At 67.9% G+C, this 228378-nt stretch carries 210 protein-coding genes and 2 pseudogenes (2 of these 212 cut by a window edge); 96 read left to right on the top strand and 116 right to left on the bottom strand.

Annotated elements, in window-relative coordinates; all coding sequences use genetic code 11:
* From BLV94_RS34550 to BLV94_RS34525, 6 genes are all read right to left on the bottom strand, one after another.
* Window positions 1–726, bottom strand: partial view of a TerD family protein gene (locus BLV94_RS34550; protein WP_072946365.1) — the 5' portion only. 516 nt of this gene lie to the left of the window's left edge; 726 of the gene's 1242 nt are visible here — the first part of the coding sequence; it begins with the start codon at window positions 724–726; its stop codon lies beyond the left edge, outside the window.
* Between the two features lie 62 nt (window positions 727–788).
* Entirely contained in the window at window positions 789–1667 is an 879-nt protein-coding gene (locus tag BLV94_RS34545; RefSeq protein ID WP_072946366.1) for an HAD family hydrolase, read from the bottom strand.
* Window positions 1664–2773: a cysteine protease StiP family protein gene (locus tag BLV94_RS34540; RefSeq protein WP_072946367.1), complete on the bottom strand. Its 1110-nt coding sequence runs from the start codon at window positions 2771–2773 to the stop codon at window positions 1664–1666. The genes BLV94_RS34545 and BLV94_RS34540 overlap by 4 nt, the downstream gene beginning before the upstream one ends.
* Window positions 2770–4053 (bottom strand): phosphoribosyltransferase family protein, encoded by a 1284-nt coding sequence (locus tag BLV94_RS34535; protein ID WP_072946368.1) that lies wholly within the window; start codon window positions 4051–4053, stop codon window positions 2770–2772. The genes BLV94_RS34540 and BLV94_RS34535 overlap by 4 nt, the downstream gene beginning before the upstream one ends.
* Window positions 4050–5249 (bottom strand): HpcH/HpaI aldolase/citrate lyase family protein, encoded by a 1200-nt coding sequence (locus tag BLV94_RS34530; protein WP_072946369.1) that lies wholly within the window; start codon window positions 5247–5249, stop codon window positions 4050–4052. The genes BLV94_RS34535 and BLV94_RS34530 overlap by 4 nt, the downstream gene beginning before the upstream one ends.
* 12 nt (window positions 5250–5261) lie before the next feature.
* Window positions 5262–6383: a hypothetical protein gene (locus tag BLV94_RS34525; RefSeq protein ID WP_072946370.1), complete on the bottom strand. Its 1122-nt coding sequence runs from the start codon at window positions 6381–6383 to the stop codon at window positions 5262–5264.
* Window positions 6384–6641: 258 nt separating this feature from the next.
* Between BLV94_RS34525 and BLV94_RS34520 the strand changes: the two genes are divergently transcribed.
* The 6 genes from BLV94_RS34520 to BLV94_RS34495 all read left to right on the top strand — a co-directional run bounded on the left by BLV94_RS34520 (window position 6642) and on the right by BLV94_RS34495 (window position 10980).
* The gene (locus tag BLV94_RS34520) at window positions 6642–7217 is read left to right on the top strand and encodes a TerD family protein (protein ID WP_072946371.1); all 576 of its coding nucleotides are present in this window, start codon (window positions 6642–6644) and stop codon (window positions 7215–7217) included.
* 117 nt (window positions 7218–7334) lie between these two features.
* Entirely contained in the window at window positions 7335–8477 is a 1143-nt protein-coding gene (locus tag BLV94_RS34515; protein ID WP_072946372.1) for a DUF475 domain-containing protein, read from the top strand.
* 79 nt (window positions 8478–8556) lie between these two features.
* Window positions 8557–9180 carry an AIM24 family protein gene (locus tag BLV94_RS34510; protein WP_072946373.1) on the top strand — a complete coding sequence of 208 codons (624 nt, stop codon included), beginning with the start codon at window positions 8557–8559 and terminating at the stop codon, window positions 9178–9180.
* 5 nt (window positions 9181–9185) lie between these two features.
* Window positions 9186–9887, top strand: a complete 702-nt coding sequence (locus BLV94_RS34505; protein ID WP_072946374.1) for an AIM24 family protein — start codon at window positions 9186–9188, stop codon at window positions 9885–9887.
* Window positions 9884–10639: an AIM24 family protein gene (locus tag BLV94_RS34500; protein ID WP_072946375.1), complete on the top strand. Its 756-nt coding sequence runs from the start codon at window positions 9884–9886 to the stop codon at window positions 10637–10639. The genes BLV94_RS34505 and BLV94_RS34500 overlap by 4 nt, the downstream gene beginning before the upstream one ends.
* A gap of 110 nt (window positions 10640–10749) precedes the next feature.
* Window positions 10750–10980, top strand: coding sequence for a hypothetical protein (locus tag BLV94_RS34495; protein ID WP_072946376.1), 231 nt, complete (start codon window positions 10750–10752; stop codon window positions 10978–10980).
* Window positions 10981–11094: 114 nt separating this feature from the next.
* Here BLV94_RS34495 and BLV94_RS34490 read toward each other — a convergent pair whose 3' ends face one another.
* Complete coding sequence (locus tag BLV94_RS34490; RefSeq protein ID WP_072946377.1) at window positions 11095–11577, bottom strand: hypothetical protein; 483 nt, start codon at window positions 11575–11577, stop codon at window positions 11095–11097.
* Window positions 11578–11630: 53 nt separating this feature from the next.
* Window positions 11631–12073, bottom strand: a pseudogene (locus tag BLV94_RS34485) (PPOX class F420-dependent oxidoreductase).
* Window positions 12074–12312: 239 nt separating this feature from the next.
* Here BLV94_RS34485 and BLV94_RS34475 point away from each other — a divergent pair.
* Window positions 12313–13653 carry a potassium channel family protein gene (locus BLV94_RS34475; protein ID WP_072946379.1) on the top strand — a complete coding sequence of 447 codons (1341 nt, stop codon included), beginning with the start codon at window positions 12313–12315 and terminating at the stop codon, window positions 13651–13653.
* Window positions 13654–13657: 4 nt separating this feature from the next.
* Here the strand turns inward: BLV94_RS34475 and BLV94_RS34470 are convergent, their stop codons facing one another.
* Genes BLV94_RS34470 through BLV94_RS34460 form a run of 3 tightly spaced genes read right to left on the bottom strand, consistent with a single transcriptional unit; the run spans window position 13658 to window position 15866 of the window.
* Window positions 13658–14062, bottom strand: coding sequence for a RidA family protein (locus BLV94_RS34470; RefSeq protein ID WP_005251231.1), 405 nt, complete (start codon window positions 14060–14062; stop codon window positions 13658–13660).
* Between the two features lie 46 nt (window positions 14063–14108).
* On the bottom strand, window positions 14109–14858 hold the full coding sequence (locus BLV94_RS34465; protein WP_072946380.1) for an IclR family transcriptional regulator: 750 nt from the start codon (window positions 14856–14858) through the stop codon (window positions 14109–14111).
* Window positions 14859–14861: 3 nt separating this feature from the next.
* Complete coding sequence (locus BLV94_RS34460) at window positions 14862–15866, bottom strand: sugar kinase (protein ID WP_143051451.1); 1005 nt, start codon at window positions 15864–15866, stop codon at window positions 14862–14864.
* A gap of 220 nt (window positions 15867–16086) precedes the next feature.
* On the opposite strand from BLV94_RS34460, the gene BLV94_RS34455 reads away from it, so the two are divergent.
* Genes BLV94_RS34455 through BLV94_RS34440 form a run of 4 tightly spaced genes read left to right on the top strand, consistent with a single transcriptional unit; the run spans window position 16087 to window position 21098 of the window.
* On the top strand, window positions 16087–17409 hold the full coding sequence (locus BLV94_RS34455; protein ID WP_072946381.1) for an amino acid deaminase: 1323 nt from the start codon (window positions 16087–16089) through the stop codon (window positions 17407–17409).
* 22 nt (window positions 17410–17431) lie between these two features.
* Window positions 17432–19051, top strand: coding sequence for an N-acyl-D-amino-acid deacylase family protein (locus BLV94_RS34450; protein ID WP_072946382.1), 1620 nt, complete (start codon window positions 17432–17434; stop codon window positions 19049–19051).
* On the top strand, window positions 19048–19677 hold the full coding sequence (locus tag BLV94_RS34445) for a bifunctional 4-hydroxy-2-oxoglutarate aldolase/2-dehydro-3-deoxy-phosphogluconate aldolase (RefSeq protein WP_072946383.1): 630 nt from the start codon (window positions 19048–19050) through the stop codon (window positions 19675–19677). The genes BLV94_RS34450 and BLV94_RS34445 overlap by 4 nt, the downstream gene beginning before the upstream one ends.
* Window positions 19678–19706: 29 nt before the next feature.
* The gene (locus BLV94_RS34440) at window positions 19707–21098 is read left to right on the top strand and encodes a GntP family permease (RefSeq protein WP_072946384.1); all 1392 of its coding nucleotides are present in this window, start codon (window positions 19707–19709) and stop codon (window positions 21096–21098) included.
* On the opposite strand, the gene BLV94_RS34435 is transcribed toward BLV94_RS34440, so the two are convergent.
* Complete coding sequence (locus BLV94_RS34435; RefSeq protein ID WP_072946385.1) at window positions 21095–21946, bottom strand: spermidine synthase; 852 nt, start codon at window positions 21944–21946, stop codon at window positions 21095–21097. The two genes, BLV94_RS34440 and BLV94_RS34435, sit on opposite strands and share 4 nt — an antisense overlap.
* Window positions 21947–22066: 120 nt before the next feature.
* On the opposite strand from BLV94_RS34435, the gene BLV94_RS34430 reads away from it, so the two are divergent.
* Both BLV94_RS34430 and BLV94_RS34425 read left to right on the top strand, forming a co-directional pair.
* Window positions 22067–22393 carry a hypothetical protein gene (locus BLV94_RS34430; protein WP_072946386.1) on the top strand — a complete coding sequence of 109 codons (327 nt, stop codon included), beginning with the start codon at window positions 22067–22069 and terminating at the stop codon, window positions 22391–22393.
* Window positions 22394–22548: 155 nt separating this feature from the next.
* Window positions 22549–23214, top strand: a complete 666-nt coding sequence (locus BLV94_RS34425; protein ID WP_072946387.1) for a TetR/AcrR family transcriptional regulator — start codon at window positions 22549–22551, stop codon at window positions 23212–23214.
* A gap of 32 nt (window positions 23215–23246) precedes the next feature.
* Here the strand turns inward: BLV94_RS34425 and BLV94_RS34420 are convergent, their stop codons facing one another.
* Entirely contained in the window at window positions 23247–24323 is a 1077-nt protein-coding gene (locus BLV94_RS34420; protein WP_072946388.1) for a PQQ-dependent sugar dehydrogenase, read from the bottom strand.
* Window positions 24324–24420: 97 nt separating this feature from the next.
* On the opposite strand from BLV94_RS34420, the gene BLV94_RS34415 reads away from it, so the two are divergent.
* Window positions 24421–25821: a DUF2252 domain-containing protein gene (locus tag BLV94_RS34415; RefSeq protein WP_072946389.1), complete on the top strand. Its 1401-nt coding sequence runs from the start codon at window positions 24421–24423 to the stop codon at window positions 25819–25821.
* Window positions 25822–25863: 42 nt separating this feature from the next.
* Window positions 25864–26643 (top strand): IclR family transcriptional regulator domain-containing protein, encoded by a 780-nt coding sequence (locus BLV94_RS34410; RefSeq protein ID WP_072946423.1) that lies wholly within the window; start codon window positions 25864–25866, stop codon window positions 26641–26643.
* A 4-nt stretch (window positions 26644–26647) separates the two neighbouring features.
* Here the strand turns inward: BLV94_RS34410 and BLV94_RS34405 are convergent, their stop codons facing one another.
* The gene (locus BLV94_RS34405; RefSeq protein ID WP_072946390.1) at window positions 26648–27526 is read right to left on the bottom strand and encodes a shikimate dehydrogenase; all 879 of its coding nucleotides are present in this window, start codon (window positions 27524–27526) and stop codon (window positions 26648–26650) included.
* Window positions 27527–27551: 25 nt separating this feature from the next.
* On the bottom strand, window positions 27552–28907 hold the full coding sequence (gene shiA, locus BLV94_RS34400; protein ID WP_072946391.1) for a shikimate transporter: 1356 nt from the start codon (window positions 28905–28907) through the stop codon (window positions 27552–27554).
* A 257-nt stretch (window positions 28908–29164) separates the two neighbouring features.
* On the opposite strand from shiA, the gene BLV94_RS34395 reads away from it, so the two are divergent.
* Window positions 29165–30583 carry an amino acid permease gene (locus BLV94_RS34395; protein ID WP_072946392.1) on the top strand — a complete coding sequence of 473 codons (1419 nt, stop codon included), beginning with the start codon at window positions 29165–29167 and terminating at the stop codon, window positions 30581–30583.
* A gap of 108 nt (window positions 30584–30691) precedes the next feature.
* Entirely contained in the window at window positions 30692–31669 is a 978-nt protein-coding gene (locus tag BLV94_RS34390) for a Gfo/Idh/MocA family protein (RefSeq protein ID WP_072946393.1), read from the top strand.
* 10 nt (window positions 31670–31679) lie between these two features.
* On the opposite strand, the gene BLV94_RS34385 is transcribed toward BLV94_RS34390, so the two are convergent.
* The 7 genes from BLV94_RS34385 to BLV94_RS34355 all read right to left on the bottom strand — a co-directional run bounded on the left by BLV94_RS34385 (window position 31680) and on the right by BLV94_RS34355 (window position 41779).
* A complete protein-coding gene (locus BLV94_RS34385; protein WP_072946394.1) occupies window positions 31680–33215 on the bottom strand; it encodes a phospholipase C in 1536 nt (511 codons plus the stop codon).
* A 56-nt stretch (window positions 33216–33271) separates the two neighbouring features.
* The gene (locus BLV94_RS34380) at window positions 33272–34138 is read right to left on the bottom strand and encodes a TauD/TfdA dioxygenase family protein (protein WP_072946395.1); all 867 of its coding nucleotides are present in this window, start codon (window positions 34136–34138) and stop codon (window positions 33272–33274) included.
* Between the two features lie 272 nt (window positions 34139–34410).
* Window positions 34411–35172: an SDR family NAD(P)-dependent oxidoreductase gene (locus BLV94_RS34375; RefSeq protein ID WP_072946396.1), complete on the bottom strand. Its 762-nt coding sequence runs from the start codon at window positions 35170–35172 to the stop codon at window positions 34411–34413.
* Complete coding sequence (locus BLV94_RS34370; protein ID WP_072946397.1) at window positions 35172–35654, bottom strand: nuclear transport factor 2 family protein; 483 nt, start codon at window positions 35652–35654, stop codon at window positions 35172–35174. Before BLV94_RS34370 ends, BLV94_RS34375 begins: the two co-directional genes overlap by 1 nt.
* 43 nt (window positions 35655–35697) lie before the next feature.
* Window positions 35698–38412, bottom strand: a complete 2715-nt coding sequence (locus tag BLV94_RS34365) for an MGH1-like glycoside hydrolase domain-containing protein (protein WP_072946398.1) — start codon at window positions 38410–38412, stop codon at window positions 35698–35700.
* Window positions 38409–39938 carry an alpha-amylase family glycosyl hydrolase gene (locus BLV94_RS34360; protein WP_083395768.1) on the bottom strand — a complete coding sequence of 510 codons (1530 nt, stop codon included), beginning with the start codon at window positions 39936–39938 and terminating at the stop codon, window positions 38409–38411. The genes BLV94_RS34365 and BLV94_RS34360 overlap by 4 nt, the downstream gene beginning before the upstream one ends.
* Window positions 39935–41779, bottom strand: coding sequence for a glycoside hydrolase family 15 protein (locus BLV94_RS34355; protein WP_255315003.1), 1845 nt, complete (start codon window positions 41777–41779; stop codon window positions 39935–39937). The genes BLV94_RS34360 and BLV94_RS34355 overlap by 4 nt, the downstream gene beginning before the upstream one ends.
* 463 nt (window positions 41780–42242) lie before the next feature.
* Between BLV94_RS34355 and BLV94_RS34350 the strand changes: the two genes are divergently transcribed.
* The gene (locus BLV94_RS34350) at window positions 42243–43742 is read left to right on the top strand and encodes an MFS transporter (protein WP_072946400.1); all 1500 of its coding nucleotides are present in this window, start codon (window positions 42243–42245) and stop codon (window positions 43740–43742) included.
* A 66-nt stretch (window positions 43743–43808) separates the two neighbouring features.
* Here the strand turns inward: BLV94_RS34350 and BLV94_RS34345 are convergent, their stop codons facing one another.
* From BLV94_RS34345 to BLV94_RS34325, 5 genes are all read right to left on the bottom strand, one after another.
* Window positions 43809–44639, bottom strand: coding sequence for a mycofactocin-coupled SDR family oxidoreductase (locus BLV94_RS34345; RefSeq protein ID WP_072946401.1), 831 nt, complete (start codon window positions 44637–44639; stop codon window positions 43809–43811).
* A gap of 2 nt (window positions 44640–44641) precedes the next feature.
* Window positions 44642–45442, bottom strand: a complete 801-nt coding sequence (locus BLV94_RS34340) for a mycofactocin-coupled SDR family oxidoreductase (protein ID WP_072946402.1) — start codon at window positions 45440–45442, stop codon at window positions 44642–44644.
* Between the two features lie 12 nt (window positions 45443–45454).
* Window positions 45455–45709 carry a hypothetical protein gene (locus BLV94_RS34335; RefSeq protein WP_072946403.1) on the bottom strand — a complete coding sequence of 85 codons (255 nt, stop codon included), beginning with the start codon at window positions 45707–45709 and terminating at the stop codon, window positions 45455–45457.
* Window positions 45710–47386 carry an FAD-binding protein gene (locus tag BLV94_RS34330; protein WP_072946404.1) on the bottom strand — a complete coding sequence of 559 codons (1677 nt, stop codon included), beginning with the start codon at window positions 47384–47386 and terminating at the stop codon, window positions 45710–45712.
* A 115-nt stretch (window positions 47387–47501) separates the two neighbouring features.
* Complete coding sequence (locus BLV94_RS34325; RefSeq protein ID WP_072946405.1) at window positions 47502–48020, bottom strand: flavin reductase family protein; 519 nt, start codon at window positions 48018–48020, stop codon at window positions 47502–47504.
* Between the two features lie 129 nt (window positions 48021–48149).
* Here BLV94_RS34325 and BLV94_RS34320 point away from each other — a divergent pair, with 129 nt between their 5' ends.
* Complete coding sequence (locus tag BLV94_RS34320) at window positions 48150–48887, top strand: PadR family transcriptional regulator (protein WP_072946406.1); 738 nt, start codon at window positions 48150–48152, stop codon at window positions 48885–48887.
* Here BLV94_RS34320 and BLV94_RS34315 read toward each other — a convergent pair.
* From BLV94_RS34315 to BLV94_RS34295, 5 genes are all read right to left on the bottom strand, one after another.
* Window positions 48884–49837, bottom strand: a complete 954-nt coding sequence (locus tag BLV94_RS34315; protein WP_072946407.1) for an alpha/beta hydrolase — start codon at window positions 49835–49837, stop codon at window positions 48884–48886. The two genes, BLV94_RS34320 and BLV94_RS34315, sit on opposite strands and share 4 nt — an antisense overlap.
* 20 nt (window positions 49838–49857) lie before the next feature.
* The gene (locus tag BLV94_RS34310; protein WP_072946408.1) at window positions 49858–50649 is read right to left on the bottom strand and encodes an IclR family transcriptional regulator; all 792 of its coding nucleotides are present in this window, start codon (window positions 50647–50649) and stop codon (window positions 49858–49860) included.
* Window positions 50650–50823: 174 nt separating this feature from the next.
* Window positions 50824–51729, bottom strand: coding sequence for a biphenyl-2,3-diol 1,2-dioxygenase (gene bphC, locus BLV94_RS34305; RefSeq protein WP_072946409.1), 906 nt, complete (start codon window positions 51727–51729; stop codon window positions 50824–50826).
* Window positions 51730–51766: 37 nt separating this feature from the next.
* Window positions 51767–52948, bottom strand: coding sequence for an acyl-CoA dehydrogenase family protein (locus tag BLV94_RS34300; RefSeq protein ID WP_072946410.1), 1182 nt, complete (start codon window positions 52946–52948; stop codon window positions 51767–51769).
* 28 nt (window positions 52949–52976) lie between these two features.
* On the bottom strand, window positions 52977–54137 hold the full coding sequence (locus BLV94_RS34295; protein WP_072946411.1) for a 3-ketosteroid-9-alpha-monooxygenase, oxygenase component: 1161 nt from the start codon (window positions 54135–54137) through the stop codon (window positions 52977–52979).
* 227 nt (window positions 54138–54364) lie between these two features.
* Between BLV94_RS34295 and BLV94_RS34290 the strand changes: the two genes are divergently transcribed.
* Window positions 54365–54871 carry a hypothetical protein gene (locus BLV94_RS34290; protein ID WP_072946412.1) on the top strand — a complete coding sequence of 169 codons (507 nt, stop codon included), beginning with the start codon at window positions 54365–54367 and terminating at the stop codon, window positions 54869–54871.
* Between the two features lie 71 nt (window positions 54872–54942).
* Here the strand turns inward: BLV94_RS34290 and BLV94_RS34285 are convergent, their stop codons facing one another.
* Window positions 54943–56565: a flavin-containing monooxygenase gene (locus BLV94_RS34285; protein ID WP_072946425.1), complete on the bottom strand. Its 1623-nt coding sequence runs from the start codon at window positions 56563–56565 to the stop codon at window positions 54943–54945.
* Window positions 56566–56984: 419 nt separating this feature from the next.
* Between BLV94_RS34285 and BLV94_RS34280 the strand changes: the two genes are divergently transcribed.
* On the top strand, window positions 56985–58196 hold the full coding sequence (locus BLV94_RS34280) for an IS110 family RNA-guided transposase (protein WP_072951815.1): 1212 nt from the start codon (window positions 56985–56987) through the stop codon (window positions 58194–58196).
* A gap of 21 nt (window positions 58197–58217) precedes the next feature.
* Here BLV94_RS34280 and BLV94_RS34275 read toward each other — a convergent pair whose 3' ends face one another.
* The gene (locus BLV94_RS34275; RefSeq protein WP_074933890.1) at window positions 58218–59000 is read right to left on the bottom strand and encodes an RsiV family protein; all 783 of its coding nucleotides are present in this window, start codon (window positions 58998–59000) and stop codon (window positions 58218–58220) included.
* Window positions 59001–59029: 29 nt separating this feature from the next.
* The gene (locus BLV94_RS34270; protein ID WP_072948112.1) at window positions 59030–63556 is read right to left on the bottom strand and encodes a non-ribosomal peptide synthetase; all 4527 of its coding nucleotides are present in this window, start codon (window positions 63554–63556) and stop codon (window positions 59030–59032) included.
* 198 nt (window positions 63557–63754) lie between these two features.
* Here BLV94_RS34270 and BLV94_RS34265 point away from each other — a divergent pair, with 198 nt between their 5' ends.
* Window positions 63755–64738, top strand: coding sequence for an LLM class F420-dependent oxidoreductase (locus BLV94_RS34265; protein ID WP_072948110.1), 984 nt, complete (start codon window positions 63755–63757; stop codon window positions 64736–64738).
* A 98-nt stretch (window positions 64739–64836) separates the two neighbouring features.
* The gene (locus BLV94_RS34260; RefSeq protein ID WP_072948139.1) at window positions 64837–65841 is read left to right on the top strand and encodes an LLM class flavin-dependent oxidoreductase; all 1005 of its coding nucleotides are present in this window, start codon (window positions 64837–64839) and stop codon (window positions 65839–65841) included.
* A 34-nt stretch (window positions 65842–65875) separates the two neighbouring features.
* Here the strand turns inward: BLV94_RS34260 and BLV94_RS34255 are convergent, their stop codons facing one another.
* The 6 genes from BLV94_RS34255 to BLV94_RS34230 all read right to left on the bottom strand — a co-directional run bounded on the left by BLV94_RS34255 (window position 65876) and on the right by BLV94_RS34230 (window position 74256).
* Window positions 65876–66988: an NDMA-dependent alcohol dehydrogenase gene (locus BLV94_RS34255; RefSeq protein ID WP_072948107.1), complete on the bottom strand. Its 1113-nt coding sequence runs from the start codon at window positions 66986–66988 to the stop codon at window positions 65876–65878.
* Window positions 66989–67012: 24 nt separating this feature from the next.
* A complete protein-coding gene (locus tag BLV94_RS34250; RefSeq protein WP_072948104.1) occupies window positions 67013–68521 on the bottom strand; it encodes an aldehyde dehydrogenase family protein in 1509 nt (502 codons plus the stop codon).
* Between the two features lie 116 nt (window positions 68522–68637).
* Complete coding sequence (locus BLV94_RS34245; RefSeq protein ID WP_072948137.1) at window positions 68638–70275, bottom strand: sigma-54-dependent Fis family transcriptional regulator; 1638 nt, start codon at window positions 70273–70275, stop codon at window positions 68638–68640.
* A gap of 175 nt (window positions 70276–70450) precedes the next feature.
* On the bottom strand, window positions 70451–71593 hold the full coding sequence (locus BLV94_RS34240) for an alpha/beta hydrolase (RefSeq protein WP_072948102.1): 1143 nt from the start codon (window positions 71591–71593) through the stop codon (window positions 70451–70453).
* Between the two features lie 84 nt (window positions 71594–71677).
* Complete coding sequence (locus tag BLV94_RS34235; protein WP_072948099.1) at window positions 71678–73006, bottom strand: MFS transporter; 1329 nt, start codon at window positions 73004–73006, stop codon at window positions 71678–71680.
* A complete protein-coding gene (locus BLV94_RS34230) occupies window positions 73003–74256 on the bottom strand; it encodes a M20 metallopeptidase family protein (protein ID WP_072948096.1) in 1254 nt (417 codons plus the stop codon). Before BLV94_RS34230 ends, BLV94_RS34235 begins: the two co-directional genes overlap by 4 nt.
* A 128-nt stretch (window positions 74257–74384) precedes the next feature.
* On the opposite strand from BLV94_RS34230, the gene BLV94_RS34225 reads away from it, so the two are divergent.
* Together BLV94_RS34225 and BLV94_RS34220 are read left to right on the top strand one after the other, a co-directional pair.
* Complete coding sequence (locus tag BLV94_RS34225; RefSeq protein WP_072948094.1) at window positions 74385–75404, top strand: Lrp/AsnC family transcriptional regulator; 1020 nt, start codon at window positions 74385–74387, stop codon at window positions 75402–75404.
* A 52-nt stretch (window positions 75405–75456) separates the two neighbouring features.
* Complete coding sequence (locus BLV94_RS34220) at window positions 75457–75987, top strand: DinB family protein (protein ID WP_072948092.1); 531 nt, start codon at window positions 75457–75459, stop codon at window positions 75985–75987.
* 1 nt (window position 75988) lies between these two features.
* On the opposite strand, the gene BLV94_RS34215 is transcribed toward BLV94_RS34220, so the two are convergent.
* On the bottom strand, window positions 75989–76750 hold the full coding sequence (locus BLV94_RS34215) for a class I SAM-dependent methyltransferase (RefSeq protein WP_072948090.1): 762 nt from the start codon (window positions 76748–76750) through the stop codon (window positions 75989–75991).
* 83 nt (window positions 76751–76833) lie between these two features.
* Between BLV94_RS34215 and BLV94_RS34210 the strand changes: the two genes are divergently transcribed.
* The gene (locus BLV94_RS34210; protein ID WP_072948088.1) at window positions 76834–77175 is read left to right on the top strand and encodes a TraR/DksA family transcriptional regulator; all 342 of its coding nucleotides are present in this window, start codon (window positions 76834–76836) and stop codon (window positions 77173–77175) included.
* Here BLV94_RS34210 and BLV94_RS34205 read toward each other — a convergent pair.
* The gene (locus BLV94_RS34205; RefSeq protein ID WP_072948135.1) at window positions 77172–77444 is read right to left on the bottom strand and encodes an ANTAR domain-containing protein; all 273 of its coding nucleotides are present in this window, start codon (window positions 77442–77444) and stop codon (window positions 77172–77174) included. The genes BLV94_RS34210 and BLV94_RS34205 overlap by 4 nt on opposite strands.
* Before the next feature lie 217 nt (window positions 77445–77661).
* On the opposite strand from BLV94_RS34205, the gene BLV94_RS34200 reads away from it, so the two are divergent.
* From BLV94_RS34200 to BLV94_RS34185, 4 genes are all read left to right on the top strand, one after another.
* Window positions 77662–78144, top strand: a complete 483-nt coding sequence (locus BLV94_RS34200) for a YybH family protein (protein ID WP_072948086.1) — start codon at window positions 77662–77664, stop codon at window positions 78142–78144.
* 159 nt (window positions 78145–78303) lie between these two features.
* Window positions 78304–78522 carry a ferredoxin gene (locus BLV94_RS34195; RefSeq protein ID WP_072948084.1) on the top strand — a complete coding sequence of 73 codons (219 nt, stop codon included), beginning with the start codon at window positions 78304–78306 and terminating at the stop codon, window positions 78520–78522.
* Window positions 78512–79876: an NAD(P)/FAD-dependent oxidoreductase gene (locus tag BLV94_RS34190; RefSeq protein ID WP_072948081.1), complete on the top strand. Its 1365-nt coding sequence runs from the start codon at window positions 78512–78514 to the stop codon at window positions 79874–79876. The genes BLV94_RS34195 and BLV94_RS34190 overlap by 11 nt, the downstream gene beginning before the upstream one ends.
* A gap of 14 nt (window positions 79877–79890) precedes the next feature.
* Window positions 79891–81102, top strand: a complete 1212-nt coding sequence (locus BLV94_RS34185; RefSeq protein WP_072948078.1) for a cytochrome P450 — start codon at window positions 79891–79893, stop codon at window positions 81100–81102.
* Here the strand turns inward: BLV94_RS34185 and BLV94_RS34180 are convergent.
* Window positions 80999–82540, bottom strand: a complete 1542-nt coding sequence (locus BLV94_RS34180; RefSeq protein WP_244163729.1) for an HNH endonuclease signature motif containing protein — start codon at window positions 82538–82540, stop codon at window positions 80999–81001. The two genes, BLV94_RS34185 and BLV94_RS34180, sit on opposite strands and share 104 nt — an antisense overlap.
* A gap of 32 nt (window positions 82541–82572) precedes the next feature.
* Window positions 82573–83520, bottom strand: coding sequence for an AraC family transcriptional regulator (locus BLV94_RS34175; RefSeq protein WP_072948076.1), 948 nt, complete (start codon window positions 83518–83520; stop codon window positions 82573–82575).
* Window positions 83521–83761: 241 nt separating this feature from the next.
* On the opposite strand from BLV94_RS34175, the gene BLV94_RS34170 reads away from it, so the two are divergent.
* The 4 genes from BLV94_RS34170 (at window position 83762) to BLV94_RS34155 (ending at window position 87711) form a co-directional block, all read left to right on the top strand.
* Window positions 83762–84334, top strand: coding sequence for a flavin reductase family protein (locus tag BLV94_RS34170; RefSeq protein WP_072948073.1), 573 nt, complete (start codon window positions 83762–83764; stop codon window positions 84332–84334).
* Window positions 84335–84355: 21 nt separating this feature from the next.
* Window positions 84356–85972 (top strand): 4-hydroxyphenylacetate 3-hydroxylase family protein, encoded by a 1617-nt coding sequence (locus tag BLV94_RS34165; protein ID WP_072948070.1) that lies wholly within the window; start codon window positions 84356–84358, stop codon window positions 85970–85972.
* A 22-nt stretch (window positions 85973–85994) separates the two neighbouring features.
* Window positions 85995–86843: a catechol 1,2-dioxygenase gene (catA, locus tag BLV94_RS34160; protein WP_072948068.1), complete on the top strand. Its 849-nt coding sequence runs from the start codon at window positions 85995–85997 to the stop codon at window positions 86841–86843.
* A gap of 73 nt (window positions 86844–86916) precedes the next feature.
* Window positions 86917–87711 (top strand): alpha/beta fold hydrolase, encoded by a 795-nt coding sequence (locus BLV94_RS34155; RefSeq protein ID WP_072948065.1) that lies wholly within the window; start codon window positions 86917–86919, stop codon window positions 87709–87711.
* A gap of 4 nt (window positions 87712–87715) precedes the next feature.
* On the opposite strand, the gene BLV94_RS34150 is transcribed toward BLV94_RS34155, so the two are convergent.
* From BLV94_RS34150 to BLV94_RS34125, 6 genes are all read right to left on the bottom strand, one after another.
* Window positions 87716–88951 (bottom strand): acetyl-CoA C-acetyltransferase, encoded by a 1236-nt coding sequence (locus tag BLV94_RS34150; RefSeq protein ID WP_072948062.1) that lies wholly within the window; start codon window positions 88949–88951, stop codon window positions 87716–87718.
* On the bottom strand, window positions 88944–90650 hold the full coding sequence (locus tag BLV94_RS34145) for an AMP-binding protein (protein ID WP_072948060.1): 1707 nt from the start codon (window positions 90648–90650) through the stop codon (window positions 88944–88946). The genes BLV94_RS34150 and BLV94_RS34145 overlap by 8 nt, the downstream gene beginning before the upstream one ends.
* Window positions 90647–91495: an alpha/beta fold hydrolase gene (locus tag BLV94_RS34140; RefSeq protein ID WP_072948058.1), complete on the bottom strand. Its 849-nt coding sequence runs from the start codon at window positions 91493–91495 to the stop codon at window positions 90647–90649. The genes BLV94_RS34145 and BLV94_RS34140 overlap by 4 nt, the downstream gene beginning before the upstream one ends.
* Window positions 91492–92295, bottom strand: coding sequence for a hypothetical protein (locus BLV94_RS34135; RefSeq protein ID WP_072948055.1), 804 nt, complete (start codon window positions 92293–92295; stop codon window positions 91492–91494). Before BLV94_RS34135 ends, BLV94_RS34140 begins: the two co-directional genes overlap by 4 nt.
* Entirely contained in the window at window positions 92292–93485 is a 1194-nt protein-coding gene (locus BLV94_RS34130) for an acyl-CoA dehydrogenase family protein (protein ID WP_072948053.1), read from the bottom strand. The genes BLV94_RS34135 and BLV94_RS34130 overlap by 4 nt, the downstream gene beginning before the upstream one ends.
* 132 nt (window positions 93486–93617) lie before the next feature.
* Entirely contained in the window at window positions 93618–94223 is a 606-nt protein-coding gene (locus BLV94_RS34125; RefSeq protein ID WP_072948050.1) for a TetR/AcrR family transcriptional regulator, read from the bottom strand.
* Between the two features lie 203 nt (window positions 94224–94426).
* On the opposite strand from BLV94_RS34125, the gene BLV94_RS34120 reads away from it, so the two are divergent.
* The 7 genes from BLV94_RS34120 (at window position 94427) to BLV94_RS34090 (ending at window position 99173) form a co-directional block, all read left to right on the top strand.
* Window positions 94427–94906, top strand: a complete 480-nt coding sequence (locus BLV94_RS34120) for a nuclear transport factor 2 family protein (RefSeq protein WP_095862720.1) — start codon at window positions 94427–94429, stop codon at window positions 94904–94906.
* Window positions 94903–95250, top strand: coding sequence for a DUF485 domain-containing protein (locus BLV94_RS34115; protein ID WP_072948045.1), 348 nt, complete (start codon window positions 94903–94905; stop codon window positions 95248–95250). The genes BLV94_RS34120 and BLV94_RS34115 overlap by 4 nt, the downstream gene beginning before the upstream one ends.
* Window positions 95247–96851: a solute symporter family protein gene (locus BLV94_RS34110; RefSeq protein ID WP_072948042.1), complete on the top strand. Its 1605-nt coding sequence runs from the start codon at window positions 95247–95249 to the stop codon at window positions 96849–96851. Before BLV94_RS34115 ends, BLV94_RS34110 begins: the two co-directional genes overlap by 4 nt.
* Window positions 96852–96993: 142 nt before the next feature.
* Complete coding sequence (locus BLV94_RS34105; RefSeq protein WP_072948040.1) at window positions 96994–97464, top strand: nuclear transport factor 2 family protein; 471 nt, start codon at window positions 96994–96996, stop codon at window positions 97462–97464.
* 20 nt (window positions 97465–97484) lie between these two features.
* Window positions 97485–98057: a TetR/AcrR family transcriptional regulator gene (locus tag BLV94_RS34100; RefSeq protein ID WP_072948037.1), complete on the top strand. Its 573-nt coding sequence runs from the start codon at window positions 97485–97487 to the stop codon at window positions 98055–98057.
* Between the two features lie 41 nt (window positions 98058–98098).
* On the top strand, window positions 98099–98422 hold the full coding sequence (locus tag BLV94_RS34095; RefSeq protein ID WP_072948035.1) for a putative quinol monooxygenase: 324 nt from the start codon (window positions 98099–98101) through the stop codon (window positions 98420–98422).
* Window positions 98423–98474: 52 nt separating this feature from the next.
* Window positions 98475–99173, top strand: a complete 699-nt coding sequence (locus BLV94_RS34090; RefSeq protein WP_072948032.1) for an HAD family hydrolase — start codon at window positions 98475–98477, stop codon at window positions 99171–99173.
* Between the two features lie 32 nt (window positions 99174–99205).
* Here BLV94_RS34090 and BLV94_RS34085 read toward each other — a convergent pair whose 3' ends face one another.
* The gene (locus BLV94_RS34085) at window positions 99206–100279 is read right to left on the bottom strand and encodes an NAD(P)H-dependent amine dehydrogenase family protein (protein WP_072948030.1); all 1074 of its coding nucleotides are present in this window, start codon (window positions 100277–100279) and stop codon (window positions 99206–99208) included.
* 107 nt (window positions 100280–100386) lie between these two features.
* Between BLV94_RS34085 and BLV94_RS34080 the strand changes: the two genes are divergently transcribed.
* From BLV94_RS34080 to BLV94_RS34050, 7 genes and pseudogenes are all read left to right on the top strand, one after another.
* Window positions 100387–101271, top strand: a complete 885-nt coding sequence (locus BLV94_RS34080; RefSeq protein ID WP_167372203.1) for an aminoglycoside phosphotransferase family protein — start codon at window positions 100387–100389, stop codon at window positions 101269–101271.
* A gap of 89 nt (window positions 101272–101360) precedes the next feature.
* Entirely contained in the window at window positions 101361–101711 is a 351-nt protein-coding gene (locus BLV94_RS34075; protein ID WP_072948028.1) for a YrdB family protein, read from the top strand.
* A gap of 268 nt (window positions 101712–101979) precedes the next feature.
* Window positions 101980–103212: an alkane 1-monooxygenase gene (locus BLV94_RS34070; protein WP_072948129.1), complete on the top strand. Its 1233-nt coding sequence runs from the start codon at window positions 101980–101982 to the stop codon at window positions 103210–103212.
* Window positions 103212–103379, top strand: coding sequence for a rubredoxin (locus BLV94_RS34065; protein WP_072948026.1), 168 nt, complete (start codon window positions 103212–103214; stop codon window positions 103377–103379). Before BLV94_RS34070 ends, BLV94_RS34065 begins: the two co-directional genes overlap by 1 nt.
* 1 nt (window position 103380) lies before the next feature.
* Window positions 103381–103566, top strand: a complete 186-nt coding sequence (locus BLV94_RS34060) for a rubredoxin (protein WP_012689462.1) — start codon at window positions 103381–103383, stop codon at window positions 103564–103566.
* Window positions 103563–104825, top strand: coding sequence for an NAD(P)/FAD-dependent oxidoreductase (locus BLV94_RS34055; RefSeq protein WP_072948024.1), 1263 nt, complete (start codon window positions 103563–103565; stop codon window positions 104823–104825). Before BLV94_RS34060 ends, BLV94_RS34055 begins: the two co-directional genes overlap by 4 nt.
* A 10-nt stretch (window positions 104826–104835) precedes the next feature.
* A pseudogene (locus BLV94_RS34050) lies at window positions 104836–105461 on the top strand (TetR/AcrR family transcriptional regulator).
* 32 nt (window positions 105462–105493) lie between these two features.
* Here the strand turns inward: BLV94_RS34050 and BLV94_RS34045 are convergent.
* The 3 genes from BLV94_RS34045 to BLV94_RS34035 all read right to left on the bottom strand — a co-directional run bounded on the left by BLV94_RS34045 (window position 105494) and on the right by BLV94_RS34035 (window position 109584).
* Complete coding sequence (locus tag BLV94_RS34045) at window positions 105494–106672, bottom strand: 4-hydroxybenzoate 3-monooxygenase (RefSeq protein WP_072948020.1); 1179 nt, start codon at window positions 106670–106672, stop codon at window positions 105494–105496.
* A 91-nt stretch (window positions 106673–106763) separates the two neighbouring features.
* Window positions 106764–107501, bottom strand: coding sequence for an IclR family transcriptional regulator (locus BLV94_RS34040; protein WP_072948017.1), 738 nt, complete (start codon window positions 107499–107501; stop codon window positions 106764–106766).
* Between the two features lie 16 nt (window positions 107502–107517).
* Complete coding sequence (locus BLV94_RS34035; RefSeq protein ID WP_072948014.1) at window positions 107518–109584, bottom strand: acyltransferase family protein; 2067 nt, start codon at window positions 109582–109584, stop codon at window positions 107518–107520.
* 230 nt (window positions 109585–109814) lie between these two features.
* On the opposite strand from BLV94_RS34035, the gene BLV94_RS34030 reads away from it, so the two are divergent.
* From BLV94_RS34030 to BLV94_RS34020, 3 genes are all read left to right on the top strand, one after another.
* Window positions 109815–111092: an MFS transporter gene (locus BLV94_RS34030; protein ID WP_072948011.1), complete on the top strand. Its 1278-nt coding sequence runs from the start codon at window positions 109815–109817 to the stop codon at window positions 111090–111092.
* A 90-nt stretch (window positions 111093–111182) separates the two neighbouring features.
* Window positions 111183–111656: a VOC family protein gene (locus BLV94_RS34025; protein ID WP_072948009.1), complete on the top strand. Its 474-nt coding sequence runs from the start codon at window positions 111183–111185 to the stop codon at window positions 111654–111656.
* A 24-nt stretch (window positions 111657–111680) separates the two neighbouring features.
* Entirely contained in the window at window positions 111681–112073 is a 393-nt protein-coding gene (locus BLV94_RS34020; protein ID WP_072948007.1) for a VOC family protein, read from the top strand.
* On the opposite strand, the gene aztA is transcribed toward BLV94_RS34020, so the two are convergent.
* Window positions 112054–112689: a zinc ABC transporter ATP-binding protein AztA gene (aztA, locus tag BLV94_RS34015; protein ID WP_072948004.1), complete on the bottom strand. Its 636-nt coding sequence runs from the start codon at window positions 112687–112689 to the stop codon at window positions 112054–112056. The two genes, BLV94_RS34020 and aztA, sit on opposite strands and share 20 nt — an antisense overlap.
* A gap of 18 nt (window positions 112690–112707) precedes the next feature.
* Here aztA and aztB point away from each other — a divergent pair, with 18 nt between their 5' ends.
* The 4 genes from aztB to aztD all read left to right on the top strand — a co-directional run bounded on the left by aztB (window position 112708) and on the right by aztD (window position 117018).
* Window positions 112708–113562 (top strand): zinc ABC transporter permease AztB, encoded by an 855-nt coding sequence (gene aztB, locus BLV94_RS34010; RefSeq protein WP_072948002.1) that lies wholly within the window; start codon window positions 112708–112710, stop codon window positions 113560–113562.
* A gap of 12 nt (window positions 113563–113574) precedes the next feature.
* Window positions 113575–114837: an ABC transporter gene (locus BLV94_RS34005; RefSeq protein ID WP_072947999.1), complete on the top strand. Its 1263-nt coding sequence runs from the start codon at window positions 113575–113577 to the stop codon at window positions 114835–114837.
* A gap of 5 nt (window positions 114838–114842) precedes the next feature.
* Window positions 114843–115754, top strand: a complete 912-nt coding sequence (gene aztC / locus BLV94_RS34000) for a zinc ABC transporter substrate-binding protein AztC (RefSeq protein WP_072947997.1) — start codon at window positions 114843–114845, stop codon at window positions 115752–115754.
* A 76-nt stretch (window positions 115755–115830) separates the two neighbouring features.
* On the top strand, window positions 115831–117018 hold the full coding sequence (gene aztD, locus BLV94_RS33995) for a zinc metallochaperone AztD (protein WP_072947995.1): 1188 nt from the start codon (window positions 115831–115833) through the stop codon (window positions 117016–117018).
* 9 nt (window positions 117019–117027) lie between these two features.
* On the opposite strand, the gene BLV94_RS33990 is transcribed toward aztD, so the two are convergent.
* Genes BLV94_RS33990 through BLV94_RS33980 form a run of 3 tightly spaced genes read right to left on the bottom strand, consistent with a single transcriptional unit; the run spans window position 117028 to window position 120246 of the window.
* Complete coding sequence (locus BLV94_RS33990; protein ID WP_072947993.1) at window positions 117028–117447, bottom strand: carboxymuconolactone decarboxylase family protein; 420 nt, start codon at window positions 117445–117447, stop codon at window positions 117028–117030.
* Between the two features lie 43 nt (window positions 117448–117490).
* Window positions 117491–119014 (bottom strand): NAD-dependent epimerase/dehydratase family protein, encoded by a 1524-nt coding sequence (locus BLV94_RS33985; RefSeq protein WP_072947991.1) that lies wholly within the window; start codon window positions 119012–119014, stop codon window positions 117491–117493.
* Complete coding sequence (locus BLV94_RS33980) at window positions 119014–120246, bottom strand: aminotransferase class I/II-fold pyridoxal phosphate-dependent enzyme (RefSeq protein WP_083395766.1); 1233 nt, start codon at window positions 120244–120246, stop codon at window positions 119014–119016. Before BLV94_RS33980 ends, BLV94_RS33985 begins: the two co-directional genes overlap by 1 nt.
* Before the next feature lie 168 nt (window positions 120247–120414).
* Here BLV94_RS33980 and BLV94_RS33975 point away from each other — a divergent pair, with 168 nt between their 5' ends.
* Together BLV94_RS33975 and BLV94_RS33970 are read left to right on the top strand one after the other, a co-directional pair.
* Window positions 120415–121530 carry an acyl-CoA dehydrogenase family protein gene (locus BLV94_RS33975; protein WP_072947989.1) on the top strand — a complete coding sequence of 372 codons (1116 nt, stop codon included), beginning with the start codon at window positions 120415–120417 and terminating at the stop codon, window positions 121528–121530.
* A gap of 77 nt (window positions 121531–121607) precedes the next feature.
* A complete protein-coding gene (locus BLV94_RS33970) occupies window positions 121608–121964 on the top strand; it encodes an MmcQ/YjbR family DNA-binding protein (protein ID WP_072947986.1) in 357 nt (118 codons plus the stop codon).
* Between the two features lie 20 nt (window positions 121965–121984).
* Here BLV94_RS33970 and BLV94_RS33965 read toward each other — a convergent pair whose 3' ends face one another.
* Window positions 121985–122848, bottom strand: coding sequence for a LysR family transcriptional regulator (locus BLV94_RS33965; protein WP_072947984.1), 864 nt, complete (start codon window positions 122846–122848; stop codon window positions 121985–121987).
* Between the two features lie 171 nt (window positions 122849–123019).
* Here BLV94_RS33965 and BLV94_RS33960 point away from each other — a divergent pair, with 171 nt between their 5' ends.
* The 3 genes from BLV94_RS33960 (at window position 123020) to BLV94_RS33950 (ending at window position 126063) form a co-directional block, all read left to right on the top strand.
* On the top strand, window positions 123020–123871 hold the full coding sequence (locus BLV94_RS33960; protein WP_072947981.1) for a sugar phosphate isomerase/epimerase family protein: 852 nt from the start codon (window positions 123020–123022) through the stop codon (window positions 123869–123871).
* Window positions 123872–123901: 30 nt separating this feature from the next.
* Window positions 123902–124672 (top strand): SDR family NAD(P)-dependent oxidoreductase, encoded by a 771-nt coding sequence (locus BLV94_RS33955; protein WP_072947978.1) that lies wholly within the window; start codon window positions 123902–123904, stop codon window positions 124670–124672.
* A 65-nt stretch (window positions 124673–124737) separates the two neighbouring features.
* Complete coding sequence (locus tag BLV94_RS33950; RefSeq protein ID WP_072947975.1) at window positions 124738–126063, top strand: MFS transporter; 1326 nt, start codon at window positions 124738–124740, stop codon at window positions 126061–126063.
* A gap of 21 nt (window positions 126064–126084) precedes the next feature.
* Here the strand turns inward: BLV94_RS33950 and BLV94_RS33945 are convergent, their stop codons facing one another.
* Window positions 126085–127437, bottom strand: a complete 1353-nt coding sequence (locus tag BLV94_RS33945; protein WP_072947973.1) for a TIGR01777 family oxidoreductase — start codon at window positions 127435–127437, stop codon at window positions 126085–126087.
* Window positions 127438–127496: 59 nt separating this feature from the next.
* Between BLV94_RS33945 and BLV94_RS33940 the strand changes: the two genes are divergently transcribed.
* Window positions 127497–128978, top strand: a complete 1482-nt coding sequence (locus tag BLV94_RS33940) for an SDR family oxidoreductase (protein ID WP_072947971.1) — start codon at window positions 127497–127499, stop codon at window positions 128976–128978.
* Here BLV94_RS33940 and BLV94_RS33935 read toward each other — a convergent pair.
* On the bottom strand, window positions 128957–129559 hold the full coding sequence (locus tag BLV94_RS33935) for a lipocalin family protein (RefSeq protein WP_072948124.1): 603 nt from the start codon (window positions 129557–129559) through the stop codon (window positions 128957–128959). The genes BLV94_RS33940 and BLV94_RS33935 overlap by 22 nt on opposite strands.
* 206 nt (window positions 129560–129765) lie before the next feature.
* Here BLV94_RS33935 and BLV94_RS33930 point away from each other — a divergent pair, with 206 nt between their 5' ends.
* The 9 genes from BLV94_RS33930 to BLV94_RS33890 all read left to right on the top strand — a co-directional run bounded on the left by BLV94_RS33930 (window position 129766) and on the right by BLV94_RS33890 (window position 138162).
* Entirely contained in the window at window positions 129766–130431 is a 666-nt protein-coding gene (locus BLV94_RS33930) for a fasciclin domain-containing protein (protein ID WP_072948122.1), read from the top strand.
* A 105-nt stretch (window positions 130432–130536) separates the two neighbouring features.
* Window positions 130537–131184: an alpha/beta fold hydrolase gene (locus BLV94_RS33925; protein WP_072947968.1), complete on the top strand. Its 648-nt coding sequence runs from the start codon at window positions 130537–130539 to the stop codon at window positions 131182–131184.
* Window positions 131177–132520 (top strand): NAD(P)/FAD-dependent oxidoreductase, encoded by a 1344-nt coding sequence (locus BLV94_RS33920; protein WP_072947966.1) that lies wholly within the window; start codon window positions 131177–131179, stop codon window positions 132518–132520. Before BLV94_RS33925 ends, BLV94_RS33920 begins: the two co-directional genes overlap by 8 nt.
* Entirely contained in the window at window positions 132517–133257 is a 741-nt protein-coding gene (locus BLV94_RS33915) for a DUF1365 domain-containing protein (protein ID WP_072947963.1), read from the top strand. The genes BLV94_RS33920 and BLV94_RS33915 overlap by 4 nt, the downstream gene beginning before the upstream one ends.
* Window positions 133254–134657: a class I SAM-dependent methyltransferase gene (locus BLV94_RS33910; protein ID WP_083395765.1), complete on the top strand. Its 1404-nt coding sequence runs from the start codon at window positions 133254–133256 to the stop codon at window positions 134655–134657. The genes BLV94_RS33915 and BLV94_RS33910 overlap by 4 nt, the downstream gene beginning before the upstream one ends.
* Window positions 134654–135958: an SAM-dependent methyltransferase gene (locus BLV94_RS33905; protein WP_072947960.1), complete on the top strand. Its 1305-nt coding sequence runs from the start codon at window positions 134654–134656 to the stop codon at window positions 135956–135958. Before BLV94_RS33910 ends, BLV94_RS33905 begins: the two co-directional genes overlap by 4 nt.
* The gene (locus BLV94_RS33900; protein ID WP_072947957.1) at window positions 135955–136755 is read left to right on the top strand and encodes a DUF1295 domain-containing protein; all 801 of its coding nucleotides are present in this window, start codon (window positions 135955–135957) and stop codon (window positions 136753–136755) included. Before BLV94_RS33905 ends, BLV94_RS33900 begins: the two co-directional genes overlap by 4 nt.
* Before the next feature lie 98 nt (window positions 136756–136853).
* Window positions 136854–137432: a sigma-70 family RNA polymerase sigma factor gene (locus BLV94_RS33895; RefSeq protein WP_072947955.1), complete on the top strand. Its 579-nt coding sequence runs from the start codon at window positions 136854–136856 to the stop codon at window positions 137430–137432.
* Complete coding sequence (locus tag BLV94_RS33890; RefSeq protein ID WP_072947952.1) at window positions 137425–138162, top strand: anti-sigma factor; 738 nt, start codon at window positions 137425–137427, stop codon at window positions 138160–138162. Before BLV94_RS33895 ends, BLV94_RS33890 begins: the two co-directional genes overlap by 8 nt.
* Before the next feature lie 50 nt (window positions 138163–138212).
* Here BLV94_RS33890 and BLV94_RS33885 read toward each other — a convergent pair whose 3' ends face one another.
* The 15 genes from BLV94_RS33885 to dctA all read right to left on the bottom strand — a co-directional run bounded on the left by BLV94_RS33885 (window position 138213) and on the right by dctA (window position 158613).
* Window positions 138213–140393, bottom strand: coding sequence for a malate synthase G (locus tag BLV94_RS33885; RefSeq protein ID WP_072948118.1), 2181 nt, complete (start codon window positions 140391–140393; stop codon window positions 138213–138215).
* A 134-nt stretch (window positions 140394–140527) separates the two neighbouring features.
* Complete coding sequence (gene pyk, locus BLV94_RS33880) at window positions 140528–142000, bottom strand: pyruvate kinase (RefSeq protein WP_072947950.1); 1473 nt, start codon at window positions 141998–142000, stop codon at window positions 140528–140530.
* A gap of 18 nt (window positions 142001–142018) precedes the next feature.
* Window positions 142019–144862, bottom strand: a complete 2844-nt coding sequence (gene aceE / locus BLV94_RS33875; RefSeq protein ID WP_074933889.1) for a pyruvate dehydrogenase (acetyl-transferring), homodimeric type — start codon at window positions 144860–144862, stop codon at window positions 142019–142021.
* A gap of 60 nt (window positions 144863–144922) precedes the next feature.
* A complete protein-coding gene (locus tag BLV94_RS33870) occupies window positions 144923–145648 on the bottom strand; it encodes an aspartate/glutamate racemase family protein (protein ID WP_072951021.1) in 726 nt (241 codons plus the stop codon).
* A gap of 12 nt (window positions 145649–145660) precedes the next feature.
* A complete protein-coding gene (locus BLV94_RS33865; RefSeq protein WP_072951018.1) occupies window positions 145661–147184 on the bottom strand; it encodes an NCS1 family nucleobase:cation symporter-1 in 1524 nt (507 codons plus the stop codon).
* Window positions 147185–147390: 206 nt separating this feature from the next.
* On the bottom strand, window positions 147391–148734 hold the full coding sequence (allB, locus tag BLV94_RS33860; RefSeq protein ID WP_072951016.1) for an allantoinase AllB: 1344 nt from the start codon (window positions 148732–148734) through the stop codon (window positions 147391–147393).
* Window positions 148727–150124, bottom strand: coding sequence for an NAD-dependent malic enzyme (locus BLV94_RS33855; protein ID WP_072951014.1), 1398 nt, complete (start codon window positions 150122–150124; stop codon window positions 148727–148729). The genes allB and BLV94_RS33855 overlap by 8 nt, the downstream gene beginning before the upstream one ends.
* 44 nt (window positions 150125–150168) lie before the next feature.
* Window positions 150169–151224 (bottom strand): allantoicase, encoded by a 1056-nt coding sequence (alc, locus tag BLV94_RS33850; protein WP_072951012.1) that lies wholly within the window; start codon window positions 151222–151224, stop codon window positions 150169–150171.
* Entirely contained in the window at window positions 151221–152372 is a 1152-nt protein-coding gene (locus BLV94_RS33845; RefSeq protein ID WP_072951010.1) for a glycerate kinase, read from the bottom strand. The genes alc and BLV94_RS33845 overlap by 4 nt, the downstream gene beginning before the upstream one ends.
* Before the next feature lie 8 nt (window positions 152373–152380).
* Complete coding sequence (gcl, locus tag BLV94_RS33840; protein ID WP_072951008.1) at window positions 152381–154186, bottom strand: glyoxylate carboligase; 1806 nt, start codon at window positions 154184–154186, stop codon at window positions 152381–152383.
* Window positions 154187–154222: 36 nt separating this feature from the next.
* A complete protein-coding gene (locus BLV94_RS33835) occupies window positions 154223–155107 on the bottom strand; it encodes a 2-hydroxy-3-oxopropionate reductase (protein ID WP_072951006.1) in 885 nt (294 codons plus the stop codon).
* A 37-nt stretch (window positions 155108–155144) separates the two neighbouring features.
* A complete protein-coding gene (locus BLV94_RS33830) occupies window positions 155145–155966 on the bottom strand; it encodes a hydroxypyruvate isomerase family protein (protein ID WP_072951003.1) in 822 nt (273 codons plus the stop codon).
* 26 nt (window positions 155967–155992) lie between these two features.
* Complete coding sequence (locus BLV94_RS33825) at window positions 155993–156400, bottom strand: allophanate hydrolase-related protein (protein ID WP_072951000.1); 408 nt, start codon at window positions 156398–156400, stop codon at window positions 155993–155995.
* Window positions 156401–156404: 4 nt separating this feature from the next.
* Complete coding sequence (locus BLV94_RS33820; protein WP_072950998.1) at window positions 156405–157187, bottom strand: MTAP family purine nucleoside phosphorylase; 783 nt, start codon at window positions 157185–157187, stop codon at window positions 156405–156407.
* The gene (gene dctA / locus BLV94_RS33815) at window positions 157180–158613 is read right to left on the bottom strand and encodes a C4-dicarboxylate transporter DctA (RefSeq protein ID WP_072950996.1); all 1434 of its coding nucleotides are present in this window, start codon (window positions 158611–158613) and stop codon (window positions 157180–157182) included. The genes BLV94_RS33820 and dctA overlap by 8 nt, the downstream gene beginning before the upstream one ends.
* A 227-nt stretch (window positions 158614–158840) precedes the next feature.
* Between dctA and BLV94_RS33810 the strand changes: the two genes are divergently transcribed.
* From BLV94_RS33810 to BLV94_RS33795, 4 genes are all read left to right on the top strand, one after another.
* Window positions 158841–159611, top strand: coding sequence for an IclR family transcriptional regulator (locus tag BLV94_RS33810; protein ID WP_072950995.1), 771 nt, complete (start codon window positions 158841–158843; stop codon window positions 159609–159611).
* A 60-nt stretch (window positions 159612–159671) separates the two neighbouring features.
* Window positions 159672–159887 (top strand): hypothetical protein, encoded by a 216-nt coding sequence (locus tag BLV94_RS33805; RefSeq protein WP_072950994.1) that lies wholly within the window; start codon window positions 159672–159674, stop codon window positions 159885–159887.
* Window positions 159884–160375 (top strand): Clp protease N-terminal domain-containing protein, encoded by a 492-nt coding sequence (locus tag BLV94_RS33800; protein ID WP_072950993.1) that lies wholly within the window; start codon window positions 159884–159886, stop codon window positions 160373–160375. Before BLV94_RS33805 ends, BLV94_RS33800 begins: the two co-directional genes overlap by 4 nt.
* 101 nt (window positions 160376–160476) lie before the next feature.
* Window positions 160477–161712, top strand: coding sequence for a helix-turn-helix transcriptional regulator (locus BLV94_RS33795; RefSeq protein WP_072951023.1), 1236 nt, complete (start codon window positions 160477–160479; stop codon window positions 161710–161712).
* 47 nt (window positions 161713–161759) lie between these two features.
* On the opposite strand, the gene fdhD is transcribed toward BLV94_RS33795, so the two are convergent.
* The 4 genes from fdhD to BLV94_RS33775 form a co-directional block, all read right to left on the bottom strand.
* On the bottom strand, window positions 161760–162581 hold the full coding sequence (fdhD, locus tag BLV94_RS33790) for a formate dehydrogenase accessory sulfurtransferase FdhD (RefSeq protein ID WP_072950992.1): 822 nt from the start codon (window positions 162579–162581) through the stop codon (window positions 161760–161762).
* 3 nt (window positions 162582–162584) lie between these two features.
* A complete protein-coding gene (locus tag BLV94_RS33785) occupies window positions 162585–164918 on the bottom strand; it encodes an FdhF/YdeP family oxidoreductase (RefSeq protein ID WP_072950991.1) in 2334 nt (777 codons plus the stop codon).
* A 137-nt stretch (window positions 164919–165055) separates the two neighbouring features.
* Complete coding sequence (locus tag BLV94_RS33780; RefSeq protein WP_072950990.1) at window positions 165056–165688, bottom strand: MBL fold metallo-hydrolase; 633 nt, start codon at window positions 165686–165688, stop codon at window positions 165056–165058.
* On the bottom strand, window positions 165685–166770 hold the full coding sequence (locus tag BLV94_RS33775; RefSeq protein ID WP_074933886.1) for an S-(hydroxymethyl)mycothiol dehydrogenase: 1086 nt from the start codon (window positions 166768–166770) through the stop codon (window positions 165685–165687). Before BLV94_RS33775 ends, BLV94_RS33780 begins: the two co-directional genes overlap by 4 nt.
* A gap of 317 nt (window positions 166771–167087) precedes the next feature.
* Here BLV94_RS33775 and BLV94_RS33770 point away from each other — a divergent pair, with 317 nt between their 5' ends.
* The 5 genes from BLV94_RS33770 (at window position 167088) to BLV94_RS33750 (ending at window position 172073) form a co-directional block, all read left to right on the top strand.
* A complete protein-coding gene (locus BLV94_RS33770) occupies window positions 167088–168584 on the top strand; it encodes an aromatic amino acid ammonia-lyase (protein WP_072937265.1) in 1497 nt (498 codons plus the stop codon).
* 66 nt (window positions 168585–168650) lie between these two features.
* Entirely contained in the window at window positions 168651–169760 is a 1110-nt protein-coding gene (locus BLV94_RS33765; RefSeq protein ID WP_072937264.1) for an ABC transporter ATP-binding protein, read from the top strand.
* Window positions 169757–170407 carry an ABC transporter permease gene (locus BLV94_RS33760; protein WP_072937263.1) on the top strand — a complete coding sequence of 217 codons (651 nt, stop codon included), beginning with the start codon at window positions 169757–169759 and terminating at the stop codon, window positions 170405–170407. Before BLV94_RS33765 ends, BLV94_RS33760 begins: the two co-directional genes overlap by 4 nt.
* Window positions 170404–171153 (top strand): ABC transporter permease, encoded by a 750-nt coding sequence (locus tag BLV94_RS33755; protein WP_072937262.1) that lies wholly within the window; start codon window positions 170404–170406, stop codon window positions 171151–171153. The genes BLV94_RS33760 and BLV94_RS33755 overlap by 4 nt, the downstream gene beginning before the upstream one ends.
* A gap of 11 nt (window positions 171154–171164) precedes the next feature.
* Window positions 171165–172073, top strand: a complete 909-nt coding sequence (locus BLV94_RS33750) for an ABC transporter substrate-binding protein (RefSeq protein WP_072937261.1) — start codon at window positions 171165–171167, stop codon at window positions 172071–172073.
* Between the two features lie 12 nt (window positions 172074–172085).
* On the opposite strand, the gene BLV94_RS33745 is transcribed toward BLV94_RS33750, so the two are convergent.
* Window positions 172086–173225 (bottom strand): serine hydrolase domain-containing protein, encoded by a 1140-nt coding sequence (locus BLV94_RS33745; protein WP_072937286.1) that lies wholly within the window; start codon window positions 173223–173225, stop codon window positions 172086–172088.
* A 118-nt stretch (window positions 173226–173343) separates the two neighbouring features.
* Window positions 173344–175122, bottom strand: a complete 1779-nt coding sequence (locus tag BLV94_RS33740; RefSeq protein WP_072937260.1) for a CocE/NonD family hydrolase — start codon at window positions 175120–175122, stop codon at window positions 173344–173346.
* Window positions 175123–175288: 166 nt separating this feature from the next.
* Between BLV94_RS33740 and BLV94_RS33735 the strand changes: the two genes are divergently transcribed.
* On the top strand, window positions 175289–175963 hold the full coding sequence (locus BLV94_RS33735) for a GntR family transcriptional regulator (RefSeq protein WP_072937259.1): 675 nt from the start codon (window positions 175289–175291) through the stop codon (window positions 175961–175963).
* Between the two features lie 70 nt (window positions 175964–176033).
* On the opposite strand, the gene BLV94_RS33730 is transcribed toward BLV94_RS33735, so the two are convergent.
* The 4 genes from BLV94_RS33730 to BLV94_RS33715 form a co-directional block, all read right to left on the bottom strand.
* A complete protein-coding gene (locus tag BLV94_RS33730; RefSeq protein WP_072937258.1) occupies window positions 176034–176495 on the bottom strand; it encodes a hypothetical protein in 462 nt (153 codons plus the stop codon).
* A gap of 5 nt (window positions 176496–176500) precedes the next feature.
* On the bottom strand, window positions 176501–178447 hold the full coding sequence (locus tag BLV94_RS33725) for a primary-amine oxidase (RefSeq protein ID WP_072937257.1): 1947 nt from the start codon (window positions 178445–178447) through the stop codon (window positions 176501–176503).
* Window positions 178444–179934 (bottom strand): APC family permease, encoded by a 1491-nt coding sequence (locus BLV94_RS33720; RefSeq protein ID WP_072937256.1) that lies wholly within the window; start codon window positions 179932–179934, stop codon window positions 178444–178446. The genes BLV94_RS33725 and BLV94_RS33720 overlap by 4 nt, the downstream gene beginning before the upstream one ends.
* A 169-nt stretch (window positions 179935–180103) precedes the next feature.
* Entirely contained in the window at window positions 180104–181609 is a 1506-nt protein-coding gene (locus BLV94_RS33715) for an aldehyde dehydrogenase family protein (protein WP_072937285.1), read from the bottom strand.
* 419 nt (window positions 181610–182028) lie between these two features.
* Here BLV94_RS33715 and BLV94_RS33710 point away from each other — a divergent pair, with 419 nt between their 5' ends.
* Together BLV94_RS33710 and BLV94_RS33705 are read left to right on the top strand one after the other, a co-directional pair.
* A complete protein-coding gene (locus tag BLV94_RS33710) occupies window positions 182029–183483 on the top strand; it encodes an APC family permease (RefSeq protein ID WP_174705438.1) in 1455 nt (484 codons plus the stop codon).
* Complete coding sequence (locus BLV94_RS33705; protein WP_072937284.1) at window positions 183480–184235, top strand: IclR family transcriptional regulator; 756 nt, start codon at window positions 183480–183482, stop codon at window positions 184233–184235. The genes BLV94_RS33710 and BLV94_RS33705 overlap by 4 nt, the downstream gene beginning before the upstream one ends.
* 2 nt (window positions 184236–184237) lie before the next feature.
* On the opposite strand, the gene BLV94_RS33700 is transcribed toward BLV94_RS33705, so the two are convergent.
* Window positions 184238–185098, bottom strand: coding sequence for an SDR family oxidoreductase (locus tag BLV94_RS33700; RefSeq protein ID WP_072937254.1), 861 nt, complete (start codon window positions 185096–185098; stop codon window positions 184238–184240).
* A 153-nt stretch (window positions 185099–185251) separates the two neighbouring features.
* Between BLV94_RS33700 and BLV94_RS33695 the strand changes: the two genes are divergently transcribed.
* From BLV94_RS33695 to BLV94_RS33685, 3 genes are all read left to right on the top strand, one after another.
* Window positions 185252–186109 (top strand): SGNH/GDSL hydrolase family protein, encoded by an 858-nt coding sequence (locus BLV94_RS33695; RefSeq protein ID WP_072937253.1) that lies wholly within the window; start codon window positions 185252–185254, stop codon window positions 186107–186109.
* A gap of 200 nt (window positions 186110–186309) precedes the next feature.
* Entirely contained in the window at window positions 186310–186615 is a 306-nt protein-coding gene (locus tag BLV94_RS33690) for a WhiB family transcriptional regulator (protein WP_072937252.1), read from the top strand.
* A 178-nt stretch (window positions 186616–186793) separates the two neighbouring features.
* On the top strand, window positions 186794–188233 hold the full coding sequence (locus tag BLV94_RS33685; RefSeq protein ID WP_072937251.1) for an amino acid permease: 1440 nt from the start codon (window positions 186794–186796) through the stop codon (window positions 188231–188233).
* A gap of 79 nt (window positions 188234–188312) precedes the next feature.
* On the opposite strand, the gene BLV94_RS33680 is transcribed toward BLV94_RS33685, so the two are convergent.
* The gene (locus tag BLV94_RS33680; protein ID WP_072937250.1) at window positions 188313–189782 is read right to left on the bottom strand and encodes a PucR family transcriptional regulator; all 1470 of its coding nucleotides are present in this window, start codon (window positions 189780–189782) and stop codon (window positions 188313–188315) included.
* Between the two features lie 131 nt (window positions 189783–189913).
* Between BLV94_RS33680 and BLV94_RS33675 the strand changes: the two genes are divergently transcribed.
* The 4 genes from BLV94_RS33675 to BLV94_RS33660 all read left to right on the top strand — a co-directional run bounded on the left by BLV94_RS33675 (window position 189914) and on the right by BLV94_RS33660 (window position 193721).
* Window positions 189914–191326 (top strand): NAD(P)/FAD-dependent oxidoreductase, encoded by a 1413-nt coding sequence (locus BLV94_RS33675; protein ID WP_072937249.1) that lies wholly within the window; start codon window positions 189914–189916, stop codon window positions 191324–191326.
* A gap of 32 nt (window positions 191327–191358) precedes the next feature.
* Complete coding sequence (locus BLV94_RS33670; protein ID WP_072937248.1) at window positions 191359–191706, top strand: cupin domain-containing protein; 348 nt, start codon at window positions 191359–191361, stop codon at window positions 191704–191706.
* Window positions 191707–191741: 35 nt separating this feature from the next.
* Window positions 191742–193235 (top strand): CoA-acylating methylmalonate-semialdehyde dehydrogenase, encoded by a 1494-nt coding sequence (locus BLV94_RS33665; protein WP_072937247.1) that lies wholly within the window; start codon window positions 191742–191744, stop codon window positions 193233–193235.
* A 93-nt stretch (window positions 193236–193328) separates the two neighbouring features.
* Window positions 193329–193721 carry a tautomerase family protein gene (locus tag BLV94_RS33660; RefSeq protein ID WP_072937246.1) on the top strand — a complete coding sequence of 131 codons (393 nt, stop codon included), beginning with the start codon at window positions 193329–193331 and terminating at the stop codon, window positions 193719–193721.
* Window positions 193722–193887: 166 nt separating this feature from the next.
* On the opposite strand, the gene BLV94_RS33655 is transcribed toward BLV94_RS33660, so the two are convergent.
* A complete protein-coding gene (locus tag BLV94_RS33655; RefSeq protein ID WP_072937245.1) occupies window positions 193888–194172 on the bottom strand; it encodes a hypothetical protein in 285 nt (94 codons plus the stop codon).
* Window positions 194173–194461: 289 nt separating this feature from the next.
* Here BLV94_RS33655 and BLV94_RS33650 point away from each other — a divergent pair, with 289 nt between their 5' ends.
* A complete protein-coding gene (locus BLV94_RS33650) occupies window positions 194462–195157 on the top strand; it encodes a response regulator (RefSeq protein WP_072937244.1) in 696 nt (231 codons plus the stop codon).
* Here BLV94_RS33650 and BLV94_RS33645 read toward each other — a convergent pair.
* Window positions 195135–195554, bottom strand: coding sequence for a LytR/AlgR family response regulator transcription factor (locus tag BLV94_RS33645; RefSeq protein ID WP_072937243.1), 420 nt, complete (start codon window positions 195552–195554; stop codon window positions 195135–195137). The genes BLV94_RS33650 and BLV94_RS33645 overlap by 23 nt on opposite strands.
* A 54-nt stretch (window positions 195555–195608) precedes the next feature.
* Window positions 195609–197150: a GAF domain-containing sensor histidine kinase gene (locus tag BLV94_RS33640; RefSeq protein WP_072937242.1), complete on the bottom strand. Its 1542-nt coding sequence runs from the start codon at window positions 197148–197150 to the stop codon at window positions 195609–195611.
* Window positions 197151–197406: 256 nt separating this feature from the next.
* Between BLV94_RS33640 and BLV94_RS33635 the strand changes: the two genes are divergently transcribed.
* From BLV94_RS33635 to BLV94_RS33625, 3 genes are all read left to right on the top strand, one after another.
* Complete coding sequence (locus BLV94_RS33635) at window positions 197407–197640, top strand: hypothetical protein (RefSeq protein ID WP_072937241.1); 234 nt, start codon at window positions 197407–197409, stop codon at window positions 197638–197640.
* A 151-nt stretch (window positions 197641–197791) separates the two neighbouring features.
* Window positions 197792–198040, top strand: a complete 249-nt coding sequence (locus tag BLV94_RS33630; protein ID WP_072937240.1) for a type II toxin-antitoxin system Phd/YefM family antitoxin — start codon at window positions 197792–197794, stop codon at window positions 198038–198040.
* Window positions 198037–198294 carry a Txe/YoeB family addiction module toxin gene (locus tag BLV94_RS33625; RefSeq protein WP_072937239.1) on the top strand — a complete coding sequence of 86 codons (258 nt, stop codon included), beginning with the start codon at window positions 198037–198039 and terminating at the stop codon, window positions 198292–198294. Before BLV94_RS33630 ends, BLV94_RS33625 begins: the two co-directional genes overlap by 4 nt.
* Here the strand turns inward: BLV94_RS33625 and BLV94_RS33620 are convergent.
* The 8 genes from BLV94_RS33620 to BLV94_RS33585 form a co-directional block, all read right to left on the bottom strand.
* On the bottom strand, window positions 198291–198890 hold the full coding sequence (locus BLV94_RS33620; protein WP_072937238.1) for a hypothetical protein: 600 nt from the start codon (window positions 198888–198890) through the stop codon (window positions 198291–198293). The genes BLV94_RS33625 and BLV94_RS33620 overlap by 4 nt on opposite strands.
* Complete coding sequence (locus BLV94_RS33615) at window positions 198887–199549, bottom strand: TetR/AcrR family transcriptional regulator (RefSeq protein WP_072937237.1); 663 nt, start codon at window positions 199547–199549, stop codon at window positions 198887–198889. The genes BLV94_RS33620 and BLV94_RS33615 overlap by 4 nt, the downstream gene beginning before the upstream one ends.
* 89 nt (window positions 199550–199638) lie before the next feature.
* Window positions 199639–200781, bottom strand: a complete 1143-nt coding sequence (locus BLV94_RS33610; protein ID WP_072937236.1) for an acyl-CoA dehydrogenase family protein — start codon at window positions 200779–200781, stop codon at window positions 199639–199641.
* Window positions 200782–200793: 12 nt separating this feature from the next.
* Window positions 200794–201987: an acyl-CoA dehydrogenase gene (locus BLV94_RS33605; RefSeq protein ID WP_072937235.1), complete on the bottom strand. Its 1194-nt coding sequence runs from the start codon at window positions 201985–201987 to the stop codon at window positions 200794–200796.
* An 11-nt stretch (window positions 201988–201998) separates the two neighbouring features.
* Window positions 201999–203678, bottom strand: coding sequence for a class I adenylate-forming enzyme family protein (locus BLV94_RS33600; protein ID WP_072937234.1), 1680 nt, complete (start codon window positions 203676–203678; stop codon window positions 201999–202001).
* Window positions 203679–203703: 25 nt separating this feature from the next.
* Window positions 203704–204438, bottom strand: a complete 735-nt coding sequence (locus tag BLV94_RS33595) for an SDR family NAD(P)-dependent oxidoreductase (protein ID WP_072937233.1) — start codon at window positions 204436–204438, stop codon at window positions 203704–203706.
* A 31-nt stretch (window positions 204439–204469) separates the two neighbouring features.
* Entirely contained in the window at window positions 204470–205264 is a 795-nt protein-coding gene (locus BLV94_RS33590) for an enoyl-CoA hydratase-related protein (protein ID WP_072937232.1), read from the bottom strand.
* A gap of 123 nt (window positions 205265–205387) precedes the next feature.
* Window positions 205388–206539, bottom strand: a complete 1152-nt coding sequence (locus tag BLV94_RS33585; RefSeq protein ID WP_072937231.1) for an acyl-CoA dehydrogenase family protein — start codon at window positions 206537–206539, stop codon at window positions 205388–205390.
* Between the two features lie 153 nt (window positions 206540–206692).
* Here BLV94_RS33585 and BLV94_RS33580 point away from each other — a divergent pair, with 153 nt between their 5' ends.
* Both BLV94_RS33580 and BLV94_RS33575 read left to right on the top strand, forming a co-directional pair.
* The gene (locus BLV94_RS33580) at window positions 206693–207643 is read left to right on the top strand and encodes a pyridoxamine 5'-phosphate oxidase family protein (RefSeq protein ID WP_072937230.1); all 951 of its coding nucleotides are present in this window, start codon (window positions 206693–206695) and stop codon (window positions 207641–207643) included.
* A 161-nt stretch (window positions 207644–207804) separates the two neighbouring features.
* On the top strand, window positions 207805–208416 hold the full coding sequence (locus BLV94_RS33575; RefSeq protein WP_012689589.1) for a TetR/AcrR family transcriptional regulator: 612 nt from the start codon (window positions 207805–207807) through the stop codon (window positions 208414–208416).
* Between the two features lie 284 nt (window positions 208417–208700).
* Here BLV94_RS33575 and BLV94_RS33565 read toward each other — a convergent pair whose 3' ends face one another.
* The 7 genes from BLV94_RS33565 to BLV94_RS33535 all read right to left on the bottom strand — a co-directional run bounded on the left by BLV94_RS33565 (window position 208701) and on the right by BLV94_RS33535 (window position 216387).
* The gene (locus BLV94_RS33565) at window positions 208701–209864 is read right to left on the bottom strand and encodes a thiolase family protein (protein ID WP_072937229.1); all 1164 of its coding nucleotides are present in this window, start codon (window positions 209862–209864) and stop codon (window positions 208701–208703) included.
* 30 nt (window positions 209865–209894) lie between these two features.
* Window positions 209895–210674, bottom strand: coding sequence for a crotonase/enoyl-CoA hydratase family protein (locus BLV94_RS33560; protein WP_072937228.1), 780 nt, complete (start codon window positions 210672–210674; stop codon window positions 209895–209897).
* Complete coding sequence (locus tag BLV94_RS33555) at window positions 210671–211435, bottom strand: SDR family NAD(P)-dependent oxidoreductase (RefSeq protein ID WP_072937227.1); 765 nt, start codon at window positions 211433–211435, stop codon at window positions 210671–210673. Before BLV94_RS33555 ends, BLV94_RS33560 begins: the two co-directional genes overlap by 4 nt.
* A gap of 62 nt (window positions 211436–211497) precedes the next feature.
* Window positions 211498–212646 (bottom strand): acyl-CoA dehydrogenase family protein, encoded by a 1149-nt coding sequence (locus tag BLV94_RS33550; RefSeq protein ID WP_072937226.1) that lies wholly within the window; start codon window positions 212644–212646, stop codon window positions 211498–211500.
* 47 nt (window positions 212647–212693) lie between these two features.
* Window positions 212694–213884 (bottom strand): CaiB/BaiF CoA transferase family protein, encoded by a 1191-nt coding sequence (locus BLV94_RS33545; protein ID WP_072937225.1) that lies wholly within the window; start codon window positions 213882–213884, stop codon window positions 212694–212696.
* Window positions 213881–215200 (bottom strand): MFS transporter, encoded by a 1320-nt coding sequence (locus BLV94_RS33540; RefSeq protein WP_083395764.1) that lies wholly within the window; start codon window positions 215198–215200, stop codon window positions 213881–213883. Before BLV94_RS33540 ends, BLV94_RS33545 begins: the two co-directional genes overlap by 4 nt.
* 185 nt (window positions 215201–215385) lie before the next feature.
* Window positions 215386–216387, bottom strand: a complete 1002-nt coding sequence (locus BLV94_RS33535) for a LysR family transcriptional regulator (RefSeq protein ID WP_095862230.1) — start codon at window positions 216385–216387, stop codon at window positions 215386–215388.
* A gap of 119 nt (window positions 216388–216506) precedes the next feature.
* On the opposite strand from BLV94_RS33535, the gene BLV94_RS33530 reads away from it, so the two are divergent.
* Window positions 216507–217163 carry a histidine phosphatase family protein gene (locus BLV94_RS33530; protein ID WP_072937224.1) on the top strand — a complete coding sequence of 219 codons (657 nt, stop codon included), beginning with the start codon at window positions 216507–216509 and terminating at the stop codon, window positions 217161–217163.
* Here BLV94_RS33530 and BLV94_RS33525 read toward each other — a convergent pair.
* From BLV94_RS33525 to BLV94_RS33485, 9 genes are all read right to left on the bottom strand, one after another.
* Entirely contained in the window at window positions 217150–219867 is a 2718-nt protein-coding gene (locus BLV94_RS33525; protein ID WP_072937223.1) for a helix-turn-helix transcriptional regulator, read from the bottom strand. The genes BLV94_RS33530 and BLV94_RS33525 overlap by 14 nt on opposite strands.
* 5 nt (window positions 219868–219872) lie before the next feature.
* Window positions 219873–221090: a cytochrome P450 gene (locus tag BLV94_RS33520; protein WP_244163728.1), complete on the bottom strand. Its 1218-nt coding sequence runs from the start codon at window positions 221088–221090 to the stop codon at window positions 219873–219875.
* A gap of 10 nt (window positions 221091–221100) precedes the next feature.
* Window positions 221101–222117 (bottom strand): PDR/VanB family oxidoreductase, encoded by a 1017-nt coding sequence (locus tag BLV94_RS33515; protein ID WP_072937222.1) that lies wholly within the window; start codon window positions 222115–222117, stop codon window positions 221101–221103.
* Window positions 222118–222330: 213 nt separating this feature from the next.
* Window positions 222331–223560, bottom strand: coding sequence for an acyl-CoA dehydrogenase family protein (locus BLV94_RS33510; protein WP_072937221.1), 1230 nt, complete (start codon window positions 223558–223560; stop codon window positions 222331–222333).
* Entirely contained in the window at window positions 223561–224634 is a 1074-nt protein-coding gene (locus BLV94_RS33505) for a phosphotransferase family protein (RefSeq protein ID WP_072937281.1), read from the bottom strand.
* Window positions 224635–224642: 8 nt separating this feature from the next.
* Entirely contained in the window at window positions 224643–225689 is a 1047-nt protein-coding gene (locus tag BLV94_RS33500; RefSeq protein WP_072937220.1) for an ABC transporter substrate-binding protein, read from the bottom strand.
* A gap of 144 nt (window positions 225690–225833) precedes the next feature.
* On the bottom strand, window positions 225834–226832 hold the full coding sequence (locus tag BLV94_RS33495; protein ID WP_072937219.1) for an NADPH:quinone oxidoreductase family protein: 999 nt from the start codon (window positions 226830–226832) through the stop codon (window positions 225834–225836).
* Window positions 226833–226852: 20 nt separating this feature from the next.
* The gene (locus BLV94_RS33490) at window positions 226853–227074 is read right to left on the bottom strand and encodes a biotin/lipoyl-binding carrier protein (protein ID WP_072937218.1); all 222 of its coding nucleotides are present in this window, start codon (window positions 227072–227074) and stop codon (window positions 226853–226855) included.
* Window position 227075: 1 nt separating this feature from the next.
* Window positions 227076–228378, bottom strand: partial view of an acetyl-CoA carboxylase biotin carboxylase subunit gene (locus tag BLV94_RS33485; RefSeq protein ID WP_072937217.1) — the 3' portion only. It continues 74 nt past the right edge of the window; the window shows 1303 of its 1377 coding nt (coding positions 75–1377); its start codon lies beyond the right edge, outside the window — the gene reads right to left on this strand; its stop codon occupies window positions 227076–227078.

The following is a 228378-nucleotide window of genomic DNA, read 5'->3' as shown; positions in this document are numbered from 1 at the left end:
CAGCGCGACGCCACCGTCCTTGCGGAGCGTGACCTTCTGGCCCTTGCTCAGGCTGACCGGCCGCGACTTGGTGAGACTGACCTCGGCCGGAGCGGCGGGGGCAGCAGGAGCCGGGGGTGCAGGCGGTGCCACCGGTGCGGCGGCCGGCGGCGGGTAGGCAGCAGCGGGGGCGGCCTGCGGTGCCGGCGGCTGCTGGACCGGGGCGGCCGCGGGTGCGGGTGCGTCGTCGACGGACACGCCGTGATCGGTGACGAGTGCGGCGAACCCGCCGGCGTAACCCTGCCCGACGGCCCGCACCTTCCAGGCGCCCTGGCGTCGGTACAGCTCGAGCGCGATGACGATCGACTCGGAGTTCAGTCCGTCGATCCGGTACTCGTACAGCGCGTTTCCGGCGCCGTCGGCGACCCGGGCCGTCGGCGGCGCGGAGCGGCCGAAGTTGCTGGTGGCGTCGTCGAGGGTGATGACCGCGCGCACCTGGGCGATGTCGGCGGGCACCGCGCCGAGGGACACCTTCAGCGACGCCGCCTGTCCGGGGGCCCCGGGCACGAGTTGCACACCGGGACCGGACGGCTGGTTGAAGAAGACGAAGTCGGCGTCCGAGCGGACCTTCCCCGAGTCCGTGACGAGCAGCGCGGACAGGTCGGCGGCGGCCGTCAGCTCCAGGGAGACGATGACGTCGTCGACGCTCAGTGGGCCGTTCTGGCCCTTGGCTAGCGGAGTGGACACTGCGGTGGTTCCTTCACTGTGGGAGCGTCGGGTTTGTCCCGTTTGGCCTGTTTGCCTACAACCTACAAAAGAGCGCCGGTGGCCGTCGTCCCCGCACCCCGCCCGACGCGGTCCGCGAACCAGCGCAGGATCTCCTCACCGGCGGCGATCCCACTGCTTCCGGTCACGGACAGGGTCGGATGCTGCCAGCCGAGCGTTTCGAGTTCGCCGTGCCGGGGGCGGATGGCGGCGTCGGCGGCACTGAGCATGTTGGCGTCGAGCGCCCCGTCCCCCGCCGCGAGCACGGGCGCTTCCGGCTCGAGAACTCCGTCGTCGACGAGCCTCGACCGGACCTCCGCCACCGCACGGCTCTTGCACACCGCGTCGGGCATCGTGTAGATCTTGTGGCCCTGGCGGGACGCTCCCCAGCCCCGGTCGACGCACCAGTCGTTCCACTCCTCCACGAAGCCGGCCGGCATCGCGTCGAGATCCACGACCAGGTAGGAGAACAACTCGTCGGCCACCCGGGACGACCGCACCCAGCTGTCGTCGATGCGACGACTCAGCTCGGCGCCGACCTCCACGAGAGAGGCTCCACCGTCGGCGATCGCGATGTCGACGCCCGACCGCCAGCCCGCATCGGGGACGCCGTCGACGAGGATGTTCCCGCCGTTGGTGGTGATCGCGTACCGCCACGGCGCCCCCGGCAGGTCGATGCGCTCGAACTGCGCGACGGTGCGCGTGGTGGTGGGCACGACCACCGCGGACGCGGTGAGCGTGCGCAGCATGGCCTCGGCGGCCGACGTGACGTAGGACAGCGGTTTGCCGTCGTACACCTCGACGCACAGAAGGTTCTCGTCGCCGGGCCGCTCGGCCACGTCGCTCTCGGTGACGGCGAGTTCCATCGCCGCGCGCGAGTAGATCATGGTGCGGTCGAGGTCGGTCGCGATCAGCGCGGTCATGTCACATCCTTGATCAGGCCCATGCACGAATACGCCAGGCCGGGAACCTCTTCGACGGGAACAGAGCGCGCGGCGGCGAGTAGCCGGATGTGTGCGTGCTCGGGGGCGTCGAGGTCGCGGACGAGCACCCGCCACGGCACCCGGCGCAGCAGCACCCGCGTGGTTTCGCCGACGCCGGGCTTCACGAAGTTCACAGTCGAGATTCCGTACTGCTCCCGGACCGCCTCGACGGACTTCCAGCCGTCCCAGGTGGGTGTCCGGTCCGACCGCAGCAGTTCCTCGACGTCGCCGGGTACGTGCTCGCGCACGTCCGCGAAGGACGCGCTGACGGAGTCGAGGAGGTGATTGGACACGTCCTCGCCCGCGAGGTGCGCGTAGAACTTGGCGCCGTGGAAGTCGCCGGGGCCGATCAGCGTGTCGTTGAGGACGGTGCGCGACACCAGACCCGACACGGTGGAGTTCAGGCACGCCGACGCGATCAGGAAGTCGTCGCGGGTGCCGAACGTGCGGACGCAGTGCCCGGGATCCGCGAGGACGGCGAGGTCGTCGTCGAACTCGGCGCCACCGGCATCGCGGTAGTCGGCGAGTGCCTGCGACAACTCGCGGGCGATGGCGCCCTTGCCCGTCCAGCCGTCGACGAACACCACGTTTTTCGAGTCGTGACGACGCGCAAGGTAGTCGAGCGCGACGGCGTCGATCCCCCGGTCCCGGACAATGGAGACGGCGTAGTGCGGCAGCGTCAACCCGTGGACGTCCCGCGCCCAGCGGCGCATGAGCACACCCACCGGGGTTCCCGCACGTGCCAGGGACACAAGGGTGACGTCGTGGCCGCGCTCGGCCAGCACGAGGTCAGTGACCGTCCCCACGGCCCGCGCCAGCCGGATGGAGCTGTCCTGCAGCACCTTCTCGAACAGCTCGCGGTACTCCGCGTCGGGCTGGTATTCGATGGGCAGCGTCTCCGCGTAGTGGGCTTCACCCGACTGGATGCGGCGCTCCCGCTCGGCGACATCGGCTTCCAGATCGACGTGCGACAGGTCCGTGAGCAGCCAGCCCACCTCGTCGGCGGCGTACGAACCGAATGCCGGACCGGTCAGCGGCGCCGTCACGACGAGGCTCCCGCGCGTGCGGCCCGCAGCGACCGCGGGTCGGCGCCGGACACGACGGCCAGCAGCACATCCGTTCCCGCCGCGGTGAGGACGTCGAGGAGTCCGCCGCGCGCGGTGAGCCGGTCGGTGTCGGCGGCGGCGTCGATCACCGCGACCACGACGGCGTCCTCGTCCGGCCACTGCGCGTTGTAGACGAACCGCGGCTGTTCTTCCCCGTCCTCGGGGGCGGTGAAGCGGAATCCGCGGCGCAGTGGGTATCCCGGCTGGTCGAGCACGTAGGCGGGCGACCGGGACGTCGTCTGGAATCGAACCCGGAACCCGGATGCGGCGAGCGTGTCCGCGAGGCGCAGCGGAAGGTACATCAGCTCTTCGTGTCCGACGACGATCACCGGACGCTGCGGGTCGAGCCGATCACCGAGAGCGGCGGCTGCCGACGCGACGGCCGCATCGAACCCCTCGGTGTCTTCCCGCAGGAAGCCGTGACGCCCGCCCTCCGGAACTGCCGCGGGCCAGGGAATGTCGGCCCGCTCCACGGTCCCGGTCCGCGCGCCGACGGGGTTGAGCACGGGATCCGGAAGCGCACCAACACTGTCGGTCAGCCCGTCGGGAAGCTCGGTGCGCCCCAGCGCCAGACTCACGCTGTCGATCTGCACGCCGAGTTCGGCGGCGGCGTCGTCGACGGCGTCCCGGTGGCCCTGGTCGCGCATGTCGACGAGCGACGCCACGACGTACCGGCTGCGCGGGTTCTGCCGGTGCAGCGCGCGGATCGCGTCGACCGCGGTGGCGCCCGTGGAGATCTCGTCGTCCACGAGGACGAGCGGACGATCGCCCGCGAACAACTCGACGGACGTCGGCTGCAGCTGATGGCTGGTCGCGTGCGAGTGCCCCTCCTCGAACCCGGCGGACGTCCCGATCTCGGGGACGTCCCGGCGCGTGGAGTGCAGGTAGCACCGGGCGCGCAGCCGCGCGGCGACGCAATGGCCCAGACCTGTTGCGGTCTCCGCGAACCCGAGCACGACGGGGTCCGCATCCGGTCCGAGGACATCGGCGACCAGATCACCGAGGCGGTCGCCGGCGCCGATTACCGCAGTCGGGTCGGTGGGCACGTGCTTGCCGAGGACCGTCGAGACGAGCAGGTGGGCACGTCGAGGGTTGCGCCGCAGACCCGGCTCGACGAGTTCGGGGATTGTCAGCCCCGAACTCGAATCCACGTGGGCGAGCGTCAACCCCAGATGCTCCGTGGCCCAGGGCACCGCGCGGACGGCGGTGGGTGAACTCATCGGACGGCCAGTGCGGTCAGTAGATCCACGAACGTGATTCCTTCGTTGGTCACGCCGAACACCTTCGCCCGGACGAGTGTCTTCTCGGCCCAGCTGCGGTGCGGGCGCATTTCGTTCATCTTGTTGCGGTACCCCGACGCCTGGACGCCGCCGACGCCCTCGGCGCCGAGAATGTCGAGCGCGTCGTGGTACTCCTCGTGCGTCACCGCGGACAGCGCGTGCACGGCCGCGACGTGCGTCGGGTGGATGACCGTCTTGCCCTGGATGCCGTTGGCGCGGTCGAGGGCGATCTCCCGGAGCAGACCGTCCAGGTCCCGGCTGACCAGCTGCTGGCGGAACCGCACCTCGTCGTGTTCCTCGAACGGCGTGGCGCGCAGGGTCGGGCGGAACATCCGCTCGTGATCGGCGAAGTACTCCCACACCGGACCGGTGATGACGTGCCCGGTCTCGTCGGCGCGGCCCAGGAAATTCACGATGCCAGCGATCGCGTCCGCGACCACCCGCACGTCGTAGATCGTCAGGTCGCGGTCGCGGCGGATGCCGAACGTGGCACACATGTCGGTGGCGCCGATGCGCACGGCGAGAATCCGCTCGCGGTGTTCGACGAGCAGTGCGCCGATCTTCGCGAGTTCGTCGTCTCGGGACTCGCGGTGCACCAGAGCAGGCGATTCGAGCACCGGCATCGCATACAACTGCTTGCCGAGCCGCTCCGACGCCGCGGCCAGCTCGTCGAGGAACGCACCGCCCGTCGCACTTCCGAACTTGGGAAATACGAACCCGGACAACACCTCGACGCCTGTGGTCAGCAGGTCGGCGATCCGCCGAAGGTCCTCGGCGGCCCGCACCCGGACGAACAACTGCATCCGCGCACCACCGTGGACCGCGAGCCGATCGAGGGCGTCGACGGCATTGAGCAGCGCCGCTTCCACCTGGTCGTCGGCCACCGCGTCCTCGAGGTCCAGGACCATCGAGCAGACCCCGTCACCGGACCGGCGCAGGATGGTGTCCGCGAGGTCGGACCTCGTCGCAGGCACGTACAGCGTCGCGCCCAGCGCGACGGCCAGCACCGTTCGATCCTCGTCCGGCCCGAGCGCCTGCGGAGCGTGCAGGAACAGCCGGCCGTGCGTCTCGGTATCGAGGTGGTGGAAATGCCGAACGTGCCGCACCGCCGGCATGGTCTCTTCGCTAATGCTCATCGTCCCCCCGTGTCATCGCTGCGCTGTGTGTCCTCTCATCTTCTGAACCACCTCGGCAATGAACGCCGACACGGCATCGAGCTGGGTGACGTACGCCCAGTAGTCGGGATGCCGCCCGGTCAGTGTCCCTGCAATTCGGTCAATTCGCTCGAGCTGAGCGTCGAGGACCGACCCCCATTCCCTCACGAGCCCACGATTGACAGCCAACATCTGGGCGTCGCGGAGGCGAAATCTGATCTCGTTCTCCTTCGCCCGCGGGTTCTCCCGGACCTCCCGGAGCAACAGCAGACGATCGGTGACGCCGTCGACGTTCGCCTCCGCGTCGACGAGATGGGTCCGCGCCGCGGCCGTCAGATCCAGCGCTCCCTCGGGGTTTCCCGCGGTCAGAGCCTTCTGCGCCTGCTGCAGATCGGTCTGCGCCTGCTCGATGTGCGTGCGGCTCTCGCGGTCGTTGTGGACGAGATCCGCCGAACTGGCCGCGTTGAATTCGCGGAGCAGGGCCGAGTAGGCGGGCGCGAGCCGTTCGGCCCGAGTCTGCACCGCGGCGATCCTCGTCGACACCGACGACACGGCGTGCGCGGCATCCCGCTCCTTGGACGGAGCCGCGGCCAGCGCCTTCTCGAGCGCCGCCGCCTCCTCCCGCACCCGCGCCGCCGCGGCGCGGACCGGGTTGGCGCCGCGGGCACCCTGCAGCGCCACGACCGCGGCATCGAGTGCGGCTCCCCGGTCGCGCACCGACGGGTAGCCGGCGTAGGCGGCGCCCTCGGTCTGCACCCGGCGCTGCGCCGCAGCGGCGACTTGCAGTGCCTGCTGGGCAACCTGGGGTACGGCCGCCAGCATCGCGGTCGACTCCTCGAGATGGCCGCGATGTGTGCGATAGAACTCGTCGAGGGTCTGCGTCGCCGCCACCAACTGCCGCGTCACCTGCTCGTACGCGGCGGCGGCCGCCGGCGTCTCCACGTTCTCGAACCGGTCTTCCGCCGCGAGGTACGCCGTCGCGGCCTGGTAGCACCCGTCGCGGACCGGTTCCCACGCCCGGCGGATTCCGCGTTCCGGAGTCAGCTCTGCGGAGGCGTCCACGGCCGCGGCGGCAATGCTCTGCCGGTTGTCCATATCGAGAAACGCTGCGACCATCGTGTCGTGGGCGCGACGAGCCGAGTCGTCGCCCCGGGCTCTTCCTCGGAAGCGTCCCGCCCATCCGCTCGTCACGCCCTGAATCGTACTGGTCGGGGCGACAACTCCGAGTGGACCGGAATTGCCTGTGCACAAACCTGTGGACAGATCGACGGATGGGACAAGTCGGACAAATTCATTATCGTGGTGTCGCACGACGAACTCGGAACTTCGACAGCTGTCGAGGGTCCAACCACCTCCTCTCGAAAGGACCCCTGAATGGGCGTCAGCTTGACCAAGGGCGGCAATGTTTCTCTCACGAAGGAGGCGCCGAACCTGACGGCGGTGGCTGTCGGACTCGGATGGGATGCCCGCTCGACCACCGGCACCGACTTCGACCTCGACGCCAGCGCCATCGGTGCGGGTGCCGACAAGAAGGTCGTGTCGGACCAGCACTTCGTGTTCTTCAACAACCTGCGCTCGCCCGACGGCTCGATCGAGCACGTCGGCGACAACACCACCGGTGAGGGCGAGGGCGACGACGAGGTCATCAACGTCAACCTGGCGGCGGTCCCCGCGAACATCGAGAGCATCCTGTTCCCCGTCTCGATCTACGACGCGGAAACGCGTTCGCAGTCGTTCGGCCAGGTCCGCAACGCGTACATCCGCGTCGTCGACCAGGCCAACGGCAACGAGCTCGCCCGCTACGACCTGTCCGAGGACGCGTCGACCGAAACCGCTATGGTTTTCGGCGAGCTGTACCGCCACGGCGCGGAGTGGAAGTTCCGTGCCATCGGCCAGGGCTACGCGTCCGGGCTGGCCGGTATCGCCCGCGACTACGGCGTCAACGTCTGACAGTCGTTTCGTTCTTCAGCCGGGGGAGGGTTTCACGGCACCGACGTGAAACCCTCCCCCGGTGTTCGTCCCCTGCAGTAACCACCCTGCATGCCCACTAGAGAAAGGCCACGCTTCGTGGTTCTGCGAATATTCGGTCTCTCCTTCGCCGTGACGGTGATCTCCCTCATCATCGCGGCGATCTACGGAGGCCCCCAGGCCGTCCTCCTCGTGGTGATCCTCTCGATCCTCGAGATCTCGCTGTCCTTCGACAACGCCGTCATCAACGCCACCGTCCTGCGCCGCATGAGCGAGTTCTGGCAGAAGATCTTCCTCACCGTCGGCATCGTCATCGCGGTGTTCGGCATGCGCCTGGTCTTCCCCCTCGTCATCGTCTGGCTGGCCTCCGGCCTCGGCCCCGTCGCCGCCCTCGACCTGGCCCTCAACCCGCCCGCCGACGGCGCCGCGTACTTCCCCGACGGCAGCGCCAGCTACGAAACCCTGCTCACCGACGCGCACCCGCAGATCGCCGCGTTCGGCGGTATGTTCCTGCTGATGCTGTTCCTCGGCTTCATCCTCGAAGAGCGCGAGATCACCTGGCTGTCCTGGCTGGAGAAGCCCCTCGCCCGCGCGGGCAAGCTCGACCAGCTGGCCGTCATCCTCGCCGGCGTCCTGCTGCTGATCACCGCCGCCTACATCGCCCCCGAGGACACCGTGTCCACGGTGATGATCGCCGGCGTCCTGGGCATGGTCACCTACATCGCCGTCAACGGTCTGGGTGAACTGTTCAACACCCCCGAGGAAGACGAGGACGGCGAACCGATCGAAGGATCCACCGGTGGCCCGACCGCGCTGGCCAAGGCCACCGGCAAGGCCGGGTTCTTCCTCTTCCTCTACCTCGAGGTCCTCGACGCGTCGTTCTCCTTCGACGGTGTCATCGGCGCCTTCGCAATCACGTCCGACCCGATCATCATCGCCCTTGGCCTCGGCTTCGTCGGCGCGATGTTCGTCCGTTCCATCACCGTGTTCCTGGTCCGCAAGGGCACGCTCTCGGACTACGTGTACCTCGAGCACGGCGCCCACTGGGCCATCGGCGCACTGGCCGTGATCCTGCTGGTGTCCATCGGCTACCACGTCAACGAGAACGTCACCGGCCTCGTCGGTGTCGCCCTCATCGGCGCCGCGTTCATCTCCAGCATCGTCCGCAACCGCAAGGCCGCCGCGGCGGTCGGCGAAGCGGCAGACGACGTGGACGAGCAGAACCCGGTGTCCGTCGGCTAGGTTCTGCCTGTACTCACATCCAGCGGCAGTGCACGTGACTCGGTCACGGGCACTGCCGCTCGACACTGGAAAGGGCACCATGGGGCGGCTGCTCGGCAAGTCGAAGAAGGTGGTGGAGGCGCAGCTCGCCGGAACCACCATCCGGGCGATTCAGGGTTCGATGATCGCCTACGAGGGCAATGTCAGTTTCAAGTCGGCAGGCTTCGGTGGCGGCGACGGTGTCCTCGCCGGGATGAAGCGGCGTGCCACAGGCGAGGCGCTGTCGCTGATGGAGTGCTCCGGCCACGGTGTCGTGTATCTCGCCGTGGGCGGACAGTACGTCTCGGTCGTCGACCTGGCGAACGAGACTCTGCAGGTCGAATCGCAGCAACTTCTCGCGCTGAGCGGCAACCTGAACACCAACGTCACGTTCACCGGACTGCGCGGCGGGGTCGGCGGTCAGGGCCTGTTCACCACGACCGTCTCCGGTCAGGGTCAGGTGGCCCTGCTGTCGGCGGGCGGACCGCTCATCCACCTCGAGGTGTCGCCGCAGTACCCCCTCGTAGTCGATCCCGACGCGTTCGTCTCGGCGCGCGGGCAGGTGACGCAGTCGTTCGTGACCGACGTGTCGTGGCGCAACGCCGTCGGCCAGGGCAACGGTGAGGCCTTTTCCCTCAAGTGGGACGGTCACGGCGTCGTCTCCATCCAACCGGCAGAGCGGTGAGCCCCATGGTCTTCTCGAAAGTGAACTCGAAGGTCGTCAAGGTCGACGTCGGCGCCGCAGGCGGTGTGGTGGCCCGCACCGGCGCGATGCTGTTCTACACCGGTCAGGTCCAGTTCTCTCCGCACCAGGTGCCCGGTTCCCAGTCGATGGCGGGCATGGGTGGATTCACCCGGATGGCCGGACGCATGATGCAGGGCGAGCACGAACGCACGATGCTGGCGCAGGGGCAGGGCGAGGTGCACTACGGCCACGCCGGGCTCGAGGTGCACGTCGTCGACATGTCGCAGGGCGGCACCCTGTGCGTCGAGGCGTCCCGGCTCCTCGCCCACAACGCGGGACTGCAGAGTTCAGTGGTCTCGGTGGTGAGTCAGGGCGGCGGTGGCGGCGGGCGCGGCATGCTCGGCGCGCTGCGCGGCGCGGCGGCAGGAGCCCTGTCCGGCACCGGAATGTTCACGACGCAGCTGTCCGGGTACGGGTCGGCGGTCCTGCTCGCGCACGGCGGCTTCATCGAACTCCCGGTAGGCGGACCGAATCCGGTGTTCGTCGACCCCGACGCGTTCGTCGGCACGTACGGGAGCGTCCAGGTGGAACTGAAATCCGCCGTCGGCTGGCGCGAGGCCATGGGCCGCGGCGTCGGGGAAGCGATGCAACTGCAGTGCACCGGTCAGGGAATCGTCTACGTTCAGGCCTCGGAGGAGAAACTGTGACCGCCATCCACAATCCGTCGACGCTGGGCGCCAGTGACAACATTCCCGACAACAGCTACGCGTTCTGCATCGACCTCACCGCGCCCTGGTTCATCCGCAAGGGTGCGATGATCGCGTACTACGGCCAGATGCAGTTCCAGGCGCTGACCCACGGATTGCACGGCGCCGCACTGCACATGGTCGCCAACCAGTTCTCGGCGCCGCTGTACATGGGCGACTACGCGGTGGCCGAAGGATTCGGGAAACTGATCATCGGCGACCGTGGATACGACATCAACTCGTACGACCTCGACGACGGAAACCTCACGATCCGGGCATCGAATCTCCTTGCGTTCGAACCGGGTCTGTCGCTGAACCAGTCCATCGTGCCGGGATTCCTGACCCTCATCGGGACCGGGAAGTTCCTGGCGTCGTCCAACGGTCCGGTAATGTTCTCGGAACCGCCGCTGCGGATCGACCCCGAGGCGCTCGTCGGGTGGGCCGACTGCCCGTCCCCGAGCCACCATTACGACCAGGGATGGATCAGCAACTTCCTCGCGGCGGGCGCCCACATGATGGGCATCAACTCCGGGGAGGAGCGGCAGTTCGACTTCACCGGCGCCGGAACGGTTCTGATCCAGTCCAGCGAGAAGGTCCTCAGCGACACCCATGTCGTGCGCAGCATCGAGGGCCAGATCCACGGGATCACGCCGAGCGGTCTGCAGCGACTCAACGGGGTGATCGCCGCCAAGCTGGCGGAGCAGCCTCGCTGACGTGCAGGAGATTGCCAGGCTGAGCGAAGAGTTGTGGCAGGGACGGGGAGCAATCTGATCTGTGTCAGGAAGTTCTGACACCGCATCCGATACGTTCCAGGAGGAACCGCATGAAGTCCGTCGTGACCAAGGCCGTCGCAACCGGTGGTATCGCCCTCGCAGCCCTCGGCATCGGAGCCGGCGTTGCCAGCGCCGACCCGGTGGGCCACAACCCCGCCCCCGCCCAGCAGCAGCAGGCACCGCAGCCCCAGCCGCAGCAGCAGCACGCTCCGCAGCAGCAGGCACCGGCGCCGAGCCCGCACGGATTCTGGTTCTTCGGCACCTGGGTTCCGCTGCCCTGATCTGCGTTTCCTCACAGGGCGAAGGTGCCCTTCGACGCTCCCACGGCGCCGAAGGGCACCTTCGTATTTCTACCGGCCGTATTTCTACCGGCCGTATTTCTACCGGCCGTAGTGCTACCGGGTGGGCCGCATACTCGGATTGGGGCCGAGTGTGATCGTCCGGGTCCTCGGCAGCAGCCCGATCTCCTTCCACCCCGCGGTCAGCGTGATGGTTCCCGATTCCGGGTAGTCGCTGATCCAGTAGTGCGGCGCGGAGTGATATTCGGACGCGTCCGCGGCCGCGGTCGTCGACGTCGAATGCGGGTGCCGGGCGTCGGCGACTCCCTCGAGGTCGTCGACCCGGACGTTCACCGCGAGATACGACCAGCGCGCCGAGGGGTCGTCGGGATCGTCGAGCGGACGCGTCTCGTGACGCGCAAGATCAGCGGATCTGCCTCTCGCCGTCAGCTCGATGCGCAGCAGCATGCCCTTCGGGTGGGCGACGACCTCCGACAGACGCAGGCTCACATCGCGGCTCGTCACGAGCTCGACCGGCCCGTGGACCACGATTCCCTCCGTGGCAGGCGGTGGTGCCGCCGGCCACCGCCTCTTGCGCACGACTCAATCGTCCCACCGCCTCCGATCCGCTGCCACAGCTACGTTCCGCGCACTCAGGGCAGCTGGGCCATGCCGTACACATTCGTCGCGCGGACCCGGAGCACCTGCCTGCGCTCGGACACCATTGCGCGGCGGAAATCTTCCCAGTCGTCGTGCTCTTTCCCCGCTGCCTGCCGGAACACCTCGACGAGTTCGTCCGCCGCCGCGTCGTGCGGGTCCGTCACCACCGCGCTCAGTTCCGCGTCGCCCTCCACCACCGCGTAACTCCAGAAGTCGGTCGCGCTGACGTGCAGCGACACCCGGGGGTCGCGCGCGGCGTCTTGGCCCGATCCGCCGTCACCGACACCCGCGCCGTCTGCGTGTCGGGATCCCAGGCATAGATCACGTTCGACAATTGGGGGCGTCCGTCGCGTTTGACCGTCGCGAGGACGGCCCGGTTGTGTGTGGCGACGAGGTCGAGAAGTGGACGCCGGTCGTCATTCGCATCGAGGGTCATGTCTCACCCAACCACGGTCGCCGAGGCGGTGTTCCCGGCGGCCCTCGGCGGCCTCGTCCGGATCGGTGTGATCGGACTCGTCTGGCGATCCAGGGCGCTCCTACCGACGAGTAGGGTGGATGTATCGCAAACTCATTGGCCGATAACGTGTTCCGGCTACTCGTTGGTAGACGTTCTCGTGTGGGATCTGTGGTTTTTCTCGGGTACGCTCTCGTGATCCCGAGCCGGAAGGACCACACGTGAACGACTCATATCTCGTCATCGGCGAAACCACCGTGGCCCGACGGGTCTGTGCATCCCTTCGCGAAAGGGACTTCGACGTCCGCCATCTCGTCGCCCCCGACGACGACGAACTGCGCCTGGCGATGGCGGACGAACCGCGCGGGATGGCGATCCTGGTGCGCGACGACGTCGTCGCTCTGCGGTACGCGCTGGCCGCCGCGCACATCTCGGCGTCGATTCCGTTGGTGGTGACGATCTTCGACCGCACGGTCGCGGACCAGCTGTCCCACCTGCTCCCGCAGTGCACGGTGACGTCACCGGCAGACCTCGCAGCGCCGACGCTCGCCGGTCCGTGCCTGGACCCCGAACTCGTCGCGGCCCGGCACGCGGGCGAGCACATGCTGACGGTCCGGACGATCGACGGCCACCCCGAGGCTGCGCACGTCGACCTGCCCCGGCGGAACTGGTGGCGCACGGTGGCGACCGGCGCGACGGGTCTGCTGCGGTCGCACGACATCGGTACGCGCATCCTGCTCGGTGGGCTCGCCGGACTCCTCGCCGTCCTGTTCGCCGACTGGCTGTGGCTGATCCTCGGTCAGCACGTGGCGCCGCTCGACGCGTTCAACGAAGCGGTCCGCGTGGTGACCACCGTGGGCCCGGGAGCCGACACCCACGGCAGCCCCGCCTACGCCGTGTTCGCGTCGGTGGCGATGCTCTTCACCGTGGTGTTCACCGCCATGTTCACCGCCGGAATCATCGAGCGCCTGCTCGGCCCCCGGCTCGTCGGCCTGGTGGGCAGCCGGGTCCTGCCCCGGTCGGGCCACGTCATCGTCGTGGGTCTCGGCCAGGTCGGCCTCCGGTTGTGCCGGGAACTTCAGGCGCTCGGCGTCGCGGTGGTGGGGGTCGAGCGCGACCCCCACGCCAAGAACCTCCGACTCGTGCGGTCGATGAACATCCCGACGGTCGTGGGGCACGGTGGCGACCGCGAACTCCTCGAACGGCTGGGTGTGCGCCGCGCGCTGGCGCTGGCCGCGGTCGGCTCCGACGACCTCGACAACATCGCCGTGTCCGTGGCAGCGCAGGCCCTGTCCCCCGGACTGCGACTGGTCCTGCGGGCCGGTGAGCAGGAGGCCATCGCGGAGACGAGGTCGCTGCTGCGGCTCGGGATCATCCGCGACGTCACCAGCCTCAGCGCCACGTACGTGGTGGCCGAGCTGATCGGCCTGCATCCGCAGGGCGTCGTGGCGGACGGCAGCCACCTCTACCTGGAGGTGGCGACGGCGGACACGTCCGAGCCTGTCTTCACGGAGCTGCCCGTGTCGCCGCGGATGAGCTGCCGCCACCTCGTCACCGCGTAGCGACCTAGCCGGTCACGGCCAGCGCGTCGATCTCGACGAGCATGACCTCGTGCGGGAGGTCGACGAAAACCGTGGTGCGGCACGGCAGCTGACCGCTCGGGACGTTCTCCGCGATGAACTCGCCGTACACGTCGTTCATCGCCGCGAAGTCGTCCCGGGTGGTGAGGTAGACACGGAACATCAGCACGTCTTCCACGCTCGCACCGCCGGCCTCGAGGATCGCCTTGACGTTCTCGAGGGTGCGACGGGTCTGCTCGCGCACGTCGCCTTCGGCGATGTACTTGTTCGTGACGGGGTCCATCGGGCCCTGCCCCGACACCTGGAGCATGTTGCCCTTCTTGATGCCCTGGCTGAACGTGTGCGCGGGGGCGGGGGCGCCTTCGGTGCGGATGACGGTGGTGTCGGACATATCGATACTCCTGTGTGTCGTTACTTTTCGGGTGGACGGGGGACGGTCAGGGCTGGGCGCGGTATCCGCAGTCTCGGGAGATCCGCGCCCCTACGGCCTGGAGGGGTTCGAGCAGGTCGAGGACGCGTTCGTAGCTGAGAACGACGTCGGGCACCGAGACCGAGACGGCGGCGACGACGCGACCGGACGCGCCACGAATGGGCACTCCGATGCAGTTGACGGACGGCTCGTTCTCCTCCTGATCGTGCGCCCAGCCCTGCTCTCGGACCATACGGATCTCGTCGAGGTAGCGTTCGGGCGTCGTGATCGTGTTGGCGGTGCGGGAGGAGAAGTCCATCGAGTCGACGACGGTCCGCAGTTCCGAATCCGGCAGGTCGGCGAGAATCACCTTCGCGACGGCGGTCGAATTGAGATTGGCGCGCAGCCCGATTCGCGAGTACATCCGAATCTGATCGTGTGATTCGAGTTTGTCGATGTACACCACGTCGCCGCCCTCCATCGCCGCGAGGTGCGTGGTGCGCCCGTACTCGCGGTTGAACGCGACGAGGTGCGGTGACGCGATGCGCCGCACCTCCCGCTGATCGGTGGCCTGTGCGGCGAGTTCGAAGATGCGGGAACCGAGGTGGTACTGGTTGCTGTTGTCGCGGAACGTGAACCGCTCGTCGGACAGCGTCCGCAGCAGCCGCAGCACGGTGGTCTTGTGGACTCCGGTCGATTCGGCCAGCTGGTCGAGGTTGGCGGGGCCGTTGCCGAGTTGCACCAGCAGGTGCAGGGCGCGGGAGACACTCTGACTCATCGTTCACTCCACTTTCACGAGAGAGAAGCCGTCGGCGGTGACGCTCGTTGCCGCCCAGTCCGATTCGGAACAGCGCAGCATCGCGTCGAGCAGTGCGGCGGGCGGCGGGGGCGCCGAGTCGGCGGCGACGGTCAGGGTGGCGGCGGCACCGATGTGCCCGCGGCGCAGGCAGCGCGCCTGATCCTCGCCGCGCACCACACCACTGAGATATCCGGCGGCGAAGGCATCGCCCGCGCCGACGGGTTCGATGACGTCCACGCGGAGTGCGGGAACGGCGATGCTGCGACCACTCCGGTCGACGGCCAGGGCCCGGTGCGCGCCGTCCTTGACGACGACGGTGGCGGGCGCGGGCAGGATCAGCCGCAACTCGTGCGGATCCGCGGTGCCCAGCACGCGCAGGGCCTCGTCGGCGCCGACGAGCACCAGATCGGCGAGATTCGCCAGTTCCACGACCATCCGCGGATCGCCGTCCGGCCACAGTTGCTCACGCCAGTTGACGTCGAAGCTGACGACACCGGAGATCCCCGGCCTGTCGCGGAGCAGTCTCCGCATCAGGGCGAGGCACGAATCGGACAGGGCCGGTGTGATTCCGCTGCAGTGGACCACGGCGGCGCGGCCGAACAGTTCCGCGACCGCCGGCCGGTCGAGGAATCCGGGGTCCATCGCCGACGCCGCCGAACCCGCTCGGGAGTACAGGCTGTCGGTCCGCGGCTCACCGTGCTCGTCGAGGGCGGTGGTCTTCGAGTAGTGACCGGTGGGCCGCTCGGGGTCGATCTCGATCGCGCGGACGTCGACGCCCCGCGCCCGCAGTTCGGTGCGGATGAGGGTGCCGAACTCGTCGTCGCCGAGTCGTCCGACCCAGGCGGCCGGGACACCGAGCGCGGCGAGACCCGCAGCGACGTTCGCCTCCGCGCCTGCGAGGTGGAGTGTCGAGTCCGGGGCCACCAGCACCATCGCCTCACCGAGGCACGCGACACCGGACTCGGGGGTGGGGGTCGATTCCTGCACTTCTTACCTCTGCGACTGCTCGGACCGGCACGGGATTGGGTTTCGAGAGCCCTCGCCGCGGTGATGCATGCCGCATCGGACCGTTGACGATGACCCAGGCCAATGCTAGACATAGGAGACGCAAAAACGCAATCAACGTTGCATACAGCGCAACGTAGCACTTCACGGCCCTTCTTCTGATGACGGCCAGCCCCACAGAACCCGAACGACAGGATCGACGATGACGATCAGCGGAACGGACGCACTCGATTCCGGTGCCTTGGCGGAGCTCGACGAGCTGCGCCTGTCCGACGTGGACAAAGCCCTCCCCTCCGCGGCGAACGGCCATACCAAGGCCGAGTTCCTCGCCACCCGGCCGAGGCTGTCCGCGTTCAGCACCCCGGTGATGGTGCTCGACGAGACGGCCATCGCCGGCAATCTCGACACCATGGCGGCGTGGTGCCGAGCGCACGGAGTCGACCTCGCTCCGCACGGGAAGACGACCATGTCACCGGTGCTGTGGGACCGGCAGATCCGCGGCGGTGCGTGGGGGATCACGCTGGCGAACTTCGGTCAGCTCCGGGTGGCGGTGCGATTCGGCGCGCGCCGGGTGCAGATCGCGAACTCGCTCGTCGACCCGACCGCCCTGCTGTGGCTGGCCGAGCAGATGGAAGCCGACCCGGAACTCGAAGTCCTGATGTGGGCCGACTCCCCGCAGACGGTCGACGCGATGACCGCGGCGCTGGCCGGCGTCACCGTGGTCCGGCCGCTGCCCGTGCTCGTCGAACTCGGCGGAGCGGGAGGCCGCACCGGCGCCCGGTCGGTGGCCGAGGCCGTGGCGGTCGCCGAACGTATCGGGGAAAGCCCCGCACTGCGGTTGGCCGGCGTCTCCGGTTACGAGGGGGCGCTCGCCCACGACGCGTCCGAGGAGTCCCTCGCCCGGGTCCGGGCGTACCTCCGGTCGATGGCCGAACTGCACCGCCGGCTCGAGGACGAGGGGCGCTACCCGGAAGGTCAGGACGTCTACGTGACCGCAGGCGGCAGTGCCTATTTCGACGTGGTCGCCGAGGTGCTCGCCGAACTCGCGGGCGGCAGAACCAAAGTGGTGGTCCGCGCCGGCGCGTACATCATCCACGACGACGGCTTCTACACCGGGATCACCCCGTTCGCCCGCGGCGGAGACGAGCAGGAACGCCGCCTCACGTCCGCGATGCACACGTGGGCCCGGGTCGTCTCCCGCCCCGAGCCGGGCCTCGCCCTGCTCGACGCAGGCAAGCGCGACGTCCCGTTCGACGAGGGACTCCCCACCGCGCAGGCCGTCGCCGGCGCGCTCGGGGCGGCGCCGCAACCCCTCGTCGGCGCCGAAGTGACCGCCGTCAACGACCAGCACGCGTTCCTCCGGCTCGATCCCGCACGGCCCGAACACGATCTGCGCGTCGGCGACGTCGTCCGGCTCGGTCTCTCCCACCCGTGCACCGCGTTCGACAAGTGGCGGTGGATACCCGTCGTCGGTGACGACTCCGACGATCCCGTCGTCGTCGACCTGATCCGCACCTTCTTCTGATCCCCCGCCGAGGACTCACACCATGACCACTCTGATCCGTTCCGCCACCGTCGTCGACGGGTCGGAGGCGCCGAGGTACCGCGCCGACGTGCTCGTCGACGGCGACCGGATCGCCGACATCCGGCCCGAGGCAGACCACTCCGCGACCGCACTCCCCGCCGCGGATCGTGTGATCGACGCCGACGGCCTGGTGCTCGCGCCCGGCTTCATCGACATGCACGCCCACTCTGACCTGCAGATCCTGCTGAATCCCGAGCACCCGTCGCGGATCACGCAGGGGGTCACCACCGAGGTACTCGGCCAGGACGGACTGTCCTACGCACCCGTCACCGACGACGTGCTCGCCGTGGTCCGGCGCAAGATCGCCGGATGGAACACCGATCCCGAGGGCTTCGACTTCTCCTGGCGGAGCGTGGGCGAGTACCTCGACAGGCTCGATCGCGGGATCGCCACCAACGTCGCGTATCTCGTCCCGCACGGGGTGGTCCGGGCGCTGGTGGTGGGCTGGGACGATCGTCCGGCGACACGGCCCGAGATCGAGGAGATGCAGCGGATCGTGGCGCAGTCCATGGTGGAGGGCGCCGTCGGGTTGTCCGCGGGGCTGACCTACACGCCGGGGATGTACGCGGACAACGAGGAGTTGCTGGCACTGTGCCGGACCGTCGCCGAATACGGCGGCTACTTCTCCCCGCACCACCGGTCGTACGGCGCCGGTGCCATGGAGGCCTACGCCGAAATGGTGGATCTGACGTCGCGGGCCGGGTGCGCACTGCACCTCGCCCACGCCACGCTGAACTTCGGACCCAACAAGGGCCGCGCCCCGGAACTGCTCGCCCTGCTCGACGCGGCCGAGTCCGCCGGTGCGGACATCAGCCTCGACACCTACCCGTATCTTCCCGGCGCCACCACACTGTCGGCGATCCTGCCGAGCTGGGCGTCGGCGGGCAGCATGGAGCAGACCCTCGACCGGCTCCGGGATCCGGTTGCGCTCGAACGCATCCGGGAGCATCTCGAGGTCACCGGATCCGACGGCTGCCACGGCGTGATCGCCGAGTGGCACACCCTCGAGATCAGCGGCGTGCAGAATCCCGAACTCGACGCCTACGTCGGGAAGACCGTCGCGGACATCGCCGTCGCCGAGAATCGCGACCCCTTCGACGTGTGCATCGACATCCTGGTCCGCGACCAACTCGGCAGCGGCATCCTGCAACACGTCGGCCACGAGGAGAACGTGCGCGCGATCATGCAGCACCCCCGGCACACCGGCGGCAGCGACGGACTGCTGGTCGGCGCGAAACCGCACCCCCGCGGGTGGGGAACGTTCGCACGCTACCTCGGGCACTACAGCCGCGACCTCGGCCTGATGTCCCTCGAGGAATGCGTCGGTCACCTCAGCGGCCGCGCCGCGACCCGGTTGCGGCTCGTCGACCGCGGATACGTCCGCCGCGGCTACGCCGCCGACCTCGTGCTCTTCGATCCGGACACGGTCGGCGACACCGCGACCTACGCCCGGCCGCGTCAGGCTGCGGCCGGTTTCTCTCACGTATTCGTTCGTGGCCGCCTCGCCCTCGAGGACGGCCGCCTCACCGGCGCGACCGCCGGAAGATCGTTGCGCCGCGAACAAGGAGGAGCAGTCCGATGACCGAGATCGACATCCTGCGTGCCGACCGGGCACTGACGGTGGTGCGTGCGGAGACCATCCCCGACGCCACCGACCTGTGCCATGCGCTCGCCGAGGGCGGAATCCGGACGGTCGAGTTGACATTCACCACCCCCGACGTGCTCCACCACCTCGGCCGCGCCGCCGACGCCGCCGCAGCGGCGGGCAGCATTCTCGGCGTCGGGACCGTGATGACGGGCGATCAGGCCGCGGCCGCGATCGACGCCGGCGCCCGGTTCCTCGTCACCCCCGGTATCCGCCCGGACGTCGCGAAAGTCGCTACGGGACGGTCGATTCCCGTCTTCCTCGGCGCGTTCACCCCCACCGAGGTGGCGATGGCCGTCGACCTCGGATCCGCCGCGGTCAAGATCTTCCCCGCCAAGCGGCTCGGCCCCCGCTACCTCTCCGACCTGCACGGCCCGTATCCCGGCGTGGAACTCCTGCCGTCGGGCGGGATCAACGATTCCAACGCCCGCGAGTTCCTCGACGCCGGCGCACTCGCCGTGTGCGCGGGCACCAGCGTCGTCCCACCGTCCAGTGTCGCGGCAGGCAACTGGACCGACATCACCGACCGCGCCCGCGCGTTCGTCACCGCGCTCTCGGCCTGAGCACCCTTCCCCTTCTCCCTGGAGACGCAATGACGTCGTTCGTCGACTGGCTGCAGCACGACACAGCCGGACTCCTCACTCTCGCAGCGATATCCATCGCCGTGCTGCTGGTCCTCATCATCAAACTCAAGCTCGAGCCGTTCATCGCGCTGATCGTCGTCGGCGTCGGCGTCGCTCTCATCGCGGGAGTGTCGGTGGTCGAACTGGTGGGCACCCCGACGTCGGCGGCCGACTCCATTCTGGAGAAGGGCTTCGGCGGGATCCTCGGGCACATCACCCCGATCATCGGCCTCGGCACCGTCCTCGGCGCGATGATGGAACGCTCGGGTGGCGCCGACGTGCTGACGGAGCGTCTTCTGAAGTTGTTCGGGCCCAAGGGCGCACCGCTGGCGATGGGTGTCACCGGTCTCGTACTCGGCATCCCCGTCTTCTTCGACATCGGCATCTTCATCCTCGCCCCGCTGGTGTACGTGGCGGCCAAGCGCGGCGGTAAGTCGCTGGTGCTGTACGCGATGCCGATGCTCGCCGGCCTGTCCATGACCCACGCGTTCCTGCCCCCGCACCCGGGCCCCGTCGCCGCGGCCGGTCTGCTGCACGTCGACATGGGCTGGATCATCATCATGGGCCTCGCCTGTGGCATCCCCGCCTGGTTCGTCAGCGGCGTGGTCTGGGGTAGCTGGATCGGCAAGCGCGTGATCATCGAGGTCCCCGACGAGTTCATCCCGGAGGAGAAGGAAGCCGACAAGAACCCGCCGCCACTCTGGCTGATCTCGTTCATCATCCTGGTGCCGATGGTGCTGATCCTCGGCGCGACGGTCGGCAACGTGGTCCTCGAGGAAGGCTCGACGCTGCTGTCGGTCCTCATCTTCCTCGGCACCCCCACGATCGCGCTGACCATCGCCGTCCTGCTGGCGCTGTACCTGCTGGGGACCCGGCGCGGGATCACGGCGCAGGAGATCGGTGCGATGTCTGCGGCGGCGCTGAAGCCGGTCGGCATGATCCTGCTGGTCGTCGGTGCCGGTGCGTTCTTCGGCGCGGTCCTGCGGGCCACCGGAGTCGGACAGGCCCTGGCCGACTCGATGGACGCGCTCGGTCTCCCGGTCATCCTGTCCGCGTACCTGATCAGCTGCGCACTCCGCATCGCCCAGGGTTCGGCGACCGTCGCCATCGTCACCACCGCAGGCGTCATCGAACCGTCGGTCGCGGCCGGGAACTACTCGTCCGCGCAGATCGCCCTGATCGTGATCGCCGTGTCGGCCGGATCCATCATCGCCAGCCACGTCAACGACGGCGGATTCTGGATCGTGTCACGGTATTTCAACATGTCGGTGAAAGACACCCTGAAGACGTGGACGGTGCTCGAAACCATCCTGTCGGTGGTGGGCTTCGCGATGGCCTCGCTGATCTGGGTGTTCGTCTAGGTGCCGGAATCCGCGTCGCGCAGCACCCGGGCGGCTCCGGCGAACGTCCGCACCTGCCCGTCGTCCCACACATGGGCGGGTACACCGCCGCCCAGCAGTGTGCGGACGAGTGCGGGATCGTCGCCGATCGGCACGTCGCTGCCCGCGATCACGATGTTGCCGTAGCGGCGTCCCTTGAGCATGGCCGGATCGGCGATGATCGTGGTGTGCGGGAACACGCTGCCGATGGTCGCCGCCTCCCGGCGCGCGAGGACGAGGTCGCGGGTGTCGCCGCAGTTCACCACGTAGATCCCTCCGGGTGCCAGCACCCGCCGCACGTGCCCGGTGAACTCCGTGGTCGTCAACGGTGCCGGAGTCGTGTTGCCGGCGAACACGTCGCGAACGATCAGGTCGCGGCTCGACTCCGTCAACGTCTCGGTGACCGCCCGCGCCTCCCCCACCCGCAGTCGCAGCAGTGGGGCCCGCGGCAGGTCGAACCATTCACGGACCAGTTCGGCGAGCTTGCCGTCGAGTTCGACCACCACCTGCCGGACATCCGGATAGCGGGCGGCGAGATGTCGGGCGAGCGAGCAGGCGCCGCCCCCGAGGTGCAGGGCACGCACCCGCCGATCCGTTCCCCAGTGCGAAGCGACCAGTTCGGCGATCCACCGCATGTACTCGAAATCCAGATACGTGGGGTCCGACAGGTCGATGTGGGAACTCTCGACGCCGTTCACCTTCAGCACCCAGCCGTGCGGGTTGAGGTTGTCCACGGCGAGTTCGCACGTCCCCGTGTCGATCGGGTACACACCGGGGACCGGACCCCCGTCGGATGTCCTGGCAGCCCGACCGCCGCGCTGCCTCCCCATCGTCCGTCTTCCCTACTGCTCGCGCCGCCCGCTCGCGTCTGCTGCGAGAATCGTCCTCCCACGATACCGGTCCGACACGCGGGTGCCCTACCGTGGAGACGCGCACGAGAAGGGAAGACGATGGAACCTCAGGAAGTCGACTTCGCGCACACCGAGGGCGCAGCGAAGCGGCGACGAGAGAAGGCGATGGGACTCGCGCGGTACGTGTGGGATCGCGGGATCAGCGGTCAGGAACTGCTCGACCTGACCGACAGCACGCTGCGCAAACTCGCCCGGGCGGCCGAGACGAACCCGCCGAGCACCATGGAAACCTGGCTCACCGTCGTCGAACTGCTCGATCAGAAGACGGCGTGGGCGCAGCGCCACCCCGACCATCCCGCCGCCACCCCGGCACACCGCGACGAGAAGATCATGTGGGTCACGCCGCCGGTCCAACCCTGGACCTGAACCGCTAGATCTCGCGCCGGCCTTCCCCTGCCTCACCTCACCCCTCCCCCTCCCCTCCCGGACGAACGGGACGCTCGTTCGATCGAACGCAACGAGCGTCCCGTTCGTCGCGGCGGGCAAGGCGGCTGGGTGGAGGTTGATGGCAGGCTAGAGGTGTGAGCACCTCGGACTCGGTCGGCGGTGCCCGGGTGGGAAAACGCACCGGGCGTCCCCGATCGCTGTCCGAGGACGACATCGTGCAGGCGGCCCTCGCCGACAACCTCAGCACCCTGACGATGCCCGCGGTGGCGCGCCGGCTGGGGGTCAGCCACTCCACGATCTACCGCTACTTTCCCGACCGCGAGGCGCTGCTGCGGGCGTGCGTCGATCACGTGGCCCGGTCGATGGACTGGCCCGACCCCGAGTTGGACTGGCGGGAACTGCTTCTCGCGTTCGCGGACCGGTTGTGGGCGAGCTTCGAACGGTACCCGGGGCTGGCGCAGGTGGAGTTGACCGTCCCCGGCACACCGTCCGGGGTGGTGGACTGCATCGAAACACTCGTGCTGTCGCTGCACCGGCAGGGATTCTCCACACGGGACGCGTTGCTGGTCGTCGATTTCGTCGCCGAACTGACCATGACGCAGTTCTCGATGATGGGCGGTCTGGACGACACCGTCAGCCCAACCGATTCGCGGACCGCCCGGGAGGCGTATCAGGACAGCTGGGGCGGCTCGCCGGTGCTGGCGCAGGCCCTCGGCGACGAATCGACGTGGCAGGACCGCGGCTGGATGGAGGACAAACTCGCCCTCGTGCTGGACGGTCTTGCGCTCCGCCGCCTGTGAGTACTTGTCAACGTCCTGCGGTTGACAAGTACTCACGGGATCTCCAGTATTTGATCGTCGGACGCTCCCGGATCGCCGCGGCCGTCGCGGTTGCTGGTGCTGAACCAGACGGTGCCGTCCGGTGTCGCGACGACGGTCCGCAGCCGCCCGTATTCGCCCTCGAACAGCGACTGCGGTTCACCGACCGCACCGTCTGCGCCCACGGGGATCCGCCACAGCCGTTCGCCGCGCAGCGCCGCGACCCACAGCGCGCCGTCGTGGAACGCGAGACCGGACGGGGACGCCTCGCCGGTGGACCACTGGATCACCGGGTCGACGAAGCCCGCCTCGCCGGCCCGTCCCTCGACCTCCGGCCATCCGTAATTGCCGCCGGGTTCGATCAGGTTCAGCTCGTCCCAGGTGTTCGCGCCGAACTCGGTGGCCCACAGCCTGCCTGCGTCGTCCCACGCCAGGCCCTGCACGTTGCGGTGCCCGAGCGACCACACGGGCGATCCGGGAGTCGGATTGTCGGCCGGGATCGATCCGTCGGGGTCGATGCGCAGGATCTTCCCGCCGAGCGAGGACGGGTCCTGGGCGCGCGGCCGGTCGCCGGCTTCACCGGTGGCGACGTACAGCTTGCCGTCCGGGCCGAACGCGATCCGGCCGCCGTCGTGGATCGATCCGGCGGGGATGCCGGTGAGGATCGGGGCCGGCTCGCCGAGGCTGTTGCCGTCGAAGGGCAGGGAAACCACCCGGTTGTCGTCACCGGTGGTCAGGTACGCGTAGATCGTCCGATCCGTCGCGTAGTTCGGCGAGACGGCCAGGCCCAGCAGTCCCGATTCGCCCTGCGCCGACACACCGGGCACCTCGCCGATCACGGTGGCGCTCCCGTCCGCCTGCAGGTGCCGGATGGCGCCGCTGTCCCGTTCCGCGATCAGCGCCGTCCCGTCCGGCAGAAACGCTATCCCCCACGGCACGTCGAGGTCGGACGCCACGACGGCCGGCGCGGCGGCGGACGGCGCGGCGGCCGCGCTGGTCGGCGACACCTGCGCCGAACTCCCCTCGGACTGGCAGGCCGCGCACGCGACAACCAGCAGCGCCGCGGTGGCCGCGAAAAGTCGCTGTCCCATGGATGTCCTCCCGTCGCGCGACCGCACCCTGTCCATACTCCCCCACCGCGCAGCGCAAAGCGTCCTCCCGAGCGCGTCCGGTGCCTAGACTCGAACCATGGCCACGTCTTCCCGAGCCGGTAGGACCACGGTGATCGATGCCCGACGTTCGGCCGGTAAGGCCGCACGCGAAACACTCTCCCGCAAAGCGCAGGGTGCATTCGCCCTTCCCGAGCGCGACCCGGTGGCGGTGATCGAAGAGCAGAACACCACCCGGCTGCAGACCCTCGTGCCGATCCGGGTCGGACGGATGCTCGAATCACCGTTCGCGCTGTACCGCGGGTCGGCCGCGATGATGGCACACGATCTCGCCGACTCACCGGTCACCGGTTGCCAGGTCATCGCCTCGGGCGACGCGCACCTTGCCAACTTCGGGCTGTTCGCCTCACCGGAACGCCGGATGCTGTTCGACCTCAACGACTTCGACGAGTCCTACCCGGCGCCGTGGGAGTGGGATGTGCGCCGCCTCGCCGCGAGCGTGTGGATCCACGGACGCGCCAACTCGTACACCGAGGCGCAGTGCGCCGACGCCACGGGCGCAGCCGTCCGCGCGTACCGCAACACTTTGAGTGCACTGTTTCAGCTGACCGCCACGGAGCGGTACTACTTCCAGGAGGAGACCGACGTCCTCGAGCACGACCCGCGCGCGCAGAAGCAGCGGATCCGCGCGATCGCCGAGAAGGCACGCAAACGGACGTCCGAACAGGTCCTCCGGAAGCTGACCACCATGGAGGAGGACGGCAAGCCCCACATCGTCGACCAGTTCCCCGTCATCCGACATTCGACGAAGTACGACCTGGGCCGCATCACCGAGTTGTACCTTCTGTACCTCGACACCCTGCGCGCGGACATTCGACTGTTGCTGACGCAGTACGAAGTGGTCGATTATGCGATGCGCATCGTGGGCGTGGGCAGCGTCGGGACCCGCTGCTGGTTGCTGCTGCTGCAGGGGCCGGCCGGCGAGCCGCTCTTCCTGCAGGCCAAGGAAGCACCGCGGTCGGTTCTGGAGACGCACGGGAAGGTCGCGACCGCACCGGACTCGATCATTCGTGCGGTCGCGAAGAACGGTCAGGGTTCCCGGGTCGTCGGCGCGCAGCGCATCCTCCAGGCGCAGTCGGACCCGTTTCTGGGGTGGGTGCGCGGCGTCGAGGGCGACGACGGACTTCGGCGCGACTTCTACCTGCGGCAGTTCCGCGACATGAAGGGGTCCGTCGACCTGCAGACCCTGGAACCGGCGCAGTCCATGAAATATGCAGCACTGTGCGGCACGATGCTCGCCCGTGCGCACAGCCAGAGCCCCGGATCAGCCTTCGTCGCGGGATATCTCGGCAACGGGGAATCGTTCGACCTGGCGATCACCGCCTGGGCCCGACTGTATGCGGACCAGTCCGAGAAGGATTACGACGCGCTGCGGGCGGCGGTGAAGTCGGGGCGGCTTCCCGCGGAGACCGGTCTGTAGACCGGTACCATGACGGCGTGTGCGAAACAGGTGGCTGCTGAGGTGGCCGAGCAGCCGGCATCGGGTGAACGGTACTTCCTCGAGTCACTGGACCGCGGACTGAGCGTCCTCGAATGTTTCGACGAGCAGCACCGGGAGCGCACGCTGAGCGAGGTGGCGCAGAGCGTCGGGATCACCCGCTCCACGGCGCGCCGCATTCTGCTCACCTTGGTGGACAAGGGTTTCCTGCGTCTCGACGGCCGTAACTTCTCGCTCACGCCCCGGGTGCTGCGGTTCGGTTTCTCGTATCTTGCCGCGCTGCGACTGCCGCAGGTCGCCGATCCGCACATCGAGGCTCTCGCGAAGGAACTGGGCGAGACCATCTCCGTCACCATCCTCGACGGCCCCGACGTGGTGTACGTGGCGCGGGTCCGCTCACCCCGGATCATCCGCATCTCCATCACGGTGGGCATGCGGTTCCCCGCGTACGCGACGTCCACGGGGCGGGTGCTGCTGGCGGGACTGTCGGCCGACGCTCTCGGCGACTACCTGAAGACCACCACGTTCCAGTCGTTCACCCCGCAGACGATCTCGGACGTCGACCAGCTGCGCACCGCGGTCGGGCAGGTCGCCAGGGACGGCTGGTCGATGTCGGAGAACGAACTCGAGGTCGGCATCCGCGGCGCGGCCGTTCCCATCCGCGATCGGACGGGCGCCGTGGTCGCCGCCCTCAACTCCTCGCTGCAGGGCACCCAGTACACGCGCTCCGACGTCGAGGCGACGGTGGTGCCGAAACTCGTCGCGACGGCGGAGCGGATCGGTTCCGACCTGTCGCTGGGCTGACCGCCTACGCGGCGCGCCGGGACTGCTGGTCGACGAGCATCAGCACGTGCGCGTACATGCGCTCGAAATCCGGTGTGACACCGGTGAACAGCTGGAACGCGTCGGCGGCCTGAAAGACGTTCATACCGGCGCCGCCGAGGGTGGGCGCACCGAGCGCGCGGGCCGCCCGGATCAACGGCGTCTCGATCGGCCGGTAGATCACGTCGGCGACCCAGAGGTCGGGGCGCAGCAGTTCCACGGGCACGGGGGTGCCGGGGAATCCGACCATGCCGATTGGTGTGGCGTTGATCAGACCGGACGCCTCCGCGAGCGGCCCGGCGATCTCCGACGCCGGAACCGCGTCGACGACGCTGCCGGGAAACAACTTTCGCATCGTGTCCCGGCAGTGCTCGGCACGATCGGGATCGACATCCGTCACGGTGAGGTGCCCGGCGCCCCGGGACAGCGCCGAGTAGGCGACGGCGACCCCGGCGCCGCCCGCCCCGATCTGCACAACCCGGTCGAGGCTCGCACCCGGCAGTTCGCGGCCCAGGCTGCTGCCGAACCCGGTCCAGTCCGTGTTGTGCCCGACGGCCCTGCCCGCGGTGAACACCACCGTGTTGACGGCCTCGAGTCGCGCGGCGTCCGGCGACAATTCGTCGAGGTACGCCATCACCTGCTGCTTGTACGGGTGGGTGACGTTGAGCCCGTCGAACCCCCACTGCCGTGCCAGGTCGATGATGCCCTCGACGGTGGCCGCCGCCCCGTGCAGACGCTCGAGGTCGAGGAGCCGGTACACGTAGTTCATCCCCTGCGCGTGCCCCTCGGCCTCGTGCAGTGCGGGCGAGAACGAACCGTCGATCCCGTCTCCGATGAGTCCGCAGAGCACCGACTGTGCAGCCATGACCGTCGTCTCCTCGTCTACCGGCTCAGTGCGCGTTCTCGAGCTTCGCGGCCGTGGCGGCGTCCGCCACGTCAGCAGCCGAATCGGGTTGCAGTCGCCACGCGATCAGGGCGCTGGCGACGCAGCCGCCTGCCAGGTACACGGCCACCAGGTGCCAGGACCCGCCGCTCGCGGTGACCAGGGCCGCCGCGATGAACGGGGTGAAGCCGCCGCCGATCGCGCTGGCCACCTGGTACCCGACGCCCGCACCGCTGTACCGGTACTCCGCTCCGAACATCTCGGTGAACAGCGGCTGCTGCACGCTGACGACCATGTCGTGGGAGATGTTGACCAGCAGCACGGCCAGGATGACGGTGCCGATCATCGACCCGTGCTCGAGGAAGATGAAGAACGGGAACGCGCACACCGCGCCGATCAGTGCGCCGAGGATGTAGACGCGGCGCCGGCCGTGCTTGTCGGACAGCCAGGCGAACAGCGGGATGGTGCCGATACCCACGGCGCCGACGAGCAGACCGACGTTGAGCATGAAGTTGCGCTCCATCCCCAGTTCCTGCGTGGAGTAGCTGAGCGCGAACGTGGTGACGATGTACATGGAGAACAGTTCGGCGAAACGCAGGCCGATGATCTGGAGGAACGCCTTCGGGTGGTTACGCAGTGCCTCCACGAGCGGGATCCGCTTCTTCTCCTCCGGGCTCTCCTCTTCGACCTTCTCGACCTTCTCGACGAATTCGGGGCTCTCCTGCACTCCAGCGCGGATCCACAGACCGATTCCGACCAGGACGACGCTGGCGACGAACGGAACACGCCAACCCCACTGGCTGAACGCGTCCTCGGTGGTCAGGTTGCTCATGAGCATGACGAATCCGGTGGCGAGGATGAGTCCGACCGAGTACCCGACCTGCACTCCGCTGCTGTAGAACGCCTTCTTCTTCGGCGGCGCGCTCTCGACGGCCATCAGCGCGGCCCCACCCCACTCGCCGCCGACGGCGAAGCCCTGGATGGCGCGCAGCGTGACGAGCAGCACCGGCGCCCACCAGCCGATCGACGCGAAGGACGGCAGCAGTCCGATCAGCGCGGTACTCGTGCCCATGATCAGCACGGTGAGGATCAGCATCCGCTTGCGTCCGATGCGGTCGCCGTAGTGGCCGAACACCACGCCGCCGAGCGGGCGGAACAGGAATCCGACGCCGAACGTCGCGAACGCGGCGAGGGTTCCGATCGCCGGGCTGACGTTCGGGAAGAACTCCGAGTTGAACACCAGTGCCGCGACCAGCCCGTAGAGCAGGAAGTCGTACCAGTCGATGACCGCGCCGACGAAGCTGCTCAGCGCTGCTCTTCGCGCCTGCTTCTCGGCCGCCGGGGTGAAGGCGTGATCGCTCATTCCGAAGTCCCGTCTACGTTGATGCCGGACCCAGTGTGTTCGTATACCGAACGCGTGTCCGCTGGTTGAATAATGTGACGGTAGCCATAGCGTTTCCGCCTTGTCAAGGCCGCATAGATGCGTGGTACTGCCGATTCGTCTATCCCGGCCGCTCCAAATTCACCGAATCGGCGGTTCCGCGGCCGTCGCGACTCGTCCACACTTTCTCGAATCAGCGACCCACATCACATCCGGAGTAGCGCCGAAGGGATTTCTCCATGTCAGGAACCACCGATCCGCAACTTCAGCACACACTGAAGAAGCGGCACCTCTCGATGATCGCTATCGCGGGGGTGATCGGAGCAGGCCTCTTCGTGGGCTCCGGGGTCGCGATCCGCGAGACGGGCCCCGGCGTTCTGGTCGCCTACGCACTCGCAGGCATCGTCGTCATCCTCGTGATGCGCATGCTCGGCGAGATGTCGACCGCCAACCCCGAGACCGGTTCGTTCTCCGCGTACGCGGACCAGGCGATCGGCCGATGGGCGGGATTCAGCATCGGCTGGCTCTACGCGTGGTTCTGGATCATCGTCCTCGGCATCGAGGCGACAGCGGGCGCCGTCATCATGAACCGGTGGATCCCCGACGTCCCGCAGTGGAGTTGGGCACTGATCCTGATGGTGCTGCTCACGCTGACGAACATCGCGTCCGTGAAGTCGTTCGGCGAGTTCGAATTCTGGTTCGCGTCGATCAAGGTCGCGGCGATCGTCATCTTCCTGGGACTCGGCATCCTCGCGATCTGCGGATTCCTGCCCGGTGTCGAAGCACCCGGACTCACCAACCTCACCGGTCACGGCGGGTTCTTCCCCAACGGGGCAGGTGCCGTCTTCGCGGCGGTACTCGTGGTCGTGTTCTCCTTCTTCGGCGCCGAGATCGCCACCATCGCGGCCGGTGAATCCGCGAACCCCGTCGCGGCGGTGCGCAACGCCGTGCGGTCCGTCGTGTGGCGCATCCTCATCTTCTACATCGGGTCCATCGCCATCGTCGTGACGCTGCTCCCCTGGGACGACGCCTCCGTCGCGCTGAGCCCATACGTCGCGGTCATGGATTCGTTCGGCATCCCGGCGGCAGGCAACATCATGGACGTCGTCGTGCTCACGTCCGTGCTGTCCTGCCTGAACTCCGGCCTGTACACGGCGAGCCGCATGATCTTCTCGCTCTCCCGCCGCGGCGACGCCCCGGCCTCGTTGTCGGAGATCGGCTCGTCCGGCGTTCCGCGCCAGGCCGTGCTCGTCTCGACGGTCGTGGGGTTCCTGACAGTGGGCCTCAACTTCCTGTACCCGGACACCGTGTTCCTGTTCCTCGTCAACTCCTCGGGCGCGATCGCCCTGTTCGTGTGGCTGGCGATCTCGGTGTCGCAGCTGCGCATGCGGCGCCGGCTCGAGGCCGAGGGCAAGGACCTCACGCTGAAGATGTGGCTGTTCCCGTATCTGACGTGGTGCACCATCGCCGCCATCATCGCGCTCTGCATCGGCATGCTCGTGCTGCCGGAGACCAGGAGCCAGATGTACGTCTCGATGGGCCTCGCCGTCGTGGTGGTCGGAATCGGGATCTACCGTCAGCGGACCCGTCAGGCCGGCGACGCGGCTCCGGATCCCACGACCTCCGGCGAAGAAACGGTCGACGCCCTCCGCCCCTGAGCCCGGTCCCGCATGTTCGTATAACGAACAGTAGTGCGCTCACTGAACTCGGCGTACAGTCCGCCGAGGGAAGGCCGGACCCACCGGCCCCAGGAAGGACCGAAGCTCATGAGGTGGGCGATTCTCGGCGCGAGCAACATCGCTGCCACCCGCGTGCTCCCCGCGCTGCGCGAGTGCGGGGAGACCGCGGCAGTCGTGCTCAGCGGTGACGCGGCGCGCGCAGAGGACTACCGGCGGACCCACGACATCGAGTCCGCCACCGACGACCTGCGCGAGGCGGTGGGCGGGGACGTCCAGGCCGCCTACATCTCCTCCACGAACGACAAGCACTTCGACCACGCCATGGCCGCGATCGACGCGGGTCTGCACGTGCTGTGCGAGAAGCCGCTCTCGTTCGACGTCACTCAGGCACAGAAGATGGTCGACGCGGCCGCGGCCGCGGGGGTCGTGTTCGCGACGAACCATCACCTCCGCACCCACCCCGTTCATCGAGCGGCGCGGAAGATGCTGGCGGAGGGCGCGATCGGCGACATCCTCTCCGTGCGCGTGAGCAACACGATCCTGCTGCGCCAGGCCCTGCGTGGGTGGCGCCTCGACGGCGTGGGCGGCGGCGTCGTCCTCGACCTCGCGGTGCACGACATCGACACGCTCCGCTTCGTGACCGGGATGGAACCGACCACGGTGACGGCGGTGGGGGTGTGCCAGGGGCTCAGTGACGGTCCGGCGGATGCCGCGATGACGAGCGGCGTCCTCGGCACGAACACCCTGTTCTCCCTCCACGACGCGTACACGGTCCCCGGTGGCGTCACGGGATTCGAGATCCACGGGAAGTCGGGCACTCTCGTCGCCACCGACTGCATGCGCCCCGATCCCACCGGGACGCTGCGCATGATCACGAACGGGCAGGACACGGCCGTCCCGCTCGAGGCCGTCGACAACCTCTACGCACCGGGGATCCGGGCGTTCGTCGACGCCGTCCGCGGGGACGGTGAACCCGTGGCGACGGGACACGACGGACTGCGTTCGGTGACCGCCGCGCTGGCGATCCTGCAGTCGATCGACGAGGGCCGGACGGTCCGACTCTGAGCGCAGGTCGCTACATGATGAGCCCGCTGGGCCGACGCCGCAGCGGCGACGGTTCCTGCACGGGCATCGAATTCGGCGGAACCGGGTAGGGCGCACCGGCGTTGAGCGTCCCCGCGGCCACGTTCGGCCCGCACTGCGCGATCGCCGCCTGCAGGCGTGGCCCGGGGTCGGTCATCGCGGGAACACCGGCGTTCGGTGCCGACGAGAAGTCGAACGCGGACGTCATGTCGCCGACGGCGCCGCGGCGCCAGTCGGTGAGGTTGGGGACGGGCACGCCGAACCGCTTCTCCAGCAGCCGCAGCTGCGACGTGTGGTCGAACGTGTCGGACGCGACGAGGCCGCCGCGGCTGTACGGCGAGATGATCAGCGACGGTACCCGGAAACCGAGGCCGATCGGACCCGGATTGTTCTCGCTCTCCGACACCGTGTTCAACGGGACCGTCAGGTATTCGCCCGGGGTGCCCGGCGGCGGTGTGGGCGGGGTGACGTGGTCGAAGAAGCCGCCGTTCTCGTCGTAACTGATGATCAGCGCCGTCTTCTCCCAGATCGCCGGGTTGGACGTGAGGATGTCGAGCACCTCGACGATCCCGACCGCGCCCGCGGCCGGGGGCAGCGCCGGGTGCTCGCACGTGAAGATGTTGGGGACGATCCAGGACACCGCGGGCAGGGTGCCGTTCGCGACGTCGGCCCGGAAGTCGTTCGGGTACGTCGGATCGAGGCCGCGGCGAGCGAGTTCCGAATTCGGGTCGCTATATTGCGTGAAGCAGCCGAGCATCCCGTCGAGCGCGACACTCGACACCGGCCCGAGGTCCTTGTTCGCGTACACCTTCCAGCTGACGCCGGCCTCCTGCAGGTTCTCCGGATAGGTGCGCCAGGAGTAGGCGAACCTCGGGATCACGGTCGGCGTCTCGACGAGCGGACCGCCCGCCAGCCCGTCCGGGTCGATCGTTCCCGTCATCCAGTAGAGCCGGTTCGGGTCCGTCGGCCCGAGCACGGAGCAGAAGTAGTGGTCGCAGATCGTGAAGGCGTCGGCGAGGTCGTAGTGCACGGGGATGTCGGCCCGCGTGTAGTAGCCCATCGTGGCGGGACCGTTGAGCGGCCCCTCGTGCGCGATGTGCACCGGCATCCACCGGTCCATCGCGCCGCCGTTCCACGCGTCGTGCTGCGGACCCCACGAATGGGTGGGGTCGTTGATGCATTCGCCGTCGAGGTGCGTGCCCTGCGTGGTGTCGAGCCGGAACGGGTTGAGAAACCCGGTCGGCGTCGGCCCGACGCCCGGCGTCCAGCCGTACTGCTGCCACGCCGGCGACGGGTCGTCGAAGCCGCGCACCCCCGACAGCGTGCCGTAATAGTGGTCGAACGAGCGGTTCTCCTGCATGAGGTAGACGAAGTGCTCGATGTCGTTCAGCGACCCGCTGCCACCCGGATCCTGCGCGTACGCCCGGTCGATCACCGGGCCCGCCCACGAACTGAGGAATGCGGCGCCGCCTGCCGCTGCGGCGGAGGCGAGGAACTTGCGTCGTGAGATGTCCGATGCCGGGGTCACGGATCGTGACGCTAGTCGCTGCGGACGCCGCCCGCCCGGTGAATGCGCACGTTGCCCTACTGCGGGCCCACCGGCACATCGCCTTCCAGCGTGATGCGGTGCATGACGCGGTGCTGGGTTCCGTAGTCGCGGTTCGCGTAGTGCGCGGTACTGCGGTTGTCCCACAGCACGAGGTCGCCGAGGCGCCAGCGGTGCCGCACGACGTGCTCCGGTTTGGTGAGGTGGGCGTACAGGAAGTCGAGGATCCCCCGGCTCTCCGCCTCGGAGACTCCGGCGATGTGGGACGTGAAGCCCGGGTTCACGAAGATGCCCTTGCGGCCCGTTTCCGGGTGAACCCGCACGACGGGATGCTCGACGGGCACGAGTGCGGTGACTTCCTCACCGTCCCAGACGTTTCCCTTGCCGCCGCGCTTCTGCGCGAGGTAGTACCCGAATTCGCGGTTGCCGTCGTGGACCGCGGTCAGCTGGTCGATCATCTGCCGGATCGGCAGCGACAGCGACTCGTACGCCAGTTGGCTGTCGGCCCAGTTGGTGTCGCCGCCGTGCGGTGGGAGGACGACGGGACGGAGGATCGACCCGAGCGGCGGCCGCTTCATGAACGTGACGTCGGTGTGCCACACGTCGGCGAAACCGTTGTCCTGGCTGTCGAGCGCGTACACCTCCCGGGCCACGTTGCCGCTGTCGTGGACGGGGTGGCCCGCGGTAAGCCGACCGAGCCGGCGACCGAACTCGATGTGGCCCGAGTCGTCGAGCGACTGGCCCCGCAGGACCAGCACCTTGTGCTCGGTCAGCGCCGAACGGATCGCGGCCACCTCGGCGTCGGTGGCGGACGCGACGTCCAGTCCGATGATCTCGGCCCCGAACGAGGGGCCGAACTTGTCGAGCGTCAGCGACGCTGTCCTGGTTTCGAATGCAGTGCTCATGATGTCTTTCCGCGAAGGTGGATCGTGCCTGGGTACGGGAGCACCGGCCCGGACCTGCGAACGCGGAGGATGCGTGAGGAATTACCGGATGCCGGAGCCTACCGAGGAATGGACAGCACGCGGTACGCGCGCCGGGGCCATCAGCAACAACAGATGTTGGCGCACGTACGGCACAGGTCGACGGTCAGGCGTCGCACCAGGTGAGTCGTATGCACGAAGCAATTCCTACCGGATGGGAGGGAAATGAGCAAGCTCGCGGCAATCGCGTGCGATCAGCTCCAGCGCGCCTGACCGCCGTCGAGCGGGATGGTGGCCCCCGACAGGTAACCGGCGTCGGGACCCACGAGGAAGACGACGGCGCGCCCGATGTCGCGTTCGCAATCACCGATCCGGCCGAGCGGAATCGACTTCACGAACTCGGCGGCCTCCTCCGGATTGGTCTCCGTCCACCACTTCAGCCCCGGGGACAGCGCGTGCGGCGCAATGGCGTTGACGCGGATGCCGTCCGGGCCCCATTCGCTGGCCGCGGTCCGGGTGAGCGAGCGCATCGCCTCCTTGGTGGCCGCGTACAGCCCGTAACCGCTCGTGTCCCAGCGCACCGCCGACGAGCTGACGAGATTGATGATCGAGCCGCCGCCGCGCGCCTTCAGGTGCGGGTAACACAGCTGCATCAGGAACAGGGTGGCCACCGGGCCGACGGCCATCGCGCGGTCGAGAAGCTTCGGCGTGATCTCCAGGAGCGGTCCGAGCGCGCTCGCGTTGGCGTTGTTGACGAGGATGTCGATCCCGCCGAACACCTCCACGACGCGGTCGACCATCGGTGCCAGCTGATCGCGTTTGCTGACGTCGCAGACGATCGGCTCGGCCACGCCGCCAAAGTCGGCGATGGCGGCGCACGTGTCGACGAGTTTCGCCTCCGTGCGCCCGACCACCGCGATCCGCGCACCCTCCTTGGCCAGCGCGAACGCCATCCCGGCGCCCACGCCCTGCCCGGCGCCGGTGATCAGTGCGACCTTGCCGTCCAATGTCCCCATCACGAGTCCCCTCGGTCCGATTGCGCGTCGGCTGCCCACCGGTTGGCCGTCAGCCGGAAGCTGGGAATGTCGGACAGCGACATCACCGCCTCGTACGTCCGCTCGTATCCGGTGTGGGCGATCCGCCATCGACCGTCCGGCCCGCGGACGTAGCGGTCGGAGTAGAACGCCGCCCCCCGCAGCACCATGTCGTGCTCCGGGATCAGCACGGTGTCGGAGAGGAACCACCGCCCCGTCGCCGTGTCGCCGTCGACGTCGATCTCCGGGTGACCGCAGTGATGCTCGGTGATGGTCTGCGGCCCCAGATTCGACTTCATGAACGCGACCAGGGCGTCCCGCGACTCGAACGCGAGATGCTCGCCGTAGTTCGCGGTCGCGTCGGGAAGGAGCGTGTCGGCGAACTCGTCCCAGCACTTCGTGTCCAGGGCCCGCAGATACGTGTACTTGAGCCTGCTGATCGCGGCGACGGCCTCGAGATCCACGGCATTCACCCTTCGTCCACCCCCGAAACTGACACCTGTTCTATCACGGATCGGCAGGATTGGCGTCGGATCCGACGATCCATGCGCTACGACCGGGCGGGTCGAGGATCAGATCGGCCACAAGCGCAGTCCAGCCGGTTTGGTGGGACGCGCCGAGACCGGCACCGTTGTCGCCGTGGAAGTACTCGTAGAACAGATGGTTGTACTTCCATGCGGGGTCGGTCTGGAGTAGTTTCTCGCCGCCGTTCACCGGCCGGTTCCCTTCGGCGTCCGGCAGCCAGATGCCGACGAGGCGGTCGGCTAGGTCGTCGGCGACCTGCCGGAGGGTGAGGCGTCGCCCCGAACCGGTGGGGTAGTCGATGGTGAAGTCGTCACCGAAGAACTGTGCGTACTGCAGCAACGCCCGGATCACGAGGTAGTTGACGGGGAACCAGACGGGGCCCCGCCAGTTCGAGTTGCCGCCGTACATCGAAGTGCGGGACTCGGCCGGCTGGTAGTCGATCACCGCGTCCGGTGTGCCCGGCAGGGTGTATGGCGACTCGAACTGCTTGGACAGCGAGCGCAGCCCGTGCGGTGAGAGGAAGGCGTCCTCGTCGAAGAGTGTCGCGAGCACGGTTCGAAGCTGCTGCTCCGTCAGCAGCGACAGCAGCAGTCGGCGCTCGGTGTCGGCGGTCCGCACCCGCCACGACTGATCCGAGCCCGTTCCCTTCGCGCGCACCATACGAGCGAAGCGCTTGCTCAGCCGTTGCGCCCGTTCCGAATTGCGCTCGGGAACAGACACAGCCACCAGGACCGGTATCACGCCGACCAGAGTCTGCACCCGGATCGGCGTGGCGTTACCACCGGCGTCGACGAGCCGATCGTAGAAGAATCCATCGTTCGGGTCGTACAGCCCCGACTCGTCGAGCGCCGCCGTGATCAACGCGAACTGCTCCAGGAACTTGACGACCATGTCCTCGTAGACGTCGTTGTCGTCGGCCAGGGTCAGGGCGAGAACGAGCATGGCGGCGGAGTAATAGGCCAGCCACCCCGTCCCGTCGGCCTGTTCCAGCCGTACCCCCGGAGGGAGGTGGGAGCGGTCCAGGGGACTGATGTTGTCGAGCCCGAGGAAGCCGCCGCCGATGAGGTTGTTCCCGTCGGGGTCCTGGCGGTTGAGCCACCACGTGAAGTTGAGCAGGAGTTTCTGGAAGACACGTTCGAGGAACTCGACGTCCTCACCGCCGTCGATGAGGAATACCCGCAGTGCGGCCAGGGCGTGCACCGGCGGGTTCACGTCGTCGAAGCTCCATTCGTAGGCGGGGAGGGCGCCGTTGGGGTGGAGGAACCACTCTTTGAGCAGCACGATGAGCTGGTACTTGGCGAAGGCGGGATCGAGATGTGCCCAGGGGACCGTGTGGAATGCGAGGTCCCACGCGGCGAACCAGGGGTATTCCCACGGGTCGGGCATCGCCAGGAGGTCGAACGAGTCGAGGTGCCGCCACCCGGTGTTGCGACCGCTGCGGTGTCCCGGCGGTGGAGCCGGTTCGGCGGGATCGCCGTCGAGCCAGGTCGTCATCCGATACGGGTACATCTGCTTGCTCCAGATCAGACCGGCGCACGACTGCCGGAGGATCCGCATGCGTTCGGGATCGATGTCGCTCGGGGCGAGGGTGCGGTAGAACTCGTCGGCGTCCGCGTGCCGGCGGGCGAGGACGTTGTCGAACGCAGTCGTCGACCATATCGTCGATTGTGGTGCAGAGCCGGTCGGCTCGGGCCGCCACAGGCGCAGTCGCAGCTCCACGGTTTCCCCGGCGGCAACCGTCAGGTGATAGCGCCACGCCGCCTTCGTTCCCCGTAGGTCGGGGTTGACGGTGTCTGCGCCGGCGACGATGTGGTCGTTGATGCCGTCCTTCGGGAACGGGGTGATCGGTGCCGCACCGAACAGCCGGGCGGTGTTGGTTTCGTTGTCGCAGAACAAGGGTTCGGGCCGCGTCCCGTCGCTCGCGGGGGCCGCCTCGAGCCGATAGCCGCGCAGGCGCGGGTGATCGACGACGACGGCGTCCCCGTCGAGGGACAGGCCGGGGATCTCGGCGCTCCCGGACGAACGCCACGTGTTGCGGAACCATGCCGTGGGGAGGACGTCGATGTCGGCCTCTTCGGGTCCGTGGTTCCGGACAGTGATGCGGGCCAGCACTTCGGTGGGACCGGCCTTCGCGTACGTGACGTCGACGACCCAGAAGCGACCGTCGTCGAACACCCCGGTGTCGAGCAGTTCGAACTCGAATTCGCCGCGGCCGCGGCGTGCGTTCTCGTCGACCAGCTGCTGATAGGGGAACTCGGCCTGCGGATAGTGGTATCGCCACTGCAGGAGTGCGTGACTCGGAAGGCCCTCGAGGTACCACCAGTACTCCTTGGCGTCCTCACCGTGGTTGCCCTGCGGGCCCGTGAGACCGAACATCCGTTCCTTGAGGATCGGATCGGCGCCGTTCCACAGCGTGAGCGCCAGGCACAGGTCGTGGTGGATGTCGGACAGCCCGGCCATGCCGTCCTCGTTCCATCGGTAGGCGCGTGAACGGGCGTGGTCGTGGGGGAAATACTCCCAGGCGTCGCCGCTGTCGCTGTAGTCCTCGCGCACGGTGCCCCACGCCCTCTCCGACAGGTAGGGACCCCACTCATACCACGGGTTCGCCGCGAACAGGTCGTCCTCGGCACGGCCGGTGGCCTCGGCGAGGCGGGCGTGTTCCGCCGTGGTGCGTCCGTCGGATGCATGCTTGCTCATGTGTGCTCCTCTGCGGAGTCGATACGGAAAAGGTGCCACTGCCACGGACCGAGCTCGACGTACAGACCGTCGCAGAGGTCGGTGCCGGCACGGTCGAAGACCGCGTCGTGGGTGGGGTCGACGAGCCGGCAAGGCACGCCGCGCAGGTCGTGCCACGGCACGCGCACGTAGCCGATCGCGGTGTCGGGGCCCAGGTTCACCACGACCAGCCATCGACGGTCGCCGTCCCAGCACCACGCGACCAGATCCTCGGTGCGGTCGTTGCCAGGGCTGCCCGAGCGGTCGCACAGCTGCCACACGCCGGTGCGGAACGTGTTGTCGCCGAGTGCCGTCAGCAGCGAGCGGTAGAACAGGGACCGGTCGGTGTCGACGGGCTCCGTGGGGAAGCGCCCGAGGAAGACCGGCAGCCGTGCGCGTCGGCCCTCCATCTGGCCGTCGTGCACGAGACGCGCCCCGGTCTGGGTGAGTGTCGCCACCGCTGCAGCGTTCTCCCGTGCCGGGTCGAATACCGTCGCTGCCCTTGGCTCGTCATGATTTTCGATGAACCGCACCAGCTTCTCCTGGTAGTCGCGGTCGGCGAGGAGATGGCCGCCCACCTGCTCGGCATCCCCCTGGACCAGGCGGTCGTAGAGGCGCTTGTCGTAGCAGAAGTCGAAGCCCTGCTGTTGCAGCGCCCACTCCAGGTCCCAGTACGCTTCGGCGATGAAATGGAACGTCGGATGGCTCTCGCGCACCGCGGGAATCACAGTCGGCCAGTAGTCGTCGGCGGGAGCGTCGCCTGCCCGGGCGCCCCACGTTCGGCCGAACGTGTCGTTCATCATGAGCATCGCCATGTCGCATCGGACGCCGTCGCACTGCTCTGCGATCCGGCGGAGCGTGTCCACCACCGCCGACCGCAGGTCCGGGGAGAAGGCGTTGAGCTGCACGACATCGGGCCACGCCGGGAAGTAGGGATCCCGCCCGTTGGCCAGCACCCGGCCGGCGACATCGACGAACGACGTGGCGTCGTGTCGGAGATCCGCCGCGGTGCCCTGGACGAAACGCTCGGGATGAGTTGTCGTCCAGGGGTGGTCGGGTGCCACATGGTTCGGGACGAAGTCCAGGATCAGGCCGAGTCCCCGCCTCGCGAGGGCTGCCCGCGCCGCCGCGAGACCCGCCCGACCGCCCAGATTCGAGTCGACCTCGTAGTCACGGATGCAGTACGGCGATCCGACGACGTCGGACGGTGTGTAGTCGTCGAGCGTCGCCTCGAATGCGGAAACGAGTTCGCCGTCGGCCAACGCGATGGTCACACCCGCCGGGCTGCGCTCCCATACGCCCATCAGCCACACCGCGTCGAAACCGAGGTCCGCGATGGCGTCCCAGTGCTCGTCGGGCACGCTCCCGAGGTCGATGCGACGACCGGTGTCGGTGCTCAACCGGTTCAACCACGGCCAGGTGTTGATCTCGTACAGGAAGGGATGAGTCGCCGATCGCCAGCGCGAAGCCGCGGGCCCGCCTTCCTCGTGTGTGACATTCACGATCATGCCGGTGTCATCCTGCGCGTCGAAACACCTAGTGGATCGGAATCGGCCACTTGTGCGCCGCCTTCGGCACCGGCAATGGCATACGCCGCGCCGATGAGCGTGAGATGGCTGAACGCCTGGGGAAAGTTGCCGACCTGCCGGCGCCGGCGGACGTCGTACTCCTCCGCAAGCAGGCCCAGGTCGTTGCACAGGGCAATGAGCCGCTCGAACAGGGCCCGGGCGTGTTCGGTCCGCCCGTTCAAGGCCAGCGCGCTGACCAACCAGAACGAGCATGCCAGGAACTGCCCTTCGTCGCCGGCCAATCCGTCGTCGGTCTGCGCCGTCGAGTAGCGCGAGACGAACCCGTCGCGGCCGAGCCCACGGGTGATCGCGTCGATCGTTCCGCTCACGCGGGCATCCGAACCGGGCAGGAAGCCGACCAGCGGAATGGTGAGCACGCTCGCGTCGAGCTCCTCGGACCCGTAATACTGCGTGAAAGTGTTTCGCTGCCTGTCGAACCCATGGGCGCAGACGTCGCGGTGAATTTCGTCGCGTACCTGCCTCCAACGCTCGATGGGGGCAGGGAGTTCGAACCGTTCGGCCAGGCGCACGGCTCGGTCGAAGACCACCCAGGCCATCACTTTGGAGTGGGTGAAATGCCGGCGAGGCCCGCGGGTCTCCCAGATGCCGTCGTCGGGTTCGCGCCAAATGGTTTCGATGTGCTCGATGAGCTTTTGCCAGCGCGGCCACCGCCGGGGGTCGATCCGGCCGAGGATCTCCGCACCGGCGAAGAGCATGCCGACGACCTCGCCGTAGACGTCGAGCTGGAACTGCTCGGATGCCGCGTTGCCGACTCGGACCGGCCGGGAGTCTTCATAGCCGGGGAAGCCGACGAGTTCGAATTCGGTGAGGCGCCGCTCCCCGCTGATTCCGTACATGATCTGAATCTTCGTCGGATCGCCGGTGCCGACGCGCGTGAGGAAATCCCGGAAGGCGAGCGCCTCGTCGGTATACCCGGCGGCGAGCAACGCCTCGAGGGCGAGCGCGGAGTCACGCAGCCAGCAGTAGCGGTAGTCCCAGTTGCGCACTCCCCCGACGTCCTCGGGCAGGGAGGTCGTGGGCGCGGCGACCATACCGCCGGTTTTTTCGTAGGTCATGGCCTTGAGCGCGATCAGGGAGGTCAGCACCTGATCGCGGTAGGGGCCCGAGTACACGCAGCGCCCACTCCACTCTCGCCACCACGCCTCGGTGCGGGCCAGCGCCGAGTCGGCGTCCTCCATCGTCGGCGCGTCTTCGAAGGAGGAGTGCCAGCACAGAGCGAACCGGGCACGGCCACCCTCGGTGACGACGAACCTGGCGCCGACCGTCCCCTTGTTGATCTGCAGGGGCACGGGTGTGCAGAGGCGGAAGGCGTCCGGTCCTGCGGTGGCGCGGATTCCGTCCGGTTCCGGCTCCACCCACGGGGCAATGGTCCCGTAGTCGGGGCGAATCACCAGTTCCATCTTCATCGGCACCCGGCCGCGCACACCTTGGACGATTCGCATCACCCGGGGTGGACCGTCGCCGCGCCGCGGCATGAAGTCGATGATGCGCACCATGCCGTCGGCGGTCTCGAAATCCGATTCGAGCACCAGCGTCCCCGGACGGTAGCGGCGAGCACTGACCCGCGCCTCGCCGACCGGGGACAGGCTCCAGCGGCCGTGCCGTTCGTCCCCGACCAGGGCGGCGAAGCACGACGCGGAATCGAAGCGAGGCAGACACAGCCAGTCGATGGCGCCATCGCGGCCCACCAGAGCGGCTGTCTGTAGATCTCCGATGAGTCCGTAATCCTCGATACGCATAACCGATCTCCCCATCCTCAGATGTTTCCTGCATGGTCGAAAAGAGTTGCCGTACTGTTTACTTGGTGTTCATCGACACGGTCGCGACACTCATGAAAGGTCCGCCGGATTCGACCTCGACGCGGCCCAGAGCCATCGCGGTCCCTTGTGCCACAACTTGTTTGACCGACAACTCCTCGGACATGGAGTTCCCTTCCCAGGACGAGCGAGAAATGGCCTTCGGGGCAAGTGTCCTCCGAACGAGTAGGCAATGGAGGTGAATTCACCACCCCGCAACATTGTTGCGGGGCCGAACCCGGGAACAACGGTCGCTGGGCCGCCGGCGTCGCTTTCACTGGCCGACCAACTCGTCCGGCGGTAACATCACTCCATCACTCAACGTCTGATTCCCTGAGCACGGCGCGTATTCACGCGTAGGCGCACACTGCATGAGGCTGTGCGCCGGGAGACGAAGTCACGGCCGCCAACCCGGAACAGGTGCGAGATGGCTCCACGAAACGAGGCAGGTCACCGCTCGGCCGCTCTCCGCCGGGTTCTGATCCCGCTGGCGCTGGCCCAGTTCATCTGCAGCTTCGCCGGCTCCAACATGAACGTGATGATCAACGACATCAGCGAAGACCTGGACACCAGCGTGCAAGGTGTGCAGGTTGCGATCACCATCTTCCTGTTGGTGATGGCGGCACTGATGATCCCCGGCGGCAAGCTGACCGACAAGTACGGGCGGAAGCGTTGTTTCACCGTCGGCCTGGTCATCTACGGAGTCGGTGCCGTGATGAGCGCAGCAGCCCCCGGCCTGGGCATTCTCATCCTCGGCAATTCGATCCTCGAAGGAGTGGGCACGGCCCTGCTGATCCCACCCGTCTACATCCTCACCACGCTGTTGTTCACCGAGGTCACCTCGCGAGCCCGCGCCTTCGGTGCGATCAGCGCGATGGGAGGCATCGGCGCGGCCGCCGGGCCGCTGATCGGCGGCCTCATCACCTCGGCGATCAGCTGGCGGGCGGCATTCGTGTTCCAGGCCCTGGTCATCGCGATCATCGTGGTGCTGGCGCGGAACATCACCGATCCGCTACCGCCGGACCGCACACGTCCGTTCGACACCGGCGGGGCGATCCTCTCGGCGGTCGGCCTCGTCCTGATCGTCACCGGAATCCTCGCCGCGGACAACAACGCCTGGTTGATGATCACCCTCATCATTGCGGGCGCCCTGGTGCTGGTGTGGTTCTTACGCTCGGTGCGGGCCAAGGAACGCGCCGGCACGGAACCGATGCTGTCGACGGCGCTGTTCCGCAACCGCACTTCCAATCTGGGCCTGGTCACCCAGAACACTCAGTGGCTGCTGCTCACCGGGGTGTCATTCGTGGTCGCGGCCTACCTCCAGGTCGTGCGCGACTACGACGCGGTCGAGACCGGCGTCATCTTCACCGCGGAAACGGCCGGTCTGCTGGCGGCCTCCCTCGCTGCCGAACGGTTCGCGAAGCGGCACGCGCAGCGCACCCTGATCCTCGCCGGCTTCCTCGTCGTGATCGGCGGGACAACCGTGCTGCTGGCCCTGGTGAGTCGCACCCCGAACGTCTGGGCGTTCGCGCCGGGACTGCTGCTGATCGGACTGGGTCTCGGTGTCATGCTCACCCCGTCGGTCAACATCGTGCAGTCGGCCTTCGGCGAGCACCAGCAGGGCGAAATTTCCGGCCTGTCACGGAGCGTGTCGAATCTCGGCTCGTCCCTCGGCGCCGCGATCGCCGGCACTGTCCTCGTCGCCGGAATCACCTCCACCCCCGAGCGGTCGTACGCGCTCGCCATGGTCGTCCTGGCGGCGGTCGGCTTGGTCGGGCTCGTCGCGGCCACGTTCCTGCCCCGCACCGGGTCGCCGTCGGGCCCGGCGCAGCAGGCCATCTCGTCGGTGCAGACCGAATTCACGGCTCCGCCCCACAAGGATGTGAGTTCTCCGTTCCGGCGGCCGTGGCGAACGCCTCGTCGGTGACGATCCCGGTCGCCGGTTCGGCCGGCGTCGCGACTGAGTGTTACCGGCTGACGCTGCCCGCGACAATCATCTGCTGACGCTGCCCGCGTCGACCGGCAGGGCGACCGCCGTGATGTACCGCGCCTCGTCCGAGGCCAGGAACAGCGCGGCGTTGGCCACGTCGACCGGTTCGATCCAGGGAATCGGCAGCATGTTCATCGTCACCGCGGCCGCCGCGAACTCTTCGCGGGTGGGGTGCTCGAGGTCGGGCCGGAACGCCCGTCGCACCATGTCGTTCTGGATCATGTCCGTGTCGACGTTGGTGGGATGCACGCTGTTGACCCGCACCCGGTGCGGCGCGAGTTCCTTGGCCAGCGACCGCATCAGTCCCACCACCCCGTGCTTGGCCGCGGTGTAGTGGGCGACGCCGACGAGACCGCGCAGACCGGCGATGGAACTCGTCAGGACCATCGCCCCGCCGCCGCGCTCGATCAGGTGCGGGGCCGCCGCCTTGCACGTCTGCCACACCCCCGTCAGATTGACGTCGAGCATCGTCTGCCACGTCTCGGAGTCGAGCTCCAGCGCGGCGCCCGAGGACGTGATGCCCGCCGTGGCGCACACGAAGTCCAGCCCGCCCAGTTCGGCGGCCGCCGCCGTCACCGCATCCGCGAGCGCCGTTCCGTCACGCACGTCCACCTGCGCAGTCACGATCCGGCGGCCCGTGTCCCGGACCAGTTTCGCGGTCACCTCGAGATCCTCCGGGCTCGCCGGTGGCGTCACCACCGTGCCGACCGGCCCGCACAGGTCGACGGCCACGACGTCCGCGCCCTCCTGTGCGAATCGCAGTGCCTGCGCCCGGCCGATCCCGCGTGCGGCACCGGTGACCAGGACGACTCTTCCGTTCACTCGACCTGTCATCTCTACACCTTCTGGGTCAGTCCGGCGTCGACCACGAGTTGTGTGCCGGTGATGTATCGCGATTCGTCCGAGGCCAGGAACAGCAGCGCATTGCTGACGTCCCGCGAGTCCAGCCACGGAACGGGCAGCATGTGGTTGGCCGCGAGGACGGGGACGACGTCCTCCCGGGACGGGTTCTCGAGGTCCGGCCGCAGCCGTGCCATCGTCTCGGGGTTCAGGGTCATGCGGGTGCCGACGGCACCGGGGTGCAGCACGTTGACCCGGATGAACTGCGGTCCGAGTTCGGTGGCGAGGGTCCGGGCCAACCCGACCACCGCGGTCTTGGACGCCGAATAGTGGGCCGCCCCGGCCACCGCCTTGATGCCTGCGGTCGAACTGACGATCACGACGGAACCGCCGCCGTCGCGCATCGCCGGGACCGCGGCGGTCGCCGTGTTCCAGACGCCGGTGAGGTTGACGTCGAGCGATCGGTGCCAGATCTCGTCGTCGATCGTCCAGGCCGGGCCGGGGTTGTCGCAGACACCCGCGTTCGCGACGACGACGTCGAGGGGTCCCAGCTCCGCGACTCCGGCGTCGACGGCCGCCCGCAGCGCCGCCGGGTCCCGCACATCGGCGTGGGCGACGACCGCTCGGCGTCCGAGTTCGACGACCAGCCTTCGGGTTTCGTCGAGATCGGCTGCGGCCGACGGAAGGTCGACGGCGATCACGTCGGCGCCCTCCTCCGCGAGCCGGACCGCGTGACTGCGTCCCATGCCGTTTCCGGCACCGGTGATGAAGGCGACCTTGCCTGCCATCCGTGACATCGGTTGTCCCCTCTAGTCCAGGCGGCCGGGGGTCGGGTAGCTGCGCAGGGAGATCCCCACCCGCCCGTCCTCCACCGCGTCGTCGATCGATCCGCGCAGCGCACCGCAGGTGGGGACGAACATCGAGTGCTCACCCTCCTGCGCACGCAGAGCGAATTCCGGGCAGGTCTGCTCGGCGTCGCCCAGCCACTGCACGCTCGTGTGCGCCTCGCTGTATTTCTCCACGAGCACCGCGTTACCGCAGCGCCGGCATTCGACGGGAAGCACTCAGCTCACCGCCCCTGCACTGGCTGCGGCGTGGCGTGCCCCGACCCAGCCGAACACCATCGCGGGGCCGATCGTCGCGCCGGCGCCCGCGTAATCGTTGCCCATCACGGACGCCGACGTGTTTCCGGTGGCGTACAGCCCGGGGATCGGTTCGCCGTTGCCGCTCAGCACCTGGCTGTGCTCATTGCACACGAGCCCGCCCTTGGTACCGAGGTCGCCGGCCTCCATCCGCACCGCGTAGTACGGGGCCTTGTCCACCTCGTCCAGGGTCGGGTTGGGCAGTCGCGGGTCGCCGTAGTAGCGGTCGTAGGCGCTGTCGCCGCGACCGAAATCGGCGTCGACACCTGCCCGGGCGAACCCGTTGAACCTTGTGATCTCGGCGGACAGCGCGTCGGCGGGCACGCTCATCTGTTGCGCCAGTTCCCCGAGGGTCTCCGCACGCAGCATCAGGCCCGTCTCGAACCATTCCGCCGGGAACTTCTGCCCGGGCATCACCCCGCCGAACTGGTAGCGGCTCTTCGCCTTCGAGTCGAATACGAACCACACCGGGTCGTGACCGCCTGCGATCTGGTCGTGGACGAACGACACGTACGGGGATGCCTCGTTGGTGAACCGCTTGCCGTTCTGGTCGACGATCAGCGACGGCGGGATCGACCGCTCCGACACCAGGACGTGCATGATTCCGTCCGGACGCCGGAACGACGGCATCCACCAGGCGTCGTCCATCAGGTCGACGGCGGCGCCGACCTGCTCACCCGCCACGATTCCGTCACCGGTGTTGTCGGGCGAGCCGGCGCTGTAATTGTCCTTGCCGCCCTCCCGGAGGTACCGCTTCCGCATCTCCTCGCTCTGCTCGAATCCGCCGGTGGCCATCATGACGCCGCGGCGGGCGCGGATGCGCAGTTCCCGCGTCCCGGACTCGACGACCGCGCCCGTGACGGCCCCGGACTCGTCCGTGATCAGCCCCTTCAGTGGGGAGTTCAGCCACAGCGGGACGCCGGCCTCCTGAAGGCTGAGCCGCAGCCTGCCGACGAGGGCCTGCCCCAGGGTCTCCATCCGCCTGCGCCGCACCATCGCCACCACCGAACGCCAGCCGACGCCCAACGCGGTCCGGCGTCCGGCCCAGGTGCGGAAGAACATGTTGAGGTGCCGGAACTCGGTGGACGTCATGTAGAGCCCGCCCGGCATAGCGAGGGAGTTCGGGCGCTGCAGCTCGCGGTCGGCGCCGAGCTGGTTCATGTCGAACGGCAGCGGTTCGACCGTCCGCCCCTTCGGCCGTCCGCCCACGTTCTCCGGGTGGTAGTCGGAATAGTCCTCGCACCAGGAGAACCGGAGATGCGGGCAATTCTGTTCGAAGAACTGCATCATGGCCGGCCCCTGCTCGATGTACGCGTCGAGGCGTTCGGACGGCACGCTGTCGCCGACGATCGAATCCAGGTATTTCCGGACGTCGCCGGGGTCGTCGGCGCGGCCTTCACGGACGAGGATCGGCGAGTTGGGGATCCACAGGGCGCCGCCGGACAGTGCCGTCGAACCGCCGTACACCGCGGACTTTTCGACGACGAGGGTGTCGAGCCCCCGCTCGGCGCCGGCAAGTGCGGCGGTCATGCCGCCCGCACCGCTGCCGATCACCAGGAGATCGACCTCCCGGTCCCAGTTCTGCTCGTCTACGCTCATCGTGCACACCTTCCGAAGTGGTCTCGATCACACCCTGCCGGTGTCAATTGCTTTTTCCCACAGCCCTTCCCGCGGAGCGGGAGACAGCGGCACCGCCGCCGCGCGGGAGACAGAGCTAGGTGGCGGCGGTGAAGATGCCGAGCCCGCCGCGGTACACCAGGAGCGGCGGCACATCCCTGAGCACGTCCAGTCCGGTCACGCGTGCGACGACGATCGTGTGGTCTCCGGCGTCGTGCTCGAATTCGACGGTAGCCTGCACCCGGGCCAGCACTCCGTCCAGCGCCGGGGCGCCGTTGCCGGCGTGCGACCACCCGACTCCGGCGAACTTGTCGGCGCCGCTGGTCGCGAACGTGCCGCAGACGTCCCGCTGATCGTGAGCGAGGACGTTGACGCAGACGTGTTCGCTCGCCCGCAGCCGCGGCCAGCTGGTCGACGTCCGTGCGGGGCTGAACGACACGTACGGCGGGTCCAGCGACAGCGACACGAACGACTGGCATGTGAAGCCGTGCGGATTCTCGCCGTCGTGTGCGGTGATCACCGTGACGCCGGTGCAGAAGTGCCCGAGCACCGACTTGAGGTCGGCAGGGTCGATGCGACGTGCCACCGGCGGCACGGGTTCTTCGGTTCGGGTCATCGTGTCTCCTCGGATCGACGGGTTGCGTTCAGCCTGGCCGCGGCTCCTGCAGGCGGGAAATGCCCCGTCCCGCCCAGCGGCAGGGTTTCACGTGTCCGACCGGCGGCGCACGGTTGATAGGCTCGGGAAATGCCTTCGTCCGACCCCACCCAGAGCTCCGGGTTCGCCGGCCTCCGATCCACGAGCTGGCCGGTGCTCGGCATCCTGTCGTTCGGCGAGGAACTGTCCGGCTACGACCTCAAGAAGTGGGCCTCGTACAGCGTTCGCTTCTTCTACTGGAGCCCGTCGTTCAGTCAGGTGTACTCGGAGCTGAAGAAGCTGGAAGACGTGGGATACGTGACGTCGCGGACAGTCGTGGACGACGAGGCGCGGGTGAAACCCAAGCGCCTGTACAAGATCACGGACGCGGGCATGGCCGTCATGCGCAGCTGGGCGCGGGAGGCGCCGATCGATCCGCCCGTCCTCAAGCACGGCGTGATGCTGCGCATGTGGCTCGGCCATCTCACCGAGCCGGAGCAGCTCAAAGATGCCCTGAAGGAGCACATCTCGTATGTGGAGGGGATGAGCAGGCAGGCCGCACTCGACGCCCGCGATTCCGATGTCGAACCCACGTGGGCATTCGCACACATGGTCAACAAGTGGTCCGAGCGCTACTACGCCGCCGAGAGCGAACTCGCGAAGCAGATGCTCGCCGACATCGACGAGGCCGTCGAGCGGATGCACGGAGAAGGGACGCCGGAACATCCCGGTGTGCCGAAACCCACCGCATCACCGTCGATCCGGCGCTCCCGCGAGGCGCAGCAGGAGTACCAGGCCGCCATGAAGGCGGCGCGGGACTCCGGCGACGAGGCCGAGACGGAGAACTAGTCGGACGGGGTGCGCACGCGTTCGGCCACCAGATTCCGGAGCCGGGGCCACAGCGCCCGGCGTTCGGTCTGCGCCGCGGTCATCGCGTCGATCGTCAGGAATCCGTGGAACATTCCCCGGACCCGCTCGAGCTGTACCGGAACACCGGCGTCGGCGAGCGCCGCGGCGTACTTCTCCCCCTCGTACCGCAGCGGATCGCGTTCGGCGGTGATCACGATTGCGGGTGGGAGCCCGCCGAGGTCCTCGGCCCGGACCGGGGCGGCGTAGGCGGGTACGGCCTCGCGGTGCGTCGGCAGGTACTGATCCCAATACCATTGCATCGCAGCGCGGGTGAGGAAGTGATCCTCCGCGAACTCGTCGTAGGACTCGGTGTCGAAGGCCGGTTCGATGACGGGGTAGATCAGGAGCTGTCCGGCGACGGCAGGGCCCTGCCGGTCTCGGGCCATCAGCGCGGCGACGGCCGCGAGGTTGCCGCCGCTGCTGTCGCCGGCGACGAGCAGACGGTCCGGATCGGCGCCGAACTCGTGGGCGTGCTGCGCGACCCAGCGCGTCGCAGCGTAGGCGTCGTCCGCCGCGGCGGGCCATTGCGATTCCGGGGCCAGGCGGTAGTCGACGGAGACGACGACGGCGCCGATCCCGTTGCACATGGCGCGGCAGAAGCCGTCGTGACTGTCGAGGTCGCAGATCACGAACCCGCCGCCGTGGAAGAAGACGACGACAGGAAGGGGTCCCGCGGAGTTCCCCGCGGGCGAATAGATCCGTACCGCAATCGATCCGGCACCGCCGGGGATCTCCCGGTCGCGCACCTCACCGACCGGTTCGGGGTCGGCGACGGCCTTACGTCCCGCCTTCGTCTCCGCCCGCGCCTGGGCGCCCGTCATGGTTTCCACCCGGGGAAAGTTCTCGTTCAGTCCCCGCAGGATGGTCTCGGCCTGCTCGTCGAGCGGCATTCGTGCTCCTTCGTCCCGCCTCAGGCGGAGTATCGGTCGGCGCGTCCGGCGCCCGGTGTCGCGGTCGACATGTAGTTGCGCCAGGCGCCCTTGGCGGACATGCGAATCGGTGCGGTCAGACGGTGATCGAGCTTGATCTGACTGCTCGGACCGCACACGGAGATGGCCGCCACCACGTTGTCCTCGGTGCCCACCGGCACGGCGACGCAGCTGACGCCCACGAGATCCTCTTCCCGGTCGTAGGCCGCCCCGCGTTCGCGGGTCTTCTGCAACTCGGCGCGGAACGCGGCAGGTGAGTCGATGCTGAATCGTGTGCTGCGGGGCAGACCGGCCTCGACGACACGGTCGACCACCGACTCGGGCGAATGGGCCAGCAGCACCTTGCCGACGCTCGTGCAGTGCGCGGGCTGGCGGCCGCCGACGCGGGACGGCAGCCCGACGCCGAACCGTCCGGCGATCTTCTCCAGGTAGACGACGTCGATTCCCTCGAGCACCGCGAGGTGCACGGCGTGCCCGGTGAGCCGGTGCAGTTCGTGCAGGAACGGCAGCGCGGCCCGGTGCAGACGGTCCTGGTGCACGGCCAGCGACCCGAGTTCGAACAGCCGCATGCCGAGTTCGTAGTCCCGGCCCTCCCGGCGGAGCCATCGCAGCTGGACGAGTCGTTCGAGCATCCGGTGCGCGGAGGATCGCGGGAGCCCCGTGCGGCGCACGATCTGCGCGAGCGTGAGCCTGCCCGGGCCGTCGAAGGCGTCGAGGAGAAGGGCGGCGCGATCGAGGCCGGCGGTGGGTGTGGGGCTGAGTGTCGTCGTCATGGGGGACCTCCGTAACGGCGCTGCTCGGTGCGGCGCCGCGCTGTGTGACTGGCGACACTTACTATAAATAGGCATATACCTATTTGCAATAGCGGCTGGCTGAACGACCCCGAACAGCCCAAAGGCCCGGTGCACGCATCGAGTGGATACGCACACCGGGCCCGGACACCCCGTTTACATGGCCGCCAGCGGCTCGCTTCCCGACCAGTCGTGGCCCCAGTAGCTGTCGGCGGTGATCTCCTCCGCGGAGTAGTACGTCTCGTCCACCTTCATGCCGTCGGTGCCGAACTCGATGTCCCAGCCGCCGGGAGCACGCACGTAGAACGACACCATCTTGTCGTTGGTGTGGCGGCCGAGCGTCGAGGAGACGGAGAACCCGTCCTTGACGACGCGGTCGAGAGCCTGCCCGACGGCGTCGAGCGTGTCGACCTCCACCATGATGTGCACCAGACCCGGTGCCCCGCCGTGCGGCGCGGGGCACAGGGCCAGGCTGTGGTGCCGCTCGTTGACGCCCATGAAGCGCACCCGCATCGGACCGAACTCCGGCGGCGCCGGGATGCGGAACGCGCCGCGCGGCAGGAAGCCGAGCACCTCGGTGTAGAAGTCGAACGCCCCGCTGAAATCCATCACCGGCAGCACGACGTGGCCGAGGCCCTGCGCCCCCGTCACGAACTTCGCGCCGAACGGGGTGACCACCGGGCTGTGGTCGAGGACGGCGCCGTGGAAGATCTCGATCGTCGCGCCCGTCGGATCCTGGAACGTGACGACCTCCTCGACGCGGCGCGCGTCGGCCTCTTCCACCGACAGCGGCTTGACGGCGATCCCCGCGCCCTCGACCGCCTCCTGGACGCGGACCAGGCCGGCGTGATCGCGGACCTCCCACCCGATGGTGACCACCTCGTCCGTCTCGCCCGGCACGATCACGATGCGGGCAGCGCGCTCGTCCATGCGCAGGTACAGGGCATCCTCGTCCGGGCCCGACCCCTCGGCGAATCCGAGGACGTCGAACGCGAACGTGCGCCACCGCTCCAGGTCGTTGGTCTGGATCTTGACGTAGCCCAGGCCCTTGATGTCTGTCATGTGTTGTCCTTCTGGTGTTTTCGTGTTCGGACGGCGGTCAGATCATCGACTTGAGGTTGTCGGCCGGGTCGAGGCCGAGGGAACTGAGCGCCGATGCGTGGTACACGGTGCTCGGCACGTGGATCGCGTGCGCGAGGCCGGCGTGCGCGTCCCGCCAGTACCGCTGCAGGGGCTTGTCCATGCGCAGCGCGTTGCCGCCGGAGCGGGCGAAGATCTGGTCGACGGCGGTGACCGCCCGCCACGCGGCCCGCACCTGAGTGCGGCGTCCGGCGGCGCGGTCCTCGAACGTGACCTCCTTGCCCGACTCGACGAGGTCCCAGATCCTGTCGACGTTGGCGAGCAGTTCCTGGCGGGCGGCGTTGATGTCGGCCGCGGCCTCACCGACGGCGAACAGGACGTAGGGGTCGTCCTTGATCGCGGTGCCCTGCGCGCCGACGCGGTCGCGCTGGTAGTCGAGGTGGGCGGCCAGGGCGCCCTCGGCGATTCCCACCACGGCGGAGGAGATTCCGAGCGGGAACATCGTCGACCACGGCATGTTGTACAGCGTCTCGGTGCGCCCGAACTTCTGCACCGCGGTGCCGTTCATGACCTCGTCGGCGTCCATCACCCGGTAGTCGGGGACGAAGGCGTTCCGGACGATGATGTCCTTGGACCCGGTGCCCTTGAGCCCGACGACGTTCCACGAGTCCTCGACGATCTCGTAGTCGCTGCGCGGCAGGATCATGTGCAGCATCTTCGGCGGCAGCGCCATGGCGCCGTCCTTGTCGCCGAGCATGGCGCCGAGGAAGATCCAGTCGCAGTGATCGGTGCCCGAGGAGAACTGCCAGCGGCCGCTGAAGAGGTAGCCGCCGTCGACTGGGGTCGCGATCCCGGTCGGCGCGTACGGCGAGGCCATCCAGGTGTCGTTGTCGGCCGCCCACACCTCGTCCTGCACCTTCGGGTCGGCGAATGCCAGCTGCCAGGGGTGCACTCCGACGATGCCGCACACCCATCCCGTTGCCGGATCGAGGGAGGCCGCGGCCATCACCGTCTCCGCGAACTCGCGCGGGTGAGCCTCGTGGCCGCCGTACTTGCCGGGCTGAAGCAGCTTGATCGGTCCGGCCTCGCGGAGCTTCTTCGCCGTGTCGTCGGGCAGCCTGCCGATCCGCTCGGCCTCGGGCGCCTGATCACGGAGCTGGTCCGCGATCGCCATGATGTTGTCGAGAACCTCGTGGGTCATCTGTCGTGTCCTTCTTCTCTGAGCCGGCTCAGGCGTTGGTGTCGAGCGGCACGACGCCGTTGGCGAGGTTGTCGGCAACCTCCGCCTCCCAGCTCTGCACTGCCCTGGTGGTGTCGATCTCGAATTCGAAGCGCTTGGTCATGTCTTCGGTGATGTCCTCGACGTCGACGTAGAACTGCTGGTACCAGCGGCGCAGCTGGTACACCGGCCCGTCCTCCTCCGACAGCAGCGGGTTGTCGATGCGCGACTTGTTCAGCCAGATGTCGACGTCCTGCTTGAACCCGAGCTCCACGCCCTCCGCGAACTGGGCCGCCATGCCGTTCGCCACCTCGTCCGACAGCCCCTCGGGCTTCTTCACCATGGCGCCCCACTGCAGGACGAATGAATCGGCGCTGACCGGGTAGTGGCAGTTGATCAGCACCGTCTCGATCATCATGCCGTTCGCCTCGCTCCACAGCTTGTCGATCATGTAGGACGGGCCGAAGTACGACGCGTCCGAGCGCAGCGTCGAGTTGGGGTCGTCGTAGCTGGTGCCCACTGAGATGTCGTGGCGGGGCGTCGACTGCATGTACTGGGTGGCCACGTGCCCCTCGAACACGTTCTTGAAGTAGCGCGGGAACGAGAAGTGGACGTAGTAGAAGTGCGCCATGTCGACCACGTTGTCGACGATCTCGCGGCAGTGCGAACCCTCGACGAGCAGCGAATTCCAGGTCCAGTCGGTCCATTCCGAAGAACCGAATCCCTCGATCTCGGGAATCGTCACGTCGGCGGGCGGCGGGTTGCCCTGCGGGTCGTTCCAGACGTAGAGCTGGCCGTTGCGCTCGATGGTCGTCCAGGCCCGGGTCCGCGCCAGCGGCGGGACGCGCCGCGCATACGGGATTCCCGTGCACTTGCCGTTGCCGCCCCAGCGCCAGTCGTGGAACGGGCAGGCGATGGAGTCGCCCTTCACGGTGCCGTGCGCCAGGTTGCCACCCATGTGGCGGCAGTAGGCGTCGAGCACGCTCAGGGTGCCGTCCGACGTCTCGAACACCACCAGCGACGTGCCGAACGCATCGATCTGATGCGGGGCGCCGTCCCTGAAGGTCTTCGCCAGACCCAGGCAATGCCACCCGCGCGCGAAACGCGTTGGTGCCGATCCCACTTCGATCATCCGGACTTCGTCGCCGTCAACGGCACTGTTGCGCGCCATGTCTACCTCCGCCTCGCTGTACGTCAAGAACACCCTCGGGGTGTGGTGTAGCTCATAGTCGGCGCACGCGGTCCGTTCCGGTACCCGACTCTCCCACTCAGCGAGAGGCTTTCGTATCCACGCATCGCGGCAGAACTTCCGCGTCCCGATCACAGGGACCCACACCCCCCGTTTCCCCGCCGCGGCGACTACCGTGCGGATCACATACCCGGAAATTGGGAGGACCGATGGCCGCACTCATCTCTTCGCAGCCGCACACAGCAGAGATTCGCCGGCTGTGCGCCGACGCCGTCCCGAGCGGGGTGATCGTCGCACCCCAGCCGGGGGCGGCCGTCGAGCAGGACTTCCTCCTCCTGCGACCGCGCCGGACGCCGGACGACGCGCTGACGGCACAGGTCCGCAGGGTGGGCGACCACGACCTGCTGGTCCGCTTCCACAACCGCGACGAGCAGTTGGTCTTCGAGTTCTGGACGAACAGCTTCACCGGCGCCGCGACACCGGACGACCGGTCGGCAGATCTGCTCGAGCGCCACTGCGCCGAGCAGTTCCCCGGAACGCTCCGCAGGTTCCGCACCCGCATCCGGCGGGCCGTGCCGTCCGATGCGGACTTCACGTCCTCGCTGCAGCAGACGTACGTCCAGGACGGCGTGCGCATGACCGACGTCACCGTCACCTGCACGCTCGACGGCGACGTGCTCGCCCGGGCCTGGGCCACGTACGCGCTGCCCGACTGAGCTGCTCATTTTCCCACGAATTGGTCAGCCGCACAGGCAATTGCCTGTGCGGCTGACCAATATCTGGGCAACTACCCCACCGGGTCTGCCAGCCGCGTCCGGGACCGGCTGAACTCGAACCCGCGGAACCCCTCCTCCGCGACGTCCGCGCAGATCCGCCCATACGCGCCGAAGCCCCCGATGTACGGCATGAACACGCGGGGTTTGCCCGGAATGTTGGCGCCCATGTACCAGGAGTTCGCCAGCGGGAACAGGGTTTGCGCGGCAAGCTCGCGGCAGTGCTCCACCCACTGCTCGGTGGCCGGGACCGATGCCTCGACCGCGTCGTAGTCCTTCTCCCACAGGTGCTCGATGCAGTCCGCGATCCAGTCGACGTGCTGCTCGGCGCCGAGCACCATGTTTGCCAGCACCGATGGGCTGCCCGGCCCGGTCACGACGAACAGGTTCGGGAACCCCGGAACACCTACACCCAGATAGGTTTTCGGTCCCTCACTCCAGTACTCGGCGAGGGAGACGCCGTCCCGGCCGACGATCCGCATGCGGTCGAGGGCTCCGGTCATGGCGTCGAATCCGGTGGCGAACACCAGCGTGTCGAGGCCGTAGTCGGCGTCGGCGGTGGTGATCCCCGACGGGGTGATCGACTCGATCGGCGCCGCCTTCAGATCCACCAGGGTGACGTTCGGCCGGTTGTACGTTTCGAAATAGTGGGTGTCGGTGACGATCCGCTTGGTCCCGATGGGGTGATCGTTCGGGATCAGCTTGTCCGCGACCGCGGGGTCGTCGACGAGGCGGCGGATCTTGTTCTCCGCGAACTCCCGCGCGGTCGCGTTCGCGGCCTCGGTCTTCGTCTGGTCCGGAAAGGTTTTCGCGAACAGCACCCCGCCGAGCTTCCATCGCGTCTCGTAGGCGTCGCGGCGTTCCTCCTCGGACACCTCCAACGCCGACTTCGGGTGCGCGTTGTACGGCGACCCGCCCCCGCTCTCCCGCGACAGCCGCCTGCGCTCGTCGTATCCCGCCTTGATCGCGCGCCGCATCTCGTCGTCCCACATCTCGTTGCCCGCGGGGACGCTGTAATTGGCGCTGCGCTGGAACACGTACAGGTGATCCGCCTGCTCGGCGATGACGGGAATCGACTGGATTCCCGAGGAACCGGTGCCGATGATCCCGACCCGGCGGCCGGTGAAGTCGACCCCCTCGTGCGGCCAGTGGCCGGTGTGATGCGTGTCGCCGGTGAAGGATTCGCGTCCCGGGATGTTCGGCATGTTCGCGGTGGACAAGGCACCGGTCGCGAAGATGCAGTACCGGGCGGACAGGACGTCACCGCGGTCGGTGCGCACCTCCCACCGCAGCGTGTCCTCGTCCAGTTCCGCGGACGTCACGCGGGTGCCGAACAGGAAACGGTCGCGGAGATCGAACCGGTCGGCGACGTGATCGATATACGCCAGGATCTCGGGCTGGGTGGCGTACTTCTCGCTCCAGTCCCACTCCTGCTCGAGTTCCCGCGAGAACGAGTACGAGTAGTCGACGCTTTCCACGTCGCACCGGGCGCCGGGGTAGCGGTTCCAGAACCACGTTCCGCCGACTCCGTCCGCGGCCTCGACACCCTGGACCGTCAGACCCAGGCTCCGCAGTTTGTGGACGGCGTACAGACCCGCGAATCCCGCGCCGACGACGACCGCGTCCACGTCGCCGATCCGATTCGCCCGAGCATCAACTTCGGTGCGTGCACTCACGGGCGCGCTCCTCTCCCATTCGACAGACACATTCCGGCAGCAAGGCCTGTCTGGGACGGTAGGTCGGAGCACCCGGGCAGCTACAGGTTCGTTCCCGGTGAGCGGTCGGGCAGCGCCTAATGGGAGTCGATCGGCGAGCCTTCGACAGGTGACTGCCCGTCCACGACAAGCTGATCACTGAGCCGCCGGCCGGTGAGCACTGCTCTCGCCTGGAGTGAGGTTGACTCCTAGAGTTAGATTGTGCCCCGGCCGGTCGGTGAGGTCGCCTATAGCGCTGATGGGATGTCGTGCCGTATGAGCACTGATCCATTAGGTCGATGCCGGGTGCCTCTGGGCTCGAACAGGTTTCATCAAGAATAGGAGACCAAAGGAGGCGATCGATGATCTTCGTCGGAGACGACTGGGCCGAACAACATCACGATGTCCATTTGATGGACGACACGGGCAGGCGACTGTCGTCGCGTCGGCTGCCGGAAGGACTCGCCGGCATCCGCACATTGCACGAACTGATAGCCGGCCACGCCGACGAGCCGGGTCAGGTCGTGATCGGCATCGAAACCGACCGCGGTCTGTGGGTACAGGCGCTGACCGCCGCCGGCTATCAGGTGTACCCGGTCAACCCCCTCGCGGTCGCCCGCTACCGCGACCGTCACCACGTCTCGGGCGCGAAGTCCGACGCCGGTGACGCCAAACTGCTCGCGGACCTGGTACGCACGGACCGGCACAATCATCGCCCGATCGCCGGCGACAGCCCGGACGTGGAGGCGATCAAGGTCCTCGCCCGCGGACACCAGAACCTGATCTGGGCCCGGACCCGGCAAACCAACGCGCTGCGCTCGGCGCTGCGCGAGTACTACCCGGCCGCGCTGGAGGTGTTCGACGACCTGCACGACCGCGACACCCTCGCCGTACTCGGTCGCGCCCCGACTCCCGCCGAGGCCGCGCACCTGACCCTGCCGGCGATCCGATCCGCGCTCAAAAGGGCTGGTCGGCAACGAAATCTCGATACCCGGGCCCGCGAAATCCGGGCCGGGTTGCGGGTCGAGCAGCTCGCCGCGCCGGCGCCGGTCGTCGCCGCGTTCGCCGCCACCACCCGCGCGGCGGTCGGTCTCATCGTCGAGTTGAACCGGCAGATCATCGAACTTGAGTCCACACTGGCCGACCATTTTGAGTCACACCCGGACGCCGACATCTACCGTTCCCTGCCAGGACTTGGTGTTGTGCTCGGCGCCCGGGTGCTCGGTGAGTTCGGGGACGACCCCGACCGCTACACCACCAGCAAGTCTCGCAGAAACTACGCCGGCACCTCCCCGCTGACGATCGCGTCCGGCAAGAAACGTGCGGTACTCGCCCGCCACGTCCGCAACCGGCGTCTCTACGACGCTATCGACCAGTGGGCGTTCTGCGCTTTATCGTCCAGTCCCGGTGCCCGGGAGTTCTACGACCAGCGACGCGACGCCGGCGACCTGCACCACCAAGCGCTCCGCGCCCTCGGCAACCGCCTCGTCGGCCTCCTCCACGGCTGCCTCCGCCACCACACCCACTACGACGAACACATCGCCTGGGATCACCGCACCATCCGGGCGGCTTGACGTCCTACGGCCCTGGGATGTCTAACTCGACACGACGGGAGCCAGTTCGGGGTCGATCACGTCCGCCAGGTCCTCCCACGGCACGGTGACGGTGACGAGCCCGATGGCGTGCGGCCCCACCTGGTAGTCGTTGAAGTGGATCTCCATGCCCGCCGGGGTGGCCAGCCAGTTGGCGAAGTTCGCCTCGGTCGGCTCGATGCCCGATCGCTCGAAGTCCGGTCCGGCGACCGTCTCGGGGAGGAGGCGCGCGGAACTGTCCGACAGCGCCTGCAGCCCGGCAGGCAGGTCTGGGAAGAGGTCGCCGAGCGTGATCGGTGCGGCCGTATCGGCATTCACCACCACCGTCGCGACGATCGGCGTGGGATGCGCCCCGGGCGGATCGGCGTTCCAGGACGTCACGAGCAGCCCGCTGATCACGTGCTCACCGATGTGCGCCACGCTGTGTTCCTGGCTGCTCAGCGTGAACGCGTCGGTGTCCCAGCCGTCGATCTGGTCCTGGAGCGCGGCGCGCATCGATTCGTTGAACTCGGCGGTGACCGCCGGGTCGCCGCCCTCGATCTGCGGGATGAGCACGTCGTAGCGGACGCGTCCGGTGGAACCGGTGACCTGCAGTTCGGACTCCGTGTAGGGCACCCCCGCGGGTGTCGCCGGACCGGTCGCCGGGTCGGTCATGGACGGACCCGCGTCGGACACGGTCGACGGCTCGCTCACCGCCGTGCCCGACGGGTCGGAGCAGGCGGCGGGCGCGAGGAGCACCGCGCCACCGAGCAATGACACCAGAATCGATCTCCGGAAGCCTCTCATCAGGCATCTCTACCACGTCCGATGCCCGGTCACCTACCGATCGGGTCGACGACGGTGTGCAGCAGTTCGACGAAACCCTGTGCGGTGGATGCATCGTAGAGGTCGGCGGAATACACCAGTTCGGCGTCGATTCCGGCGGGCCTCCCGTCGACGTCGTGACGTTCGGTGAAGTGGAAGTGCAGATCGCACTTGGCGATGTCGAGCGGACGCGGAGTGACCTCGAAGTCGAGCCCGGACACGTTCAGGGCGGCGGGAGCGAAGTTGTTCAGCGACAGCGCAACCTGGAACAGCGGGTGCAGGGAGGGCGACCGGGGCGGGTCGAGTACCTGCACGAGTCGTTCGAACTGCACATCGGCATTCGCCAGAGCGCGAAGCTCCACGCCGCGGGATCCTTCGACGATGTCGCACAGCGTCATGCTCGGGTCGACCCGGGTACGCAGAACCAGCGTGTTGACGAACATGCCCACCACGTCGTCGAGCGCCGGGTCTCCCCGACCCGCGATCGGAGTGCCGATCGCGATGTCGGGATCTCCGCTGAGGCGGGCGAGCAGGATCGCCACTGCCGCCCTGAGCGCCGTGAACAGGCTGGCATGATGCTCGTGCGCGGTGGCCAGCAGGCCTCGATGCGCATGCTCGTCGAGCGAGAACGGAAGCCGCCCCGCCCGGTAGGTCCACCGCTCCGGCCGGGGGCGATCGGTGGGCAGCGCAAGCTCCCCGCGCAGCCCCGACAGTTCCTTCGCCCAGTGGGCGATCTGCTTCGACGCGACACTCGCCGGGTCGTCCTCGTCGCCCAGCAGCGCCCGCCGCCACACGGTGTAGTCCGCGTACGTCGCGGTCGGCGGCTCCCAGCCGGGCGCCCCGCCCGCAGACCGGGCACCGTAGGCGTCCGCGAGATCCCGTGCCAGCGGCGCGAGCGACCAGCCGTCCGCGGCGATGTGGTGGACGACGCACGCCAGCAGGTGGTCTCGGTCGCCGAGCCGGAACAGCCGGGCGCGCAGCGGCGGGTCCCGCCGCACGTCGAATCCGGCGGACAGCAGGTTCGACGTCCGGGCTTCCGCTTCCGCCGCGCCGATCACCACCGGCCTGAGGTCGGGCATCGCGTCGGCCACGTCGAGCACGTACTGGTACGGCCCCGACGGCGAGTCGGGGAACACGGTCCTCAGTGACCGGTGCCTGCCGAGGACGTCCGCCATCGCCGAGCGCAGGGCATCGACGTCGAATTCGCCGCGCACGCGCACGGTGAAGGGGATGTTGTGGAGAGCGGGTTCCACGACGGTGCGGTCGATGAAGACTTGTGACGGGGACAGCGGCACGAGGGCGGGCAGCGGTGTGGCACCCAGCTTCGGTCCGCGCTGCGGGCGGATGGCCGGCGAGTGTGCGCAGGCCTCCGCGACCGTCACTGCCAGTGCAGCGACCGTCGGTGCGTCGAAGAGGTCGCGCACACCCATGCTTGTGCCGAGCTCGGCGTTGATCCGCGCGACCACCCTGATCGCCGACAGCGAGTCGCCGCTGAGGTCGAAGAACGAATCGTCGGCGCCTACTGCGTCCACACCGAGAACCTGGGCGAACACTCGCGCGACCCGACGCTCGGCCGGCGTCTCGGGGTCACGATGAGGCACCGAGTCCGAGCCGAACTCCGGCAGCGGCAGCGCTGCCCGGTCGAGTTTCCCCGTCGGTGTCAACGGGATCGAATTCAGAAGCATGATCGATTTCGGAACCATGTAGTCGGGCAGGAATCGTGCCAGCTGCGCTGTCAGCATGTCACGATCGATCGAGGCGTCCGGCTCGGCCATGATGTAGGACACCAGGTTCGGGTTTCCGGCCGAGGTCCGGTGCAGCACCGTCGCCGCGAACGTGACGCCCGGTTGCGCGGTCAGCGTGGCGTCGATCTCGCCGAGCTCGACACGGAATCCGCGGATCTTGATCTGGTCGTCCGCCCTGTCCAGGAACTCGAGTGTCCCGGTCGCCGTCCACCGGACGACGTCCCCGGTGCGGAACATCCGGGATCCTCGGCGGCCGAACGGGTTGGCCACGAACCGTGCGGCGGTCAGACCGTGGCGCCGGTGATAGCCCCGTGCGAGTGCCGAGGTGGCGAGGTAGAGCTCACCGACGGCGCCCACAGGAAGCGGACGCAGGCGGTGATCCAGAACCACCGCGTCCACGCCGCGCATCAGGGAGCCGATCGTCAGTCGCGCGTCCGGTGAGATCGGATCGGTGAGGGTGACGCTGCACGTCGTCTCCGTCGGACCGTACGCGTTGCGCATGTCCTGTCTGCCGGCCCACCGCCGCACCAACTCCTGCGGGCACGCTTCCCCTCCGACCAGCACCAACTCCAGGTCGTTCGTCGCGCCGGGGTCGATCGCGGCCAGTGCGGACGGCGTCGTCAGGAGGTGCGTGACGTGTTCGTCGCGCAACAGTCGCGACAGCTCGTCACCGCCGAACACGCCGGGCGGGGTCACGACGAGCGTCGCGCCGCCGATACTGGCCGCGAGTACTTCGACCAGCGCCGTGTCGAAACTCGGTGAGGCGAAATGCAGGACACGAGAACGCGAGGACACCGCGTACTTGTCCCGGATCTCCTGTGCCAGGTTGGCGAGACCCCGGTGGGTGACGACGACCCCCTTCGGTGTTCCGGTCGAGCCGGACGTGTAGATCAGATACGCGGGATGATCCACGAGCAGCGGACGGGTCCGTTCCGCATCGGGGAGGGTTTCTTCACAGAGGCTGTCGAGGTCGTCGATATCGGCGGTCAGCCATGCGACGGTGCCGGGCAGCCGGGACCGCTCCGAGCGGACGGTCAGCCCGACCGTCGCGCCGCAATCGTCCAGGGTGTACGCGATGCGAGCGCTCGGGTGTGAGGGGTCGATCGGGACATAGGCCGCGCCGGCCTTCGCGACCGCCCACAGCGCCAGCACCGACTCGATCGACCGTGGGATGGAGACCGCGACGACGTCCTCGGGTCCGATGCCCCGAACTGCCAGAAGGCGGGCCAACCGGGTGGCGAGTCGGTCCAGGTCGCCGTAGGACAGTGCGCGTCCCCGGTCGGTGATCGCAATCGCCGCCCGGTCGTTCGCGACGGTTCCCGTCAGGAGACGGTCGAGCGTGACGGCGTCCGTATCCGGACGACCCCGCGCGGGAGCGAATTCCGCGCGTTCGCCCGCGAAGAAGACGTCGAGATCGGCAACCGGTGCATCCGACTCGGCCGATGCGGTGAAGCGGTCGAGGAACGCGAGGAAACGCGAGTGGTGTCCGGTCAGTTCGGCGTGGTCGTACAGTGCCGGGTGTCCCTCGAAGTCGATCCGGGGGGCACTGCCCTCGGCCCCGGGATAGATGTTGACGGCGAGGTCCGCGACGGGACCGGTGGTGAGTACCCGGACCGTCCCGTGGACGGCGCCCAGCGTGATCTCCTTGGTGAACATCATGACGTTGACCACCGGCCCGAAATGCAGGAGTTCGACCCCTCCCGAGGCGAGGTCCCGGCCGATGTCCTCGCGGCGGTAGCGTTGACGGCGCAGTGCCGCCGTCAACGCCGCCTCGGCGGTGTCGACCGCGCGGCTCACGGTGGAAGAGCCGATTCCGTTCAGCCGCAACGGGATCACATTGGAGACCGAGCCGCCGGCGTGCCTGAGGCAGGCCGTCGTCCGCGCCGACACGGGCAGGGACAGGACCACGTCGTCGGCGCCGGTCATCCTGGCGAGATAGGACGCGAAGGCGGCGACGGTCACGGCCGTCGGATTCCGCACACCGCCGCTCGCAGGCGTGTGCCCGGTCGCTGTCCGGGCGTCGACAACCGGTCGCGCGGCGCGGCCGCTCAGGCTGAGGACCGAAGCCGGCCCGCCGCCCTGTTCTCGCCAATAGTCGCGGTCGCGGGCGAACCGCGTGGAAGCACGGTAGGTCGCGTCTTCCCGCACGAGACGTTCCGGTCCCTCGATCCGGCAATCCGGGGGCTCTCTGCCCTCGACCGCGGCGACGTACAGTTCGGCCGTGCGGCTCATCAGCATCATCGCGGCGTACCCGTCCGACACGATGTGGTGGGCGCGGGAATACCAGTAGTAGTGATCGTCGCCCAGCCGCAGAATGTGCGAGACCAGGAGCGGGCCGTCGTACATGTCGGTGCGTGCGGTCCGGTCGTTCCGCATCCAGCGGTGCGCGGCCTCGACGGGATCCACCTCGCCGCGCAGGTCGGTGACGGGCACCCGATCGTCGCCGGTCGGATCCACGACCTGATGCGGCTGTCCGTCGATGTCCACCAGGCGCACCGATCCCCAGCCGAATTCGCGGTTCGCGCGACGGGTGGCGTCGCGGAGAGCACCCAGTTCGACCTGCCCGTCCAGCTCGACGTAGTGGGCGATGACGTACGGGACCTCCGGCGTGAGCTGTTGCGCGAACCAGATGGATCGCTGCGCTGCGGTCAGCGGAAAGGCGCCGACGGTCGAACGCGTCGGCTGCGCGAGCAGACGTTCCAGGACGGCCACGTGCGGCCGGACGGGCGTGGGCCTCTCCGGACAGGCGCATGCCGTGCCACCGGATTGCTGCGAATCGAAATACATGTTCAACTCCCCCCTCGGGCTCTGCTCTGCGTACTCCGCCTCCCCACCGCGCAGAGTTGTCGCGGATGGCGGATCGGCGACGGATACGGCACTACCGTTAGCGTGCACCACCCACAGGTGGCGCAACAGGGACCCCAGGGTGATCACTTCCTACCCTCGAAATAAAGGAGGTGCCCCAGCCGCCATCCGAGTAGCGTCGATCGGGTGACTATTCGCCTTGGATACCAGATGCCGAATTTCAGTTACTCCACCCCGGTCGCGGACCTGTTCCCGACCGTGATCGCACAGGCCCGTGAGGCCGAATCCGCGGGCTTCGACACCGCATTCGTGATGGATCACTTCTATCAGCTGCCCGGCCTCGGTGAGCCCGACGAACCGATGCTCGAGGCGTACACCGCGCTCGGCGCCCTCGCCACGGCCACCGAGAACATTCAGCTGTCCGCCCTCGTCACCGGCAACACGTACCGCAACCCACCCATGCTCGCGAAGGCGGTGACCACCCTGGACGTCGCCAGCGGCGGACGCGCCGTCCTCGGGATCGGGGCCGGCTGGTTCGAACTCGAGCACCAGCAGTACGGCTACGAGTTCGGCACGTTCACCGACCGGTTCGAACGGCTCGACGAGGCGCTTCAGATCATCGCGCCGATGCTGCACGGTCAGCGCCCGACGTTCGACGGCAAGTGGTACCACGTCGAGAACGCGATCAACGAGCCGCGGATCCGCGACGACCTGCCGATCATGCTCGGTGGTGGCGGGGAGAAGAAGACGTTCGGTCTCGCCGCCCGGTTCGCCGATCACCTGAACATCATCTGCAACGCGAGCGAGTTGCCGCGCAAGCTCGAAGCCCTCGACGCGCGCTGTTCGGAGATCGGCCGCGACCGGTCCACGCTGGAGACCAGCTATCTGGCCTTCGTCATCATCGACGAGGACGGCGACCGCGCCCGCCAACTCCAGCACGAGTTCCTGCTCGCGCGGGGCGTCGACCTGTCGAAGGCGTCGGACGAGGAACGCGCCGCCGCCACCGACCGGCAGTTCTGCGGTGCCCCCGACGAGGTGGCCGAGCAGCTGAAGACCCGGGTCCTCGATCCGGGAATCGACGGCGTCGTCCTCAATCTCGTCGCCAACGGGCACGAACCCGGCATCGTGGAACTCACCGGCCGCACGTTGCGACCACTCGTCGAGGCCTGACACCGGCCAGGAATACGCGCACTGCCTCCGCGGTTGTACCCGGAGGTAGTGCGCGAGGCTAACCTCTCGCACCTCGGTGACGAAAGGTGAAGAAGCCCGTGAGTGCTGTTCTGTCGATTCTGGATCTGGCCTACATCCGCGAGGGCGACACGGCGCGGGACAGTTTCGACGCGAGCGTGAAACTGGCGCAACTCGCGGAGACCCGCGGGTACCGCCGCATCTGGTACGCCGAGCACCACAACATGCCGTCGATCGGCTCCTCGGCGACGAGCGTCCTCATCGCGCACGTCGCCGCGCACACCCAGAACATCCGGCTCGGCGCCGGTGGCATCATGCTGCCCAACCACGCGCCGCTGACGATCGCCGAGCAGTTCGGCACCCTCGCGACCCTGCACCCCGGCCGCATCGACCTCGGACTCGGCCGCGCCCCCGGCAGCGACCAGAAGACGATGTACGCACTGCGCCGCGACGCGGCGTCCGCGGACCGGTTCCCGCAGGACGTGCTGGAACTCCAGGCGTACCTCAAAGGCGTGTCACGGGTGCCCGGCGTCGATGCGATTCCCGGCAAGGGCACCAACGTTCCCCTGTACATCCTCGGATCCTCGCTGTTCGGCGCGCAGCTCGCCGCGAAATTCGGCCTGCCCTACGCCAACGCGTCCCACTTCTCCCCCGACTCGCTCGTGGACGCCGTCACGCTGTACCGGGAACGGTTCGAACCGTCCGAGGAGCTGTCCGAGCCGTACGTGATCGCCGGCGTCAACGCCATCGCCGCGGACACCACCGAGGACGCGCACCGGCAGTTCGAGGCCTCGCTGCGGCGACGGGTGGTGCAAATGGTTGGACGCGGTCAGAAGTTCACACCCGAGGAGGTCGACCTCATCATGACGTCCCCGGCGGGTCAGCAGGTCGCGCAGATGGTGCGGTACTCGGCGGTCGGCACACCCACCGAGGTCAAGACGTACCTCGACGAGTTCGCCGAGCACGCACAGGCCGACGAACTGATCGTCGCCTCCCACGCCGAGAACACCGAGTCCTGGCTGAAGACGTACGACCTGCTCGCCGACGTGTGGCGCTCCGCACCCGTGCGCCTTTCTGGTAGCTAGCACAACCAGAAAGGCGCACGGGCGGCGAAGCCGCCTACTGCTGGTGGACGATCACGCCACGCAGGTTCTTTCCGTCCCGCAGATCCTGGTAGCCCTCGTTCACCTGCTCGAGCGTGTACTTGGTGGTGATCAGCTCGTCGAGCTTGAGCTGACCCGCGTCGTACAGCCGCAGCAGGCGGACGATGTCGTACTGCGGATTGGCCGAGCCGAACAGCGAACCCTTGATCGTCTTCTGGTTCAGGGTCAGGTCGGTTCCCGAGATGTGCACCGTGAGCTTCGCGGGGTCGGCGAGGCCGGTGATGACGACGGTGCCGCCCTTACCGATGACGGCGGTCGCGTTCTGCACCACCTCTTCGTCGACGGTGCCCACCAGGATGAGGGCCTGATCGGCGCCCTGGCCCCAGGTCAGTTCGTTGACCTTCTCCGCCGCGGTTGCGGCGTCGGCGAACGCGTGGGTGGCGCCGAACTTCAGGGCGGCCTCCCGCTTCATCGCCACCGGGTCCACCACCACGACGTACTTGGCGCCGGCGCTGACCGCGCCCTGCACGGCGTTGATGCCGAGTCCGCCGATGCCGTAGATGACGACGGTGTCACCGGCGCGCACGCCGCCGGCGTACACCGCGGTGCCCCAACCGGACGGCACACCGCAGCCGACGAGGACGGCGGTCTCCAGCGGAAGCCAGTCGTCCACCTTGACCACCGAGTGCTGCGAGATCGTGGCCCGCTCCGCGAACGTGCCGAGCATGCACATGGCGCCGAAATCCTGCTTGCCCGAGTGGAACCGGAACGAACCGTCCGGCATCGAACCCTCGAGGATGGTGGCACCCATGTCGCACAGGTTCTGACGGCCCGTGGCGCAGTAACGACACGTGCCGCAGTTCGGGATGAAGCTGCAGACCACGTGATCGCCGGGCTTCACCTTGGTGACACCGGGGCCGACTTCCTCGATGATGCCGGAACCCTCGTGCCCACCGACGATGGGGAACCGCGGCGGCAGATCGCCGTCGGTGAGGTGCAGGTCCGAGTGGCAGAGGCCTGCCGCGACATACTTGATGAGCACTTCGCCGGGACCCGGACCGTCGAGCTCGAGTTCCACGATTTCGAACGGCTTGTGCGTTTCGAACAGAACCGCTGCTTTGGTCTTCATGTCTTTCTCCTCGTTGAGTGACGGTCAGAGTGCGATGTTGACGGCTTTGGTCTGGGTGTAGAGGTCGATGGCGGTGGCCCCGAGCTCACGCCCCCACCCGGACTGCTTGTAGCCACCGAACGGCATGGCGGTGTCGAACCCGTTGTACTGGTTGATCCACACCGAACCGGCCTTGAGCTGGCGGGCCGTGAGGTGCGCCTTGGACAGGTCCTTGGTCCAGATTCCGGCGGCGAGGCCGTAGATGCTGCTGTTCGCCGCCTTCGCGACGCCCTCCTCCGCGTTGAAGGGCAGCGCGGCGACGACCGGGCCGAAGATCTCTTCCTCGACGATGCTGAATTCGGGCTTCACGTCGACGAACACCGTCGGCTCGACGTAGAAGCCGGTGTCGCCCCAGCGCTTTCCGCCGGTGAGGGCGCGGGCGCCGTCGGCGAGTCCGGCGGCCAGATAGCCAGTGACCTTGTCGAACTGTTCCTGCGACACGAGCGGTCCGAGCTGGGTGGTGGGGTCGAGTCCGGGGCCGATCTTGACCTGGCTCGCGGCCTCGGCGACCGCGGCGGTGAAGTCGTCGAAGATGCTGTCCTCGACGAACATCCGGGTTCCTGCGACGCAGCACTGGCCGTGGTTGAACAGCCAGGCGTTGAGCGATCCGGTGACGGCGGCGTCGAAGTCCGCGTCCGCGAACACGACGTTGGCGCTCTTGCCGCCGAGTTCGAGCGACACCTTCTTCAGGTTGCCGCGGGCGGCGTCGACGATCTTCTTCCCGACCTCGGTGGAGCCGGTGAACGCGATCTTGTCGACGTCGTCGTGAGCCGACAGCGCGGCCCCGGCGTCGCCGAAGCCGGTGACGATGTTGACGACGCCGGGCGGGAAGCCGGCCTCCTCGAACACCTCACCGAGCAGGATCGCGGTGAGCGGGGTCTGCTCCGCGGGCTTGAGGATCACCGTGTTGCCCGCCGCGAGCGCGGGGGCCAGCTTGAACGCGGCCATCAGCAGCGGGAAGTTCCAGGGAACGATCAGTCCACAGACGCCGACGGGTTCACGAAGCGTGTACGCGTGGAACTGGCCGCCGGGGACGAACGGCATGCTCACGTTGACCGTGCTGCCCTCGATCTTGGTGGCCCAGCCCGCGAAGTAGCGGAAGATGTCGGCCGACCAGGCGACGTCGACGGCCGCGGCGATGCCCGCCGACTTGCCGTTGTCCAGCGCCTCGAGCTGACCGAATTCCTCGGCGCGCTCGGAGAGGATGTCGCCGACCCGCCAGATGAGGCGTTCGCGCTCGTTGGGCTTCATGGTGGACCACGGGCCCTCGTCGAACGCCGTGCGTGCGGCCCGGACTGCACGGTCGACGTCCTCGGCGCCACCGCGTGCGACGGTGGTCAGCACCTGCCCGTTGGCGGGGTCGATGGTCTCGAACGTCTCGCCGCTGGCCGATTCCACCCACTGCCCGCCGACGAGGAATCGCTTGGTGCCGGACAGAAAGTTCCGTACCGACGGCAAGAGTTCCGCTTGGCTGGGTTCGATCGTCGCTGTCATCAAAACCTCCGAAGTTGTGAATGTGACGTGGCTCATAGTGCACTGATTGCCATATCACTAACTGTCCTGACTTCGGACACCTCCGGACGGTCGCGGATCGGTGGATGAAACTGCAGCTAGACGGTGATATCGAGGGCCCGCATCCGGACGTAGAGCGTGCTGCGGCTGATGCCCAGCGCGGCCGCGGCGTGCACCTTGTTGCCGCCACTTTCCTGCAGTGCGTCGACGATGGCCTGGCGTTCGGCGCGTTCGCGGCCCGCCAGCCGGGACACCCGCGGCGGCGTCCGATACTGGTCGGGCAGATCCGCGACAGCGAGGTGCGCACTGGTGCGCCCGCGCGCGGCCGCCTGCAACACGACGGACAGTTCCGCGATGTTGCCCGGCCAGTCGCGGGCGATCAGAGCGTCCAGCGCGCTCGCCGAGAGCCGGAGGCCCGGTTCGACGGAGTCGAGGACCGCCTGCGCGATGTCCGCGAACTCGCGGGTGCGTTGCCGCAGCGGCGGCAGCACCACCTGTCCGGGGCACCGGCCTGCCAGACCGGCCACTCCCGGCGGCAGGTCACCGAGCGGCGAACTGGTCATCACGATCCGGGGACCCGCGTCGGCCGCCAGCATCTTCACGACCAGCGGCAGCATCGATTCGGGCAGCAACTGCACCTCTTCGATCGCCAGGACCGCGGAGGGTCCCGCCACCAGGGCGAGCAGTCGATCGATCCAGGCCTCGGCACCGTCGAGAGCGATCGTGGCAGCGTCCATACATACGAGCGACCGGTCGCCGGCCAGATCGCGGACCGCCGTGGTCCTGCCGGTTCCCGGTTCGCCGCTGATCACCACCGGATCCCGGGTCTCGCGCAGCCGCGACAACTCCGACCTGCTGCGTTCGACGACGGAACTCGACGGCGACTTGCCGCGCCGGATGGGGGTGCTCGTCCGGCGGTCCGGGCGGACGACGAACACCGCGCCGCCGTCGGTGCCCGCCACGTGGTCGGCCCGGACCAACGCCGGTTCGCCCGAGGACAATCGGATCCGCACCGTCTTCGACTGCTCCGGGCGCAGATCCGCGGCAAGCCCCCGCAGCGTCGCGTGATCGGACACCTGGAGCAGATCGAGGGCGACCCGGTTGCTGAGCAGGATGTCCTCGCCGATCGCGGTGACCGCCATCTGATTCTGCGGCGACACCCGCTGGAACGCGTCCACGAGCCGCTGCTGCGACACCCGGGACCCCTCGAGCAGCCGTCGCTCGATGTCGCCGGCCGCGCGGGCCAGGAACGGGGCGAACAGCGGGTTGGCCCGCGACGCGACGCCCGTCATGTCGAGGATGCCCTCGACGCGGCGCGTCACCGGATGCACGATCGGGTGTCCGTAACAGCTGAGGTCCTTGAACCGGTCGAGGTAGTGCTCCTCGCCGTGGATCACGACTCCGCGCCGGACTTCCAGCGGCGTCCCCAGCGCGGTGGTCCCGACGCAGTCCTCGCCGAACCTCGATCCCAGCACCGCCCCGGCGCCGTCGATCAGGCGCTCGAGTTTGCCGCCGTCGAACAGCCGGGCGACGATGCGGCAGTCGCGGTCGGCGAGCAGGACACAGAAACCGGTGCCCTGGATCTGCTGTTCCATCTCGTCGAGGACGGGCCGGGCCGCCTGCAGCAGCCGACTGGACTTGTCCAGGTCGGGACAGGGATCATCGCTCGGCGTCGACGTCGGTTCCAGCCCGCTGAGCGCCGAACGCTTCCAGGACAACGCGATCTCCGGCCGCATCGCCGCGTGCCCGGTCGTGCCGCCAAACTCCAACCTCGACTCCTTGCCGCGCGCGGATCCGGTCGTGCACCGGTGCACGACTCACATCCGAACGTACCCACACCGTGTGACCCACGCCATAGTGCCCGCGGGACGCGGCGAGCAACTGTCCGGATTCTGGACAGTCCCCGATCGGTCAGCCGAACAGGCCCCGCACGAACGGGATGGTGTCGGCCTGCGAACCGACGAGCGTGCCGCTGTGGTCGGTGGGATACGTCGTGAACGTGACCGGCTCACCGTTCGCGGTGAGCGCGGCGACCAGCGAGAACGCCGACGGCGCGGGCACGTCGATGTCGGTGAGCCCCTGCCCGATGAACAGGGGACGGTCGTATCCGCTCGTCGGGACGCCCATGTAGTCCACGAGCATGCCGTGGAAGTTCGGAATCGTGTTCAACGGCTTGCTGAACAGGTCACCGACCACCACACCCTCCGCAGCATCGTGAAGTTCGTTGACGCACAGCTGTTCCGCAGCGTCCACGTAGTGCGCGCCGAGGGGTGTGAGGTACGAGTCGAGGTCGATCTCGGGGTGCGCCGACCGCAGTCCCGCGAGGATGTAGAACAGGTACGACGTGAGGCCGGCGGGGATCGCCGTGGGTGGCACCCCTGGGCCGAGCGGCAGCAGTGTCAGTTCGATGTTCGCGGGAACGCCCGTTCCCACGGCCCCGCGGTAGTCCAGCGTCTCCCCGCCGAACTCGGTGGCGTAGCGGGCGGTCGTGATCGCGGCCCCGCCACCCTGCGACTGCCCGACGACCACCCACTTGTTCGACAGCGACTCGTCGACGGCGCGTGCGGCCTTCACCGAGTCGACGACGCTGTGCGCCTCGACCTTTCCGTCGAGATAGGGCATCACACCGGGTGTGCCGAGGCCGACGTAATCGGTGGAGACGACGGCGTATCCCTGCTCGAGCCACCGTCCGAGGTACGGGTAGTCACGCTCGGGGAGCGCAGGACCGACGAGCGAGGGCGCGCAGTCGTCCGCGAGTCCGGACGTGCCGTGCGCCCACGCGACCACCGGCCAGCCCCCGTCGGGCGCGTCCCCCGGTGGCACGTACACGGCACCGCTGCTGAGTGCGGGACCTCCGTCGGACCCGATCGACCAGTACGTGATTCGCTGTGCGTCGGCGGTACCGGGGATCCAGAGGTCGGCGGGCAGCGGCTCGACGTCCACGACGCTCCCCGGCGTGCGGTCGGCCTCGTCGGCGAACGCGGCCGGGGAGACGAGGCACGTGCCGCCGACCGTCAGGGAGGCGATCGCGACGGATGCGGCGGCTCGCGCCATACGTACCGAGTGTGTCTTCACCGCTTCAAGATCCCACACGTGAGCGGCAAAGCGTGCCGGAGCACTCTTTGCCGCTCACGTGGGCTAGTGCTGGGCGGCCAGATCCCGTCCCCTGGTTTCCGGGATCGTGACCAGCGCGACGGTCGAGACCGCGATGAGCGCGAGGGCGTACCACTCGAACAGTTCCGGCGACCCACGGTCGGCGAAGAACGTCTGGACGTACGCCGCCGTCCCGCCGAACGCCGCCACCCCGATCGAGTACGGCACCCCGACACCGGCGGCGCGCAGCCCGGTCGGGAAGAGTTCGGCCATCATCGCCGGCATGACTGCCAGGAGCGCGCCCATCACGAACAGGGCGATCGCCATCGCGAAGAACAGGGTGAGCGCACTGTGCCCGATCATGGCGTTGAGCGGAAACAGCAGGGCCGCGATGCCGAGGTTGCCGATGTACAGCACCGGTTTGCGTCCGATCCGGTCCGACACCGCACCCCAGAAGGGCAGCGACGCAATCAGTACGAGGTTCGCGCCGACCCCCGCCCACAGTGCGCCGGACGGATCGATACCCCGGACCGTGATCGCGTACGCCGGCGCCGACACCGCCCACACGTAGTAGACGACGGTGCCGCCGACCGTGAAGAACAGGATTTGGAACACCTGCCGCCGATGCGCCACGAACAGTTGCCACATCGACTGCCTCGCGGTGTCCTCACCCGACTCCTCGTAGACCTCGGTCTCGCTCATCCGGGACCGCATCCACAGCACGAACAGGCCGAGCACGCCGCCTAGCAGGAACGGCACCCGCCAACCCCAGTCGGCCATCTGCTCCGAACTCAGTGTTGTCGTGAGCAATGCGCCGAGCAGCGTGCCCACCACTACTCCGGTGGTGTTGGAGATGTAGATGAGGCTGGACCAGAGTCCGCGCCGCGCCGTCGGCGCGAATTCCACGATGTAGGTCTGTGCGGACGGTAATTCGCCGCCGTGCGCGACGCCCTGCGCGAGACGCGCCACGACGAGGACCACCGCCGCCGCGACACCGATCGTCTGATGGGTCGGGGTCAGGCCGATGACCAGGCTGCCGATCGCGGCGAGGCCGACGGCGAGCGTCATGGACAGCTTGCGTCCCCGGCGGTCCGACAGCCAGCCGAACAGCAGACCGCCGAACGGCCTGGCAACGAATCCGACGGCGAAGACGCCGAACGACGCCAGCAGGTCGGAGACGGCGGACCCGGTGTGGAAGAACTGCGGGGCGAAGAACGCGGCGAACGTGGCGTAGACGGTCCAGTCGAAGTACTCGATCCCGTTGCCCGTGCCCACGCCGACGATCGCGCGAGCCTTCTCCCAGCGCTCGGACCGCTGACGGACGGTGGGCTGGCCTGCGTTTACGGACCCGCTTTCGGTAGCGATCCCGGTCATCGTGCGTCACCTCCGGCCGCGGCATTCTCGAGCCGGGCATCGCCGGACTGCGCCTTTTCCAGACGTCGAACGGCCAGCCCAGCGTAGATGGTGGCGGCGTCCGCGAGCACCGCGTCGTCGAATTGCGCCCGCGGCGAATGGTTCATGGGAGCCGCAGCGGGATCGGCGCCGGGCATGCACGCGCCCAGCCCGATGAACGCGCCGGGCACCTCCTGCAGGACGTAGGAGAAGTCCTCGGACCCGGCCATCGGATGCGTGACCGTCTCGTAGCGGTCCTCGCCCATGAGGTCGCTGACGACTTCGGCGCCGAACGCGACCTCGTCCACGTCGTTGATCGTCATCGGGAACTCCGGGGCCACGTCGACCTCGACGTCGACGCGTTGCGCGGACGCGACCCCCTCGAGCACCCTGCGCAGCGCTCCCGGCACCTTCTCGTACGTGGCGGGCGAATAGCACCGGACGGTCGCCTCGAACCGCGCATCGTCGGGAATGATGTTGTGCCGCGATCCGGCCCGCACGTTCGCGACGGTCACGACGACGGGGTCGAACACGTCAAACGTCCGGGTGATCATGGTCTGCAGCGACGTGATCATCTCGGCCATCGCGGTGATCGGATCCCGGGCGGTCGACGGGGACGAGCCGTGGCCACCCGCCCCGCGCACCGTCACGGTCAGTTTGTACGACGCCGCGAGCAGGGTGCCCGCCTTGGAGAAGAAGCGGCCCTGCGGCTTCTGGCAGGAGAAGACGTGCATGCCGTACGCGGTGTTCGCGCGCCGACCGGACGCGTCGAGGACGCCCTCGTCGACCATCACCTTGGCGCCGTCCCACCCCTCCTCGCCGGGCTGGAACATCAGGACGACGTCGCCCGCCAACCGGTCGCGGTGCCGGCTGAGCAGTTGCGCGGCCCCGACGAGCGCCGCGGTGTGCAGGTCGTGCCCGCATCCGTGCATGGCGCCGTTCTGCGCCGCGAAGTCGAGTCCGGTCTGTTCGGTGACCGGCAGTCCGTCCATGTCGGCGCGCAGCAGCACCGTCGGCGCGGCGCCCGCCGAGCGTCGGCCACCCCGGAGCACCGCGGTCACGGACGTCGTGCGGGTTCCCGTCGAGATCTCGAGCGGCAGTCCGTCCAACGCCGCGAGGACCGTTTCCTGCGTGCGCGGCAGGTCCAGACCGACCTCGGGTTCGCGGTGCAGTACACGCCGCAACTGCGCGAGGTCGCCCTGCAGAGCGCGGGCGTCGTCCAAGAGATCCATTGCTCTCCCTTATGTCGGTGGTCACGTTCGGGACCGAATGCGTCGGTGGTCATATGCTGTGAGCCACGGAACGACGGACCACCGATAACGTCGAAAACGATCATTCTCACCGAATCAGAAAGAGCTTTATGAGCGAGATGCTGACCGAATCCGAGCTTTCGCTCATTCACGCCCTGCAAATCCGTCCCCGGGCGACGTGGGCCGAGCTGGCCCCGATCCTCCGCGCGACGTCCGCGACCCTCGCACGGCGGTGGGAATCGGTCACCGAGCGCGGACTGGCCTGGATCACCGCCTATCCCGCACCGATGACGGGTGCGGGGGCGTTCACCGCGATGATCGAGGTGACGTGCGACCTCGCCGGCACGAAGGCACTGGTCGAGGCGCTCACCCGGGACCCGCGGGTGTCGTCGATCGAGCATGCGGCGCGTGGCCGGGACCTCATCCTGACCGTGCAGACGGGGTCGTTGCACGAGTTGTCGGACCTGGTGCTCGAGGAGTTGCCCCGCCACCCGAGCGTCAATTCGACCCGGACGCACACGTGCACCGCACTCCACGCGGAGGGCAGCCGGTGGCGCCTCGACTCCCTGGACACGGCGCAGTCCGCCGCGATCGCGGCACTGGAGAACACCCCTCTGCAGTCCGGATCGAGCCGGCCGGAGAGCCTGACGGACGAGGTCGCCCGCGCGCTCGTCCGCGAACTCACCCGGAACGGCCGGGCGTCCGCGCGCGAGATCGCCGCGGTGATCGACCGGCCCGCGTCCTCGGTGCGCAGGCAACTCGCCGGGTTGCTGCGCTCCCGCACGGTGGTGCTGCGCTGCGACGTCGCCCAGAACGCGACGCGGTGGCCCATCACCGTCACGTGGTGGTGCCGCCTGCCCGTGCGCGCGCACCGCGACGTCGTGGAGGTCGTCAACACCCGCCCCGAACTGCGCTTGTGCATGTCGATGACCGGACCCGCGAACTTCCTCGTCAGCATGTGGGTGTCTTCACTGCCCGACCTGCTGCGGGTGCAGGAGTGGCTGGAGACCCGCGCCCCCAGCCTCGAGATCATCGACTCCTCGGTGACGCTCCGGTCCCGGAAGCGGATGGGGTGGGAACTCGACACCCACGGCCGAGCGACCGGTTATGTCACCGCGCATGGCGGCTGACCGCTACGGTCGAATGCGCCATCATCGGACCGGCTGGAGCAGGTGATCCCCCGTGACCTCTACCGCGAAAACGTCGACTACCGGCGAGCGTGCCGACTTGCTGGAGTCGCTGGCGAAGCACCGGTACCTGCTCCGCCACACCGTCCGCGACCTCACCGACGAGCAGGCGGCCCGGCGCCCGACGGCGAGCGTGCTGTGCCTGGGCGGACTCGTCAAACACGTGTCGGACACCGAACGGGTGTGGGCCGATTTCATCGTGCGCGGCACGGACGCCGTCCGCGGCGGCCCCGTGGACGGCACCGGCACCGGCAATCGCGAGAAGGAATTCACCCTTCGCGCCGACGAGACCCTGGCCGGCGTCCTCGACCGTTACGCGAAGGTGGCGCACCGGACCGACGAGATCGTGGCCGCGCTGCCCGACCTCGACATCTCGCATCCGCTGCCGAAGGCGCCGTGGTTCGAACCGGGATCGCGCTGGTCCGCGCGCCGGGTGCTGCTCCACATCATCGGTGAAACGGCCCAGCACGCCGGGCACGCCGACATCATCCGGGAATCCCTCGACAAGTCGATGGCGACGAGCTGAGTCAGCCGCGTTTGCGGGCGTCGATGAGGAAGCGGGTCGAGTGGGCCACGAACGGGCCGTCCGCCTCGATCCGGTCGTGGAGTTCCCGCAGTCGGTCGCGGTACTGCGCGGCGGTGAAGCCGGGCACCATCCAGATCACCTTGCGCAGGAAGTAGACGACGGCGCCGATGTCGAAGAACTCGATCCGCAGAGATTCGAAACGGAGATCGACGACCTCGAGTCCCGCGGCTTCGGCATCCGCGCTCTCGTCCTCGTAGTGGCGGCCGCGGCGCACGTTCTCGGGTTGCGGCCCCAGGAAGTATTCGACGAGTTCGAAGACGCTCGCGTGCCCGACGTGCTGGGAGAGGTACGTGCCTCCGGGTTGCAGGACGCGGGCGATCTCGTCCCACCACACCGTGGCGGGGTGCCTGCTGGTCACCAGGTCGAACGCGCCGTCGGCGAACGGCAGCGGCGGCTCGTCCGCGTCGGCCACGACAACCGCGCCGAGCGGATGCAGTAGTGCCGTGGCCTTCGCGACGTTCGGCGGCCACGATTCCGTCGCCACCATCACGCGAGGCATCGTCGCGGCGCCGGCGAGGACCTCCCCACCGCCGGTCTGGATGTCCAGAGCAGCCTTCGCCCGCGCGAGCCGTTCACCCATCAGGCGCTGATACCCCCACGACGGCCGCTGTTCGGTGGCCCGGCCGTCGAGCCAGGAGAAATCCCAGCCGTCCACCGAGACGGATTCCGCCTCGGCCACCAGATCCTCGAATGTGCGCGCCATGCCGGGAAGCCTGACAGAAAGATCCGGATCGATCGAGCGGATTATCGGGGAAGCACCGGGCAGTCATCGATGTTGACCCAGACATGACCGTCCCGGAGCAGCGCACCCGAATCGCCGAGGAACGCGCCGACGCCGAGCGTCGCATCGCGTCGCTGACCGGGCGTTTCACCGCGATCGTGGAGGGTTCGGAATTCACCACGGACGACGACGAACACGATCCGGAGGGCTCGACCATCGCGTTCGAACGGGCCCAGGTGTCGGCGCTGCTGGCCGACGCCCGGCGCGAGGTCGAGGATCTGGCGGCGGCGCAGCAGCGGCTCGACAGCGGGACGTACGGCCTCTGCATCCGGTGCGGCCGGCCGATCGCCGAGGTTCGGCTCGACGCGCTCCCCGCCGCCCTGACGTGTATCGACTGCGCCGGTTAGGGCAGGAAGGCTCCCCACTCGCGCGCAGCCACGTCGCGGGCCCGGCGGTGGTCGTCGGCCTCGGGACGGATGCCGTCGGCGAGGTCGGCGAGGGCTTCGGCCAGATCGCCGACATCGACCTGATGCCGCATGGAGGAGTCGAGGAGTTCGTCGAAGGCCTGGTCCGCGCTGTACGAGCTTCCGCGCGCGGTGGTCAGGATCTGAATTGCAGCGTCCAATGCGGACAGGTGCCGTGTCGCGCGGGTGTCGCGGTGAGCTTCGATCGTCAATATTCCGCCTCTGAGGTGTCGCCACTGGGCGTTGCCGGTCTGGTGTGACCACATCACATCACGATCCGGTGGTCTACGTTGCCGAATCGAGACCGTGTCCGAAAGTTGTTTCTCGACAGGAGGATACGAACTCCGGCAAGATACTTGTAACTCTCGTTACTACTCCCTGGTTCTACCCGTCGGTAGGGGACGGACGGTGCCACCGAACGGAGGCCGGATGGGCGCACGGCGCTTTCCTGTGGTCGCCGTTCTCGTCCTCGCGGCGGCCTCGGGTTGCGCCGACGAATACGCCGCGTCGCCGGAACCAGGCCGAGACGAGGCATCGATCGTGGACGCCCTGAATCAGTGGCCGCGCGACTTCGCGAACAAGGACGTGGCTGCGGTCTGCTCGCTGTTCGCCCCGGACGTCGTCGTGATCTACCCCGGCACCGAGGACCGCAACTACGACGCCACGTGCGCGCAGTTTCAGCGGGTACTCACCGTCCCCGACCGGACGTTCACCTATGCGGCGCCCGAGATCGCCGAAGTGCTCGTCGACGGCGACCTCGCCGCGGTGCGCCTGGTGTGGCCGCTCACCGTCACCGACGCTTCGGGCACTGTACTCGAGAGTGTCCGCGAATCGGGTGTCGACGTGTTCCGCCGCCAGCCGGACGGCAGCTGGAAGATCCACGTGTCGCACGCCTTCCCGTTGACCGAATAGCGCATTTCTGAATGGCTCCAGAACAGCGGATCGAAACCGAGCAGACCGGCCATTCCGGAATACTGGTTTCCGGGTGGAGGTCTCCGCCCGACGCGATCGGACGGCCGTGCGCCGCGCAGTCCCTGTGGACCCGTGTGACCAGAACTGTTCAGAATCGGGATGATTGACGTGAAACTCGTCGTCGACCTCAATCGGTGCCAGGGTTACGCGCAGTGCGTGTTCCTCGCACCCGACGTCTTCACTCTGCACGGCGAAGAGGCCCTCCTCTACGACGCGGGCCCCGCCGACGGCGAACGCGACCACGTGTCGCAGGCCGCCGCGGCCTGCCCGGTGCACGCCATCACCACGGACATCCCCACCCACCACGATGGGGAATGACGTGCGGATCGTCATCGTCGGCGCGTCGCTCGCCGGGGTGCGCGCCGCGGAGGCGCTTCGGGCGCAGGGCTTCGACGGTTCGCTGACTCTGATCGGCGACGAACCCTACGAACCGTACGACCGGCCGCCGCTGTCGAAGGCCGTGCTCCTCGGGATCATGCCGCCCGAACACTCGGCGCTCCCCTACCATCCCGACCTCGACGCGAAGTGGCTGCTCGGCGTGCGGGCCACCACCCTCGATCTGGAGAACAACCGGGTGGTGCTCAGCGACCGCGACACCGTCGAGTTCGACAAGGTGCTGATCGCGACCGGTGTCCGCGCCCGGCCGTGGTCGAACTCGTCCGAGGCGGCACTCGACGGCGTCTTCACCGTCCGCACCTGCGACGACTCCCGCCGACTGAGCGAGCGACTGTCTGCCGGACCGCGCCACGTCCTGGTGATCGGCGCCGGCTTCACCGGTTCGGAGATCGCGTCGGTGTGCCGGGAGCGCGGGCTGTCCGTGACGGTCACCGAGCGCGGCCCGGCACCGCTGGTCGGTGCGCTCGGCGGGGTGGTGGCGGCGGTCGCCGCCGACATGCAACGCGACCACGGCGTCGACCTGCGCACCGGGGTCACGGTGACCGGACTCGACGGCGACAGCGACGGACGGCTGTGCCGCGCGCACCTCTCGGACGGGACCACACTCGACGTCGACGTGGCGATCGTCGCGCAGGGCAGCATCCGCAACACCGACTGGCTGTTCGGATCCGGTCTCGCCGCCGGGCCCCGCGGGGTCACGTGCGACGCCGGCTGCCGGGCATTCGACATCAACGGCATCGTCACCGACAACGTGTTCGTCGCCGGTGACGTTGCACGGCAACCGCATCCGCTCTACGACTACCAGTTGCTGGCACTGGAGCACTGGGGCAACGCGATCGGCCAGGCCGAGGTGGCGGCGCACAACATGATCCACGACGGCCTCCGCCGGCGACCGCACCTGGAGATTCCGGCGTTCTGGTCCAGCCAGTTCGGCGTCAACATCAAGTCCGTCGGCATCCCCACCTACTCCGATCAGGTGGTGATCACCCAGGGTTCGGTCGCCGACCGGCGCTTCGTGGCGGCGTACGGCTTCCGTGGTCGCGTCACCGCGGCGGTGGCGTTCAATCAGGGGAAGTGGCTCGACTTCTATCGGGGGCTGATCGAGTCGGCGGCGGAGTTCCCACCGGACTTCGACGTCATGGACCGGGCGGAGCCGTTCGAGGTGCGGCCGTCCGAGTTGCCGGACCCGGCCGTACTCAGCCACGGCCCGACCGTCGCGGTGACCGGTCATCTGCCCACCGAACGTCGTGTCGAGTTCGTCTCGCTACCGAAGTAACAGGGAGAGTGTCCATGTCGCGTGCTCAGTTGTTCGAGCGGATCACCGACCAGGCGAACCGGCCGAATCCGTATCCGCTGTACGAGGAACTTCGTGAGACGCGGGTGGCGCCACAGGATAACGGTTCCTTCCTCGTGGGCCGGTACTACGACGTGATGGCGCTTCTGCACGATCCGAGGATCAGCTCCGACCTGCACAACCGGGGGCCGGGGCTTCCCGGGGCGGATCGTGCCGGCGACGGGCCGGAGTCCTTCCTCAAACTCGATCCGCCCGAGCACGATCGGTTGCGCCGATTGACGACGCGACAGTTCGGTCCGCCGCACAGCCCCGACCGGATCGACTCCATGCGTGGCGAACTCGCAGAACTCGTCACGAGCCTCGTCGACGGGCTCGACGGGAAGGGTCGCATCGACATCGTCGACGACTTCGCGTACCCCTTCCCCGTCTCCGTCATCTGCCGTCTGCTCGGGGTGCCTCACGAGGAGGAACCCCGGTTCCACGTCTGGGCCGACGCGTTGGTGGCGGCCATCGACCCGCGGCGCAACAGCGCCGACAACGAGCAGGTGAAGGCGGCGCAGCAGGCCCAGATGGAAATGGCCATGTTCATGGCCGGTCTCATCGAGGACCGTCGCCGCAGTCCCGGCGACGACATGCTGTCGGGGCTGGCCAACGACTCGGGGCCCGACGGCCAGTTGAACACCGTCGAGTTGGTCACCAACTCCATCCTGCTGTTCATCGCCGGGCACGAAACGACCGTCAACCTCATCACCAACGGCATGCTGACCCTGCTGCGCAATCCCGACGTTCTCGAGCGGCTTCGCGCGGAACCGGAGTTGATGCCGCAGGCTGTGGAGGAATTGCTCCGCTTCGAACCGCCCGTGCACCTGCTGGGCCAGCGAACGCCGATCGTCGACATCGAGATCGACGGCGTCACCGTTCCGAAGGGGTCGCCCCTTGTCCTGGCATTGGCGTCGGCCAATCGCGATCCGGAACGCTTCATCGACGCCGACCGGTTCGTCCCCGACCGCGAGGACAACCAGCACGTGGGTCTGGGCAGCGGCATCCACAGTTGCTTCGGCGCTCCCCTCGCCCGCCTCGAAGGGCAGATGGCGCTCGCCGAACTCATCCGCCGCCTCCCGAATCCGCGGCTCGTCGAGGATCCGCCGCCCTACCGGCCCAACCCGGTACTGCGGGGTCCCCGGCACCTGTTGGTGGACTGTGGGTGACAGGGGCTGACCGGCTCGCCCGCGCATGCTCGATCAACTCACCAGGATGATTCCGGTGGTTGATGCGCGGTCTTCGGGTGGGGTCGATGCGCGGCGGTGGGATCCATTCGGTCCGGCCCGCGTGTGTGGAATGCGCGGGCGCGGACCTCGTCGCCCAGCCGGCCGGTCCGTCGTTGACCTGGGCATGGCATGCGTCGCAGACCAGGGCCAGACCTTCGATGTCGGTGCGCCCGCCTTTGTGCCAGTCCGTGACATGGTGCACCGCACACAGACTCGCCGGCGCCGAACACCCCGGCCGGGTGCAGCCCCCGTCTGCCGCGATCAGCGCGAGCCGCTGGTCGGCACTGGCCAGACGACGCCGTCGACCCAGGTGCAACGGACGACCCGCATGGTCGAACAGTGCGAGCACCGGATGCGCTTTCTCTGCCAGGGCCAGTGCGTCCTCGATCGGGAGCAGGCCGCCGGTGGCCGTCGTGGCCAGCCCGCCGGTCGCCTTCTCCAACTGCTCGAGGGTCATGGTGACGATCACCGTCGTCGGCAGGCCCCGGTGCGGGCCGAGCACCCCCGACTCGAGCAGCGTCCGGAACACCGCGCTGAACGCGTCGTGATTGCGCTGCGCCGCGGTGCGGGTATCGCGTGCGGCCGCGGCAGCCAGCACGTCACGATCGATCGCCGGGTTCTCGCCGTCGCCGGCCGGTGAGTCGGGATCGTCCGGGTTGTTCATTCCGGGTCGCGCCCACTTGGCGAGGATCGGATCGAGCATCGCCCGTGCGACGGGATCGAGTTCACCGGAGATTCTCGACATCAGTTCGGTGTCCTGCCGACCGATCGAAATGCCACGCCGGCGTTTCCGGTCGCGGTCGTCGCCGAGACTCCCGTCCGGATTCAGGTACGCCAGCAGCCGGTGCCCGGCCTGCTCCACGTCCTCAGGAGTTGCGCTTCGCGCCAAGGTGGCCAGGACGGCCTCGGCGTCGGCTACCGCGTCGTTGTCGACGGCGTGGGGAATCTTGCGCATCACTTTCGCGATCGCCCGCACATGATCCGCTCCGATGTCGCCATCACTCTGTGCCGCAGCGGTTTCCGGCAAGACGGGTGGCATCGGATCGCCCGCCAGGGTGTGCCACACCCCCAGCTCACGGGCGGCGGTGACCCGGGCGGACGCGTCCGCGCCCGAGATCCGGAGCGCCTCGATCAGCAGCTTCTTCGGCGAGGTATACCCCAGACTCGCCGGGACGGAGCGCTCCACGGTCTCCACCACCAATCGGTGGGAGACCGCCTCCGTGCGGCGAAGGGACTGCTCCACCCCGCGCATCACCTCGACCACCTCGCCGTCCGACAGCTCGGTCAAGCCTGCATCGAGCAACCCGTCCACCGCGGCAGCGAGCATCGACAGATGCTCCGCCACCCGACTCCCCACCGACCCCCCAGTCGAACTCATGTGCGAATACTATCGCGAGGGTCCGACAAGTTTCAGAGGCCGCGGTCCCGCAGCGACTCGGACGGCGTCACACCGTACTTGCGGCGGTAGGCGGCGGCGAATCTGCCGGTGTGCATGATCCCCCAGCGGGTGGCGGCTTCGGAAACGGTTGCACAGGAAGCGCTTCCGGTCAGATCGGCGTGCACACGTTCGAGGCGCACGTCGACGAGGAACTCCATCGGCGTCATGCCCACGTATTCGCGGAACCCCTGCTGCATGCGCCGGACGCTCACGCCGACGAGTTCGGCCATCTCGCCCGCCGTCCAGGGGCGTGCCGGATCCTCATGGATCGCGTCGATGACCCGCTTGACGATGCGGGGGCGGATTCCCGACGAGCCGGTGTCGTCGTCCGGCATCGCGGTGAGCACGAGAGCGGTGGTCAGGGCACCACACAATTGCTGCGACACCATCTCACTGCGCAGGAGGACGCTGTCGTGCAATGCCTGGTCGGCGATGGAACGGACGAGTCTGAGCCACTCCGCTCCGGCGCCCGCGCGCAGGTCGAGTTGCCGCGGCAACACCTGACCCGGCCTGGCGAGCACGCGGTCCATCTCCCTCTGCAGGTAGTCCCGGTCCACCTTGAAGCCGATGATCTCGCAGGAACTGCTCCAGTTGGTGATCACGGTCCGGGTGTCGGGCGGACAGATTGTCGCCAGTCCCGGCGTCGACGTCACTTCCATGCCGCCGGTGACGGACACGATGTGACCGGTCAGGGGGATGTTGATGCCGTACGCGCCGGGATGGTCGGACTCGATGGCCACGGCTGCCCCGAATCCGATCCGGGCAAGCCGCGACGCCCCCACGTCGGACGATTCCAGCGACGACCGCGCGGCGTTGTCACGCGACAGCGGACGCAGTTCATGGGGGAAGTACGCGTCCGCGACCACCTCGTGAACCTCGTCCCAGTCGGTGAAACCGGGGCCCTCCAGCTGTCCTCGCATACGTACGTCCAGACCTCTCACCTCGCGCTTCGGCGGCGTTCGAGCAACTCCCGACCCTAGCATCGCCTGTGACTCACGTCACTGCAAGGCCCTGCGCCGCACCTCCGCCAATCCCGTTTCGCGTTCCGGATCGGCGGTTCGCAATGCGGATCGACGGACTGTGATGCCCGTCATACGTTGTGCAGGTGCCCCCAAACGCAGGGGTGATCGCACGAATCGTGCAGAAAGGCGGTCACGAAAAATGGATCAGCGCACTCTCCGTAACATTTTCGGTCAGTTCGCCAGTGGCGTCACCGTGATCACGTGCGCCAACTCCGACGGCGAGCCGCACGGGGCCACCGTCACCGCGTTCACTGCGATCTCGATCGAACCTCGGCTGTGCCAGGTGACGTTGACCCGGAAATCGAAGGCGTGCAGCTACCTGAGTGACGCGCCGTTCGCGGTGAACATTCTGGCCGCCGATCAGCTCGATACCGCCATGCATTTCGCAGGCAAACCACAACGAACGGAACCGGTGTGGGACGACTCCGGCATCGCTCCCGCACTGTCCGGCAACGCGGCGACGCTGACCTGCGCACCCTGGGCCTCCTACGATGGCGGCGATCACATCATCTTCATCGGGGAGATCGTCGACGCCTCTGTCGACTCGGCCAAGGACCCACTGCTGTTCTACCGCAGTACCTTCCACGATCTCGGCGCCGCGTCCGGCACCACGGCGTGGAACGGCTGCCTCGACGACCCCCACAGCGGATGGTTCGACGCCGCCGCGTCCTTCACGCCCCTCCACTTGCAGCTCGCCCAGGCTGCCTCGTAATCCTGACGAAAGGAAAACACCATGACCACCACCGAAGCTGCCCCCGAGAACGCCGTCGACCGTAGCAAGGTCAATGTCGCTGCGGACTGCGAGGCGAACCGCACCGCGAACTTCGCGTCGCGCCCGATGACGGGTGACGAGTACATCGAGTCGCTGCGCGACGACCGGGAGATCTACCTGCACGGCGAGCGTGTCAAGGATGTCACGACGCATCCGGCGTTCCGCAACCCGATCCGGATGACCGCCCGCCTGTACGACGCGATGCACACCGGCGAGCACGTCGAGACCCTGACGACCCCCACCGACACCGGCAACGGCGGGGTGACGATGCCCTTCTTCCGGGCGTCCAAGAACTCGGACGACCTGCTGAAGGACCGCGACGCGATCGCCACCTGGGCACGGATGACGTACGGCTGGATGGGCCGCAGCCCCGACTACAAGGCGTCGTTCCTCGGCACCCTGCATGCGAACAAGGAGCTGTATTCGCCGTTCCAGGCCAACGCCGAACGCTGGTACAAGGAATCGCAGGAGAAGGTCCTGTACTGGAACCACGCGATCATCAACCCCCCGGTGGACCGGCAGCTTCCCCCGGACGAGGTCGGCGACGTGTTCATGAAGGTGGAAAAGGAAACCGACGCCGGCCTGATCGTCTCCGGCGCCAAGGTGGTGGCCACCGGTTCGGCGATCACCAACTACAACTTCATCGCGCACTACGGGCTGCCGATCAAGAAGAAGCAATTCGCCCTGATCTGCACCGTCCCGATGGACGCCCCGGGGGTGAAGCTGATCTGCCGCACGTCCTACACCCAGCAGGCCGCGGTGATGGGCAGCCCGTTCGACTACCCGCTGTCGTCGCGGATGGACGAGAACGACACCATCTTCGTCTTCGACAAGGTGCTGGTGCCGTGGGAGAACGTCTTCATGTACGGCGATGTGGACAAGATCAATGCCTTCTTCCCGCAGTCGGGGTTCCTGCCGCGCTTCACCCTGCAGGGGTGCACGCGGCTGGCCGTGAAGCTCGATTTCATCGCCGGTCTTCTGATGAAGGCCCTCGACGCCACCGGAGCGGGCGGGTTCCGCGGCGTGCAGACCCGCGTCGGTGAGGTGATCGGCTGGCGAAACCTGTTCTGGTCACTCACCGAATCGATGATCCGCGACCCCGAGCCGTGGGTGGGAGACACCGTCATCCCCAAGCTCGAATACGGCCTCACGTACCGGATGTTCATGCAGCAGGGGTACCCGCGGATCAAGGAGATCATCGAGCAGGACGTCGCGTCGGGCCTGATCTACCTGCCGTCGTCGTCGGCGGACTTCAAGAGCCCCGAGGTCCGGCCGTACCTGGACAAGTACGTCCGCGGCTCCGAGGGCATGCCCGCCGTCGAGCGGGTGAAGATCATGAAGGCCCTGTGGGATTCGGTGGGCAGCGAGTTCGGTGGCCGCCACGAGCTGTACGAGCGCAACTACGCCGGCAACCACGAGGGTGTGAAGGCGGAACTGCTGATGTTCGCGGAGAACCGGGGAACGGTCAGTTCGATGAAGGGTCTGGCCGAGCAATGCCTTGCCGAGTACGACCTCGACGGCTGGACCGTGCCCGACCTCATCGGCAACGACGACGTCTCCTACTTCGGCCGCAGCTAGCCCCTCGAGACCAGGAGAATCCATGACCACCATCGAAAGCCCCACCGCGGTCGGCTCCGGCAACGCCGCCACCGACAAGTTCAAGGGCGCCAGATTCACCGCCGACACTTCGCCGGAACGCCTGTCCGCCATCGCCACCGAGGCGCTCGCCGGGTTCGGCGCGCTGATCCGGAAGCACGCCGTCACCTACCCGGAGTACCGCGTCCTCAAGCAGTGGCTCATCGACGTCGGCGAGGGTGGCGAATGGCCGCTACTCCTCGACGTGTTCGTCGAGCACGAGATCGAGGAGGTGAACTCCCGGAACTTCCAGGGCACCAAGGGGAGCATCGAGGGACCGTACTACGTGCCCGGTGCGCCCGAACTCCCCGCGCGGTGCGCCCTTCCGATGCGCGACGAGGATCGGGCTCACACCGCGCTCGTTCTCCGGGGCCAGGTCACCGACCTGGACGGCACGGGGCTCGGCGGCGCCATTATCGAGCTGTGGCATGCCGACGACGAGGGCTATTACTCGCAGTTCGCTCCCCACCTGCCCAAATGGAACCTGCGCGGAACCATCGTCACCGACGCGGAGGGTCGGTACGAGATCACCACCATCGAGCCTGCGCCGTACCAGATCCCGACCGACGGCCCCACCGGGCAATTCATCAACTCCGCCGGCTGGCACCCGTGGCGTCCGGCGCACCTGCACCTGCGGGTGACGTCCCCGGGCAAGCAGCCGATCATCACGCAGCTGTATTTCGCGGGTGGCGACTGGATCGATGACGACGTCGCCGGCGCGACGAAACCCGAGCTCCTCCTCGATCCGCAGCTCGACGACACCGGGCGTAAGGTCGTCACCTACGACTTCGCGCTCGATCCCGCCGCGGATTGAGCCACGGCCCATTCCCCCGGGCGACGCGAGAGATCGCGTCGCCCGGGGTCTCGACGTTTGTGGAGGAATCAACATGGCGAACACATCCGAAGCGCGGACGACGGAATTCGTGCACACCGCGTCGGCCGTGATCGAGGTCGTCGTCGAGGGCATCGGCCCCTCGGTGATCCTGCTGCCCTCGCTCGGCCGCGAGTCGTACGACTACGACGACGTCGCGAGTGGGCTCGCGCGCAACGGGTTCCGGGTCTCCCGTCCGCAACCGCGCGGCATCGGCCGAAGCACCGGTCCGCTGGAGGACATCACGCTGCACGACCTGGCCGCCGACGTCGGAGCGGTGATCGAGACACAGGACAACGGCGCGGCCGTCGTCGTCGGTCACGCCTACGGGCACTACGTCGCACGAATGCTCGCCGCCGACCGGCCCGACCTGGTGCGCGGCGTCGTCGTCGCGGCGGCGGGCGCCCGCAACTACCCGGCCGCACTGACCGCGCTGGCGGTGAAGTGCGCCGATCCCTCACTGCCCGACGCGGAGCGGATCGGCTACCTGCAGACCGGATTCTTCGCGCCGGGCAACGACCCGGCGGAATGGCTCAGCGGCTGGTATCCGGAGGTGTCGAAGGGGCAGCTCGCCGCGTCGGCCGCCACACCCAAGGACGAATGGTGGGCGGTCGCGCACCAGCCGATTCTCGACCTGCAGTCCGCTCTCGACCCGTTCCGGCCGCGCGAGACGGCGAACGAATTGCGGGACCGGTTCGGCGAATTGGTCACCGTGAGCGTCGTCCCGAACGCGAGCCATGCGCTGATGCCGGAAGCGCCCGCACAGGTTGTGCGGGCGCTCACCGACTGGATTCGGGGTCTCGACAGCTGAGGGGTCAGATCCTCTCGAAGATCGCGGTCAGCCCCTGGCCGCCGCCGATACACATCGTCTCGAGACCGTAACGGACTCCACGACGGTCCATCTCGCGCAGAAGCGTGGTGAGGATCCGCACTCCCGTAGCGCCGACGGGATGCCCGAGCGAGATTCCCGAACCGTTGACGTTGGTGCGGTCGAAATCCTGCGCACCGAAATTCCATTCACGGGTGACGGCCAGCGCCTGCGCTGCAAAGGCCTCGTTCAGTTCGATGAGGTCGATGTCGGCGAGCGTCAGCCCGGCGCGCTTCAGGGCCCGTTCGGTGGACGGCACCGGTCCGATGCCCATCTCGGACGGCTCCACACCCGCCACCGCCCAGGTGACCAGGCGGGCGAGCGGCCGGAGACCGAGACGCTCCGCCTGCGCCCGGGTGGTGACGAGACATGCTGCCGCACCGTCGTTCTGTCCGCTGGCGTTGCCTGCAGTGACGGTCGCGTCGGGGTCGGTGGCGCCCATGATTGGCCGTAGACGCGCGAGTGACTCGAGCGTCGTGTCGGCGCGGGGATGCTCGTCCCGGTCGACGAGCCGCGGATCACCCTTGCGGACCGGGACTTCCACCGGCACGATCTCCTCGGCGAACTTTCCCGAGTCGATGGCGGCGACCGCCCGCTGGTGGGAGCTGACCGCGAGTTCGTCCTGTTCCCGGCGGCTGATGCCGTACCTGCGGCGCAGGTTCTCCGCCGTCTCCAGCATGCCGCCGGGCACCGGATAGTTGCGTCCGCCGGCGGTGACACGTCCGCGGGCGAGCCGGTCGTGGAGCGCTGCCGGGGCGCCCTTAACTCCCCAGCGCATCGACTCGGTGTAGTACTCGGCGCGGCTCATCGACTCCACGCCACCGGCGATCACCAGTTCGGCGACCCCCGTCTGTACCCGCATCGCCGCGTCGAGCACGGCCTGCAGACCCGATCCGCAGCGGCGGTCGAGTTGCTGACCGGGAACCGTCACCGGCAGGCCCGCATCGAGGGCCACGACGCGGCCGATGGCAGGTGCCTCGCCGTTCGGGTAGCACTGACCGAAGATCACGTCGTCGATGCTGCCCGGATCCACGCCGGTGCGGTCGAGCAGTTCGGACACCACACGGGCGCCGAGGTCGGCGGCGGGAACGTCCGTGAACTGGCCGCCGTATCTGCCGACGGGGGTGCGGAGGGGCTCACAGACGACGACATCGGTCGCCTGGGCGTTCGAGTTTTCAGGCACTGCGGAAATCCCTTTCGTGATCGGTCCAGCGCTGCGCCCATTCGCGCAGTTCGACCGCTCGGATCTTGGCCCCGTTACCGCCCACGGTGGTCGGCATTTCCTCGATCATGTGCACGGCGGCCGGAACCTTGAACGCCGCCAACGACTCTGCGCACCACGACTTGAGTTCGGCGGCGTCGACGTCGGCGTTCTCGGCCGGGACGACGAACGCGACGGCTTCGGTGTATCCGCCGGTGCCGGTGACTCCGACGACCTTCGTGAGGTGGACGCCGTCGTGTTCGGCGATCCGGTGCTCGATCTCGGCCGGATCCACCAGGAATCCGCGCAGCCGGAGCACATCCCCCATCCGGCATACGTATGTATAGCCGCCGTCTCCGGTCGCGACGGCGAGGTCGCCGCTGCGGAACCAGCCGTCCGACGTGAATGCTCGCGCGGCCGCCTCCGGATTGCCGAGGTACGCGTCGACGACGTTCGGTCCGCGCACCTGAAGCTCGCCTTGCTCGCCGTCGGGGAGAACGGAATCGTCCAGTGGGTCGGCGATCCGGATCTCGATGGCGGGTTCCACCGGACGCCCGCCGCCGTTCCAGCGCACGGCTTCCGGATCGGTGACATCCCACAGCAGCATCAGGGCGAACACCTCGGAGGACCCGAAGACGCCCGTGGTGACGGCGTCGAATTCGTCCCGGACCCATGCGGCCACCTCGTGCGAACGGCCGAGGAAGTCGGCGATCCCGAGCCGCTTCAACGAAGAAAGGTCGGCGCGGTCACCCCCGTGCCACGTGTCGAGGAGGCGGGTGAAGAGGTCGTCGCCGCCGACCACGTGTGTCACCTTCAGCGACTGCATGCGGCCCAGCGTGGCCGCGGCCTCGAAGACGGGCTCCATCAGCAGCGCGCCGCCGCCGGCGAGAGTCGCCAGGGCCGTGCTGAATCCGAACACTCCCGACACCGGCAGCACGCAGAGCGTGACGTCGCCGGGCTCGACGTCGAGGACGACGGCGTCGGCGCGGGCGTGCCGGACCACCGCGGATTCCCGATGGGCCGCGAGTTTCGGAACGCCGGTGGAGCCGGACGTGGTGAACGCGACCGCGAGCGGGTCGCCGGGGTCCGCCCGCTCGCCCGCGGCGGTCGTGGTGGCAATGTCGGGTGTCTCCGGCACCCGAACACCACCGGTGTCCGCGCTGCCCGCGGTCCAGGCGCCGCCGCCGAGGTCGAATCGCGCCGGATCGGGAGCCTCGCCCGCGGCCGCGGGGCCGCGCACCACCGCGACCGCCGGTGCCGGGAGGTCGACGGACTGCTGCGCCTCGCCGAGTCGCCCGAACAAGTCGAGGCCGTGGAAGTGGTCGGCCACGGCCACGACCGCGGGTCGCGCGGAGGTGAGGATGTGCGCGATCTCGTGCGTGTTGTAGCGGGTGTTGACGCCGATGACGTGTGCGCCGACGGCCGACGAGGCGAGCTGCCAGACGATGGCATCGGACCAGTTCGGCAGCAGCACAGCCACACACTGGCCGCGGCGCACACCTACCCTCGAGAGTTCCGATTTCAGAGCCTCGACGCGGTCGCGGAGGTCGGCGCGGCCCGAGACGATCGGTTCGCCGTCGACGACGTCGATCGTGGCGGGGGCCGTCGGGTCGGCCGTCACGAGTGCGTCGAGCAACGCGGCGAGAGTGTCACGGCGCGTGGCCGTGTCGTGCGCCGTCACGAGAGCACCGCCGTGGTGCGCAGTTCCGTCAGCCAGCCGTCCGCCACCGACGCGAAATCGTCGATCTCCTCCATCGGGTAGTGGCCGATGTCGTCGAGCAGGGTGAACGTCGCAGATCCCGGCCGGGCAGCCTCGATTCTCGCTGCGGCCTGCTCGACGAGTCCGGCCTGGATCCACGGGTCCTGCGCTCCGGCGACGAGCCTGATGGGGCAGGTGATGTCGGCGAGACGGTCCCGCACGTCGTGCGTTCCCCAGGCGATGAGGTCCGAGGACGAGATCTCCGGGTCCTCGCGCTTGTGCATCGTGGCGATCAGGCGGGCCTGCGCTTCGGGCACGGACCGCCCGATGGACGCCAGGGTGCCCAGGTACGTGCGGTCAGCGCGGCTGGGTCCGGCGACGTCCTCGAGTTCGCGGCGCAATCCGCCGACGTTGACGCGGCCGGGACCGGCCTCCGCCTCCATCGCGATCGCCCCGGCCAGCGGCCGCGACGGGCGGGTCGCGAGTTCGAGTGTCAGCTTGCCCCCGATGGAACATCCCATCACGAACGGCCGCTCGACGGCGAGGGCGTCGAGGACCTTCCCGAGCCAGTCCGCGAACACCACGATGCTGGTGATCGGGCCGTCGACCGCGGGCTCGGAACGCCCGTGGCCCGGAAGGTCGGGGACGATCACCCGGTAGCCGCGGTCTGCCAGTGCGGACGCGGCGTGGCGCCACTGGACTCCGCTCTGCCCCGCGGTGTGCAGGCACAGGACGGTGGGCGTTTCGATGTCCCGACGATTGTCGGGGGTGACGATTTCGACGAAGCCGAGCGCGCCGTCGATTTCCAGGTACCGGGCCTCGATCACGACTGGGCCTCCCTTCCGCACGTGAGTGGCAAAGTGTGCCCCGACACGCTTTGCCACTCACGTGCGGCGGTGCGGGCATGGGCGATGACGATGTCGAGCGGCTTGGTGAGTCGCAGGTACTCGTACCCGTCACCGCTGGAGGAGAATTCACCGCTGATCGCGCGGCGCATGAAGTCGTTGTGTTCGGCGACCATCAGGTCGACCCACGTCACGGCCGGGATGACGAGCGTGAACGTGGCCCCACCCGGGACGCGGCGCGCGACGTCGATGATCCGGCCGCGGTAGATCCGCAGGTGCACCTCGCGGGACCCGCCCGAGGCGTCGGTGCAGCGCAGGCCCACCGTGCCATCCCACGTCGCCAGCGAGGACGCGAAGGCAGGGTCGGCGGAGAGCGATTCGCGGAGAACCTCTCCCCAGGCGGGGGTGCAGAAGTCCACCGCCGGGTCGTATCGGACGCCGGCGGGGTCGGGCAGGCGCCACGTCTCGATACCCTGCTCGCGGACCGACCCGCCGTCGTCGACGAGCCGCACGTGGCGGTCGAGAACCGCTCCGTCCGCCGACTGTTCGACCCGGGTGACGACGGATTCGACGCGGACGACGTCGTCATCCGTCACCGCAGACTGCGAATTCCATTGCAGCCCGGTACGTGTGGCTGCGACCGCCGGTCGTGGGGCGAGCAGCCCCGCCACGGCGATTCCCGTCAACGATGCTTCCGGCAAGGCCAGTGCGAGTTCGGAGACTCGCCGGGCGTCGCTCACAGCGCGATCGCCGACGGCGATGCTTGTGATGAGTGTGCTCATTCGGCAGCCCTTCCCAGGAGTTCGTCGGAGATGATCCGCATCTGGATCTCGCTGGTGCCCTCGAAGATCTTCGTCAACCGGGCATCGCGCCAGTGCCGCTCCACCTGGAAGTCGGTGGTGTACCCGGCACCGCCGTGAATCTGCACGGCTTCACTGGTCACCCGCTCGGCCATCTCCGTGGCCACCAGCTTGCACATCGACGCCTCCAGCGAGCACCGACGGCCGGTATCGATATCGGTGGCCACCGCATACATCAACTGCCGCGCGGCCTCGATGTCGGCGGCCATCGTCGCGATCTTGAACCGCAGATGCTGGAAGTCGGCCAACTCGTGCCCGAACTGACGGCGGGTGTGCAGGTACGCGATCGAATCCTCCAACGCACCCCGAGCCAGACCGATCGCCCGGGCCGCGGTGTGCGCCCGCCCGACCTCGAGACCGGAGACCGCCAGGTAGAAACCCTTGCCCTCCTCGCCGAGCATCGCGGACGCGGGCACCCGGAAGCCGTCGAACGACAACTCCCACGTGCTCCACCCGAAATACCCGATCTTGCGGATCTTCGTCCCGCTGATCCCTTCGGGGAAGCCTCCGCGCTGCTTGTCGATCAGGAACGCGCTGATCCCGCGGTGCGGTTTCGCCGGATCCTTGTTCGGGTCGGTGCGCGCGAACAACACCAGGTAGTCGGCCTCGTCGGCGTAGGTGCACCACATCTTCGTGCCACTGATCACCCAGTCGTCGCCGTCGCGGGTCGCGCGGCAGGAGATGTTCGCGACGTCCGAGCCGGCCTCGGCCTCGGACAGGGCGTACGCGCCGAGGTACTCACCGCGGGCCACCTTCGGCAGCAGCGCCGCCTCCTGCTCTGCGGTGAAGCCGCCGCCCATCCCGTTGCCGCGGGCCAGCAGCCCGGACACACTCATCCACGCCCGCGACAACTCCTCCGCGACCAGGCAGTACTCGAACACGCCCAAGCCCAGACCGCCGTGCTCCTCGGGGATCATGATCCCGAAGAACCCGACCTCGGCCATCGCCTTCTTCAACGTGTCCGGGATCGTGCCCTGCACCGGATCCAACTCGTTCGCGACCGGCAGCACCTGCGTCATCGCGAACTCGCGAGCCAGGTCCCGGATCGCCAGGCGGTCCTCGGTGAGATACCGCGGTGAATCTGTCCGCGGCTGCGACGGCCGATGCGTCATGGATACTCCTCCACTCGAACTACGGGGCGCGTGAAACGGGGAACTCGCGGTTCCGCACTCGAATCACATTAACGCTTGTTCACCCAGTAGAGCACGCCCGGGAGCGCACCGTCAATGCCGAACCCGCCCGATTCAGGCGGGGCGGTACCCCACCAGGTTGAGCGCGTAGACGCCGTACGAATCCGCTACCGCCTGCGCGGACAGGGGGCCGTCCGGCCGGTACCAGAGCGCGATGCCTGCACACATGGTCAGTACGGCGGTCACTGCCTGGTGGACGTGCGGGACGTCGAAGTCACCGCCCGCTACCCCCGCCTCGGCGATGGTGACGAACAGGTGCTCCTGGGCGTCGCGCGAGCCCACCACCCGTTTGCGATCCACCTCGTCGAGATATCGCAGTTCGGTGTTGGCCACCAGGCACGCACGCTGGTTGCGTGCGGTGTACAGCGAATGCGCGACCACCGCGGCCGTCCACTGCTCAGCGGGCGCGGCACCCGCCTTGCGCAGGGCGTTCCGGGTGGCGGTGAACTGCTCGTCGCTGGCCGCGCGCAGGATCTCGACGAGAAGTTCGTCCTTGTTGTCGAAGTGGTTGTAGACGTTGGCGGCGCTGCACCCGGCGCGTTTGGCGATGGTGCGCATGGTCGCGGCGTGGAAGCCGGCGGTGTAGAACTCCTCCAGCGCTGCGTCCAGAATCCGCTGCCTGACGTGGGGAATCACCGCACTGCTTGACCGAGTGTTCATCCCCCGGAGGGTAGAGGCATCGCGGTGAACGAGCAACGATCCGGCCGGAAATCGCAGTTCAGCAACCCTCAGTGGGAGGGAATCGCGTGAACGACGCTCGGCCTTGACCCGCGACACAACGTCGATTATGGTCCCCATCACATGAACGGTCGTTAATGACTGCTTCGCACATTCCGCACATCGCACCGTGGAGGTATGCCGCCTTGAGCACCCTCGAAGAACGAATTGGCCGTCTGGAAGACCTGGAGGCCATCCGATACCTCGATGCGCAGTACTGCCGCCATCTCGACGACGGCAACTGGGACGCCCTGATGGACCTGTTCACCGACGACGGCGAATTCGACGGGCTGTCCAACCCGAAGGGCAAGAGCGAGATGCGGGAGTTCTTCGCCGGACTCGCCCCCGGTGGGCTCACCGCGTTCTGGCACTTCATCACCAACCTGGAGGTCGATCTCGACGGCGACCGCGCCACCGTCCGCTCGTTCCTGTGGCAGCCGTGCGTGACCGACGGCACCGCCTCGATTGCCGCCGGCCGCTACACGGACGAAGCGGTGAGAGTCGACGGTCGCTGGTTGTATCGCGTCAAGCAGGTTCGTTTCCACTACTTCGGGCCGCTGGCCGAGGGCTGGGACGAGAACCGGTTCGCCCTGGATTCGGCACGGCGCGCGGCGGTGAACGCATGACCACCGAGTCGCCCACTACCGCGTCGAGAGCATGGTCGCCGATCCTCGCGCTGCCGGAGTTCGTCGAACTGCGGCGTCGGCGGCGTGCCGTCACCACCGCACTCGGCCTGATCGCCATCGCGATGTTCGCGGGCTTCCTCGTCGGGTTCGCCTACTTCCCCGAGTTCCTGGGCCACAACACGGCATTCGGCATTCCGCTGTCGCTGTGGGTGGTGTTCTCCCAGTTCGCCGGCACCTGGGTGCTGGTGTACGCGTACTTCCGACTCTCCCGCACCTACATCCAACCCGCCGCCGATGCCGCCGTCCTGGCCATCGCACAACGTGATCAGGAGCATGCGTCATGACCGGCGACGCCGATTTCCTCGCCATCGGCATCTGTGCCGCCGTCATCTCCCTCACCCTGTGGGTGACGTTCGCCGCGTCGCGCCGAAGCCGCAGCGCCACCGGATTCTTCGCGGCTGGCCGCTCGATCACCGGGTGGCAGAACGGTTTCGCGATCGCCGGCGAGTTCATCTCCGCGGGCAGCTTCCTGGGCACCACGGGATTGATCTTCTACAAGGGCGTCGACGGTGCCGTCATTCTCTGCACGTCGGTGGTCTCGTTCCTCCCCGTCCTCATCCTCCTCGCCGAGAAGATGCGCAACGTCGGAAAGTTCACTCTCGCCGACGTTCTGGTGTTCCGGACCGGTGCACGACGGGTCCGGGTGGTGGTCGCGCTCAGTACCATCGTCACCGGCACGTTCGTGCTGCTCGCCCAACTCGTGGCGGCGGGCGTCCTACTCGAATCAGTCTCGGGGATTCCGTTCGGCCTGTCCGTCGTGGTGGCCGGTTCGCTCATGGGCATCTATGTCTTCGTCGGCGGCATGCTCGCGACCACGTGGGTTCAGGTGATCAAATCGTCCATCCTGTCGATCCTGGCGATCGTGGTGTGCCTGGGAATCCTGGCGAAGTTCGGTTTCAGCGTCCCCGGCATGCTCGGGGCGGCCACGTCGAACGCCGCCGCCGGTGACGCGATCCTCTCGCCGGGCCTGATCTTCGGGCAGACCGGTGCGATCAACCTGATCTCGTACTCACTGGCGTTCGCGCTCGGCACGGCCGGGATGGCGCACATCCTCATTCGCTTCTTCACCGTCCCCGAGGCCGCGACGGCGCGGAAGTCGCTCGGCTGGACCGTCGCGCTGTGTAGCGTCTTCTACCTGATCGTCATCGTGATGGGCTTCGGCACCGCAGCACTCCTCGGTCCCGACGGGGCGGATCGCGTCGGCGCAGGCGGCAACCTCGCGGCACCCACACTGGTCACGGAACTCGGCGGCGGCGTCGGCACCATCGGCGGTTCCATCGCACTGGCCATGGTGGCGGCCGTGGCATTCGCGAGCATCGTCGCCGTCGTCGCGGGCGTGGTGATCTCGGCGGCGGGAACGTTCGCCCACGACGTGTGGCCCACCCTCACCCGCCGGAAGTCCTCCGACGCCGGCACGGAGACGGCGGATGCCCGCGAGGCGAAGGTCGCCCGGTACGCGGCGGTCGCGTTCAGCGTCCTCGCAATCGGACTGACGATGGCAATCGGCGACACCACGAACATCACCTACTTCATGGGAATGGCCTTCATGGTCGCGGGCAGTGCGCACCTGCCGAGCCTGCTGCTCAGCCTGGGCTGGCGCCGGTTCAACAGCACGGGCGCAGTGTGGGGCATCTCGGTGGGATTGACCTCCACCGTGGTCAGCCTGATGTTCACGGAGGCGCTCTGGCTGGGTAGTGGACCGGCACCGCTGACCATTCAGTTGCCGGTGATCATCACAATGCCGCTCGGGCTGGCCGCGGCCGTGATCGGCTCGCTCGCCGCCGAACGCCGTCACGGACGGTCGGCGGACCGGGACGAGAAGTTCGCCGAAATGCTGGTGCGTGCCGAAACCGGTATCGGCGCGGAACTCGCCGAGAAGCACTAGGTTTCACGCTCGGCCGATGCCCTCGCCAAGCCGGCGGGGGCATCTGCCGTGAAGCGTGCCCGTCACGACCCTGGACAGCGCTTGTACCTATCGGTACAGTCTGTACCGAAAGGTACAGGACCTCCCCGAAGGAGCGCACCCCATGTCAATTCGCCCACCCGCCCCACCGTTCACACTCGACACCGCAATCGCGAAGGTTCGCGCCGCCGAGGACGGCTGGAATTCCCGCGATCCCGAGAAGGTCGCGCAGGCGTACACCGAGGACAGTTGGTGGCGCAATCGGTCCACCTTTCTGCAGGGACGCCGCGAGATCATCGACTTCCTCGCCGGGAAATGGGACCGCGAGCTGGAATACCGTCTGATCAAGGAGCTGTGGGCGCACGACGGGAATCGGATCGCGGTCCGGTTCGCGTACGAGTTCCACGACACCGACGGGCAGTGGTTCCGCGCGTACGGCAACGAGAACTGGCAGTTCGACGACAACGGGCTGATGCGGTGGCGCCACGCCAGCATCAACGACGTACCGATCGACGAATCCGACCGCAAGTTCTTCTGGGACATGTCCGGCGTGCGACCGGCGGATCATCCCGGGCTGAGCGATCTCGGCCTCTGACCGGCACACGAGGAGTAGTCATGCCACGAGCAGTAGCCGAGCGCGGCGACGTCGTCCCCGTGCTGGCGGAGGTGTTCCGATCCCACGGGTTCGACGGCGCGAGTCTGGCCGTCATCACCGAACACACCGGACTCGGCAAAGGCAGCCTGTACAACTTCTTCCCCCGCGGAAAGGACGAGATGGCCGAGGCCGTCCTCGACGAGGTCGACGCTTGGTTCCAGGCCAACGTCAACCGGCCGCTGCGTGGGTCCGAGCCCGCCGCCGCCCGTCTCGATCGGATGTTCGACGAGGTCGAGACATACTTCCGGTCGGGTCGCCGAATCTGCCTGTTCGGCGCGTTCGCGCTCGGCCTCGAACGCGACCGCTTCGCCGACCGGGTCCGCGCCTACTTCACCGACTGGGTCGATTCGCTCGCGGGTGCCCTCTCCGACGCCGGCCACGGCAGGCAGTCGCGGCCACTTGCCGAGGAGGTCGTCGCGGGGATCCAGGGCGCGCTGGTCCTGGCGCGTGCCCTGGACGACCCCGACAGCTTCACGCGCATCCTCACCCGGCTTCGCCGCGCGGTCGCGGATTCGACGCAATCGCGCGCGTAGGATTCGACCCGGAATACGGAAACTCGAGAAGTGAGGCAGCCGTGATCTTCATCGTCGTCAACTTCACCGTGAAACCGGACCACGCCGACGGCTGGCTCGACCTGGTGCAGCCGTTCACCGACGCGACCCGGAACGAACCGGGCAACCTGTGGTTCTACTGGTCGCGCGCGGTGGAGGATCCGAACCTGTACGTCCTCGTCGAAGCGTTCCGCGACGACGACGCCGCCGTCGCCCACGTGCAGAGCGAGCATTTCCGGAACGCGCTGCGCGAGCTGAAGCCCGCCCTCGCACAGACGCCGCGGATCATCAACACCACGATCGACGGCACCGAGTGGTCGCTGATGGGTGAACTCGAAGTCGACTGACCCCGTCCGGCTTCACCCTGAAGTCGCGTGCACCGCGCGTTAGCCTGAACACGTGGCTTCCGATCTCACCGAACTCGACGCAGTGATCTTCGACTTCTCCGGCACGCTGTTCCGGCTGGAGGAGGACGACAGCTGGATGGCCGACCTCACCGACCACGAAGGTGAACCGTTCGACCTCCACCAGCAGGCCGAGTTGATGCGGCGCATGACGGCGCCGGTCGGTCAGACCGTCGAGATGGACGCCGCCGAGCACCACGCGTGGACCAACCGGGACCTCGACCCTCGGTTCCACCGGCAGGCGTACCTCGACGTTCTGCGCAAGTCCGGGGTCGCGCACGAGGTCCAGGCGGTCGGGCTGTACGAACGGCTGATCGACCCGGGATGCTGGAGCGCATACCCCGATACCGCGGAAGTCCTTGCGTCACTGAAGGACCGCGGAATCAAGATCGCGGTGCTGAGCAACATCGCATTCGACATCCGGCCCGCGTTCGCAGATCTGGGAGTCGAGCATCTCGTCGACGAGTTCGTGCTGTCGTTCGAGGTGGGTGCGATCAAACCGGACCCGAAGATCTTCGAGCACGCCCTCGCCGCACTCGGTTCCGCACCCGAACGGACTCTGATGATCGGCGACAGCGAGGAAGCCGACGGTGCCGCGCGAAAGGTGGGCTGCGCGTTCGCACTCGTCGAACCCGTTTCCATCGCCGAGCGCCCGGACGGTCTCCGAACTGCCCTCAGTGCCTTCGGCCTGTGAGTACTTGTTAACCACGGGCGGTTAACAAGTACTCACGGGTGCGAAGCGCGACCGGTGACGAGGGGCAGGTCGAGTGCGGTCACCAGCCCGGGCTTCGCCTCGACCACTGCGGGCACCGAATTCACCAGCCGCATCGCGGTGACGATCATCCCCGATACGTTGTGGTCGCCGTGCTCGCCGTGGTGGTTGAACTCGACGGACATCACGGGCTCGCCCGTGATGTCGATGCGGTAGCACCCGTCGCCGCGAGTGGGCTTCGGCCAGTCGGGTTTCTGTTCGGGGTGGGTGCGGGTGACGTGCTCGAGGACCACGCGCGGCACCCCGTCGACCGTGCCGACGACTTCGAACCGCACCGCCGCCGCAGTTCCCTTCGCGATGTGGCACGACAGAATGTCGAGGTCGTCGTCGGCGGGGATGCGTTCGAATTTCTCCACCAGCGGTTCGTCGAGTGTGAGGCCCAGTCCCGCGGCGATCTGGCGGACGACGCTCCCCCACGCCAGCGACAGCACGCCCGGCTGGAACAGCATCGGCGTCTCCTCGACGGGTTTGCCGAAGCCGAAGATCTCGCTCATCACCACCGGCTGGTAGTAGGTGGAGTAATCGGCGATCTCGGAGCACCGCACCTCGTCGATCCGCTGCGACAGGCTGGTCATGGCCAGCGGGAGAACGTCGTTCGCGAACCCGGGGTCGATACCGTTCACGTGGAGGCTCGCGCCTCCCTGTTCGCCGGCGCGGCGGATGCGGTCGACGAGTTCGTCCGGGACCACCCCGATCGGGTACTGCAACAGAACGGGTCCCGAGGACACGACGTTGATGCCCGCCTCGAGGAACGCGATCAGGTCCTCGATGGCGTCGAAGATGCGGTCGTCCGTCATCGCGGTGTGCACGATGCAGTCCGGTTTCAGTGCGAGAAGTGCCGCCCTGTCTTCGGTCGCCTTCACGCCGAGTTCTCTTCCGAGGCCCGCCAGTTCCCCGGCGTCCTTCCCGACCTTCTCGGGGTTGGACACCCACACGCCGACCAGTTCGAGGTCGTCGCGGGCGTCGATGCCTGCGATGGCGTGACGCCCGACCGTACCGGTGGACCATTCGACGACGCGGTAGCTCATGAGTTCTCTCTCCGAGTTTCAGAAGTAGTACCCCTCCCGCGAATGTAACAGGTTCTAGTTTGTGCCGGTGCGCGATTGCAGAACAGTTCGCGAGGCACAATGCGGGTGTGCCAGATCTGGAACTGCCGACGAACCTCGTGCGAGAGATGGCCGAGTTCGACGCCCCCGACGCGCCGCGCCGAACGTGGCTGGCCGACCTCCCTGCCGTCGTCGAGACGGTGAGTCGGGAGTGGTCACTGGAGGTCGGTCGCCCGTTCCAACCCGGCGGCGTGACGTCCTGGACGGCGCCCGCACGCACAATCGCCGGCGAACGCGTGGTGCTGAAGATCGGCTGGCGACACGACGAGGCGCTGCACGAGGCGGACGGACTCGCGGCATGGAACGGTGGCGGCGCCGTCCGGCTGCTCGACCACCGCGTGCTCGACCACACCACGGCCTTGCTCCTCGAATCCTGCGAACCCGGCACCCCGCTGTCCGACGTCCGGCCGCCCGAGGAACAGGACGTCGTGATTGCCGGGTTGCTGCGCAGGCTGTGGATCGAACCAGCCGCTGACAACCCGTTCCGCCCGCTTGCCGGCATGTGCGACGTGTGGGCCGACGAGTTCGAGGAGAAACTCGCCCGAGCACCGCGCCTGGATCCGGGCCTCGCGCAAACCGGCATGGAACTGTTCCGCGAACTACCGCGGACGGCAACGCAGTCGCGGCTGCTGTGCACGGACCTTCACCCCGACAACGTGCTGTCCGCCGCGCGTGAGCCGTGGCTGATGATCGATCCCAAACCGCATGTCGGGGATCCGACGTACGACGTGCTGCAGCACATGCTCGACCATGTCGACCGCCTCGCCGCCGACCCCGTCGGATTCTCGAACCGGATGGCCGGCCTGCTCGACCTCGACTGCGAGCGGCTACGCCTGTGGATATTCGCACGCTGCGTGGAGGGTTCGATCGACGAGCCCCGGCTCTCCCGCGTCGCCGTCATGCTTCGCCCGTGAGTACTTGTTAACCGCCCGTGGTTAATAACTACTCACGGGCCCCGATCTGCACCAGCCTCGCTTCCACCGCACGCATCTAAGCTGGATCGATGAGCGAAGCCGGCGCGCAACGAGTGGGCGCTCTCGACGTCGTGGCGTTCGCCTGTGAGATCGCGATGCTGGTCCTGCTCGCCGTCGCGGGGTGGTCGCTCGCGAACTCGACGGTCGTGCAGGTGGCACTCGCGGTGCTCCTCCCGGTGGTAGCGGCCGTGATCTGGGGTGTCGCGATGGCCCCGAAATCGACCCGACGACTACCCAACCCAGCGCGACTGGTCGCCCAGACCGTACTGTTCGCGGCGACCGGCGTGCTCGTCGCATTCGCCGGTCACCAATGGTGGGGGCTGGCCTTCGCCGTCGTGGCGACGGCGACGTTCGCGGCGCGCTCGCGCACGCCGGAGTAGAGGACTACCAGCGGTACCCGAGCAGGCCGAGAACGAATTCGAGCCAGTCGGGCAGTCCCGGGTCGCGGAACATCGAGCGCCTCCTCCGCACGGCGAAACAGTGTCGCACTTTCTATCGGCCGGGGTGACCCCGGTGTTAGAGCGCTGCCCATGTCGGGATTTACAAATAGCTAGTTTTGTCTAGACCCTGGATCGAAGTCCGTGTACTGTCCAACTGAGAGTGAGCTGGTTCATACCGCGACAGCTACTGGACGAGGAGGTTCGGACCGTGACGACGTCGGATATCGGCAGGACGACAGAGGAAGCACCCCCGGACGCTTGGCGCGACCGCAAGCGCTACCTGTGGCTGATGGGGTTGATACCCCCGACCGCGCTGTTCCTCGCCGCAGGGCTCGTGTGGGCCTTCAACCAACTCGGATGGTCGGCGGCGGCTCCGGTGTGGTGGTGGATCGGCGCGCTGTTGCTGTTCATCGTGCTCCCGGTCCTCGACAGGTTCTTCGGACCCGACGGCCAGAACCCGCCCGAGGAAGTGATGGAACAGCTCGAGAACGACAGATACTACCGGTACTGCACGTACGTGTTCATCCCGTTCCAGCTGGCGAGCCTGGTGTTCGCGTGCTACCTCTGGTCGGCGGACAGCCTGTCCTGGCTCGGCATCGACGGCGGCCTCGGGCTGTGGTCGAAGATCGGTGTCGCGTTCAGCGTCGCCGTCATGGGCGGCATCGGCATCAACACCGCCCACGAGATGGGCCACAAGAAGACCGACCTCGAACGCTGGCTGGCCAAGATCACTCTCGCGCAGACCTTCTACGGCCATTTCTACATCGAGCACAACCGCGGCCACCACGTCCGGGTCGCGACACCCGAGGACCCGGCGAGTTCACGTTTCGGAGAAAGCTTCTGGGCGTTCCTGCCCCGCAGCGTGTGGGGAAGCCTGAAGTCGTCGTGGGAGCTCGAGAAGACTCGAATGCAACGACTCGGCAAGAGCACGTGGAGCATTCACAACGACGTTCTCAATGCGTGGCTCATGTCGGTGGTGCTGTTCGGCGCGCTCACCGCGATATTCGGTCCGGTCGTCATCCCGTTCCTGATCATCCAGGCCGTCTACGGTTTCTCGCTCCTCGAAACGGTCAACTACCTCGAGCACTACGGCCTGATGCGTCAGAAGACGGCCAGCGGCCGCTACGAGCGCTGCGCACCCGCGCACAGCTGGAACTCCGACCACATCGTGACCAACATCTTCCTGTACCACCTGCAGCGCCACAGTGACCACCACGCGAACCCGACGCGGCGGTACCAGACGCTGCGGAGCATGGACGGCGCCCCCAACCTGCCCAGCGGATACGCCAGCATGATCACGCTCGCGTACTTCCCGCCGCTGTGGCGCAAGGTGATGGACCACCGGGTGCTCGACCACTACGACGGCGACATCACCCGCGTGAACATCCAACCCGGTAAGCGCGAGAAGGTTCTGGCCAAGTACGACGGCGGAGTTCGGTGATGGCCGCCTACCGGTGCCCGGTCTGCGACTACGTCTACGACGAAGCGTCCGGCGCACCCCGTGAAGGATTCCCCGCCGGCACCCCGTGGGCCGATGTGCCCGACGACTGGTGCTGCCCCGATTGCGGGGTCCGCGAGAAGATCGATTTCGAAACGAAGGTGGCATGACATGAGTACCGATTTCAAGCTTTTTCGCTGCGCCCAGTGCGGATTCGAGTACGACGAGGCCGAGGGCTGGCCGGAGGACGGCATCGAGCCAGGCACCCGGTGGGACGACATCCCCGACGACTGGTCGTGCCCCGACTGCGGGGCCGCCAAGGCCGATTTCGACATGGTCGAGGTCAGCCGGGCATGAGTCCTTCCACGGAACTGTCGACGGTCGTCATCGTCGGGTCCGGCATCGCCGGGGCGAGCGCCGCGCAGACGCTCCGCTCTGAAGGTTTCGCCGGGCGCGTCGTCCTGATCGGCGACGAACCCGCGCCGCCGTACCGACGTCCGACGGTGTCGAAGGATCTCCTGTCGGGTGCCACGGCGGCGGAGAAGACGGCACTGAGGCCCGACTCGTTCTGGAAAGAACAAGACATCGAATTGGTCACCGGTGCAACGGCAGTCGAACTCGACGCACGACGGAAGGTGCTGACACTCTCGTCCGGCGAGACACTGCACTTCAGTGCACTGCTGCTCGCGACGGGCGGCCGGGCGCGCCGACTCGACGGCGTCTCCGGTGCGGACGTCTTCACCCTTCGGTCGATGGTCGATGCGGATTCGCTTCGGGAGTCGATTCGGCGCACCGGTTCGCTCCTCGTGATCGGCGGGGGTCTCATCGGATGCGAGGTCGCCGCGACGGCGCGGTCGCTGGGCGCGGACGTCACCGTTCTCGAACGGGACGCGTCGCTCCTCAGTCGCATCGTGCCCCCGGACGTCTCGACGATGATCGCCTCGCTGCACTCCGAGAACGACGTCGACGTCTGCACGAACGTCACGCTCGCCTCGCTGGACGTGGGCGACGACGGCGCCGCCCTGGCCACCGCGGCCGATGGTCGCACCTGGAGTGCCGGGACCGTCCTCGTGTCGGTCGGCACCGTCCCCGAGGTGTCGCTGGCCGTCGCGGCGGGCCTGCGGGTCCACAACGGCATCACCGTCGACGAGCTGTTCCGCACGTCGGCCGACGGCGTGTTCGCCGCCGGCGACGCCGCCAACATTCCCGGGGCGCGCGGCGACGAGCGGTATCGCTCCGAACACTGGAACGGCGCTCAGGCACAAGGGATTGCCGCCGCGCACTCCATCCTCGGCAAACCCACACCGTTCACGGACGTTCCGTGGGGGTGGTCCACGCAGTACGGCCACACCGTGCAATTCGCAGGCGCAACCCGTGTCGACGACGACTACGTGGTCCGCGGTTCGATCGCGGATCGCGATTTCACGGCGGTCGCGGTGCGCGAGGACACCCCGGTCGGGGCCATCGCCGTCGGCCGTCCGAAAGACCTCCGGACCGTGCGCACGATGATCGCCCGGGGCGGCACGGTCGACCGCGTCGCGTTGGCTGACGAGTCGGTCGCCCTGACGGACGTGCTCGCCGGCGACCGGGAAGGCTTGGCAACACCCGCCCGCTAGCATCGACCTCATGTCCGCACACGACCGCGCCGAACGACAGAGCCGGTACCGGCTCGCCGCGACGTCGCTGATGCGGGAGACGACCCTCGATGCGCTGCGGGAACTTCTCCTCGAACGTCCGTGGCCGACGATCACCATGACCGACGTCGCGGTCGCCGCCGGCATGAGCAGGCAGACGATCTACAAGGAGTTCCGCTCGCGGCGCGGCCTGGCGGAGGGATACGCCCTTCGGCTGACCGACAGCCTCGTCACCGTCATCGAGTCCGCGCTGTACGACAACCCCGACGACGTGACAACCGCTCTGCGACAAGGCTATGCGACGTTCTTCGCACTCAGCGGCGCCGATCCCCTGGTGTTGTCGCTGCACCAGGGGCAGGCGCCCGAGGATCTGCTGCGCCTGATCACCACGGACAGCGACATCATCATCCGGCCCGCGGCCGAGCGGCTCGCCGAGACGTTGCAGCGGTCGTGGGTGAACGCCTCCCCCGAAGACGCGGACATCATCGCGCACGCCATCGTCCGGCTTGCCTTGAGTTTCATAGCCAACCCGCCGGAAGACACCGCGACGGCATCGGCGAACACGGCCCGGCTCTTTGCCCCCTTCTTGCGGCTCCGCCACCCGTGAGTACTTATTAACCGCCCCACGTTAATAAGTACTCACGGGTGCGTCAGCGCAAAGGAGTGCCGACGTAGTTCTCCGCGATGAGGGTGCGACCGGCGGCGGAGCGGGTGACCATGTCGAGTTCGGCGACCTGCCGCTTGTGGCCGAAGCCGGTGTCGTCGGGGAGGCGGTGCAGCATCGAGGACATCCACCAGGAGAAGTGCTGGGTCCGCCACACGCGCGGGAGGACGCTGTCGGTGTAGCCCTCGAGCCCGGCGCGGCTGCGGGTGGCGAAGTACTCGGACATCGCCTCGGACAGGAAGTAGACGTCTGCGATGGCGAGGTTCATGCCCTTCGCGCCGGTGGGGGGCACGGTGTGGGCGGCGTCGCCGGCGAGGAAGAGGTTGCCGTGCTGCATGGGTTCGCACACGAAGCTGCGGAACTGGAGGATCGACTTCTGGAAGATCTTGCCGTCCTTGATCTCTGCGCCTTCGCCGTCGACGCGGGCGTGCAGTTCGGACCAGATGCGGTCGTCGGACCAGTTGTCGACGGAGTCATCGGGGTCGACCTGCAGGTAGTGCCGCTGGACGTCGGGGGTGCGGGTGCTGATGAGCGCGAAGCCTCGCGGGTGGTTGGCGTAGATCAGTTCCTCGGAGGACGGCGGAGCCTCGGCGAGGATGCCGAACCAGGCGAACGGGTACTGCCGGAAGTGGTCGGTGCGCACGGTGGTTTCGGGGATGAGGCCGCGGGTCGTGGTCCGCGAGCCGTCGCAGCCGGCGACGAGTGCGCACGTCAGGGTTTGCTCGTTGCCGTCGGCGTCGACGTACGTGATCTTCGGGTTGTCGGTGGTGTGGCCGTGCACCTGTACGTCGGAGACGCCGAAGCGGATGTCGCCGTCGTCTTCGAGACGCCGGGCGATGAGGTCCTTGAGGACCTCGTGCTGCGGGTAGACGGTGACGGCGCGGCCGCCCGTCAGTTCGTCGAAGTCGATGCGGTGGCCGCGGCCGCCGAAGCGCAGTTCGATGCCGTGGTGGGTGAGTCCTTCACGCTTGACGCGGTCGCCGAGTCCGGTGTCGACCATGAGGTCGACGGTGTTCTGCTCGAGCACACCGGCCCGGATGGTGCCCTCCACATCCTCGCGGGTGCGGCTTTCGAGCACGACGGAATCGATGCCCTTCAGGTGCAGGAGATGGGAGAGCATCAGTCCTGCGGGGCCCCCGCCGACGATCCCGACCTGTGTGTTCATGAGCAGACTCCTCGCGTAGTTCGTGACACCAGTCACTGTCCTTCGAAGAAACGGCCAGCAACACCCCCACTTTCACTGAGTGAAAGACGAGCTACGCGACGCCACGGGAAATGCCCCGCGCCGCCGCCCGCACGGCCGGGATCAGGGGCGCGGGATCCTTTTCCGCCGGAACCACGACGGAGACGGCGGCCACCACCTCCCCCGTCGACCGCGACACCGGCGCGGCCACGGCGAGCGTTCCGATGTTGAGGTGTTCGCGGCACGTGACCCACCCGGTCCGGCGGATGTCGTCGAGGGTGCTGCGCAGCCGATGTTCGGTGGTGATGGTCGACGGGGTGAAGCGTTCGAGGCCCGCCGCGAGGACCCCGTCGAGCAGGTCCTTGCCGCCGAACGCCAGCAGCACGAGACCGCCGCTCGACGCGTGCAGCGGCAGCCGGCCACCGGCCCTGCCGACGACGGTCACGGCCCCGCGCGCCGACAACCGCTCGATGTACAGCGCCTCGAGATCTTCCCGGACCACGAGCTGCACGTTCTCGCGTGTCGCCTCGTACAGGTCCTCGAGATACGGCAACGCCACCTGCCGCAGCCCGTGGGCGCGGGGCGCGAGCGCACCCAACTCCCACAGCCGCACCCCGATCTCGTAGTGCCCGTCGTCGATGCGTTCGAGCGCGCCGTTGGCGACGAGCTGACGGCACAGCCGGTGCACGGTGGGCAGCGGCAGCCCGGTGCGACGGCTCAGCTCCGACTGCGACAGCCGCGGACGTTCCGACGTGAACGACCCCAGCACCAGGAAGGCCCGTCCCAGCATGCTGCGGTCGTCTTCGGACATGCCGTCAGTATCCCGGTCACCACCAGCGGGTGGCCATGCCGACCTGCCGGTCCAGTTCGGGGGCGAGGCTCCGGACATACGTCGCCGAGAGGTGGTGCGAATCGTGGTAGACGAGGATGTTTCCCTGCACCGCACGGCAGATCGCCACGTCACAGACGGCGTCGGTGAGGTCGAGCGGATGCACCGACGGCAGGTCGCGGGCCGCCTCGACCGTCGGGTTGTCCGGGGCCAGCACGTCGTCGCGGGGCAGTCCGCAACTGTCGGCGTCGCCGCCGTCGGCCAGGCAGTCGACCGCCGAGTACGGGACGCCGTCGTGGTGCAGCCACGGGGTGTCGCGGATGCCGAGGAACGGGAGCCCGAAATCGGCGAGCCGCTCCCACAGGCCCACGTAGTCGGTGGGGGTGACGTCGCCGGCCCCCTCCTCGTTGGGACGCGAGGACGTCGAGAACACCCAGTCCGGCCGGTGGTCACGCAGCCGGTCCAGGACGTCGCGGGACCAGTCGCCGCAGTCGGGATACGGCTCGCCGGCGAGCAGCGGGACGTCCGCGACGGTCAGCGGGCACCCCATCTTCAGATACGTCTCGACACGGATGCCGCGCTGCTGCCCGATGCGGTCGAGCGCGGGCATCCAGTGCTCGGCGTGGGAACTGCCCACCACGGCGATCGTCCGATCGGCGGTGACGTCGCCGTACACGCAGGTCACGACGTCGCGGGTGCTCAGATCGGAGATACAGCCGTCGACGGTCGGCGGCGGAAGATCTCCCGGCGCCTCGAGCAGGGTGGGCCGCATGTCGGTGCGCGGCGCGAACGCGCCATCGGTCAGCGACGCCGCGCCCGGGTACAGCCACGGGTCCAGCTCGCCGACCCGCGCGGTGGTCTCCGGGTTGCGGACCAGATACACGTTCCAGCCGGACGCCGCGCCGACCACGGCAACGCCGAGGATCGCGATCAGCGCGGTGAGCGCCCGACCCGGACGGGCCGACCCCGTCTGGAAGCGCGCTTCGATCAGCCGCTGGGTGAGCCACGCCAGCACCAGCGACACGAGGATCACCGCGAGTCCGCCGAGCGCTCCGACCGCGGGCCGCTCCCGCCACGTGAGGTAGAAGATGAGGATCGGCCAGTGCCACAGGTACAGCGAATAGGCCAGGCCACCGAGTTCGACGAACGGCCGGGACGCCAGCATCCTCACGACCCCCGGCTGGTCGGACCGGCCGGTTCCGGCGAGGATCAGCGCGACCGCAGCGCCCACCGGGATCAGGGCCGCCGGTCCGGGGAACAGCGCGGCGCCGTCGACGAGGAATCCGCACCCGAGCACGACGGCGAACCCCGACACCGCGAGAGCCACCCGCCACCCGCGGGGCAGGTCGACCCGGTGCACGACGAGCGCGAGCAGTGCGCCCGCGAGCAACTCCCACAGTCGCGCGAACGTGTCGAAGTACGCCCACGACTGGCGGTCCTGCGACAGCGTCGCGGCGTAGCCGAACGACACCAGGAACCCCGCACCGAGGATGCCGCCGAGCAGGGGACGCACGAGACCGGTCCGGCGCCGGCACGTCCAGGCCACTCCCGCGACCACCGCGAGCGCGAGCACGTAGAACTGCCCCTGCACGGACATCGACCACAGGTGCTGCAGCGGACTGACGGACGCGTCGGCGGCGGCGTAGTCGGATGCGGTCCGGGCCAGTTGCCAGTTCTGCACATACAGCAGCGACGCGAGGAGTTGATCGGCGATCCCGGACCACTGTGTGAAGGGCCGCTGCACGACAGTGACGACGGCCGTCGCGGCCGTCACCACCACCAGTGCGGGCAGCAGCCGCCGGGCCGTGCGCCGCAGGACGGCCGGGATCGACGGACCGGAGTTCGCACCCACTCGGCGCACGAGCATGCCGGTGAAGAAGAAGCCGGAGAGCACCAGGAAGATGTCGACGCCGCCGGACACCCGCCCGAACCACACGTGATAGACGACGACCAGGGCGATCGCGATGCCGCGCAGTCCGTCGAGGTCGTACCGGTAGCCGCCGGCCGTCGACGGTGACGCGGCGGCGCGCGGACGGCTGGTAGCCACCTGGTGGTTGGTTCTCACAGTCCGTCCTGGCTCATCGACTCGGTACCCGGTCGATTATCCACACGGGGTTTACCAAGCCTTGACCAACCGGCGGTGATTTTGGGCGCACGCCCAGGTCGGCGGACCGCCCACATGTGGAGTGGCCATGTTTGACAGGCAACTATGGCGCGCCACACAATGAGTGCGCCTACAGAACTAGGGTTCGCATCGCGAACACCCTGCGGAGATCACCGAATGTCGAGGACATCATGACCACTTCCCAACGAAGCGCCGCCCGCGCCTCCACCGCCCTCTGGGTCGCGCCCCTCTGCTGGGTGGCCGTGCTGCTCGACGGGTTCGACCTGGTCGTCCTCGGTGCCGTCATCCCCTCGCTCCGCGAGTACAGCGACTGGAATCTGTCGACGGGCGCGATCACGTTCATCTCGACGTTCGGCCTGGTCGGCATGACCATCGGCGCGCTCGTCATCGGCACGCTCACCGACGTCATCGGACGCAGGCGCGCCCTGCTGTACGCGGTGGCGGCGTTCTCGATCCTCACTCTCCTCTGCGCGGTCGCGCCTAACCCGTTCCTGTTCGGACTGTTCCGCTTCCTCGCCGGTGTCGGCCTCGGCGGCGCGCTGCCGACCGCGCTCGCCCTCGTCAACGAATTCTCGAAGAAGCAGGGCGGCGGATCCGCGTCGACGCTGCTGATGACCGGATACCACGTGGGTGCCGTCGCGACGGCGGCGCTGGCGATCGTCCTGATCGAACCGTTCGGCTGGCGTTCGATGTTCGTCGTCGGCGCCCTTCCCGCGGTGGTCCTGATCCCGCTGATGCTCCGCCACCTCCCCGAGTCCCCCTCGTACCTGCTGTCGCACGGCAAGCGCGCCGAGGCGGAGGCCATCGCGAAGCAGTACGGCCTGGAACTGGAAGCGGCCCCCGCCGCCGACGCTCCCGTCGCGGCGTCGGCGAACCCGGTGCGCGCCCTGTTCTCGCGGCCGTTCCTGCGCAACAGCATCGCCATCTGGGTCACCTCGTTCATGGGACTTCTGCTCGTCTATGGCCTCAACACGTGGCTGCCGACGATCATGCGCGAGGCGGGTTACGACCTCGGCGCGTCGCTGACGTTCCTGCTGATCCTCAACGCCGGCGCGGTGGTCGGACTGCTGATCGCGGGCGGCGTCGCCAACAAGATCGGTCCGCGCACCGCGGCCATCATCTGGTTCGCGGGCGCCGCGGTGTTCCTCGCCCTGCTCAGCGTCAAGGTGTCGTTCGGCATCTACGCCCTGGTGTTCCTCGCAGGCTGCTTCGTGTTCAGCGCACAGGTTCTCGTCTACGCGTTCACGAGCGCCAACCACCCGCCGCAGATCCGCGCGACGGCCCTCGGCTGGTCGGCGGGTGTCGGCCGGGTGGGCGCGATCTGCGGCCCCATCCTCGGCGGCGTCCTGCTCGGCGCCGGCTACGCGGTCCCGTGGGGGTTCTACGCCTTCGCCCTGGTCGGGCTGCTCGGAGCGATCGCCATCTCGTCCACCCGGACGGTGCACTGAACTCCTGACAGCGGTCCGATGAGTTTCGGGCGCAGGCGCGGTCTATATCGGCGAGGATGAACCGACGAGGACCCGCGAGAGGAATGCGCCATGAAACCCATCACCCCCTGTCTCTGGTTCGACACTCGAGGCGAAGAGGCCGCGAAGTTCTACACCTCCTTGTTTCCCAACTCGCGAATCACGGAGGTCACCCACTACGGTCCGAACACTCCCGGCCCGGAGGGACAGGTGCTGACCGTGTCCTTCGAGATCAACGGACAACCGTTCATCGCACTCAACGGCGGCCCGCAGTTCACGTTCGACGAGGCCATCTCCTTCGAGATCCTGTGTGCCGACCAGGACGAAGTGGACCGGTACTGGGACGCCTTCACCGACGGCGGCGAGGAGAGCCAATGCGGTTGGGTCAAGGACCGTTTCGGCGTGTCCTGGCAGGTGGTCCCGGAGCGGCTGTACGAACTCATGCGCGACCCGGACGACGCGAAGGTGCAGCGTGCCATGCAGGCGATGCTGAAGATGCGCAAACTCGACGTCGCCGAACTCGAGAAGGCAGCCGAGCAGGCGTGACGCCTGCCGACGGGAGGTGGACGCATGACCGAAGACGGCAAGACCCACATCAACGGGGTGCACACGGTGGCGGTTCCCGTGACCGATCAGGATCGGTCGCTCGAATTTTATGTGGGCACACTCGGTTTCGAGCGTCGCATGGATGCGGAGTTCAGCCCCGGTCAGCGGTGGGTGGAGGTGGCGCCGCCGGGTTCGGCCACGTCGATCGCGCTCGTGCCAACCCGTGACGGTGTCCCGGTGGGCGTCGAGACCGGCATCCGGCTCACCACCTCGGACGCCGACGCCGACCATGCCACCCTGTCGGCGAGCGGCATCGACGTGGATGCGGAGGTCCTGCGGATGGGCGACTACGTGCCGCCCATGTTCTACTTCCGCGATCCGGACGGCAACAAACTCGTCATCGTCGAAGTGGGGTGAGCGGCATCCCCGCCGACAGGGTCAGCACCTGATCGGCGCGTTCCGCGTCGCCGGAGTCGTGCGTGGCCGTCACGACGATCGCACCCCGCGCGGCCTCTTCGCCGACGACGTCGCCGATCACCGCGCGGGCGTGCGCGTCGAGTCCGGTGGTCGGCTCGTCGAGGAGCAGCAGGTCGCCGCGTTGCACGAGTGCCTGCGCGAGCAGGGCGCGTTGACGCTGCCCGCCCGAGAGCGCGCCGATCGGCCGCGCGCCGAGATCCGCGAGACCCAGCCTGGACAGTGCCGCATCCACGGCGTCGCGGTCGCCGGGGGTGAGCCGCCGCCACACTCCGCGCCGTTGCCAGGCGCCCATCGCCACCACCTCACGCACGGTCAGCGGTAGCTGTTCGCTCACCGCATGTCGTTGCGGCACATACGCCGTGCGCAGCCCGTCCGTGCCGTCGATCCGCCCCGACGTGACACGCGCGATGCCGGCGAGGCACTGCAGGAGCGTCGACTTCCCCGAACCGTTGTGCCCCACCACAGCCGTGACGGTGCCCGGTGTGAGGCACACACTCACACCGTTCAACGCCGGGGTCGAACCGTATCGGACCGCGATTTCGCTTACGACAATCATTATCGTTAGATTAGCAGAGTGGAATGGCTACTCGACCCCCTGACGGTGTCCTTCGTCCAGCGCGCCCTGCTCGCGGGCATGCTGGTGTCCGTCCTCTGCGGACTCGTCGGCACGTGGGTCGTGTTGCGGGGCATGGCCTTCATGAGCGAGGCCATCTCGCACGGCATGCTGCCCGGCGTGGCAGTCGCCTATCTCGCGGGCGCCAATCTCCTCGTCGGCGCGGCCGCCAGCGCGGTCGTCATGATTCTCGGCGTCGCGTGGGTGTCGAAGAACTCGCGACTGTCCGAGGACACCGGGATCGGCCTGCTGTTCGTCGGCATGCTCGCACTGGGTGTCGTGATCGTCTCGCGCGCACGATCGTTCGCGGTCGATCTCACCGCCTTCCTCTTCGGTGACGTCCTGTCCGCGACGCGCGGCGACCTGATCTGGCTCGCCGCGGCGGCCGCGGTAGCCGGGATCGTCTCGGTGATCGCGTACCGCCCGTTCGTCGCCCTCGTCTTCGACGAACGCAAGGCCCACACCCTGGGGCTGCGGCCCCGGTGGGCGCACCTCGCCCTGCTCGCGCTGGTGGTCCTCGCCGTGGTCGCGTCGTTCCGCATCGTCGGCACCCTGCTCGTGTTCGGACTTCTCGTCGCTCCGTCGGCCACCGCGGCGCTGTTCGGCAGGTCGATCGGCGCCACGATGGCCATTGCCGTACTGCTCGGCTGGTCCGCGACGCTCACAGGACTGATCGTGTCGTGGAACGCCGACACCGCCGCGGGCGCGACGATCACCGGGCTCGCCGTTCTCCAATTCTTCGTCGCCGCCGTCATCCGGTCGGCATCGCGACGACTCCGACCTGCCGTGTCACCCACTCCGATACCCGTTCGATAGATGGAGCCCCGAATGCCGAACACGACCCTCGCCCGCGCAGCGATTGCCGCGGTCGCCGCGCTGACCGTCGGCGCCTGCGCGTCCCCACCGGAGGAGGCGGCCTCCCCCGGCGGCCGGACCCAGCCGGGTAGCGACCTCGCCGCCGAGGCGGGATCCACCGAGGTGGAGGGGCCGGAACCCCGGCTCGTCGTGTCGGACGCCGACTCCGGCCGCGTGACCGTCCTCGACCTCGCGACCGCCGAGACCCTCCATTCGTTCGAGTACGACAACCCGGCACAGGTGACGACGGTCAAGGACCGCTACGCGTTCGCCGTCGACGGCACCGGCGGCGCCGTGCACGTCGTGGACGCCGGCACCTGGACCATCGACCACGGGGACCACACCCACTCGTACACCAAGGACCCGGTCGAACTCGGCGTTCTCGAGGGCGACGGCCCCGGGCGCGTGATCGAGGGCGACGACAAGGTCGCGACGTTCTTCGACGGCGACGGCGTCGCCCGCGTGATCGACTTCGCCGCCCTCCGCAAGGACAGCATCGACGTCGACACGGTCGTGCGGGCCGACGCCCCGCACCACGGGGTCGCCCTGCCGATCGCCGACGGATTCGTGGTCTCGCACTCGGCCGCGACCGGAACCGGCACGCTCGAACTCCACACCACAGACGGTGCGGTCCCGCAGCGCTTCGACACCGCCTGCCCGAACCTGAACGGCGCGGCCGTATCCGACACGCATGTGCTGGGCGCGTGCGAGGACGGACTGTTCCTCGCGACCGCCGGCGACGGCACCTGGACGTCGGAGAAGGTTGCGTACCCGGCGGGCATCGGCGCCGCCACCCGTCCCACCGCGCTCCGCGGACACGACGGCCTGCCGCTTCACGTCGCCACCGCGGGACCCGCCGCCACCAACGACGGGCTGCTGGTCTTCGATGCGCGCACCCGCGGGTGGACGCACGTCCGGACCCCGGACCGGGCGCTGGATGTCGCGCTCGCGGGCGACGGACGCTCGGTGTTCGCCGTCCTCGCCGACGGCACCTTCCGCGTGTACGACGTGCAGTCCGGCGCGGAGACCGCGTCGTCCCGCGTCCTGGCACACCCTCACGACCCGAGCCATGCATCCTCGACCCCACCGGTGATCGTCGTCGGTGGCACCCGCGCGTACGTGTCGGATCCCGCGTCGAAGTCGGTGGCCGAGATCGACTTCCGGGACAATGCCCGGGTCGCGCGAATCCTCGACGTCGGCGTCTCGGCGTCCACCCTCGGCGTGGTCGGGCTGTGACGAGGATGCGGCGCCTGCTGCCGCTGGCCCTCCTGACCGCACTCGCGGCGCTGCCGGTGACCGCGTGCGCCCCGGGCTCGTCCGACGGGCCCGTCGTCGTGGTGACCACCAACATTCTGGGTGACATGGTGCAGAACGTCGTCGGCGACCGGGCCGACGTGACGGTGCTGATGCCGAGGGGCGCCGATCCCCATTCGTTCGAGATCTCCGCCTCGGACGCCGCGCGGGTGGAACGCGCCGACCTCCTCGTATCGAACGGGCTCGGCCTCGAGGAAGGAATCGGCAAGACCGTCGACACCGCGCGCGCGGAGGGAGTCCCGATCCTGCAGATCGGTGAGGCCGTGCGACCGATCGAATATCGCTCCGGAAAGTCCTCGGGCACCATGGATCCGCACGTCTGGACCGATCCGGACCGCATGCGGGACGCGGTCGCCCTGATCCGCGACGCGGTGATCGAACACGTGCCGGACATCGACGCGGATGCTGTCCGCACGAACGCGGACGGCTACGCCCGGAGACTCGCGGAACTCACCGCCCGAATGACGGACAGGTTCGCGACCGTCCCGCCCGATCGACGCAAACTGGTGACCAACCATCACGTGTTCGGCTATCTGGCACAGCGTTTCGGCTTCGACACGATCGGGGCGGTGATTCCCAGCGGTACCACCCTGGCGTCGCCCAGCGCGTCGGATCTGTCGGACCTGGCCGCGACCGTCACGGCGGCGAGGGTGCCCGCGATCTTCGTCGACTCCTCCCAGCCCGATCGACTCGCACAGGTGCTGGCGTCGGAAGCACGCGTTCCGGTGGACGTGGTCTCGCTGTTCACGGAATCACTGGGTGAACCCGGCTCGGGGGCCGGCACGTACATCGAGATGATGGATTCCAATTCCCTGGCGATCGCGCAGGGGTTGTCGTAGTCGATGCATCGCCACATGCACACTTACGACTTTGACAACCGTTTGCAAAAAGGGTTACTTCTCCTGGGTGACCCTTATGCGTAGACCCCGACCCACCGCCGTTGCCGCCGTGGCACTCTCGGCGGCACTTCTCACGTCCTGCTCCACCGACTCCGGCACCGCCGAAGCGACCACCACCGACGCGGCCACGCCACGACTGACACTGAGCTACGACGGCGGGGTGCTCGTCCTCGACACGCAGAGCCTCGACGTGGTCGGCTCGGCCGAGGTGGACGGCTTCACCCGGCTCAACCCCGCGGGCGACGACCGGCACGTGCTGATCAGCACCGGCAACAGCTTCACCGCCCTCGACACCGGAACCTGGACCGACGGCGGCAGCCACTACACCACCGCACCCGCACTCACCGACGTCGCGTTCGAGGCGAAGACGCCCGGGCACGTGGTCCGGCACGACGGCAAGACCGTGCTGTTCGACGACGGCACCGGACTGGTGCGCGTGTTCGACCCGGCCGCACTCTCCCAGGGCACCCCGGACACCACCGAGTTCACGACCCCGGAAGCGCATCACGGTGTGGCCGTGGAACTCTCCGACGGCAGCCTGCTCACCACCGTGGGCAACGAGGACGAGCGCACCGGCATCGTCGTACTCGACCGCGACCGCAAGGAGATCGCGCGCAACGAGGACTGCCCCGGCGTGCACGGGGAGGCCGTTGCCGCCGACGAGACGGTGGTCGTGGGATGCCAGAACGGCCTGCTGATCTACCGGGACGGCGTCATCACCAAGGTGACGAGCCCCGACCCCTACGGGCGCATCGGCAACCAGGCCGGCGACGAGAACTCCCCGATCCTGCTGGGCGACTACAAGACCGACCCGGACGCCGAACTCGAACGCCCCGAACGGGTCTCCCTCACCGACACCGCCACGGGACAGCTCACCCTCGTCGACCTGGGCACCAGCTACACGTTCCGGTCGCTCGGGCGCGCCCCGCACGGTGAGGCCCTCGTCCTCGGCACCGACGGCGCCCTGCACGTGATCGACCCGAACACCAAGGCCGTGAGCCGCACCGTCGACATCCTCGAGCCGTGGACCGAGCCGGACCAGTGGCAGTCGCCGCGTCCCGCGCTGTACGTGCAGGACCACACGGCCTACGTGACCGATCCCGCGAACAAGAAGATCCACACGATCGACCTCGACACCTGGTCAGTGTCCGGACACGCCGATCTGCCGGAGACCCCGAACGAGATCACCGGTGTGACGGGCTGAGTCGGGTCGTCAGTCCTGGGATTCGAGCGGTCCCAGTTCCGCGTCGAGCGCCTCCTGCACCACGGCCATCGCCGACAGACCGGCGGGGGCCCCGCAGTAGGCGCTCGCGTGGATCACCGCTTCGACGATCTCGGTGCGGGTCAGACCGTTGCGCAGTGCACCCCGCACGTGGCCCTTCAGCTCACCGTGCGCCCGTAGCGCGATGAGCATGCCGAGGTTGAGGAGACTGCGGCTGCGTCGGTCCAGCCCGGGCCGATTCCACACGGCGTCCCACACGTGCTCGGTGACGAATTCCTGCAATTGCTCGCTGTCGGTCCCCGCGGTCCGGGTGAGCGCCCGCTCGACGAAGTCGGGACCCATCACCTCACGCCGCACCGTCAGACCCGCCTCGACGGCCGGGCTCCGCTTGCCGGGTTCTTCACTGGTCATGGGTTCACTCCTGCTCACGGCGTCGACGTGGTCAGGAGACACTCTACGAGTCGACTCGATCGGTGTGGATGACCGAGGTGACGCCGCGGGCCGAATACGCGTGCGGGAGGTGCTCAAGCCCGCCCTCGTAGCGCAGTCTGCGCGGGAGCAGTCCGTCGGCCGGGTTGACGACGACGCGGGTCCGCGAGCGGGCGACCCACGACCGCCGGCGTCCGGGCCGCGACACGGGCGCGGTCGTGTCGCCCACCCTGACCACGTGCGGCGTGCCGCCGAACCGGATCCGCGCATAGCCGAGCGCGACCGCCAGGGCGTCGTGCACCCCGGCCGCCGTCGCAAGACCGCGCTTCCCGGTGCTCGGCCCGTGCCCGGGGAGATCCGCGACGACGACGTTCACGCCGTTCTCCGCCAACTCCACGGCGAGCGGAGTGAGATACCGCGCATGGAGCCCGGGCGGCGCGGGCAGCACCACAGTGGTCCCGCCACCCCGCCGGGCCGCGTGGACCTCGGCGTGCACGGCTCCGGTGGCCGCGGGAATCTGGACGTGTTCGAGCCCGCGGCCGTCGACTCCGACGAATTCGGACGCCGGCTCCAGCGCGGCCTCGCAGGCGATGCGGCGTTCCAGGGCATCCTCTCTGCGCAACAGGGGTTTCCCCTGCAGCAGGATCATGACGGCCGCCGACTCCCGGGCAGTCAGCGTCGGCGCCCAGCCGGTCGCCTCGGTGAGGCGCGTCGAATCGACGACGGTCTCCCCCGCGGTTACCCACTGGCCGGAGAACGCGGTGAGTCCGAGTCGAAACGCGACGTTCGCCGCCACGACCGCCGGCCGCTCGGGCACGTCGAACATCCGCTGCCCCTGCATCGCCGCGAGCTCGCGGACACCCACCCAGTCCCGCGGTCCGAGGTTGAACGGGCCCACCAGATCCTGCTTCACGGCGCGATGGAACGCATCCGCCATGTCCCGCTGGTGCAGGAATTGGTACGCGGCGTCGTCGGCCCGCGGAAAGGCCCCGACCGGGCCGGTGAGCTGTTCGATGCCGTCGTTGGAGAAGTCCGGCCCGATGATGTAGGTGGGACGCAGCATCGAGATCGCCATCTCCCCCGGATGGCGGCGCAGCCACCACTCGGCGTAATGCTCGACCTCGGCCTTGTCGTGGAAATAGTATCGGTCGGGATCGCCTGCGGGATAGACGTCCTCGTTCACCGGCTTCGGGCGCAACTCCGGACCGTACGCGTTGATGCTCGACGCGATCACGACGCGCAGCACGCCGGCCCGGTAGGCGGAATCGATGACGTTGCGCGAACCCCTCAGGTTGATGTCGTGGGTCGCCGCCTTGTCCCGGATCTCCTCCACCACGAACGCCAGGTGGACCACGGCCTCGCAGCCGCGGAACACCTCCTCGATGCCCGGGTCGCGGATGTCCATCCGGACGAACTCGAGTTTCGGATGTTCGATCGGCAGTTCCCGCCTGCCGAGACCGATCACGGTGTCGATATCCGGATCGTCCAGCAGCACGGGCAGGATCGCGGCGCCGAAATCGCTCGTCGCCCCGGTGACCGCCACCTTCATCAGGCCGCGGCTTCCGTGACGGTCTCGGAGATCACGTCCACCGCCCGCCGCAACTGGGCGTCGGTGTGGGTGGCCATGACGCACAGCCGGAGCATCGCACCCGACCGCGGAACGGCGGGATAGAGTGCCGCGCTGGTGAACACACCCTTGTCGAACAGGGTCCGCCAGAGGTTCATCGCCTCGAGGTCGTCGCCGACGTGGACGGACACGATGGGCGTCACCGTCTCACCGCCGCCGGGCAGCGGCGACAGCGCACCCACGTCGAGTCCGTTGTCCGCCAGACCGGACCGCAGGACGGCGGCGTTGTCCAGTGCGCGTCGTGCGCGTTGTTCCCCCTCCTCGCTGCGGATCAGTCGCACCGCGGCGAGGGACGCTCCCACCGCGGCGGGAACACCGGACGTCGTGAACAGGAAAGCACGGGCATTCACCCGCAGCGAGTCGAGGAGATCGTGGGACCCAGCGATGAATCCTCCTGTGGAGCTGGGACTCTTGGACAGCGACGCCATCCGGATGTCGGTGTCGCCGTCGATACCGAGGAGTTCGGCGGCGCCGGTCCTCTTCTCACCGAAGATGCCGAGACTGTGCGCCTCGTCCACCATCAGGGCCGCACCGTACCGGTCACAGAGTGCGGAGACGGCGCCGAGTGGCGCGAGATCGCCCTCCATCGAATACAACCCGTCGACGATCACCAGCACCGCGCCGTCCCCGTCTGCCGTGTCCGCGAGGATGCTCTCCAGGTCGGCGACGTCGTTGTGACGGAACTTGCGGATCGTGGCACCGGACAGAGCACAACCGTCCCGGATCGACGCGTGCGCAGCGGAGTCGACGGCGACGACGTCGCCCTTCCCTACGACGGCACTGATGGTGCCCAGATTCGTCTGATAGCCGGTGGTGAAGACCATCGCGTCCTCGGTGCCGTGCCATTCGGCGATCTCCGACTCGAGGTCGAGATGCAGGTCCATGGTGCCGTTCAGGAGCCGGCTTCCGGTGATCGCGCCGCCGAACGTGTCGAGGGCGTCCTGCGCTCCCTGACGAATGGCGGGGTGATCGGCGAGACCGAGATAGTTGTTGGAACCGAGCATGATCCGGTCGGCGCCCTCCACCTGGACGACGGGTGCGGTGGCGGACTCCATCACCCGGAAGTAGGGACTCACGTCGGACTCACGAACTGCGCGGAGTAGATCCACCCGGTCGTCGCCACCCAGCCTCTGGATCAATCTGTTCACAGGCATCGATACCAACTCCTCGCGGTGTGCATGATCGGGATTACTCCGTTGATTCGGAGCGGTGGCCGATGCGGTTTGGTGGCGCCGACCAAACCGCCACCACACCTCGCTCCGAATGTGCCTATGGATATCCCTGGAAATCCAGAATTTCCGCGAACACATTCGAGGAGTGTCATGACCGCATTGATGGCCCGCGAACACGCAGCGCTGCAGTCCTACCTGCCCGATCTCGCCGCCTATCTGGACGAGACGCCACTGCTCACGCTGGAAGGTAGAGGCAGCGGCGCAATCGGGCGCTTCCGGGACGCAGGCGGCACCGCTCTGACCATCCCGAAGGAATCCGGTGGGCTGGGCGCCTCCGCGCTGGATTCCGTGCGCGTCCAGCGGGCCATCGGCAGCAGGTCGCCCTCGCTCGGCGCCGCCACCACGATGCATCATCTGTCGCTCGCCACGCTCAACGAGTTCGCGCAGGAGGCCACGGACGACGACCGCGCGTTGATCAAGAGCCTCGTCGAACAACGCGCCGTCGTCGCCTCCGGCTTCTCCGAGGGCGTCACCGGGGGCAGTGTGTTCATTCCCACCATGACCGCCAGGAAGAAGGGCTCGAGCTACATCGTCAACGGCAGCAAGAAGCCGTGCAGCCTGTCGGGGTCGATGGACCTGCTCACCGCGAGCGTCGAGGTCGACACCGGTGCGAGGGCGATCGCGCTGATCCCGGCCAACACACCGGGGATCACGGTGCGGCCGTTCTGGGAGAGCTGGATTCTTGCCGGTGCCGAAAGCGACGAGGTACACCTCGAGGACGTCGAGATACCGGCCGACCTCGTCCTCCTCAACGGTGCCGACGACCCGGACGGGCAACACGAGATGACCGGATATCTGTGGTTCGGGATGCTCGTCACCGCCAACTACCTGGGTGCGGCGAGCGCGCTGCTCGAACGACTGCTGGCCGCAGGCAAGGACGACTACGAGGGTTATGTGCGCGCCGCCGCCGATATCGAGAACGCCATGGGCGCCGTCGAGAACATCGCCCGCGCGGTGGACGAGGGCGAACGCGGGCAGGACATCTCGGTGCGTCTCCTCTTCTCGCGCATCGCGATTCGCGACGCGCTGGTCCGCGCGTCCTCGGCGGCCGTCGAATCGCTCGGCGGGATCGCGTTCATCAAGTCCTCCGACATCGGTTACCTCACCGCCGCCGTGCACGCGTTCGCCTTCCATCCGCCGTCGCGGCGGTCGGTCTCCGAATCGCTCGCCAAGTTCCACGCCGGCGACGAGTTCGCCTTCGTCTGAGCGTGCCGCGGTCCGGGCTGTCGGTGATCGGGGCTATAAAGGTCTGCGAACCACCGACCGCCGGACCAGGAGCTGTGATGCCCACCGAACACGACGTTCGCGCGATGATGCTGGCATTGCCGGAGGCGCACGAGGTGGTGATCGCGAACTGGGGCGACCAACCGACGTTCCGGGTGCGCAAGAAAATGTTCGGCCTCATCGGGTACGGCGCGCCCACCGTCTGCCTCAAGGCGACGAAGGAAACGCAGGCCGCGCTGCTGCAGGAGGATCCCGACGTGTTCCTGGTCGCACCGTTCTTCGGACGGTGGGGCTGGATCGACGTCGTCCTCGACCGCGTCGACTCCGAAGAACTGGCCGAACTCGTCGAGGAGGCGTGGCGTCTCACCGCCCCGAAACGGGTCGTGGCGGCGTACGACGCGGGGCGGCAGACCTGACAGGAACGCCCTCGTGAGTCTCAGGACATGATGGCCGTGGTCACGTCGCTGACCACGGCCCGCGTGTGCCGCTGGCAGACCAGCCACGTCGTCATCGCCAGCGGTAACTCGGTCAACGGGTGCCAGGGCCACCCCGGCATCTGTTTCTGCGCCGTGTACCGACTCACCAGGACGGCGTCCGCTTTCGCCGCGGCCGCACCGGCGAGCGCGTGCTCGACGAACTGCGCGAATTGCCAGTACGGCCGGATACCGGCCTCCACCGCCGCGCTCATCAACCCGTCCTGCTGGGTGGGGACCTGGTCGCGGCTGTGGACGAGCACCCGCAGCCCGTCGAGGTCCCGCAGCGAACAGGACGCCGCCGACGCCAGGGCGTGACCGGGGCGCACGGCGAGACCGAACGGTTCTTCGCGGAGCTTCCACGAGGAGCAATCGCTGGGCGGCGCCTGGTGCACCATGCACAGGTCGAGCCGCCCTTCACGAAGCATGCGCAGTTGGTTCGTGCTGTTCGCCTCGACGAGTTGCAGCGCGCACCCCGGCACCTCCTCGTCGAGCCGGCCGACCAGGTTCACGAGCCATTCGCTGGAGGTGCCGGGCGGGACGCCGATGGTGACGACTTCCCGGATCTTGGTCGCACCCGACACCACCTCCTGCGTCGAAGCCTCGAGCGCCAGCAGCTGCCGCGCGTGCTGAAGAAGGGCATCGCCCGCGGCGGTCGGGGTGGCTCCGCGTGCCGTTCTGTCGAACAGGGACTGCCCCAGCTCCCGTTCCAGCGCCTGCACCTGCCGGCTGAGCGACGGTTGCGAGATCCGCAACCGGTCGGCGGCGCGGTTGAATGATCCTTCCTCCGCTATAGCCAGGAAGTAATGAAGATGGCGAAACTCCACGGTCGGTTACCTCCACTACCGTCGTTCGACCAGAATACGACACCGGTTATGCCTTCAGGGCATAAGCGATGTGCTCAACAGGGCTTGGACAAGCGCTGTGATGGCGGTCTCTAATGGAATGCAGTCGAGGACGAACCGCCCTCCGAAGCCCCACTCACCCGTAGGAGACCGATGAAGCTCGGGATCTATTCCGCATGCCTGCCGTCCCTGTCCCCGGCCGAAGCGATCGACGCGGCGGCCGGGGCGGGCTATGCGGGTATCGAATGGCGCGTCGCACACGACATCGGCAACTCCGGCACCCCGCACTTCCTCACCAACAACCGCTGCACCGTCGCTCCCGAGCCTCGCGCGGTCTCCGACATCTGCACGCGAACCCGGGCCGCAGAGTTGGAGGTGGTCGCACTCAGCCCGTACGTCGAGTGCGGTGACGTCGCCGGCGTCGAGGACATGATGCGGATCGCCCGGGACAATGCGGTTCCGAGCATTCGGCTACGCGCGCCGTGGATGGACGACAGCGGTTTCCACCGGCTGTTCGCCGAAGCACGGGAGTTCTTCGACCACGTCGCGACCCTGGCCGCGCGGTACGACGTGCAGGCGCTGCTCGAGATCCATCAGCGTTCCCTCTGCCCCAGCGTCTCACTCGCCCATCAGCTCATCGGCCACCTGTCACCCGACCGGGTGGGAGTGATCTACGACGTCGGGAATCTGGTGGTGGAAGGGTACGAAGACCACCGCATGGCCCTGCAGATTCTCGGTGACCACCTCGCCCACGTCCACGTCAAGAACGCCCAGTACGTCAGGCCGGCCGGAGGCGGGGTGTGGACCCACCGGTGGTCACCCATGGACGACGGCGTCGCCGACATCCCCCGGGTTCTCGGCCTGCTCGCCGAGGCCGGCTACCGCGGGTGGGTCTCCGTCGAAGATTTCAGCGACTCCCGGCCCGTTCACGACCGGCTGCACTTCAACGCCCGGTTCCTGCGGCAACACGCAGACTTCGAAACCCCTCTGACGCAACGACTCTGAACCCACCCATCGCATATCGACAGGACCACCATGAACGAGCTTCACCGTTTCCCACTCTCCGTCGTGACGGGAGGAGCAGGCGCCCTCGGCTCGGCGATCAGCCGCCGATTCGCCCGGGACGGAGACACCGTCATCCTCCTCGACAACAACGCGGAGGCCGTGCAGACGGTCGCCGGGCAACTGTCCGAGGAGACCGGTGCGCAGGTCCACGGCTGGGTGGTCGACATCTCCGACGACGAATCGATCCGCCTCGCCGTCAAGCGAATCGACGAAGAGTTCGGCCGGCTGGACCGCCTGGTCAACAACGCGGCCGTCAACCCGCGGGCACGACTCGGAGACGTCGACCACACCGAATGGGACACCGCGATGGCGGTGAACCTCCGCGGTCCGATGTCGCTGTGCCGCTCCGCCATCCCGATCTGGACGCGCACCGGAACCGGGCGCGTCGTCAACATCACCTCACGCACCTGGTTGAGCGGCGGGCCCACCGCCTACGTCACGTCCAAAGCCGGCGTCGTCGGTCTCACCCGCTCGCTCGCAGTCGAACTCGGACCGCTCGGCGTGACCGCCAATGCCGTCGCTCCCAGCATGGTCGTCACACCGTTCACGAAGGGCGGGCGCACGGACGAGGAGTTCGCTCTCTTCGTCGAGAAGCACACCAGGATGTCGCCGCTGGGCCGCCTCGCGACAGCAGACGACATCGTCGACGCCGTCGAATTCCTCGCCTCCGACAAGGCCCGGTTCGTCTCGGGCGAAGTCCTGCACGTCTGCGGGGGAGCCCAACTCGCTGCCGCGCCGTGACCGGCCCCGTCACCACACCGTCGCCTCACCCACCGCCGGGTGACACAGCCAAAGGACCACTCCCGATGCCCACCCCTGAACGTCCCCTCGTCGCGGAACCGACACCGCACCCCAGCAAGAAGATGGCCCGCAGAGCCGCACTGGGAAGTTTCCTCGGCAGCGTCGTCGAGTACTACGACTTCTTCGTCTACGGCACCGCCGCCGCCCTGGTGTTCGGCAAGATCTTCTTCCCCAACAGCGATTCCGCCGCAGGCACGCTCGCGTCGCTCGCGACGTTCGGGGCCGCGTACATCGCACGGCCCGTCGGCGCCCTGCTGTTCGGGCACGCCGGCGACCGGATCGGCCGCAAGAACGTGCTGCTCTTCACGCTGCTCCTGATGGGCGCGTCGACGTTCGCCATCGGACTGCTGCCCACCCATGCGACCATCGGCGCCGCCGCCCCGGCTCTCCTCGTCGTGTGCCGACTGCTGCAGGGAATCTCCGCAGGCGGCGAGCAGGTCGGGGCCAGCCTGCTCACCATGGAACACTCCCCCGAGAAGAGCCGCGGCTTCTACACGAGTTGGCTCCTGAACGGAGCCGCCACCGGTTCGATCCTGGCCACGTTGATCTTCATTCCGGTGGGAGCGCTCCCGGAGGAGCAATTGCTGACCTGGGGATGGCGGATCCCGTTCCTGCTCAGCTTCATCATGGTGTTCATCACCCTGCTCGTGCGGCGCGGAGTGGACGAGTCTCCCGAATTCGTCGAGGCCGAAAAGGAAGACGCTGTAGCCGAATTCCCGGTGACGACCCTCCTGCGCACTCAGCTCCGCGCGACCGTGATCGTCTTCGTCGCCGCATTCAACACGGTCATCTCGACGATCGTCATCGTCTTCGGCCTGTCCTACGCGACGCAGGAACACGGCGTCGATCGCTCCACGATGCTCTCGGCGATCGCGGCGAGCCAGGTGGTTGCCCTGTTCTTCCATCCGCTGTTCGGTTTCATCGCGGACCGCATCGGCCGGAAAGTGGTGTATGCCAGCGGCTGCCTGCTCTGCGCAGTCGGTGTCTACGGATTCCTCGGTGCGATCGCCACCGGCAGCACCGTTCTCATCGTCATCGCGACGGTGGCGCTCAAGGGCGTCGTGTATTCCGCCCCGAACGCGCTGTGGCCGTCGTTCTTCGCCGAGATGTTCACCCCGAACGTGCGATACACCGGCGTCGCGGTGTCCACCCAGTTGAGCTTCCTGCTGACCGGATTCGCACCCACCATCTGCTATGCCCTGATCGGCGGCGACGACAACTGGGTGCTGGCCGCCACGGCGATCGCCGGCATCTGCCTCCTCGCCGCGGCGGCGGCGAAGATCTCCACCAAGGCTCCGGTGCACACCCCGCAGGTGCCGGCGACCACCTGATCGATCGTCGGTTGCGCTGCGCTACCCCTCGTCCGTCCTGAACCGGCCGAGCTGGTGGCGCAGCGCCGCGTCGAGGTCGGGCCGCCGGAACCGGTGGCCGCGGCCCTCGAGCTTGCCGGGGGCGACCCGCTGATCGGCCAGGGCGAGCTCACGCGCACCCTGTTCCCCGAGCAGCAGTTTCGGACCGAAATCGGGCACCGGAAGAAAGGCCGGTCGATGCAGCACCGACGCCAGGACCGCGGTGTACTCCTCGTTGCGAACAGGATTCGGCGCCACCGCGTTCACCGGCCCGCTCAACCCCGAATCCACGACGGCGCGGTGGTAGACGTCGATCAGATCGTCGATGTCGATCCACGACAGCCACTGCGTTCCGGCGCCCAGGCGACCCCCGAGTCCGACCTCGAACAGCGGCCGCTGCAGGCGCAGCACACCGCCGCTCGGCGACTGGACGATCCCCGTGCGGACCTGCACCACCCGCAGTCCGGCGTCCGCTGCCGGCGTCGCCGCGTCCTCCCAGTCCGCCACGACGTCGGCGAGGAAGCCGTCGCCCCGCGCATCCTGCTCGTGCAGCACCTCGTCGCCGCGGTCGGGCCCGTAGTACCCGATCGCCGACGCACTGACGAACGCCTTCGGTCCCTGCCCGGATGCGGCCGCCACCTCCGCGAGCCGCCGCGTGGGTTCGATACGACTGTCCCTGATCGCCCGGCGATGACCGTCGGTGAACCGTCCCGCGATGGACGCGCCTGCCAGGTGGATCACCGCGTCGACGCCGTCGAGCAGGTCCGCGGCAGGCGCATCCGGATTCCAGCGCCGCTCGTCGGGCGTGCTGGGAGCGCGGCGCACGAGACGGATCACCCGATGCCCGCCCGTGCTCAGGAACGCCGTCAGGGCGGAGCCGACGAGCCCCGAACTGCCCGTCACCGCGATCGTGAGGGGGCCGGGCAGGAGCGTGGACGCCCAGTGGTGCCGGTCTACGTCGTCGGCGAGTTGACGGTGCCGGTAGACGAACGTCGACCGGAGGAACTGACCGGGCACGATGGTGTCGACCCGGTCGGTGACCCGGGTCCGGTCCTCGGACACCACGTCGAACGTGTGCGTGTGCCGCCACGGCACCAGCAGGCGCAGCGGCAGGGCGGCCGAATAGTCGACGAACCGGTGCGGAGGGTCGTATTCCTTCGCGTCGTGCTGCGCGACCCACGTCAGGCCGCCGGGCATGCGCAATTCGGCACGACCCGATTCCAGAGACTCGGATTCCTTCGCGAGACTGAGCGGCTGCCACGGCGGTGAGAGCCGGGCGAACGCCCCGGCCCTGGTGTGCCAGGCGAACAACTCGTCCCGCGAGGCCTCGACCACGCTCGAATGCACGATGCCCATGACCCGACCATAGTCGCGACAGGCCGCGCGGCGGTGACAACGACGGGTAGCGTGTGGGAATGACGCAGTTACGTGTACTGGTCACCGGAGCCACCGGATACATCGGCGGACGCCTCGCTCCCCGGCTCGCGGAAGCCGGCCACCGGGTGCGGGTACTGGTGCGTTCACCGGAAAAACTGACCGACGTTCCGTGGGCGTCCGATGTCGAAATCGCTCGCGGCGATCTGAGTGACCCCGAATCCCTTTCTGCCGCTTTCGCAGACATGGATGTCGTCTACTACCTCGTGCACTCGATGGGAGGGGCGGACGAGTTCGAGAAGGCCGAACGCATCAGCGCGGAGAACGTGGCCGAGGCGGCCCGCACGGCAGGTGTCGGCCGGATCGTCTACCTCGGCGGACTGCATCCCGATTCGGCGGATCTCTCGCCGCACCTGCGGTCCCGCACCCAGGTGGGACGGATCCTCGTCGACTCCGGTGTCCCCACAATGGTTCTGCAGGCCGGGGTGGTCATCGGCTCCGGTTCGGCATCGTTCGAGATGATCCGCCACCTCACCAACCGGCTCCCCGTGATGACGACGCCGCGGTGGGTGAACAACAAGATCCAGCCGATCGCGGTCCGCGACGTGCTGCACTACCTCGTCGCCGCGGCCGAGGCGCCGTTGCCGCGCAGTCGCACGTTCGACATCGGTGGCCCCGACGTCCTCCGCTACGGCGAGATGATGCAGACGTACGCCGAGGTCGCCGGTTTGCGTCAGCGTCGCATCCTCGTCCTCCCGGTGCTGACCCCGAAACTCGCGGGCCTGTGGATCGGTCTGGTCACCCCGATCCCCCGCTCACTCGGGCGGGCCCTGATCGAATCACTCCACAACGACGCCGTCGCAGGCGAGCACGACATCGACGACGTGATCCCGCCGCCGAAGGCCGGCCTGACGACGTACCGGGACGCTGTCCGATTGGCGTTGCGGCGCATCGACAACGGCGAGGTGGAGACGACGTGGGCCAGTGCGTCCCCGGTCGGCGCCCCCTCCGATCCGTTGCCGTCCGATCCCGACTGGGCCGGTGAGGTCGTCTACACCGACGAACGCACCAAGGACTGCGACGCCGACGCCGCAACGCTGTGGACCGTCGTCGAGAGCATCGGCGGCGAGAACGGCTGGTACTCGTTCCCACTCGCGTGGTCCGTGCGCGGCTGGCTCGACCGCGTCGTCGGCGGCGTCGGTCTCACGCGTGGACGCCGGAACCCCGCGCAGCTCAACACCGGTGACCCCCTGGACTTCTGGCGGGTCGAACGCATCGACCGGGGGTCGCTGCTCCGGCTGCGCGCCGAGATGCGGGCACCGGGCGGGGCGTGGCTCGAATGGACCGTCCACAGTGTGGATCCCGACCGGTCCCGCCTCGATCAGCGGGCAATCTTCTTCCCCAAAGGGTTGGCCGGGCGGCTGTACTGGTACTCGATCCTGCCGTTCCACGGAATCATCTTCAAAGGCATGATGGAGAACATCACCGGGTCGGCGGCCCGTCAGACCGTGCAGAGCGGCTGAATCCCCTCTCTGCCACCGGTGGTCGGGGACGTCAGCAACAGGCACGAGTTGTAGCCCCGCGATTCCACCACCTGCCGGATCTGCTGCCACCCCGCGTCGTCGACCGCCGGAGTGCGGGAGAGCACGAAACCCGACACCCGTGCCGGGTCACCGACCAGCGCCCACGAATAGTCGTCGGCGATGTAGGTGACCACATAGTTGGTGGGACCGTCCGCCGCACTCTGGAACGGCACGTCCGGGAAACTCACGTGGAGTTGCGCATTGGTGACCGGATCGTTGACGCGCGCGTTGCCCGTGATCCCGTTCGTCCCACCCGCCCACGTGGTGCACCTGTTGGCGACGCTGACGTTCGACGGGTCGATCAGTCCGTACGTCGCCCTCGTGTCCCGCGCGCAGTCGAGATTGAACGGCTGTGGCACAGCGGCCAACTGATACCACGTGCCCAGGTACCTCTGGACGTCGAGGGATGGTACGGGGGCGAGCGCACCCGGTTGAGCGTGTGCGGGGCCGGCCGCCAGCAGCACAGCCGCGGCGGCGGCCGACAGTGCGGCGGCGATCCCACGGACCTTCGACGGTGTCATCTCGAATCCTTTCAACATCATGCGGTCGACGAAACGGGCAGCCAAAACAGAGGGCCGGCGCAGCACCCTCTCTCGGGGTATTCGATGCCCATTCCGGATCGGATGGGTCGCTGCGAGAGAACTTTCGACCCATCCGTTCGGAAGACCGCTCCGAATGCCTGTCGATGGTGCTCCCCCGCACTCACACCGGAGAGAGGCAAATTCTGATGAAGATCACCACACGAGTCCTGGCAGTCGCCGCGAGCACGTCCCTGGCCCTGCTGGGCTCGGCGTGTTCGTCGGACGACAGCGGCTCGTCCAGCAGCGGCTCCGCTTCGGAGGCGATGACGTCCGAGTCGATGTCGTCCGGTTCGATGACCTCGTCCGCGATGGCCGATCCCGCCGCCAACCTGGTCGGCCCGGGCTGCGCCGAGTACGCGAAGACGGTTCCGGACGGCGCAGGTTCGGTCAGTGGCATGGCGCAGGATCCGGTTGCGACGGCCGCGTCCAACAACCCGCTGCTCACCACGCTCACCGCCGCCGTGTCCGGTCAGCTCAACCCGCAGGTCAACCTCGTCGACACGCTGAACAGCGGGCAGTTCACGGTCTTCGCGCCGGTGGATGCCGCGTTCGCGAAGGTCGACCCGGCCACGATCGAGACCCTCAAGACCGACCCGGCCCTGCTCACCAAGGTCCTGACGTACCACGTGGTCCCCGGCCAGATCGCGCCGAGTGACATCGCCGGCGAGCACACGACCGTCGAGGGCGGCACGGTCACCGTCACCGGTTCGGGTGACGACCTGAAGGTCAACGACGCAGGCGTCATCTGCGGCGGCGTCCAGACCGCCAACGCCACGGTGTACCTCGTCGACTCCGTCCTGATGCCCCAGTAGGCATCCCCCCACGTGAGTGGGAAAGCGTGGTCCGGCACGCTTTCCCACTCACGTGCGGGTGCGGGGTCCGCCCATCCGATGCACAGTCAGCTCCGAATAATTGATATGGAGAGAGGCTCACCCACCGCCCCGGCGTACGTGCTCGTGCTGCCCGGCGGCAAACCACGCAGTCAGGACCCGTCACGCTGCTGGCACCTGTCTAACCTGCGCATGATCTGGTTGGCCCGGTCCCTGAGGTCGACGCTCGGACCCCACGGCATCGCCGTGCAACGGCTGCAGTACCGGGTCCGCGGATGGAACGCCCCCGAGGCCAGCCCGTTGCACGACGCCCGGATAGCCCTCGAGCGGGCCCGACTGCGGTTCGGGGACGTCCCCGTCGCCGTCGTCGGGCATTCGATGGGCGGCCGCGTCGCCGCGCACCTCGCCGACCTCGACAACGTCCGGGCGATCGCCGCCCTCGCACCCTGGTGGCCCGAATCCGACGCCGATCTGGTGCCTGCCGACCGCAGCCTGATGGTCGCGCACGGAACCGCCGACCGCTGGACGGACCCCGTCGCCTCCCGGATCCAGACCGAACAGGCACTGGCGCGCGGAGTGAACGCCTCCTGGCATCCGCTCTCCGGAGCCGGCCATTTCATGCTCACCCGGCCGTGGTGGTGGCATCGCATCACCGCCGATTTCGTTCTCGACGCCTTCGCCGCGGAAGGCGTCGTCCCCGCACCGACAGACCGGAAGGCAGGTCGCCATGCATGATTCGGAGAAGCTCGGACGCAGGAACGTCGCCGTGATCGGCAGCGGCGTCGCGGGGTTGACCGCCGCCTACGTTCTGTCCCGCCACGACCGCGTCACCCTCTACGAGTCCGACGCCCGTCTCGGCGGCCACGCCCACACTCACCACCTGACGCTGGGCTCGGGTGTGGAGGTGGACGTCGACACCGGCTTCATCGTGCACAACGACCGCACCTACCCCACCCTGCTGCGCCTGTTCGCCGAACTCGACGTGGCCACCCAGGATTCCGACATGTCGATGTCGATCCGATCCGATGCGAGCGGGCTCGAGTACGCGGGCGCGAAGGGCCTCCGCGGACTGTTCCCGACCGCCCGCAACCTGGCCCGGCCACGTTACTGGCGCATGCTCGGCGAGGTGCTCCGGTTCCACCGCCGTGCCCGGACCGTGCTCGACACCCCGGCCGGCGAGTCCGGCGCGCAGGAACCGCTGGGCGAATTCCTGGCCCGCAACGGTTTCAGCCCGTACTTCGTCGAAAACTTCATGACCCCGCTCGTCGCGGCCGTGTGGTCGTGCGATCCCGCGACCGCCGCGCGCTACCCGGCCCGCTACCTGTTCACCTTCCTCGACCACCACGGAATGCTCACCGTCTTCGGCTCACCCACCTGGCGCACCGTGACCGGCGGGTCCGCCCGCTACGTCGAGAAGGTGGCGGCACACGTCGACGAGATTCTTCTCGAAACCCCGGTGCAGCAGGTGGAGCGCACCCCGGACGGCGGCACGTGCGTCGTCGACGGCCGCGGCGACGTCCGGTACTTCGACGCCGTGGTGATCGCCGTTCACCCCCGCCGGGCGCTCGCCATGCTCGGCGACGCCTCCGATCTCGAGGCGGAGATCCTGGGCGCCATGCCGTATTCGGTGAACCACGCGCAGTTGCACACCGACGTGTCGCTGCTGCCCCGCGCCGAGCACGCCCGGGCCTCCTGGAACTACCTGACTCCCGCCGACGACAAGGACGACGCGGCGGGCGTCGTCGTCACCTACGACATGACCCGGCTCATGCGCCTCGACACGGTGCGCGACCGGCGGTTCCTCGTCACGCTCGGCGGGAAGCACCTCGTCGACCCGTCGAAGGTCGTCGCGGAGATGACGTACGAACATCCCGTCTACACCCCCGAATCCGTCGCGGCGCAGTCGCGGTTGCACGAACTCGGCTCCGGCACGTTCGCTTTCGCCGGCGCCTACCACGGCTGGGGGTTCCACGAGGACGGGGCGCTCTCGGGACTGCGCGCCGCCGAACGCATCGGCCGCTCGTGGGATGCGCAGACGGCACGACCCCACGAACGGGAGACGGTGTCGTGACCGCGCCGGCAATCTACTCGACGAGGATCCGGCACACGCGCATCGAACCGGTCCGCAACAGCTTCGACTACACGAGCTACAGCTGGTACGTCGACGTGGACGCCCTTCCTCGCCTCCCGCGGTGGCTCGGACCGTTCGCCCGCTTCCGCGCCGAGGACCACCTCGAACCGGATCCGGCCGCCGCCACGGACACGCTGCGCAGCAGGGTGGATGCGTTCCTCGCCGGACAGGGAGTCGACCTCTGCGGGGGCCGGGTGACGGCCCTTCTCAACGCGCGGGTGCTCGGCTACGTGTTCAACCCGCTCAGCGTGTACTGGTGCCACGACGCCGACGGCAGCCTGAGATGCGTGATCGCCGAGGTGCACAACACGTACGGTCAGCGGCACAGCTACCTGATCCGGCCCGACGGCGACGACCGCGCCGAGGTGGACAAGCAGTTCTACGTCTCACCGTTCAACGACGTGAGCGGTCGTTACACCATGCGGTTCCCCGAACCCGGCGACACCCTCTCCCTGAACGTGGTTCTCCACCGCGACGGGCACGGACCGTTCACCGCGACGGTGCGGGGGACGCGGCAACCGGCCACGAGCCGGACGGTTCTGAGGACTCAACTGCGCACTCCCCTGGCACCTCTCGTGGTGTCGGCTCGTATCCGCATCCAGGGAATCACGTTGTGGGCCCGTGGACTTCCCGTCATGGCCCGGCCCGACGGCCGTCAGAAGGAGACAGTTCAGTGAGAAGGAACAAGGACACCGACACGGACGGGTCGCCTGCCGTGAGCACGGCCGGTGAGGGGTTCGTCGACGAGGAGTTCACCGGCGAGGACCCGGGGATCGACAACCGGATCTGGCCCGGGCTGGCCGACGTGCCGACCGGTGTGCGTGCCGCGGCGTCGGCGAAGGTCGCCGACCGCCTGTTCCGCCGCGCGGCCGCCGACCTCGACGTCCGCATCGAGTATCCCGACGGCACCCTGGTGGGGGCACGCCGGGAGCAGGAGATCCTGCCCCGCATGATCATCCGCAATCCCGACGCATTCGCCCGGCGGGTCGGGACGGGGGGACTGATCGGATTCGGCGAGTCCTACATGGCCGGCGACTGGACGTCACCGGATCTCGCCGCGGTGCTCAGCGTGTTCGCCTCCCGGATGGCGACGCTCATTCCTCGCCCACTGCAGCGGTTGCGCGCACTGTATGTCGCCAAACACCCGGCGCAGGAACGTAACACCGAGCAGAACACCCGCTCCAATATCTCCCGGCACTACGACCTGTCCAACGAGATGTTCGAGACGTTCCTCGACGAGACGCTGACGTACTCGAGCGCGCTGTTCTCGTCGACGCCGACGCGTGTGGGGCAGGTCCGGGACGTGACCGTCCTGCGGGCACCCGTCCCGCAGGTCACCCCGAAGTGGGACGACTTCGCGGACGCGCAGCGCCGCAAGATCGATCGGCTGCTCGACGAGGCCGGTGTCGGCGCGGGCACCCGGTTGCTCGAGATCGGGACCGGCTGGGGAGAGTTGTGCATCCGGGCGGCGGAACGCGGCGCCGTGGTCCGCTCCGTGACGCTGTCCAGCGAACAGCAGAGCCTGGCCCGCCGGCGTGTCGCAGAGGCCGGACACTCGGACGCCGTGCAGATCGACCTGCTCGACTACCGCAACGTCGACGGCGAATACGACGCCATCGTCTCCGTCGAGATGATCGAAGCCGTCGGGCACCAGTACTGGGCCACCTACTTCCGGGTACTCGACAAGCTCCTCGCCTCGGGCGGAAGGGTTGCGCTGCAGGCGATCACCATGCCGCACGATCGGATGCTCCAGACCCGCAACACCTACACCTGGGTGCACAAGTACATCTTCCCCGGCGGGTTCCTCCCGTCGACCGAGGCGATCGAATCCGTCACCGCCGAACACACCGGGCTGCGGGTGCGGGAACGCCTGAGCATGGGACAGCACTACGCGGAGACGCTGCGGCTGTGGAAGGAGCGGTTCGCCGCGCACAGCACGCAGGCGGAGGAACTCGGATTCGACGAGACGTTCCGCCGGATGTGGCATTTCTACCTCTGCTACTCAGAAGCCGGGTTCCGCTCCGGCTACATCGACGTCCAGCAGCTCGTCCTCGACAAGACGGGAGCACGACCGTGACCGTGGCCGCCGAACTCGACAAGGCGTTGCGTCCGCTCGTCCGCGGCGAACTGCCCGTGCACCTGACCGCGTGGGACGGCAGCACCGCCGGCCCGGCGACGGCGCCGAAGGTGGTGCTGCGCAGTCCCGACGCCCTGCGCCGATTGCTGTGGAACCCGGGCGAACTCGGGGCAGCGCAGGCCTACGTGACGGGTGAGATCGACGTCGAGGGCGACCTGAGCGAGGCCCTGGCACACGTGTGGGCGGTGGCCCGCGAGCGCGGGCTGAGCGGAGTGCGGCCGAGCCCGTCGACGATCGCGAAGGTGCTGCGCGTCGCCGCGAAACTGGGTGTCGTGGGCGGCCCCCTCCCCGCACCCGCCACGCAGGCGAACATCCGCGGCCGGCTGCACAGCCTGCTGCGCGACCGCGCAGCGATCAGCCACCACTACGACCTCTCCAACGATTTCTACTCGTTGATCCTGGACCCGCAGATGGCCTACTCCTGCGCGTACTTCACCCGGAATGCGCCGGGCGCACCGCAGGATCCGGACTACCGGCTCGAGGACGCACAGCGGGACAAGCTGGACCTGGTGTGCCGCAAGATCGGGCTCGAACCCGGCATGCGGTTGCTCGACGTCGGCTGCGGATGGGGGTCGCTGAGCCTGCACGCCGCATCCGCGTACGGTGCCCGGGTCGTCGGGGTCACGATCTCCCGGGAGCAGAAGGCCTTTATCGACGAGCGGATCACCGAACGCGGGTTGCAGGACCGCGTCGAGATCCGACTGCAGGACTACCGGGAGGTCCCCGACGGGCCGTTCGACGCCGTCGCCTCCCTCGAAATGGGTGAGCACGTGGGCGAGAAGAACTACGCCCGGTACGCGCAGGCCCTCTACGACAACGCGAAGCCCGGTGCGCGGGTGCTGATCCAGCAGATGTCGCGCACCGGACGCCATCCCGGCGGCGGCCCGTTCATCGAGTCGTTCATAGCTCCCGACATGACCATGCGTCCGGTCGGCGAGAGCGTCGCGTACCTCGAACGAGCCGGGCTCGAGGTGCGCGACGTGCATGGCCTTCGCGAGCACTACGTCTGGACCGTCGACGCGTGGCTGGAGCAGTTCGAGTCCCGCTGGGACGACGTCGTCGCGATGGTCGGGCTGGAGATGGCCCGGGTGTGGCGGCTGTACCTCGTCGGCGGCGGGATGAGCTTCGCGCAGGGCCGCATGGGCGTCGATCAGATCCTGGCCGTGAAGCCGACCGCGGCGGGCCGGTCGCTGATGCCCGCGGTGCGGGTCGATTCCACAGGTTCCGGCGTGCTCCGATGAACGGGTTCGACTGGTCGGGTTTCGGCGCCGTCACCGCGGCGAGCCTGCTGGTGCTCGCAATCCTGCAGGCCGCGACGTTCCTCGTCGGCCGCCGGATCGGGCGCTACAACGTCGTCGACGTGACGTGGGGCCTCGGTTTCGTCCTGGTGGCGTTCGTGGCCGCCGTCCTCGGCGACGGCGACGCGCTGCGCCGGTGGCTGGTGTTCGTGCTCGTCGCGGTGTGGGGTCTGCGGCTGACCTGGCACATGTACACGAAGTCCGCCGGGAAGGGCGAGGACCCGCGGTACGAGGAGATGCTCGACCGGGCCGGCGGCGACTCGCCGGGCGTCGTCATCAGGAAGATCTTCCTCACCCAGGGACTCGCGCAGTGGTTCGTCTCGCTGCCGCTGCAGGTGTCGGCCGTGCTCGGTCCGGCATCTGGAGTCGGCGCGGTGGCGGTGGTGCTCGGTGTCCTCCTGTGGGTGATCGGCGTCGTGTTCGAATCGGTCGGCGACCACCAGTTGAAGACGTTCAAGGCCGACCCGTCCCACAAGGGCGAGATCATGGACGTCGGCCTGTGGGCGTGGACGCGGCACCCGAACTACTTCGGCGACTCCTGCGTGTGGTGGGGGCTGTGGCTGATCGCGGCAAGCGTGTGGCCCGGCGCCGTCACCGTGCTGTCCCCCGTGGTCATGACGTATTTCCTGGTGTTCGCGACGGGTGCGCGGCTGCTCGAGAAGTCGATGTCGCAGCGTCCCGGCTACCCCGAATACCAGCAGCGAACCAGTTACTTCCTTCCCCTGCCGCCGAAGCGGTGAGCACCGTGCCGGCATCGCTCGCCCCTCCCCAGGTCCTGTCCTGGTCACACCGGCCGCAACCTGCTATTAGGCTGTGGATCGATGAACGGAATGGGCCGATGACCGGCGTCGACAGGGACACGGAGAACGTGACGCTGACGACATTGCTGGCGCGTATCTCGCGCGGCGAGCGGGATGCGTTCAGCGACTTCTACGAACGCACCAGCGCGCGGGTGTACGGCATGGTGCTGCGGGTGCTGCGCGATCCCGGATACAGCGAGGAAACCACCCAGGAGGTGTACCTGCAGGTCTGGAACAACGCGGCGAAATTCGATCCGAAGCAGGGGTCGCCGCTGTCGTGGCTGATCACCCTCGCCCACCGCCGCGCCGTCGACCGGGTGCGGTCCGAGCAGTCCGGATCCGAACGGGAAGCCGCCTACGGCGCCTCGAGTTGGTACGGACCGTTCGACGCGGTGTCGGAGGAAGTCACCCGGCGGGGCGACACCAGCGACGTCGTCGACTGCCTCGGCACGCTCACCGAAGTCCAGCAGCGAACCGTGGTCCTCGCGTATTACGGGGGGCTGACCTACCGGGAAGTGTCGGAGCGGTTGTCCGTGGCGCTTCCCACGGTGAAATCACGAATTCGAGACGGATTGATCAGGCTCAAGCAATGTCTGGGGGTGCAGTTCGATGGATGAGTCCCAGCACGACATCCTCGACCTCGCTCAGGTGTATGCACTCGACGCCGTCGACGATCAGCAGCGCCGAGAGATCGACACCGCGCTCCAGGGCGCACCGCCCCACCTTCGTCTGGAGTTCGACAACGCGGTGCGCGGGGTGCGCGAGACGATGGCCGCCCAGTCCGCGTCCACCGCGGTCGAACCGCCCGACTACCTGCTCGGGCGCATCCTCGATGCCCTGCCCGGCACTGCCTCGGCACCCGCGCCGGTGGCGCTGGACGAGGTTCGTGCGCGCCGGCGCAGGCGTCTCCTCGGCGCTCTGGGTGCGGCGGCCGCCGTGGTCGTCCTCGCCGTCGGTGGCATCACCGTCGCCCAGCAGTTGCAGAGCGACGAAACCCAACCCGTTCCCGCGCAGATCCTCGCGGCCGACGACGTCCGCACCGCGGCAGCGCCGATCGCCGGCGGCGGTTCGGCCACCGTCGTGTACTCCAAGGACGTCGACGCCGGACTGCTGGTCATGAACGACGTCCCACCGCCTGAGCCCGGTTCGGTCTATCAGATGTGGCTGCTCGGACCGTCGCACGAACCGGTGTCCGCCGGGATCATGGAGGCCGACGACGTGTCACCGTCGACGACCGCGGTCGTGAACGACATCGACCAGTCCACGGCACTCGGATTCAGTGTGGAACCGCCCGGCGGTTCGACCCAGCCCACCGGCGACATCTTCGCGACGGTGAACCTCACCTGACACGTGAGCGGCAAAGCGTGCGCGAGCACGCTTTGCCGCTCACGTGGGGGTCAGGCGTTGGCGGCTTTGTATTCGCGGCGGCGGCGGTGCAGGATCGGTTCGGTGTAGCCCGACGGCTGGGCGGTGCCGTCGAGGATGAGTTCCTTGGCGGCCTGGAACGCGATGTTGGTGTCGAAGTCCGGGGCCAGCGGCCGATACGTCGGGTCGTCCTGGTTCTGCCGGTCCACCACCGGCGCCATCCGTTGCAGCGAGGCCACGACCTGGTCGGCGGTGACGACGCCGTGCCGGATCCAGTTCGCCAGCAACTGGCTGGAGATGCGGAGGGTGGCGCGGTCCTCCATCAGGGCGACGTCGTGGATGTCGGGGACCTTGGAGCAGCCGACGCCGGCGTCGATCCACCGGACCACGTACCCGAGGATGGACTGGCAGTTGTTGTCGAGTTCCTGCTGCTTCTGCTCCGCGGTCCAGTCGGTGTCCGGGGCCAGGGGGATGGTGAGGATCTGCTCGAGGGTGGCCCGCGGGGCCCCCTTCAACCGGTCCTGGACGGCGAACACGTCGACCTGGTGGTAGTGGGTGGCGTGCAGGGTGGCCCCGGTCGGCGACGGCACCCACGCGGTGTTCGCGCCCGCCTTCGGGTGGCCGATCTTCTGCTCGAGCATCTCGGCCATCAGTTCGGTCATCGCCCACATGCCCTTGCCGATCTGCGCCTTGCCCTGCAGGCCGGCGGCCAAACCGGTGTCGACGTTCCAGTCCTCGTAGGCGGTGATCCAGGTCTGCTGCTTCATCTCGGCCTTGCGGATCATCGGCCCGGCCTCCATCGAGGTGTGGATCTCGTCGCCGGTGCGGTCGAGGAACCCGGTGTTGATGAACACCACCCGCTCGCGGGCCTCGTGGATGCAGGCGGCGAGGTTGACGGTGGTGCGCCGCTCCTCGTCCATGATCCCCACCTTCAACGTGTTGGCGGGCAGGTTCAGGACCTGTTCGACGCGGCCGAACAGTTCGGTGGTGAACGCGACCTCGTCGGGGCCGTGCTGTTTGGGTTTGACGATGTAGATCGACCCGGTGCGGGAGTTGACCAACGGCCCCGACGCCTCCGAGCGGGACAGCCCGTGGACGGCGCACAGGGAGGTGAGCAGGGCGTCGAGGATGCCCTCGGGGATTTCGGTGCCGTCGCCGTGCAGGATCGCCGGGGTGGTCATCAGGTGCCCGACGTTGCGGACGAACAGCAGCGACCGCCCGTGCAACGTGAGGTGCGTGCCGTCGGGGGCGGTGTAGGTGCGGTCCGGGTTCAGCCGGCGGGTGAACGACTTCCCGCCCTTGGTCATCTCCTCGGTCAGATCACCCCGGTTCAGGCCGAGCCAGTTGCGGTAGCCGATGACCTTGTCGTCGGCGTCGACGGCGGCGACGGAGTCCTCGAAGTCCATGATGGTGGTGACCGCGGACTCGAGCACCACGTCCTTGATCCCGGCCCGGTCGGTGGACCCGATCGGGGAGGTCGGGTCGATCTGGATTTCGGCGTGCAGGCCGTGGTTGCGCAGCAGCACCCCGGTCGGGGTGGCCGGGTCGCCGAGGTAGCCGACGAACTTGCCCGGCTCGGCCAGCCCGGTGATCGTGCCGTCCGCCAACTCCACCCGCAGGGTGTCCCCGTCCACGGTGTAGCCGGTGGCGTCGGCGTGCGAGCCCTCGGTGAGGGGGGCGGCGGTGTCGAGGAACGTGCGGGCCCAGGCGATGACCCGGTCGCCGCGGACCGTGTTGTAGGAGGTGCCCGGCTCGGCGCCGCCATCCTCGGGGATGGCGTTGGTGCCGTACAGGGCGTCGTACAGCGACCCCCAGCGGGCGTTGGAGGCGTTCAGGGCGAAGCGGGCGTTGAGGACCGGGACCACCAGCTGCGGGCCGGCGGTCGAGGTGATCTCGGCGTCCACGTTCGCCGTGGACACCGTGAACGGGGCCGGCGCCGGCACCAGGTAGCCGATCGAGGTCAGGAACTGCTGGTACTCGGCCGGGTCGGGGGTGCCGGTGTGGTCGCGGTGCCACCGGTCGATCTGCGCCTGCAGCTCGTCGCGGGTGGCGAGCAGGGCCCGGTTCTTCGGCGCCAGGTCCTCGATCACCTTCACCGCACCCGACCAGAAACCGTCGACGTCGATCCCGGTCCCCGGCAACGCCTCCTCGTTCACGAAGTCGTAGAGCACCTTCGCGACCTGCAGACCGCCGACCTCAACACGCTCAGTCATGAAATGACTCACCTTCCGCACTTGGCAAACTTCCACGATGCGAAAACACAGTTTCGTATCTTGACATAGAGAAAACCGTGTCCATCGAGTTCTGTCAATAGCGGACGGCCGTACGGTTACAACGTCACATCCCTTCAGTGGTCTTCCTCGCCGATTCGGTGGACGTGGATCAGGTTGGTCGAGCCGACGGTGCCCGGCGGCGATCCCGCGACGATGACGACGAGATCGCCCCGCCGGTACCGGCCCAGGCCGAGGAGCGCGTGGTCGACCTGGTGGATCATCTCGTCCGTCGACGCGACGGGGTCGACGAGGAACGTCTCGGTCCCCCACGTCAGCGCGAGTTGAGCACGCACTGCCGGGAGCGGCGTGAACGCCAGCAACGGCAGCGGTGTGTGCAGGCGCGCCATCCGGCGCACCGTGTCACCCGATTGGGTGAACGCGACGAGCGCCGCGGCGCCCAATCGTTCCCCGATGTCGCGGGCCGCATAGGACAGGACTCCGCCCTTCGTGCGGGGCACGTGCCCCAGCGGCGGAACGTGCGTGGACTTCTCCTCCACCGCGCTGACGATCCGGGCCATCGTGCGGACAGTTTCCATCACATGCTTGCCGACGGACGTTTCGCCCGACAGCATCACGGCATCGGCACCGTCGAGAACGGCATTGGCCACGTCGGACGCCTCGGCGCGGGTCGGCCGCGAATTCTCGATCATCGATTCCAGCATCTGCGTCGCGACGATCACGGGCTTCGCGTTCTCGCGGGCGACCTGGATGGCCCGCTTCTGCGCGAGCGGCACCTGTTCGAGGGGCAACTCCACACCCAGATCGCCGCGGGCGACCATCACCGCGTCGAATGCGAGCACGATCGCCTCGAGGTTGTCGATCGCCTCCGGTTTCTCGAGTTTCGCGATCACGGGGACCCTGCGGCCGACCCGGTCCATCACGGCATGGACGAGTTCGATGTCGGCCGCCGACCGCACGAACGACAGGGCGATGAGGTCGACACCGAGACGCAGTGCGAACTCGAGGTCGGCGATGTCCTTGTCCGACAGGGCCGGAACCGACACGTTCATCCCCGGCAGCGACACACCCTTGTTGTTGCTGACCGGACCGCCCTCGGTGACCCGGCACACCACATCGTTGCCGTCGACGCCGGTGACGATCAGTCCGATCTTGCCGTCGTCGACGAGCAACCGGTCGCCCGGCCTGGCGTCCTCGGCCAACTGCTTGTAGGTGGTCGACACGCGATCGTGGGTGCCCTCGCACTCGTCGACGGTGATCCGCACGAGGTCGCCGTCGGCCCAGTCGGTGCGGCCCTCCGCGAAGCGTCCCAATCTGATCTTGGGCCCCTGGAGGTCGGCCAGGATGCCCACCGCCCGGCCGGTGCGTTCGGATGCGTCGCGCACCCGGTTGTAGTTCGCCTCGTGATCGGCATGGTCGCCGTGGCTGAAGTTGAGCCGGGCGATGTCCATTCCGCAGTCGACGAGTTCGCGTATGCGATCGCCGGTTGCCGTCGCGGGCCCGAGGGTGCACACGATCTTCGCGCGCCGGGCCGACGCGGCATCCTGCCGGCCGGCTACCAGGAGATCTTCGGAAACTGTTGCTGTCATCGGATTTTCGATTCCGTTCTAGGCACTGCCGGTGTCGGCGTAGGAGACGGCGGCGGCGCGGACGTCGTCGATGCGGTACTTCGTGGCGGCTTCGACGGCCTTGGAGCGGTCGAGGGTGCCTTCGCCGGCGAGGGCGGACAGGACGGCGACGACGATGGATTCGGCGTCGACGTTGAAGTACCGGCGGGCGGCGGGGCGGGTGTCGGAGAACCCGAACCCGTCGGTGCCGAGGGTGGTGTACGAGCCGGGCACCCACTGGCGGATCTGGTCGGCGACGGCGCGCATCCAGTCCGAGGCCGCCACGAACGGGCCGGCCGCATCCGACAGCGCCTGGGTGACGTAGGGCAGCGGGGCGTCGGTGCCCGGATCCCGCAGGGCCCGGCGTTCGGATTCGATGCCGTCGCGGCGCAGCTCACCCCACGAGGTGACCGACCACACGTCAGCGGCCACACCCCACTCGTCGGCGAGCAGTTGCTGGGCCCGCAGCCCCTCGGGCATGGTGACACCGGAGACCAGGATCTGCGCCCTAGGCATGGAGCCTGCGGAGTGCCGGTGTTGAGGCGCGGAGCCGCCCGAGGCCTGGGACTTCTTGAACAGGTACAGGCCCTTGAGCAGGCCGTCGACGTTCAGGTCGGCGGGTTCGGCGGGCTGGGAGTAGGGCTCGTTGTAGAGGGTGATGTAGTAGAAGATGTCCTCACCACCGAACCCGTCCACCCCGTCGGTGCCGCCGTACATCCGGCGCAGCCCGTCCTTGACGATGTGCGCGATCTCGTAGGAGAACGCCGGATCGTAGGCCACCGCCGCCGGGTTGGTCGAGGCCAGCAGCAGCGAGTGCCCGTCGGCGTGCTGCAACCCTTCCCCGGTCAGGGTGGTGCGGCCGGCGGTGGCACCGAGCACGAACCCGCGGGCCATCTGATCGGCCGCCGCCCACAGGCCGTCGCCGGTGCGCTGGAACCCGAACATCGAGTAGAAGATGTACAGCGGGATCATCGGCTCACCGTGCGTGGCATACGAGGTGCCGACCGCGGTGAACGAGGCCGTCGAGCCGGCCTCGTTGATGCCCTCGTGCAGGATCTGCCCGATCTCGGACTCCTTGTACGCCAGCATCAGCTCCGCATCCACCGCCGTGTACAGCTGCCCGTTACGGTTGTAGATCTTGAGCGAGGGGAACCAGGAGTCCATCCCGAAGGTGCGGGCCTCGTCCGGGATGATCGGCACGATCCGCTTCCCGATCTCCTTGTCCCGCAACAGCTCCTTCATGATCCGCACCAACGCCATGGTGGTCGCGACCTGCTGCTTACCGGACCCCTTGCGGACCACGTCGTAGGTCGAATCCGCCGGCTGCGGCAACGGCGCCGCCGTGGTCCGCCGCTGCGGCAGGAACCCGCCCAGCGCCTTGCGGCGATCCAGCATGTACTGGATCTCCGGGGCATCGGGGCCGGGGTGGTAGTACGGCGGCATCTTCGGGTTCTTCTCCAACTCGGCGTCGGAGATCGGGATCCGCTGCAGGTCCCGGAAATTCTTCAGATCATCGAGGGTCAGCTTCTTCATCTGGTGGGTGGCGTTGCGGCCCTCGAAGTGCTTACCCAGGGTGTAGCCCTTGATGGTGTGCGCCAGGATCACCGTCGGCTGCCCCTTGTGCGCCATCGCCGCCGCGTACGCGGCGTAGATCTTGCGGTAATCGTGGCCGCCGCGTTTGAGGTTCCAGATGTCCTGATCGGAGAGGTTCGCGACCAGCTCCTTCGTCCGCGGGTCCCGGCCGAAGAAGTGCTCCCGCACATACCCGCCGTCGTTCGCCTTGTACGTCTGGTAGTCGCCGTCCGGGGTGACGTTCATCAAATTGACCAGGGCGCCGTCCCGGTCCGCGTGCAGCAGCGCGTCCCACTCGCGGCCCCAGACCACCTTGATCACGTTCCAGCCGGCGCCGCGGAAGAACGACTCCAACTCCTGGATGATCTTGCCGTTGCCGCGGACCGGGCCGTCGAGGCGCTGCAGGTTGCAGTTCACCACGAACGTCAAATTGTCCAGGCCCTCGGTGGCCGCGACGTGCGCGAGGCCGCGGGATTCGGGTTCGTCCATCTCCCCGTCACCCAGGAACGCCCACACGTGCTGGTCGGCGGTGTCCTTGATGCCGCGGTCGTGCAGGTAATGGTTGAACCTGGCCTGGTAGATGGCGTTCATCGGGCCCAACCCCATCGACACCGTCGGGAACTCCCAGAAATCGGGCAGCAACCGCGGGTGCGGGTACGACGGCAACCCGCCGCCGGAGTCGGTGTGCGAGTGTTCCTGCCGGAACCCGTCCATCCGCTCCGCCGGGATCCGCCCCTCCAAAAACGCGCGCGCGTAGATGCCGGGGGAGGCGTGGCCCTGGATGAAGATCTGATCGCCACCGCCGGGATGGTCCTTGCCGCGGAAGAAGTGATTGAACCCCACCTCGTACAGCGCGGCGGAGGAGGCGTAGGTGGAGATGTGGCCACCGACACCCACCCCGGGGCGCTGCGCGCGGGTCACCATCACCGCCGCGTTCCACCGGATGAACGCCCGGTACCGGCGCTCGACCTCCTCGTCGCCGGGGAACCACGGCTCGTTCTCCGTCGGGATGGTGTTCACATAATCGGTCGACGTCAACGCCGGCAGAGCGACGTGCTTCTCCCCGGCCCGCTCGAGCATCCGCAACATCAGATACCGGGCACGAGTCGGACCGGACCGGTCCAACAAACCATCGAACGATTCCAACCACTCCGTGGTCTCATCCGGATCGATATCCGGCAGATACGACGCAACACCCTCACGGATGACGCGGGAGCCCGCGCGGGGGCGGTCGGCGGAGGTGGTGGTCTGTTCGAGCAAGGGATACTCCATCGTTGCGGGCGCGGGGTCGGGCGCCTGTGTGTCCGCCCGGGGTGAGGGCGGTGTGAATGACTAGGGCTTCGCGAGCGGCCATCCCGTGATCCGCTTGGGACGCGGGGGCGCGTACGTGCGCACCTTCGAGGTCGAGAGTCCCAACCCTACAAGAGATTCCGCCAATTTCACAGCGGCACTGACTCCGTCGACCACGGGAACACCGGTGCGCTCACGGATTTTGTCGTCGAGTCCGGCCATGCCGCCGCAGCCGAGGCAGATCACCTCGGCCTTGTCTTCACGCACGGCGGCTTCGGCTTCGTCGACGATCGCCTCGATCGTGCGTTCGGGGTCGGTTTCCAGTGCGAGGACGGGCAGACCGCTGGCGCGCACGCTTGCGCACTTGGCGTCGAGACCCGCGAGCCGGAGCCGGTCTTCGATGAGCGGCACGGTTCGGTCGAGGGTGGTGACCACGGAGTACTTGTGCCCCAGCATCATCGCGATGCTCGCGGAGGCCTCGGTGATGTCGACGACGGGGACGTCGAGCAGTTCCTGCAGACCCTCCCTGCCGTGTTCGCCGTATCCGGCCTGGATCACCGCATCGTAGGGTTCGGGGTACGACCGCACCCGGTCCATCACCGCGATCGCGGCGAGGTAGCTCTCGAAGTTCCCTTCGACGGATTCGGCACCGATCTCCGGTGTGAGCCCGACGATCTCGGTTCCGGGTGCTGCCGCGGCCTCGGCCTGCTTGGCGATGGCGTCGGTGATGGACGTGGTGGTGTTGACGTTGACGACGAGAATGCGCATCGAAATCTCCTGTCAGTGGTCGCCGTGGCCGCTGTCCACGGCGATCGACTCGCCGGAAGCGTCCACGTAGTGCCGGGTCCGGTCGCCGACGACGGCGTAGATGGCTGCCGCGAGACCTGCTCCGATGAACCACGAGAAGGGGGCGACGAGATGGAAGGCGGGGACGATCGCGAACAGGGTGCTGACCACGGCGGCGGGAACGAGGGCATAGATCGCCCGCAGATTGAATCCCTTGCGGTAGTAATAGGTTCCGGTGGGGCTGTCCGAGTAGAGGGCGGGGACGTCGACCTTGGTGCGGCGGATGAACCAGTAGTCGACGAAGATGATGCCGAACAGGGGTCCGAGGACGGCGCCGAGGCCACCGAGGAAGTAGTTGATCACCACCGGGCTGTCGTAGAGGTTCCAGGGCAGCAGGACCACGCCGATGCAGGCGCTGATGATGCCGGCCTTGCGGAAGCTGATCTTCTCGGGGGCGAGGTTCGACAGGACGTACGACGGTGCGACGAAGTTCGCCATGACGTTGACGGCCATCGTGACGATGACGAGCGCGAGGCAGGCCAGCGACAGGAACAGGGTGTTCGGGATCGCGGCGACGATGTCGGTGGGGCTGTCGATGATCGTCCCGTCGATCTGGAACTGGGCGCCGCACAGGATGAACGCGATGACGGCGAACGCGAGGACGTTGACGAACAGGCCCCAGAAGTTGCCGCGCACGACGGCGGTCTTCGACGGGGAGCGCCGCGAGAAGTCGCAGAAGTTGAGGATCAGGGTGCCGTAGATCGACATCCACAGGGCCGCGCCCGCGAAGACCTGCCGCCACATCTCCCCACCCGATGCGGGCTTGTCGGACGCCCAGGCGACGGAGAAGTCGGTGCGGAACAGCATCCACAGCGCCAGGGAGCCGACGGTGACCAGGATCAGCGGGCCGGCCAGGCTCTCGAATTTGCGCACGGCCTCCATCCCGTAGACGAGGACGACGATCTGAATCGCCCAGATCCCGATGAAGCAGATCCATCCGAGGCTGGACAGTCCGAGGATCGAGTTCTGATCGAATCGGCCGAGGGACGGCGCCACGGCGACGAGGAAGATCCGGAAGACGATCGACGCGAGGTAGGTCTGGATTCCGAACCAGACGATCGCGATGATCGCGCGGACGACCGCGGGGATCTGGGCCCCGCGGATGCCGAAGCTGATCCGGCTCATCACGGGAAACGGCACGCCCGTCTTCTGCCCCATGAATCCGGCGTAGGTCATGGCGACGCAGACGATGACCGCGCCGATCATGAGCGACAGGATCATGTGGCCGCCGCCGAGTCCGAGCGCGAACAGGCCGATGGCGAACGAGTAGTTGGCGATGTTGTGGACGTCGTTGGTCCACAGCGTGAAGATGCTGTAGGAACCCCAGCGACGGCCTGCGGCCTTCGTCGGTGCCAGGTCCGCGTTGTAGAGTTTCGGACTCGTCGTCGTGTGACGGCCGGCGGCGGCAGTGTGGTCGACGGTGGTGGTGTGCCGCGAGACTGTGTCGTCTATGAGCATGTGCCTGTCCTTGCGTGGCGGCGAACTAACTTCCGTATCACGGAAAGCTTGTTCCATTGGTCCCTCCAAGTGTGAGCCAGGCAACAGTGGCCGGTCAATGATTTCCGCAGGATATATCTTGGTGCCGCACCGCCCCGAACACGACAAACCCGCTGTCGCACTGGATATTTCGTTCCAGTGCGACAGCGGGCGGGGTCGCGGCGGGGTCAGGCCAGTCCGCGACTGAGCAGCCGTCCGCGGGGTGCCTCGTCGAGGTCGATCCGTTTTCCGGCCAGCCAGGTGCTGCGCACGACGCCGGCGAGGGCACGGCGGTCGTACGCGGAGACGGGATTCTTGTGCTGCAGGGCGGCCACGTCGACGACGAAGGCCTCCTCCGGCGCGAACACCGCGAAATCCGCCGCGTACCCGAGCGCGATGTGCCCTTTCGTGTTCAGCCCGACCTGCTCGGCGGGGTTCTCCGCCATCCACCGGACCACGTCGTTCAGGGTGTGCCCGCGACGCTTGGCCTCCGACCACACCGCGGACAGCGACACCTGCAGCGACGCGATGCCGCCCCACGCGACCCCGAAGTCGCCGATGTCGAATCGTTTGAGGTCCACCGTGCACGGGGAGTGGTCGGTGACGACGCAGTCGATCACACCGTCGGCGAGGCCCTGCCACAGCAGTTCCCGGTTCCCGGCTTCACGGATCGGCGGGCAGCACTTGAATTGCGTTGCTCCCGAGGGAATTTCCTCGGAGACGAACGACAGGTAGTGCGGGCACGTCTCCACCGTGAGCTTCACGCCGTCCTTGCGGGCCGACGCGATCATCGGCAGCGCGTCGGAGCTCGACAGGTGCAGGATGTGCACCCGGCACCCCGTCCACCGGGCCAGCTCGATGACCTCCGCGATGGCGAGATTCTCGGCGCCCCGCGGCCGCGAGTCGAGGAAGTCGGCATAGTTCTCGCCGCCCGGTGACGTCGCGCGGTCGATCGCGTGTGCGTCCTCCGCGTGCACGATCATCATCGCGCCGAAACTCGCGATCTCCTTCAGCGCCAGTTCGAGCTCCGCCGGATCCAACGGCGGGAACTCGTCGACGCCGGAGTGCAGCAGGAAGCATTTGAACCCGAACACGCCCGCGTCGTGCAGGGCACGCAGGTCCGGGACGTTGCCCGGCACGGCGCCGCCCCAGAACCCGACGTCGACGTAGGCCTGATCGGACGCGACCCGGCGTTTGACGTCCAGGGCCGCGGCGTCGACGGTCGGCGGGATGCTGTTGAGCGGCATGTCGACGATCGTGGTCACCCCGCCGGCGGCCGCGGCGCGGGTCGCGCTCGCGAAACCCTCCCATTCGGTGCGGCCCGGCTCGTTGACGTGCACGTGGGTGTCGACGAGACCGGGTATCAGCACTTCGTCGTCGCCCAGTTCGACGACGACCTCGGCGTCGAGTTGGGCCCCGTACGGTTCGATGACGACGATCCGGCCGTCGCGCACGCCCACACTGCGCGCGACCTCCCCTGCCGAGGTGATCACCCGCGGGGCACGGAACAGCAGATCGAGCGGATCAGACATCGTCGTCACGACCTGCGCCGGCGACACCACGCACCGCTGCCGCCACGGCCGGGGCGACGGCCGCGTCGAACACGCTCGGCACGATGTAGGTGGGGTTGAGCTCCGACGGGGACACCGAATCGGAGATCGCCCGGGCGGCGGCGATGAGCATGTCGTCGGTGATCTCGACGGCGTGGGCGTCGAGCAGACCCCGAAACACGCCCGGGAATGCGAGCACGTTGTTGATCTGGTTCGGGAAGTCGGACCGACCGGTCGCGACGACGGCAGCGTGCTGTCCGGCGGCGACGGGATCGACCTCGGGGACCGGATTCGCGAGGGCGAACACGATCGAGTCGGGACCCATCGTCGCGATGTCGTCGCCCGTCAGGATGTCCGGTGCCGACACACCGATGAACACGTCGGCACCGGCGAGGGCATCCTGCAGCGACCCGGACCGGGCCTCGGGATTGGTGTTGTTCGCGATCCACGAGCGGAACGAGTCGGACGTGTCGTCGGGCGAGAGGATCCCGTTCCGACCGCACGCCACGATGTTCGTCGCCCCCTGCGCGACCAGCAGGCGGATGATCGCGTGCCCGGCGGCGCCGACACCGGAGACCACGATCTTCACCGTGTCGAGGCTCTTCTCGACCACCCGCAGCGCATTGGTGAGTGCGGCGAGGACCACGATGGCCGTGCCGTGCTGGTCGTCGTGGAACACCGGGATGTCCAGCATGTCGCGGAGCCGGGCCTCGATCTCGAAGCAGCGCGGGGCGGAGATGTCCTCCAGGTTGATTCCGCCGTACACCGGGGCGAGGGCCCGGACGATTTCGACGATCGCGTCCGCGTCCTGGGTGTCCAGGCACACCGGCCACGCGTCGACGTCCGCGAACTGCTTGAACAGGGCCGCCTTGCCCTCCATCACGGGAATCGACGCGGCGGCACCGATGTTGCCCAGCCCCAGCACCGCCGAACCGTCGGAGACGACCGCCACGGTGTTGCGCTTGATCGTCAGTCGTCGTACGTCCTCGGGGTTCTCGGCGATCGCGGTGCAGACCCGGGCGACACCGGGGGTGTACGCGCGGGACAGGTCGTCGCGGTGCTTGAGCGGAACCTTCGGCACCACTTCGAGTTTCCCGCCGAGGTGCAGCAGGAACGTGCGGTCGCTGACCTTGCCCACCACGACGCCGGGCACGTCCGCGATCGCGGACGCGATCTGCTCGGCGTGCTCGACGTCGGACGCGTCGCAGGTCACGTCGATGACCATGTGGTCGGGGTGGCTCTCGACCACGTCCAACGCGGTCATGGCGCCCTTCACGGAGGCCACCGCCCCCGCGAGGGTCGACGTGGTGCCTGCGCCGACCGGGGCCGTGACGCGAACGGTGATGGAGTAACCGGGACTGGGGTTGGGCATGGGTGTTTCCTCGGGTTCGTCGAAGGAGTAGGGAGTGCGCTCGATCAGCGGGGCGCCTGGTCGGCGACGAGTGCCTGATGGGTCTGCGGAAGCGCGTCCCACCAGGTGCGTCGCGTCTCCGCCAGTGCCGTCTCGTCGAGATCGCCGAACAGCCGCAGCCGGGACAGGCCACCGTCGGGGTAGACGTCGAGTCGCAGGTGGGTGGCCGCGGCGGCGGCGTCCAGAACGAACCGGTGCCGGGTGTCGGGTTGCACGGCCGTGCGCGGCAGCAGTTCCGTCCAGGCGCCCTCGTCCGCGATGTCGGCGGTGCGCGCGTCGGCGGTGCTCAGCCGCACCCAGCCCGGCGCGTTCCCTACGTAGTAGCTGGTGTCGATCTCGACGTGCCGGGGGCGACCGGCCGCGGCGAGCGAGAACACGGCGAAGTCGTTGCCGCCCCCGCGCCGCCGGGAGTTCTCCCAGCCCTCCCCCATGTTCCGGGCCCGGCCGGGAAGGATGATGTTGGCGGGCGACGCGTAGAACGCGTCCGAGCAGCCGACGAGGCGGCCACCGTTCTCCGCGGCCAGCAGGTCCACGGTCCCGTCCAGGAACCGGGGGTCGGGCACGACCTCACCGTGTACACGCAGACGCGCGACGCCGCCGTCGGGGTGGATCGAGAGGCGTACGTGCGTCCAGCGGTGCCGGTCGGCGACCGCGTACGTGTTCTCCTTGTGTCCCTCGGCCGGGGACTTCTCGACGATGGTCTGCCAGTCTGCCTTCATGACGTCCTCGATGGACGGATAACCCTCGATCGACGCCGCCTCGATGGAGACGAAGGGCGGGTAGTTGCCCTTGAAGTGCGCGGTGTCCACGACGACGCCGTGGATGATGCCGGCGGAACCGAGGCGGACGATCGCGTAGTCGTGGCCGTCGTCGCGGCGGCGGCGGGTCTCCCAGCCGTCGTAGACCTTGCCCTTGTGCCCGAAGTCCGCGGGGTCGAAGAACGGGGCCTCCGCCTTGATGAGGTTCTCCCGCTGCGCGAACAGTTCGTCGTTGGCGGCGGAGACGCTCCCGCCGAGGGCTCGCGAGGCGAGGTCGGGCAGGGCGGTGAAATCGGAAGTCATGATTCTCCTCGTGTGCTGAGTGTTGCGAGTTCGTCGGACGGTGCGGCGATCGTGCGGCCGATCCGGCGCAGGAGTTCCGCGGCATGTCTGATCGATCGGTAAAGGTCCGGTTCCAGGTCCGCGAGCGCGTAGGCCGCGGAGATGCCGGATCTGTGTAATTGCGTGTCGCTGAGCTGGTTTCGTCCGCAGACGGCGAGGACGGGGATTCCTGCCCTCCGCGCCTCGGTCGCGACGCCGATCGGGGCCTTGCCGTGCAGGCTCTGCTCGTCCAGCGACCCCTCGCCGGTGATGACGAGGTCGGCGGCGGCGAGTCGCCCGCGGAAGTCGACGAGGCCGAGGACCGTGTCGATGCCGGGCCGGATGTCCGCACCCAGAACCGAGATCGCGCCGAACGCCGCCCCGCCCGCGGCGCCCGCCCCCGCGGCCCGGCTGTCATCGCGGCCCGTCGCGGCGCGCACGACCTGCGCCCACCGGGTCATCGCGTCCTCGAGAACGACGAGTTGTCCGGCCGCCGCGCCTTTCTGGCCCGCGTACACGGCGGTGGCGCCGCTCGGGCCGAGGAGCGGGTTGTCGACGTCGCAGGCGAGCCGAAAGTGCGCCGCCCGCGCCGCCGGGTGCAGACCGGTGACGTCGACCCGGGCGGCGTGGCGCAGTGCCGCCCCGCCCGGTGCGACGTCCCTGCCGTCGGCGTCGAGAACACGCACGCCGAGAGCCTGCAACAAGCCGGCACCGCCGTCGGTTGACGCGCTGCCCCCGAGACCGACGATGATCTCGCGGGCTCCCCCATCCAGCGCGTGCCTGACGACGGTGCCGAGTCCGAATGTACTGGCACCCAGTGGGTCCGGAGCACCGCCGGGGAGCAGGACCAGGCCCACCGCCGACGCCAGCTCCACCACCGCGGTCGATTCGCGCACCGCGTAGAACGAGGTCACGGGCAGCCCCGTCGGTCCCGTCGTGTCGACCGGTACCGGGGTCCACCCCGCGGCGACGGCGGCCGCGACCGTGCCGTCGCCGCCGTCCGCCACCGGAACGCGATCGATCACCCAGGACGGTGCACCGGCGACGAGCCCGTCGGCGAGAGCGTCCGCGACCTCCGCCGCGGTGAGGGACCCCTTGAACTTGTCGGGTGCGACCAGTACACGTGTCACGGTGACCCCTAGTCCAGCAGCATGAGGGCCGTGGGGGCGTGCTCCCAGCTCTCCGCCAGATCCTCGAACTCCGCGACGTTGTCGAGTTCGGTGCCCATCGCGATGTTGGTGACGCGCTCGAGGAAGACCTCGACCACCACCGGGACCTTGTGCTCGCGGGCGAGTTCACGGGCCTTCTCGAGGGCGCCGGCGATCTCGCCGGGCTCGGTGACCCGCAGCGCCTTGCAGCCCAGCCCCTCGGCGACCTTGACGTGGTCGACGCCGTACCCCTTCGGCACCGCGGGCAGCGTCTCGTGCTCGCTCCGCTCCTGGGTGTTGATGTTGTCGAAGCCCAGTTGCACGCAGAAGTCCATGTCGAACGCGCGCTGCGCCTGACGGATCAGCCCCAGATAGGAGTTGTTCACCACCACGTGGATGTACGGCAGGTTGAACTGCGCACCCACCGCCAGTTCTTCGATCATGAACTGGAAGTCGTAGTCGCCCGACAGCGCCACCACCGACGTCTCCGGCTCTGCGGCAACCACTCCCAGTGCGGCGGGGATCGTCCAGCCGAGCGGACCGGCCTGCCCGCAGTTGATCCAGTTGCGGGCCTTGTACACGTGCAGGAACTGTCCGCCGGCGATCTGCGAGAGCCCGATCGTGCTGACGTACCTCGTGTCGCGGCCGAAGACGCGGTTCATCTCCTCGTACACCCGCTGCGGTTTGACGGGCACGTCGTCGAAGTGGGTCTTGCGTTGCATGGTCCGCTTCCGGGTGGCGCAGTCCTCCACCCAGGTGCTGCGATCCGCCAGCGTTCCGGCGGCCTTGCGCTCCTTCGCGACGGCGACGAACAGTTCCAGCGCCGCCTTGGCGTCGGAGACGATGCCATAGTCGGGTGCGAACACGCGACCGATCTGGGTGGGCTCGATGTCGACGTGAACGAACTTGCGTCCCTTGCGGTAGGTGTCGAGGCCGCCCGTGTGGCGGTTGGCCCAGCGGTTGCCGATGCCGAGGACGAAGTCGGACGCCAGCATGGTGGCGTTGCCGTACCGGTGCGCGGTCTGCAGTCCGACCATGCCTGCCGCGAGACGGTGATCGTCCGGGATCGTGCCCCAGCCCATCAGCGTCGGCACCACCGGAACGTCCAGCAGTTCGGCCAGTTCCACGAGCAGGTCCGAGGCGTCGGCGTTGATGATGCCGCCGCCCGCGACGATCAGCGGGCGTTCGGCGGCACCCAGCATGTCGAGCGCCTTCTCCGCCTGCGCACGGGACGCGGCCGGCTTGTACACGGGCAGCGGCTGATACGTGTCGGGATCGAATTCGATCTCCGCCAATTGCACGTCGATCGGCAGGTCGATGAGCACCGGTCCCGGCCGACCGGACCGCATGAGGTGAAATGCCTGCGCGAACGCTCCCGGAACCTGGGCCGGCTCGAGCACCGTCATCGCCATCTTCGTGACCGGGCCTGCGATCGACGCGATGTCGACGGCCTGGAAGTCTTCCTTGTGCAGGCGCGCGACCGGGGCCTGCCCGGTGATCGCGAGGATCGGGATCGAGTCCGCCATCGCCGAGTACAGGCCGGTGATCATGTCGGTGCCTGCGGGCCCGGAGGTACCGATGCAGATCCCGATGTTCCCGGCCTTGGCGCGGGTGAATCCCTCGGCCATGTGCGAGGCACCCTCGACGTGGCGGGCGAGGACGTGCTTGATCCCGCCGTGATCACGCATAGCCGAGTAGAACGGGTTGATCGCCGCACCGGGGAGGCCGAACGCCTGGGTGGCGCCTTCGAGTTCCAGAATCTTGACCGCTGCGTCAGCGGCGCGCATACGAGGCATATCACTTCTCCATCGAGGATTACGAGTTGAAACGGGTCACTGGGAGGGGCGGCCGGACAGCCGCTCCACTCCACGCAGCAGTCCCGAATGGTCCAGGCCGCCATCACCGTTCGCACGGGCGGAGGCCATCAGCTGGGCGACGACCGCGCCGAGCGGTGTCACGACACCGGCCTCACGGGCCGCGCTGGTCACGATGCCGAGGTCCTTGTGGTGCAGGTCGATGCGGAATCCGGGTTCGAACGACCGGTCCAGCATCTTCTGCGCCTTCTGGTTGAGGACGGCCGATCCGGCCAGCCCGCCACCGAGCACCTCCACGGCGGCCGCGGTGTCGACACCGTAGGCCTCGAGGAAGATGATCGCCTCGGCGAGGAGTTGGATGTTGCCGGCGACGATCAACTGGTTCGCGGCCTTCACCGTCTGCCCGGAGCCGTTCGGGCCCACGTGGACTACGGTCTTCCCGACGACGTCGAAGATCGGCTTCGCGGCGGCGAAGTCCTCGTCCTTGCCACCGACCATGATCGACAGGGCCGCGTTCTTCGCGCCTGCCTCACCGCCCGAGACCGGGGCGTCGATCAGCCGGAAGCCACGCTCGGCCGCCTGCGCGGCGAGTGCGGTGGTGACGTCGGGCCGGATGCTCGAGAAGTCGATGATCAGGGCGCCGGCCGGGGCGTGCGCGAACACACCGTCCTCACCGGCGAGTACGGCCTGGACGTCGGGCGAGTCGGGGACCATGACGGCCACGATGTCGGCACCGGCGACGGCCTTGGCGATGGAGTCGGCCGCGGTGCCTCCGGCCTCGACGAGTGCCGCGGTGCGCTCGGGCGAGCGGTTGTATCCGACCACCTGGTGGCCGGCCTTGGTGAGATGAACGGCCATGGGGCTGCCCATGATTCCGAGTCCGATGAATGCGATTGTGCTCACGAGTCTCCTCGATTCCGTCGAAATGTGGTGGTGCGTGTCAGCGGCCGGCGCGGGTCGCGCGCTGCTCGCGTGGCAGCCAGTCGAACGTGTCCGGCCGCGTCGCCTTGTATTCGAGGCCGACGTAGCCGCGGTAACCGTGTCCGGCCAGTCGCGTCAGGTAGCCGTCGATGTCGAGGGTTCCGGTGCCGGGTTCGCCGCGCCCCGGCGCGTCCGCGATCTGCACGTGCCCGATCCGGTCGGCGTAGGTGTCGATCGCGGCGCCGACGTCGTCGCCGTTGACCTCGAGGTGGTAGAGGTCCGCGAGGAGCCGGAGCGAATCGACACCGTGCTCGGCCTTGACCCGGTCGATCACGGCGATCGCCTCGGCCGCCGTCTTCAGCGGGTACGCCGGTGTGCCACTGACCGGTTCGACGAGCACGACCGCACCGATACGATCTGCTGCCTTGCCCGCCTGAGCGAGGTTCTCGGTGGCCGTGTCGTCCTGAATCTTCGGATCCGTGCCGTCGATACGATTACCATACAGGGCGTTGAAAGCTTTGGTGCCCAGCCGTTCTCCGATTCCGACGGTGACGTCGATGTTGTCACGGAACGCCGACACCTGCGCCGGGTCGGACAGCAGTCCGCGATCCCCCGCCGGCATGTTGCCCGCCGCGAAGTTCAATCCGGTGAGCTGCACTCCGGCGTTCTCGACCGCGGCCACGAAGGCGTCGACGTCGCTGTCCTTCGGTACGGCGGTGTCGAACGGCCACCAGAATTCGACGGCGTCGAATCCGGCATCCCGGGCGGCCTGCGGGCGCTGCAGGAGCGGCACGTCGGTGAGCAGGATCGAGCAGTTCAGGGTGTAGGCAATGTTGTCCATCGGCTGTTCTTTCGCTTTCGGGGTGTTCAGGAGACGGTGGTGTTGTCGGGCTCGGGCAGGCCGCGGTAGCGTCGCCAGCCGCCGTGATCGGTGATCTCGGTGAGCTCACCGGCCTTGCTCTCGAGCAGACCCGGTCGCAGCCCTACTGCGAGAACCGAACGGCCGTCGGACAGTTCGATCACGGTGAGCTCGAGTTCCTCGGGCTCCTCGGGGAGGAAGTCGGTGCGGATGTCGCCGATCGGCACGTCGTAGAGTTCGCCCTCGATCGAGGCGCCTCCGGTCTCCGTCAGGAGAAGGGCAGGGAATTCGTCGCGTACGGAGAAGAATCGGTAGTTCGGCGCGGTCCGTACCGTGCCGAGGAACGTGTGCGCAGACACGTTGTGATGCAGGTTTCCGCCACGCATCGCTCCACCGTTGCAGAACAATTCGGCCATCTTGTCAGCTCCTTCTTCCGTGGGCAGTTGCCGTCGTTTCCGGCTTGTCTGCCAGTTCGATCGCGACCTGAAGCAGTGCTTCGCGGAGTCGCTTGGTGTTGGCGTCGAGTCCTTCGCGCACCAGGTCCTGGGTGACCGGCCACGGGGTGTCGCTGATGACGTCGTGATCGGTGACCAGGGCGATGCAGGTGTAGGACATGCCGAGTTCCCGGGCCAGCGCAGCTTCGGGATACGGGGTCATGCTGATCAGGTCCCAGCCCTGGGCGGCGTACCAGCGGGATTCGGCGCGAGTCGAGAACCGGGGGCCGCGGATCGCGACCATCACGCCGCCGTCGTTGACGACCCAGCCGCTCCTGCGGAGCGTCGAGACCACGGCCTGCCGTCCGCGGACGCAGAACGGGTCCGCGAAGGAGATGTGGACGTCGTCGTCGTGGAACGTGTCGTCGGTGCGGCCGGTGCGGTCGACCAACTGGTCGGGGACGACGACCGATCCGACACCGATCGCCGGTCGCAGCGAGCCGGAGGGGGTGGGAGCGAGGATGGTCCGGACGCCCAGGCTGTGCAGTGCCCAGATGTTGGCGCGGGCGTTGATCCGGTGCGGCGGGATGTTGCGGTGCCGCCCGGTGCGGGTCAGGTAGGCGAGCCGGCGGCCCCCGGAGGATCCCAGGACGATGTTGTCGGAGGTGGGACCGTACGGGGTGTCGACCGAGACCTGCTCGGCGTCGTCGAGCAGACCGTGATAGCCCCAGGTACCGAGGAGCCCGACGGTGGGCTGGGTGTCAGGCATGGTGGTTCACCGTTCCTTCCGGGGTCCTGTTCACGGTCAGCGCTTCGGGCTTCTCGATCGCCGGCTGGGCCGGTGTGGTCGCGAGGTGTTCGTGCCCGGGGTGGGGGTGGGCGACGACGTCGTCCGGGTCGTCGGGCGTGACCGTCCCGTCGAGAACCGCCCGCATCTTGTCCTTGTCGAGCAGGCCCTCCCAGTTCGCGACCACGAACGTGGCCATGCAGTTGCCGAACAGGTTGGTGAAGACCCGCATGGAGTCCATCAACCGGTCGGCGCCCAGGAGCAGCGCGACTGCGGCCACGGGGAAGGCGCCGATCGCGGCGGCGGTGGCCGAGAGTGCGACGAACGCGGAGCCCGGCACGCCTGCCATGCCCTTCGAGCTGAGGATGAGGATGCCCATGATGGCGAGCTGCTCCCCGAACCCGAGGTCGACGCCCACCGCCTGCGCGAGGAACATCATCGCGAGCGACAGGTAGATGGCGGCACCGTCGAGGTTGAACGAGTAGCCGGTGGGAATCACCAGTCCGACGACGGCGCGGTCGCAGCCCGCGTTGTCGAGCTTCTTGATGATGCGGGGCATGACGGCCTCGGACGACCCCGTGCCCAGCGCGAGCATGAACTCTTCCCGGCAGTACTTGACGAACTTCCAGGGATTGACGCCGGTCAGGAGCCTGACCACGGTGGCGAGGACGACGATGAAGAACAGGGCCGCGCCATACGCCGCGAGCACCAGGATCCCGAAGGACTTGAGCGAACCGGCACCGTAGTTGCCGACGGTGTAGGCCATCGCACCGAACGCGCCGAGCGGCGCCAGGTACATGATGTAGCCGACGATGCGGAAGATGACGTGCAGCGACTGGTCGATCACGTCCATCAGGACCGGCGGGGCGGACTCGCTGTAGGACGCGAGAGCGACGCCGAAGAGGATCGAGAACAGCAGCACCTGGAGCAGGCTGTTCGTGGCGAACGCGTCGAACACGCTGGTCGGGATGATGTGCATGACGAACTCGACGCCGCCGGGCATGTGACCGCCCTGCGTCTTCTCGTCCAGCGCGGAGGTGTCCAGCGTGGCCGGGTCGATATTGAGGCCACTGCCCGGCTGCACGAGGTTGCCGACCAGCAGGCCGAGCCCCAGCGCGCAGATCGTCGCGCCCATGAACCAGAGCAGTGCTTTGGCGCCGATCTGGCCGAGCGCCTTCATGCTGCCGACCTTCGCGATGCCGGTGACGATCACCAGGAAGATCAGCGGGGCGACCACCATTTTGATGAGCTTGATGAAGCCCTCGCCCAGTGGCGCCAGGTGATGCGAAAACTCGGGGAACAGGATGCCGGTGGCGATGCCCAGGGCAATTCCGATCAGGACCTGGACGAACAGCGATCTGTACCAACGCTGCTTCTTGGGTTTTGCAGCGATTTCGACTTCAGACACGGGGCCCTCCCTCGGGGCTTGGTGTTTTCCATATTATGGAAGTTGTATTTCGTATCTCGATATAGTGAACGCCGTCACACCGCGTTTTGTCAACCGATGTAGCGAAGGAATCGGCGCGATCCGCCACAACCGCGCTATCGTCATACGGAGCGCCCTTTCCGCCTGACGGAAAGAATGGGGGGCTCCCGGGGGAGGCACCCCGAGGCAGTCAGAGGATGGAGCCAGACATGACGAACGGTCAGAACGCGGCCGGCGGCGTGCAGTCGGTCGAGCGTGCATTCGACATACTCGAGATCATGGCGAGCGCCGGCGGGTCCATCGGCGTCAGCGAACTCGCCGAACTGGCCGGACTCCCCCTCCCGACGATCCACCGGCTCATCCGCACACTGATGAACCGCGGGTACGTGCGGCAACTGCCCACCCGCCGGTACGCGCTCGGCCCCAAGCTCATTCGGCTCGGCGAGAGCGCCACGCAACTGATCGGCGCGTGGTCGCGGCCGCACCTGTCCGAACTGGTGCGAGGCACCGGCGAGACCGCGAACATGGCCGTCCTCGACGGCACCATGGCCGTCTACGTCGCGCAGGTGCCGTCCGAACACGCGATGCGCATGTTCACCGAGGTCGGCCGCCGCGTGTACCCGCACTGCACCGGTGTCGGCAAGGCCATCCTCATGCAACTGTCGAACGACGCCGTGCGCTCCCTGGTCGGCCGGACCGGCATGACGACCTACACCGAGAACTCGCTGACGGACCCCGACCTGCTGATCGCCGATCTGGAACTGAGCAGGAACCGCGGATTCGCCATCGACGAGGGCGAGCAGGAGATCGGCGTCCGCTGCTTCTCGGTGCCGGTGCCGAACGCCCCGACGCCTACCGCCATCTCCGTCTCCGGGCCCGCGGCCCGCGTCACCCTCGAGTCGGCCGACCACATCGTGCCGCTGCTCAAGCGCGTCGCGAAGGAACTCGGCACCGAGTTCGACAAGAACGCGGCGCTCTAGGTGCACCCTTCCATCAACAAAGGTTGACGAGATTCGTCTCATCAACTTAAGTTGATACCTGTGAGTGACGATCCGAACCCGGCCACCGCGTTCGCTGCCGTCGTCGCGCTGCGGCGGCAGGCCGATCAGCTCGAGCGTGACGCCGTCGCCGACGCACTGTCCGCCGGCTGGACCTGGGCGGACATCGGTCAGGCGCTCGGCGTCTCGGGTCAGGCGGCGCACAAACGCCTCGGCCCGGGGCGATCCGCCGGCAAGAAGACGAGGGGACCACGATGAAATTCGCCCGGGCATGGCGCGACATGCGCACGATGAAGACCCTGTTCTCCGAAACGGAGGCCGAAGCCGACCGGCTCGGCGACCGCGAGCCCGGCCTCGAACACCTGCTCCTCGCGTCGTTCGCGCTGCCGGACGGAACAACGAGCCGGGTGTTCGACCGTCTCGGATCGAACCGGGACGCGCTGCGCGAGGCGATCATTCACGTGCACGGCGAGGCCCTCGCGGCGGCAGGCATGACCGACACGGGCGCCGCCACCAGCGCGCTCAGCCGCCCCCGCACCGGTCCGCTGCGGCTGACCGAACCGGCCCAGGGTGCGTTCCGCAACGCGGTGGCTCTCGCGAAATCGGAACGCAGACCGATCGTCGGCGCCGACATCGTCGCGGCCGTGGCCACGATCACCCACGGCACCGCGGCGCGGGCACTGGAATCGCTGGGGCTCGTCCGGTCCGCAGTCGTCGACGCCGCGCGGTCGGAGCCGGCACGATGACCGGACAGCCCAGGATCGGTGTTCGCCGTCTGCGCGGATAGGCTCGACACGTGGTTCTTCCCAGCGCGACTTCGGTGTCACCGGCAGATGTTCTCGGTTCGATGCGGGACGTCATCGACGGTCCCCTGCCCGACATCGCCGTCCGCTTCTCCAAGTTCCTCGCCGACATCTGGCCGCACACCGCGCTGGTGATCTTCACCCGGGAATGCACGGGGCGTCCCCGCAAGGTCAGCGGCGACCCCGCGGTGGTCGAACGGGTCACCATCGCCGAATTGGACGCGTTGCGCACCCGCATGACGGAAGGCACGCCGTTCGACGACCAGACCGTGGTGGCCGGCTCGAAGCGGAAGGTGTGGGCGCTGCTCGACGCGACCGGAACCCTCCTCGTCGTTCTGCCGAAGCCGCGGCAGCAGATTCGGGAGGTCCCGCTGGTGGCGGGCGCCTTCGGTGTCGTCGCCGTGTCGATCCGGCATCAGGTCGCGCAGGCCAGCCCGGCGTACCTGGCGGAGTCGCGGGCCGCGTCGAGCGAGCGGGCCAGGACCATCGTGGAGTTGACGGACCTGCACGCCGCGACACTCGAATCCATCCTGTCGACACTGCGGTCCAAGGACCTCGACGACCGTCGGTCGCGGATCACGGCGAGCGAGACGGCGTCGTCGGCGCTGATCACTCTGCGGTCAGCGGGCGAGTCCGACCGCATCCTCGCGGAGGAAGCCGTCACGACGGCGTTCGCCCGGTTGCAGGGCGAACTGCGACCGCTGCTGCAGCACCGGCCCGTGCGCGTCGACTACGTCGATCCGCCGGTGGACGGTCGCGCGCTGCCCGGTGAGGTGGCCAGCGCCGCGCGCGCGGTCGTGCGCAGCGCCGTCCTGGCGTTCGCGACCCAGTCCACCCTCGAGCGCATCCGCATCGCCTGGGACTGCGACGGCTCCAACCTCCTGGTCGAGGTACGCGACGACGCCGAGGGCGGACTCGACACCGACGCACTGGTGCGGCAACTCTCCGGCCGGGTGCACACGCTCGGTGGCCGGATCGACGTCGAGTCGGTCGACGGGTGGGGGTCCCGGGTGGCGGTCGCGATCCCCCTCGACGTCCCCGCGGCCCGACCGGACGAACAGCAACTCGGCGACCTCAACCCCCGCGAACTCGAAGTCCTTGGCCACCTGGCCACAGGCAAGAGGAACAAGGCGATCGCCGACAGCCTCGGCATCAGTGAGAGCACGGTCAAGTTTCACGTCGCGGGTGTGCTGAAGAAACTCGGGGTGGCGTCCCGGGGCGAGGCGGGCGCGATCGCCCTCGAGGCCGGCGTCCGCGCCGACACCACCGGCAGGCACTGACCCCAGGTGAGTGGCGCGGTGTGCGGGAGCACGCTGTGCCACTCACCTCAGGTGATGCGGTCCGGGTGGGTGTAGAGGTTCATGGTGGTGCCGCGCAGGAACCCGATCAGGGTCAGGCCGGTGTCGTGGGCGAGGTCGATCGCCAGCGACGACGGCGCGGACACCGCCGCCAGGATCGGAATCCCCGCCATCACCGCCTTCTGCGCCAACTCGAACGACGCCCGACCGGACACGAGCAGGATGCTGCCTCGCAGTGGGATGCGGTCCTGCTCGGTGGCCCACCCGATCAGCTTGTCGACCGCGTTGTGCCGGCCGACGTCCTCCCTGACCGCGAGCAGCTCCCCCGTCCGGGTGAACAACCCCGCCGCATGCAAACCCCCGGTCGTCTCGAACACCTTCTGCGCCGCCCGCAACCGGTCGGGCAGTTCCACGATGGTGGCCGAATCGACCCGCACCGTGTCCGCCGCCGGGGAATGCCGGGTGCGTTGCCGGATCGCATCCAGGGACGCCTTCCCACACACCCCACACGAGGAGGTGGTGTAAAAGTTGCGTTCGATCCCGGTGTCGGGCAGGAACACCCCCGCCGCCAGATCCACATCCAACACGTTGTAGGTGTTGACGCCGTGCTCGTCGACGCTGTTGCAGTACCGGATCGACGCGATGTCCGCGCGCCCGGCGATGATGCCCTCCGTCAGCAAAAACCCCTGCGCCAACTCCACATCCGAACCCGGGGTCCGCATCGTCACCGCCAACGGGGTCCCGTTCACCCGGATCTCCAGGGGTTCCTCCACCACCACGGTATCCGGGCGGGTCGAGTGCCGGGTGTCGGTGATCCGGGTGACCGGGGTCCGGGTCGTCACCCGCCCCACCGGTCAGCCTCGCCTCTCGAGGCGGATCGTGACCGCCTTCGACACCGGCGTGTTCGACTTCTTCGCGACGTGATCGAGCGGGATCAGCGGATTCGTCTCCGGATAGTACGCGGCCACATTCCCCTGCGGGGTGGGGTAGGGCACCAACCGGAAATCCTCCGCCCGCCGCTCCTCCACGCTGCCGTCCGGGGTCTGCCATTCGGAGACCAGGTCCACCCGATCCCCCGCCGCGTACCCGAGGGCGGTGATGTCGAATTCGTTGATGAACAGCACCCGCCGGCCGCCCTTCACCCCGCGGTAGCGGTCGTCGAGACCGTAGATGGTGGTGTTGTACTGATCATGCGACCGCATCGTCTGCAGGATCAGCCTGCCCGCCGGCACCGGCACCCAGGACAACTCGTTGACCGTGAAATTCGCCTTCCCCGTCTCGGTGTCGAACCGGCGCTCATCCCGCGGGGGGTGCGGCAACCCGAACCCGTCCGGCCCGCGCACCCTCCGGTTGAAGTCCGCGAACCCCGGAATCACCCGGGCGATACTGTCGCGGATCCGGTCGTAGTCGGCGGTGAACGCCGCCCACGGCACCGCATGCCCCGGCCCGAACAACGCCTGCGCGATCCCGCACACGATCGACACCTCGCTGCGCAACTGCTCGCTGGCCGGGGTGAGGCCGCCGCGGGACAGGTGCACCATCGACATCGAATCCTCGACCGTCACCTGCTGCTTGCGACCGTTTTGCACGTCCTTGTCGGTCCGGCCGAGCGAGGGCAGGATCAGCGCGGCCCGCCCGGTCACCAGGTGCGAGCGGTTCAGTTTCGTCGACACCTGCACCGTCAACGCACAGTGGCGTAGCGCCGCCTCGGTGGTCTCGGTGTCCGGGGTCGCGGAGACGAAGTTGCCGCCCATCCCGACGAACACCGACGCCGTCCCGTCCCGCATCGCCCGGATCGAATCGACCGCATCCAGACCGTGCGTGCGCGGGGACCGGATCCCGAACTCCGCATCCAACGCGGCCAGGAACGCTTCGGGCATCTTCTCCCAGATCCCCATCGTCCGGTCCCCCTGGACGTTGGAGTGCCCGCGCACCGGGCACACCCCGGCCCCGGGTTTGCCGATCATCCCCTGCAACAGCAGCAGGTTCACCGCGTCCTGGATGGTCGCCACCCCATGGGTCTGCTGCGTCAATCCCATCGCCCAGCAGATGATCGTCTTCTCCGATCCGATCAACGCGTCCGCCGTGGCCCGGATCTGCTCGAGCGTCAACCCGGTCGCCGCCACCACCGTCCCCAGATCGACCCGCCGCAGGTGCGCCGCGCACTCCTCGAACCCGGCGGTGTGCCGGTCGATGAACTCCCGGTCCAGCACCGTCCCCGGTGCCGCGTCTTCGGCCTCGAGCAGCAACCGGCCCAAACCCTGGAACAGGGCCTGGTCGCCGCCGATCCGGATCTGCAGGAACTCGTCCGCAATGGCCACCCCGTCCCCGACCACCCCGTGCACCTTCTGCGGGTCCTTGAACCGCAACAACCCCGCCTCCGGCAACGGGTTGATCGCGATCACCCTCGCCCCATTCGCCTTCGCCTTCTCCAACGTCGAGAGCATCCGGGGGTGATTCGTGCCCGGATTCTGGCCGGCGATCACGATCAGATCCGCGTTCTCCAGGTCGGGGACCGACACCGACCCCTTCCCGATCCCGATCGTCTCCACCAACGCACTACCCGACGATTCGTGGCACATGTTCGAACAATCCGGCAGGTTGTTCGTCCCGAACGCCCGGATCATCAACTGATACACGAACGCCGCCTCATTACTGGTGCGCCCGGAGGTGTAGAACACCGCCTCATCCGGCGACCCCAGCGCCCGGAGTTCCCCGGCGATCAGCGCGAACGCCGCATCCCACCCGATCGGCTCGTAATGCGTGGCCCCCGGCAGCAGCACCATCGGATGCGTCAGCCGGCCCTGCTGCCCCAACCAGAACTCGGTCCGGCCCAACAACTCCGCCACCGAATGCTGGGCGAAGAACTCCGGGGTCACCGTCCGGGTCGTGGCCTCCTCGGCGACCGCCTTCGCCCCGTTCTCACAGAACTCCGCATGCTTGCGGTGCCCCGGAGTCTCCGGCCACGCACACCCCGGACAGTCGAACCCGTGCCGCTGATTCAGCCGGAAGAAAGTCCGCGCCGTACGCACCGGACCCATCTGCTCCACCCCACGCCTGAGCGACACCAACACCGCAGGAACACCCGCCGCATAGGACTTCTCGTGCGTGACGACGACATCGTCCTCGTCGAAGGCAAACCGGTCCGGGCGGCCGGTGGCCTCGGGGCGGTCGGTGGTGTCGGTCATCGAATCAGCGTCCTCAGGGTGTGCCGGTATTTCTCAGCGTTCTCGGTGTTTCTCAGTGTTCTCGGTGTTTCTCAGTGTCGTTCTCGGTGTTTCTCACTGTCGTTCTCGGTGTTTCTCACTGTCGTTCTCGGTGTTTCTCAGTGTCCTCGGGCAATCCACTCGGCGAGATGCGGGGCCTCGGTACCGATCGTGGTCCCGTCCCCGTGCCCGGTATGGACGAGCGTGTCCTCGGGCAACGCGAACAACCGGTCCCGGATCGACCCGATGATCGTCGGGAAATCCGAGAACGACCGACCCGTCGCACCCGGACCACCCGAGAACAGGGTGTCCCCCGAGAACAACGCCCCCACCTCCGGCAGATACAGGCACACCGACCCCGGCGAATGCCCCGGCGCGTGGATCACCCGGATCTCGGTGCCCGCGATCGCGATCCGCTGCCCGTCCTCGAGATTCCAGTACTTGCCGTCCGGGTGGCTCATCTTCCACAACACGTCATCACCCGGATGCAGCAACACCGGGGCGTGCAACCGCCCGGCCAGCTCCGGGGCGACGGTGACGTGATCGTTGTGCCCGTGCGTGCAGATCACCGCGTTCACGTGCCGGCCCCCGACCGCGTCGACGATCGGCTGCGCACTGTGCGCGGCGTCCACGATCACCACATCGGTGTCGTCCCCGACCAGCCAGATGTTGTTCTCGACACTCCACTCCCCACCGTCGAGGGCGAACGTGCCCTCGGTGACGACCCGCTCGATCCGCAACCGCCCGCTCACAGCACGACCACCGAACGCAGCACCTCACCGGCATGCATCCGGTGAAACGCCTCCTCGACCTCGTCGATCTTGATCCGCTCGGTCACGAACTTCTCCAACGGCAACCGGCCCTGCTGGAACAGATCCACCAGCATCGGGAAGTCGCGTTCGGGCAGGCAGTCCCCGTACCACGACGACTTCAACGACCCACCGCGGGAGAAGAAATCGATCAACGGCATCTCCAACCGCATGTCCGGGGTCGGGACCCCCACCAAAACCACGGTGCCGGCCAGGTCGCGGGCGTAGAACGCCTGCTTCCACGTCTCCGGACGCCCGACCGCGTCGATCACCACATCCGCACCGAAACCGCCGGTCAGCTCCCGCACCGCCTCGACCGCATCCACCTCGCCGCCGTTGACCGTGTGCGTCGCACCCAGATCCCTCGCCCACTCGAGCTTCTTCTCGTCCCGGTCGATCGCGATGATCTTGTTCGCCCCGGCCAGCCGGGCACCCATGATCGCCGCATCCCCGACACCGCCGCAGCCGATCACCGCCACCGAATCGCCGCGGCCCACGTTGCCGGTGTTCACCGCCGCACCGAGGCCGGCCATCACCCCGCACCCGAGCAGCCCGACGACCGCCGGGTCCGCGGAGGCGTCGACCTTGGTGCACTGCCCCGCATGAACGAGGGTCTTGTCGGCGAACGCGCCGATCCCCAGCGCCGGGGTCAGTTCGGTGCCGTCCTCGAGCGTCATCTTCTGTGCGGCGTTGTGGGTGTCGAAACAGTACTGCGGGCGACCGCGCTTACACGCCCGGCACTGACCACACACCGCCCGCCAGTTCAGCACCACGAAATCGCCGACCGCCACCGACGTCACACCCTCGCCGACACTCTCCACGATCCCGGACGCCTCGTGCCCGAGCAGGAACGGGAACTCGTCATTGATCCCACCGTCGCGGTAGGTCAGATCCGTGTGGCACACACCGCACGCCGCGATATCCACCACCACCTCACCCGGACCCGGATCCGGAATATTCACGGTCGCGATCTCCACGGGGGCACCCTTGGATCGGGCGATGACGCCTCGTACCTGCTGCGGCATTGGACTCATTCCTTCGGTCGATCAGTCAGAGCGGGATCGATGCATGGCCATATATGCACCTCTCCCGAGACCCTACGTTCCGGACGATCACAGAGGGACTGATCGAAGTGAGAGGTCGACCTAGCCGGAATGCCAGCCCCTCGGGAAGGGGTTGCGAACCTGTCGATCGCCGGAAACCGACGGTTGACAGGGTGCGGTATATACAGGACTATACATCTCGAACGAGTGAGGCAGACCACACTGAACGCAGACGCCGGACGACGTCGTCCGCACCCGCCTCGTGAGTACCCGCACACCGCATCGATCACGGAGTTCCGATGACCCCGAAAGATCCCCGCCCGACGGAGGAACCGCACCCGCCCGTTCCGGTGCTGCTCGACGGCTCCCAGCTCACCGTCGATCAGCTGACGACTCTGGCCCGGGAGCCGGTCGTCGTCGCGCCCGACCCCGCAGCACTCGACCACGCACGCCGTTCCTGGGAGACCGCGGTGCGCATCGCCGCGCGCCAGCCGATCTACGGGCGCACCACGGGGGTCGGGGGAAACCGGGACACCTCTGTCTCCGACGGTGTCGAACAGGACCTCCGCCTGCTCCGCAGCCATGCGACCGGCTCGGGCCCGTCGCTGCCGGACCACGTCGTCCGCGCCGCGATGATCATTCGGGTCAATCAGATCCTCAACGGCGGATCCGGTCTGCACCCCGACATCGTGACGGCGCTGATCGATGCCGTCGCCGCGGACGAACTGCCCGCCGTGCACGCTCGTGGGGCCATCGGCACCGGCGACCTCAGCGCGTTCTCCGAGATCGCACTCGGGCTGATGGGCGAGACACCGCTGCGGGACGGCCGGGTCGTGCCCCGGTGGACGGCGCATCAGGGTGACGCGCTCCCCCTGATCTCGACGAACGCGATGACCGTCGCGCTCGCCGCCACGGCCACCGACAGCGTGGCGAACTGGCTGGAGCATTCGTTGATCGTCGGCGTGCTGTCGCTGCTGGCGACGCGCAGTTCCGTCGAGCCGTTCGCCGCACGGGTGCAGGCGGCCCGCAGGCACCTCGGCCAGGAGGAGGTGGCGGGCCGGGTCCGGGAACTCCTCGCCGACCACGACGTCCGGGCCGCCCGGGTGCAGGACTCCTACGGGTTCCGCGCCCTCCCCCAGATCCTCGGCGCCACCTGGCAGGCGCTGCAACGACTGCGGGGGACCCTCGCGATCGAGATGAACTCGTCCTCCGAGAACCCGCTCATCTCCGTCGAGGACGACGCCGTGTTCCACAACGGCAACTTCCACGGGATGCCGATCGCCCTCGCTGTGGACGAGGCGAAACTCGCGCTGTCGAGCGCGGCGTTGCTGTCGCAGTGCAGGTTGGCCAACCTGTCGGATCCGGCGGTCACCGGCCTGCGGCCGTTCCTGGCCGACGGTCCGGCAGGCAGCAGCGGCACCATGCTGCTGGAGTACACGACGTCCGCGGCCATCGCGGAGATCCGGATGGCCGCCGCGCCGGGTTCCCTCGGGCACACGGTCATCTCCCGCGGCACCGAGGACCACGCGAGTTTCGCGTCCCAGGCCGCCACCCAGCTCACCGACATCCTCGCGCAGTCACGCATCGTTCTTGCGTGCGAACTGATCTCGGCGGTGCGGGCGCTCGGCCAGCAGCACCGCGACCTGGACACGGACACCGAACTCGGTGCCTACCTGCACCGTGCGCGCACGTGCCTGGACCCCCGGACCACCGACCGCCCCCTGAGCGACGACCTGAAAGCTGCGGTGAAGTTCCTGGAACAGTTGCCGAATCCGGAGAAAGACACAGCTCGGTAGAGCAGTCCCACCGACACCGAACTTCCGGGCGCCTCACCTCCCGGACTACACGAAAGTAGCACGCGGATGATCACATTCGACAAAGTCACCAAGGCGTACCCGGACGGCACGACAGCGGTGAACGAACTGGACCTCGAGTGCCCCAGCGGCAAGATCACGGCCCTCGTCGGTCCGTCGGGCTGCGGCAAGACGACGTCGTTGCGCATGATCAACAGGTTGATCGAACCGACGTCCGGAACCATCTCCCTCGACGGCGAGTCCACCGCGGACATGGACCCGGCGCTGCTGCGCCGACGGATCGGGTACGTCATCCAGCACGCCGGACTGTTCCCGCATCGCACCATCGTGGACAACGTCGCGACGATGCCGAAGCTGCTGGGGAAGACGAAGAAGGAGGCCCGGACGAGGGCCATGGAACTGCTCGAGACGGTCGGTCTGGCCGCGCATTTCGCAGATCGGTATCCGTGGCAGCTCTCGGGCGGGCAGCAGCAGCGAGTCGGGGTCGCGCGCGCACTGGCCGCGGATCCGGCGTTCATGCTGATGGACGAGCCGTTCAGTGCCGTCGACCCGGTGGTCCGGAGCCAGCTGCAGGACGAATTCCTCCGACTGCAGAAGGAGATCGGGAAGACGATCATCATCGTCACCCACGACATCGACGAAGCGCTCAAACTCGGTGACCAGGTGGTCGTGTTGCGGACCGGCGGAGTCCTGGCGCAGGCGGCCACTCCGCTGGAGTTGCTGACCGAGCCCGCCGACGAGTTCGTCGCCGATTTCGTCGGACGCGACCGCGGCTACCGGTCGCTGGGTTTCGCGAATCTCGACGGACGCGTGGAGACGGTCGCCGAACCCGTTGCTCGTCTGGGTGATTCGGCGGGCGAGGCCCTCGCGCGGACGTCCGACGACTGGCTTCTCGTCGTCGACCCGGCGAACAAGCCGATCGGGTGGGTTCAGCCGTCGAAGGTCGTCGGCAGCATTCACCCGTACGACGTGAATCTCAGCGGCACGGTCGCCGATGCGCACGGGACGATGCGGGCGCTGCTCGACGCCGCCCTGTCCGCACCCAGCAAGCGGGGTGTGGTCGTCGACGGCGACGGGGTGCTCGTGGGCACCGTGACGGCACACGCGGCCGTGGCGGCGATCGAGTCGGCGGATCTCGCGGGGGCGGTGGCCCGATGAACTTCGAATGGCTCGGCCGCCAGTCCGACCGCATCGTCGAACTCGTCGGCTGGCACATCCTGCTCTCCCTTGTCCCGATCGTCGTCGGCGTGATCGTCGCGTTGCCCATCGGCTGGCTCGCACACCGCAATCGCCGGATCAACCCGTACGTGGTGGGGACCGCCGGCCTGCTCTACACGATCCCGTCGCTCGCCCTGTTCGTCCTGCTGCCGCCGATCCTCGGGACGAAGATCCTCGATCCGATGAACATCATCGTCGCCCTGACGATCTACACCGTCGCCATGCTGGTTCGCGTCGTCGCCGACGCCCTCGACTCGGTGCCCCAGGAAACCGTGCTCGCCGCGACGGCGATGGGCTACCGGCCGTATCAGACCCTGCTCAAAGTTCAGCTCCCGGTAGGTGTTCCCGTCATCTGCGCGGGCCTGCGGGTGGCCGTGGTGTCGAACGTCAGCCTGGTCTCGCTCGCCGCTCTGCTCGGGATCCCGCAGATCGGTTCGCTGTTCACCCAGGGCTTCCAGTTGCGTTTCTACACACCCATCATCGCCGGTATCGCGCTCAGCCTGCTGCTGGCCCTGGTTCTCGACCTCCTCATCGTGCTCGCTAACCGGTTACTCACCCCGTGGACCCCGAAGGTGGTCACCTCATGATCGACTTCCTGCTCGACGGTGCTCATTGGACAGGGCCCGAAGGCATTCCGGCCCTCCTCCTCCAGCACCTGATGTACACGTTCCTCGCCCTGTTCGCCGCCGCGCTGATCGCCGTGCCTCTCGGCCTGTACATCGGGCACACCGGGCGCGGGTCCGTCGTCGTCGCCGGTCTGGCCAACTCGCTGCGCGCCCTCCCGACCATCGGGTTGCTGATCCTGCTGGTGCTCGTCATCGCGCCGTCGTTCTCGAGCAAGCTGGCCTACCTGATTCCGAGCCTGATCGTGCTGGTACTGCTGGCCATTCCGCCGATCCTCACCAACACGTACGCGGGCATCCGCTCCGTCGACCCGGCCGCCGTGGACGCGGCCCGGGGAATGGGGTTCCGGTCGATGCGCATCCTCACCGAGGTGGAGTTGCCCTGCGCGCTGCCGTTGATGCTGTCGGGTGTCCGGAGCGCCGTGCTGCAGATCGTCTCGACGGCGACCGTCGCCGCCTACATCTCGCTCGGCGGCCTGGGACGACTCCTCATCGACGGCAAGGCGCAGAGCGACTACGCGCAGATGGCGGCGGGAGCGGTCCTCGTGTCGCTCCTCGCGCTGGCCTTCGATCTCGCGATCGGGTTCCTCACGGTGCGGGTCGTCTCGCCCGGACTCACCCGGCGGGTGCGCAGCGGCAAGCGCTCCGCCTCCGAAGACACCGCGGTCGCGGCCCGTCCCACGTCCGTACCCGAGCCCTCGCTGACCTGAAGGACATCACCATGAAGAAGGCATTGATCGTCGCGCTGGCAGGCGCCACCCTGATGTCGTTGACGGCTTGCGGGATCGGCAAGGATCCCCTCGCGGCCGACGGCGGCGGGAGCAGCGAGGGCGCCATCGTGGTCGGTTCCGCGGACTTCCCCGAAAGCCAGCTGATCGCCACCATCTACGCGGAGGCGTTGCGTGCGAACGGCATCGACGTGACGGAGAAGCTGAACATCGGAAGCCGGGAAGTGTACGTACCGGCCATCCGGGACGGCTCCATCGACCTGCTGCCCGAATACTCGGGCGCGTTGCTCCAGTATCTCGACAGCGCGACCACCGCGACGGCGTCGGACGAGGTGACCGAGGAGATCAAGGCGAAGCTCCCCGCCGGGCTCATTGCGCTGGAACCGTCGCCCGCCGAGGACAAGGACGTTCTCGCGGTGCGGCAGGAGACCGCGGACGAGTACTCGCTCGAGACGATCGAGGACCTCGTTCCCCACGCCGGCGAACTGACTCTCGGCGGCCCGCCCGAATGGAAGACCCGCGAGAACGGCGTCGCCGGCCTGAAGGACAGGTACGGGTTGACGTTCAAGGAGTTCCTGGCACTGGACGCCGGCGGGCCTCTCACGCTCAACGCCCTGCTCAGCGGTCAGATCGAGGTCGCGGACGTGTTCAGCACCGACCCGGCGATGCGTTCGGAGAACCTCGTGGCCCTCGAGGACACCAAGCACCTATTCCTGGCGGAGAACATCACCCCGATCATCAACGAGAACAAGGCCGGCGACGACGTCCGCGCCGTGCTGGCGGACGTGTCGGCGGCGTTGACGACCGAGGATCTCATCGCGATGAACGAGCGGGTGGCCGACCTCGAGGACATGGGCGACATCGCCCGGGAGTGGCTGCAGGACAAGGGTCTGGCATCCTGATCCTCCCCCGCGTCAGCCCAGTGCGTCGAACGTCGCCGTCGCGTACTGGGCGGTGCGGTCGGACCCGAGCAGTCCCGGACCCATCTTGTTCATCACATACGTCATGGTCATCCGGCGTTCGGTGTCGACGACGACCTGCGAACCGCCCCAGCCACCCCAGAAGCAGATCCGCCCTTCGGGGACGAACGGCACCGACACGGGTGTCGGCAATCCGTAGCCGACGCCGAACCGGATCGGCTGCCCCAGCGCCAGATCCACGCCGTTCGACTGCTCCTCGAAGATGAGGGAGATGGTGTCCGGCGACAGCAGGCGGACGCCGTCGAGTTCGCCGCCGCAGGCCACCACGGACTGGATCCGGGCGAGTGACCGGGCGTTGCCCTGACCGCCGGCCGCGCCGTTCTCGGCCCTGCGCCACGCGTCGGACCAGGACGCGGAGGCGTCCGGTCCGGGCCCGGTGAACGTCCTGACGATGACGCTGGCGGGGTCGAGGGACGCCAGGTCGATCGGCAGCGGCGGCGGCGGGACCACGTTCGACACCCGGCCGAACTCCGACGGGTCCAATCCGATGTGGAAGTCGGCCGCCAGCGGTCCGGCGATCTCCTCGGCCACGAAACGGCCCAGGGTGCGTCCGTCGACCCGTCGGACGACCTCGCCGATCAGGTGACCGTAGTTCAGTGCGTGATATCCGGACGCCGTGCCCGGCTCCCACCACGGCGCCTGGGCGGCAAGTCGTTTCGTCGATTCGGCGAGGTCGAACGTGTCCTCGACCGTGATCGGCTGATCCCACCCCGACACCCCCGAGGTGTGCGAGAGGAGATGCCGGACCTCGACGCGCTCCTTGCCGGCGGCCGCGAACTCGGGCCAGTACTTCGCGACGGGCGCGTACACGTCCAGCAGACCGCGGTCGACGAGCATCAGCGCGGCGAGAGCGGTCACCGTCTTGGTGCACGACCACACGTTGGTGAGGGTGTCGCGTCCCCATTCGGCGGTGTGATCGGGATCGGACCATCCGCCCCACATGTCGACCACCGGGTGTCCGTCGAGGGTCACGACGATCGACGCGCCGAGCTCCTCACCGGAGTCGAGATTGTCCTTCAGTGCGTCCTGCAACGCCGCGAAGCGCTGGTCGCACACTCCTCCGAGCTCGGTCACCTGCGGTTCCTCTCCACCGGCCGACGTCATATTGATATTGACATCGGATTCAATTGAGGGTTCCCAGTGTGATCCCGAGGCGGTGTGATGTCAATCACGTGCTGCTCGGGGCTCGTTTTCAGCCCGTCACCGGCAGCACCAGCGCCTGCCCCGGGTCGCCCGCGGCGATGGTGACCTGATGCGGCACCAGCCCGCCGCGGAAGCTCTGATCGCCGCCGGCCACCACGAGGCGAACACGGTGCCCCTCACCGAAGCGATGGACGATCGCCGGCATCACGACCCGCACGGGCTCGCCGGGTGCCACCATCCGCACCGGCGCGACCTGCCCGTTGATCAGCGTCTCGGTGCCGTCGGGAGCCACGTCGTACAGCTTGGCGAAGACCACCACCGCGTCTTCGGCACCGGTGACCGCGGGTGCGGCGGTGACCCGGACGTCGAGCAGGGGCGCTCCGACCACGTCCAACGGGGCATCGAGGATCCCCGACGACCACTCGGCCTCGGTTCCGGGCTCGACACTCTGCGGGACCGGGGCGTTCGGCCTCGTGTCCGGTGCCTCGCGGTCGGTGGGGAGTCCGCCGGGCAGCGTGTTCAGCGTCTGGGCGCCGGCCACGATGCGGTCGCGGCGGTCGGTCAGTGCGCCGTCACCGGAGAGGTAGAGCGAATAGTCCTGACCCACCGAGACGTCCGAGGATTCGGCGTACGCGGGTGTGGCGTTGCCGGTGTAGTCGACCCAGTTGCGGAAGTAGCTGAATACCGGCCCGGTGTCCGCCCCGCTGTCCCGCAGGTAGTGGTCGAACCAGTCGATGATCCGGCCCGCCTCGTACTGGGTGTCGGGGTTGGGGTCCTTCATGTTGATCTCGCCCTCGGCGGGAGTCAGGTTGGAATGCCCCCAGCTGTGCCAGATCATCTTCACGTCGTTGCCCTGTGCCTGCAGCGTCTCGAAGGTGGCCTTCGACTCGTTGAGGTCGAACAGCGTGTCCTGCTGACCCTGCAGCAGCAGCACCGGGATCTTCACGCGATGGGCGTACGACACCACGGAGGACTGCCGCAGGAAGTCGACGGACGCCGGGTCCGGGAAACCCTGCACCGCGGACTGTGCCAGCGCGGGGCATGCGGGATCGGCGAAGTTGGGGCACCCCAGGGCCCGCACCGGGTCCTGCGCGTAGCCCTCCGCGCGGGGGTTGGTAACACCGACGGCCCCGAACGTCAGCGACCACACCACCTTCGATGCCCCGGGAACCGACGTGCTGACCCCGGACGTCTGGTCGATGCTGTTGGGCGCGAGCGAGTAGCTGAGGTCGTTCCAGGTGATCATCGGGATGATCGTGTCGATCCGTGGGTCCACCGACGCCGCGGCGAACTGCACCGCCCCGCCGTAGGACCCACCGATCATCCCCACCCGCGGATCGTTCGCCTCGGCCGTGCCGTGGTGGGCCGTCGCGTCCTGCACCACGTAGTCGAGACCCGCAACGGGAACGGTGTGCGCAGGATCGACGAACGCAGTCCCGTCGCGTCCGCCGAGGAAGCTCACCAGTTCACTCGCCGCAACTCCGTCGTACTCGGGGTTGTCCATGTGGATCTTGCAGCCCGAACCGCCGAAGCCCAGCCCGGAATAGGCGAGCACCGCGTAGCCCCGCGAGGCGAGGAACGAGCCGATACCGGCCTGATCGTTCTTGGAACCGCCGAAGCCGTTGGTGGTGAGGACGGCGGGGACGCGATTCGACGCCGACGCCGCATCCGGTTTGTACACGTCGCCGATCACGTCGCACGGTACGTCGCGGTTCGGTCCGACGAAGACCTGGAAATGGAGCGTCGTCTTCGTGAACCCGCCCGCGTCGGCGGTCGCCGGAGCGGCTGCCGCGATCGGTGTCAGGACGGTGGCCGCGGCCACCGCCATCGTCAGCGTCGATCTGCCCACCCTGCGATTCACAGCCCACCCGCCATCCGTCACGCCGTCCGGAGAACCTCCGAAGAGCGTAAACGCTCTGGAACTGTGACCAACTCGGATTGCCGGTATGTCGCGACACCCGAGCGACCGTGCCGTTTATATTTGAGTCGTGGCAATGTCCAAGCGCGCCGAAACGTCACTGTTGACCGACCAGGTCTACGACATGATCCACGAGTCGATCATGAACGGTGATCTGCCTGCCGGTGCCCGCCTGCGAGTGCGAGATCTCGCCGAACAGGTGGGAACCAGCGTGATGCCGGTGCGCGAGGCGATCCGCCGGCTCGAGGAAGCCGGGTTGGCCGAGCGATCACCGCACAAGGGGGCAGTGGTCAAGGGCCTCACCCTCGCCGAGTTGGTGCACGTCTACGACGTGCGCCGGTTGCTCGAGGTGGAGGCCGCCCGGCTCGGCGCCCAGCGAATCAGCGCTGCGGACAGTACCCGGATGCAGGACGAGTTCACTCTCATGCGCACCGCCCTCGACGAGCGGCGTGTGGTGGCCTATCTCGACCACGACGAGGCGCTGCTGACGATCCTGTACGAGGCCGCCGAGAATCCCGTGCTGGTCGACACGATCCGCACGCTGTGGCAGCGTTGCCGGGCATACAAGATCGTCGGCGCCGAGGGCACCGTCGACACGACCGAGGACGACTCGCTGTGGAAGTACCAGCAGCGTCTCGTCGAGTCCGCCCGGGAGCACGACGACGCCGCGGCCGCCGCGGTCAACAACGATTCGCTCCTGGACGCGACCGCGCGGATCAAGGCGCAACTCGCGCAGCAGGACGCCGGCTAGACACTCACCCGTGGCCTGACGCGACCACCCCCATGTGAGTGGCAAAGCGTGCCGGGGGACGCTTTGCCACTCACATGGGGGGTTGGTCGAGCCGGCTGCGGTAGAAGAGCACCGTCACGGCGACCACCGCTTCGAGCGCGGCCGTCGCGAGGGCCGCCGCCATCGGGGTCGACATCGCATGCGCCATCGGAGGAGCCGAGGCTGCCGCATGCATCGCGTGCCCGTGGTGGCCGCCACCCGAACCGGGACTCATCACGGTGAGGTGCAGTGCAATCATCCCGACGTTCATCATCGCGACCAGCCCCCAGTCCCGCTGCGAACCCCGCATCCACAGGTGCCCCGCGCAGTACAGACATCCGAGGATCATCGCGACGGTCACCACCCCGACCATCGGCGACGCCGCCGCATGCTCACCGAGCGTCGCGGCGTGGAGCCCTGCCGTGGCGATCGCGAGGGCCGCGGCCGCCCGCCGCCACCAGAGGCTGGTGCGGCGGGCGGCCGTGGAGAAGGCCGTGGAGAAGACGGTGGTCACGACGTCTAGCCTTCGCAGCAGTGCTTCGCGGTGCTCGCCGGCAGGTCGAGCGCGGGATTGCGGTCGAAGAACCCGACGGGCTTGAGCTTGAACCCGGCGTAGTCGACGGGCATGACCGGCCAGTCCTCGGGCCGGGGGAAGTGCGTCAGCCCGAACGTGTGCCACAGCACCAGGTCTTCGCCGTCGATGTCCCGGTTGCCCGCCACGAACGAGGGCAGACCGGCCTGGCCCGGGTGCTGGTTGACGAAGTCGCCTGCGGGATAGCGCTCGGACTCGTCGTACTGCGTGACCCACAGGTGTTTGGTCGCGAACGCGGCGCGGGCGGCGATCGAACTCGACGGGTCTGCCAGGAGCACCGGCTGTCCTTCGGGGTGCAGCGCATACCCGACGTCCTGACCCAGGCGGTTCTGCTTGGTGGGATTGGTGATGTGCCAGACCCTGGCCTTGAGGTTGTCGGCGGTGCGCTGCCCCTCGGATTCGGTGGTCAGCTTGGTCTTCTGGCAGCGGAAGGCATTGCCCCACGGGTTCTCCGGTCCCATCGGGACGGGCACGGCATCCACCTCCTCGACCGTGTTCACGTTACCGTCGACGGCCATGTCGAGTCGAGCGGAGAAGAGGTGCTGGTGGAACGGGGCGCCGAGCCCGGGCGCCATCTGGGTGGAGAATCCCTCCGCGCCGCGGTACGCGGACGTGAAGACGATTCCGGTGGCCTTCGCCTCGAGTTCGATGGTGCCGTCCAGGTAGAGGTACCAGTAGAACCCGTAGTCGTAATTGCCGATGGTGAGGAAGAACGAGATGACGAGGCGGCGCGAGCGGCGGGTCTCGGTCATGCCGTTGAACATGTCGGTGTGCTTCCACAGGACGCCGTAGTCCTCCTCGTGGAGGCAGATCGCGTTCTTCATCACGCGCGGGTCGCCGGTCTCGTCGGCGATGGTGACGTCGAAGTACTGGATCTCACCGAGGCAGTCGCAGCCGAGTTCGAGCGAGTTGGTGTACCGGCCGAACAGGTACTCCCCCTGGTCGAAGTAGTTCTGCCAGTAACGGACCGGGGAGGGGTCGGCGTACGGAACCACCATCTCGGCGATCGACGCGCGGTAGATCACGGGCCGTTCGACTCCCCCGTCGTCGAACGAGAGCTGGTGCAGTGTCAGTCCCTCACGCACATCGAAACCGAAGCGGAATTTCCAGTCGGCCCAGGTGATCTCGTTGCCGTCGACGGAGAAGCTGGCACCCTCGGGCTGGGTGATCTCGATCGGCTTGAGGTCGGTGCGGGTGGGTGTCGCGTGCGGCTCGGCGTTCCATTCGCCACGCTCGGCGGGCACCGGCAGCTCGATCTCGTCGACCACCTTCACGACGCGACGCTCGGTGAGGTCGACGTAGGCAACCACCCCGTCGATGGGGTGCGCCCACGGCAGGTCCGCCTTGTCCTCCTGATGGAAGGCGAGGACGCGGACGATGCGGTGCCCGACCTCGTCCTCGTGGCCGAACACACCGGCCGACAGGGGAACCGCCCGGACCTTCGACGGTTCGATGTCGCGCTTCGCCATCGCCGCGAGCCAGTCGGCGCTGCCGAGCAGGAAGGCTTCGATGTCCTCGAACTCCTCGTCGAGGATCGGGACGTGACCGTCGGTGGCGGAATCGACGGTGGTCGAGCTGATCACACGGTTCTCCGTCACGGACACGACGAGGTCGGTGCCGATGCCGGTGGACCGGTCGAGCAGCAGGATCCGGGCGCGCCGCTCGATCGGGTCGCCGGGGGTGAACGCGAGGACCGTGGACTTGTGCGGCTCGGCGAGCGCGACGAACACGAAGCGCACGTTCTCGCCGATCAGTCCCTCGTCCGTGAGCAGTGCTTTCGCCGAGCGGATCTCATCCGCGGTCAGCGGAGTGAGCGGGTGATCCGGGGCGGCGGACCCCACGGTGGCGCGGGTCTCGGTGGTTGCGGTACTCATCGTGCGATCTCCTTGTCGATGACGGTGTCGTTCGTGTGATGCTGCGGTAGTGCGGTGTCGTGTCGTGCGGCGTGGGGCCGGAGCACTGCGACGGCTGCTCCGCCGGCGAAGGTTCCGACGAGCAGGACCCCGATGACGGCGGCGAGCGTGCTCGATCCGCCGACGAGAAGGGGAAGGTTGGCGACGGTCATGATCAGCAGCCCGGCCAGACCGACGAGTCCGAGCAGCGGTGCGATCACCGTGTTCCACAGCCGCCGGTCCACCCGGGTCCGGCCGAAGTAGACGAGGACGGCCACGGACGTCAGGGTCATCAGGGCGACGATGCCGACCGAGGACACACCGGCGAACCAGGCGAAGACCTCGGTCACCGGGTCGAGTCCGGCGACGGCGGACGCGAGGATCAGCACGAGAGCGGACACCGTCTGCACGACCGACGCGATGTACGGCGACGCATGCTTGTCGTGCGAACGGCCGCAGCCGGCGGGCAGGGCGGCACTGTTCCCGAGGGAGAAGATGTACCGGGAGAGCACGTTGTGGAAGGACAGCAGCGCGGCGAACAGGCTCGTGATCAGGAAGATCTGGACGAGGTCGCCGGCGATCGCACCGACGTAGCGGGTGGCGGTCTCGGTGATCATGCCCTCGGGGTTCTCGGTGGCGATGGCCACCGCGCCCTCGTCGCCCCACGCGCTGACCATCGCCCAGCTCGACAATGCGTAGAAGCCGCCGATGACCAGCAACGCGAGGTAGGTCGCCCGGGGAATGGTGCGGCCCGGATCGCGGGCCTCGTCACGGAAGACGGCGGTGGCCTCGAATCCGATGTACCCGGCGATGGCGAAGATCAGGGCGATGCCGGGTGCCCCGGAGAAGAACTCGCCCGGGTGAAATGCCGCCGTGGAGAATCCCTCGTCACCGCCGCCGCGGAGGATGACGGCGGCGTCGATGACGAGGACGATCCCGACCTCGCAGACAAGCAGGACGCCCAGCACCTTGCCGGACAGGTCGATGTGCCGGTATCCGAGGATCGCGACGACGGCGGTCACGGCCAGGGCCCACACGTACCAGGGAAGTTCGGGACCGCCGTGCGCGGTGACGAAATCGTTGACGGCGGCCCCGATGTATCCGTAGACCGCGCCCTGGACGGCGGTGTACGACAGCAGCGCGAGGAACGCGGAGCCGAGACCGGCATGCCTGCCCAGGCCCTGCGTGATGTAGGTGTAGAACGCGCCGGCGCCGGGGAGGTGCTTGGCCATCGCGGTGAATCCGACGGCGAAGAACAGCAACACCACCGTGCAGACCAGGTACGACGCCGGATAGGCGGCGCCGTTACCCGCCGAGATCCCCAGCGGGACGGTGCCGGCGATTACGGTCAACGGGGCCGCCGCTGCGACGACCATGAACACGATGGCACCGGGACCGAGGGTGCCTGCCAGTCTGCGAGACGCGCCGTCGCTGACTGCACTCGGGTGCGGTGAGGCGTTGGTTGTCATGGCTTCCTTCGACTTTCACGAGGAGAGGGTCTGCGTGGATGCTCCGCGGTGAGCTCCGGAACGAGCATGCGGCTGCGGGTTGTCGGCGCGGTTGCCGAAGCGTCACGGTTCGTCGACGGCAAATGAGAACGCATGCAGGGGTGTTCTCATTCGGCTCCGGTCACGGTCTCTAGAGCGCGATGTTGACGGACTTGCTCTGGGTGTACTCGGCGATGGCGCCCTCACCGAGTTCGCGTCCCCACCCGGACTGCTTGTAGCCGCCGAACGGGAGCGCCGTGTCGAACGCATTGTGGCAGTTCACCCACACGGTGCCCGCCTTGATCTCGGCGGCCACCTCGTGGGCGCGGGACACGTCCCGGGTCCACACGCTGGCGGCGAGGCCGTAGGGGGTGTCGTTGGCGGCTGCGCGGACGCCTTCCTCCCGGTTGAACGGCACCGCGACGGCGACCGGTCCGAAGATCTCCTCCTGGTACACGCTGAAGTCGCGGTTCACGTCGACCAGCAGGGTGGGCTCGACGTAGAAACCGGTGTCGCCGTGCCGCCGCCCGCCGGAGAGGGCGCGGGCGCCGTCGGCGAGTCCGGCGTCGATGTAGCCGGTGACCTTGCCCAATTGCTCCCCGGAGATCAGCGGGCCGATGTCGTTGGTCGGGTCGAGCCCGGGGCCGATCTTCTGCGACTTCGCGAAATCGGCTACCCCGGATGTGAATTCGTCGAAGATCCGATCCTCGACGAGCAGCCGCGTTCCAGCCGTGCAGGCCTGCCCGTGGTTGAACAGGAATCCGCTCGCCACGCCCGGGATCGCGGCCTCGAGGTCCGCATCGGAGAACACGACCTGCGGGCTCTTGCCACCGAGTTCGAGGGACACCTTCTTGAGGTTCCCCGACGCGGCATTGACGATCTTCTTTCCGACCTCGGTGGAGCCGGTGAACGCGACCTTGTCGACGTCGTCGTGACCGGACAGCGCCGCGCCGATGTCGCCGAACCCGGTGAGCACGTTGAACACGCCGTCCGGGACGCCGGCCTCGGCGATCACCTCGGCGAGGAGCAGCGCGGTGAGCGGGGTCTGCTCCGCGGGCTTGAGGATCATGGTGTTCGCGCAGGTCAGCGCGGGCGCCACCTTGAACGCGGCCATCACCAGCGGGAAGTTCCAGGGGATGATCTGCGCGCACACGCCGACCGGTTCGCGGGTGGTGAAGGCGTGGAAGCGGGCGCCGGGCGCCCACGGCACCGACACCGGGATGGTGCGGCCCTCGATCTTGGTTGCCCAGCCGGCGTAGTAGAAGAAGATCTCCGCCGCCCACGTCACGTCGACGGCCTTGGCCACCGCCACCGACTTGCCGTTGTCGATCGACTCGAGCTGCGCGAACTGATCCGCGCGGGCGAGGATTCCCTCGCCGATCTTCCAGAGGATCCGCTGACGTTCCGCAGGGGTGAGCGAGCGCCACGGCCCGGACTCGAACGCCCGCCGGGCCACCGCAACCGCCCGGTCCACGTCTTCGATGCCGGCGTGCGGCACTGTCGTGATCACCTGTCCGGTGGCGGGATCGACCGTCTCGAACGTCCTGCCCGACGCGGAGTCCACCCATCGGCCGTCGACGAACATGCGCTTCGGGGACGAAACGAAGTCGACGACCCGGGGGTCGAGTCCGGCTGGGGTGTGAACGACTGCAGTCATCATGTCCTCTTCGATGGAGTGAATGAATCTGTGAATGAATCCGGCTTCTGCAGAACACTTTTGGCGGGAGTTTTCGCCTCGTCGTGCTGCGGCCTGAATCCACGATAAACCCGGGATGTGTCGCCGGTCACTACTAAATCCGGATGGGAATCAGCGACTGCGGCATTCTCATTCGACTTTTCCGGCCGCGGCGGTGGCGATTCTCATTCCGGCTTTTCGGGTCGGTGCAGCTGATCCACCATGTGCGGCGTCGCAGGCCCCGGAATCGGGAACGAATTCCCCGGCCATTCTCATTCGAGGTGACCGAAAATTAATTCCGATCGGCGCATCACGCTCGACTCCTGCGCTAGCGTGCAACTCATGCAGCCCGGCGTCGATCACGCGCGGGCAGGCGAGAAAGTGTGGAGAGCAGGTGCGTGGTGTCCGGTACACCCAGAATCAGAAGTAGATCACCGGTCGCCGGTCTCGAGCGCGCGCGCCTGAGTTTCGTCCAGGTGCTCGGGCAGTCCGTGTCCGCGGTCGCACCGTCGGCCGTGATGGTCACGCTGCCCGCTCTCGTCATCCCCGACGCCGGCCGGGCGACCATCGCGGTGTTCGTCGCCGCGGCGATTCTGATGACGGCGGTCGGCTACTGCGTCGGACAGTTCGCGACTCGGATGGTGGCCGTCAGCGGTCTCTACAGCTACATCGTGAAGGGGCTCGGGGCGGTGCCCGGTTTCGGCGGCGGCTGGTCGCTGCTCGTCGGCTACGCGGCCGCCGCCATGGCGAGCACGCTCGGCGCCGCGAGTTACCTCGCGGCGCTGCTCGGCCGAGTGGGGCTTCCGACGGGGTCGACGCTCATCGCGGCCCTCGCGGCGATCGTCGGACTGCTCGCCCTGATGCTGATGATCCGGGGGGTGAAGTTGTCGGCGCGGATCATGCTCGCCATCGAGGTCTTCGCCATCGTCGCCGCCTCCGCCGCGCTCGTGGTCGCGTTCGTCCAATCCGTCCGGGAGGGCGCGACCCCGTCCGCGGGCGGCGCGAAATCGGGGTCCGCGGTCGGGTTCGCCGTACTGCTCGCGATTACGTCGTTCGTCGGATTCGAGAGCGCGGGCACGGTGGCGCGCGAAGCCCGCAACCCGTTCGTCACCGTTCCGCGCGCCATCCGGTGGACCCCGATCGCCCTGGGCGTCCTGTACGTGTTCGCGGCCGCCCTGCAATTGCCGGAGCCGGTGCGGCAGGGAGTCGACTCACTGCCGATCGTCCTCACGTTGCCCGACCCGTCCGGCGCCGGTTCGTCGGCGCTGTCGATCGTCATGGAACTCGGCATCACCGCCTCCTGGTTCGCCTGCGTCCTCGGTTCGACAACCGCACTGTCGCGAACGCTGTTCGCGATGGGCCGCGAAGGGGTGGTTCCGATCGTGTTCGGCCGGACGCACGACCGGTTCCACACCCCCCACGTGGCGCTGGCGGTCGCGATGCCGGTGATCGTCGCCGTCCCCGTCCTCTACCTGTTCGTCAGCGGTTCGAGCCGCGACGTCCTGATCGGGCTGCTCGCCGTGTCCGCCCACGGCTACGTCCTCGCGTACGTCCTGCTGTGCGTCGCGACGCCGGCGTTCCTGCGGCGGATCGGCGAACTGACCCGGCTCCCGCTGGTCATCGGCGCGCTGGCGGCGACGGCGATGGTCGCACTGGTCGGGTGGGCGGCGTTCTCGCGGACGTATGTCGCGGGCGCGGCGACCGCGGTCTACGTGCTTCTGATGCTCCTCGGCGCCGCGGTGTTCGCGATCCGCGCCAGGCGATCCCCCGGAATCGGAGAACGGATGGGTGTGTACGACGAGGCCGTGGCCGACGACCTGCTGGGCCGCTACCGCCCGTGGGAGGTCCGCCGGTGAACGCCGACGACAGGGCCCTGTCGGGGCGGCAGCCGAAGGCCGTCACCAGCGCGCTGCGGGTGCTCGAGGAAGTGGCCCGCGCCGGTTCGGGTGTCACGGCGAAGGACATCGCGGCCCGCCTGTCGATGCCGTCGGCGACCACGTACCGGCTGCTCAACATCCTCGTCGGCGAAGGCTATGTAGTGCGGCTCCCCGACCTGTCGGGGTTCGCCCTGGGCCAGAAGATCGGGGTCCTCGTCGACGCCGCCGTGGTGCCCACCGTGTGTGCGGCGGCGCGGGAGGTCCTCGCCGAGCTTCGACTGTCGGTGCGGTTCGGGGTCCACCTCTTCTACTACACCAACGTCGCCGTCCGCACCGCCGACTCCGACCCCGAATACCCGCCGCCAGAGGACGAGTCGTTCCTCAACCAGCACCTCTACGCGTGTGCGGTCGGCAAGCTTCTCCTCGCGGAGAAGGCGGAACTCGAATCCGTGATTCCCCGCTGGGAGCCGCGGGCGCTGACGGCCCGCACGATCGTCGCGCGGAGTGAACTGCTCGCGAATCTGGACCTGATCCGAAGCCAGGGGTTCGCCACCCAACTCGCGGAGTTGCGAGACGCATCGGCGTGCGTCGCCGTCCCCGTCCGGTCCGGAACGGGGGCACTCGTCGGCAGTCTGGCACTGTCGGGGCACGTCGATCACGAACACCTCATGCTGCGGCATGTCCCGTCACTGCGGGAGCACGCGGAACGGCTCGCCCCGCTGATGGCCTGACGTCACGTCGTCTGCGACTGCCGGGCGAGGCGACGGTCGTAGTCGGCCCGTCCGACGGGGTCGACGGCGGTGAGCGCGCGCCGGTCGTCGACGAGTCGGCGACCGAGGTCGAGGAGGCTCTCCGGGACCACGGCGTCGATCAGATCCCACCCGGCGAGGTAGCGGGGCACCGCCGTTTCGGCGCGACGATGGTCGAGTGTCCGAACGATGGCGTCCGCCACGTCCTCGGGGTCGACGGTCGGCATCCCACCGCCCAGCGGCACCCCCGACGACAGCCCGGTGCGGACCGCGCTGGGAAGAATCGTGCTCACGCTGACACCGGCCGGAGCGAACTCGGCCCGGACGGCGGCGGACAGTCCGACCGCCCCGAACTTGCTGGCGTTGTAGACGGCCATCCCGGGCACGGGCAGTTTGCCGGCCATCGATGCGACGTTCACGATGTGGCCACGCCCGCGCTCGACCATCCCGGGCAACACCGTTCGCATGCCGTGCAGCGGTCCCCACACGTTGACGTTCATCGTCATCCGGCTGGTCTCGTCGGATTCCTCGAGGAACCCACCGAGCGGCATGACGCCGGCGTTGTTGACCAGCACGTCGATGCGACCGCAGTCCGCCAGCACGTCGTCGGCGAACCGCCGCCACGACTCCACGGAAGCGACGTCCACCGTGTACGCGCGGGCGCCGAACGCCGAAGCCGCCTCGTCGGCGACCGCACGATCGAGGTCACCGATGCACACGGTCGCGCCCCTGGCCGCGAACAGTTCCGCAGTGGCGCGGCCGATGCCCCGCCCTCCCCCGGTCACGACGATGACCGCGCCGTCCGGGTCGATCTCGGGGTAATTCCGTCCGCTGAAGATTCCCATGGTTTCGGAGACTAGCAGTATCTGAGTTACGTCGGTAGCCCGAATTTCTCCGAGTCCGTCGAAGTCAGGCGATATCCGGCGGGCGGAAATAAGATGAGTGATGACGAAAAACCCGCCGGGCCCGCACGATCCGGTCGTCCTCGAAGCGGTCCCGTGAAGCCGGGCCTGTCCCCCGCCCTCGTCGCGTGCACGGTGGCGCTCGCGCTCCCGTGGTCGCATCCGGCCGTGGCCGACGCCGCGCCGGACCCCGCCGTCCGGTACGTCGCGTTGGGGGATTCGCGAGCCACCGGGTCGCCTCAGGATCTGCTGTCGATTCGGGACGGGTGCTTCCGCACGTCCGACGCGTACCCGCAGATCGTCGCCGACACCCTGAGCGCGGAATCCTATGTCAGCCGGGCGTGCGCAGGCGCGAAGACCGAGAACATCACGACAACACCGCAATTCACAGTGACCGGCCCGCAGCCACCGCAGATCGGGGCGCTCCGGCCGGACACGACGCTCGTCACCGTCAGCATCGGCGGAAACGACATCGCGTGGTCGTCGCTGGTCGAGCCCTGCTACACGCCCGCCCCGGGATTCGACGCGAAATGTCGCTCCGACGCCACCACGGCCCGGCGCATGACCGACGCCCTCGCCGCGCTCGGCCCGAAGGTGTCCGCGACCCTGGCTGCCATCGCCGCGAAGTCCCCCGCAGCAACTGTGCTCCTGGTGGGGCACGGCGGCATCTTCGGCGACCGCGGCTGCTGGCCCTACGTCCCCACGAGCGACGCCGACGCCGCCTTCGTCGTGCAGTTCTTCGTGCGAATGAACGCCGTTCTCGCCGACGCGGCACGCGCGAACGGCGCCCGGTTCGTCGACGTGGCCGCCGCCGCGGTGGGGCACGACGCGTGTGCCGGACCCGTTCGACGCTGGTTCGAGGGCCTCGTCCCCCGGTCGTTCACGATGCCCCTGCACCCCACCCACGAAGGACACAGAGCGATGGCCTCGCTCGTCGTCGCGCCCCTTCCCTGACCCGCGGGCGGCGGCGCGCAGGCACGGCTGGACGCCCGACCTAGTGGCACACCCGGGCGCCATCCGGTATACCCTTCAAACGGGTCGTACGGTTTGTTATCCGGCAACGGCCGTAACCGATACCGACACTCACATATAGAAAAACGACATCTGTTTCCCGACACGTGGATCGTCCACAGGCCTGGAACGGAAGGACCGCAGTGCTGTTGGCAGAAACGTCAGAAATACGGGCCCCCGCGGCCGCACCCCACCACGAGGAGTGGCGAGAGGTGGCCGCATGCCGCGGAGTCGCATCATCGGTGTTCTTCTCCCCCGATGGCGAACGCGGTCGCGCCCGGGCCCGCCGCGAGGCGAACGCCCGGCAGATCTGCGAAGACTGCCCGGTCGTCGCCCAGTGCCGCGACCACGCCCTCACAGCGGACGAACCGTACGGAATCTGGGGAGGCATGACCGAGGCCGACCGCCGACGCCACGCCCGGCGAACCCGGACCGGCGAGCGCCGCTGACCTGGTCAGCCGCGTTTCAGGCACGGCTCTTCATCACATTGTATGAACCGGCACCCCCATCGTTGTCGTGATGGCGCATGGTGGGCGCGCAACCACGCGAGCAGGGTGACTCCCATCACAAGCGTGGTCCCGCCCCTGCGAACGTCGACGGATGCGGACACCTGATGAAGGGAATGCCATGGGTACGGTTCCGGACGGAGCGCATCAGCTCAAACCCGGCCTCAAGCAGCGGCACCTCACGATGCTGTCGCTCGGCGGCGTCATCGGTGCGGGGTTGTTCGTCGGCTCGAGTGCGATCATCAACCAGGCCGGTCCGCTTGCGTTCATCACGTATGGCATCACGGGACTGATCGTGTTGCTGGTCATGCGCATGCTCGGGGAAATGGCTTCTGCCAAACCCTGTTCCGGATCGTTCACCGATTATGCGCGGATGGCGTGGGGTGAGTGGGCAGGATTCTCGACGGGGTGGCTCTATTGGTATTTCTGGGTCATCGTCGTCGGATTCGAGGCCGTCGTCGGCGGTCAGATGATCAACAAATGGATCCCGTCGATACCGGTATGGGTGATTGCGCTCGTACTGATGATGGTCATGACCGCCGTCAATCTCCTGTCGGTGGGCGCTTTCGGTGAGGCGGAATACTGGTTCGCCAGCATCAAAGTCGTCGCCATCGTCGCCTTCATCACCGTCGCCGCCCTCTTCGTTTTCGGGCTCTGGCCCGGCGCAAGCGTCGACTTCGGCAACCTCACCGATCACGGTGGATTGCTGCCGAACGGGTTGGCCACCCTGTTCGTCGGCGTGGTGGTGGTCATCTTCTCCATGACCGGCGTCGAGGTCGTCACGATCGCGGCCGCCGAATCGGCGGAGCCGGCGAAATCGATCCGCAAGGCCGTCAATTCGGTGGTGTTCCGCATCCTCGCCTTCTTCGTCATCTCGACATTCCTGATCGCCGTGATCGTGCCGTGGGACTCGGTGGTTCCGGGGGAATCGCCGTTCGTCGCCGCCCTGGACCGGATCGGCATTCCGGGTACGGCGGACCTGCTCAACCTCGTCATCCTGGTCGCGGTGCTCTCCGTCTTGAACTCCGGTCTCTACACGTCCTCGCGGCTGCTGTTCGTCATGGGCGGACGCGGCGACGCTCCGGCATGGATGACCTCGACCAACAAGCGGGGTGTCCCGGTGAAGGGAATCCTCTCGTGCACGGTGGTCGGCTACGGATGTGTGGTGCTCGCGGCCCTGTTCCCGGACACGGTGTTCCTGTTCCTGATCAACGCCTCCGGTGCGGTGTTCCTGTTCGTGTACTTCATGATCTGCATCTCCGAATTGCGGTTGCGCAGGCGGTGGGAGAAGGAAGACCCGAGCCTGCTCCAGTTCCGGATGTGGCTGTACCCGGGCCTGCCGATCCTGGTCACGACAGCGATCGTCGCGGTGCTGATCAGCATGGGATTCCGGGAAGCCAACCGGATCGAGCTGATGCAGGGAGTCGCAGTCTGGGTGGTGCTGACGATCGTCTACGTCCTGAGGAAGCGACTGGGTGGGCGCGGTTCCGGAGGATCTTCTTCGCTGGACTCCCCGGGCGCCGACAACGAGCGACCCGCGACTCCCCAACCGACCTCGTAAAACGCGGGAATACCCGTCACAGTGCTGCTGCCACCCCAGGGTGGTAGCAGCACTTCGCGTTCCGGGAAGGCCTGCCGGCTCACTCGATCAGTTCGTCCAGTGTCAGTTTGGTTCGGTCGGCGCCGGACAGCGCGAGCCAGAACATCGCCGACCCTTCCGTGGAGGTGGGTTTCAGGCCGGTGAGCTGTTCGACGCGGCGCAGCCGGTACACGAGGGTCTGCCTGTGGATCTTCAGTTCGTCGGCACTCTTCTGCCAGGCGCCGTCGTTGCGGAGGAACACCCGGACCGAGCTGACGAGGTCGCCCTCGCTGGTTCTGTCGTGGAGGATCAGCGGGCCGAGGATGTCGCGCACCAGTCGGCGAGTGTCTTCCACACTGCGTGGCAAGAAACCGATCTCGTCGTCGTCTTCGCCGTAGACGTTGACGGTCAGCCCCTGTTCGTGAGCACGGGCCACAGCGAGTTGGGCTTGCCGGGCGGCTTCGGCGACGTCGGAGTTGGCGGTGAGGGTGGTGCTGACCCCGACGGCACATCCGCGCCCCAGCTTCGAACCGATCGTCGACAGCAGATCCAGGTCTCGTGGTACCAGCCCGATCAGCATCGCCGTGCGGGGCAGCAGCAACGGCGCGTACTCGTGAAGGCACACCTGCCGATGAATCGTCTCGTGGTGCAAGGCATCTCCGTCGGGGGTACTCCAGCATGCGACGACGACGGCATTCGTCATTCCACGGTGACGTAGTTCCGGCCAGACTGCGGCGGCGGTGATGGTGTCGTCCAGCAGGCCCAGCAGCAGGTCCTGTCCGGAGGCGCGGAGCCGGTCACGTTGCGCGGCATCGTGTTCGAGTTCCAGGGCGATCAGCCCACCGAGGTGTTGGAGCAACGGCCGGTCGTTGACGGGCAGCCGGCCGGCGCCGGCCGACAGCACCACCGCCCCTGCGCCCGGGATGGGAATTTCCACGCGGCCGGCCGGTTCGTCCGGCCGGTTGTCACGCTGGTGCAGCGCGAGTCGGCCGCTGACCACGACTTCACCGGCGTCGTGGTCCCGGACCTCGAGCGCCCACCCGGTGGTGCCCTCGAGCGCGGAGATCCGGTCGGCGAACGTGCCCCTGGCGTGCAGCGCCTGCCAGTACACGTCGTAGAGGCGTGTGATCGTCGTCAAGCGTTGGCGTTCGGATTCGACGGCACTTTCGATGACGGTCCGTGCCAACGTGACGAACTGCAAGTCGAAGCTCGCGGACAGCACGGGAAAGCCGCGTCGGTCGGCCACCGTGAGCAGTTCGGCGGTCACATCCGGGGTGCCGGGGCCGCGCGCGATCACCAGGGCGCTGACCTGGCTGTCGATCAGGTGCGCCATCCACTCGGACTGCTCCGCGGGGCCGTCGGGAAGCCCGCCGCCGGTCGTCATGACCAGGTCACCGCTTTCGAACCACAGCCACGGATCGGGAAGGTCACACGCGTGCGCCCAGGTCACCAGTCTCGCGCCACCGCTCTCGCCGGCGAGATACCGCAATCCGAGCGACGGGATCGCGGTCAGTTGATCGACGGAGATCACCGGTCCTCACCTCCTCATACAAACGTACAGCCGGCGGTCGGATGTCTGTGAATCCGGAGTATGTCGGGGCTCACATGCTGACACGACACTGGACACCGACGCACGAAACGAATGACGGCTGGAGGCTCTAGATGGTAGTCAGCAATGCCCGCGCTGGTGGGCGCGACGTGTCAGGTGCCGCACACGGTACACCCCTGTGGCGCGAGGATCGAGAGTTCGCTCCCCGACGGCCCGCGTTGCCCGGGAACGTCACCGCCGATGTCGCCATCGTCGGTGCCGGGTTCACCGGGTTGTGGGCGGCCTACTACCTGCTGCAGGCGGATCCGTCGCTGAAAGTCGTTCTTCTCGAACGCGAATTCGCCGGGTTCGGGGCGTCCGGGCGCAACGGCGGGTGGGCGTCGTCGATCTTCCCGGTCTCCCTCGCCCGCGTCGAACAGCTGTATTCGCACCGCGCCGCCCTGGATCTGCAGGCCGCGATGAACGATACGGTCTCCGAGATCGGCCGGGTCGTCGGCGACGAGGGCATCGACTGCGAATACGCCCGCGACGGGTTCGTCTCCCTCGCGCGGAGCGAGGCGCAGTGGGCGCGGGCGAAGGCGACCGTGGCCGGTGCCGAGAAGTTCGGCACCCGCGGCCAGTGGCAACTGCTCGATTCCGCTGCGGCGCAGGAGAAAATCAACGCCACCGACGTCCTCGGCGGCATCTACACCGAGCACTGTGCACTGCTGCACCCGGACAAACTCGTGCGTGGGCTCGCCGGCTGGGTCGAGGAACACGGCGCAGTCATCTACGAGGACACCGCGGTCGACGAGATCGGCAAGGGCATCGTCTGGACCGAACACGGCTCGGTCACCGCCTCCGTCGTCATCCGCGCGACCGAGGCATTCACCCCCGAATTTCCGGCGTACCGGCGCAACGTCGCACCGCTCTACTCACTGGTCGTCGCCACCGCGCCCCTGCCCCAGGGGCTTCGCGAGGACCTGGGTCTCGACGGACGCACCGCGTTCAACGACATGCGGAACCTTCGAATCTACGCGCACCCGACCAGCGACGGCCGCTTGCTGTTCGGTGGCCGCGGCGCGCCGTATCACTTCGGGTCCAAGGTCGATTCGTCCTTCGACGTGGACGAGAAGATTCACGACAAGATCATCGACACGATGCACGAGTTCTTCCCGGCCCTGGCGGACGTGCCGGTCACGCACCGGTGGGGCGGCCCGCTCGGTGTTCCCCGCGACTGGTTCCCGTCGGTCGGCTACGACCAGAACAACAAGACGGCCTGGGCCGGACCGTACGTCGGTGACGGTGTCGCGACCAGCAACCTCGCCGGCCGCATCCTGCGCAACCTCATCCTCGACAAGCGAGACGACCTGAATTCGCTCCCCGTGGTCAACCACCGCTCGCCGAAGTGGGAGGTCGAACCGTTCCGGTGGTTCGGAGTGAACGCGGGCCTCCGCGCCGCCGCGACCGCCGACCTCGAGGAGCGGGTGACCGGAAAACCGTCGACAGTCTCCGCGCTGCTCGAAAAGCTGACCGGCGCCCACTGACCGTCAACCACACACCGTTCGGGAGAAACACCATGGCACCACTGATCCACCTGCCCGCCAGCACAGTTCAGGGCGAGCTGACCCCCGCAGGGCAGCGGCCCGGAGCAGACAGCGGCGACCCGCAACTCGGCACGCTGCCCCTCGACGGCGGCACCGACGCCCAGATCGGGATCTGGGAATGCCGGCCGGGTGGTTGGCCGGTAGTCGACCGGCCGAACACCGAGACCTGCTACATCATTTCGGGCAAGGCGACGCTGATCGACGACGAAACCGGTACCGCGGTGGAAGTCTCGGCGGGCGACTTCCTCGTCCTGCCTCCGGGGTGGTCCGGGCGCTGGGATGTCACCGACACCGTGCGCAAGGCATACGCGATCTTCTGATCCGGTCTCCCACCGACCTCCTCGAAAGGACACCCATGACCACCACGATTCCCCATTGGTTCGACAACAAGCCGTTCAGCGGAACGAGCGGCAACACCGCACCCGTGACGAACCCGGCGTCCGGCGCCGTGAAGGGCGAGGTCGCCCTGGCCAGCGTCGAGGACGCCCGCGCCGTCATCGACGCCGCAGCCGCCGCCTTCCCCGCCTGGCGCGATACCTCCCTGGCCAAGCGGACGCAGATCATCTTCAAGTTCCGCGAACTACTCAACGAGCGCAAGGGTGAACTCGCCGAGATCATCACCTCCGAACACGGCAAGGTCGTCTCCGACGCCCTCGGCGAAGTCTCCCGCGGCCAGGAGGTCGTCGAATTCGCCTGCGGCATCGCCCACCTGCTCAAGGGCGGCATGACCGAAAACGCCTCCACCAACGTCGACGTCTCCTCCCTCCGCCAACCCGTCGGCCCCGTCGGCATCATCTCCCCCTTCAACTTCCCCGCCATGGTCCCGATGTGGTTCTTCCCCATCGCCATCGCCGCCGGTAACACGGTGGTGTTGAAGCCGTCGGAGAAGGACCCCACCGCCGCCATCTGGATGGCCGAACTGTGGGCCGAAGCCGGACTGCCCGCCGGGGTCTTCAACGTGCTGCAGGGCGACAAGACCTCCGTCGACGAACTCCTCACCAACCCGGCTGTCAAGGCGATCAGCTTCGTCGGATCCACCCCCATCGCCCAGTACGTCTACGCCACCGGCACCGCCCACGGCAAACGTGTCCAAGCATTGGGTGGGGCGAAGAACCACGCCATCGTCCTGCCCGACGCCGACCTCGACCTCGCCGCCGACGCCATGGTCAACGCCGGCTTCGGATCCGCCGGCGAACGCTGCATGGCCATCTCCGCCCTCGTCGCCGTCGGCGACATCGCCGACGAACTCGTCGCGAAAATCAAAGACCGCACCGACACATTGAAGATCGGTGACGGCACCCGCGATTCCGACATGGGACCGCTGGTGACGAAGGTGCACCGCGACAAGGTCGCCTCCTACATCGACGCCGGCGAAAACGACGGGGCCACCATCGTCGTCGACGGCCGGCAGGTGCAGGCCGACGGCGGTGCGGACGGATTCTGGCTCGGCCCCACCCTCATCGACCACGTCACCACCGACATGTCCGTGTACACCGACGAAATCTTCGGACCCGTCCTCTCCGTGATTCGCGTCGAGAGCTACGACGAGGCGCTGGAACTCATCAACTCCGGCCCGTTCGGCAACGGCACCGCCATCTTCACCAACGACGGCGGCGCCGCCCGCCGATTCCAGAACGAGGTCGAGGTCGGCATGGTCGGCATCAATGTGCCGATTCCGGTCCCGATGGCCTACTACTCCTTCGGTGGCTGGAAGAACTCGCTGTTCGGCGACACCCACGCCCACGGCGCCGAAGGCGTCCACTTCTTCACCCGCGGCAAGGTCGTCACCACCCGCTGGCTCGACCCCAGCCACGGCGGCCTCAACCTCGGCTTCCCCCAGAACAACTAAACCCCCACCACATCACCTGTGCGGGGTGCGGATCTCGGACCGCACCCCGCACAGGCCCCCACTCACCACTCCCCCACACTCGAGGAACACGTCATGCCTCTCGTCCACATCCACGTCATCGAAAACAGGCGCACACCCGAGCAACTTCGCCACGTTGCGGACGTCGTGCAGAACGTGATGCTCGAACACTTCGCCGCACCCGATCGAGACCGCTACCAACTCATAACCGAACACAAGCCGGGCCAGATCATCGCCGAGGACACCGGACTGGGGTTCGAACGCACCGACGACATCGTCGTCGTGCAGATCGCTCAACAGGGCAGAAGCGTGGACCAGAAGACGGCGATGTACCGGGCACTGGCCGACCGACTTCACATCGAGACCAGTCTCGCACCAACCGATGTGATCGTCTCGGTCGTCGAGAACACGCGCGATGACTGGTCTTTCGGCAACGGTATCGCCCAATTCGTAGAAGGCCACCTCTGACCACACACACTGCAGTCGCTGAGCGGCACGCCAGGAGAACGGACATCGACATGATCGGCTGGACACCCCCGCCGCCCGCTCGATCGATCCTTCGACACCGGCGAGCCTCCGCCATCAGTGCATGCGACGCCTGGCAGCGTCCGCTAGTTGACCCGACGCCGACGAGCTAAAACATGCCGTGGCCCCCGAAACCACCGAAGTGTCCGAAACCACCGAAGCCACCGAGGAACGGGCCGGCCTCCGGTCGTTGGGACCCGTAGGTTCCGGGCCAGCCCCAGGGGAAGCCCGACTGCGGCACGTCGGTCACGGGCCCCTCATCTGGCACGACCCGTGCGACGGGCGTAGCAACGCTGTCGGTTACTGTTGCCGCGGAAGCAGTTCCGGCGCCGAGAGCGATCAGGGGTGCGATTGCGGCTGCGGCGACCGCCGCGCGGATTGCGAACTTGTACATTGTTCTCACCTTTCGTTTTCTGGAGCTGTGATCGGGTTGATGATCGAACGACCATTGATGTAAATTTTCGTCCGAACACGGCCCGGAGTCGCCACAGCCAGCGGGTGTTTGCAGGTGCTACCAGCCGTAATCTCGGTCTTCCAGGTAGCTGCAATGCCATTACCGGCCGGCGTGTGCAAGACCGCATTGTGGCGTATCGACGGGGTGCCGATGACGTACTCTCGAAGTCGATCACTTCGACGGTGATCGGGCGCTTTCTCACGGACAACGCGGAAACTCGGGGTCGACGATGGCCGAATTCCATCCTCCGGCGGCGCGGTCCGATCCGGCGACGCCACGGGTGCGGGTGCTGCTGGCCGAGGACGACGTCCTGCTCCGCGAGGGTGTGGCGAGCCTGCTCGCCCGCTCCGGCTTCGATGTTATGGGGCAGGCCGGCGACGCAACCACCCTCCTCGAACTGGTCCGGAAGCAAACGCCCGACCTGGTGGTGGTCGACATCCGGATGCCACCGACCCACACCACCGAAGGCCTCGACGCGGCCCGGGAGATTCGCGAACACTTCCCCGAGGTCGGCATCCTGGTGCTGTCGGCGCACGCCGATGTCGAGCACGCGATGGAACTACTGGCCAGCGGCCGCGGAATCGGCTACCTGCTCAAGAGCCGCATCACCGACGTCGACGATTTCATCGACACCCTGCAGCGCATCGCCGCGGGGGCGTCCGTCGTCGACCCGGCGCTGGTGCAGGAGTTGGTGTCCGCCCGTCGGCGCAACGACCCGCTCGCGGCGCTCAGCGCGCGGGAGCGGGAGGTTCTGGCCCTCATGGCGGAAGGACGTTCCAATGCCGGCATCGCCCGCAGGCTGTGGGTCACCGAAGGAACCGTCGAGAAGCACGTGCGCAGCATCCTGACCAAACTGAACCTCCCGGAGACCGGCGACGATCACCGACGGGTTCTCGCGGTCGTCACCTTTCTCGAGGCTCGCTGACCGGAGCCACGCGGTCCCGTTCAGAGCGGAGCAGATCCCGGATTGCATCGGACGACAGTTCGGTCTTCGACACGAATCCCACCGCAGGGCTCCCGGAGACCAGGTCGGCCAGGTCTTGCTCGGCGTGCGTGGAAATCAGGATCACCGCTGCTGCGAACGACTCGTCGAGTCGCTGCGCGAGGTCGAATCCGCACTCCGCGCCGAGTTCGACGTCGACCAGAATGACGTCGGGCTGCAGTTCCGCGGCCGTCCGCACCGCGTCGGCGGTGTTCGATACTGTGCCGACCACGGGGATGCCCTGCTGCTCGAGGAGTCGCCGAGCAGTGTCCAGAAAACACGGGCTGTCATCGACGATCAGGCACCGTGGACGATCGTGCTGCAACACCATGCCCTCCATCGTCGACCCGATCCTCCCGCCGACGCATTCCCGCTAGCAGGAAAATCCCCTCGTTCACTCGCCGGCGACCGGGATCGTGATGTCCAGCGTGGTGCCGTGACCCGGCGGACTCGTGATCCGCAGGTGGCCGCCGAGGGCCTCGACCCGGTCCTGCAATCCGAGGAGCCCGGAGCCCGCGGCGGACGAGGCACCGCCGACGCCGTCGTCCCGGATCACGAGGTGAAGGATGCCGTCCTGCGTCCCCAGCGACACGGACACCTCGGAAGCTCGCGCGTGCTTGGCGGCATTGGTGAGCGCCTCGGCGACCACATAGTAGGCGGCTACCTCGACCGATTCCGCGAAGCGATCCTCGATTGCGACGTCGAGGGTGACGGGGACCGCCGAGCGACGCGCCAGCGTCCGCACCGCCGATACCAGCCCTCCCTTCGACAGGATCGCCGGGTGGATTCCGTGTGAGAGTTCGCGCAGATCCTCCGACACCCCCTTCAGCCCCGACGCGATGGCCGACAGCTGCTCCTTCACGTCCACCCATTCGGCAGGCACCGATGCCTCCGTCATCCGCACCTCGAGCCCCAGCGACACCAGTCGCTGCTGAGCCCCGTCGTGCAGATCGCGTTCCAGGCGACGCCTGGCCTCGTCAGAGGCCGCGACGATCCTCGCGCGCGACGCGAGCAATTCGGCACGGGTCACAGCATTGGCGATCGCGGTCGCGACGAGATCGGCGAAGTCACCGAGCCGCGCCTCGGTGTCCGGTGGCAGCGGCTCGGCGCACCGCGATCCGACGATCGCCGCACCCCACACCCGGGAGTCCACGACGATCGGGACTCCCACGATCGATCCGAAGCCCCCCTCCCGAATGCGGGTCGCGACTTCCCCACCGACGTGTTCGTGGTTGTCGATCCTGGCGGCACGGCCGGTGCGGAGAACGATCGCCCCGACGTCGTCGCCCTCCATCGGGATTCTGTCTCCGGTGTCGGACATCCCCGTGACCCCCGGCTCGTATCGAACGGCGACCAACGTCCCCGTACCGTCCCCGTCGTTGCGAAGGAGTACGGCGTTGACCACGTGCAGCCAGAGCGTGAGTTCCTCGGCGACAGCTGTGAAGACTTCCGGTGGGCTCACTCCACGCGCCGCCAGTGTTGCCACTCGGCGCAGTGCAGCCTGATGTGCGGCGAGGACACCGAGTTCGTCGCGGCTGACCTCGGCCTCGCGCCGGCGCAGGACCGCCTCGGCGGTGCGCAATCTGGCTTGACCGGCCATCAGGTTGGCCACCAGCGCGACGGGCAGGAAGACCAGGATGGCCACCCAGTCGCCGGGTTTGGTCGGAAGCAGGGATCCCGCCACCTGGAGGTGGAAGTAGACGTAGACGACTGCACTGACCAACGTCGTCATCACCGACAGCACGAATCCCCAGCGAGCCGAGACCACCAGGACGCCGAGCAGGAACACCGCGCCGAAGGCGTTCTGCGGCGCGACCGTGTCGAGCTGATGCACCACAGCGGTTTCCACGGTGATCACGGTGGCGGCGACCACGATACCCAGCCACAGAGGAGGGCTGGTCGGGCGCACCAGGAGCGCTATCAGACGCGCAGGCATCTCTCGCGCGTCCGCATCGACAGCCCCGAAGTGGGACGCCGCGTCGCGCCGCGACAGCGCTCCGATTGACCGCCGTGACCACTTTCGCGTCATCGTGCTTGCTCGGATCAGTCGTGGAGTTCTCGGACAGACCTCGATGTGCATCATATCGAGGTGACCCTCCCCGTCTCGACGGCTTGCTCCCGTTGGTCGGCTGACACCGGCCGATGTCGCTACGCTGGGCACAGGCCGATGCAGTAGACCTTGGGAGGACGCGGTGGTAGCCGTACGGATACAGGTGGGTGATCTGGTGCAGGCGTCCGGTCACGCCGGCCCCTGGCTGGTCGTCGAGGTCAGCAAGGGCATGGCTTCGCTCCAGCATCCCGACGGGCACAGACTGTCGGTCCGGACGACGACGCTGTCGGTGGTGCACAAGGCGACGAGCCCGGCGGGCGAGGTCGAACCGCCCGCCCGCGATCAGCCGGGAGAGGCACCCACCCTCTTCGACTAGATCACGAACGATTTCGTGTCCACACATGACGTCGTTCACGCCTCTATTACGTACCAGATCAAGTACGTATATGGTACCCTGGCAGCGTCGGGCATCGCTTGCCCACGGCAGGTGCGGCCCCGCCTGCGATGCGAGGAAAAGAAGGTGACCCATGTCCGCTATTACCGCCACTGACGCCCGGAAAAATCTGTTCGGCTTGGTCAGCCAGGTGAACGAGGACCACACCCCGGTGGAGATCGTGTCGAAGAACGGCAACGCAGTCCTGATCTCGAAGGACGACTACGACTCCATCATGGAGACCGCCTACCTGTTGTCCAGCCCGGCGAACGCTCGCCGGCTGCTCCGCAGCCTGGAGGCGACCCGGCGCGGTGAATACACCGACAGGGAACTGATCGAGTGAACACCGCCTTCACCGACGACGGCTGGGACGACTACACGTACTGGCTGACCAACGATCGGAAGGTTCTCGCCAAGATCAACGCGCTGATCAAGGACATCAAACGGTCGCCCTACCAGGGGATCGGAAAACCCGAACGGCTCCGCCACATGGAAGACAACGTGTGGTCGCGGCGCATCACCCACGAGCATCGCCTGGTGTACGTGATCGTCGACGACACTGTCGTCATACAGCAGGCCCGCTACCACTACGACTAGTCGACGATCGTCGTGACGATCGTCGTGACCGCCGGGGTCCGCGGGGTCGAGCCGAACCCGAATCGGACGGGCGGATCGACCGGTGTCAGGGCGCCGAGGTTCTCGCCGCACCAGGTGGCGGACATTCCGGCCAGCCGCCGCTGGTCGACGGCTCCGTAGAACTCGCGACGCCCGTTGCCCGCGGTGCCACGGGTGCGCACACCGCGGAGAACGACGCGGGCGATCGGGTCGCTGACCGAGCAGAACCACGGCGCACCCGCGACGGTCCGCGGCACCAGATTCAGCAGGTGTCCGAGCAGGGTGCGGGCCCCGACCTCGAACCGCACGTGCAGGTCGCCGGCCTGAACCGCCCGACTGTCGCCGGACCTCGTGTAGTGAACGGGTGTGATCACCGTCCGGTCGAAGGTGTACGTCGCGGTGACGAAATCGCGGACGGCGTCCGACGGCGCGAGGAGCACCCGCAGGCCGTCGGCGTGTTCGACCATGACATCCGTGAACTCACCGAGCGGCGATCGGGACCAGTGGCCGACGACGATGCGGACTCCCGACCCGGTGCCCACGCCGGTGATCTCACCGTCGAAACGCCATCGGGTCATTCGGTCAGGTGCCGGTACGCTGCGGCGCTCCGATCCGACAGGACGGTGCGGAGAATGAATCGTGTTTGCGCCGTGATGTATTGGTCGACGGTGTAGCGGGACGCGAAATGCCAGTGCTTGAGCGCCCACCCGTGCGCGAGCATCATCATGTCGAACGTCGTCAGGTCGACGTCGAGGTCGCCGGCGATCCCGGATGCGATCGCGGCTTCGAGGGCATCGTGGAGCGGTGTGGACGTCGCCACCTCGAGTTCCTTGATCCGCTCGCGCCCCTCCTGGTCGAGGGTCCGGCTCTCCCGGTACGTCAGCACGACGGCGTCCAGGTTCTCGTCGACGATCTCGACGAACCGCCGGAACCCGGCGGCCAGCCGCTCGATGGGGTCGGTTCCCGCGGCATCCATCGCGGGCTCGAGCTGATCACGGAACGCGTCGAGGATGTCGACGATCGTGGCGAGGAGGATGTCTTCCTTGCCGCCGAAGTACTTGTAGATCAGCCCCACGCTCACCTGCGCCTCGTCGGCGAGCGCCTGCATGGACATCTGATGGAACCCGGTCCGCTGCATCACCGTGACGGCGGCGTCGAGCACCTGACGTCGACGCGAGCTGACGCGGACGGCGCGGACCGCCTCGTCGAGTGGAAGGGCGGACGTGTCCTTCGCCATGACAGATGACCTCTCCTTGGTGGCAGAACCTGCGGTGAATGGGTATTCACAGTATCCCGCGCGGGACCGGAACCGCAGTCCGGTCCGGGTCAGATACCGAGATCCTTCGCGACGATCGTCTTCATGATCTCGGTGGTGCCGCCGTAGATGGTCTGGATCCGCGCGTCCACGAACGCGCGCGCCACCGCATATTCGCGCATGTAGCCGTATCCGCCGTGGAGTTGCAGGCACCGGTCGGCGACGCGGACCTGCAGTTCGGTGGTCCACCACTTGAGCCGCGCCGCACGGGCCGCGGTCAGGTCTCCGCGGACGTGCTGGCGGATGCAGTCGTCGAGGTAGGTGCGGGCCAGGTCGAGTTCCGTGGCCACTTCCGCGAGAACGAATTGGGTGTTCTGGAATCCGGCGATCGGCTGTCCGAAGGCGCTGCGCTCCTTCACGTACGCCAGGGTCTGCTCGAGGACTCCTTCGGCGGCCGCGACGGCGCCGACGGACAGGGACAGCCGCTCCTGCGGCAGGTTGTGGACGAGCTGATAGAAGCCCTGCCCCTCCTCCCCGAGCAGGTTGGCCACCGGAACGCGCATGTCGGTGAACGTCAGCTCGCTGGTGTCCTGAGCGTGCAGCCCGATCTTCTCCAGGTTGCGGCCACGGGAGAACCCGGGCGTGTCCGACTCGACGACGAGCAGCGACAGCCCCTTGTGCTTGTCCGGCGACGTGCGCACGGCAACGACGAAGAGCGTGCCGTTCTGGCCGTTGGAGATGAACGTCTTGCTGCCGTTCACCACGTAGTGCTCGCCGTCGCGGACCGCCGTGGTGCGGATGCCGGTGAGGTCGCTTCCGGTGCCCGGCTCGGTCATCGCGATGCCGAGAATCGTCTCCCCGGTGACGGTTCCCGGAAGCCACCGGGCCTTCTGTTCCTCGGTCGTCATGTCCGTCAGGTACGGCAGCACGACGTCGTTCTGGAGGGAGAACGCGATACCCGCGGATGCGGCACCCGCACGGTTGACCTCGTCGACGACGATCGCGTTGTAGCGGAAGTCCTCGACGCCGGGACCTCCGTACGCCTCGGGGACCGGGAAGCCGAGCAGCCCCTGCTTACCCGCTTCGGTGAACAGTGCCGGGTCGAGACAGCTTTCGTTCTCCCACTGCTCGTGCCGCGGGACGATTCGCTCGCGAACGAAGCTGCGGACGCTGTCCCGGAACTGCTGGTGCTCGGATTCGTATTCGATGGTCATGGTGTTCGTCTCCTATCCGCGGAACGCGTTCTCGCCGGTGAAGGCCTGCCCGAGAACCAGCTGATGCATCTCGGGTGTCCCCTCGTAGGTCAGGACCGATTCGAGGTTGACCATGTGCCGGATGACGGGGAACTCCAAGGAGATTCCGTTGCCGCCCAGGATGGTGCGCGCCGTGCGGCAGATCTCGATGGCCTCACGCGTGTTGTTGAGTTTGCCGAAGCTGACCTGGTCCGGTCGCAGCCCGGCCGTGTCCTTCAGCCTGCCGAGGTGCAGCGACAACAGCTGCCCCTTGTGCAGTTCCACCGCCATGTCGGCCAACTTGGCCTGCGTGAGCTGGAATCCGCCGATGGGTCGTCCGAACTGGGCGCGGTCCTTCGAGTACTGCAGGGCAGCCTCCCACGCGGACCGCGCCGCGCCCATCGCACCCCACACGATGCCGTAGCGCGCCTCGGACAGGCTGCTGAGCGGGGCGCGCACGCCACGGGCGCCGGGGAGCATCGCCGATTCGGGCAGTCGGACGTCGTCCAGCACCAGTTCGCTGGTGACCGAGGCGCGCAACGACATCTTGTGCTTGATCACGGGCGCGCTGAAACCCGGGGTGTCGGTCGGAACGATGAATCCGCGGACCCCGTCGTCGGTGGCCGCCCACACCACCGCGACGTCGGCGATGCTGCCGTTGGTGATCCACATCTTGCGGCCGCTGAGGATCCAGTCCGAGCCGTCCCGCTTGGCACGCGTCGACATCGACGCCGGGTCGGAGCCCGCGTCCGGTTCGGTGAGACCGAAGCAGCCGATGATCTCACCGGCCGCCATGCCGGGCAGCCATTGATTCTTCTGCTCCTCGGAGCCGTTGTTCCAGATCGAGAACATGGCCAGGGAGCCCTGCACCGACACGAGGGAGCGGATGCCGGAGTCGCAGGCCTCGAGTTCGAGGCAGGCGAGACCGTAGTGGACGGCCGACGATCCGCCGCACCCGTAGCCCTCGAGGTGCATGCCGAGGACGCCGAGTTTCCCGAATTCCTTCGCCAGTTCGCGGGCTCCCGGCAGTTCGCCGGCCTCGAACCAGTCGGCGACGTGCGGTGTGACATGCTCGGCGCAGAATTTCCGGACGGTGTCGCGCACGGCGAGTTCGTCGTCCGAGTACAGCGTGTCGATGTCGAGTGGGTCGACGGCGCTGAAGGGCCGCGGATGGGAATGGGTGGTCATGACGGTGTCCTTTACGAGCCGATGGTGTGGGATCCGCGGGCGGCCGGGGTGACGAATGCCCCGCTCTCGAACTCCCTGCGCGCGGTGTCGGTTGCCTTGTAGTGCAGCTTCTTTCCCGTCGCCGACACGGGGAGCGATTCGACGAAGCGGTACGCACGGGGGCGCTTGAACTGCGACAGCATCGGATGCCTGCGACAGAAGTCGTCCAGTTCTTCGGCGGACGGGACCGGTGCGGTGGCGACAACGTACGCGACGACGACCTGCCCCCACTTGTCGTCCGGAACACCGACGACGAGCGAATCCGTCACCGACGCGTGCTCGTTCAGCGCTTCCTCGATCTGCACCGGGTGGACGTTCTCGCCGCCGGACAGGAGCATGTCGTCCTTGCGTCCGACGATCGTCACGAACTCCTTCTCGTCCCAGGTGGCGAGGTCGCCGATGTGCAGCCAGCCGTTCCGGAACTTCTGCTTCTCCTGCTCCGGGGCATCGAAATAGGCGTTGGCGCCTTTCGGGGAGCGGACGATGACCTCGCCGATCTCGGTTCCGTCCCTCGCGACCGTCTCGTGCGCGTCGGCGAGGCGGTCGTCGAACAACTTGACCACGGCGACGTCGTCGTCGATGCAGGCCCGCCCCGCGGACCCGGCCATGTCCGGCAGATCCGTGGGCCGCAGGAAAGTGTTCCAGAAACCTTCGGTGCTGCCGTAGCCGTTGAAGATTCGCGGGTTCAGCACCTTCTGGTAGTGCAGCGCCGCCTCCCGCTCGAGGGGCGCACCCATCGTAACGATGCCTTTCAGGGTGGACAGGTCGCGGGGCTTGTCCTCCTGGGCACGCGCGAGCATCGCCAGGTTGGTCGGGGCGCCGATCAGGAACGTCAGCCCGTACTCCTCGACGTGGTCGAGCGTGACGTCGGCGTCGAAGCTGCGCAGCGCCACCAGCGACGCACCGAGATAGAACGTGGGATTCGGTCCGGCGCAGTACAGCCCACCGCGGTGGAACCACGGCGTCATGTTCAGCGTCTTGTCTTCCGCCGTCAGCGGGAAGTGCATGATCACGTCGTGGGCGCTGAAGATCTCGATCATGCTGTTGAGCGGGACGCCCTTCGGCATGCCGGTCGTTCCCGACGTGAACAGCCGGGTGGTCTCGTCCCACACCGTGCGAGTCACGTCCGGCGGCGACGCCGACTCGGCGACGAGGTCGTCGAACCGGATCACCTCGAAGCCGTTCCCCGGCACGGGCTCTCCCGGACCAACGGCGACGACGAGCGCGGGCTTGTGTGTGGAGCGCGCCAGCGCGTCCCGCACCATCTCGCCGATCTCGGTGTCGTAGACGAACACCGTGGGACGGTTCGCGTCGAGGACGAACGCCGTCTCGCCGGACGCGAGGCGGAAGTTCATCGGCGATCCGACTGCCCCGCAGGCCTGCCCGGCCAGGTACAGCTGGGCGAACTCGGGGCCGTTGAACAACTGGTAGGCCACGACGTCGCCGGGACCCACACCGGCGCGGGCGAGGCCGGTGGCGAGCCGGTCGACCCGGTCGCCGAGTTCGGCGTACGTCCAGCTCTCGCCGGTCGACGGGGACTGCATCGCGAGTCGATCGGCGTACCGGTGCGTGTTGCGCCGGAAGCCGTTCAGATAGGTGAAGTCGTGCTCGAAGTACTGACGATAGGCGTGGGCATCGTATGCGTACGTCATGATGAGTCCTCCGTCCCGGCGCCGGTCAGCCGGCCATGGTGAGGCCACCGCTGACGCTGATCACCTGGCCGGTGATGAACGATGCGGATTCGGACGCGAGGAACACGACCGGCGCCGCAACCTCCTCCGGGCGCGCGAGCCTGCGGAACGGAATAGCCTTGACCAGAGCCTCTTTCAGCTTCTCCGCCTGCGCCTGGAACAGCGGCGTGTCGGTCGGGCCGGGGCACACGCAGTTGACGTTGATCCCGTGCCGGGCCATCTCCCGCGCCAGCGACTTCGACAGGGCGATCACACCGCCCTTCGCACCCGCGTAGATGCTCTCCCCCGCACTACCGACGCGGCCGGCATCGCTGGCGAGGTTGACGACCCGCCCACCGTTACCCGCGTCCACCATGCCGGGGAGGAAGGCGCTGCACATGTGCACGGGCCCGAGGTAGTTGATGGCGACGACCTTCTCGGCGAATTCGGTGGTGGCGTTGAGGAACTGGTCGGTGCGGTCCCATCCCGCCGCGTTGACGAGGATGTTCGCGACCCCCACCTCGGCCGTCACCCGGTCGCGCAGGGCGTCGACCTGCGTCCGGTCGGCGACGTCGACGGTCATCGGAAAAAGCAGGTCGGGCCGTTCCGCCGCGGTCTTCTCCGCGGCCTGCAGGTCGAGGTCGGCGACGACCACCCGGTCGCCCTGCTCGGCGAGTGCGAGCGCGATGGCGCGGCCGATGCCGGATCCTGCGCCGGTGACCACTGCGATGTTGTTGCTCATGGTGTGTTTCCCCTTCCCGTGTGTGTCGGACTCAGGCGTTCACGTACTTGTTGAACTCGGGCTTGCGCTTCTCCGCGAACGCCGTCGCCCCCTCGAGGCCCTCGGGTGAATGCGTGAACAGGTCGAGCGCAGACATCGCGAGGTTGCTCAGCCCGGCCTGGTGGTCGGTGTCGGCGTTGAACGACTGCTTCAGGAAACGCAGGGTGGTGGGGCTCTTCTCGGCGATCTCCGCGGCGACGGCCTTCGCCTCGTCGAGCAACCGGTCCGCGGGGACGACCCAATTGACCAGACCCCAGCGTTCGGCGGTGACGGCGTCGTACTGACGGCAGAGGTACCAGATCTCGCGGGCCCGCTTCTCACCGACGACTCGCGCCAGGAACGCCGAGCCGAAGCCCGCGTCGAACGAGCCCACACGCGGTCCCGCCTGGCCGAACTTCGCGGTCTCGGACGCGATGGTGAGGTCGCAGAGAACGTGGAGCACGTGGCCGCCGCCGACGGCGATGCCGTTGACCGCCGCGATGACGGGCTTGGGGACGTCGCGGATGAGTTTGTGCAGGTTGCCGATCTCGAACATGCCGCTCTCGGTGGGGCCGTAGTCGCCGGTCTCCGCTCGCTGCTTGACGTCGCCGCCCGTGCAGAACGCCTTCTCCCCCGCACCGGTGAGGATGATCGCCTGCACCGTGTCGTCGGCCCATGCTGAGCGGAACGCCTTGATCAGTTCCTCGACGGTCTTACCGCGAAATGCGTTGTAGCGCGCGGGGCGGTTGATCGTGACGACCGCCGCCGGGCCGTCGACCTCGTAGGTGATGTCTTCGTAGTCGGTCACGGTGATTCCTTTCCGGGAAGCCGGTAATGAGAGTGGGTTCAAAGATTGTGAACATTTATTCGGTACAAATGAACGTACATTCACTTCGCGGAGTGTGTCAAGGGTCACGCAGCCCTGCGACCGCTAGAGGAAGGCGCTGATCCCGGTCTCCGCCCGGCCGATCAGCAACTTCTGGATCTGGCTCGTGCCCTCGTACAGCGTCATCACCCGCGCATCGCGCATGTACTTGGCGACGGGGTACTCGTCGACGTAGCCGTAACCGCCGAACAGCTGGATCGCGTTGTTGGCGGCACGAACCGCGGCCTCACTGCAGAAGTACTTCGCCTTCGACGCGGCTGTCCCGAACGGCTCCCCGCGCTCGATCAGGTCGGCCGCCCGCCAGGTGAGCAGCCTCCCGGCGTCGGCGTCGACGGACATGTCGGCGATCAGGTCCTGCACGAGTTGGAACGACGCGAGCGGACGGTCGAACTGCGTGCGCTCGCGGGCGTAGTCGACGGCCGCCTCGAGGCAGCCCTGGATGATCCCCACGCATCCGGCGCCCACCGAGACGCGCCCCTTGTCCAGCGAGTGCATCGCGATGGAGAAGCCCTGCCCCTCCGATCCGAGGAGGCAACTCGCCGGCACCCGCACGTCGGTGAACGACAACTCGGCGGTCGCCTGCCCGCGGAGTCCGAGCTTCCCGTGGATCTCGCGGGATTCGAAACCGGGGGTGTCCGTCGGAACCAGGAAAGCCGAAACACCCTTGGGCCCCGGACCTCCGGTGCGCGCGAACACCAGGCACACCTTGGCCCACGTGCCGTTGGTGATGAAGATCTTGGAACCGTTGATGACGTACTCGTCGCCGCTGCGCACCGCCTTGGTCTTCAGATTTCCGGGGTCCGACCCGTTGTCGGGCTCGGTGAGACCGAAACAGGCGAGCGCCTCACCGGACGCGATGCGGGGCAGCCATTCGTGTTTCTGCTCCTCGGTGCCGTGCGAGAGGATCACCTTCCCCACCAGCCCCATCGACACCGACACGATGCCCCGGACCGCGGAGTCCGCCCGGCCGAGTTCCTCCATCCCGAGGCAGTACGTGATGTAGTCGCCGCCCAGCCCGCCGTACTCCTCGGGAATGGTCATGCCGAAGAAGCCGATGTCGGCGAGTTTCCCGATGATCGCGGTGTCCACCGACTCGGCGCGGTCCCATTCGGCGCGGTGCGGGACGACCTCCTTGTTCAGAAAGTCGCGCGCCAGCTGCCGGAACTCCTTCTGCTCCTCGGTCAGTGTCAGGTCCATGGAATGCTCCTCGATGCCGCAGTGAATGAATAGTCATTAGGTATGAGCTACTGCTCACGACAAATGAAGCATTATTCATTTCCTAGGAGTCGTCAACCCTCGGGGAGCGCGGAGGTCTGGCCCGGTGCCGCGTCGCCTGGGTAGGCTCGGGACATGCCGATCACCTGGTCGGACGATGTCGACGAGGTCATCCGCGACGACCTCACCAGCGGGTTCGCGTACGTCACGCCCGCGGGAGGCGCGGTGGTGGCCGCGGTGGCGCCCTTCGGGCTGCGCGATCACGAGCGGGGCACCATCGGATTCACCACCTCGCTGGGCTTCGGCCGCAAGCTCGAACGCATCCAGGCGGAACCGCGGGTGGCGCTCGCCTTCCATGCGCGCGAGCACGGAATCGGCGACGGCACCAACCGGCGCTACGTGCTCGTGCAGGGAGACGCGACGTTCGATCCCAGCCCCGACCGGAACGTCCTCGACGCCATCGGCGAGCGCTCGGTCCCCTACACGGGAGAGCCGCGGCGCGGCGCATTCTGGGACCGCTGGCTCAGCGCCTACTACACCGACCGGGTGTTGGTGACGGTCGCGGTGACGCGGGTGACCGCCTGGCCCGACCTGCGCACGACCGGCCAGCCCGAGGTCTACGGCGCACCGCTCCCCGACGCCGACGCGGCGCCACAGGCGCCGCCGAAGAAGGGCACCGCGCCGCGGGTGGATGCGGTGAAGACCGGTGAGCGCGCCCGGAAGCTGCCGCACGTGCTGCTCGCCTACCGTGAGGCGGACGGCTATCCGACCGTCGTGCCGGTCGACGTGAACTCGGCGAGCAACGAGGGCGTGCGTTTGAGGGTCCCTTCCTGGGTGCCGCAGGGCGGCCGCCGCGCCGGACTGCTCGCCCACGCGTACCGGCCCCAGCTCGTCGGCCTCGAGTCGCGTCAGAACACCGGCTGGATCGAGGTCACCGGCACCGGGGCGGTGTACGCACCGCACACGCAGGCCGGGTTCACCGCGCCGCCGAACAAGACGATCCTGCTCCTGGCCAACGGATTCCTGGCCCGCCGTGGCCTCGCGAAGGCCCGGAAGGAAGGCCGGACCCAGGCCCTGGGCCGATGAGCCGGACGACGCCGCGGTTCGCGTAGCGACTCGGCCCGTTCACGCGGTTCACCACTGCCGGGTCGGTCACGGTATTCTCAGCTGAACCGAACCTTCGGTCGGCTCCTGTGGACGACGGCGCACCGATGCGATGGAGTTCTGCACCTGGAAGGATTGCGCGCATGACTACGGCACGCCCCGCACGGAAGACCGGTTCGCCCGGACGGCCCGGCTACGACCTCGACTCGCTGCTCGCTGTCGCGGTCAAGGTGTTCAACGACAAGGGCTACGACGGCACCAGCATGGAGGTGCTGGCCCAGCGCCTGGGAATCACGAAGTCGTCGATCTATCACCACGTGTCCGGGAAGTCGGAGCTCCTCGAACTGGCGCTGTCGCGCGCGCTCAACGCTCTCTTCGCGGTCACCACCGAGGAGAAGGCGACGAGCGGCCGGTACATCGACCGACTCGAGTACCTCGTCCGCCGCAGTGTCGAGGTCCTCGCCGCCGAACTCCCGTACGTCACGCTCCTGCTGCGCGTCCGGGGCAACACCGCGGTGGAACGTCGCGCGCTCGCCCGCCGCCGCGAGTTCGACGCCTTCGTCAGCGACCTCGTGGTCGCGGCGGCGGAAGAGGGCGACCTGCGGCCCGGAATCGATCCCGCACTCACCAGCCGGCTCGTGTTCGGCACGGTCAACTCGCTGATCGAGTGGTACCGCCCCCGCACCGGGGGGACGGTCGCCGACCTCGCCGACGCCGTCGTCGAGCTGACGTTCGACGGGCTGCGCCGCGCCTGAGCGAGACGTCACTGGTGCGCCCTACAACGAGAGGCTGGACCTCGATCGAATCGTCCACCGTCTTGCCCGTTCGGACAGTTGGGTGCGCAGCCGCGCTCGGACATCGGCAGGCACTTCTCCTGCGCCGGCACTCTCCAGAATCTTCGACAGTCTCCGGTCGAATCCGGGTGTCGTCATCCCGAACCCGATCCAGATCTCGTCGGGAGGTGGACCACCGTAGGGCAGCCACCGGCACGCGACCTCGAGGATGGCTGCGTCCCCCCTCTCCAACCCGCTAGCCACGGTCAGACCGTGACGGCGAGGTTTTCGAAGATGGTGGCATTGGCCATGCCGCCGCCTTCGCACATCGTCTGCAGTCCGTAGCGGACGCCCTCGGCGCGCAGGTGATGCACGAGGGTGGTGGCGAGCCGGGCCCCGGATCCGCCGAGCGGATGCCCGAGAGCGATCGCTCCGCCGAGCGCGTTGACCCGTGCTTCCGGTGCCCCGGTCGCCCGCAGCCAGGCGCCGACGACGCTGGCGAAGGCCTCGTTGACTTCGAAGGCTCCGATGTCGTCGAGGGTCAGGCCTGCGCGTTCGAGCACCCGCGCGGTGGCGGGGATGGGTCCGGCCAGCATCGCGACCGGGTCGTCGCCGACGACGGTTGCGGTGTGTACCCGAGCCAGCGGGGTCAGTCCGAGGTCGCGGGCCCGGTCGCCGGACATCACCAGCAGTGCTGCGGCGCCGTCGGAGATCTGTGAGGCGTTGCCCGCGGTGATGCGGCCGTCCTCGCCGAAGGCCGGCTCCAACTGGGCGAGCTTCTCGAGGGTCGTGGTTCGGCGGATCCCCTCGTCGGCGTCGAGTTTCGTACCGTCCGGCAGGGTCACCGGCACGATCTCGCCGGCGAATCGGCCTTCGTCGACCGCCGCGGCGGCGCGCTGATGTGAGCGCAGGCTGTACTCGTCGAGCCAGCCGCGGCTCAGTTCGTACCGGTCGGCGAGGATCTCGGCGCCGCGGCCCTGGTTGAACTCGATGCCGTCGTAGCGTCGCCGAATCGCCTCGCTGTTCGGGTCACCGAGCCCGACGCGCCGCGCCGATCCCATCGGGATGCGGGTCATCGACTCGACGCCGCCCGCGACGACGATGTCGTACTGACCGGCGATCACTCCCGCCGCGGCGAAATGCAGTGCCTGCTGGCTCGATCCGCACTGCCGCTCGATCGTGGTGCCGGGAACCGACTCGGGCCATCCGGCGGCCAGCACCGCGTTGCGTGCAATGTTGCCGGCCTGCTCACCGACCTGTCCGACGCATCCCCACACGACGTCGTCGACCGACGCGGCGTCGACCCCGGCCCGGTCGAGCAGCGCGGTCAGGACGGTCGCGGACAGGTCGACGGGGTGGACCTCAGCGAGGCCGCCCTTGCGGCGGCCGATGGGGCTCCGTACGGCCTCGACGATGACTGCATCACGCATGGTGTGTTCCTGTTCTCTCGTTCTCGGTGATCACGTCGCGGTCCAAACCGGGGCGCGGCGTTCGGTGAAGGCGGCGGCGCCCTCGCGGGCGTCGTCGGAGTCGAAGACCGGCATCACGATCTGCCGGGTCCGCTCGAACATCTCCGCGTGCGGCCAGCCGGGAGACTCGTCGATGACCCGTTTGCTGGCCCGGACTGCGAGCGGCCCGTTGGCGGCGATCTCGTCGGCGAGTTCGAGCGCCGCCGCCAACACCTCGCCCTCGGGAGCGAGCCGGTTGACCAGCCCCAGCGGGTGCAGTTGCGCGGCGGTCACGGTCTTGCCGGTGAGCACCATCTCCAGCGCCACCGCTCGCGGCAGCCGTGCGGGCAGCCGGGTCAACCCGCCCGCGGCGGCGACCAGGCCGCGGCGAACCTCGGGCAGGCCGAACGTTGCGGTCGGCGCGGCGACGACGAGGTCCGCCGCGAGGACGATCTCGAAACCGCCCGCGAGCGCGGGACCGTCGACGGCGGCGATCAGGGGCTTGCCGGGCGGCGCCTCCACCAGCCCGGCGAATCCGCGACCCTCGACGCGTGGGCTCTCACCCCGCAGGAAGGCCTTGAGATCCATTCCTGCGCAGAAGTATCCGCCGGCTCCGGTGAGCACACCCACTCTCAGCTGCGGATCGGAGTCCAGCAGTTGAACCGCCTCGGCGACGGCCTCCGCGACCGCACGGTCCACCGCGTTGCGGGCCTGCGGTCGGTTCAGCGTGATGACCAGCACCGGCCCGACCCGTTCCGTCAGCACGACTGGTGTGGGCGCCTCTGCGGTCACCTCGGTGCCATCCGGATCGCACCGTCGAGGCGGATCGTCTCACCGTTGAGCATGCCGTTCTCGATGATGTGCTCGGCCAGCGCGGCGAACTCGGACGGCTCGCCGAGCCGCTGCGGATGCGGAACCGAGGCCGCCAGCGCGTCCCGGATGTCGTCGCGCGCATTGAGCAGGAGGGGTGTCGCGAACACGCCGGGCGCGATGGTGCACACCCGGATCCCGACGCCGGCGAGGTCGCGGGCGGCGGGCAGTGTCATCCCCACGATTCCCGCCTTGGACGTCGCGTAGTTGATCTGCCCGATCTGGCCCTCGTACGCTGCGACGGATGCGGTCAGGACACATACGCCGCGGTCACCGCCCCGCAACTCGTTCGCGGCCATCGCCTCGGCCGCGAACCGCAGCACGTTGAACGTCCCGATCACGTTGAGCCGGATCACCGACTCGAAAGGCTCGAGGTCGGCGGCCTTGCGGTCCTTGGTGAGCACGCGCATCGGCCGTCCGCGGCCTGCGCAGTGCACGACGGCCCGCACCGGGCCGCGCTCGGCGGCGGCGGCGAAGGCCGCGGCCACCGCGTCGCCGTCGGTCACGTCGGTCGGCACGAACCGTGCGGCGGGCCCGAGCGCCGCGGCCTGCTCTGCCCCCGCCGAACCGGGGAGATCGAGCAGGGTGACGGCGGCGCCGGACTCGACCAGCCGGGTGGCGGTGGCGAGTCCGAGTCCGGATGCTCCGCCCGTGACGACGGCGTTGATGTCCTTGATCTGCATGGATGAACCTTCGATGTGGCCGGGCCCCAGTGGTGCCCGGAATGGTGTGGAGTGCGAGATACCTAGAGCCCCATCGACTTCGAGATGACACTCTTCATGACTTCGCTGGTGCCGCCGAAGATCCGGGTGACGCGGGCATCGGCGTACAGTCGCGCGATCGGGTACTCGGTCATGTAGCCGTAGCCACCGTGCACCTGCAGGCACTTGTCGATGACCCGGGCCTGCACCTCGGTGCAGAACAGCTTCACCTTGGCCGCGTCGGCGGGAGTGAGAGTGCCGGCGTCCAGGGCGATCAGCGCCTGGTCGATCAGGGCCTGCCCGGCCTGCAACTCGGTCGCGCACTCGGCGAGTACGAACTTCGTGTTCTGGAAGCCGGCGAGCGGCTTACCGAACACCATCCGCTCCTTGGCGTACGCGATCGCCAGGTCGACCGCGGCGGTGGCCGTGGCCTGCGCGGTGATCGCGATCGACAGCCGCTCCTGCGGCAGGTTGTGCGCCAGCATCTTGAAGGCGGCGCCCTCCTCGCCGAGCAGGTTGGCCGCGGGCACCCGTACGTTGTCGAAGGTGAGTTCGGCGGTGTCGCTCGACTTCATCCCGATCTTGTGCAGGTTGCGACCGCGAGTGAACCCGGGCATGCCGGATTCGACCACCAGCAGCGACAGACCGTTGCGGCGATTCTCGGGATCCTTCGAGGTCCTCGCGACCACGATCACGAGGTCGGCGTTGATGCCGCCGGTGATGAACGTCTTGTTCCCGTTGAGGACGTAGTCGTCACCGTCGCGGACGGCGGTGGTGGTGACACCGGCGAGGTCGGAGCCGATGCCGGGTTCGGTCATCGCGATCGCGCTGACGAGCGCACCGTCGGCGAAGCCGGGGAACCAGCGGTCGCGTTGTTCCTCATTGGCGTATTCGAGAAAGTACGGGAGCACGGTGTTCAAGTGCACCTGGAAGCCCCCGAGAGAGGCGGCCGCGTAACCGATTTCCTCGTACACGACGGTGTTGAACAGGAAGCTGTCGATGCCGCCGCCGCCGTACTGCTCGGGCACCTGCAGTCCGTTGATCCCGAGTGCCGCGGTCTTGGTGTAGAAGTCGCGGGGGATGCAGCCGGCCGCCTCCCAGTCGGGCAGGTTCGGGACGATCTCCTTGGCGATGAACTGGCGGACCACGTCACGGAAGGCATGGTGGTCGTCGGTGAAGATGGTGCGTTGCATGGTGATTCCTTCGAAAATGGGTCGACGGTGAGTGCCGTCGACGGATTTCAGCGGCCGAGCGCGACGACGCCGTCGGCTGCCAGCGCATCGAGCGCGTCGGTCGGGTAACCGAGTTCGGCGATCACTTCGGCGGTGTGCTGCCCCAGGTCGGGCGCACCTGCCGTCGGGAGCTTCGGGACACTCTCGAGGTGCCACGGCGTGCCGAGTGCGGTCGCAGGCACGCCGTCGGGGCGGCTGACCTCGATGAAGAGCCCGGAGGCCTGGACGTCGGGACTGCGCATCGCCTCGGGATAGGTGTTGATCCGCCCGGCGACGACACCGTTGGCGGCGAGCACGTCCATCGCCTCGTCGCTCGTCATGGTCGCGAACGCGGCGCGCAACTCGGTGAGCAGGGCGGGGCGGTTGCGGACCCGGCTCTCGTTGTCGGCGAACCGGGCGTCGTCGGCGAGTTCCGCCCGGCCCAGCAGTCGGCACAGTCGCCGGAAGTGGACCTCGGAGTAGGCGGAGACCACGACGCTGCCGTCGCTGGTGGGCATGATGTCGGCGGCCGGGGCGACCGTCGGCTGACCGTTGCCCATTCGCCGTGGTTCGTTGCCGGTGTCGAGGTAGGCGCCCCAGTTCGGGGCCTGCAGATGAATGGCGACCTCGAGCAGCGACACCTCGACGGTGTCGCCCTCGCCGGTGCGCAGGCGCCTGATGTACGCGCCGAGGATTGCCTGGGCACAGACGTAGCCGGTGGCGGCGTCGACGATCTGGGCACCGACCTTCTGCGGCTCGCCGTCGTGCTCGCCGGTCACCCACATCAGACCGCTCTCCGCCTGCGCGGCGATGTCGAGGCCGGCTCGATTCCTGGACGGTCCGTGCAAGCCGAACCCGCTCACCGTCGCGTACACGAGGTGCGGATGCGCGGCACGCATCTCCTCCGCGCCCAGACCGAGCTTGTCCATCACCCCGGGGCGCAGATTCTGCACCACGATGTCGGCGCCGGCGATCAGACGGCGGGCGATCTCCTGACCGCGCGGGTCCTTGAGGTCGAGCGCGATTGCCCGCTTGCCGCGGTTGTAGTTCTCCACCATGGCTTTACCGTGCGCGCCGATTCCACGTGCGGACTCGCCGTGCACCGGTTCGACCTTGATCACGTCGGCGCCGAGGTCCACCAGGACCTGGGTGGCGGCGGGGGCAGCGATGAATTGACCGAAGTCGATGACGCGGACGCCGTCGAGGGGCTTGTCGATCATGCGGTCTCCTCGGCACGCCGGCGGATGAGGGTGATGTCACGTTCGGGGTTGACCAGGAACACCGCGATCGCACTACCGACGATCATCAGGATCCCGCTGATCAGGAAGCCGGTGCCGTAGCCGGAGATCTTGTCGGCCGCCCGGCCGACCGAGAAACCGAGTACGAGTGGTGCGACCATGCCGGAGATACTCGACACAGCGCCGAGGCCACCGAGGACCATGCCGCGTTTACGGGACTGCACGACGTCGGCGATTGCCGTCAACGCCACGCCGTACGCCGCGGTGTTGAGCGAGAAGGCCAGGGATACGAGCAGGATCTGCAGCAGTCCGGCCGACACGATGGTGAACCCGACCATGGTGATGCCGGCGCCGGCGATCAGGCCGGCCGACAGGTAGCCGCGCGCAACCTTCCGGGAGACGCCGCGGGAGACGAGGCGATTCGAGAACCATCCGGCAGCGATCGCACCGACCGCCGCGAGTCCGTAGGGAAGCATGACCAGCCGACCGGTGGTCAGGGTGTCGTAGCCGAGACCGTCTTCCAGGTAGACGGGGAGCCAGGACACCTTGAGCGTGGTGGACCAGTACGAGCAGAACATCAACAGCGCGATCCCGATCACGGTCCCGGTGCGCAGGATCGTCCGGTACGGGGCGTCGACGGTGTCGACGACGGTTTCGGTTGCCTGGGCCGGCTCGGCGGCCTCGCCGGGTGCGCCGCGTCCGAGGAGGATCCAGGCGACCACCCAGACCAGACCGACCGTGATCAGGAGGTAGAACGCTGCGTGCCAGTCCCAGCGGACGATGATCCAGGTCAGCACGGGTGCAGCGATGAGGACACCGAGCGAGGATCCGGCGGTGACGAAGCTGCTCGGCAAGGCACGCTTCTCCGGCGGGAACCAGGAGTGGACGGCGTGGTTGGCGAGGGCGAAGGCCGGGCCCTCGGCGAACCCGAGGACGAGCCGGCAGGCCACCAGGACGCCGAAGGTCACGGTGCCGGTCAGGGGCACCATGGTGGCTACCCAGAGCAGCATCAGTCCGGCCAGCAGCCATCGGATACTCACCTTGGACGACAGCCAGCCGAAGAACAGGGCGCCGGCGGCGAACAGCCAGAAGAAGCTGCTCTGGATCATGCCGAACTGTTGCGGCGTCAGGCCCAGATCCTTCTGGATCTGGACGCCGGCGAACGCGATGACGGACTTGTCCGCGAAATTGATGAGCATGAACACGACGAGCAGTCCGGTAATCATCCAGGCGCGCCGGGTCAGCGCCGATCTGGTGCGCCGGGACGCTGCGGTGGTCGGCGTCGATACTTGAGTCATAGGGCCTCTTCGGAAACGAACCGTCGCGACGTGTCTGCGTGGCGTGAACCAGTCCGGACGGATCTCGAATGCGACCTTCGATCGATCCGGATCCCGTCGCAACGGTGTGATCAGGTACACACCATTGAAGTCCCGAGTATCGATCGGGTCAAAGACCAGAAAAGTAGGAGAAATACTGCAATTGCCTATGAGTTCGTGGCGCGCGCGTTGTCGTCGCGAATCCGGCGGTCGAACTCGGCCCGCGTCAGCTTTGCGGCCTCCACGAGGGAAACACCGGAGGACATGAGCGCGGCGATGGACGTGGCGAACTCCTCGAACGACGCACGGGCGCAGGCCAGGAACTCCGTGGACGCGTGAGTCATCCGGCCGGGACGGCGGACCACGCCCATGCGGCGGGTGAGCCGCGGCGAGAGTTCACGCACCACCCCGCCGCGCAGCATCGCGTCGAGTCCGCTGCGCAGGGCCACGATCGACACCCCGCCGCCCGCGAGAACGATCGGCAGCACGGCACCACGCTGACGCACCTCAACCGCGACGTCGGGTTCGACGCCGCGCCGCCGTAGCGAGCGGTCGATGAAATCTCGCGTCGCCGTGCCTTTTTCGCCCATGACGAAGGGAACACGGGTCAACGCCTCGATCGGCACCGGGTCCGGCCACCGGGCGTCGGTGCCGGGCGGACACACCAGGACGAGCTGCTGATCGATGAGCTCCTCCCCGACGAGGTCCTCGGTCGGGAGGGGCAGCGCGAGAATGCCCAGCTCGCACGCCCCCGACCGGACCAGCGACACGATATCGGCGGTCTCGTCCCGTTCCTCGATGTGGAACCGCACGTCGGGGTACTGCCGGCGGAACTTGGCGACCCACACCGACAGCGGATCCGAGGACAGGTCCGAGAGCGAGGCGATGTCGATCCGGCCGCCGCGCATCGCCCCGACGTCACGCACGGCGTTCTCGGCCGATTCCACCTCCCGCAGGATGCTGCGTGCCGGGCCGACGAGCGCCTCACCGGCAGGCGAGAGCACGAGGCCACGGCCGACGCGATGGAACAACTCGACGCCCAGGTCCTTCTCGAGCTTGCGCACCGCCTGCGACAGCGACGGCTGCGCCACACGTAACTGCGCTGCGGCGCGGGTGACCCCGCCGCAGTCGACTACAGCGAGGAAGTACTCCATCTGCCGCATGTCCATGCTCTGAATCTAGAGGTACCGGCACCGCGGCGGAGGGCCGATAGGGATCTCCCGCGAGTGTGCGGCGACCGGCCGAGAAGGGTATGCCGCCGGTGGCCGGGTGAACTACCGTGCGCCGCATGAGTGTTGTCCTTCTGGTCCGTCACGGACAAGCATCCTTCGGCACCGACGACTACGACCGCCTGTCGCCACGCGGCCGAGAACAGAGTCGCGCCCTCGGCACCGAGCTGAATCGTCGCGGCATCGCTCCCGCCCGCACAGTCACCGGAAACATGAAACGCCAACGAGAGACGGCTCAGGAGGCAAGCACGGCCGCCGCCTGGCACACGACGGACCCCGACATCGATCCGGGTTGGGACGAGTTCGACGCGAGCGACCTACTGGCTGCGAGCGGTGAGCACGATCCGAGGGCGCAGACGGATTCGCGCGCCTTCCAGCGGCTGCTCGAGCGGGCTTCCACACGGTGGTCGTCCGGTGACCACGATGCCGACTACGTCGAGACGTTCGGTGCGTTCACGGCCCGGGTCGACGCGTCCCTCGACCGCGTTGCCGAAGGGCTCGAACGCGGACAGACCGGTGTCGTCTTCTCCAGCGCCGGTGCGATCGCCTGGGTGACTGCCCGGCTGCTGGGGGGCGGCTTCCCGCAATGGCTCGCTCTGAACAGAGTCGCGGTCAATTCCGGCGTCACCAAGATCGTGATCGGCTCGTCGGGGACGTCCCTCGTGGCGTTCAACGAGCACGGTCATCTCCCGGACCCCTGGGTCACCTACCGGTGAGACTTTCCGCCCGCTCGTGGGCCACGATCAGCTCGACCCGCGAGTTGTAGCCGGTTTTCTTGTAGAGGCGGGTGAGGTAGGCCTCGACGGTCTTGCTGCTGTAGTGGAGAACCTCGGCGATCTCCCGGTTGCTGAGGCCGTCTCGGACCAGCGTGACGAGTTGACGCTCCACATCGGTGAGAGGTCCGGGTGCCCCCGACTTGTCGGCACGTCTGTCGAGGACGAGACCGCGCGACCGGCCGGCGGCCTCGACCCGCTTCAGCCACAGCGTCGCGTCCATCTTCTTGAACAATGCCCAGGCTGCCTCGAGGTGATCGGCGCCGTCCCGGCCGACGACGCCGAGCGCATGGTGGGCCTGCGCCGCGATGAAGTGCATACCCTGCTCCTCGGCCTCGAGAAGCACTTCACGTGCGCGGTCCACGTCACCGAAGCTGCGGGCATGGCCGATGCCGGATGCCATCCGGGCCTTGGGCGAACCGATGTCCTCCGCAAGGCGGCAGAACTCGTCCGCGACGTGCCGAGCGGCCTCGACCTCTCCCGACGCCAGGTAGCCCTCGACCAGACTCGTGTGGGTGATGGCCCCGACCTCGTTCCAGCCGCGGATTCCCGCTTCCGACCGCAGTCGCTCCAGGACCGGCATGGCGTCCTCGAACCGGGATCTCGACACCTCGACCGACGCCTGCACTGCCTGCCAGATCGCGAAGTCGATCCGGCAGGAGGCCGGCGGCTTCGTCGCTGCCAGCACGGACGCCGCACGCCGGAAATCACCTCGGCCCGTGAGGATCTGCACCTCCACGCCACGTAGGCGAGCCAGAGTGCTGCGCATACCCGAGAACTCGAGATGGACGGCCTCCCGGGCAATCGTCTCGGACGCCGCGGTCCATTCGCCGGCCGTGTACTCGGCGAGCGCGCGAGCCAGTGCGGCTTGCCCGCCCAGGTTTCCGAATCCGGCGAGTCCGGCGGCTTCACCCGCCTTCGTCAGCAGCGCGTTCGCGCGACCGGTCGCGCCTGCCGTTGCGGCGTGGTGCGCTGCCGACTCCAACGCACCGGTGCGCGTGCCCACCGGGAGTTCCCGCTCGCCGGTCCCGAGGATCGCGAGCTGGTCGACCGCCTCGAGTGCGTTCGGGAACGTCCCGACGGAGGCTTCGACCTGACCGAGGTACGTGTAGGCGATGACCTGGTCCGTCGGCGTCGACTCGCGCACCTGTGACCACGCTGTCGCGGCCAGGACGCGCGCCTGATCCGTGTCACCGAGGCGCGCCGACATCGCCGCGCGTTGCGCGAGGTAGGGCGTCGGGTCTCTCGCCCGCCCCGCCTCGGCGACCAGTAGGTCTGCAGCGCTCTGCGGATCGCCCATCGCGCTGTGGCAGTGCACGATCGTCGCCACGGTGCGGTCGCGGGAACGGCCCGCCTCGAGAAGTCCGAGCGCTTTTCTGCCGGCTTCGATGGCCAGGGCCGGCCGCGCACCCTTCCAGTACGCCGCGGACTGCCTGCGGAGTATCTCGCCGGCGGCGGCGTCCGCGCGTGGCAGCAGATCGAGCGCCCGGCCGTACCATCGGGCAGCCGCGCGCGGCGACGTGCGCAGCGCTCGATCGGCGGCACGCAACGCCACCGTGACCGCGACCATGTCGCCGCGCGCCGCGCCCTCGGTGGCGTGCCGGGCGCGCTCGAGGGCCGGCATGCCCAGCTCGCTGTCGGTGCCCTCGATCCGCGCAGCAATCGCAGCATGGACGCGGCGGCGCTCGGCCGGACCGATCTCGCCATAGAGCAGCTCACCGATCAGTGGGTGGCCGAATTCGTACCATCCGGACCCCGTTGCCAACAGCGCACCGCTCGCGACCAGTGAGTCGAAGGCGGCCCGGACCTCGCCCAGCGACCTCTCGGACAGTTCGGCGAGGAGCGGAAGGTAGTCCAGATCCACCCGTCCGAACACCGCGACCAGACGACCCAGTGCGCGGACGGCGTGGTCCCGGGGAAACAGCCGGTGGAGCAACGCCGCAGGGCGCGGGAACTGGGGCGGGGAATCATCGACCAGGTAGCCGATTCCCTGTTCGATGCGGAGTGCGCCCGCAGTGTGCAACGCGTTCACCGTTTCTCGGACCAGCAGCGCGTTCCCCCGCGTCCGCTCGGAAAGGTAGCCGGTCAGTCGCTCGTCGGGCACGGCGTCGAGGACCGACTCGACCAGTCCGCCGAGGGCCCGCCCCTCGACCGGCCGAACCTCGAGAACCGTCCGCGCCTGTTCGCTCACGAGGGGGCCGATCGTCGCGAAGAGACGTTCGCCGGTCATCCACGGCCGGCTCCGCGAGGCGAAGATCACGAGGAGCGGGCGGCCCGCCAGATGCCGAGCGGCGAGGGTCACGGCGACGAGACTGTCCTCGTCCGCCAGGTGCGCGTCGTCCACGACCACGACCACGGGCGACGAATCCGTCATCGACTGCAACAGCGCCGTCACACCACTCGGATCGGCCGACACCGTGCTGTGGCCGAGGACTCCCACGAGGGTGCGCACCGTCGCGTACGGGATGTCGTGGTCGTACTCGTGCGCCGCGGCGTACAAGCACGTCCATCCACGCCTGCGGGCCGCGTCGAGCGTGCTCCGCAGGAGGTGTGTCTTGCCGGTGCCGGCCTCACCGTGAATCAGGTACGTCGAACCGGCACCGGCACTCAATCGTTCTAGGGCGCAGTCGAACACGAACTCGTTCACAACAACTAGGCGAGACTCAGCCGAAGCGGCATGGCCTTCCATCCTCGCAGCGTGTTGTTGTGATAGCGACGTACGGGTGCCGCAAGTTCGATGCACGTCACACGGGTCACGAGAACCTCGAGCAGGCACTCGGCCTGCAGACGCGCCGCGTGCTGGCCCACGCACTGGTGGATCCCCATCCCGAAGGCCACGTGCCCCGAGGGATCTCGCGAGAGGTCGAACCGATCAGGGTTGTCCCACCGGCGCGGGTCACGATTCGCAGCGGCGTAGCACAGCAGCACCCTCGTCTCGGCCGGTATGACGGTCCCGGAGATCTCGACGTCGGCCGACGTCTTGCGGAACAACATCTGGACCGGCGACTCCCAGCGCAGCGCCTCGTCGAAGGCGACTCGGGCGAGGTTGGGGTTCCGTCGAAGAGCCGCCCACTGATCGGGATGTGTGGCGAATCCATAGAGCATCGCGGAGAGACCGTAGACGGTCGTGTCGACACCTGCCGACAACAGCGAACGCGTGAGGAGCGGAGCCAGTTCGTGCATGATGTCGCCGCGGTCGGCGGCCGCCCAGATCTCGCTGCCGAATCCTTCGGGTTTCAGGGACTCCCGGGCACACTTCGCAGTGGCCCATTCCGCCAGTGCCTCGCTCCGGCATTCCCCCTGCAGTACCCGTTCGTTTCGCGGCCCCAGGGCATTGAAGATGTGATCTGCGTAGGGAACGAGATTCTCCCGCTGCTCCTCGTCGATGCCGGACGCGTCGGGAAAGAAGTTCACCGGAAACACGGCCGCGATGTCGTTGTATCCGTCGATCTCGATCGCGTCCCCGGCAGCCGTGCCGCCGAGCAGGTTGTCGATCAGCGTCTCGGCCTGCCGTGTGCAGGCGTCCTTCATCGCACGTAATGCTCGTGCGGACAGAATCGACTGCAGCACCTCGCGGGGTGCATCGTGCTCGGGCGGATCGGTCTGAAGTAGTCCCCGGGCCCGCCACGGCTCGTTCAGGCCGACTCCGGAACCGGAGGTCATGCCCTGCCAGTTCGAGAGCGCGCTGTGGACTTCGTCGTAACGCCCGACGGCGTGGACGTTGTACCGGGGCAGGAAGACGACAGGCCCGGATTCACGCAGTCGCTCCTGGAACGGCAGCGGGTTCTCGAGGGTCTCCGACGAGAAGGGGTCGTCGTCGAGGGACGGGGCTGTCGAGCCCTGCCGTCCGGTGGTATCCGTAATCGACACTGTCAACCTCCTATAGATCCAGCACGAGTCGTTCGGTGATCGAACGTGACACACAGACGAACATCCGGTCTCCCTTGGCGCGCTCCGCATCACTCAGGAGTGAATCCCGATGATCGGGAACACCGCCCACGACACCGACTTCACATGTGCCGCAGACTCCCTCGTTGCACGAAGACAACACCGGGACGCCGGCGGCGTCCAGGGCCTCGAGAACCGTCTGTTCGGTACCGACGGTGACGGTCCTGCCGGAGTGGGACAGTTCGATCGTGAAGGGTTCGGTGCGGACCGGTGGCGGCTGGGAAGGCGCAACGAACCGCTCGAACCGGACGGCCCACCCGGGCCAGTTCGTGGTGGCGGATTCGACCGCCGCCAGCAGGGGCTCGGGTCCGCAGCAGTAGACCTTGGCCCCCTCCGTCGGCTCGTCGAGGAAATCGAGCGGCAGATGACCCGATTCGTCCTGCGGCCACACCGTGACGCGGTCTCCGTATCGAGCCAGTTCTCCGAGAAAGGCCATGGAGCGACGCGACCGACCGCCGTAGAGCAGGTGCCAGTCGATTCCCAGCTTCTCGGCTGCGGCAATCATCGTCATGATCGGGGTGATCCCGATGCCGCCGGCGATGAATTCGTATCGGCTCGCCTGAGCCAGACCGAAATTGTTCCGCGGGGTGCCGACACTGAGCATGTCCCCGACGGCCAGATTCTCGTGAATGAACTGCGATCCGCCCTGGGAGTTCGACTCCCGCAACACGGCGACCTCGTAGGCGGAGGCATCCCACCGGTCGCCGCACAACGAGTATTGCCGCACCTGGGAACCACCGTCCGCGGTCGGCATGACCAGGTCGATGTGCGCGCCGGGCGTCCAATGCGGGAGCCGCCCACCGGACGGCTCCTCGAGCCGCAGTTTCACGACGCCGTCTGCCACGACGTCCTTCCGCGCGACCTCGAGCGTCTGGTTTCCGGGTCGCCGCGTGACCGGCGATGCGGGCGAGGACGAGTCGACACCATGCTGAGCAAGATGATTTGGCACGTCATGATCATGCGCGGGTCCTGCTGGTGAGATCAATGTCTCACTCACTATCAAGGCGATAGCCACAGTCGCCTGCCGAACGGGCCCTACACACGACAGTGTCCCCCTCACCTGGGTTACAGGTCAGGGGGACACGGGTGGGACGTCACGGCGAAACCGACTCGCTTCGTGGGCGAGCGGGCCGAACGAACTCAGCAGAGGCCGACCGAGGGGTCAGGCACTGCGTCGTGCGGCCTGGCGGCGAAGTTCATTGCGCGCCAGCGCGTTCTTGTGCACCTCGTCGGGTCCGTCCGCGAACCGCAGCGTGCGGACATACGCGGCTGCCGGAGCGAGGAAGAAGTCCTGTGAGAGTCCGCCGGCGCCGTGGACCTGGATTGCCTTGTCGATGATCCATTCGACGGTCGACGGAGTGGCGATCTTGATTGCCTGGATCTCGGTGTGTGCACCCTTGTTGCCCACCGTGTCCATCAGCCAGGCCGTCTTGAGGACCAGCAGGCGCAACTGCTCGAGACGGACCCGCGATTCGGCGATCCAGTCGCGAATCACGCCCTGTTGGCTGAGTGGCTTGCCGAACGCCACGCGTTCGTCGGCCCGCTCACACATGAGCTTGATCGCCCGCTCCGCAATACCGATGGCGCGCATGCAGTGATGGATCCGGCCGGGTCCCAGCCTGGCCTGGGCGATCCCGAAGCCGTCGCCCTCGTTGCCGATGAGATTGGCAACCGGAACCCGCACGTCGGTGAACTCGATCTCGGCATGTCCACCGCTGTGATGGTCGTCGTACCCCAGGACCTTCATCGCGCGCGTGATGTGGACGCCGGGGGTGTCCCGCGGTACCAGGATCATGCTCTGCTGGCGATGCCTGTCGGCCGACGGATCCGTCTTGCCCATCACGATCAGGATCTTGGCGTTGGGATTCATCGCACCGCTGATGTACCACTTGCGGCCGTTGATCACGTAGTCGCCGCCGTCGCGAACGATACTGGTGGAGATGTTGGTGGCGTCCGAGGACGCGACGTCGGGCTCGGTCATGGCGAAGGCCGAACGGATCTCGGCCTCGAGCAACGGGGTGAGCCACTCCTTCTTCTGCTGCTCGGTGCCGAACATCGACAGCAGTTCCATGTTGCCGGTGTCCGGGGCCGAACAGTTCAGCGCGGCGGGAGCGAGGAGCTTGCTGCGGCCGGTGATCTCGGCGAGCGGCGCGTACTGCACGTTCGTCAGCCCGGCACCCTCGGCCCCGGGGAGGAAGAGGTTCCACAGCCCACGGCTGCGTGCCTCGGCTCTCAGCTTCTGCAGGATGGGCGACTCCGACCACGCGAAGCGGTCCTCGAGGCTGTCCAGCTCATCCAGGTACGCCGCCTCGGCCGGGTAGACGTGCCCGTACATGAAATCGACGAGTTCCTTGCGCAACCCGTCGGTCCGGGCGTCTGTCGAGAATTCCATCTACTTGTGCTCCTTCAGTGAGTCGAGCCCGAGTTCGAGCAGCAACGGCACAGTGCTGCCGCTGTCCTCGAAACCCGCACCCACGGTTTGACGATTGATGTGTCGATACCGGACGCCCTCGGAGATCGCGGCGAGCTTGAAGCAGGCCAGACCGAGGTGGAAGCCGAATCCCTCCAGTTCGCGACCGCTCTCGGCTTCATAGTGTTCGATGATCTGTTGCTCGGTGAGGTATCCGGGTGCCAGCGTCGCGTCGTACTTGGCCGGTTCCGTCGAATCCCGTTCGGACACGAGCTTCGCTCGCCGCTGATAGGTGAGCATCAAGGCCAGGTCCAGAAGCGGGTCACCCAGCGTCGCCAGCTCCCAGTCGATGACCGCGGCAGGCATGTCGTCGGCGCCGACGAGCACGTTGTCCAAGCGGAAATCACCGTGGACGATGCCCGCGGCCGACGTCGTGGGGACGGCCGCGACGAGTGCCGTGTAGAGCTCGTCGGCGCCGGGGAGATCGCGGGTGTAGGACGCGTCCAGCTGCGTCTTCCAGCGTTTCACCTGCCGTCCCAGGAAGCCCTCGGGGCGACCGAAGTCGTTCAGGCCCACCTCTCGCGGTTCTACCCGGTGCAGCTTTGCGAGTGTGCGTACCAGCTCGACGGAGATGGCTCGGGTTCGAGCCGCGCCGAGTGGCCTGAGCTCGTCCGCGTACCGATAGGGCACGCCCTCGATCCGCTCCATGAGGTAGAAGTCGGTGCCGAGAACGTCCTTGTCGTCGCAGTAGGCGATCATCGCCGGCACGGGGACGTCGGTGGTTCGAAGTGCGCCGGCCATTCGGTACTCCCGGCGCATGTCGTGAGCCGTCGCCATGACCTCGCCCAGTGGCGCACGACGCACGATCCACTGGTTTTCACCGTCGGAGAGGTCGTAGGTCAGATTCGATTTCCCACCCTCGATCAGCCGGGCCGACAGTTCCCCTGCCACCAGGCCCGGTCGCTCCCCGGCCAGCCAGTCGGTGATTCGATCGAGATCCAGCCCGGGCGGGGATTGGGTACGCGTCGGGGCGGCACCTGTCTGTGTGTTCTCCATGTGCGACCTCACGCCCGTGCGAAGGCGGGGACTATCTGCTCGTAGCTGATAGCGCCTTCCTTCGCATTTCCGAAGCGGACGGCAAGGTCGATCATGTGGTCGACCTGATCCCTGGGTGCCTTGAACATCGGTTGCAATTTCGGCGCCACATCCTGCGCGTAGTGCTCGATGTAGGCCTTGGCGATTTCGGGTGCGTTGCCGTCGAAGGTGCCGGAGTTCAGGATTTCCGCCGCTTCGTCCTTGTGGGAGAGCATCCATTCGCTGCCCTCCGACTGTGCTCGAAGCCAGTTCTTCAGCACGTCCTCGTGCTCCTGGGCAAAACTTTCGCTGGTGGAAATGCAGACCACGGCCTGGTTGCGCAACGTCTCGGGCATCGACGGCCTGCCGAAGTCGAGCAGCACCGATCCGCCGGTCTCCCGGGCGATGAACAGCCCCGAGCTCCATTGGACCGAGACGTAGCCGTCGAGTCGCCCGGCTTTCATGTTCGGGATCGCCGAGGCAGACGGGCCGACCGCCAGATGGGTGACGTCGGAGGATTGCATACCGGCCAGCTCCAGAGCGAGGTCCAGTTGCAGGTCACCGCCCGCGCCGATGGCGCTCACCCCGATCGACTTGCCTTTCAGCGACTGCATCTTCTCTTCGAAGGTCGCGTCTTCGCCGGGCCAATTGCCGTTCGGGCCGACGACGATCCCGTAGGTGGTGGACACGTTCTTCAGACCGATGATGACCGGTCGCTTGCCCTGTGTGCTGTTGGCGTGGGCACCCATCAGCAGCAGGGTGTCGGAGCTGTAGCCGTTGACAGCGCCTGCGGAGACGAGCTGCAGCGCCTGCACACCGCTCTGCGGGGTGATGAACTTCGGAACGTTGAGGTTGTTCCTGGCGAAGTCGTTGTTGGCGAGATTCACCGCATCGAGGAGGAAGGTGTCACCCGGAAACGACCCGATGGTGAACTTGGCGGCCTGGCCCGAGGCACCCGCGCCCAGTCCACCCCCGCAGGCCGCCAGCAACGAGGTGGCGCCGACCGCCGCCGTGCCGAGACCGAGATACTTCAACATCGACCTTCTCGAGATGTTGCTGTCCAATGCCCGCAGTTCTCCGAAGGGCGAGTCACCTTGCTTCGACCCAAACATTCGTACTCCTAGTGATTAGTGCATGCCTGGTGGCCTGACGATGTGCTGCCCCCGGTTTCCGCAAACTGGCTACCGGCCGATCCCGGTGTGCTCCATCACCACTCGGCCGACGGTCTTTCCGTCCCCCAGGCTCTGCAGGGCCGCAGGCACCCCGTCCATCGAGACCCGTTGACTGACGAAGGGATCGATGGCTCCGGAGTCAGCCAGCGTGCACAGTTCCTGGTGGCATCGATCGACCGCGCCGGGATTCTTCGTGTTGTAGAGCCCCCAGTGAATTCCCAGGATCGAGTAGTTCTTGACCAGCGCGTGGTTGAGCGCCGCGGTCTGGATCTCGCCGCCCGCGAAGCCGACGACCAGAATCCGCCCCTCGAACGCAATGCATTTGGTCGAACGGTGGTAGACGTCGCCTCCCACCGGGTCGTAGATGACGTCGGCGCCTCTGCCTCCGGTGAATTCCTTGACGACCCCGACGAAGTCCTCCTGCCGGCGGTCGACGACGACATCGGCACCGAGCTGCCTGGCGTAGGCGGCCTTCTCCTCGCCGCCCACGACACCGACGACCCGGGCACCGGCGGCCTTGCCGAGCTGGATGGCCGCGCTGCCGACACCGCCGGCGGCCGCGTGAACCAGGAGGGTCTCCCCCTCTCGAATCCTGGCCAGCCGATGGAGTCCGAACCAGCCGGTCTGATACCCGATGAACAGGCAGGAGGCCTGCGCGTCGTCGAGTGAGGCCGGCGCCGGATGGGTCGTGCTCTGGTCCATCAAGGCGTACTCGGCGAATCCGCCGTAGGGAAGAGTGGTCAGGCCCAGAACACGGTCGCCTACCGCTGCCCGTACGACGTCCGGCCCGACCGCGACGACCTCGCCGCAGACTTCACGTCCGGGGGTGAAGGGCAGGTCGGGGCGCACCTGGTACTTGCCACGGCACATCAGCACGTCCGGGAAATTGGCTGCGCCCGCCAGGACACGCACGAGGACCTGCCCTGCACCAGGTTCGGGAACATCACCTTCGACGAGTTGCACGACGTCGATCGGCTCGCCGAGCTGGGTGACCGACCAGGATTTCATGCGGCGGGGAATCGATGTGCTCATGCTGTCTCGAATTCGACGAGGGGCTGACCGGACGCGACGCTGTCACCCTCGGCGACGTGGACTGCCACGATCGTGCCTGCATCTTCGGCGAGGATCGGGATCTCCATCTTCATGGCTTCGAGGATCATCAACGTCGCCTCCTCCTCCACTCGGTCACCCGGTGCGACGAGGATCTTCCACACGTTGGCACCCATATCCGACTCGATCGTCTCTGACATCTCACGCACTCCTTCTGGCCAAGTTCTTTTGTCTCTGTTGGATCTTCTCGACCACACCGGTGTCGTAACGCCCGCTCGTGAATTCTTCCGAGCCGAGCACGTGTTCGAGGAAAGGCTTGTTGGTGACGAGCCCCTCGATCACGAACTCCCTGCAGGCCGCGAGGGCGCGGGCGTGCGCCTCCTCACGGGTCGCGCCGAACGCGCAGACCTTGGCCAGCAACGAGTCGAAGTGCGGCGTCACCTCGGTGCCCGCCGTATAGCCCGAGTCGACCCGGATACCGGGCCCGGTCGGCTCCTGCCACACGTCGATCGGCCCCGGGCGCGGGAAGAACCTCTTGGGGTCTTCCGCGCAGATCCGCAACTCGATCGCGTGACCGCGCGAAACGGGGGCGAAACCCGGTGTGGTGGTGCCCGACTCCGCGATGCTCAACTGCTGCTCGACCAGATCGACACCGTGAGTGAGTTCGGTGATCGGGTGCTCGACCTGGATGCGGGTGTTCATCTCGAGGAACACGAAGTCGCCGGTGACGGCGTCGAGCAGGAATTCCACCGTACCTGCATTCCGATAGCCCACGGCCTGGGCGGCCGCAATCGAACTCTCGACGAGGCGCTCTCGCAGGGCCGGATCCAGGTGCGGGGCCGGGCTCTCCTCGATCAGCTTCTGGTGACGCCGTTGCGTCGAGCAATCCCGTTCTCCCAGAGCGACGATCGAACCGTCCTCCAGACCCAGGATCTGGATCTCGACGTGCCGCGCGGACGACACGTACCGTTCGACGAAGACCCGATCGGAACCGAAGCTCCGCGCCGCCATCGACTTGGTGTTCTCGAACGCCTTGCGCAGGCCTTCTTCGTCGTGAGCAACGGCCATGCCGATTCCGCCGCCGCCGGCGGATGCCTTGACCATCACCGGATATCCGAGACGTTCGGCCTCCGCGACGGCTTCGTCGCCCGTTTCGAGCGCCGCGCCGACGTCACCGCTGATCGGCACACCGGCAGCAGCCACGACCCGGCGCGACTCGACCTTGTCACCCATCACCTCGATGACCTCGGCGCTCGGGCCGACCCACGTCAGTCCGGACTGGGCCACCAGTCGGGCGAAGTCGGCGTTCTCGGCCAGGAATCCGTAGCCCGGATGCACGGCGGTCGCACCGGCTTGCTGTGCGATTCGCACGATCTGAGCGCCGTCGAGGTACGCCTGCACCGGCGTGTCGCCCTCGAGCTGAACGGCGTGGTCGGCCTCACCGATGTAGGGCAGGTCCGCATCGACCTTGTGGTACACGGCGACGGTGCGGACACCGAGCTTG

The organism is Rhodococcus koreensis, assembly GCF_900105905.1.
In the GTDB taxonomy this organism is placed as follows: domain Bacteria; phylum Actinomycetota; class Actinomycetes; order Mycobacteriales; family Mycobacteriaceae; genus Rhodococcus_F; species Rhodococcus_F koreensis.
Note: the sequence above shows the minus strand (reverse complement) of the source record. Positions and strands in the feature narration are given on the sequence as shown.

What these genes read in the sequence shown, in the direction of transcription:
- BLV94_RS34545 (WP_072946366.1), bottom strand. Translation starts at nt 1,667, where the DNA reads ATGACCGCGCTGATCGCGACCGACCTCGACCGCACCATGATCTACTCG.
- BLV94_RS34535 (WP_072946368.1), bottom strand. Translation starts at nt 4,053, where the DNA reads ATGAGTTCACCCACCGCCGTCCGCGCGGTGCCCTGGGCCACGGAGCAT.
- BLV94_RS34530 (WP_072946369.1), bottom strand. Translation starts at nt 5,249, where the DNA reads ATGAGCATTAGCGAAGAGACCATGCCGGCGGTGCGGCACGTTCGGCAT.
- BLV94_RS34525 (WP_072946370.1), bottom strand. Translation starts at nt 6,383, where the DNA reads ATGGTCGCAGCGTTTCTCGATATGGACAACCGGCAGAGCATTGCCGCC.
- BLV94_RS34520 (WP_072946371.1), top strand. Translation starts at nt 6,642, where the DNA reads ATGGGCGTCAGCTTGACCAAGGGCGGCAATGTTTCTCTCACGAAGGAG.
- BLV94_RS34510 (WP_072946373.1), top strand. Translation starts at nt 8,557, where the DNA reads ATGGGGCGGCTGCTCGGCAAGTCGAAGAAGGTGGTGGAGGCGCAGCTC.
- BLV94_RS34505 (WP_072946374.1), top strand. Translation starts at nt 9,186, where the DNA reads ATGGTCTTCTCGAAAGTGAACTCGAAGGTCGTCAAGGTCGACGTCGGC.
- BLV94_RS34495 (WP_072946376.1), top strand. Translation starts at nt 10,750, where the DNA reads ATGAAGTCCGTCGTGACCAAGGCCGTCGCAACCGGTGGTATCGCCCTC.
- BLV94_RS34470 (WP_005251231.1), bottom strand. Translation starts at nt 14,062, where the DNA reads ATGTCCGACACCACCGTCATCCGCACCGAAGGCGCCCCCGCCCCCGCG.
- BLV94_RS34465 (WP_072946380.1), bottom strand. Translation starts at nt 14,858, where the DNA reads ATGAGTCAGAGTGTCTCCCGCGCCCTGCACCTGCTGGTGCAACTCGGC.
- BLV94_RS34455 (WP_072946381.1), top strand. Translation starts at nt 16,087, where the DNA reads ATGACGATCAGCGGAACGGACGCACTCGATTCCGGTGCCTTGGCGGAG.
- BLV94_RS34450 (WP_072946382.1), top strand. Translation starts at nt 17,432, where the DNA reads ATGACCACTCTGATCCGTTCCGCCACCGTCGTCGACGGGTCGGAGGCG.
- BLV94_RS34445 (WP_072946383.1), top strand. Translation starts at nt 19,048, where the DNA reads ATGACCGAGATCGACATCCTGCGTGCCGACCGGGCACTGACGGTGGTG.
- BLV94_RS34440 (WP_072946384.1), top strand. Translation starts at nt 19,707, where the DNA reads ATGACGTCGTTCGTCGACTGGCTGCAGCACGACACAGCCGGACTCCTC.
- BLV94_RS34435 (WP_072946385.1), bottom strand. Translation starts at nt 21,946, where the DNA reads ATGGGGAGGCAGCGCGGCGGTCGGGCTGCCAGGACATCCGACGGGGGT.
- BLV94_RS34430 (WP_072946386.1), top strand. Translation starts at nt 22,067, where the DNA reads ATGGAACCTCAGGAAGTCGACTTCGCGCACACCGAGGGCGCAGCGAAG.
- BLV94_RS34420 (WP_072946388.1), bottom strand. Translation starts at nt 24,323, where the DNA reads ATGGGACAGCGACTTTTCGCGGCCACCGCGGCGCTGCTGGTTGTCGCG.
- BLV94_RS34415 (WP_072946389.1), top strand. Translation starts at nt 24,421, where the DNA reads ATGGCCACGTCTTCCCGAGCCGGTAGGACCACGGTGATCGATGCCCGA.
- BLV94_RS34405 (WP_072946390.1), bottom strand. Translation starts at nt 27,526, where the DNA reads ATGGCTGCACAGTCGGTGCTCTGCGGACTCATCGGAGACGGGATCGAC.
- shiA (WP_072946391.1), bottom strand. Translation starts at nt 28,907, where the DNA reads ATGAGCGATCACGCCTTCACCCCGGCGGCCGAGAAGCAGGCGCGAAGA.
- BLV94_RS34395 (WP_072946392.1), top strand. Translation starts at nt 29,165, where the DNA reads ATGTCAGGAACCACCGATCCGCAACTTCAGCACACACTGAAGAAGCGG.
- BLV94_RS34390 (WP_072946393.1), top strand. Translation starts at nt 30,692, where the DNA reads ATGAGGTGGGCGATTCTCGGCGCGAGCAACATCGCTGCCACCCGCGTG.
- BLV94_RS34380 (WP_072946395.1), bottom strand. Translation starts at nt 34,138, where the DNA reads ATGAGCACTGCATTCGAAACCAGGACAGCGTCGCTGACGCTCGACAAG.
- BLV94_RS34375 (WP_072946396.1), bottom strand. Translation starts at nt 35,172, where the DNA reads ATGGGGACATTGGACGGCAAGGTCGCACTGATCACCGGCGCCGGGCAG.
- BLV94_RS34365 (WP_072946398.1), bottom strand. Translation starts at nt 38,412, where the DNA reads ATGAGCAAGCATGCATCCGACGGACGCACCACGGCGGAACACGCCCGC.
- BLV94_RS34360 (WP_083395768.1), bottom strand. Translation starts at nt 39,938, where the DNA reads ATGATCGTGAATGTCACACACGAGGAAGGCGGGCCCGCGGCTTCGCGC.
- BLV94_RS34350 (WP_072946400.1), top strand. Translation starts at nt 42,243, where the DNA reads ATGGCTCCACGAAACGAGGCAGGTCACCGCTCGGCCGCTCTCCGCCGG.
- BLV94_RS34345 (WP_072946401.1), bottom strand. Translation starts at nt 44,639, where the DNA reads ATGACAGGTCGAGTGAACGGAAGAGTCGTCCTGGTCACCGGTGCCGCA.
- BLV94_RS34340 (WP_072946402.1), bottom strand. Translation starts at nt 45,442, where the DNA reads ATGTCACGGATGGCAGGCAAGGTCGCCTTCATCACCGGTGCCGGAAAC.
- BLV94_RS34330 (WP_072946404.1), bottom strand. Translation starts at nt 47,386, where the DNA reads ATGAGCGTAGACGAGCAGAACTGGGACCGGGAGGTCGATCTCCTGGTG.
- BLV94_RS34325 (WP_072946405.1), bottom strand. Translation starts at nt 48,020, where the DNA reads ATGACCCGAACCGAAGAACCCGTGCCGCCGGTGGCACGTCGCATCGAC.
- BLV94_RS34320 (WP_072946406.1), top strand. Translation starts at nt 48,150, where the DNA reads ATGCCTTCGTCCGACCCCACCCAGAGCTCCGGGTTCGCCGGCCTCCGA.
- BLV94_RS34315 (WP_072946407.1), bottom strand. Translation starts at nt 49,837, where the DNA reads ATGCCGCTCGACGAGCAGGCCGAGACCATCCTGCGGGGACTGAACGAG.
- BLV94_RS34310 (WP_072946408.1), bottom strand. Translation starts at nt 50,649, where the DNA reads ATGACGACGACACTCAGCCCCACACCCACCGCCGGCCTCGATCGCGCC.
- bphC (WP_072946409.1), bottom strand. Translation starts at nt 51,729, where the DNA reads ATGACAGACATCAAGGGCCTGGGCTACGTCAAGATCCAGACCAACGAC.
- BLV94_RS34300 (WP_072946410.1), bottom strand. Translation starts at nt 52,948, where the DNA reads ATGACCCACGAGGTTCTCGACAACATCATGGCGATCGCGGACCAGCTC.
- BLV94_RS34295 (WP_072946411.1), bottom strand. Translation starts at nt 54,137, where the DNA reads ATGGCGCGCAACAGTGCCGTTGACGGCGACGAAGTCCGGATGATCGAA.
- BLV94_RS34290 (WP_072946412.1), top strand. Translation starts at nt 54,365, where the DNA reads ATGGCCGCACTCATCTCTTCGCAGCCGCACACAGCAGAGATTCGCCGG.
- BLV94_RS34280 (WP_072951815.1), top strand. Translation starts at nt 56,985, where the DNA reads ATGATCTTCGTCGGAGACGACTGGGCCGAACAACATCACGATGTCCAT.
- BLV94_RS34275 (WP_074933890.1), bottom strand. Translation starts at nt 59,000, where the DNA reads ATGAGAGGCTTCCGGAGATCGATTCTGGTGTCATTGCTCGGTGGCGCG.
- BLV94_RS34255 (WP_072948107.1), bottom strand. Translation starts at nt 66,988, where the DNA reads ATGAAGACCAAAGCAGCGGTTCTGTTCGAAACGCACAAGCCGTTCGAA.
- BLV94_RS34250 (WP_072948104.1), bottom strand. Translation starts at nt 68,521, where the DNA reads ATGACAGCGACGATCGAACCCAGCCAAGCGGAACTCTTGCCGTCGGTA.
- BLV94_RS34245 (WP_072948137.1), bottom strand. Translation starts at nt 70,275, where the DNA reads ATGCGGCCGGAGATCGCGTTGTCCTGGAAGCGTTCGGCGCTCAGCGGG.
- BLV94_RS34240 (WP_072948102.1), bottom strand. Translation starts at nt 71,593, where the DNA reads ATGGCGCGAGCCGCCGCATCCGTCGCGATCGCCTCCCTGACGGTCGGC.
- BLV94_RS34235 (WP_072948099.1), bottom strand. Translation starts at nt 73,006, where the DNA reads ATGACCGGGATCGCTACCGAAAGCGGGTCCGTAAACGCAGGCCAGCCC.
- BLV94_RS34230 (WP_072948096.1), bottom strand. Translation starts at nt 74,256, where the DNA reads ATGGATCTCTTGGACGACGCCCGCGCTCTGCAGGGCGACCTCGCGCAG.
- BLV94_RS34225 (WP_072948094.1), top strand. Translation starts at nt 74,385, where the DNA reads ATGAGCGAGATGCTGACCGAATCCGAGCTTTCGCTCATTCACGCCCTG.
- BLV94_RS34215 (WP_072948090.1), bottom strand. Translation starts at nt 76,750, where the DNA reads ATGGCGCGCACATTCGAGGATCTGGTGGCCGAGGCGGAATCCGTCTCG.
- BLV94_RS34210 (WP_072948088.1), top strand. Translation starts at nt 76,834, where the DNA reads ATGACCGTCCCGGAGCAGCGCACCCGAATCGCCGAGGAACGCGCCGAC.
- BLV94_RS34200 (WP_072948086.1), top strand. Translation starts at nt 77,662, where the DNA reads ATGGGCGCACGGCGCTTTCCTGTGGTCGCCGTTCTCGTCCTCGCGGCG.
- BLV94_RS34195 (WP_072948084.1), top strand. Translation starts at nt 78,304, where the DNA reads ATGATTGACGTGAAACTCGTCGTCGACCTCAATCGGTGCCAGGGTTAC.
- BLV94_RS34190 (WP_072948081.1), top strand. Translation starts at nt 78,512, where the DNA reads ATGGGGAATGACGTGCGGATCGTCATCGTCGGCGCGTCGCTCGCCGGG.
- BLV94_RS34185 (WP_072948078.1), top strand. Translation starts at nt 79,891, where the DNA reads ATGTCGCGTGCTCAGTTGTTCGAGCGGATCACCGACCAGGCGAACCGG.
- BLV94_RS34180 (WP_244163729.1), bottom strand. Translation starts at nt 82,540, where the DNA reads ATGAGTTCGACTGGGGGGTCGGTGGGGAGTCGGGTGGCGGAGCATCTG.
- BLV94_RS34175 (WP_072948076.1), bottom strand. Translation starts at nt 83,520, where the DNA reads ATGCGAGGACAGCTGGAGGGCCCCGGTTTCACCGACTGGGACGAGGTT.
- BLV94_RS34170 (WP_072948073.1), top strand. Translation starts at nt 83,762, where the DNA reads ATGGATCAGCGCACTCTCCGTAACATTTTCGGTCAGTTCGCCAGTGGC.
- BLV94_RS34165 (WP_072948070.1), top strand. Translation starts at nt 84,356, where the DNA reads ATGACCACCACCGAAGCTGCCCCCGAGAACGCCGTCGACCGTAGCAAG.
- catA (WP_072948068.1), top strand. Translation starts at nt 85,995, where the DNA reads ATGACCACCATCGAAAGCCCCACCGCGGTCGGCTCCGGCAACGCCGCC.
- BLV94_RS34155 (WP_072948065.1), top strand. Translation starts at nt 86,917, where the DNA reads ATGGCGAACACATCCGAAGCGCGGACGACGGAATTCGTGCACACCGCG.
- BLV94_RS34135 (WP_072948055.1), bottom strand. Translation starts at nt 92,295, where the DNA reads ATGAGCACACTCATCACAAGCATCGCCGTCGGCGATCGCGCTGTGAGC.
- BLV94_RS34130 (WP_072948053.1), bottom strand. Translation starts at nt 93,485, where the DNA reads ATGACGCATCGGCCGTCGCAGCCGCGGACAGATTCACCGCGGTATCTC.
- BLV94_RS34125 (WP_072948050.1), bottom strand. Translation starts at nt 94,223, where the DNA reads ATGAACACTCGGTCAAGCAGTGCGGTGATTCCCCACGTCAGGCAGCGG.
- BLV94_RS34115 (WP_072948045.1), top strand. Translation starts at nt 94,903, where the DNA reads ATGACCACCGAGTCGCCCACTACCGCGTCGAGAGCATGGTCGCCGATC.
- BLV94_RS34110 (WP_072948042.1), top strand. Translation starts at nt 95,247, where the DNA reads ATGACCGGCGACGCCGATTTCCTCGCCATCGGCATCTGTGCCGCCGTC.
- BLV94_RS34105 (WP_072948040.1), top strand. Translation starts at nt 96,994, where the DNA reads ATGTCAATTCGCCCACCCGCCCCACCGTTCACACTCGACACCGCAATC.
- BLV94_RS34100 (WP_072948037.1), top strand. Translation starts at nt 97,485, where the DNA reads ATGCCACGAGCAGTAGCCGAGCGCGGCGACGTCGTCCCCGTGCTGGCG.
- BLV94_RS34085 (WP_072948030.1), bottom strand. Translation starts at nt 100,279, where the DNA reads ATGAGCTACCGCGTCGTCGAATGGTCCACCGGTACGGTCGGGCGTCAC.
- BLV94_RS34075 (WP_072948028.1), top strand. Translation starts at nt 101,361, where the DNA reads ATGAGCGAAGCCGGCGCGCAACGAGTGGGCGCTCTCGACGTCGTGGCG.
- BLV94_RS34065 (WP_072948026.1), top strand. Translation starts at nt 103,212, where the DNA reads ATGGCCGCCTACCGGTGCCCGGTCTGCGACTACGTCTACGACGAAGCG.
- BLV94_RS34060 (WP_012689462.1), top strand. Translation starts at nt 103,381, where the DNA reads ATGAGTACCGATTTCAAGCTTTTTCGCTGCGCCCAGTGCGGATTCGAG.
- BLV94_RS34055 (WP_072948024.1), top strand. Translation starts at nt 103,563, where the DNA reads ATGAGTCCTTCCACGGAACTGTCGACGGTCGTCATCGTCGGGTCCGGC.
- BLV94_RS34045 (WP_072948020.1), bottom strand. Translation starts at nt 106,672, where the DNA reads ATGAACACACAGGTCGGGATCGTCGGCGGGGGCCCCGCAGGACTGATG.
- BLV94_RS34040 (WP_072948017.1), bottom strand. Translation starts at nt 107,501, where the DNA reads ATGTCCGAAGACGACCGCAGCATGCTGGGACGGGCCTTCCTGGTGCTG.
- BLV94_RS34030 (WP_072948011.1), top strand. Translation starts at nt 109,815, where the DNA reads ATGACCACTTCCCAACGAAGCGCCGCCCGCGCCTCCACCGCCCTCTGG.
- BLV94_RS34025 (WP_072948009.1), top strand. Translation starts at nt 111,183, where the DNA reads ATGAAACCCATCACCCCCTGTCTCTGGTTCGACACTCGAGGCGAAGAG.
- BLV94_RS34020 (WP_072948007.1), top strand. Translation starts at nt 111,681, where the DNA reads ATGACCGAAGACGGCAAGACCCACATCAACGGGGTGCACACGGTGGCG.
- aztA (WP_072948004.1), bottom strand. Translation starts at nt 112,689, where the DNA reads ATGATTGTCGTAAGCGAAATCGCGGTCCGATACGGTTCGACCCCGGCG.
- BLV94_RS34005 (WP_072947999.1), top strand. Translation starts at nt 113,575, where the DNA reads ATGCCGAACACGACCCTCGCCCGCGCAGCGATTGCCGCGGTCGCCGCG.
- aztC (WP_072947997.1), top strand. Translation starts at nt 114,843, where the DNA reads ATGCGGCGCCTGCTGCCGCTGGCCCTCCTGACCGCACTCGCGGCGCTG.
- aztD (WP_072947995.1), top strand. Translation starts at nt 115,831, where the DNA reads ATGCGTAGACCCCGACCCACCGCCGTTGCCGCCGTGGCACTCTCGGCG.
- BLV94_RS33990 (WP_072947993.1), bottom strand. Translation starts at nt 117,447, where the DNA reads ATGACCAGTGAAGAACCCGGCAAGCGGAGCCCGGCCGTCGAGGCGGGT.
- BLV94_RS33985 (WP_072947991.1), bottom strand. Translation starts at nt 119,014, where the DNA reads ATGAAGGTGGCGGTCACCGGGGCGACGAGCGATTTCGGCGCCGCGATC.
- BLV94_RS33980 (WP_083395766.1), bottom strand. Translation starts at nt 120,246, where the DNA reads ATGCCTGTGAACAGATTGATCCAGAGGCTGGGTGGCGACGACCGGGTG.
- BLV94_RS33975 (WP_072947989.1), top strand. Translation starts at nt 120,415, where the DNA reads ATGACCGCATTGATGGCCCGCGAACACGCAGCGCTGCAGTCCTACCTG.
- BLV94_RS33970 (WP_072947986.1), top strand. Translation starts at nt 121,608, where the DNA reads ATGCCCACCGAACACGACGTTCGCGCGATGATGCTGGCATTGCCGGAG.
- BLV94_RS33960 (WP_072947981.1), top strand. Translation starts at nt 123,020, where the DNA reads ATGAAGCTCGGGATCTATTCCGCATGCCTGCCGTCCCTGTCCCCGGCC.
- BLV94_RS33955 (WP_072947978.1), top strand. Translation starts at nt 123,902, where the DNA reads ATGAACGAGCTTCACCGTTTCCCACTCTCCGTCGTGACGGGAGGAGCA.
- BLV94_RS33950 (WP_072947975.1), top strand. Translation starts at nt 124,738, where the DNA reads ATGCCCACCCCTGAACGTCCCCTCGTCGCGGAACCGACACCGCACCCC.
- BLV94_RS33945 (WP_072947973.1), bottom strand. Translation starts at nt 127,437, where the DNA reads ATGGGCATCGTGCATTCGAGCGTGGTCGAGGCCTCGCGGGACGAGTTG.
- BLV94_RS33940 (WP_072947971.1), top strand. Translation starts at nt 127,497, where the DNA reads ATGACGCAGTTACGTGTACTGGTCACCGGAGCCACCGGATACATCGGC.
- BLV94_RS33935 (WP_072948124.1), bottom strand. Translation starts at nt 129,559, where the DNA reads ATGACACCGTCGAAGGTCCGTGGGATCGCCGCCGCACTGTCGGCCGCC.
- BLV94_RS33930 (WP_072948122.1), top strand. Translation starts at nt 129,766, where the DNA reads ATGAAGATCACCACACGAGTCCTGGCAGTCGCCGCGAGCACGTCCCTG.
- BLV94_RS33925 (WP_072947968.1), top strand. Translation starts at nt 130,537, where the DNA reads ATGGAGAGAGGCTCACCCACCGCCCCGGCGTACGTGCTCGTGCTGCCC.
- BLV94_RS33920 (WP_072947966.1), top strand. Translation starts at nt 131,177, where the DNA reads ATGCATGATTCGGAGAAGCTCGGACGCAGGAACGTCGCCGTGATCGGC.
- BLV94_RS33900 (WP_072947957.1), top strand. Translation starts at nt 135,955, where the DNA reads ATGAACGGGTTCGACTGGTCGGGTTTCGGCGCCGTCACCGCGGCGAGC.
- BLV94_RS33895 (WP_072947955.1), top strand. Translation starts at nt 136,854, where the DNA reads ATGACCGGCGTCGACAGGGACACGGAGAACGTGACGCTGACGACATTG.
- BLV94_RS33890 (WP_072947952.1), top strand. Translation starts at nt 137,425, where the DNA reads ATGGATGAGTCCCAGCACGACATCCTCGACCTCGCTCAGGTGTATGCA.
- BLV94_RS33885 (WP_072948118.1), bottom strand. Translation starts at nt 140,393, where the DNA reads ATGACTGAGCGTGTTGAGGTCGGCGGTCTGCAGGTCGCGAAGGTGCTC.
- pyk (WP_072947950.1), bottom strand. Translation starts at nt 142,000, where the DNA reads ATGACAGCAACAGTTTCCGAAGATCTCCTGGTAGCCGGCCGGCAGGAT.
- aceE (WP_074933889.1), bottom strand. Translation starts at nt 144,862, where the DNA reads ATGGAGTATCCCTTGCTCGAACAGACCACCACCTCCGCCGACCGCCCC.
- BLV94_RS33870 (WP_072951021.1), bottom strand. Translation starts at nt 145,648, where the DNA reads ATGCGCATTCTCGTCGTCAACGTCAACACCACCACGTCCATCACCGAC.
- BLV94_RS33865 (WP_072951018.1), bottom strand. Translation starts at nt 147,184, where the DNA reads ATGCTCATAGACGACACAGTCTCGCGGCACACCACCACCGTCGACCAC.
- allB (WP_072951016.1), bottom strand. Translation starts at nt 148,734, where the DNA reads ATGTCTGATCCGCTCGATCTGCTGTTCCGTGCCCCGCGGGTGATCACC.
- BLV94_RS33855 (WP_072951014.1), bottom strand. Translation starts at nt 150,124, where the DNA reads ATGCCCAACCCCAGTCCCGGTTACTCCATCACCGTTCGCGTCACGGCC.
- alc (WP_072951012.1), bottom strand. Translation starts at nt 151,224, where the DNA reads ATGACTTCCGATTTCACCGCCCTGCCCGACCTCGCCTCGCGAGCCCTC.
- gcl (WP_072951008.1), bottom strand. Translation starts at nt 154,186, where the DNA reads ATGCCTCGTATGCGCGCCGCTGACGCAGCGGTCAAGATTCTGGAACTC.
- BLV94_RS33830 (WP_072951003.1), bottom strand. Translation starts at nt 155,966, where the DNA reads ATGGACAACATTGCCTACACCCTGAACTGCTCGATCCTGCTCACCGAC.
- BLV94_RS33825 (WP_072951000.1), bottom strand. Translation starts at nt 156,400, where the DNA reads ATGGCCGAATTGTTCTGCAACGGTGGAGCGATGCGTGGCGGAAACCTG.
- BLV94_RS33820 (WP_072950998.1), bottom strand. Translation starts at nt 157,187, where the DNA reads ATGCCTGACACCCAGCCCACCGTCGGGCTCCTCGGTACCTGGGGCTAT.
- BLV94_RS33810 (WP_072950995.1), top strand. Translation starts at nt 158,841, where the DNA reads ATGACGAACGGTCAGAACGCGGCCGGCGGCGTGCAGTCGGTCGAGCGT.
- BLV94_RS33800 (WP_072950993.1), top strand. Translation starts at nt 159,884, where the DNA reads ATGAAATTCGCCCGGGCATGGCGCGACATGCGCACGATGAAGACCCTG.
- BLV94_RS33795 (WP_072951023.1), top strand. Translation starts at nt 160,477, where the DNA reads ATGCGGGACGTCATCGACGGTCCCCTGCCCGACATCGCCGTCCGCTTC.
- BLV94_RS33785 (WP_072950991.1), bottom strand. Translation starts at nt 164,918, where the DNA reads ATGACCGACACCACCGACCGCCCCGAGGCCACCGGCCGCCCGGACCGG.
- BLV94_RS33775 (WP_074933886.1), bottom strand. Translation starts at nt 166,770, where the DNA reads ATGCCGCAGCAGGTACGAGGCGTCATCGCCCGATCCAAGGGTGCCCCC.
- BLV94_RS33770 (WP_072937265.1), top strand. Translation starts at nt 167,088, where the DNA reads ATGACCCCGAAAGATCCCCGCCCGACGGAGGAACCGCACCCGCCCGTT.
- BLV94_RS33765 (WP_072937264.1), top strand. Translation starts at nt 168,651, where the DNA reads ATGATCACATTCGACAAAGTCACCAAGGCGTACCCGGACGGCACGACA.
- BLV94_RS33760 (WP_072937263.1), top strand. Translation starts at nt 169,757, where the DNA reads ATGAACTTCGAATGGCTCGGCCGCCAGTCCGACCGCATCGTCGAACTC.
- BLV94_RS33755 (WP_072937262.1), top strand. Translation starts at nt 170,404, where the DNA reads ATGATCGACTTCCTGCTCGACGGTGCTCATTGGACAGGGCCCGAAGGC.
- BLV94_RS33750 (WP_072937261.1), top strand. Translation starts at nt 171,165, where the DNA reads ATGAAGAAGGCATTGATCGTCGCGCTGGCAGGCGCCACCCTGATGTCG.
- BLV94_RS33740 (WP_072937260.1), bottom strand. Translation starts at nt 175,122, where the DNA reads ATGGCGGTGGCCGCGGCCACCGTCCTGACACCGATCGCGGCAGCCGCT.
- BLV94_RS33735 (WP_072937259.1), top strand. Translation starts at nt 175,289, where the DNA reads ATGTCCAAGCGCGCCGAAACGTCACTGTTGACCGACCAGGTCTACGAC.
- BLV94_RS33725 (WP_072937257.1), bottom strand. Translation starts at nt 178,447, where the DNA reads ATGAGTACCGCAACCACCGAGACCCGCGCCACCGTGGGGTCCGCCGCC.
- BLV94_RS33720 (WP_072937256.1), bottom strand. Translation starts at nt 179,934, where the DNA reads ATGACAACCAACGCCTCACCGCACCCGAGTGCAGTCAGCGACGGCGCG.
- BLV94_RS33715 (WP_072937285.1), bottom strand. Translation starts at nt 181,609, where the DNA reads ATGACTGCAGTCGTTCACACCCCAGCCGGACTCGACCCCCGGGTCGTC.
- BLV94_RS33700 (WP_072937254.1), bottom strand. Translation starts at nt 185,098, where the DNA reads ATGGGAATCTTCAGCGGACGGAATTACCCCGAGATCGACCCGGACGGC.
- BLV94_RS33685 (WP_072937251.1), top strand. Translation starts at nt 186,794, where the DNA reads ATGGGTACGGTTCCGGACGGAGCGCATCAGCTCAAACCCGGCCTCAAG.
- BLV94_RS33675 (WP_072937249.1), top strand. Translation starts at nt 189,914, where the DNA reads ATGGTAGTCAGCAATGCCCGCGCTGGTGGGCGCGACGTGTCAGGTGCC.
- BLV94_RS33670 (WP_072937248.1), top strand. Translation starts at nt 191,359, where the DNA reads ATGGCACCACTGATCCACCTGCCCGCCAGCACAGTTCAGGGCGAGCTG.
- BLV94_RS33665 (WP_072937247.1), top strand. Translation starts at nt 191,742, where the DNA reads ATGACCACCACGATTCCCCATTGGTTCGACAACAAGCCGTTCAGCGGA.
- BLV94_RS33660 (WP_072937246.1), top strand. Translation starts at nt 193,329, where the DNA reads ATGCCTCTCGTCCACATCCACGTCATCGAAAACAGGCGCACACCCGAG.
- BLV94_RS33655 (WP_072937245.1), bottom strand. Translation starts at nt 194,172, where the DNA reads ATGTACAAGTTCGCAATCCGCGCGGCGGTCGCCGCAGCCGCAATCGCA.
- BLV94_RS33650 (WP_072937244.1), top strand. Translation starts at nt 194,462, where the DNA reads ATGGCCGAATTCCATCCTCCGGCGGCGCGGTCCGATCCGGCGACGCCA.
- BLV94_RS33645 (WP_072937243.1), bottom strand. Translation starts at nt 195,554, where the DNA reads ATGGAGGGCATGGTGTTGCAGCACGATCGTCCACGGTGCCTGATCGTC.
- BLV94_RS33640 (WP_072937242.1), bottom strand. Translation starts at nt 197,150, where the DNA reads ATGCCTGCGCGTCTGATAGCGCTCCTGGTGCGCCCGACCAGCCCTCCT.
- BLV94_RS33630 (WP_072937240.1), top strand. Translation starts at nt 197,792, where the DNA reads ATGTCCGCTATTACCGCCACTGACGCCCGGAAAAATCTGTTCGGCTTG.
- BLV94_RS33620 (WP_072937238.1), bottom strand. Translation starts at nt 198,890, where the DNA reads ATGACCCGATGGCGTTTCGACGGTGAGATCACCGGCGTGGGCACCGGG.
- BLV94_RS33615 (WP_072937237.1), bottom strand. Translation starts at nt 199,549, where the DNA reads ATGGCGAAGGACACGTCCGCCCTTCCACTCGACGAGGCGGTCCGCGCC.
- BLV94_RS33610 (WP_072937236.1), bottom strand. Translation starts at nt 200,781, where the DNA reads ATGACCATCGAATACGAATCCGAGCACCAGCAGTTCCGGGACAGCGTC.
- BLV94_RS33605 (WP_072937235.1), bottom strand. Translation starts at nt 201,987, where the DNA reads ATGACCACCCATTCCCATCCGCGGCCCTTCAGCGCCGTCGACCCACTC.
- BLV94_RS33600 (WP_072937234.1), bottom strand. Translation starts at nt 203,678, where the DNA reads ATGACGTACGCATACGATGCCCACGCCTATCGTCAGTACTTCGAGCAC.
- BLV94_RS33595 (WP_072937233.1), bottom strand. Translation starts at nt 204,438, where the DNA reads ATGAGCAACAACATCGCAGTGGTCACCGGCGCAGGATCCGGCATCGGC.
- BLV94_RS33585 (WP_072937231.1), bottom strand. Translation starts at nt 206,539, where the DNA reads ATGGACCTGACACTGACCGAGGAGCAGAAGGAGTTCCGGCAGCTGGCG.
- BLV94_RS33580 (WP_072937230.1), top strand. Translation starts at nt 206,693, where the DNA reads ATGCCGATCACCTGGTCGGACGATGTCGACGAGGTCATCCGCGACGAC.
- BLV94_RS33575 (WP_012689589.1), top strand. Translation starts at nt 207,805, where the DNA reads ATGACTACGGCACGCCCCGCACGGAAGACCGGTTCGCCCGGACGGCCC.
- BLV94_RS33565 (WP_072937229.1), bottom strand. Translation starts at nt 209,864, where the DNA reads ATGCGTGATGCAGTCATCGTCGAGGCCGTACGGAGCCCCATCGGCCGC.
- BLV94_RS33555 (WP_072937227.1), bottom strand. Translation starts at nt 211,435, where the DNA reads ATGCAGATCAAGGACATCAACGCCGTCGTCACGGGCGGAGCATCCGGA.
- BLV94_RS33550 (WP_072937226.1), bottom strand. Translation starts at nt 212,646, where the DNA reads ATGCAACGCACCATCTTCACCGACGACCACCATGCCTTCCGTGACGTG.
- BLV94_RS33545 (WP_072937225.1), bottom strand. Translation starts at nt 213,884, where the DNA reads ATGATCGACAAGCCCCTCGACGGCGTCCGCGTCATCGACTTCGGTCAA.
- BLV94_RS33540 (WP_083395764.1), bottom strand. Translation starts at nt 215,200, where the DNA reads ATGACTCAAGTATCGACGCCGACCACCGCAGCGTCCCGGCGCACCAGA.
- BLV94_RS33535 (WP_095862230.1), bottom strand. Translation starts at nt 216,387, where the DNA reads ATGGACATGCGGCAGATGGAGTACTTCCTCGCTGTAGTCGACTGCGGC.
- BLV94_RS33530 (WP_072937224.1), top strand. Translation starts at nt 216,507, where the DNA reads ATGAGTGTTGTCCTTCTGGTCCGTCACGGACAAGCATCCTTCGGCACC.
- BLV94_RS33510 (WP_072937221.1), bottom strand. Translation starts at nt 223,560, where the DNA reads ATGGAATTCTCGACAGACGCCCGGACCGACGGGTTGCGCAAGGAACTC.
- BLV94_RS33505 (WP_072937281.1), bottom strand. Translation starts at nt 224,634, where the DNA reads ATGGAGAACACACAGACAGGTGCCGCCCCGACGCGTACCCAATCCCCG.
- BLV94_RS33500 (WP_072937220.1), bottom strand. Translation starts at nt 225,689, where the DNA reads ATGTTGAAGTATCTCGGTCTCGGCACGGCGGCGGTCGGCGCCACCTCG.
- BLV94_RS33495 (WP_072937219.1), bottom strand. Translation starts at nt 226,832, where the DNA reads ATGAAATCCTGGTCGGTCACCCAGCTCGGCGAGCCGATCGACGTCGTG.
- BLV94_RS33490 (WP_072937218.1), bottom strand. Translation starts at nt 227,074, where the DNA reads ATGTCAGAGACGATCGAGTCGGATATGGGTGCCAACGTGTGGAAGATC.